Annotated in this window: 231 protein-coding genes, 1 tRNA gene, 1 other RNA gene and 1 pseudogene (2 of these 234 only partly in view); 114 read left to right on the plus strand and 120 right to left on the minus strand. The window is 66.4% G+C overall.

Annotated features, from left to right (window positions below; all coding sequences use genetic code 11):
* Positions 1 to 226, plus strand: the 3' portion of a protein-coding gene (locus Y900_RS05250) for an RNA-dependent RNA polymerase family protein (protein WP_036339779.1). It extends 1109 nt beyond the left edge of the window; the window shows 226 of its 1335 coding nt (coding positions 1110–1335); the start codon falls outside the window, past its left edge; its stop codon occupies positions 224 to 226.
* Positions 227 to 402: 176 nt separating this feature from the next.
* On the opposite strand, the gene Y900_RS05255 is transcribed toward Y900_RS05250, so the two are convergent.
* Complete coding sequence (locus Y900_RS05255; RefSeq protein WP_081844994.1) at positions 403 to 921, minus strand: hypothetical protein; 519 nt, start codon at positions 919 to 921, stop codon at positions 403 to 405.
* A gap of 48 nt (positions 922 to 969) precedes the next feature.
* On the opposite strand from Y900_RS05255, the gene Y900_RS05260 reads away from it, so the two are divergent.
* Complete coding sequence (locus tag Y900_RS05260; RefSeq protein ID WP_420329739.1) at positions 970 to 2493, plus strand: glycoside hydrolase family 183 protein; 1524 nt, start codon at positions 970 to 972, stop codon at positions 2491 to 2493.
* A 47-nt stretch (positions 2494 to 2540) separates the two neighbouring features.
* A complete protein-coding gene (locus Y900_RS05265; RefSeq protein ID WP_036339786.1) occupies positions 2541 to 3377 on the plus strand; it encodes a GAF and ANTAR domain-containing protein in 837 nt (278 codons plus the stop codon).
* 12 nt (positions 3378 to 3389) lie between these two features.
* On the opposite strand, the gene Y900_RS05270 is transcribed toward Y900_RS05265, so the two are convergent.
* Positions 3390 to 5000 carry a B12-binding domain-containing radical SAM protein gene (locus Y900_RS05270; RefSeq protein ID WP_237752508.1) on the minus strand — a complete coding sequence of 537 codons (1611 nt, stop codon included), beginning with the start codon at positions 4998 to 5000 and terminating at the stop codon, positions 3390 to 3392.
* Between the two features lie 158 nt (positions 5001 to 5158).
* On the opposite strand from Y900_RS05270, the gene Y900_RS05275 reads away from it, so the two are divergent.
* On the plus strand, positions 5159 to 5428 hold the full coding sequence (locus Y900_RS05275; RefSeq protein WP_036339787.1) for a hypothetical protein: 270 nt from the start codon (positions 5159 to 5161) through the stop codon (positions 5426 to 5428).
* A gap of 10 nt (positions 5429 to 5438) precedes the next feature.
* Here the strand turns inward: Y900_RS05275 and Y900_RS05280 are convergent, their stop codons facing one another.
* The 3 genes from Y900_RS05280 to Y900_RS30165 all read right to left on the minus strand — a co-directional run bounded on the left by Y900_RS05280 (position 5439) and on the right by Y900_RS30165 (position 8570).
* Entirely contained in the window at positions 5439 to 6857 is a 1419-nt protein-coding gene (locus Y900_RS05280; protein ID WP_036339788.1) for an SDR family NAD(P)-dependent oxidoreductase, read from the minus strand.
* A gap of 45 nt (positions 6858 to 6902) precedes the next feature.
* Positions 6903 to 7808: a cutinase family protein gene (locus Y900_RS05285; RefSeq protein ID WP_420329740.1), complete on the minus strand. Its 906-nt coding sequence runs from the start codon at positions 7806 to 7808 to the stop codon at positions 6903 to 6905.
* Positions 7809 to 7958: 150 nt separating this feature from the next.
* Entirely contained in the window at positions 7959 to 8570 is a 612-nt protein-coding gene (locus Y900_RS30165; protein WP_051659901.1) for a TetR/AcrR family transcriptional regulator, read from the minus strand.
* A gap of 80 nt (positions 8571 to 8650) precedes the next feature.
* Here Y900_RS30165 and Y900_RS05295 point away from each other — a divergent pair, with 80 nt between their 5' ends.
* From Y900_RS05295 to Y900_RS30170, 5 genes are all read left to right on the plus strand, one after another.
* On the plus strand, positions 8651 to 9343 hold the full coding sequence (locus tag Y900_RS05295; protein WP_051659902.1) for a hypothetical protein: 693 nt from the start codon (positions 8651 to 8653) through the stop codon (positions 9341 to 9343).
* Positions 9344 to 9346: 3 nt separating this feature from the next.
* The gene (locus Y900_RS05300; RefSeq protein WP_036339791.1) at positions 9347 to 11293 is read left to right on the plus strand and encodes a YhgE/Pip domain-containing protein; all 1947 of its coding nucleotides are present in this window, start codon (positions 9347 to 9349) and stop codon (positions 11291 to 11293) included.
* 182 nt (positions 11294 to 11475) lie between these two features.
* A complete protein-coding gene (locus tag Y900_RS05305; protein WP_036339794.1) occupies positions 11476 to 12378 on the plus strand; it encodes a DUF2510 domain-containing protein in 903 nt (300 codons plus the stop codon).
* 356 nt (positions 12379 to 12734) lie between these two features.
* The gene (locus tag Y900_RS32320) at positions 12735 to 12977 is read left to right on the plus strand and encodes a PASTA domain-containing protein (protein ID WP_036339797.1); all 243 of its coding nucleotides are present in this window, start codon (positions 12735 to 12737) and stop codon (positions 12975 to 12977) included.
* 51 nt (positions 12978 to 13028) lie between these two features.
* Positions 13029 to 13913, plus strand: a complete 885-nt coding sequence (locus Y900_RS30170; RefSeq protein ID WP_051659904.1) for a DUF2510 domain-containing protein — start codon at positions 13029 to 13031, stop codon at positions 13911 to 13913.
* A gap of 143 nt (positions 13914 to 14056) precedes the next feature.
* Here Y900_RS30170 and ssrA read toward each other — a convergent pair.
* Positions 14057 to 14424: a transfer-messenger RNA gene (gene ssrA, locus Y900_RS30795) on the minus strand.
* A 172-nt stretch (positions 14425 to 14596) separates the two neighbouring features.
* On the opposite strand from ssrA, the gene Y900_RS05320 reads away from it, so the two are divergent.
* Genes Y900_RS05320 through Y900_RS05330 form a run of 3 tightly spaced genes read left to right on the plus strand, consistent with a single transcriptional unit; the run spans position 14597 to position 17455 of the window.
* Positions 14597 to 15187, plus strand: coding sequence for a TetR family transcriptional regulator (locus tag Y900_RS05320; protein WP_036339800.1), 591 nt, complete (start codon positions 14597 to 14599; stop codon positions 15185 to 15187).
* Positions 15188 to 15194: 7 nt separating this feature from the next.
* On the plus strand, positions 15195 to 16277 hold the full coding sequence (locus tag Y900_RS05325) for a DUF1214 domain-containing protein (RefSeq protein ID WP_036339802.1): 1083 nt from the start codon (positions 15195 to 15197) through the stop codon (positions 16275 to 16277).
* A complete protein-coding gene (locus Y900_RS05330; RefSeq protein WP_036339805.1) occupies positions 16274 to 17455 on the plus strand; it encodes a sulfotransferase family protein in 1182 nt (393 codons plus the stop codon). The genes Y900_RS05325 and Y900_RS05330 overlap by 4 nt, the downstream gene beginning before the upstream one ends.
* 137 nt (positions 17456 to 17592) lie before the next feature.
* Here Y900_RS05330 and Y900_RS05335 read toward each other — a convergent pair whose 3' ends face one another.
* The 7 genes from Y900_RS05335 to prfB are packed head-to-tail and all read right to left on the minus strand — an operon-like array spanning position 17593 to position 23105.
* Complete coding sequence (locus Y900_RS05335) at positions 17593 to 18438, minus strand: EamA family transporter (RefSeq protein ID WP_081844996.1); 846 nt, start codon at positions 18436 to 18438, stop codon at positions 17593 to 17595.
* The gene (gene smpB / locus Y900_RS05340; RefSeq protein WP_036339808.1) at positions 18435 to 18923 is read right to left on the minus strand and encodes an SsrA-binding protein SmpB; all 489 of its coding nucleotides are present in this window, start codon (positions 18921 to 18923) and stop codon (positions 18435 to 18437) included. Before smpB ends, Y900_RS05335 begins: the two co-directional genes overlap by 4 nt.
* A 2-nt stretch (positions 18924 to 18925) precedes the next feature.
* On the minus strand, positions 18926 to 19819 hold the full coding sequence (gene ftsX, locus Y900_RS05345) for a permease-like cell division protein FtsX (RefSeq protein ID WP_036339812.1): 894 nt from the start codon (positions 19817 to 19819) through the stop codon (positions 18926 to 18928).
* Complete coding sequence (gene ftsE / locus Y900_RS05350) at positions 19820 to 20509, minus strand: cell division ATP-binding protein FtsE (RefSeq protein ID WP_036339815.1); 690 nt, start codon at positions 20507 to 20509, stop codon at positions 19820 to 19822.
* A gap of 40 nt (positions 20510 to 20549) precedes the next feature.
* The gene (locus Y900_RS32965; RefSeq protein ID WP_081844997.1) at positions 20550 to 21035 is read right to left on the minus strand and encodes an Rv3103c family proline-rich protein; all 486 of its coding nucleotides are present in this window, start codon (positions 21033 to 21035) and stop codon (positions 20550 to 20552) included.
* On the minus strand, positions 21032 to 22000 hold the full coding sequence (locus tag Y900_RS05360; RefSeq protein ID WP_036339818.1) for a mechanosensitive ion channel family protein: 969 nt from the start codon (positions 21998 to 22000) through the stop codon (positions 21032 to 21034). Before Y900_RS05360 ends, Y900_RS32965 begins: the two co-directional genes overlap by 4 nt.
* Positions 21987 to 23105, minus strand: coding sequence for a peptide chain release factor 2 (prfB, locus tag Y900_RS05365; protein ID WP_036339821.1), 1119 nt, complete (start codon positions 23103 to 23105; stop codon positions 21987 to 21989). The genes Y900_RS05360 and prfB overlap by 14 nt, the downstream gene beginning before the upstream one ends.
* A gap of 197 nt (positions 23106 to 23302) precedes the next feature.
* On the opposite strand from prfB, the gene Y900_RS05370 reads away from it, so the two are divergent.
* Positions 23303 to 24676 carry an FAD-dependent oxidoreductase gene (locus Y900_RS05370; protein WP_036339824.1) on the plus strand — a complete coding sequence of 458 codons (1374 nt, stop codon included), beginning with the start codon at positions 23303 to 23305 and terminating at the stop codon, positions 24674 to 24676.
* Positions 24677 to 24679: 3 nt separating this feature from the next.
* Here the strand turns inward: Y900_RS05370 and Y900_RS05375 are convergent, their stop codons facing one another.
* Entirely contained in the window at positions 24680 to 25870 is a 1191-nt protein-coding gene (locus Y900_RS05375) for an MFS transporter (protein WP_036339827.1), read from the minus strand.
* A 92-nt stretch (positions 25871 to 25962) separates the two neighbouring features.
* Here Y900_RS05375 and Y900_RS05380 point away from each other — a divergent pair, with 92 nt between their 5' ends.
* Positions 25963 to 26511: a TetR/AcrR family transcriptional regulator gene (locus Y900_RS05380; protein ID WP_036339830.1), complete on the plus strand. Its 549-nt coding sequence runs from the start codon at positions 25963 to 25965 to the stop codon at positions 26509 to 26511.
* A 42-nt stretch (positions 26512 to 26553) separates the two neighbouring features.
* Positions 26554 to 27792, plus strand: a complete 1239-nt coding sequence (locus Y900_RS05385; RefSeq protein ID WP_036339833.1) for an MFS transporter — start codon at positions 26554 to 26556, stop codon at positions 27790 to 27792.
* Here the strand turns inward: Y900_RS05385 and Y900_RS05390 are convergent, their stop codons facing one another.
* A complete protein-coding gene (locus Y900_RS05390) occupies positions 27793 to 28200 on the minus strand; it encodes a PPOX class F420-dependent oxidoreductase (protein WP_036339837.1) in 408 nt (135 codons plus the stop codon).
* A gap of 7 nt (positions 28201 to 28207) precedes the next feature.
* Entirely contained in the window at positions 28208 to 28552 is a 345-nt protein-coding gene (locus tag Y900_RS05395; protein ID WP_036339839.1) for a hypothetical protein, read from the minus strand.
* Between the two features lie 56 nt (positions 28553 to 28608).
* On the opposite strand from Y900_RS05395, the gene hisN reads away from it, so the two are divergent.
* The 3 genes from hisN to Y900_RS05410 all read left to right on the plus strand — a co-directional run bounded on the left by hisN (position 28609) and on the right by Y900_RS05410 (position 32169).
* The gene (gene hisN / locus Y900_RS05400; protein WP_036339842.1) at positions 28609 to 29403 is read left to right on the plus strand and encodes a histidinol-phosphatase; all 795 of its coding nucleotides are present in this window, start codon (positions 28609 to 28611) and stop codon (positions 29401 to 29403) included.
* Between the two features lie 135 nt (positions 29404 to 29538).
* The gene (locus Y900_RS05405; RefSeq protein WP_036339844.1) at positions 29539 to 30921 is read left to right on the plus strand and encodes an acyl-CoA dehydrogenase family protein; all 1383 of its coding nucleotides are present in this window, start codon (positions 29539 to 29541) and stop codon (positions 30919 to 30921) included.
* A gap of 33 nt (positions 30922 to 30954) precedes the next feature.
* On the plus strand, positions 30955 to 32169 hold the full coding sequence (locus Y900_RS05410) for an acyl-CoA dehydrogenase family protein (protein WP_036339847.1): 1215 nt from the start codon (positions 30955 to 30957) through the stop codon (positions 32167 to 32169).
* Here the strand turns inward: Y900_RS05410 and Y900_RS05415 are convergent, their stop codons facing one another.
* The gene (locus Y900_RS05415) at positions 32170 to 33021 is read right to left on the minus strand and encodes an oxidoreductase (RefSeq protein ID WP_036339850.1); all 852 of its coding nucleotides are present in this window, start codon (positions 33019 to 33021) and stop codon (positions 32170 to 32172) included.
* Positions 33022 to 33245: 224 nt separating this feature from the next.
* Between Y900_RS05415 and Y900_RS05420 the strand changes: the two genes are divergently transcribed.
* Positions 33246 to 33578 (plus strand): MarR family winged helix-turn-helix transcriptional regulator, encoded by a 333-nt coding sequence (locus Y900_RS05420; RefSeq protein ID WP_237752510.1) that lies wholly within the window; start codon positions 33246 to 33248, stop codon positions 33576 to 33578.
* Between the two features lie 3 nt (positions 33579 to 33581).
* Here Y900_RS05420 and Y900_RS05425 read toward each other — a convergent pair whose 3' ends face one another.
* Genes Y900_RS05425 through Y900_RS05440 form a run of 4 tightly spaced genes read right to left on the minus strand, consistent with a single transcriptional unit; the run spans position 33582 to position 38119 of the window.
* Complete coding sequence (locus Y900_RS05425; protein WP_272945538.1) at positions 33582 to 35864, minus strand: molybdopterin-dependent oxidoreductase; 2283 nt, start codon at positions 35862 to 35864, stop codon at positions 33582 to 33584.
* Positions 35865 to 35903: 39 nt separating this feature from the next.
* Positions 35904 to 36569, minus strand: a complete 666-nt coding sequence (locus Y900_RS05430) for an FMN-binding negative transcriptional regulator (protein WP_036345932.1) — start codon at positions 36567 to 36569, stop codon at positions 35904 to 35906.
* Positions 36570 to 36626: 57 nt separating this feature from the next.
* Positions 36627 to 37907 carry a cytochrome P450 gene (locus Y900_RS05435; RefSeq protein WP_036339867.1) on the minus strand — a complete coding sequence of 427 codons (1281 nt, stop codon included), beginning with the start codon at positions 37905 to 37907 and terminating at the stop codon, positions 36627 to 36629.
* Positions 37904 to 38119, minus strand: coding sequence for a ferredoxin (locus tag Y900_RS05440; protein WP_036339869.1), 216 nt, complete (start codon positions 38117 to 38119; stop codon positions 37904 to 37906). Before Y900_RS05440 ends, Y900_RS05435 begins: the two co-directional genes overlap by 4 nt.
* 140 nt (positions 38120 to 38259) lie before the next feature.
* On the opposite strand from Y900_RS05440, the gene Y900_RS05445 reads away from it, so the two are divergent.
* Entirely contained in the window at positions 38260 to 38859 is a 600-nt protein-coding gene (locus Y900_RS05445) for a TetR/AcrR family transcriptional regulator (RefSeq protein ID WP_036339871.1), read from the plus strand.
* Here Y900_RS05445 and Y900_RS05450 read toward each other — a convergent pair.
* From Y900_RS05450 to Y900_RS05470, 5 genes are all read right to left on the minus strand, one after another.
* Entirely contained in the window at positions 38852 to 39691 is an 840-nt protein-coding gene (locus Y900_RS05450) for a mycofactocin-coupled SDR family oxidoreductase (RefSeq protein ID WP_036339873.1), read from the minus strand. The two genes, Y900_RS05445 and Y900_RS05450, sit on opposite strands and share 8 nt — an antisense overlap.
* Before the next feature lie 115 nt (positions 39692 to 39806).
* On the minus strand, positions 39807 to 41249 hold the full coding sequence (locus tag Y900_RS05455; RefSeq protein WP_051660320.1) for an aldehyde dehydrogenase family protein: 1443 nt from the start codon (positions 41247 to 41249) through the stop codon (positions 39807 to 39809).
* A 5-nt stretch (positions 41250 to 41254) separates the two neighbouring features.
* Entirely contained in the window at positions 41255 to 42058 is an 804-nt protein-coding gene (locus Y900_RS05460) for a carboxymuconolactone decarboxylase family protein (RefSeq protein ID WP_036339876.1), read from the minus strand.
* Positions 42055 to 42864, minus strand: coding sequence for a mycofactocin-coupled SDR family oxidoreductase (locus tag Y900_RS05465; RefSeq protein ID WP_036339879.1), 810 nt, complete (start codon positions 42862 to 42864; stop codon positions 42055 to 42057). Before Y900_RS05465 ends, Y900_RS05460 begins: the two co-directional genes overlap by 4 nt.
* A gap of 8 nt (positions 42865 to 42872) precedes the next feature.
* Positions 42873 to 43703, minus strand: coding sequence for a mycofactocin-coupled SDR family oxidoreductase (locus tag Y900_RS05470; protein ID WP_036339881.1), 831 nt, complete (start codon positions 43701 to 43703; stop codon positions 42873 to 42875).
* Positions 43704 to 43777: 74 nt separating this feature from the next.
* Between Y900_RS05470 and Y900_RS05475 the strand changes: the two genes are divergently transcribed.
* A complete protein-coding gene (locus Y900_RS05475) occupies positions 43778 to 44371 on the plus strand; it encodes a TetR/AcrR family transcriptional regulator (protein ID WP_237752511.1) in 594 nt (197 codons plus the stop codon).
* A gap of 38 nt (positions 44372 to 44409) precedes the next feature.
* Positions 44410 to 45408 carry an oxidoreductase gene (locus tag Y900_RS05480; protein ID WP_036339884.1) on the plus strand — a complete coding sequence of 333 codons (999 nt, stop codon included), beginning with the start codon at positions 44410 to 44412 and terminating at the stop codon, positions 45406 to 45408.
* Between the two features lie 60 nt (positions 45409 to 45468).
* Here Y900_RS05480 and Y900_RS05485 read toward each other — a convergent pair whose 3' ends face one another.
* A complete protein-coding gene (locus tag Y900_RS05485; protein WP_081844998.1) occupies positions 45469 to 46461 on the minus strand; it encodes an esterase family protein in 993 nt (330 codons plus the stop codon).
* A gap of 190 nt (positions 46462 to 46651) precedes the next feature.
* On the opposite strand from Y900_RS05485, the gene Y900_RS05490 reads away from it, so the two are divergent.
* From Y900_RS05490 to Y900_RS05510, 5 genes are all read left to right on the plus strand, one after another.
* On the plus strand, positions 46652 to 47767 hold the full coding sequence (locus Y900_RS05490) for a homogentisate 1,2-dioxygenase (RefSeq protein ID WP_036339887.1): 1116 nt from the start codon (positions 46652 to 46654) through the stop codon (positions 47765 to 47767).
* Positions 47767 to 48951 carry an alpha/beta hydrolase family protein gene (locus Y900_RS05495; protein WP_036339889.1) on the plus strand — a complete coding sequence of 395 codons (1185 nt, stop codon included), beginning with the start codon at positions 47767 to 47769 and terminating at the stop codon, positions 48949 to 48951. Before Y900_RS05490 ends, Y900_RS05495 begins: the two co-directional genes overlap by 1 nt.
* A gap of 110 nt (positions 48952 to 49061) precedes the next feature.
* Positions 49062 to 50264 carry a CaiB/BaiF CoA transferase family protein gene (locus Y900_RS05500; protein WP_036345936.1) on the plus strand — a complete coding sequence of 401 codons (1203 nt, stop codon included), beginning with the start codon at positions 49062 to 49064 and terminating at the stop codon, positions 50262 to 50264.
* Positions 50261 to 51166 (plus strand): hydroxymethylglutaryl-CoA lyase, encoded by a 906-nt coding sequence (locus Y900_RS05505; RefSeq protein WP_036339892.1) that lies wholly within the window; start codon positions 50261 to 50263, stop codon positions 51164 to 51166. Before Y900_RS05500 ends, Y900_RS05505 begins: the two co-directional genes overlap by 4 nt.
* A gap of 16 nt (positions 51167 to 51182) precedes the next feature.
* Positions 51183 to 51548 carry an Hsp15 family ribosome-associated heat shock protein gene (locus tag Y900_RS05510; protein WP_036339895.1) on the plus strand — a complete coding sequence of 122 codons (366 nt, stop codon included), beginning with the start codon at positions 51183 to 51185 and terminating at the stop codon, positions 51546 to 51548.
* A gap of 14 nt (positions 51549 to 51562) precedes the next feature.
* On the opposite strand, the gene Y900_RS05515 is transcribed toward Y900_RS05510, so the two are convergent.
* Positions 51563 to 52414, minus strand: a complete 852-nt coding sequence (locus Y900_RS05515; RefSeq protein ID WP_109751023.1) for a cyclopropane mycolic acid synthase family methyltransferase — start codon at positions 52412 to 52414, stop codon at positions 51563 to 51565.
* 252 nt (positions 52415 to 52666) lie between these two features.
* Here Y900_RS05515 and Y900_RS05520 point away from each other — a divergent pair, with 252 nt between their 5' ends.
* From Y900_RS05520 to Y900_RS05630, 23 genes are all read left to right on the plus strand, one after another.
* Positions 52667 to 53326 (plus strand): TetR/AcrR family transcriptional regulator, encoded by a 660-nt coding sequence (locus tag Y900_RS05520; protein WP_051659907.1) that lies wholly within the window; start codon positions 52667 to 52669, stop codon positions 53324 to 53326.
* A 17-nt stretch (positions 53327 to 53343) separates the two neighbouring features.
* Positions 53344 to 54588: an acyl-CoA dehydrogenase family protein gene (locus Y900_RS05525; RefSeq protein ID WP_036339900.1), complete on the plus strand. Its 1245-nt coding sequence runs from the start codon at positions 53344 to 53346 to the stop codon at positions 54586 to 54588.
* Position 54589: 1 nt separating this feature from the next.
* Positions 54590 to 55561 carry a phosphotransferase family protein gene (locus tag Y900_RS05530; protein ID WP_109751024.1) on the plus strand — a complete coding sequence of 324 codons (972 nt, stop codon included), beginning with the start codon at positions 54590 to 54592 and terminating at the stop codon, positions 55559 to 55561.
* Entirely contained in the window at positions 55558 to 55914 is a 357-nt protein-coding gene (locus Y900_RS32970) for a DUF6285 domain-containing protein (RefSeq protein WP_036339902.1), read from the plus strand. The genes Y900_RS05530 and Y900_RS32970 overlap by 4 nt, the downstream gene beginning before the upstream one ends.
* Positions 55911 to 56294 (plus strand): nuclear transport factor 2 family protein, encoded by a 384-nt coding sequence (locus Y900_RS05540; protein WP_036339905.1) that lies wholly within the window; start codon positions 55911 to 55913, stop codon positions 56292 to 56294. The genes Y900_RS32970 and Y900_RS05540 overlap by 4 nt, the downstream gene beginning before the upstream one ends.
* Positions 56295 to 56307: 13 nt before the next feature.
* Complete coding sequence (locus Y900_RS05545) at positions 56308 to 56838, plus strand: YceI family protein (RefSeq protein WP_036339908.1); 531 nt, start codon at positions 56308 to 56310, stop codon at positions 56836 to 56838.
* Positions 56839 to 56911: 73 nt separating this feature from the next.
* Positions 56912 to 57316: an Rv3143 family two-component system response regulator gene (locus Y900_RS05550; protein ID WP_036339911.1), complete on the plus strand. Its 405-nt coding sequence runs from the start codon at positions 56912 to 56914 to the stop codon at positions 57314 to 57316.
* 159 nt (positions 57317 to 57475) lie between these two features.
* Positions 57476 to 57835: an NADH-quinone oxidoreductase subunit A gene (locus Y900_RS05555; protein WP_036339914.1), complete on the plus strand. Its 360-nt coding sequence runs from the start codon at positions 57476 to 57478 to the stop codon at positions 57833 to 57835.
* Positions 57826 to 58380 (plus strand): NuoB/complex I 20 kDa subunit family protein, encoded by a 555-nt coding sequence (locus tag Y900_RS05560; protein ID WP_036339917.1) that lies wholly within the window; start codon positions 57826 to 57828, stop codon positions 58378 to 58380. Before Y900_RS05555 ends, Y900_RS05560 begins: the two co-directional genes overlap by 10 nt.
* Before the next feature lie 44 nt (positions 58381 to 58424).
* A complete protein-coding gene (locus tag Y900_RS05565) occupies positions 58425 to 59051 on the plus strand; it encodes an NADH-quinone oxidoreductase subunit C (protein WP_051660321.1) in 627 nt (208 codons plus the stop codon).
* Entirely contained in the window at positions 59051 to 60349 is a 1299-nt protein-coding gene (gene nuoD, locus Y900_RS05570; protein ID WP_036339921.1) for an NADH dehydrogenase (quinone) subunit D, read from the plus strand. The genes Y900_RS05565 and nuoD overlap by 1 nt, the downstream gene beginning before the upstream one ends.
* A 7-nt stretch (positions 60350 to 60356) precedes the next feature.
* On the plus strand, positions 60357 to 61091 hold the full coding sequence (gene nuoE / locus Y900_RS05575; RefSeq protein ID WP_036339925.1) for an NADH-quinone oxidoreductase subunit NuoE: 735 nt from the start codon (positions 60357 to 60359) through the stop codon (positions 61089 to 61091).
* Positions 61088 to 62413: an NADH-quinone oxidoreductase subunit NuoF gene (nuoF, locus tag Y900_RS05580; protein WP_036339927.1), complete on the plus strand. Its 1326-nt coding sequence runs from the start codon at positions 61088 to 61090 to the stop codon at positions 62411 to 62413. Before nuoE ends, nuoF begins: the two co-directional genes overlap by 4 nt.
* The gene (locus tag Y900_RS05585) at positions 62413 to 64794 is read left to right on the plus strand and encodes an NADH-quinone oxidoreductase subunit G (RefSeq protein ID WP_036339931.1); all 2382 of its coding nucleotides are present in this window, start codon (positions 62413 to 62415) and stop codon (positions 64792 to 64794) included. Before nuoF ends, Y900_RS05585 begins: the two co-directional genes overlap by 1 nt.
* Positions 64791 to 66017, plus strand: a complete 1227-nt coding sequence (nuoH, locus tag Y900_RS05590; protein WP_036339933.1) for an NADH-quinone oxidoreductase subunit NuoH — start codon at positions 64791 to 64793, stop codon at positions 66015 to 66017. The genes Y900_RS05585 and nuoH overlap by 4 nt, the downstream gene beginning before the upstream one ends.
* Positions 66010 to 66534, plus strand: coding sequence for an NADH-quinone oxidoreductase subunit NuoI (nuoI, locus tag Y900_RS05595; protein ID WP_036339935.1), 525 nt, complete (start codon positions 66010 to 66012; stop codon positions 66532 to 66534). The genes nuoH and nuoI overlap by 8 nt, the downstream gene beginning before the upstream one ends.
* A complete protein-coding gene (locus tag Y900_RS05600) occupies positions 66531 to 67277 on the plus strand; it encodes an NADH-quinone oxidoreductase subunit J (RefSeq protein WP_036339937.1) in 747 nt (248 codons plus the stop codon). The genes nuoI and Y900_RS05600 overlap by 4 nt, the downstream gene beginning before the upstream one ends.
* Entirely contained in the window at positions 67274 to 67573 is a 300-nt protein-coding gene (gene nuoK / locus Y900_RS05605) for an NADH-quinone oxidoreductase subunit NuoK (RefSeq protein WP_036339939.1), read from the plus strand. Before Y900_RS05600 ends, nuoK begins: the two co-directional genes overlap by 4 nt.
* Before the next feature lie 11 nt (positions 67574 to 67584).
* The gene (gene nuoL, locus Y900_RS05610; RefSeq protein WP_036345943.1) at positions 67585 to 69468 is read left to right on the plus strand and encodes an NADH-quinone oxidoreductase subunit L; all 1884 of its coding nucleotides are present in this window, start codon (positions 67585 to 67587) and stop codon (positions 69466 to 69468) included.
* A gap of 5 nt (positions 69469 to 69473) precedes the next feature.
* A complete protein-coding gene (locus Y900_RS05615) occupies positions 69474 to 71033 on the plus strand; it encodes an NADH-quinone oxidoreductase subunit M (RefSeq protein ID WP_036345945.1) in 1560 nt (519 codons plus the stop codon).
* Entirely contained in the window at positions 71030 to 72592 is a 1563-nt protein-coding gene (nuoN, locus tag Y900_RS05620; RefSeq protein WP_036339942.1) for an NADH-quinone oxidoreductase subunit NuoN, read from the plus strand. The genes Y900_RS05615 and nuoN overlap by 4 nt, the downstream gene beginning before the upstream one ends.
* Complete coding sequence (locus Y900_RS05625; RefSeq protein ID WP_036339943.1) at positions 72592 to 73350, plus strand: enoyl-CoA hydratase; 759 nt, start codon at positions 72592 to 72594, stop codon at positions 73348 to 73350. The genes nuoN and Y900_RS05625 overlap by 1 nt, the downstream gene beginning before the upstream one ends.
* A 91-nt stretch (positions 73351 to 73441) precedes the next feature.
* Positions 73442 to 74326, plus strand: a complete 885-nt coding sequence (locus Y900_RS05630) for a DUF4344 domain-containing metallopeptidase (RefSeq protein WP_192827475.1) — start codon at positions 73442 to 73444, stop codon at positions 74324 to 74326.
* A gap of 24 nt (positions 74327 to 74350) precedes the next feature.
* Here Y900_RS05630 and Y900_RS05635 read toward each other — a convergent pair whose 3' ends face one another.
* Complete coding sequence (locus Y900_RS05635) at positions 74351 to 75238, minus strand: SDR family NAD(P)-dependent oxidoreductase (RefSeq protein ID WP_036339944.1); 888 nt, start codon at positions 75236 to 75238, stop codon at positions 74351 to 74353.
* A 14-nt stretch (positions 75239 to 75252) separates the two neighbouring features.
* Positions 75253 to 75855 (minus strand): TetR/AcrR family transcriptional regulator C-terminal ligand-binding domain-containing protein, encoded by a 603-nt coding sequence (locus Y900_RS05640; protein WP_036339945.1) that lies wholly within the window; start codon positions 75853 to 75855, stop codon positions 75253 to 75255.
* 42 nt (positions 75856 to 75897) lie between these two features.
* Between Y900_RS05640 and Y900_RS05645 the strand changes: the two genes are divergently transcribed.
* From Y900_RS05645 to Y900_RS05660, 4 genes are all read left to right on the plus strand, one after another.
* On the plus strand, positions 75898 to 77037 hold the full coding sequence (locus tag Y900_RS05645; RefSeq protein ID WP_036339946.1) for a phosphotransferase family protein: 1140 nt from the start codon (positions 75898 to 75900) through the stop codon (positions 77035 to 77037).
* Positions 77038 to 77042: 5 nt separating this feature from the next.
* Positions 77043 to 78155, plus strand: coding sequence for an Rv3169 family protein (locus Y900_RS05650; protein ID WP_036339948.1), 1113 nt, complete (start codon positions 77043 to 77045; stop codon positions 78153 to 78155).
* 7 nt (positions 78156 to 78162) lie between these two features.
* A complete protein-coding gene (locus Y900_RS05655; protein ID WP_036339952.1) occupies positions 78163 to 79143 on the plus strand; it encodes a TIGR03617 family F420-dependent LLM class oxidoreductase in 981 nt (326 codons plus the stop codon).
* Positions 79144 to 79231: 88 nt separating this feature from the next.
* Positions 79232 to 80572 (plus strand): flavin monoamine oxidase family protein, encoded by a 1341-nt coding sequence (locus tag Y900_RS05660; RefSeq protein ID WP_036339953.1) that lies wholly within the window; start codon positions 79232 to 79234, stop codon positions 80570 to 80572.
* Here Y900_RS05660 and Y900_RS05665 read toward each other — a convergent pair.
* On the minus strand, positions 80562 to 81506 hold the full coding sequence (locus tag Y900_RS05665; RefSeq protein ID WP_036339955.1) for an alpha/beta fold hydrolase: 945 nt from the start codon (positions 81504 to 81506) through the stop codon (positions 80562 to 80564). The genes Y900_RS05660 and Y900_RS05665 overlap by 11 nt on opposite strands.
* Positions 81507 to 81630: 124 nt before the next feature.
* Between Y900_RS05665 and bluB the strand changes: the two genes are divergently transcribed.
* Positions 81631 to 82275 (plus strand): 5,6-dimethylbenzimidazole synthase, encoded by a 645-nt coding sequence (bluB, locus tag Y900_RS05670; protein ID WP_036339957.1) that lies wholly within the window; start codon positions 81631 to 81633, stop codon positions 82273 to 82275.
* Between the two features lie 10 nt (positions 82276 to 82285).
* Here the strand turns inward: bluB and Y900_RS05675 are convergent, their stop codons facing one another.
* Entirely contained in the window at positions 82286 to 82639 is a 354-nt protein-coding gene (locus Y900_RS05675) for a hypothetical protein (protein WP_036339959.1), read from the minus strand.
* Between the two features lie 103 nt (positions 82640 to 82742).
* Here Y900_RS05675 and Y900_RS05680 point away from each other — a divergent pair, with 103 nt between their 5' ends.
* The 3 genes from Y900_RS05680 (at position 82743) to Y900_RS30805 (ending at position 85080) form a co-directional block, all read left to right on the plus strand.
* A complete protein-coding gene (locus Y900_RS05680; RefSeq protein ID WP_131536095.1) occupies positions 82743 to 83132 on the plus strand; it encodes a hypothetical protein in 390 nt (129 codons plus the stop codon).
* Between the two features lie 1079 nt (positions 83133 to 84211).
* Positions 84212 to 84496: a hypothetical protein gene (locus Y900_RS05685; protein ID WP_036339965.1), complete on the plus strand. Its 285-nt coding sequence runs from the start codon at positions 84212 to 84214 to the stop codon at positions 84494 to 84496.
* A gap of 248 nt (positions 84497 to 84744) precedes the next feature.
* Positions 84745 to 85080 (plus strand): STAS domain-containing protein, encoded by a 336-nt coding sequence (locus Y900_RS30805; protein WP_157838232.1) that lies wholly within the window; start codon positions 84745 to 84747, stop codon positions 85078 to 85080.
* Between the two features lie 23 nt (positions 85081 to 85103).
* Here Y900_RS30805 and Y900_RS05695 read toward each other — a convergent pair whose 3' ends face one another.
* On the minus strand, positions 85104 to 86270 hold the full coding sequence (locus tag Y900_RS05695) for a serine/threonine-protein kinase (protein ID WP_036339968.1): 1167 nt from the start codon (positions 86268 to 86270) through the stop codon (positions 85104 to 85106).
* A gap of 366 nt (positions 86271 to 86636) precedes the next feature.
* On the opposite strand from Y900_RS05695, the gene Y900_RS05700 reads away from it, so the two are divergent.
* Positions 86637 to 86945 carry a hypothetical protein gene (locus Y900_RS05700; protein WP_036339986.1) on the plus strand — a complete coding sequence of 103 codons (309 nt, stop codon included), beginning with the start codon at positions 86637 to 86639 and terminating at the stop codon, positions 86943 to 86945.
* Between the two features lie 187 nt (positions 86946 to 87132).
* Positions 87133 to 88344 carry a pyridoxal phosphate-dependent aminotransferase gene (locus tag Y900_RS05705; RefSeq protein WP_036339988.1) on the plus strand — a complete coding sequence of 404 codons (1212 nt, stop codon included), beginning with the start codon at positions 87133 to 87135 and terminating at the stop codon, positions 88342 to 88344.
* A gap of 76 nt (positions 88345 to 88420) precedes the next feature.
* Here the strand turns inward: Y900_RS05705 and Y900_RS05710 are convergent, their stop codons facing one another.
* Genes Y900_RS05710 through Y900_RS05750 form a run of 9 tightly spaced genes read right to left on the minus strand, consistent with a single transcriptional unit; the run spans position 88421 to position 99049 of the window.
* The gene (locus tag Y900_RS05710; protein ID WP_036339991.1) at positions 88421 to 89725 is read right to left on the minus strand and encodes a cytochrome P450; all 1305 of its coding nucleotides are present in this window, start codon (positions 89723 to 89725) and stop codon (positions 88421 to 88423) included.
* Positions 89722 to 90447 carry a class I SAM-dependent methyltransferase gene (locus Y900_RS05715; RefSeq protein WP_051660322.1) on the minus strand — a complete coding sequence of 242 codons (726 nt, stop codon included), beginning with the start codon at positions 90445 to 90447 and terminating at the stop codon, positions 89722 to 89724. Before Y900_RS05715 ends, Y900_RS05710 begins: the two co-directional genes overlap by 4 nt.
* Positions 90448 to 90476: 29 nt before the next feature.
* The gene (locus Y900_RS05720) at positions 90477 to 91583 is read right to left on the minus strand and encodes a methyltransferase (RefSeq protein ID WP_036339998.1); all 1107 of its coding nucleotides are present in this window, start codon (positions 91581 to 91583) and stop codon (positions 90477 to 90479) included.
* On the minus strand, positions 91576 to 93786 hold the full coding sequence (locus tag Y900_RS05725; RefSeq protein WP_036340000.1) for an MMPL family transporter: 2211 nt from the start codon (positions 93784 to 93786) through the stop codon (positions 91576 to 91578). The genes Y900_RS05720 and Y900_RS05725 overlap by 8 nt, the downstream gene beginning before the upstream one ends.
* Positions 93780 to 95390, minus strand: coding sequence for an AMP-binding protein (locus tag Y900_RS05730; RefSeq protein WP_237752512.1), 1611 nt, complete (start codon positions 95388 to 95390; stop codon positions 93780 to 93782). Before Y900_RS05730 ends, Y900_RS05725 begins: the two co-directional genes overlap by 7 nt.
* Entirely contained in the window at positions 95387 to 95656 is a 270-nt protein-coding gene (locus Y900_RS05735) for an acyl carrier protein (protein ID WP_036340004.1), read from the minus strand. The genes Y900_RS05730 and Y900_RS05735 overlap by 4 nt, the downstream gene beginning before the upstream one ends.
* The gene (locus Y900_RS05740; RefSeq protein WP_420329741.1) at positions 95653 to 96678 is read right to left on the minus strand and encodes a 3-oxoacyl-ACP synthase III family protein; all 1026 of its coding nucleotides are present in this window, start codon (positions 96676 to 96678) and stop codon (positions 95653 to 95655) included. Before Y900_RS05740 ends, Y900_RS05735 begins: the two co-directional genes overlap by 4 nt.
* Positions 96675 to 97358 (minus strand): DUF8713 domain-containing protein, encoded by a 684-nt coding sequence (locus tag Y900_RS05745; protein ID WP_036340009.1) that lies wholly within the window; start codon positions 97356 to 97358, stop codon positions 96675 to 96677. Before Y900_RS05745 ends, Y900_RS05740 begins: the two co-directional genes overlap by 4 nt.
* Complete coding sequence (locus Y900_RS05750) at positions 97355 to 99049, minus strand: thiamine pyrophosphate-binding protein (RefSeq protein WP_051659909.1); 1695 nt, start codon at positions 99047 to 99049, stop codon at positions 97355 to 97357. Before Y900_RS05750 ends, Y900_RS05745 begins: the two co-directional genes overlap by 4 nt.
* Positions 99050 to 99705: 656 nt before the next feature.
* On the opposite strand from Y900_RS05750, the gene Y900_RS05755 reads away from it, so the two are divergent.
* From Y900_RS05755 to Y900_RS05800, 10 genes are read left to right on the plus strand one after another with little or no spacing between them, the layout of a single operon-like run.
* Positions 99706 to 100683 (plus strand): MlaE family ABC transporter permease, encoded by a 978-nt coding sequence (locus Y900_RS05755; RefSeq protein ID WP_051659910.1) that lies wholly within the window; start codon positions 99706 to 99708, stop codon positions 100681 to 100683.
* Positions 100684 to 100691: 8 nt separating this feature from the next.
* Positions 100692 to 101552 carry an MlaE family ABC transporter permease gene (locus Y900_RS05760; RefSeq protein WP_036345956.1) on the plus strand — a complete coding sequence of 287 codons (861 nt, stop codon included), beginning with the start codon at positions 100692 to 100694 and terminating at the stop codon, positions 101550 to 101552.
* Positions 101553 to 101555: 3 nt separating this feature from the next.
* On the plus strand, positions 101556 to 102608 hold the full coding sequence (locus Y900_RS05765; protein WP_051659911.1) for an MlaD family protein: 1053 nt from the start codon (positions 101556 to 101558) through the stop codon (positions 102606 to 102608).
* On the plus strand, positions 102605 to 103615 hold the full coding sequence (locus Y900_RS05770) for an MlaD family protein (RefSeq protein ID WP_036340012.1): 1011 nt from the start codon (positions 102605 to 102607) through the stop codon (positions 103613 to 103615). The genes Y900_RS05765 and Y900_RS05770 overlap by 4 nt, the downstream gene beginning before the upstream one ends.
* Positions 103615 to 104655 (plus strand): MlaD family protein, encoded by a 1041-nt coding sequence (locus tag Y900_RS05775; protein WP_036340016.1) that lies wholly within the window; start codon positions 103615 to 103617, stop codon positions 104653 to 104655. The genes Y900_RS05770 and Y900_RS05775 overlap by 1 nt, the downstream gene beginning before the upstream one ends.
* Position 104656: 1 nt before the next feature.
* The gene (locus Y900_RS05780; RefSeq protein ID WP_036340019.1) at positions 104657 to 105835 is read left to right on the plus strand and encodes an MlaD family protein; all 1179 of its coding nucleotides are present in this window, start codon (positions 104657 to 104659) and stop codon (positions 105833 to 105835) included.
* A complete protein-coding gene (locus tag Y900_RS05785) occupies positions 105832 to 106878 on the plus strand; it encodes an MlaD family protein (protein ID WP_036340022.1) in 1047 nt (348 codons plus the stop codon). The genes Y900_RS05780 and Y900_RS05785 overlap by 4 nt, the downstream gene beginning before the upstream one ends.
* Positions 106875 to 107840 (plus strand): MlaD family protein, encoded by a 966-nt coding sequence (locus Y900_RS05790; protein ID WP_036340027.1) that lies wholly within the window; start codon positions 106875 to 106877, stop codon positions 107838 to 107840. The genes Y900_RS05785 and Y900_RS05790 overlap by 4 nt, the downstream gene beginning before the upstream one ends.
* A 23-nt stretch (positions 107841 to 107863) precedes the next feature.
* A complete protein-coding gene (locus Y900_RS30175; protein ID WP_051660324.1) occupies positions 107864 to 108595 on the plus strand; it encodes a hypothetical protein in 732 nt (243 codons plus the stop codon).
* 11 nt (positions 108596 to 108606) lie between these two features.
* A complete protein-coding gene (locus Y900_RS05800; protein ID WP_109751027.1) occupies positions 108607 to 109434 on the plus strand; it encodes a hypothetical protein in 828 nt (275 codons plus the stop codon).
* A gap of 3 nt (positions 109435 to 109437) precedes the next feature.
* Here the strand turns inward: Y900_RS05800 and Y900_RS05805 are convergent, their stop codons facing one another.
* From Y900_RS05805 to Y900_RS05825, 5 genes are all read right to left on the minus strand, one after another.
* Complete coding sequence (locus Y900_RS05805) at positions 109438 to 110280, minus strand: nitroreductase family protein (RefSeq protein WP_036345968.1); 843 nt, start codon at positions 110278 to 110280, stop codon at positions 109438 to 109440.
* Positions 110281 to 110334: 54 nt separating this feature from the next.
* Entirely contained in the window at positions 110335 to 110712 is a 378-nt protein-coding gene (locus Y900_RS05810) for a hypothetical protein (RefSeq protein WP_036340031.1), read from the minus strand.
* Between the two features lie 115 nt (positions 110713 to 110827).
* Positions 110828 to 112048 carry an MFS transporter gene (locus tag Y900_RS05815; RefSeq protein WP_036340034.1) on the minus strand — a complete coding sequence of 407 codons (1221 nt, stop codon included), beginning with the start codon at positions 112046 to 112048 and terminating at the stop codon, positions 110828 to 110830.
* Positions 112049 to 112148: 100 nt separating this feature from the next.
* Positions 112149 to 113018, minus strand: a complete 870-nt coding sequence (locus Y900_RS05820; protein WP_036340036.1) for a LysR family transcriptional regulator — start codon at positions 113016 to 113018, stop codon at positions 112149 to 112151.
* A gap of 10 nt (positions 113019 to 113028) precedes the next feature.
* Positions 113029 to 113622 (minus strand): TetR/AcrR family transcriptional regulator, encoded by a 594-nt coding sequence (locus Y900_RS05825; RefSeq protein WP_036340038.1) that lies wholly within the window; start codon positions 113620 to 113622, stop codon positions 113029 to 113031.
* Positions 113623 to 113747: 125 nt separating this feature from the next.
* Here Y900_RS05825 and Y900_RS05830 point away from each other — a divergent pair, with 125 nt between their 5' ends.
* Together Y900_RS05830 and Y900_RS05835 are read left to right on the plus strand one after the other, a co-directional pair.
* On the plus strand, positions 113748 to 114824 hold the full coding sequence (locus Y900_RS05830; protein WP_036340041.1) for a phosphotransferase: 1077 nt from the start codon (positions 113748 to 113750) through the stop codon (positions 114822 to 114824).
* 46 nt (positions 114825 to 114870) lie between these two features.
* The gene (locus Y900_RS05835; RefSeq protein ID WP_036340043.1) at positions 114871 to 116280 is read left to right on the plus strand and encodes a TIGR00366 family protein; all 1410 of its coding nucleotides are present in this window, start codon (positions 114871 to 114873) and stop codon (positions 116278 to 116280) included.
* Positions 116281 to 116284: 4 nt separating this feature from the next.
* On the opposite strand, the gene Y900_RS05840 is transcribed toward Y900_RS05835, so the two are convergent.
* The 3 genes from Y900_RS05840 to Y900_RS05850 all read right to left on the minus strand — a co-directional run bounded on the left by Y900_RS05840 (position 116285) and on the right by Y900_RS05850 (position 118840).
* Positions 116285 to 116725 (minus strand): lipoprotein LppJ family protein, encoded by a 441-nt coding sequence (locus tag Y900_RS05840; protein ID WP_036345971.1) that lies wholly within the window; start codon positions 116723 to 116725, stop codon positions 116285 to 116287.
* Between the two features lie 86 nt (positions 116726 to 116811).
* Positions 116812 to 118524: an Rv0964c family protein gene (locus tag Y900_RS05845; protein WP_051659912.1), complete on the minus strand. Its 1713-nt coding sequence runs from the start codon at positions 118522 to 118524 to the stop codon at positions 116812 to 116814.
* Positions 118514 to 118840: a WXG100 family type VII secretion target gene (locus Y900_RS05850; RefSeq protein ID WP_036340046.1), complete on the minus strand. Its 327-nt coding sequence runs from the start codon at positions 118838 to 118840 to the stop codon at positions 118514 to 118516. The genes Y900_RS05845 and Y900_RS05850 overlap by 11 nt, the downstream gene beginning before the upstream one ends.
* A gap of 325 nt (positions 118841 to 119165) precedes the next feature.
* On the opposite strand from Y900_RS05850, the gene Y900_RS05855 reads away from it, so the two are divergent.
* Positions 119166 to 119855, plus strand: coding sequence for a PAS and ANTAR domain-containing protein (locus tag Y900_RS05855; protein WP_036340049.1), 690 nt, complete (start codon positions 119166 to 119168; stop codon positions 119853 to 119855).
* Here the strand turns inward: Y900_RS05855 and Y900_RS05860 are convergent.
* Positions 119852 to 120145: a DUF4873 domain-containing protein gene (locus Y900_RS05860; RefSeq protein WP_036340051.1), complete on the minus strand. Its 294-nt coding sequence runs from the start codon at positions 120143 to 120145 to the stop codon at positions 119852 to 119854. The two genes, Y900_RS05855 and Y900_RS05860, sit on opposite strands and share 4 nt — an antisense overlap.
* Positions 120142 to 121047, minus strand: a complete 906-nt coding sequence (locus tag Y900_RS05865; RefSeq protein WP_036340054.1) for an AurF N-oxygenase family protein — start codon at positions 121045 to 121047, stop codon at positions 120142 to 120144. The genes Y900_RS05860 and Y900_RS05865 overlap by 4 nt, the downstream gene beginning before the upstream one ends.
* Before the next feature lie 97 nt (positions 121048 to 121144).
* Between Y900_RS05865 and Y900_RS05870 the strand changes: the two genes are divergently transcribed.
* On the plus strand, positions 121145 to 121777 hold the full coding sequence (locus Y900_RS05870; protein ID WP_036340057.1) for a TetR/AcrR family transcriptional regulator: 633 nt from the start codon (positions 121145 to 121147) through the stop codon (positions 121775 to 121777).
* Between the two features lie 54 nt (positions 121778 to 121831).
* A complete protein-coding gene (locus Y900_RS30810) occupies positions 121832 to 122065 on the plus strand; it encodes a hypothetical protein (protein ID WP_081845001.1) in 234 nt (77 codons plus the stop codon).
* Between the two features lie 99 nt (positions 122066 to 122164).
* Here the strand turns inward: Y900_RS30810 and Y900_RS05875 are convergent, their stop codons facing one another.
* Positions 122165 to 122749 (minus strand): polyamine aminopropyltransferase, encoded by a 585-nt coding sequence (locus tag Y900_RS05875; protein WP_237752514.1) that lies wholly within the window; start codon positions 122747 to 122749, stop codon positions 122165 to 122167.
* Between the two features lie 310 nt (positions 122750 to 123059).
* Complete coding sequence (locus Y900_RS05880; protein WP_036340060.1) at positions 123060 to 123725, minus strand: DsbA family protein; 666 nt, start codon at positions 123723 to 123725, stop codon at positions 123060 to 123062.
* A 133-nt stretch (positions 123726 to 123858) separates the two neighbouring features.
* Between Y900_RS05880 and htpG the strand changes: the two genes are divergently transcribed.
* On the plus strand, positions 123859 to 125784 hold the full coding sequence (gene htpG, locus Y900_RS05885; protein WP_036345976.1) for a molecular chaperone HtpG: 1926 nt from the start codon (positions 123859 to 123861) through the stop codon (positions 125782 to 125784).
* 1 nt (position 125785) lies between these two features.
* Here the strand turns inward: htpG and Y900_RS05890 are convergent, their stop codons facing one another.
* The 3 genes and pseudogenes from Y900_RS05890 to Y900_RS05900 all read right to left on the minus strand — a co-directional run bounded on the left by Y900_RS05890 (position 125786) and on the right by Y900_RS05900 (position 128226).
* Positions 125786 to 127000, minus strand: a complete 1215-nt coding sequence (locus tag Y900_RS05890) for a hypothetical protein (RefSeq protein WP_036340063.1) — start codon at positions 126998 to 127000, stop codon at positions 125786 to 125788.
* 387 nt (positions 127001 to 127387) lie between these two features.
* Positions 127388 to 128001, minus strand: a pseudogene (locus Y900_RS33680) (serine/threonine protein kinase); the annotation flags it as partial.
* A 148-nt stretch (positions 128002 to 128149) separates the two neighbouring features.
* Positions 128150 to 128226, minus strand: a tRNA-Met gene (locus Y900_RS05900).
* A gap of 173 nt (positions 128227 to 128399) precedes the next feature.
* On the opposite strand from Y900_RS05900, the gene Y900_RS05905 reads away from it, so the two are divergent.
* Positions 128400 to 129029, plus strand: coding sequence for a hypothetical protein (locus tag Y900_RS05905; RefSeq protein WP_051659913.1), 630 nt, complete (start codon positions 128400 to 128402; stop codon positions 129027 to 129029).
* Here the strand turns inward: Y900_RS05905 and Y900_RS05910 are convergent.
* The 3 genes from Y900_RS05910 to Y900_RS05920 form a co-directional block, all read right to left on the minus strand.
* Positions 129026 to 129937: a ribonuclease Z gene (locus Y900_RS05910; RefSeq protein WP_036340066.1), complete on the minus strand. Its 912-nt coding sequence runs from the start codon at positions 129935 to 129937 to the stop codon at positions 129026 to 129028. The genes Y900_RS05905 and Y900_RS05910 overlap by 4 nt on opposite strands.
* Before the next feature lie 12 nt (positions 129938 to 129949).
* Positions 129950 to 132949, minus strand: a complete 3000-nt coding sequence (locus tag Y900_RS05915) for a UPF0182 family protein (protein WP_036340069.1) — start codon at positions 132947 to 132949, stop codon at positions 129950 to 129952.
* Positions 132950 to 133052: 103 nt separating this feature from the next.
* Positions 133053 to 134075, minus strand: coding sequence for a YlbL family protein (locus Y900_RS05920; protein WP_036340072.1), 1023 nt, complete (start codon positions 134073 to 134075; stop codon positions 133053 to 133055).
* Between the two features lie 96 nt (positions 134076 to 134171).
* Between Y900_RS05920 and Y900_RS05925 the strand changes: the two genes are divergently transcribed.
* From Y900_RS05925 to Y900_RS05935, 3 genes are read left to right on the plus strand one after another with little or no spacing between them, the layout of a single operon-like run.
* The gene (locus Y900_RS05925) at positions 134172 to 135542 is read left to right on the plus strand and encodes a zinc-dependent metalloprotease (protein WP_036340074.1); all 1371 of its coding nucleotides are present in this window, start codon (positions 134172 to 134174) and stop codon (positions 135540 to 135542) included.
* 59 nt (positions 135543 to 135601) lie between these two features.
* Positions 135602 to 136408, plus strand: coding sequence for a TOMM precursor leader peptide-binding protein (locus Y900_RS05930; RefSeq protein ID WP_051660327.1), 807 nt, complete (start codon positions 135602 to 135604; stop codon positions 136406 to 136408).
* 1 nt (position 136409) lies between these two features.
* A complete protein-coding gene (locus Y900_RS05935; RefSeq protein WP_109751029.1) occupies positions 136410 to 137777 on the plus strand; it encodes a macrolide-binding ATPase MABP-1 in 1368 nt (455 codons plus the stop codon).
* Between the two features lie 20 nt (positions 137778 to 137797).
* On the opposite strand, the gene Y900_RS05940 is transcribed toward Y900_RS05935, so the two are convergent.
* Positions 137798 to 138067: a WhiB family transcriptional regulator gene (locus Y900_RS05940; RefSeq protein ID WP_036340081.1), complete on the minus strand. Its 270-nt coding sequence runs from the start codon at positions 138065 to 138067 to the stop codon at positions 137798 to 137800.
* A 133-nt stretch (positions 138068 to 138200) separates the two neighbouring features.
* Positions 138201 to 138329: a hypothetical protein gene (locus tag Y900_RS33430; protein ID WP_272945540.1), complete on the minus strand. Its 129-nt coding sequence runs from the start codon at positions 138327 to 138329 to the stop codon at positions 138201 to 138203.
* 276 nt (positions 138330 to 138605) lie between these two features.
* On the opposite strand from Y900_RS33430, the gene tpx reads away from it, so the two are divergent.
* The 3 genes from tpx to Y900_RS05960 all read left to right on the plus strand — a co-directional run bounded on the left by tpx (position 138606) and on the right by Y900_RS05960 (position 140296).
* The gene (gene tpx / locus Y900_RS05950) at positions 138606 to 139100 is read left to right on the plus strand and encodes a thiol peroxidase (RefSeq protein ID WP_036340087.1); all 495 of its coding nucleotides are present in this window, start codon (positions 138606 to 138608) and stop codon (positions 139098 to 139100) included.
* 229 nt (positions 139101 to 139329) lie between these two features.
* The gene (locus Y900_RS05955; protein ID WP_131536097.1) at positions 139330 to 139770 is read left to right on the plus strand and encodes a hypothetical protein; all 441 of its coding nucleotides are present in this window, start codon (positions 139330 to 139332) and stop codon (positions 139768 to 139770) included.
* Positions 139771 to 139855: 85 nt separating this feature from the next.
* Positions 139856 to 140296 (plus strand): hypothetical protein, encoded by a 441-nt coding sequence (locus tag Y900_RS05960; RefSeq protein ID WP_131536099.1) that lies wholly within the window; start codon positions 139856 to 139858, stop codon positions 140294 to 140296.
* A gap of 1 nt (position 140297) precedes the next feature.
* On the opposite strand, the gene Y900_RS05965 is transcribed toward Y900_RS05960, so the two are convergent.
* A complete protein-coding gene (locus tag Y900_RS05965) occupies positions 140298 to 142403 on the minus strand; it encodes an ATP-dependent DNA helicase UvrD2 (protein WP_036340093.1) in 2106 nt (701 codons plus the stop codon).
* 54 nt (positions 142404 to 142457) lie between these two features.
* Between Y900_RS05965 and Y900_RS05970 the strand changes: the two genes are divergently transcribed.
* A complete protein-coding gene (locus Y900_RS05970; RefSeq protein WP_036340096.1) occupies positions 142458 to 142709 on the plus strand; it encodes a mycoredoxin in 252 nt (83 codons plus the stop codon).
* Between the two features lie 5 nt (positions 142710 to 142714).
* Here the strand turns inward: Y900_RS05970 and nudC are convergent, their stop codons facing one another.
* Positions 142715 to 143629 carry an NAD(+) diphosphatase gene (gene nudC / locus Y900_RS05975; RefSeq protein WP_036340099.1) on the minus strand — a complete coding sequence of 305 codons (915 nt, stop codon included), beginning with the start codon at positions 143627 to 143629 and terminating at the stop codon, positions 142715 to 142717.
* A gap of 4 nt (positions 143630 to 143633) precedes the next feature.
* On the minus strand, positions 143634 to 144710 hold the full coding sequence (locus Y900_RS05980; protein ID WP_036340102.1) for a potassium channel family protein: 1077 nt from the start codon (positions 144708 to 144710) through the stop codon (positions 143634 to 143636).
* 63 nt (positions 144711 to 144773) lie between these two features.
* On the opposite strand from Y900_RS05980, the gene Y900_RS05985 reads away from it, so the two are divergent.
* Positions 144774 to 145184, plus strand: a complete 411-nt coding sequence (locus tag Y900_RS05985; protein WP_051659915.1) for a DoxX family protein — start codon at positions 144774 to 144776, stop codon at positions 145182 to 145184.
* On the opposite strand, the gene Y900_RS05990 is transcribed toward Y900_RS05985, so the two are convergent.
* Both Y900_RS05990 and Y900_RS05995 read right to left on the minus strand, forming a co-directional pair.
* On the minus strand, positions 145159 to 148392 hold the full coding sequence (locus Y900_RS05990; protein ID WP_036340104.1) for an ATP-dependent helicase: 3234 nt from the start codon (positions 148390 to 148392) through the stop codon (positions 145159 to 145161). The genes Y900_RS05985 and Y900_RS05990 overlap by 26 nt on opposite strands.
* On the minus strand, positions 148389 to 151517 hold the full coding sequence (locus Y900_RS05995; RefSeq protein ID WP_036340107.1) for an ATP-dependent helicase: 3129 nt from the start codon (positions 151515 to 151517) through the stop codon (positions 148389 to 148391). Before Y900_RS05995 ends, Y900_RS05990 begins: the two co-directional genes overlap by 4 nt.
* 57 nt (positions 151518 to 151574) lie before the next feature.
* On the opposite strand from Y900_RS05995, the gene Y900_RS06000 reads away from it, so the two are divergent.
* Together Y900_RS06000 and Y900_RS06005 are read left to right on the plus strand one after the other, a co-directional pair.
* Positions 151575 to 152360: an alpha/beta fold hydrolase gene (locus Y900_RS06000; protein WP_036345984.1), complete on the plus strand. Its 786-nt coding sequence runs from the start codon at positions 151575 to 151577 to the stop codon at positions 152358 to 152360.
* A gap of 2 nt (positions 152361 to 152362) precedes the next feature.
* Positions 152363 to 152659, plus strand: coding sequence for an MGMT family protein (locus tag Y900_RS06005; RefSeq protein ID WP_036340109.1), 297 nt, complete (start codon positions 152363 to 152365; stop codon positions 152657 to 152659).
* Here the strand turns inward: Y900_RS06005 and Y900_RS06010 are convergent.
* From Y900_RS06010 to Y900_RS06020, 3 genes are read right to left on the minus strand one after another with little or no spacing between them, the layout of a single operon-like run.
* Positions 152656 to 153510, minus strand: coding sequence for a TIGR02569 family protein (locus tag Y900_RS06010; protein ID WP_036340113.1), 855 nt, complete (start codon positions 153508 to 153510; stop codon positions 152656 to 152658). The two genes, Y900_RS06005 and Y900_RS06010, sit on opposite strands and share 4 nt — an antisense overlap.
* A gap of 48 nt (positions 153511 to 153558) precedes the next feature.
* Positions 153559 to 154725 (minus strand): adenylyltransferase/sulfurtransferase MoeZ, encoded by a 1167-nt coding sequence (gene moeZ, locus Y900_RS06015; protein WP_192827563.1) that lies wholly within the window; start codon positions 154723 to 154725, stop codon positions 153559 to 153561.
* Positions 154726 to 154751: 26 nt separating this feature from the next.
* A complete protein-coding gene (locus Y900_RS06020; RefSeq protein WP_036340116.1) occupies positions 154752 to 155789 on the minus strand; it encodes a DUF3152 domain-containing protein in 1038 nt (345 codons plus the stop codon).
* Positions 155790 to 155950: 161 nt separating this feature from the next.
* Here Y900_RS06020 and Y900_RS06025 point away from each other — a divergent pair, with 161 nt between their 5' ends.
* Entirely contained in the window at positions 155951 to 156628 is a 678-nt protein-coding gene (locus Y900_RS06025; RefSeq protein ID WP_036340119.1) for an HTH-type transcriptional activator FasR, read from the plus strand.
* Between the two features lie 21 nt (positions 156629 to 156649).
* Here the strand turns inward: Y900_RS06025 and Y900_RS06030 are convergent, their stop codons facing one another.
* A complete protein-coding gene (locus tag Y900_RS06030) occupies positions 156650 to 156901 on the minus strand; it encodes a DUF3107 domain-containing protein (protein WP_036340122.1) in 252 nt (83 codons plus the stop codon).
* Positions 156902 to 157097: 196 nt separating this feature from the next.
* Here Y900_RS06030 and Y900_RS30180 point away from each other — a divergent pair, with 196 nt between their 5' ends.
* Positions 157098 to 157664 carry an MmpS family transport accessory protein gene (locus tag Y900_RS30180; protein WP_051659916.1) on the plus strand — a complete coding sequence of 189 codons (567 nt, stop codon included), beginning with the start codon at positions 157098 to 157100 and terminating at the stop codon, positions 157662 to 157664.
* Here the strand turns inward: Y900_RS30180 and Y900_RS06040 are convergent.
* A complete protein-coding gene (locus tag Y900_RS06040) occupies positions 157661 to 158344 on the minus strand; it encodes a ferritin-like fold-containing protein (protein WP_036340125.1) in 684 nt (227 codons plus the stop codon). The genes Y900_RS30180 and Y900_RS06040 overlap by 4 nt on opposite strands.
* Positions 158345 to 158594: 250 nt before the next feature.
* Here Y900_RS06040 and Y900_RS06045 point away from each other — a divergent pair, with 250 nt between their 5' ends.
* Together Y900_RS06045 and Y900_RS06050 are read left to right on the plus strand one after the other, a co-directional pair.
* On the plus strand, positions 158595 to 160109 hold the full coding sequence (locus Y900_RS06045) for a DEAD/DEAH box helicase (protein WP_036340128.1): 1515 nt from the start codon (positions 158595 to 158597) through the stop codon (positions 160107 to 160109).
* 20 nt (positions 160110 to 160129) lie between these two features.
* Complete coding sequence (locus tag Y900_RS06050; protein WP_036340133.1) at positions 160130 to 161359, plus strand: Rv3212 family protein; 1230 nt, start codon at positions 160130 to 160132, stop codon at positions 161357 to 161359.
* Here Y900_RS06050 and Y900_RS06055 read toward each other — a convergent pair.
* On the minus strand, positions 161356 to 162156 hold the full coding sequence (locus tag Y900_RS06055) for a ParA family protein (RefSeq protein ID WP_036340136.1): 801 nt from the start codon (positions 162154 to 162156) through the stop codon (positions 161356 to 161358). The genes Y900_RS06050 and Y900_RS06055 overlap by 4 nt on opposite strands.
* Positions 162157 to 162226: 70 nt before the next feature.
* Between Y900_RS06055 and Y900_RS06060 the strand changes: the two genes are divergently transcribed.
* From Y900_RS06060 to Y900_RS06070, 3 genes are read left to right on the plus strand one after another with little or no spacing between them, the layout of a single operon-like run.
* The gene (locus Y900_RS06060) at positions 162227 to 162838 is read left to right on the plus strand and encodes an acid phosphatase (RefSeq protein WP_036345988.1); all 612 of its coding nucleotides are present in this window, start codon (positions 162227 to 162229) and stop codon (positions 162836 to 162838) included.
* Positions 162838 to 163932, plus strand: a complete 1095-nt coding sequence (locus Y900_RS06065) for an isochorismate synthase (protein WP_036340140.1) — start codon at positions 162838 to 162840, stop codon at positions 163930 to 163932. Before Y900_RS06060 ends, Y900_RS06065 begins: the two co-directional genes overlap by 1 nt.
* Positions 163929 to 164408, plus strand: a complete 480-nt coding sequence (locus Y900_RS06070; RefSeq protein ID WP_036340143.1) for a GNAT family N-acetyltransferase — start codon at positions 163929 to 163931, stop codon at positions 164406 to 164408. The genes Y900_RS06065 and Y900_RS06070 overlap by 4 nt, the downstream gene beginning before the upstream one ends.
* Here Y900_RS06070 and Y900_RS06075 read toward each other — a convergent pair.
* On the minus strand, positions 164405 to 164794 hold the full coding sequence (locus Y900_RS06075; RefSeq protein ID WP_036340146.1) for a hypothetical protein: 390 nt from the start codon (positions 164792 to 164794) through the stop codon (positions 164405 to 164407). The two genes, Y900_RS06070 and Y900_RS06075, sit on opposite strands and share 4 nt — an antisense overlap.
* Positions 164795 to 164816: 22 nt before the next feature.
* Positions 164817 to 165686: a lysophospholipid acyltransferase family protein gene (locus Y900_RS06080; RefSeq protein WP_036345991.1), complete on the minus strand. Its 870-nt coding sequence runs from the start codon at positions 165684 to 165686 to the stop codon at positions 164817 to 164819.
* A 53-nt stretch (positions 165687 to 165739) separates the two neighbouring features.
* Between Y900_RS06080 and Y900_RS06085 the strand changes: the two genes are divergently transcribed.
* Positions 165740 to 166339 (plus strand): TetR family transcriptional regulator, encoded by a 600-nt coding sequence (locus Y900_RS06085; RefSeq protein WP_036340149.1) that lies wholly within the window; start codon positions 165740 to 165742, stop codon positions 166337 to 166339.
* Here the strand turns inward: Y900_RS06085 and Y900_RS06090 are convergent.
* Positions 166299 to 166772: a GtrA family protein gene (locus Y900_RS06090; protein WP_036340153.1), complete on the minus strand. Its 474-nt coding sequence runs from the start codon at positions 166770 to 166772 to the stop codon at positions 166299 to 166301. The two genes, Y900_RS06085 and Y900_RS06090, sit on opposite strands and share 41 nt — an antisense overlap.
* A 91-nt stretch (positions 166773 to 166863) precedes the next feature.
* Between Y900_RS06090 and Y900_RS06095 the strand changes: the two genes are divergently transcribed.
* Both Y900_RS06095 and Y900_RS06100 read left to right on the plus strand, forming a co-directional pair.
* Positions 166864 to 167871 (plus strand): diacylglycerol/lipid kinase family protein, encoded by a 1008-nt coding sequence (locus Y900_RS06095; protein WP_036340156.1) that lies wholly within the window; start codon positions 166864 to 166866, stop codon positions 167869 to 167871.
* Positions 167872 to 168120: 249 nt separating this feature from the next.
* Positions 168121 to 168375, plus strand: coding sequence for a WhiB family transcriptional regulator (locus tag Y900_RS06100; protein WP_005140559.1), 255 nt, complete (start codon positions 168121 to 168123; stop codon positions 168373 to 168375).
* Positions 168376 to 168463: 88 nt separating this feature from the next.
* Here the strand turns inward: Y900_RS06100 and Y900_RS06105 are convergent, their stop codons facing one another.
* Together Y900_RS06105 and Y900_RS06110 are read right to left on the minus strand one after the other, a co-directional pair.
* Positions 168464 to 169960, minus strand: a complete 1497-nt coding sequence (locus tag Y900_RS06105) for a two-component system sensor histidine kinase PdtaS (protein WP_036340161.1) — start codon at positions 169958 to 169960, stop codon at positions 168464 to 168466.
* A gap of 5 nt (positions 169961 to 169965) precedes the next feature.
* Positions 169966 to 170181, minus strand: a complete 216-nt coding sequence (locus Y900_RS06110) for a biotin/lipoyl-binding carrier protein (protein WP_036345994.1) — start codon at positions 170179 to 170181, stop codon at positions 169966 to 169968.
* 140 nt (positions 170182 to 170321) lie between these two features.
* Between Y900_RS06110 and Y900_RS33685 the strand changes: the two genes are divergently transcribed.
* Complete coding sequence (locus tag Y900_RS33685) at positions 170322 to 170396, plus strand: 50S ribosomal protein bL37 (RefSeq protein WP_085976028.1); 75 nt, start codon at positions 170322 to 170324, stop codon at positions 170394 to 170396.
* Between the two features lie 49 nt (positions 170397 to 170445).
* On the opposite strand, the gene rsrA is transcribed toward Y900_RS33685, so the two are convergent.
* Both rsrA and Y900_RS06120 read right to left on the minus strand, forming a co-directional pair.
* Positions 170446 to 170760, minus strand: a complete 315-nt coding sequence (gene rsrA / locus Y900_RS06115; protein ID WP_036340164.1) for a mycothiol system anti-sigma-R factor — start codon at positions 170758 to 170760, stop codon at positions 170446 to 170448.
* Positions 170757 to 171413, minus strand: a complete 657-nt coding sequence (locus tag Y900_RS06120) for a sigma-70 family RNA polymerase sigma factor (protein ID WP_192827564.1) — start codon at positions 171411 to 171413, stop codon at positions 170757 to 170759. The genes rsrA and Y900_RS06120 overlap by 4 nt, the downstream gene beginning before the upstream one ends.
* Positions 171414 to 171657: 244 nt before the next feature.
* On the opposite strand from Y900_RS06120, the gene Y900_RS06125 reads away from it, so the two are divergent.
* Positions 171658 to 172146, plus strand: a complete 489-nt coding sequence (locus Y900_RS06125) for a YbaK/EbsC family protein (protein WP_036340167.1) — start codon at positions 171658 to 171660, stop codon at positions 172144 to 172146.
* A 9-nt stretch (positions 172147 to 172155) separates the two neighbouring features.
* Positions 172156 to 173001, plus strand: a complete 846-nt coding sequence (locus Y900_RS06130) for an SDR family oxidoreductase (protein ID WP_036340169.1) — start codon at positions 172156 to 172158, stop codon at positions 172999 to 173001.
* 4 nt (positions 173002 to 173005) lie between these two features.
* Here Y900_RS06130 and Y900_RS06135 read toward each other — a convergent pair whose 3' ends face one another.
* The 3 genes from Y900_RS06135 to Y900_RS06145 form a co-directional block, all read right to left on the minus strand.
* On the minus strand, positions 173006 to 174757 hold the full coding sequence (locus Y900_RS06135) for a sensor domain-containing diguanylate cyclase (RefSeq protein ID WP_036340173.1): 1752 nt from the start codon (positions 174755 to 174757) through the stop codon (positions 173006 to 173008).
* Between the two features lie 192 nt (positions 174758 to 174949).
* Entirely contained in the window at positions 174950 to 176488 is a 1539-nt protein-coding gene (locus Y900_RS06140; protein ID WP_036340175.1) for an aldehyde dehydrogenase family protein, read from the minus strand.
* 55 nt (positions 176489 to 176543) lie between these two features.
* Positions 176544 to 177314, minus strand: a complete 771-nt coding sequence (locus Y900_RS06145; RefSeq protein ID WP_036340178.1) for an SOS response-associated peptidase — start codon at positions 177312 to 177314, stop codon at positions 176544 to 176546.
* 35 nt (positions 177315 to 177349) lie between these two features.
* Here Y900_RS06145 and aroA point away from each other — a divergent pair, with 35 nt between their 5' ends.
* From aroA to Y900_RS06160, 3 genes are read left to right on the plus strand one after another with little or no spacing between them, the layout of a single operon-like run.
* The gene (gene aroA, locus Y900_RS06150; RefSeq protein ID WP_036340181.1) at positions 177350 to 178645 is read left to right on the plus strand and encodes a 3-phosphoshikimate 1-carboxyvinyltransferase; all 1296 of its coding nucleotides are present in this window, start codon (positions 177350 to 177352) and stop codon (positions 178643 to 178645) included.
* Positions 178642 to 179631, plus strand: a complete 990-nt coding sequence (gene rsgA, locus Y900_RS06155; protein WP_036340184.1) for a ribosome small subunit-dependent GTPase A — start codon at positions 178642 to 178644, stop codon at positions 179629 to 179631. Before aroA ends, rsgA begins: the two co-directional genes overlap by 4 nt.
* A 40-nt stretch (positions 179632 to 179671) precedes the next feature.
* The gene (locus Y900_RS06160) at positions 179672 to 180520 is read left to right on the plus strand and encodes an aldo/keto reductase (RefSeq protein WP_036340187.1); all 849 of its coding nucleotides are present in this window, start codon (positions 179672 to 179674) and stop codon (positions 180518 to 180520) included.
* Positions 180521 to 180610: 90 nt separating this feature from the next.
* Here the strand turns inward: Y900_RS06160 and Y900_RS06165 are convergent, their stop codons facing one another.
* The 5 genes from Y900_RS06165 to Y900_RS06185 all read right to left on the minus strand — a co-directional run bounded on the left by Y900_RS06165 (position 180611) and on the right by Y900_RS06185 (position 185962).
* On the minus strand, positions 180611 to 181873 hold the full coding sequence (locus Y900_RS06165) for a fatty acid desaturase family protein (protein ID WP_036340190.1): 1263 nt from the start codon (positions 181871 to 181873) through the stop codon (positions 180611 to 180613).
* A 70-nt stretch (positions 181874 to 181943) separates the two neighbouring features.
* Positions 181944 to 183101, minus strand: a complete 1158-nt coding sequence (locus Y900_RS06170) for a ferredoxin reductase (RefSeq protein ID WP_036340193.1) — start codon at positions 183099 to 183101, stop codon at positions 181944 to 181946.
* A gap of 61 nt (positions 183102 to 183162) precedes the next feature.
* Positions 183163 to 183666 (minus strand): DUF6912 family protein, encoded by a 504-nt coding sequence (locus Y900_RS06175; RefSeq protein WP_036340196.1) that lies wholly within the window; start codon positions 183664 to 183666, stop codon positions 183163 to 183165.
* 22 nt (positions 183667 to 183688) lie between these two features.
* Entirely contained in the window at positions 183689 to 184537 is an 849-nt protein-coding gene (gene ppk2 / locus Y900_RS06180; RefSeq protein WP_036340199.1) for a polyphosphate kinase 2, read from the minus strand.
* A gap of 9 nt (positions 184538 to 184546) precedes the next feature.
* Positions 184547 to 185962 carry a WS/DGAT/MGAT family O-acyltransferase gene (locus Y900_RS06185; RefSeq protein ID WP_036340202.1) on the minus strand — a complete coding sequence of 472 codons (1416 nt, stop codon included), beginning with the start codon at positions 185960 to 185962 and terminating at the stop codon, positions 184547 to 184549.
* Positions 185963 to 186138: 176 nt separating this feature from the next.
* Between Y900_RS06185 and Y900_RS06190 the strand changes: the two genes are divergently transcribed.
* Positions 186139 to 186600, plus strand: a complete 462-nt coding sequence (locus tag Y900_RS06190; protein WP_051659918.1) for an Rv3235 family protein — start codon at positions 186139 to 186141, stop codon at positions 186598 to 186600.
* Between the two features lie 19 nt (positions 186601 to 186619).
* Here the strand turns inward: Y900_RS06190 and secA are convergent, their stop codons facing one another.
* The 3 genes from secA to Y900_RS06205 all read right to left on the minus strand — a co-directional run bounded on the left by secA (position 186620) and on the right by Y900_RS06205 (position 191096).
* The gene (gene secA / locus Y900_RS06195; RefSeq protein WP_036340209.1) at positions 186620 to 189397 is read right to left on the minus strand and encodes a preprotein translocase subunit SecA; all 2778 of its coding nucleotides are present in this window, start codon (positions 189395 to 189397) and stop codon (positions 186620 to 186622) included.
* 99 nt (positions 189398 to 189496) lie between these two features.
* Positions 189497 to 190171, minus strand: coding sequence for a ribosome hibernation-promoting factor, HPF/YfiA family (hpf, locus tag Y900_RS06200; protein ID WP_036340212.1), 675 nt, complete (start codon positions 190169 to 190171; stop codon positions 189497 to 189499).
* Between the two features lie 295 nt (positions 190172 to 190466).
* The gene (locus Y900_RS06205) at positions 190467 to 191096 is read right to left on the minus strand and encodes a ComF family protein (RefSeq protein ID WP_036340215.1); all 630 of its coding nucleotides are present in this window, start codon (positions 191094 to 191096) and stop codon (positions 190467 to 190469) included.
* Positions 191097 to 191147: 51 nt separating this feature from the next.
* Here Y900_RS06205 and Y900_RS06210 point away from each other — a divergent pair, with 51 nt between their 5' ends.
* Positions 191148 to 191969, plus strand: a complete 822-nt coding sequence (locus Y900_RS06210) for an alpha/beta fold hydrolase (RefSeq protein WP_036340218.1) — start codon at positions 191148 to 191150, stop codon at positions 191967 to 191969.
* 40 nt (positions 191970 to 192009) lie between these two features.
* The gene (locus Y900_RS06215; protein WP_036340221.1) at positions 192010 to 193236 is read left to right on the plus strand and encodes an HNH endonuclease signature motif containing protein; all 1227 of its coding nucleotides are present in this window, start codon (positions 192010 to 192012) and stop codon (positions 193234 to 193236) included.
* Between the two features lie 306 nt (positions 193237 to 193542).
* Here Y900_RS06215 and Y900_RS06220 read toward each other — a convergent pair whose 3' ends face one another.
* From Y900_RS06220 to Y900_RS06310, 19 genes are all read right to left on the minus strand, one after another.
* The gene (locus tag Y900_RS06220; RefSeq protein ID WP_036340224.1) at positions 193543 to 193833 is read right to left on the minus strand and encodes a hypothetical protein; all 291 of its coding nucleotides are present in this window, start codon (positions 193831 to 193833) and stop codon (positions 193543 to 193545) included.
* A 23-nt stretch (positions 193834 to 193856) separates the two neighbouring features.
* A complete protein-coding gene (locus Y900_RS06225; protein ID WP_036345998.1) occupies positions 193857 to 194612 on the minus strand; it encodes an SseB family protein in 756 nt (251 codons plus the stop codon).
* Positions 194613 to 194828: 216 nt separating this feature from the next.
* Positions 194829 to 195392 (minus strand): hypothetical protein, encoded by a 564-nt coding sequence (locus Y900_RS32100; protein ID WP_131536102.1) that lies wholly within the window; start codon positions 195390 to 195392, stop codon positions 194829 to 194831.
* A gap of 184 nt (positions 195393 to 195576) precedes the next feature.
* A complete protein-coding gene (locus Y900_RS06235) occupies positions 195577 to 196035 on the minus strand; it encodes a hypothetical protein (RefSeq protein ID WP_131536104.1) in 459 nt (152 codons plus the stop codon).
* A gap of 3 nt (positions 196036 to 196038) precedes the next feature.
* Positions 196039 to 196605, minus strand: a complete 567-nt coding sequence (locus tag Y900_RS32105) for a hypothetical protein (protein WP_131536106.1) — start codon at positions 196603 to 196605, stop codon at positions 196039 to 196041.
* Positions 196602 to 199325, minus strand: coding sequence for an ADP-ribosyltransferase (locus tag Y900_RS06245; protein ID WP_036340233.1), 2724 nt, complete (start codon positions 199323 to 199325; stop codon positions 196602 to 196604). Before Y900_RS06245 ends, Y900_RS32105 begins: the two co-directional genes overlap by 4 nt.
* A gap of 22 nt (positions 199326 to 199347) precedes the next feature.
* The gene (locus Y900_RS06250; RefSeq protein ID WP_036340235.1) at positions 199348 to 199638 is read right to left on the minus strand and encodes a WXG100 family type VII secretion target; all 291 of its coding nucleotides are present in this window, start codon (positions 199636 to 199638) and stop codon (positions 199348 to 199350) included.
* Positions 199631 to 199951 carry a WXG100 family type VII secretion target gene (locus tag Y900_RS06255; RefSeq protein WP_157838234.1) on the minus strand — a complete coding sequence of 107 codons (321 nt, stop codon included), beginning with the start codon at positions 199949 to 199951 and terminating at the stop codon, positions 199631 to 199633. Before Y900_RS06255 ends, Y900_RS06250 begins: the two co-directional genes overlap by 8 nt.
* A gap of 81 nt (positions 199952 to 200032) precedes the next feature.
* Positions 200033 to 200563 carry a VOC family protein gene (locus tag Y900_RS06260; RefSeq protein ID WP_081845004.1) on the minus strand — a complete coding sequence of 177 codons (531 nt, stop codon included), beginning with the start codon at positions 200561 to 200563 and terminating at the stop codon, positions 200033 to 200035.
* A gap of 11 nt (positions 200564 to 200574) precedes the next feature.
* On the minus strand, positions 200575 to 202341 hold the full coding sequence (gene lpqB / locus Y900_RS06265; RefSeq protein WP_036340239.1) for an MtrAB system accessory lipoprotein LpqB: 1767 nt from the start codon (positions 202339 to 202341) through the stop codon (positions 200575 to 200577).
* A complete protein-coding gene (mtrB, locus tag Y900_RS06270) occupies positions 202338 to 204011 on the minus strand; it encodes an MtrAB system histidine kinase MtrB (RefSeq protein ID WP_036340242.1) in 1674 nt (557 codons plus the stop codon). The genes lpqB and mtrB overlap by 4 nt, the downstream gene beginning before the upstream one ends.
* A 22-nt stretch (positions 204012 to 204033) precedes the next feature.
* Positions 204034 to 204720, minus strand: coding sequence for a two-component system response regulator MtrA (gene mtrA, locus Y900_RS06275; RefSeq protein ID WP_036340245.1), 687 nt, complete (start codon positions 204718 to 204720; stop codon positions 204034 to 204036).
* Positions 204721 to 204792: 72 nt separating this feature from the next.
* Positions 204793 to 205422: a dTMP kinase gene (locus tag Y900_RS06280; protein ID WP_036340248.1), complete on the minus strand. Its 630-nt coding sequence runs from the start codon at positions 205420 to 205422 to the stop codon at positions 204793 to 204795.
* 16 nt (positions 205423 to 205438) lie between these two features.
* Complete coding sequence (ahcY, locus tag Y900_RS06285) at positions 205439 to 206899, minus strand: adenosylhomocysteinase (RefSeq protein WP_036346002.1); 1461 nt, start codon at positions 206897 to 206899, stop codon at positions 205439 to 205441.
* Positions 206900 to 207005: 106 nt separating this feature from the next.
* Entirely contained in the window at positions 207006 to 207548 is a 543-nt protein-coding gene (locus tag Y900_RS06290) for a TetR family transcriptional regulator (protein WP_337588788.1), read from the minus strand.
* Between the two features lie 86 nt (positions 207549 to 207634).
* Complete coding sequence (locus tag Y900_RS06295; protein ID WP_036340255.1) at positions 207635 to 207823, minus strand: rubredoxin; 189 nt, start codon at positions 207821 to 207823, stop codon at positions 207635 to 207637.
* The gene (locus Y900_RS06300) at positions 207820 to 207993 is read right to left on the minus strand and encodes a rubredoxin (RefSeq protein WP_036340258.1); all 174 of its coding nucleotides are present in this window, start codon (positions 207991 to 207993) and stop codon (positions 207820 to 207822) included. The genes Y900_RS06295 and Y900_RS06300 overlap by 4 nt, the downstream gene beginning before the upstream one ends.
* The gene (locus Y900_RS06305) at positions 207990 to 209150 is read right to left on the minus strand and encodes an alkane 1-monooxygenase (protein ID WP_237752671.1); all 1161 of its coding nucleotides are present in this window, start codon (positions 209148 to 209150) and stop codon (positions 207990 to 207992) included. The genes Y900_RS06300 and Y900_RS06305 overlap by 4 nt, the downstream gene beginning before the upstream one ends.
* 162 nt (positions 209151 to 209312) lie before the next feature.
* A complete protein-coding gene (locus Y900_RS06310; protein WP_036346005.1) occupies positions 209313 to 210794 on the minus strand; it encodes an amino acid permease in 1482 nt (493 codons plus the stop codon).
* A 58-nt stretch (positions 210795 to 210852) separates the two neighbouring features.
* Here Y900_RS06310 and Y900_RS06315 point away from each other — a divergent pair, with 58 nt between their 5' ends.
* A complete protein-coding gene (locus tag Y900_RS06315; protein WP_036340264.1) occupies positions 210853 to 212244 on the plus strand; it encodes an FAD-dependent oxidoreductase in 1392 nt (463 codons plus the stop codon).
* Here Y900_RS06315 and Y900_RS06320 read toward each other — a convergent pair.
* The 5 genes from Y900_RS06320 to Y900_RS06340 form a co-directional block, all read right to left on the minus strand.
* Positions 212201 to 213121, minus strand: a complete 921-nt coding sequence (locus Y900_RS06320) for a cation diffusion facilitator family transporter (protein ID WP_036340267.1) — start codon at positions 213119 to 213121, stop codon at positions 212201 to 212203. The genes Y900_RS06315 and Y900_RS06320 overlap by 44 nt on opposite strands.
* A 27-nt stretch (positions 213122 to 213148) precedes the next feature.
* Complete coding sequence (manA, locus tag Y900_RS06325) at positions 213149 to 214375, minus strand: mannose-6-phosphate isomerase, class I (RefSeq protein ID WP_036340270.1); 1227 nt, start codon at positions 214373 to 214375, stop codon at positions 213149 to 213151.
* 7 nt (positions 214376 to 214382) lie between these two features.
* The gene (locus tag Y900_RS06330; protein WP_036340273.1) at positions 214383 to 215459 is read right to left on the minus strand and encodes a hypothetical protein; all 1077 of its coding nucleotides are present in this window, start codon (positions 215457 to 215459) and stop codon (positions 214383 to 214385) included.
* Positions 215456 to 216847: a phosphomannomutase/phosphoglucomutase gene (locus Y900_RS06335; protein WP_036340276.1), complete on the minus strand. Its 1392-nt coding sequence runs from the start codon at positions 216845 to 216847 to the stop codon at positions 215456 to 215458. Before Y900_RS06335 ends, Y900_RS06330 begins: the two co-directional genes overlap by 4 nt.
* A 77-nt stretch (positions 216848 to 216924) precedes the next feature.
* On the minus strand, positions 216925 to 217350 hold the full coding sequence (locus Y900_RS06340) for a DUF3499 domain-containing protein (protein ID WP_192827478.1): 426 nt from the start codon (positions 217348 to 217350) through the stop codon (positions 216925 to 216927).
* A 162-nt stretch (positions 217351 to 217512) separates the two neighbouring features.
* Between Y900_RS06340 and Y900_RS06345 the strand changes: the two genes are divergently transcribed.
* Complete coding sequence (locus tag Y900_RS06345) at positions 217513 to 217935, plus strand: metallopeptidase family protein (RefSeq protein ID WP_036340282.1); 423 nt, start codon at positions 217513 to 217515, stop codon at positions 217933 to 217935.
* 27 nt (positions 217936 to 217962) lie between these two features.
* On the opposite strand, the gene Y900_RS06350 is transcribed toward Y900_RS06345, so the two are convergent.
* Positions 217963 to 218229 (minus strand): WhiB family transcriptional regulator, encoded by a 267-nt coding sequence (locus Y900_RS06350; RefSeq protein ID WP_172507244.1) that lies wholly within the window; start codon positions 218227 to 218229, stop codon positions 217963 to 217965.
* Between the two features lie 392 nt (positions 218230 to 218621).
* Between Y900_RS06350 and cofD the strand changes: the two genes are divergently transcribed.
* The 3 genes from cofD to Y900_RS06365 are packed head-to-tail and all read left to right on the plus strand — an operon-like array spanning position 218622 to position 221499.
* A complete protein-coding gene (cofD, locus tag Y900_RS06355; protein ID WP_036346007.1) occupies positions 218622 to 219623 on the plus strand; it encodes a 2-phospho-L-lactate transferase in 1002 nt (333 codons plus the stop codon).
* Positions 219620 to 220963 carry a coenzyme F420-0:L-glutamate ligase gene (locus Y900_RS06360; RefSeq protein ID WP_036340286.1) on the plus strand — a complete coding sequence of 448 codons (1344 nt, stop codon included), beginning with the start codon at positions 219620 to 219622 and terminating at the stop codon, positions 220961 to 220963. The genes cofD and Y900_RS06360 overlap by 4 nt, the downstream gene beginning before the upstream one ends.
* A complete protein-coding gene (locus Y900_RS06365; RefSeq protein WP_036340290.1) occupies positions 220960 to 221499 on the plus strand; it encodes an NUDIX hydrolase in 540 nt (179 codons plus the stop codon). The genes Y900_RS06360 and Y900_RS06365 overlap by 4 nt, the downstream gene beginning before the upstream one ends.
* Here the strand turns inward: Y900_RS06365 and manB are convergent.
* From manB to rfbD, 3 genes are read right to left on the minus strand one after another with little or no spacing between them, the layout of a single operon-like run.
* The gene (gene manB / locus Y900_RS06370) at positions 221496 to 222572 is read right to left on the minus strand and encodes a mannose-1-phosphate guanylyltransferase ManB (RefSeq protein WP_036346010.1); all 1077 of its coding nucleotides are present in this window, start codon (positions 222570 to 222572) and stop codon (positions 221496 to 221498) included. The genes Y900_RS06365 and manB overlap by 4 nt on opposite strands.
* Before the next feature lie 5 nt (positions 222573 to 222577).
* Positions 222578 to 223465, minus strand: coding sequence for a glycosyltransferase family 2 protein (locus Y900_RS06375; protein WP_237752516.1), 888 nt, complete (start codon positions 223463 to 223465; stop codon positions 222578 to 222580).
* Positions 223462 to 224355, minus strand: coding sequence for a dTDP-4-dehydrorhamnose reductase (gene rfbD, locus Y900_RS06380; protein ID WP_036340293.1), 894 nt, complete (start codon positions 224353 to 224355; stop codon positions 223462 to 223464). Before rfbD ends, Y900_RS06375 begins: the two co-directional genes overlap by 4 nt.
* Before the next feature lie 145 nt (positions 224356 to 224500).
* On the opposite strand from rfbD, the gene Y900_RS06385 reads away from it, so the two are divergent.
* From Y900_RS06385 to Y900_RS06395, 3 genes are read left to right on the plus strand one after another with little or no spacing between them, the layout of a single operon-like run.
* Positions 224501 to 225919 carry an LCP family protein gene (locus tag Y900_RS06385; protein ID WP_051660329.1) on the plus strand — a complete coding sequence of 473 codons (1419 nt, stop codon included), beginning with the start codon at positions 224501 to 224503 and terminating at the stop codon, positions 225917 to 225919.
* The gene (locus tag Y900_RS06390) at positions 225919 to 226632 is read left to right on the plus strand and encodes a TIGR03089 family protein (protein ID WP_036340298.1); all 714 of its coding nucleotides are present in this window, start codon (positions 225919 to 225921) and stop codon (positions 226630 to 226632) included. Before Y900_RS06385 ends, Y900_RS06390 begins: the two co-directional genes overlap by 1 nt.
* Positions 226633 to 226642: 10 nt before the next feature.
* Positions 226643 to 227428, plus strand: coding sequence for a biotin--[acetyl-CoA-carboxylase] ligase (locus Y900_RS06395; RefSeq protein ID WP_036340301.1), 786 nt, complete (start codon positions 226643 to 226645; stop codon positions 227426 to 227428).
* Position 227429: 1 nt separating this feature from the next.
* Here Y900_RS06395 and Y900_RS06400 read toward each other — a convergent pair whose 3' ends face one another.
* On the minus strand, positions 227430 to 227522 hold the end of the coding sequence (locus Y900_RS06400) for an acyl-CoA dehydrogenase (RefSeq protein WP_036340304.1). Its footprint extends 1068 nt past the window's final position; 93 of the gene's 1161 nt are visible here — the last part of the coding sequence; the start codon falls outside the window, past its right edge; it ends in the stop codon at positions 227430 to 227432.

Here is a 227522-nt window from a genome sequence, read left to right on the forward strand (position 1 = left end):
GATGCTCGACGTGACGAATCCGTTTGCAGTACCGGGCTTGTCGTCGCTGTTGGATACCACCACAGATCGCAACACATTGAAGGACCTCGACTTCCGCATCGCGCGCAAAATCGCTCAGTCCGCCACCGGTCGGCCCGGGGTCCGCGGCTTTCGCCTCGTGCCCCCCGCGATGTTGCGCGGAGAGCTCGGTTTGGTGTCACTCGTGAAGCTGCGCAACCTGCGGTGATCGCGGATGGCGGGCAGCTACGGGGCTCTTGCGGCTATCGCGGGATTGCGATTCAATTCTCGGTGAGGACGCGGATCCCGCCAGGTGCGGATTTTTCGAAGGACCACAGAGGCTGCGGCTTTCAGCCCTTCATTTTTTCGTTTTTCCCCGCGCCCTCGCCTGCCCGCCGTACGACGCTAGCGGGCGCCGCGGCTGCAATTGGGGCTGGCGGGCTTGGTCGGCCATGCGCAGACGTCGAGGTAGGTGTTGGTGCTGTAGCCGCCGCCGTCGAACACGCCGTAGGCGCCGCCGTTGGTTCCGGTATAGGTGGCGCCGCCCCCACCTTGGCCACCTGAGGTGACCATGGTGGTCACGGTCCAGCCCTTCTCTTCCAGCGCTGCCTTGTAGGCCGTCATGACATCGGTAGGCGACCCGTTGACCTGAAAGTACAGGTGGATTCCGCCGTCAGCGATGTTGTCCGGCCCTTTGGTCGTCTGGCTGTTCGCCGGAATCGGCACCAGTGCGGGCAGCTTGTCGGCGGCCACCGGGGCCGCAGTCGTCGTCGGGCTCGCAGTCGCCGCTGCCGAACTTGCAGTCGTCGCCGCCGAACTCGCGGATGCCGGTGTCTTGCTGCCGGAGTCGGAGCTGCTACAGGCGGTACCGGTCAGTGCGACCGCCACGGCAACGGCTGCCGCCGCAGAGAATCCACGTCTCATCTGTGCCTCCTGTGTCGGGCGAATCATGCGCACAGTAACCCACCGAGCATGCCCTTGGTTGCGACACGGTCACGGATGCATACCTATCGCTGCAGCGCCGGTCGCAAACGACACACGGGTCCCTATCGTCACAAAGGCCAACAGACGTCACAGCGACGTCCCGCCTCCGAAAGGTGTGTCGTGTCGCCGCGCCCCCGCATCCCCTCGCTGTCGCTGGCCTCGACACTGGTCGTCGGCCTCTGCGCGGCCACCGGTGTCGCGCCGCCTGCGGCCGCGGATCCGTGTGAGGGCGCATCCGCGGCGGCGCAGCCCGCCGCCAACCAGGCGTTTCAGATTCCACAGCCGTCGGCGATAGCGCCGTTCGATCGCCCGATCGGTCACAAGCCGGTGGGCGCCAACGACCAGGCGCCGCTCCCGACATTGGGCAAGATGCTCATCAACGCGTTGATGCCCAACGCGGGACAGGTGCAGAAGCAGGCCGCGGTCGCACCGACACCGAAACCCGCTCCCGCCCAACCCCAACCGGCTCCCGCGGCAGCGCAACCGGCACCGTCGACCGCACCCCCGGGCACCTCCGTGGTCGGCTGGGTGACCGGACCGGACAGCCCGAATCAGACCGTTCAGAAGTTCGCCATCACCGGCACCGATCTCGGAATCATGTGGGACAACGGTGATCCCAGCCATCGTCAGGTCCTGTTGGCGTTCGGCGACACCAACGGTTTCTGTATGATTCCCGGCAAGCAGTGGCGCTACAACACGCTGATGCGCAGCAGCGACGGATCGCTGTCCAACACCGTCGCGGTTCCCGACGGCGCCGTCGGGAACAAGTACTCGGGGTCGCCGGTGTGGCGACCCGGCATCGCCAAGCAGGTCATCAACAGCATCAACGGTGCGCCGCAGGAGACGGGAATCATCCCGACCTCCGGCATCGCCGTCGGGCCCAACCAGTTCTTGAACTTCATGTCCATCCGGAGCTGGGACAACTACGGCGCATGGACCACGAACTACTCGGCGATCGCGACCTCGACCGACAACGGCGAGACCTGGGGTGTGTATCCCGGCACTGTCCGTCAGCCGTCCAACGGCAACGAGAAGTTCCAGATGGGTGCGTTCCTCAAGCCCGGCCCCGGCGACCCGTACATCTATTCGTTCGGCACACCCAACGGTCGGAGCGGATCGGCGTACGTGGCGCGGGTGTCACCCGGGTTGATCCCGGACCTGACGAAGTACGAGTACTGGAATGCCGACAGCAACTCCTGGGTCGCGGGCAGCCCGGCGGCGGCCACCCCCGTGATCCCCGGGCCGGTCGGCGAGATGTCGGCCCAATTCAACAACTACTTGAAGCAGTACCTGGTGCTGTATTGCAACGGGAACAACGACGTGGTCATGCGGACCGCGCCGGCACCGCAGGGGCCGTGGGGACCCGAACAGATGCTGGTGTCGTCGATGCAGATCCCCGGCGGGATCTATGCGCCGTTCCTGCATCCCTGGTCGACAGGCCGCGAGCTGTACTACAACCTCTCGCTGTGGTCGGCCTACAACGTGATGCTGATGCACACGGTGCTGCCCTAGATAGCCCTTACAGCAACCAGAAGTCCCGAAGGTGGGACACTCACCCCATGGAGCACAGCGACCCGCGCGTCGAGGACTCCATCCCGGCCGAGCCGCTGGATGGAACCGACGCTGAGCAGGCGGCCGAGATTGTCATCGAGGCCGCCACCCGCAACGCCATGTCGGCCGCCCAGCTGGGGCGCATGCTGGTAGAGGCCGGTCGCAGCGTCAGTGACGAGGACGAACTGCTGTCGCTGCTGCAGCGCGTCGCCCCGATCGCGCAGGAAGCCATCCAGGGTGCCGATTACACGGGGATCACGATCGACCTGGGCGGGCTGACCTATACCGCGGTGCACACCGACGAGCGCACCCTGCGTATCGACACCGAGCAGTACGACGCCGGCGAAGGCCCCTGCCTGCATGCCTCACGCACCCGCACCACCGTGCAGCTGGATTCCGAAGATGCGATGGCCGCGTGGCCGCGCTTCGCGAACGCCGCCCGCGAGGAGGGCATCCACAGCTTCCTGGCGGCACCGCTGTTCACCGACGATCTGACGCTCGGGTCGTTCAACTTGTACGGCAGGGCCTTTCACGCCTTCGACGGGCTCGACGCCGAGATCCTCGACCTGCTGACCAAAGCGGTGTCCCGGGCGATCGGGGACTTCGCCCGCTACAAGTCCGCCCGCGACACCGCGGAGTCGATCCAGCGGGTGCTGCAGAGCCGGGCGCCGATCGAGCAGGCCAAGGGCGTGCTGATGGCCATGCACGGCATCGACGCCGACGCGGCGTTCGACGTGTTGCGCAAGCAGAGCCAGCAGACCAACGTGCCCGTCCGGGTGCTGGCCGTGCAGTTCCTTGAGCAGGTCGCGGGCAGCAACGGCAACGGCCAGCAGGCCCACAACTAGAAGGTCCCACAACTAGAAGGTATTGACCAACGTCCGGCGCTCGGACATTTCCCGCGACATCGTGTAGTGGTGGTAGTGCGTCGCGCATTTGACCACGCTGACGAACATGACACCGGGGTTCGGGCGGCTGCGGAGCATCTTCCACATCCGGCGCCGGTAGACCTGGCGTAGCTGCGCGTCGGGAACGTTCTTCATCAGCAGCAGGAACAGTCCGAATGCCCGCGCGGCGTCGAACAGCTGGGCTCGCCTGCGCCGCCAGGGATGGTGGCGCAGGTACGCATTGCGGGCCCTCCCGAAGTCGAATTCTCTTGTCAGATAGAGATTTTCAAGTCGGTCGAAGTAGAAGTCGGGATTGTAGAGGTCGCGCATCAGACCGATATAGCCGTCGCGCAACTCGTCTCGGCTCATGTTGAGCGGAATGACGTTGGTGCCGAAGGTTTGCTCGTCGTCGAGGTCGAGGCGGCCTACACCCTTCAGCCGCGCGTGCAGTGGCGTCTTGGGGATCGCGGCGAGCATCCCCACCATGGCGTGCATGATGTCGGTCTGGCCGATGAAATCGGCTTGTTCCTTGAAGATTCGGGTGTCGTCGTTGTCGAAGCCGACGATCATGCCGCACCACACTTCCAGCCCGGCGTCTTGCACCTTGCGGACACGTTCGACGATCGTGCCGCCCTTTTTCACGTTCTGATACTTCTTCGCCTCTTTCAGCGAATCCTCGTTGGGGCTCTCGATCCCGATGAACACCACCGTCACATTTGCCGCGACCATCAACTCCATCAGCTCGTCGTCTTCGGCCAGGTTCAGTGACGCCTCGGTGAAGAACTGCAGCGGATATCCTTCGCGCTCCTGCCACGCGTGGACATCGGCCAGCAGCACCTTCACGGCGGCCTTGTTGCCGATCAGGTTGTCGTCGACGATGAAGCCGATCGACAGACCCGCCGTGCGCATCGCTTCCAGCTCGGCGATCACCTGGGCGCTGGTCTTGAGCCGCGGCTTGCGGCCGAAAGTGACGATGATGTCGCAGAACTCGCATTGGAACGGACACCCGCGGCTGAACTGCACACTGCCGAACACATAGTTCTTGGTCTTCAGTAGGTCGTAGCGCGGCACCGGAACGGTCGTCATGTCGGTGCGCTCAGCCTGCTCGTAGCGGTACTGGTGGCGGCCGTGCTTCCAGTCATCGAGGAATTGCGGCCACGTGGTCTCGGCCTCGCCGACGAAGATCGCGTCGGCCAGACCGTCGAAGTAGTCCTCCTGCACGCTGACCCACGGGCCGCCGACGACGACGAACACACCGCGGGCCTTCAGCTCGTTGATGATCTCCAGCATCCGCCGGCGTTGCACGATCATGCCGGTGAGCCCGACGATGTCGGCCTGCGCCAGCGTGTCGAAGTCGATCTCCTCGACGTTCTCGTCGACAAGCGTGACGTGATGCTCCGGCGGCGTCAGGGCGGCCAACAGCGGCAGGCAGGCGGTCGGGACATTGCACTTTTTGCCGAGCAGCGGGAGCGCATGTTCCAAGCCCCAGTACGACACCTCGAAACGCGGGTTGACGAGGACAATGTTGGCCATGGTCGTCTGCTCCGAATCGGACTCGTAGACGGTGTCGGCGCTGCTTGCCAAGCCGGAGCCTAGCCAAGACGGCCTGACCGAACGAGCCATTCACACATAGTCTCCGACGGAACTCGGATCCGAGTTCCTAACCAATTGACGGTAACGCTAAGTATTCGGTTCGGTCACGACCTTCTCCTCACCCATGCGGATGTGGCACAAACGATGGTGTGATCGTTCCCGTGGACGCGGTTGGGCTGATGATCGTGGTGGTCTTGACGACCGCCTCGCTCGCCGCGGTCTGCGGTTACGTCGCCGGGCTGCGGCGCGAGGCCAACCGGCGCAGCCGGGGGTATTTCGTCCTGGGCGTCCTCGCCGGGTTCATGGGTCACTCGGCGGTGCGCCGGCGACTGCGGCAGCTTCCGCTGTTCGAGAACCCGGTCACGATCGCGGCGTTGCACCTTCGGCGCACGCTGAGCCGTACCGGTATCGCCCGTTAGCGAGTAGGTCTCACCAGTCGCTGGGCGCGTAATTCTTCACGAAACAGCCGTGCAGATCTTCGCCCGCCTCGCCGCGGACGATCGGGTCGTACACCCGGGCGGCGCCGTCGACGAGGTCGAGCGGCGCATGGAATCCCTCGTCGGCAAGCCGCAGCTTGGTCGGGTGCGGTCGCTCGTCGGTGATCCAGCCCGTATCGACGGCGGTCATGAGAATGCCGTCCTGCTCCAGCATTTCACCGGCGCTGGTGCGGGTGAGCATGTTCAGAGCGGCCTTCGCCATGTTGGTGTGCGGATGCCCGGGACCCTTGTACGCGCGGCTGAACTGCCCCTCCATGGCTGAGACGTTCACGACGTATTTCCGGCGGGCCGGTGACGACGCCAGCGCCGGGCGCAGTCGGCTCACCAGAATGAACGGCGCAGTCTGGTTGCACAACTGAACCTCGAGCAGTTCCATCGCGTCGACTTCGTGCACACGCTGCGTCCAGCTGTTCATCGCCGCGGTGTCGGGCAGCAGGCCACCCGCGTCGATGGCGATGCCTGCCGCGATCCGCTCGGGTGAGGCGCTGCGCGCGGTGAGGGCTAACTCTGTCAACGCGTGCGGGCTCTGATGGTCGGCGAGACTGCCGGCGAGCGCCGCAGGATGGGCGTCGCTCACCCGGTCGAAGGTGACCACGTCGACGAGTTCGGGCGCCGGGGACCGCTCCGCCTCGACGAGTGCCGCGTACGAGCCGGGGGCTCGGCGCACCGTCTGGGCGGCGTTGTTGATCAGGATGTCCAGCGGACCCTGCGCGGCCACGGTGTCCGCGAGCGCGACGACCTGAGCCGGGTCACGCAGGTCGATGCCGACGATGCGCAGCCGGTCGAGCCAGTCGGCGCTGTCGGGCATCGCGGCGAATCGGCGCACGGCGTCGTTGGGAAACCGGGTGGTGATGGTGGTGTGGGCCCCGTCGCGCAGCAGCCGCAACGCGATGTACATGCCGATCTTGGCCCGCCCGCCGGTGAGCAGTGCCCGTCGGCCGGTGAGGTCGGTGCGGGCGTCACGCTTGGCGCGGTTGAGCGCCGCGCACTCCGGGCAGAGCTGGTGATAGAAGGCGTCGACGACGGTGTGGTGCGTCTTGCAGATGTAGCAGGCCCGAGACCGGAGCAGGGTGCCCGCTGAGGCCCCCGCCGCCGTCGACACCAACGGCAGGCCGGCCGTCTCGTCGTCGATCCGGCCAGGCGCACCGGTCGCGGTAGCGGCGATGACGGCCCGGTCGGCGGCCGCGACCTCGTCGCGCTTGGCTTTGCGGCGGGCCTTCCTTACCGATTTGAAGATGCCCGCGGTGGCCCGACGGACGGCAACGGCATCGGGGTGCTCAGGCGGTAGCGACTCGACGTCGGCCAACACCTGCAGGCAGGTATTCAGCTTGTCCGGGTCGATCGCGTTCACCAGGGAAGAATACGGGGCAATTCGTGCAGGTCCTGCAACGACCGTTTACACCAGACCGGTTCCCGTCGACGGCGAGCTGGGTGCCACTGTCGTCGGGCTGGTCGTGGGGAGCTGCGAGGGATAGCTCGGCACCTCCGCGGGATAGCTGGGCTGCGGCCCCGGTAGCGAGGCGGCAGGCCCGGAGCCGGGCAGCGGCGCGTACATGGAGTCCGGCCCGTAGGACGTGGTCGGGCCATATCCGGGCGCGCTGCCGTACCCCGGCATGTGCTGACTGATACCGGCGAGCAGTTTGGCCGCGACGAACGATGCCGCCTGGTTGGTGTAGCCGGGGACGTAGCCTTCGGTGTGCCCGCTCCACTCGTTGCCCGGGCCCGCATGGCAGATCGGGTCAGCCGGATTACACAGGTCGATGGCTTTGGCGCCGAGCAGAGCGCTCGTGCTTGGCAGCGCTTGGTTCGTGCGGGTCGCGACATTGCCGAAGGTCGCCACGGCGACCACGTTCTTGGCGTACTCCGGCGGCAGCGAGCTACCCCAGGGGATGCCGCCCACCGGAACGCCGGCGACGATGTCGATCACGCTGGCGCCTTGTGAGTATCCGCCGAGGACGATCTTGGTGTCCGGGCAGGACGACACCGTCGATTTGATGTGCGAGATCACGTCGTTGGCGCCGTCGCCGCCGTGCAGCTGCAGCTTGGTGGCCTTGTAGTTGACCGCGTAGGTGTCGATGTTCAGGCTGGGCGCTTGCTTGCGCAGTGCGTCGACGAGCGCGTCGCCGACCCGGCCCATCCCGGCAGGCTCGTCGGTGCCGCGGGCGAAGACGACCTCGGCGTCAGCACAGTCGGCAGCCGACGCCAACGGTGTCGCGACAGGACCGACGAGCAGTGCGCTCGTGACGAACAACGGCGAAGCAACCAGCCCGACCCAGCGACCGGCTGACCGGTCGCTCCCCACCGGGTGCCTACGCGTGCAGCGAATAGGCATGCTTCAATCTAACCCCTTCGGGAGCTCGATGAGCTGCGAGGGTGTCGCTGTCCTGCCCCGATGAGATATTGACAGCAAAGACAATTCGATAGAAATTGCGGCCTGACCTGGGCGTCGCCATCAGGCGGACAACCCTTCGACAACGGCCAGCGCGGTCAGGTAGCGGACTTCCTCGGTGGCTGCGCGATCGCTGAGGAACTGACCGGAGGCGCCGGCCTGGGCGGCCATCAGCGCGCGGGTGAATGCCTCGGGCGTGACGGTCATCGTCCGTCCGGTCTTGGCGATCAACGCGACGAAGATCCCCTGCAGGCCTTCACGAAAGCGTTCGACCTGTGCATCCAGGACATGGGCGATCTCGGGCTGATGGGCCGCACGAGCCACCAGGGCGGCATGCAGGGCGATGCGCGGTTGATCGGCGACGCCCGCCTTCAGCAATTGGCGCACCACGCGGTCGGTTTCGAGAACGCCCTTGGTTCGCAGCAGAGGCGCGGCCGTATTGCGCAACCGCTCCACGAGCGCGTCATTCTGGTGTTCGTACACCTCGAAGAGCAGGTCCTCCATGGTGTCGTAGCTGGAGTAGAAGGCCCCACGGGTGTAGCCGGCGGCCCGGCACACCTCCTCGACGGTGAACCAGGTCCGGCCGCTCTCCCGGATGAGTTCGTCGGTGGCCTCGATCAAACGGGCCCGGGTGTTCGTGCGGCGTCGGGTTGTCCGCGCCTCTGTGACCTTCACCGCAAATCGCCCTTCAGACTCGATACATTCCGTATTGGATGCATATCGTATTGAATCATGCAGATATCCAGGAGGCAACCATGAGCCGACCCACTGCGGTCCCACCTCAACTGGCGCTTCCCGAGGGCGAGGCGATCATCGTGTCGCGCGGACTGACGGTCGACGGTGAGCACAGCCCACTGTTCAGCGATGTCGACATGGACCTGGGCCCCGGCCTGCACGCGGTGCACATGCCCGGCGGCCACAGCCAGAAGGCACTGCTGCTCACCTTGGCCGGCCGGCTCAAGCCGAGCGCAGGCACTGTCGCCGTGTTCGGCGAGACCGCCCCGCGGGCGATCCGCAAGCACTGTGCGATCGCGGCCTTCGGCGACATCGACGATCTGGACGAGGCGGTCACCGTGGGAACGGTCGTGGCCGAGCAGCGCCGCTGGCTCGCTCCCCTGTTCCGGCGGGCGAGTGCCGATGCCGACCGAGACGTACTGGCTTTAGCGTTCGGCGACATCGAACGCCCGAAGCCGACCGACTACATCGGGGGCCTGGGTGACTTGGAGACGTTCCTGCTGCAGATCGCCCTTGCTTTGCACTCGGACCGGCCGGTGCTGGTGGTCGGTGACCTCGAACAGGTCCGCGACAACGGACGACGGGCGCAAGCGGTGCAACGCCTCGGCGCCATCGCCGCCGACCGTCTGGTCGTTGTGGGCGTGACGAATTCGCTCGGCGAGGAAGCACCCGAGCATGACGTACACATCCCGAACATCGCGGGAAAGGACTAGGAGATGGTGGGCGGACTTGCCCTGGGGTCGGAGATCAAACGCTTCGCCCGCAATCGCATGACACGGATCGCCGTCGTCGTCCTGATGCTGATGCCGCTGACTTACGGCGCACTCTATCTGTGGGCGTACTCCGATCCGTTCGGCCATGTGAACAAAATGCCTGTGGCACTGGTCAATTCGGACCGAGGAACGACGGTGTCCGGTGAGCGGATAAACGTCGGTTCGCAGATCGCCGACAGCCTCACCGATGACGCAAGCCTGGACTGGCACCTGGTCGACGATGCCGAGGCGCGTGACGGGGTGGCGCACGGCAAGTACTACTTCATGCTGGAACTGCCGCCGGACTTCAGCGAGGCCATCGCCTCGCCCACCACCGGCAATCCCCGCAAGGCGCAGCTGATCGCCGAATACAACGACGCCAACAACTACATCTCGTCGAGCATCGGCCACACCGCTTTGGAGCAGGTGCTCAACGCCGTATCGAGCAGGATCTCCGGGCAGGCGGTCAACCAGGTGCTGTCGGTGATCACCACCTCGGGCGCCGGCATCAAACAGGCCGCCGACGGAGCACGTCAGCTCTCTGATGGAGCGCATCAACTCGACACTGGCGCAAGCCAATTGGCGAGCGGCCTCGATACCGCCCGCAGCGGATCCGCAGACCTGGCCGCCGGCTCGCGCAAGCTGTCCGACGGCATCAACACCGCCACCGATCCGCTGCTGAAGATCACCAACCTGTTGGCGCAGATCGGCACTCAGAGCGATCGGGTCAACGGACAGGTCCAGGACAGCTCGTCCGCGCTGACGGATGCGTCCAACGAGCTCGACACTATCTCCGGGGCGCAAGACGCTGCCGCCCAGTCGCTTACCTCGATCATCGACAACCTGTCCGCCAACCAGGATCCGGTGTCGGTGATCGCCACCGCGAAACTGCGGGACACCCGCGATCAATTACTGGCCCACCAGCGGACCGCGGACATCCAGGCGAAGCTCGACAAGGCTCGTGCGGCCGCCAACGGCGGCGGTCCGGTCGGTTCCGCGTTGACCGATATCTCGGCCAAGGGCAAGGAACTCACCGGCAAGCTCACCCAGTTACGTGATGGTGCCCAGCAGTTGGCGTCGGGTAACGCACAGCTCAACGCCGGCATCGTCAAACTCGACGACGGCGCGCAGCAGCTGAAATCCGGCGCGGCGCAGTTGAGTTCCGGCGCAGATGAGCTGGCGACCAAGCTTTCCGAGGGCGCGCAGAAGGTTCCGGACTGGAGTCCCCAGCAGAAGGACGCCATCGCCGACACGATCGGCGGTCCGGTTCAGCTGACGAGTTCGCACGAGAATTCGGCGCCGAACTTCGCTACCGGTATGGCACCGTTCTTCCTCACGCTCGCGTTGTTCTTCGGCGCGATGCTGTTGTGGATGGCGTTCCGCCCGTTGCAGAACCGTGCAATCGCCGCGGAGATCAGTCCGTTCCGCGTGACGCTGGCCAGCTACCTGCCCGCCGTCTTGATCGGAATCCCCCAGGCGGTGATCCTGTACTGCGTGGTGCATTTCGCGCTGCGAGTACACGCCGAACATCCGGTGGCAATGCTGGGCTTCATGATGCTGGTGTCGTGCGCCTTCATCGCGGTGGCGCAGGCGATCAGCGCCCTACTCGGCCCGGTGCTGGGCAAGGTGCTGCTGATGACGCTGCTGATGCTGCAACTGGTCAGCGCCGGCGGGCTCTATCCCGTCGAAACCACCACCAAGCCGTTCCAGGCGTTCCACCGGCTCGACCCGATGACCTACGGCGTCAACGGACTACGGCAGTTGATCCTCGGCGGCATCGATGGCCGGCTGTGGCAGGCGCTGATCTTCATGGCCGGCCTGTGGTTGGGGTCGATACTGTTGACCTCGCTGGCGGCCCGGCGCAACCAGCTGTGGAACCTCACCCGGCTGGTGCCGAGCTTCAAGATGTAGCGAGAACAAAGCAGGCAGGGAACTGAAGCCGCACCGCATCACGCTTCGGAGCGGTCGCACCTGGCGAGAGCCAATGACGGTTGGACGCGCTCTCGGTGGAAGAGTCACGACCTACCGGGATCACGCTGTCCACAGCCGCACAGGCGCGTAATCTCCGGTACTAGAACGTGTCAGGGGGTCGGATGTCTCAGCCAGCGGGGTGGTATCCCGATCCCTTAGGTGGGCCGGCGGCCCGTTACAGGAATGGCACCGGCTGGGACGGAACAGCCGAGGAATTCCCCGAGCCGGCGTCGCCGACGACCGAGCCTCATGTGGTCGTGCCAAGTCGTCGGTGGTTATGGACGCTGGGCGTTGCGGTCACAGCGGTCGGCGCAGCCGTTGGAGCGACACTTCTAACTCTGCAATTCAGCGAGAAGCCGACGGCCGCTCCCCCGGTGCCGGCCACCGTCACGTCGATCGCGCCAGCCCCCTCGCCGCAGCAGTCGTCGGCTGAAAAGGCCGCAGCAGACGTAAAAACATCGATGCAGCACAAGCTCGACACCGACCCAGACTTCGCAAGAGCAAGCTTGACTGTTATCGACGTGACCCTCGTTCAGAAGTCCGGCAACGAGTACAAAGGCATTGCCACAGTGCGGAGCCGCGACGGCGCCGATCATCAAGTGCCGGTCGACGTGACGTCCGACAGTGCCAACACCCTGTGGGAAACCCCGCCGGGGGCATTCCTCTTCGCCGCCCCGTTCAATCAACCGCCGCCAGCGCCGACGTTTCCGGTTCCCGGCGCAGACGACGCTGGTTTCCTCGCCGGTCCACGCTGCATGGACACAGCACCATTGATCGTCCTCACAGCACAGTCGAGAGTTGTCATCTGTCCCGACGACAGCCCAGCAGAAGTCTACGAATACCGAGGCCTCCGAATATCAGACGGCGGCCAGATCGAGCTCCCCGCAAAACGAACTGAGACAGGTGGATTCATCGCCGTGAACCCGGCCGACGGAACGCGATATGTCGTGACACGGGACGGCCTCAAGATCATCACGCCCGGAGGTGAGACGTACTCCGAAGCCGCGGTCGCCGTTGGCCCATGAATTACGGGTGGCTTTGCAGAAGTTAGCGCAGCTGCTTGATAGCACCGCCAGTGTTCGCGGCGTACTGCTCAGCCCCGGCACTTTCAGTGCCGTCCGAGTCGGCGCCTGGACTAGGCCGCGGTTGCGGTGAACCCGCTCTGCAGGATTCGCTCAGCCAGCTCCCAGCAAGACGTTACGATCCGCTGATGGAAATTCGGGGGAATCTCGCCATCGCCATCGTCGCTGTCTCAGTCTCATTGTCATGTTTGGCTCTGACAGCTTGCGGTTCGACCAGCACACCAGCCCAAACCGTCACGGTGACATCGACTCGTCCTGCGCCGGCAACCGCACAGGCCCCATTGACTTCGCTCCCTGCCGTGACAGCAACCACCGCCGCGTCCGCGGACATTACCATTCCCGACGTCACGGGTCAGAAGGCCGAGATCGCACGGGCACAGCTTGAAGGTTTGGGCCTGACGAACGTTGAACTGGCGTCGGCGAACCCGAAGTACTCCATGGTGCTGTTGGCCAAGAATTGGACGGTCGTCAGTATCGAACCCGCACCCGGCGCCACAGTGGCGAGCGGGTCCCCCGTCATCGTCAAGGTTTACAAGGACTAGGCCGATGCGCGCACCTCGTTGGTTGATCACGACGGTCAGCGAGCACTGGAAATGACTGAGCCAGGCTGGTATCCCGACCCGCTCGGTGGTCAGGGCGCCCGTTACTGGGACGGCAGCCGGTGGGACGGCGCAATTCAACCGGGACCACCCACGGGAGCCCAGGAGTTCCAAGAATCGTCGCCGACTGCGCCGCACACGACAGAGAAGTCGCGACGCTTCTGGCCGCTATGGGTTCTCGGCCTGGCTGTCGTAATCGCCGTCGGCTCAGCGGTATTCGTATTGTCGACGCCCTCCGGGGAAGGCATAAAGGCCGCGCCGACGATTACGCCGACCACGACGGCTGCGCCGAAGGCGGCCCAGGCCGACCAGGTCGCCGCGGAAGTGCAATCCTCGATGCAGTCCAAGCTAGACACAGATCCAGACCTCTCGCCGTTGCACCTCAAGGTGGTTCACGTCGACCTTGTCAATAAGGCGGGCAACGAATACAAGGGCATCGCGACTGTGAAGACCTCGCGCGGGACGTCACACGACGTACCAATCGACGTCACTTCAGACGGAGACAAGACCCTGTGGGAGGCCGCACCCGGCGCGTTCCTGTTCGCGGTTCAGGACATGCCGACACCCACCCCTGTCGCACCGCCGCCACCTGCGCCACGCCCAGCCCCAGTCCCTGCTCCGAGCACTGTCGAGAACTTCCGAATCTGCCCCTCAGGCTTGACTGGTGTCGCCACCGACGAGACCAGTTGCGCTTTCGCAGACAGCGTCCGGGCGGCGTGGTACTCGCAACCAGGCACCACCGTATTGGCCTACAGCCCGGTGACCCACCAGTCCTATCTGATGACCTGCATAGAGTCGGCGACCAACGTGTGGCGGGGATCGAAGCGCTGCTCCGGCGTGAATGCCCAGGGCACAGTCTTGATCGTGTACATCGACTAGCCACAGCCACATTCACTCGCCAATCCGGACCACCAATAGGTGCTGGCCCGTTGGACTCGCAGTCACGTTGGCGAATACGTGGAGTGCAATGCGGACGTGACATGGAAAAGGCCCCCGATCTGGGGGCCTTGACCAGCATCTTTCGGTGGAGCTGCCGGGAATTGAACCCGGGTCCTACGGCATTCCCTCAAGGCTTCTCCGTGCGCAGTCCGCTATGTCTCTACTCGGATCTCCTGATCTCGCGAACAAGTCAGGATGACGATCCCAGTCGCTGTTTGATGTCCCCACAGGTTCCGCGACCGAACCCGTGGGTGGGTCCCTCTAGATGACGCCAGGGTCCGGGTCGAGGGCAGTCCCGGTCTGACGGATTAGCTTCGCTTAGGCAGCGAGAGCGTAATCGCGCTGATTGGAATCGGCGCTTAATTGGTTGCAACGACGCTTACGGTGGTCTCTTGCCTGCACCGGCACGCTTCCCTTGATTCGATGCGCGAAGTCGAAACCGATCAGCCCCTCGCACCCCGGCCGAGGTACGGCCGGACAATCCATGTTACGCGAGGTGTAACCCCGAACTGAAGTGCATTAATCCCGCGTCGAGATCGACATTCTGCAGCGATCTACTCACACTTCCCCGGCGGTTTGTCGGTTTGGGCGAGAGAAAATGAGACTTTGTCTACAGTGAGACGATGTCTGAAAGTCTGCGGGTCCGCAAACGGCAGCGCACCCGGGAGCGAATCGCCACCTCGGCCGCCCAGCTGGTCATGCACAACGGGCTGAGCGCGACGACCGTCGAGCAGATCGCTGAAGCCGCCGACGTGGCAAGGGCGACGTTCTTCCGGTACTTCGAGTCCAAGGAGTACGCCGTCGCCGAGGGCTTCACCTCGACCTGGATCGCAGCGATCACCGACGCCTTGCGCCGCCAACCCGTCGACCTGTCCGTCAACGACGCACTCAGCGCCGCGTTCGCCGAACTCACCCCCGGTTTCAGCGTCGTCGAGAGCAGCATCGCCGAAATCGAACGACAGACCCGAGACTCGCTGACCCTGCGGGCCTGGACGCTGCTGTGCTACCTCAACTTCGAAACCGCCATCGCCGAAGCGATCGCGCCCCGGCTGCCCGATCTGACCGTCGACGACCCCCGCCCGCGTCTCATCGGCGCCCTGGCGATGGCGTCGGTCCGGATCTCGATCGACGACTGGCTGCGCGACGGCGGATCGCTATCAGACCGAATCTCCCGCGCGGTCAACTCCATGACCCCGTGCCCGATCGAGAATTGAGGACCGAATGAGTGGCGAAAAGTCGCTAAAGGCATGGGAATTCGTCCGTAAGGTGCTCGATGATCTGACCGGTCAGATCACCGAGGACGCCCGCGACGAGCGCGAGCTGCTCGAGGGCCTGCGCGTGCTGAACCGGGTGATCGCGCTGTGCACCGAGCTCTCGGTGGACATCGACCCGGACCATCCGCACTTCGTCGACATGTGTACACCCTCGCGATTCGTCGGCGGACCCAACCCGCACGGCGCCTATCCGCTGGCGATGATCAGCGGTGATCGCGCGTACCGCGTCACCGGCACCAGGGGCACGTCGACCTACCTCGGCATCCAGGTCCTGGCCGGCACCGGGATGAATCCGCGCCGGATGAGCAACTATTTGTCCGACCGCGATCTGGTCCTCGACGCCCACGGCCGGTTCAACATCGTCTTCGCCACCACCCGTCCCGCTGACAGCGACCTGACCGGTGCCCAGTGGATCGAGATCCCCGCTGACGCCACGTCGATCGTGGTACGCGACTACATCGCCGACCCGGACACTGAAATACCTGTGCAGCTGAATATCTCATTGCTCGGCGAGGTACCGCCACCGGCACCGCTGTCCGATGAGACGCTGGCCGCGCAGCTCACGGCAATGGGCTGGACCATCGTCAAACTGACGACCCTGCACCGCACGGTGCGCCCCGACCTCCTGGACACCCCCAACATCCTGATCACCTCCGGCGCGGAGAACCTCGGCGGCGAGAACACCACGCCGGACAACCTCTACATGCTCGGCATGTTCGAGCTGGAACCACACCAGAACCTGCAGCTGACCTTCCTCCCACCCGAAACCCGTTACTGGTCAGTGACTTTGGAAAGTATCTGGCATGAATGCCTGGAGCCGCTGCTACGCTCCAGCTCGGTGACCAACAAGGGCGTCTCCCCCGATCCCGACGGATACGTCCGGCTCACGATCGGAGCGCACGACTTCGGCGAGGGTCATTGGCTGGACACCGGTGGACGTCGACGCGGTTTCATCGTCGTTCGCTGGCTGGACAACCCGAACGCACCGGATGTGGCAGTTCGTCTGCTGGACAAGGAGGTTCAGAAATGACGAGTGCGGTGCAAGCCCGCCTTGATCCCGCCAAGCTGATCGAGCAGGCCTGCGAACTGGCCGGCAGCGACGACTTCGGCGCCGATGACGGCTGGCGGGAGAACTTGTCGCGGATGGTCGACGACCTGGTCACCGAAGCAGACCTCTCCCCGCTCGGCGTCGAGATCGCGGCCGCCGATGTGATTGTGCCGCTGCGCAACCGCCTGCAGATCACCGCGTGGCGCACCGAACATCCCGAGATCGCCGAGGAACGGATCACCCAGCCGATCTTCATCCTCGGGCAGCCCCGCACCGGCACGACGATCCTCTACGACCTGCTCAGCCAGGACCCCGACCTGCGCGCGCCCCTGACCTGGGAGGTCGATCACCCGTTTCCGGTCCCCCAGGCGGAGACCTACCTGACCGACCCGCGCATCGACGAGACCCAAGCGCAGCTGGAAATGACCGAGCAGCTGATGCCCGGCTTCATGAAGTTTCATCCGATGAGCGCGCGCGGCGGCCAGGAGTGCGTCCGGATCACCGCAGGCACGTTCTGCAGCATGATTTTCCCCACGCAGTACCGCCTCCCGAACTACCAGCACTGGCTGATGTACGAGGCCGACCATGCGGCCGCCTATCGCTATCACCGCCAGTATCTGCAGCACCTGCAGTCCGGTGTGCCGGGCCAGTGGCTACTGAAGAGCCCCGCCCACCTGTGGACCCTGGACACGCTGCTGGCCGAGTATCCGGACGCGATCCTGGTGCAGACCCATCGCGACCCACTGGGGGTGATCTCCTCGATCAGCGCGTTGATCGCTCACCTGCAGAAACTGGCCAGCGACAACGCGACTGTCCAGCGCGCGGCCGCACAGTGCGCGGCGGAGAACATTCTGGGACTCGACCGCCTGATGACGTGGGTGGACGACGGCGTAATCAGCCGGGATCGCGTCGTCAATGTGCGGTTCGCCGATTTCATGCAGGACCCGCTCGCCACCATCGGCGCGGTGTACGAGCGCTTGGGCCGGGAGCTGACCCCGGTCGCCGAACAGCGCATGCGCGCCCATCTTGCGGCGAACCCCGGCGACGGCGGCGGTAACCGCTACACCTGGGCCGATACCGGACTCGATGCCGCCGAATTGCGGGAGCGGGTCCGGGCCTACCAGGACCGCTACGACGTGCCGAGCGAGACGCTGCGGTAGCTGTCGCGTGTAACGCGGCCGGCGCCGGGCACGATTTCCCCTATCGGAAGCGCACTTCCTGCAAGTGGGCGATCAGGGGCGGCCCGAAAGGGACCACACGTCTGGAAGGTGCGGGCAGCGGTCGGGACGGACGAGAACTATCGGACCGAGATCATCCCAACGGCGACCAAGGCCATCACCATGCCCAGCACCTGCCAGCGGGTGACCCGCTCACGTAAGACGACGATCGCCAGCAGCACTGTGGCCGCCGGATAGAGCGCCATCAGCACGCTGGCCAAGGACAGCATCGTCGCCTGCAGCGCCAGCAGCGTCGCGACGTTGGAGACGGTGTCCAGCAGCGCGGCAACCACCGCCATCTTGAGCGGAAATCCCCGTGGTGCATGAAAATTGCCAGTGAACGCGGCCACCAGCAAGACGATCGCAGTCGCCGAGACCCGGGCGAAGAACAGTGGCCACAAGTGCGCATCGGCCGGAGCCTGGTGCAGCAGAACGAAGTTCAAGCCGAACGCCAGACCTGAGCCGACCGTCAACCACGCCACCGTCGCGGTGAACTTGTGCGGCCGGACGTCCTCGTCGGTGGCCTCCCTGCTGACCAGCACCACGGCGACCAACGCCAGCGCGGTGCCCACCCCGGCGATCAGGCCGGGCTGCTCCCCCATCGCGAGTCCCACACTGACCGGCACTGCAGCCACCAGAACGGCTGTCAACGGCGAGACCACCGAGATCGGTCCCGAGCCCAGCGCGGCATAAAACCACCACACCCCGAACGCCTGGCTCACGCCGCACAGCAGACCCCAGACCACCGCCGGAGTCGATATTGTGCCGCCGAACACCACTGCCAGGATCCCCAGCAGCACCATCGCCAGGGGGTACGACACCAAAACGACCCGCAGAGCGGCGACCCGTCGCGCCGCGATACCGCCGACGAAATCGCTGACGCCGTATCCGATTGCCGATGCCAGCGCGAGCAGGATCCCGATCAGAGCTTGCCCTTGGCCCGGCGGCCCAGCTCCCGGATCACCTCTCGCTCCGCGTCTCGCTTGGCCAGATCTTGGCGCTTGTCGTGCGCCTGCTTGCCGCGGGCCAGCGCGAGTTCGACCTTGACCTTGCCGTCGGAGAAGTACAACGACAGCGGCACCAGGGTCAGGTTACCGTCGCGGATCTTGCCGACCAGGTTGTCGATCTGGCTGCGGTGCAACAGCAGCTTGCGGTTGCGCCGCGGCGTGTGGTTGGTCCAGGTGCCGTGGTGATACTCCGGGATGTGCAGGTTGCGCAACCAAATCTCGCCGTCGTCGACGGTGGCGAACGCATCGGCCAGCGACGCATGGCCTTCCCGCAGGCTCTTGACCTCGGTGCCCTGCAGGACGACGCCGCACTCGTAGGTGTCGAGGATCGAATAGTTGTGCCGTGCCTTGCGATTGGTGGCGACAACCTTGTGGTCGGGCTTCTTGTCCGGATTCTTGGCCACCGCTACCGCCGGACGTACAGGCGCAGCGTGACGTAGCCGGTGAGACCGGCCATCAACACGCCGACGCCGAACATGATCGGCGATATGTAGAGAATGTCGGCGTAGTCGATCCGGGCAATCAGATTGGCTTGGTAGAACTGGTTGAGCGCGTTCTCCAAGAACGCTGCCCGCACCACGATCAGCCCGACGATCGCTATCACCACACCGATCGTCGCCGCGAGCACCGCCTCCAACAGGAACGGGAGCTGGGTGTACCACCGAGTGGCACCCACCATTCGCATGATGCCGATCTCGGTGCGTCTGGTGTATGCGGCGACTTGAACCATGTTGGCGATCAACAGGATCGCACCGATCGCCTGCACCATCGCGATCGCGAACGCCGCCGCGGAAAGCCCGTCGAGCACCGCGAAGAGCCGGTCGATCAGCTCCTTCTGGTTCAGCACATTGAGCACACCGGGCTGACCCGTCATGGCCGCGTCGAAGTCCTTGTGCTGCTCGGGATTGTCCAGCTTGACGACGAACGACGCCGGGAACGAATCCTTGCTGGCGACGTCTTTGTACTGCGGGAACTTACGGATCGCGTCGTTGTAGGCGTCGTTGCGATTCAGAAACCGGACCGACCGGACATCGTCACGGGCTTCGATCTTGGCGCGCAACGCCTTACACGGGTCGGCGTCACAGGTCGGGTCGTTCGCCGAGACGTCGTTGGTCAAGAACACCTGCGTCTCGACGCGATCGAGATAGATGTTGCGCGAGTGGTCCGCCAACCGGACCACCAGCAGGCCGCCACCGAACAGGCCGATCGAGATGGCCGTCGTCAAGATCATGGCCACCGTCATGGTGACGTTGCGGCGAAGTCCGGTGAAGACCTCGTTGATGAGAAAGCCGAAGCGCACTTAACGATCCATTCCGTAGACACCACGCTGCTCATCGCGAACGAGCCTGCCCAAAGACAGCTCCACCACACGCTGGCGCATGGAGTCGACGATGTGGTGGTCGTGGGTGGCCATCAACACGGTGGTTCCCGTGCGGTTGATCCGCTCGAGCAGATCCATGATGTCCTTACTGGTCTCAGGGTCCAGGTTGCCGGTGGGCTCGTCGGCCAGCAGCACCAGCGGCCGGTTGACGAACGCGCGCGCGATCGCCACGCGCTGCTGCTCGCCGCCGGACAGCTCGGCAGGCAGCCGGTTGGCCTTGCCGGACAGGCCCACCATCTCCAGGACCTCGGGCACCACGCGATTGATGGTGTCTGGCTTCTTGCCGATCACCTCCAAGGCGAAGGCGACGTTCTCGAACACCGTCTTCTGCTGCAGCAACCGGAAGTCCTGGAACACGCAGCCGATCACCTGGCGCAGCTTGGGGACCTGCCGGCCCGAGAGCTTGTTGACGTGGAACTTCGACACTTGCAGATCGCCGGACGTGGGTGTGTCCTCGGCCAGCAGCAGCCGCATGAACGTGGACTTGCCAGAGCCGGACGGGCCGATGAGAAAGACGAACTCACCCTTGTCGATCTTGACGCTGACATTGTCGAGGGCTGGCCGTGCCGACGACTTGTACTGCTTACTGACATGGTCGAGGGTGATCATCACGGCACGCCAGTGTAGCCGTCCGGCGGGCGGGACCCGGTTACTGCGTCGGAGCCGCGGGTGTGACCATCGGGCCCTGACCCGGTGCCGGCGTGGGAACCGGCGCAGGTGACGGGGTCGGAGCGGGCAGCCCGGGGATCTGGAACGGCAGCGGGCCAGGCGGGGTAGTCGACGTCGTCGGGCTGGTCGGGCTGGTCGGGCTCGTCGTCTCCGTCGGCGTCGTGGTTTCCGTCGGCGTCGTGGTCTCCGTCGTGGTGGTCGTGGTGGTCGGCGGTGTCGTCGTCATCGTGCGCCGCACATCGGTGCGCGGGACCCAGGTGTACGACGGGTCGGGCACGAAGCCCGGCGGCACCACTTGGTTCGCGGGAACCGGCTGCTGGGTCGGCGGCTGGTAGTTCTGATACACCCAGAACAGGGCGATGAATGCCACCACCAGCACCGCGGTGGACGTGCGAAGGCGCCCGCCCGGAAGGTATCTCGGCCAGCCGCGATCGTCACGCTTGGACTTGCTCGATTGATTCGTCATTGCGCTTTGTCCTGACTGCGCGCCACATCGTCGCTGGTTCCCGACGGAGTCATCGCGCCCAGTGTCGGGGTTTTCTCCGCCGGGGTGGTGATGCCCGCCTGGGCCAGGGCGGCGATCACCATGACCCGCAGTCGGCGGCCGACGTCGAACTGTTTGCCGGGCAGGGTTCGGGCCACCATCCGCAGATTGACCGAGTCGACCTCGAGGCTCTCGACGCCCATCAAGGCCGGCTTGTCCAACAGCAGCTTTCGCAGATCCTCGTCGAGCATCGCGTCGTTGCACACGGTGTGCAGCACGTCGTTGACGCGGTTGAGGTCAGCGGAGGTGGGCACCGGGACATCGACGACCGCTCGCGCCCAGTCCTTCGACAGGTTGAGGGATCTGACGATGTTTCCGTTCGGCACGGTGTACATCTCGCCTTCCGGCGTTCGGAGCTTGGTCACCCGCAGGGTGACCTCCTCCACGGTGCCGAGGGAGTCTTTCGGGGCGCCGACCATACTCAGCTGCACCAGGTCACCGAAGCCGTACTGGCGCTCGGTGATGATGAAGAAGCCGGCCAACAGGTCCTTCACCAGGTTCTGCGCGCCGAAGCCCAAGGCCGCGCCCAAGACGGCGGCCGGAGCGGCGAGCGAGCTGACCGGTATCGACAAGACGTCACCGATCTCGACGACGACCATCACGAACAGCAGGGCGATCGATACCCAGGACACCACCGAGGCCACGGCTTGCTGATGCTTGGCGCTCTCGGTGCGGACGATCTGGTCGGTCTGCTGGTATTGGGCGTCGATGCGCCGGGTGATCCGGCGAGCGAGCCAGTTGATGAAACGTGCGGCCAACAGCCCGCCGATCAGCAACAGTGCGATGCGGACGCCTCTGGTCACGATCCACACGCCGTACTGGCCGTGCCAGAAGTTGCTCCAGTGCTCGGCCGCGCCCAGTGCCAGGTAGGTGTTAGTCGTCGTCATCTCGCCGGTTACGCCACCGGATCCCCGCTTCCAGGAATCCGTCGATGTCCCCATCCAGTACCGCCGCGGGATTGCCGACCTCGTACTCGGTGCGCAGATCCTTGACCATTTGGTAGGGGTGCAGAACGTAGGAGCGCATCTGGTTGCCCCACGAACTACCGCCGTCGCCCTTGAGGGCGTCCATCTCGGCGCGTTCTTCCTGACGCTTGCGTTCCAGCAGTTTGGCCTGCAGCACGCGCATCGCCGACACCTTGTTCTGCAGCTGCGACTTCTCGTTCTGGCAGGTGACGACGATGCCGGTCGGGATGTGCGTCAGCCGGACCGCCGAGTCGGTGGTGTTGACCGACTGGCCGCCCGGCCCGCTGGAGCGGTAAACATCGACTCGCACTTCCTGCTCGGGGATGTCGATGTGGTCGGTGGTCTCGGTCACCGGCAGCACCTCGACGTCGGCGAACGACGTCTGGCGCCGGTTCTGGTTGTCGAACGGGCTGATCCGCACCAGCCGGTGGGTGCCCTGCTCGACCGACAGCGTGCCGTAGGCGTACGGGGCGTGCACCGCGAACGTCGCGCTCTTGATGCCGGCCTCTTCGGCGTAGGAGGTGTCGAACACCTCCACGCCGTAGTCGTGCTGTTCAGCCCAGCGGATGTACATCCGCATCAGCATCTCGGCCCAGTCGGCGGCGTCCACACCACCGGCGCCGGACCGGATGGTCACCAGTGCCTCGCGTTCGTCGTACTCGCCGGACAGCAGGGTCCGGACCTCAAGCTGTTCGATGTCGGCCTGCAGGGACGCGAGCTCGGCATCGGCTTCGGCCAGCGCGTCGGCGGCGCCGGCGCCCTCTTCTTCGGCGGCCATCTCGTAGAGCACCGGCAGATCCGCCAGACGGCTGCGCAAGCCTTCGACGCGGCGCAGCTCGCCCTGGGCGTGGGAGAGCTCGCTGGTGACGCGCTGAGCGTGGCTCTGGTCGTTCCACAGATTCGGGTCGGCCGCTTCGTGTTCGAGCTTATCGATCTTGGCGCGCAGACCGTCGACGTCGAGCACTCGCTCCACCGTGGTGAGGGTGGTGTCGAGTGCGGCGATATCTGACTGACGATCGAGGTCCACGGGTCCTCAGGGTACCGGCGTCGCGACACGGTGTGATCCGCGGCGACTCCTGAGACTTCTGGGGCTGCCCCGCCGGTTGCGCGTCTAACATCACTTTCGTAACCAGGATGTGGCGTCGCACAGCCCAAAGCGACGCTGCTCGACTGCGACGCGACAGCCCCTTTGCGCGCAGCCGGGTCCGGACAGAAAGCGCGAGGATGCGTCCTTACTATGTCGCGATCGTTGGTGCAGGTCCCTCCGGATACTTCGCAGCGGCGTCGCTGCTGAAGTTCGCCGACAGTTCCGTCGCCGCCGGCGGTCCGGATGTCCACGTCGACATGCTCGAAATGTTGCCCACCCCCTGGGGTTTGGTGCGCTCCGGGGTGGCACCCGATCATCCGAAGATCAAAACCATCAGCGCCCAGTTCGAGAAGACCTCGCTCGACGAGCGGTTCCGCTTCTTCGGCAACATCCGAGTCGGTGAGCACGTCCAAGCCGAGGAGCTCGCACAGCGCTACGACGCCGTCGTCTACGCCACCGGCGCGCAGTCGGACCGTCCGCTCGGCATCCCCGGCGAGGAACTCGAGGGCAGCGTCGCAGCTGTCGACTTCGTCGGTTGGTACAACGCGCACCCGCACTTCGAGGAGATGGCGCCGGACCTTTCGACCGGGCGCGCCATCGTGGTCGGCAACGGCAACGTGGCGCTCGACGTCGCACGGATCCTCGTCAGCGATCCCGAGGAGCTCGCCAAGTCTGACATCGCCGACCACGCGCTGGAACTGCTACACACACAGGGTGTCGACGAGGTCGTGGTCATCGGCCGCCGCGGGCCTCTGCAGGCCACCTTCACGACGATGGAGCTGCGCGAGCTGGGCGATCTGGAAGCCATGGCCGACGTAGACGTCATCGTCGACCCCGCGGACTTCGACTCCATCACCGACGAACAGCTCGAGGCGGCGGGCAAGACCGTGAAGCTCAACGTCAAGGTGCTGCGCGGCTATGCGGAGGCGGGACCGCGAGGGGCCAAGCGCCGCATCGTGTTTCGGTTCCGTACCTCGCCGATCGAGATCAAGGGTGACGGCCGTGTCGAGTCAGTGGTGCTGGGCCGCAACGAGCTCGTCGACGAGGGCGGCCGCATCGTCGCCAAGGACACCGGCGTGCGCGAGGAGCTGCCCGCCCAGCTGGTGGTCCGCGCGGTCGGCTATCGCGGCATCGCGACGCCGGGCCTGCCGTTCGACGAGCGCTCAGGCACCATCCCGCACACCGAAGGCCGCGTCGAAGGCAGCGACAACGAGTACGTCGTGGGCTGGATCAAGCGTGGCCCGTCGGGCGTCATCGGGAGCAACAAAAAAGACTCGGCGGACACGGTTGCGACGTTGGTAGCCGACCTCGACGGCCGCGAGCTCGGCGCGTTCGCCGACGACCACGGCGACACGCTCGTCGCGTGGCTGCTGTCGCGTCAGCCGATATTGGTCACCGACGACCACTGGAAGCTGATCGACGCGCACGAGCGCGGCGCGGGCGAACCGCACGGCCGGCCACGCGTGAAGCTCACCAGTGTTGCCGAACTGCTGCGCATCGGGCACGGGTAGCGATCACACCTCGCAGGTGTCCCGCTCACGCTCCCGGGACAGCCCGCCGACCGGACCCGCGGCGCGCGCGATCAGCGGTGTGACGGCCGCGGTCATCGCCAGGGCGGCCGACACCATGATCACCGCGAACGGGCTGTAGCCGTCCACCACGACGCCGCCGATCGCGGTGCCGATGGCGCCGCCGACGAGGGCGCCGCTGTTGAGCCATCCGAATGCTTCCGCGGTCGAGTGTGCGGCGATCTGGTTCGACACCATGACATACAGCGCGGCCAACGACGGCGCGAAGCCGAGCCCGGAGGCGAACAACGCGGCGAGCTGCACGCCGTAGCCGTCGACAAGACCGAACAGCACGGTGCCGGCGGCGACGACCGCCATGGACAGCGACAGGCCGCGGACGCCGAGGTGGCGGTGGCCGAACAGCACACCGCCGAGCAGCGATCCGACGCCGGTTGCCGCGAGCGCGATACCCGCCGAGAGGTTGTGGTTGCCGTATAGGGCGAGGACGCCCACTTCCAGTGCTGTGAACGACGCGACCAGCGCGAGGCTGGCGACCATCGCCAGGATGACCGCGCGGTTGGCGAGCACCTTGCCGAACGCGACCGTGCTGCTGGCGATCGTCGGCCGAAACTGGCGGGCGCTGAGCAGGAACCACACGGTCCCGACGATCGTGACCGCGGCAGAGAACAACAGCGGAATCGCCGTCGAGATCGCCGACGCCAGGAACGTCGCAGCGACCGGACCGATCACCCAGATCAGCTCCTGGGCCGTGGTGTCGAGCGCGAACAGCGCCCGCAGGCCCTGGCCGGGGACCATCTGCGGGTACAGGGCGCGCACCGCAGGCAGCAGCGGGGGCACCGAGGCGCCGATGAGGAACCCCAACACCATCAGGAACGTCGTGGGAACGTGGATGAAGGCCAGCGCCAGCATGCTGATGCCGTTGATCAGGGCGGCCGACACCAAGGTCGGCATCATCCCGATCCGACCGAGAAGGCGCGCCGTCATGGGCATGGCCACCGCTTCACCGATGCTCGTGCACGCCACGACGACGCCGGCCACCGCGTACGACCCGGTCCGGGCCTGCACGTGCAGCAGGATCGCCAGCGACAGCATGCCCAGCGGCAGCCGCGCGAAAAGCTGTGAGGCGGTCACATTGACCACGCCTGGAACTCGAATGAGCTCTGCGTAGGCGCGCACGGTTATCTCTCCATCGAATTTGGTCTACTACTTCAAAGCTCCTCAACTGTACCGTCCGGACGGTACAGTTCGAAAGTCGATAAACTCTGCCGATGACGACCTCGCGCGAGCGCATCCTCGATGCCTACGCCGACGCGCTGGCCGTCGACGGCGAGCGCCTGGCCACTCTCGACGCGGTGGCCGCCCGGGCCGGGGTGTCCAAGGGCGGACTGCTGTACCACTTCCCGTCCAAGGACCAACTCGCCGAAGCACTGTGTGAGCGGCTGATCGCGCTGGCTGCAGACGACGTCGACAAGATGCGCAACGCCGCCGACGGGCCGGCTCGGCACTACATCCGCACGTCGCATTACGCCAACACCCCGCTCGACCGCACCCTGGTCGCGGTGGCTCGGCTCCAGCAAGCCGGTGACCCGCGGGCGCGGGCGGCCATCGAGATGATCTCCGATCAGTGGCTGAGCGTGCTGACCGAGGCGCTCGGCGACCGTGACGTCGCGCGCACCGTCAAGCTCATCGGCGACGGCCTGTACCACCACGCGCTGTTCAGCGTTCTCGGCGGACCGCCGCGCACGGAACTCGACGAGGGACTGCTGGCGGTCATCGATCGGCTCATCGACCAGAGTTCGAACGCGCCGCGAGCCTGAGTACCGGGAGCCACACAGGCACCGTCGGCACAATGTGACTCAATGGCGAGCAACGATCGGCGACCATCGACACGATCGCTGCGCGCGCTCGATGGACTGAACTTCTTCCTCGCCGATGTGCGCGACGGCCTCGGCCCGTATCTGGCCATATATCTGCTCGCCACCCGTGGTCCCGCACACGGCTGGGACGAGGCCACGGTCGGCAGCGTGATCACCATCTCCGGTCTGGTCGGCCTCGTCGTCCAGACGCCCGCAGGCGCGCTGATCGACCGAATCCCGCACCGCCGAATGGTTCTCATCGTCGCGGCCGTCGTGGTGACGGCCAGTTGCCTGTGCCTGCCCGCCGTGCACGGCTACGTTGCGGTGACCGCGACCCAATCGGCCGCGGCCGCCGCCGCCACCGTTTTCGGCCCCGGCATCACGGCAATCAGCCTCGGACTCGTGGGCGCCAAGCTGCTGACACCGAGGATTGCGCGCAACGAGGCGTTCAACCATGCGGGCAATGCCGCATCCGCGGGCATCGCCGCCCTGCTGGCCATCCAGTTCGGTCCGGTCGTGGTGTTCTGGCTGATGGCGGTGCTCGCTCTGCTCAGCGTGGCCTCTGCCGCGCGCATCAAGGATTCGGAGATTGACGAAAGCCTGGCGCGAGGCCTGTCCGCCGACCACACGGTCGACAGCCACGCCAGTAGCTGGTCGGTGTTGTTCACGAGCCGAAGCCTGTTGGGCTTCGCCGCTGTCGTATTCGTGTTCCACCTGTCGAACGCCGCGATGCTGACCTCGGTCAGCCAGCTCCTTGTGCGGGTCGCGGGGAAGAACAGCGCGACGTCGCTGACCGCGCTGTGCGTCCTCGCGGCGCAGCTCGTCATGGTTCCGGTCGCGCTCGTCGTCGGGCGCACCGCCGACTCGTGGGGGCGCAAGCCGATCTTCGTGGCGGGTTTTGCCGTGTTGGCCGTGCGCGGCGTGCTCTACACCGTCTCGGACAACCCGGTGTGGCTGGTCGCGGTGCAGACTCTGGACGGCGTCGGCGCCGGCATTTTCGGGGCCTTGTTCCCGGTCGTGATCGCCGACCTGACCGCGGGCACGGGTCACTTCAACGTGACCCAGGGCGCTCTCGCCACCGTTCAGGGCGCGGGGGCCGCGATCAGCGCCGGGCTGGCCGGGGCATTGATCGTCGCCGCCGGCTACCACACGACGTTCATCACGCTGTCGGCCATCGCGGTCGCCGGGCTGGTTGTCTACCTTGCCGCGGTCCCGGAGACCCGGGCGCGGGCGCACAGCTAGTCAGTCGCGGGCCGGTGGGGTGATCGATTCGGCGGCGATAGTGACGATCACGCGAGTCTCGTCGGGATTACCGGAGAAGTTCGGATAAGGGATGCCGAGGTACTTCTGTGAGATCTCATCAATGCTGGCGCGACCACCCACTGTCGTCGTCGACAACACGCGACCTCGAACTGCGTAGTACCGAGTGACGTTGTCGGGGTCGACGACGTTGACGGCGATGCGAGGGTCGCGGGACAGATTTCGCGCCTTCTGCATGCCATCGACGATGTTGATGACGATGTGCTCGCCATCGGTGGTCACCCACGTCTCGGTCAGCTGGGGTGAGCCGTCAGGCATGAGCGTTGCCACGAAGCAGGGACTGGGGCGCTGTAACAGCGCGAGCAACCCGTCAGGAAGCGGTTGGGACATCGAATTCCTAACTCGGGGGCTGCAGAGGCGGCGGCTGGTCGGGCGGTGCGAAGAACCAGTTGTCCGGATTCTTCTGCGAGTACACCACCGGGATGAGTTGGCCCATCGTCGGCCAGTCGTTCACGTCGACCGCCATCCGCTGATACACCACGTGCTCATTGACCGTGGGGCCGTTGATGACCCCGCTGATCGTGACGAACTGTTCGCCGGTGGCGTCGGGGCGCGGACTGACCCCGGTCACCAGAAGCGTGCCGTCCACCACCTCGCCGCGCGGGCCGCGGCGCATCAAGCGCGGGGCCAAGACCAGGGCCAGCGCACCGACGATGAGCAATATCACCGCGAATTCCCACATGCGGCCATGGTAGGACTAGCCGCATGAGCGAAGCCCGCGGAGCGAATCAACGGCGGATGAGCGACCAGGATGTACGGGCAGACCTGTCTGTGGCGTTGCAGCTAGCTGACCGCGCCGATGCGATCACTCTCGACCGATTCGGGGCGCTGGATCTGCGCATCGACACCAAACCGGACCTGACGCCCGTCACCGATGCCGATGAGGCCGTCGAGGCCGATGTGCGCGCGGAGCTGTCCCGCGAGCGCCCGGACGACGCCGTGCTCGGTGAGGAATACGGCGGCACCGCCGAATTCCAGGGCAGGCAGTGGGTGATCGACCCGATCGACGGGACCAAGAACTTCGTTCGCGGCGTGCCGATCTGGGCGACCTTGATCGCCCTTCTGGCCGACGGCGTGCCGGTCGTCGGTGTGGTCAGCGCCCCGGCCCTGAATCGGCGGTGGTGGGCCGGCCACGGACTGGGCGCTTTCGCGCACTCCGGGGACGGGCCGGCCCGGCCGTTGTCGGTCTCCGGCGTTGCCGAGCTGGGATCGGCCAGCCTGTCGTTCTCCAGCCTGTCCGGTTGGGCCGACCTAGGCCTGCGGGACCAGTTCATCGGGTTGACCGACGACGTGTGGCGAGTGCGCGGCTACGGCGACTTCTTCTCCTACTGCCTGGTCGCCGAGGGCGCCGTCGATATTGCCGCCGAACCCGAGGTCAAGCTGTGGGACCTGGCGCCGCTGGACATCCTGGTCCGCGAGGCCGGTGGCCGCTTCACCAACCTCGACGGGCAGCCCGGCCCGCACGGCGGGCATGCCGTGGCCACCAACGGCTTGCTGCACGCCGCGACCCTGGCGAGCCTGGGCCGGCGGTAGCCGCATGGCCGCGCTGGTGTGACCGACCCAACAGCATTGGCGCCGCGGAGCGCTTCCGGCATCTACCTTACTTTGGAGTAAGATAGGCTGCAGCGAGATCTGACCAGCACGCCCACCATCGACGAGGCTGCCACCATGACCAACACCCTTCCCCCCACATCCGCCAGCGCACGGGCCCGCGATAGCGCGGTCGGGCAGTACAAGCACAAGCGCTCCCTGACCGACATCGGGCTGGCGCTTGTCACCCCGCTGATGGGGCAGGACTTCCTGGACCGCTATCACCTGCGCGACCCGCTGAATCGCGGCCTGAAGTACGGGGTCAAGCAGGCGTTCTCCACCGCAGGCGCGGCCACCCGGCAGTTCAAGAAGGTTCAGGGCATCGGCAAGGCGCCGGCCCGGCTGCGGCCCAGCGGCGCAGACTATTTCGACCTCACCCCCGACGACGACCAGAAGATGATCGTCGCGACGGTCGACGAGTTCGCCGAGGAGATTCTGCGTCCGGCCGCTCACGACGCCGACGACGCCGCGACCTATCCCGCCGATCTGATCGCCAAAGCCGCCGAGCTCGGCATCACGGCCATCAACATCCCCGAAGACTTCGACGGCATCGCCGAGCAGCGCACCACCGTCACCAACGCGTTGGTGGCCGAGGCACTCGCCTACGGCGACATGGGTCTTGCGCTGCCGATCCTGGCCCCCGGTGGCGTCGCCTCGGCGCTGACGCACTGGGGCAGCGCCGACCAGCAGGCCACGTACCTCCGCGAATTCGCCGGCGAGAACGTGCCACAGGCCTGCGTGGCGATCGCCGAACCGCATGCCCTCTTTGACCCGACCGCGCTGAAGACCACCGCGGTGCGCACCCCGAGCGGCTACCGCCTCGACGGCGTGAAATCGCTGGTTCCCGCCGCCGCCGATGCCGAACTGTTCATCGTGGCAGCACAACTCGACGGCAAGCCGGCGTTGTTCATCGTCGAGGCCTCGGCCGCCGGCTTGACGGTCACCGCCGACCCCAGCATGGGGATCCGGGCCGCGGCGTTGGGCCGAGTGACATTGGACAAGGTGTCGGTACCGCTGTCGGCCCGCCTCGGCGAGGACGGGGCGACCGACGCGGACTATTCCGAAGCAATTGCGTTGTCCCGCTTGGGCTGGGCTGCGCTGGCGGTCGGCACCTCACACGCGGTGCTCGACTACGTAATCCCCTACGTCAAAGAGCGCGAGGCATTCGGCGAGCCGATCGCCCGCCGTCAGGCCGTCGCGTTCATGTGCGCCAACATCGCCATCGAGCTCGATGGCCTGCGGTTGATCACCTGGCGCGGCGCCGCGCGCGCAGAGCGTGGCCTGCCGTTCGTCCGCGAGGCCGCGCTGGCCAAGAAGCTGGGCACCGACAAAGGCATGCAGATCGGCCTGGACGGGGTGCAGCTACTCGGCGGCCACGGCTTCACTAAGGAGCACCCGGTGGAGCGCTGGTACCGCGATCTGCGGGCCATCGGCGTCGCCGAGGGTGTAGTCGTCCTCTAACCGCCTAACGGCTAACGAACGGAAAAGACTGACATGGCAATCAATCTCGAACTGCCGCGCAAGCTGGAAGCCGTGATCGAGAAGGCACACCAGGGCGCCGCGGAGATGCTGCGGCCGATCTCCCGCAAGTACGACGTCGCCGAGCACGCCTACCCCGTCGAATTGGACACCCTGGCAACGTTATTCGAGGGAATCTCGGAAGCCAACACGATCTCGTTCGCGGGCACGGAGGCATTCCGCGACAGCGACGACGGCCCGAAGGGAAACATCAACGGCGGCAACATGTCCGCCTTGCTCAACGCCCTGGAAATTTCCTGGGGTGACATCGCGCTGCTGCTGTCGGTGCCTCGCCAGGGCCTCGGAAACGCCGCGATCTCCGGAGTGGCCACCGACGAGCAGTTGGAGCGGCTGGGCAAGAACGTCTGGGCCGCCATGGCGATCACCGAACCGTCGTTCGGTTCGGACTCGGCGGCGGTGTCGACGACGGCGGTGCTCGACGGCGACGAATACGTGATCAACGGCGAGAAGATCTATGTCACCGCCGGCTCCCGCGCCACTCACATCGTGGTGTGGGCGACGCTGGACAAGTCCAAGGGCCGGGCGGCGATCAAATCGTTCATCGTGCCGCGTGAGCACCCCGGGGTCACCGTCGAGCGTCTCGAGCACAAGCTCGGCATCAAGGCCTCCGACACTGCGGCCATCCGATTCGAGAACGCCCGCATCCCCAAGGAGAACCTGTTGGGGAGCCCGGAGATCGAGGTGGAGAAGGGCTTTGCCGGGGTCATGGAGACCTTCGACAACACCCGGCCGATCGTGGCCGCAATGGCGGTCGGGGTGGCACGCGCCGCCCTGGAGGAACTGCGCACGATCCTGACCGAGGCCGGCGTGGAGATCTCCTACGACAAGCCGGCGCACGTCCAGAGTGCCGCTGCTGCGGAATTCCTTCGCATGGAAGCCGACTGGGAGGCCGGTTATCTGTTGACCGTGCGCTCAGCGTGGCAAGCCGACAATGCGATCCCGAACTCCAAGGAAGCGTCCATGGGCAAGGCCAAGGCCGCCCGCGTCGCCAGCGACATCACTCTCAAGGCCGTCGAATTAGCCGGAACGGCAGGCTATTCCGAGCAGACGCTGCTGGAGAAGTGGGCCCGCGACTCGAAGATCCTGGACATCTTCGAGGGCACGCAGCAGATCCAGCAGCTGGTGGTGGCCCGCCGCCTGCTCGGGCTGTCCTCCACCGAACTCAAGTAGTCACGCCACTGCTGTCAGCTCGCGCTGGGTCCGCTCGTCGAGTTCGATACCGGCGACGGCGAGGTTCTCCTCCAGGTGGTCCAGCGAGGACGTGCCGGGAATGAGCAACACGTTGTCGGCGACGCCCAGTGTCCACGCCAGTGCGATCTGGGCGGGCGTCTGACCGAGCCGTTCGGCCGCGGCGGTGATGAGGGGATGCGACAGCACCGGATTCACCTCGTGGAACGCCGAGCCGAGTGGGAAGAACGGGACGAACGCGATGCCGCGGGCCACGCATTCGTCGAGCACCGGCTGCGAGGACCGGTCCACCAGATTGAACGGATTCTGGACGCACACGATGTCGGTGAGTTCCAGCGCATGCAGCAGCTGCTCGTGAGTGACGTTGCTCAGTCCGACTCCGGCGATCAGGCCCTCGTCGCGGGCGGTGATCATCGCACCGAGCTGATCGGTGAACAGCGCATCGGGTTCTGACTCCATCACTCGCAGGTTGACCGCGGCCAGCCGCTCGACACCGAGGGTGCGCAGATTCTCCTCGATGGCGGCGCGCAACCGGTACGGCTCGGCGTCGGGAAGCCACGCGCCCTGATCATCGCGCCGCGCGCCGACCTTGCTGACCAGTGCGAGGCTGTCGGGATACGGATGCAGCGCCTCGTGGATCAGCTCGTTCGCCACATCCGGGCCGTAGAACTGCGAGGTATCGATGTGGTCGACGCCTGCATCCACGGCGCGGCGCAGTACCGCCAGTGCCTGCTCGCGATCCCGTGGCGGCCCGAATACACCGGGACCGGGCAGCTGCATCGCGCCGAATCCGAGGCGGTGGACCTGATAGCCGGCCAACGCACAACGTGTCATGGGGATCCTCCACTGGCAGAGAATAGATTGAAGTCGAATTGTTTGATATCAAACTATATTGCTGGCGCGCTACGCTTCCTGTCAACCCAGGGAGGTGAAGCCACATTCCACGCTCAGCACACGACGCCGAATCCCGTCAGCGCGCGGCCACCCTCGCCGACGCCTTCGGCCGCGCCGGCAAGACATTGGTCCGCGCCCTCGACGAGCGGCTCGGTGACCACGGCGTGTCCACCCCCCGATCCAAGGTCCTGTTCGAGGTGGATCGCTGCGGACCGGTCCGGCTCACCGACCTGGCGCGCACCGTCGGCATCACACAGGGCACTGCCTCCACCTTGACCGACGCACTCGTCCGGGAAGGTTTGATCGAACGCTGCGCCGACGACTCCGATCGCCGGGTGACCCTGCTGAAGGCCACACCCACGGGCCGGCGGCAGGCGCAAACCTGGGCCGGCGCGTACACCGCCGCCGCCGAGGAGCTGTTCGGAATTCTGTCCGGCGAGGAACAGCTGGCACTCACCGAACTGCTGCAGCGCCTGGCCGACTCGATCGACGGCTGAGCCTCAGCCCGATGCCCGGACCTGACACGGCACCCCGTTGACCACCTGAGTGTTACTGGGTACGTCGAGCAGATCGGGCGGGTTGAGCAGGTTGGAGTTCACGCCGGGATGATCGTTGGCGACGCCGAGCCGGCTGCCCGGCACACCATGTCCCCAGCCGTGCGGCAGTGACACCACCCCGGGCATCATGTCGTCGCTGACCTCAACGGGCACAGCCACTTTCCCTTCCGACGTACTGACTTCGGCCAGCTCGCCGTCGCCGACTCCGACGCGGCGGGCATCGTCGGGATGCATCAGCAGCGTGCATCGGTCGCGCCCCCGCATCAGCGCGGGCACATTGTGCAGCCACGAGTTGTTCGACCGCAGATGGCGCCGACTGGTCAGCAGCAGCGACTCCTCGACTCGGTCCATGCGCGCCCGCAGTCGGGGCACATCGGCGACGAACAGGTCGTGCAACAGCTCGATGCCGCCCGACGGTGTGGTGACGGCCGAGTCGAGCCGGCCGCCCTCCAATTCGCCGAGTCGCAGGCCGTCGGGGTGCGTGCGCACCTCATCGAGGGTCAGGCCGCCGGGGTTGGCGCCCAGGCCGTCGCCCCACGGGCCGAGCCGGATGTAGAGGTCGTATATGCGCTCGGGCCCTTGGCCTTTCAGCATGCCCATCACCTCGGCCGGGTCGCGTCCGCTCAGTGGAGTGCCCGGCTGGGTGCACATGGTGGCGACCAGTCCCCCGGTGTACAGGTCGTCCATCGCCCGGAGGTCGACGTCCGGAGTGGGGGTTCCCAGCAGGGCGCCCGAAAGACGCAGCAGCACTTCCCATTCGGTCGGCCGAGAAGGATCCGGCGCAAACAGCGGCTCCGACCACTTCAGGCAGGACGCGACGGCGTAGATCCAGTACAGATCGTCGGCATGCGGACGTTCCAGCGGCGAGAGTCCGGGGAAGATGACGTGCGCGTGCCTGGTGGTCTCGTTGAGCCAATTATCCACGCAGACAAAGGCATCCAGAGAGGCCAGCGCCTCGTCGAGCCGGCCCGCAGCGGGCGCGGAGATCGCCGGGTTGCCCGCGACCGAGATCATGGCGCGGATACGTCCGTCACCCGGGGTGAGGATCTCCTCGGCCAGGCAGCTCACCGGGAATTGGCCGAGCACCTCCCCGACCCCGCGCACGCGCGAGGCGAAGCGACCGAACTCCCAGCGCGGGCCGGGTTGATCGGGCGGCTTCATGAACATCGGCGAGTACACCGCCGGGGTGGGGAACACCGCTCCCCCGCGCCGGTCGACCGCACCGAGCGCGGCGTTCAGCACGAACACCAGCCAGGTGGCCAGCGTGCCGAATTCTTGGGTGCAGGCCCCGATCCGGCTGTACAGCACAGGATTCGACGCCGATGCCAGGTCGTGCGCGAGCGCGCGGATCGCCTCGGCCGGGATCCCGCTCGGCCCTGCAACGGCTTCCGGGGTGAAGGGTTCGGCCAGGGCGATCACCTCGTCGAGGCCCTGGACGCGGCCGTCGAGATGCGGATGGGCCCGCAGCAATCCGTCGGCGGCCAGCGTCCGCAGCACCGCGAAGAGCACCAGGGCGTCGGTGCCCGGTCGGATGGGCACCCAGTCGGTGGCACGCTGTGCCGTCTCGGTGCGGCGCGGGTCGATGACCACCACCCGACCGCCGCGCTTGCGGATACCGGTCAGGTGGCCGACGACGTCCGGCGCCGAGAGCATCGATCCCTGCGAGGCGGCGGGGTTGGCGCCGATGACGACGAGGTGATCGGTGCGAGCGAGGTCCGGGATCGGCGCGTTCCACATTCCGCCGAACAGCAGGGTGCCGACGACGTTCAACGGCCACTGGTCGACCGTGCCCGGTGAGTAGTACGCGCCCATCCCGGCCGCGCCGCCCATCCCGACGAGGGCGCCGATGTAGGAACTCAGGCCCAGGTTGTGCGCTACCGGGTTGCCCACGTACACCGTGACCGCCTGCGCACCGTCGCTGTCCAGCACCGGCCGTAGCACCCGCTCCGCTTCGGCGAACGCCTCGTCCCAGGAGACGGCGACGTGGGTTCCGTCCGGCCGCCTGACCATCGGCGATCGCAACCGGTCCGGGTCGTCGTGCAGCTGGCCGAGAACCGCACCCTTGGGGCAGATGTGCCCTGCCGACCACACGTCGTCGGGGTTGCCGCGGATGTCGGTGACCCGATCGCCGTCGATCGTGACCCGTAGCCCGCACATGGCTTCGCAGAGCGGACACGTCACGCGGCGGACGGCGCCGTCAGTCTGATCCGACTTCTGTCTGGACACCTGTCCATGTTAGGGCCGGGCGTTCGTCCGGCACAACGGTCAGGAGTCGGCCCGGCGAGCCCGCCAGTCGCCGATCGCCGACAGCCGGCGTCGTTGCTGATTGGCGGCACCGGCGTCCAGGCCGCGGTCGCGCTCCTCGAGGCGACCTATCACTCGTTCCCGGTGCTCGGCTGGGTTGGCGTCGTCGTACTTGAACTTGGCTTCGACACGCTCGACGGCGAGCCGCACACCGCGGATGCCAGGCAGCATCCGGCCGTACGGGTCCTGCCCCTCAGTCACCTCGGCATGGCGGCCTTCGGGCTGGAAGTCGGCCAGCTGAGACCGGAGTATCGCCACCTTGCCGTGTGAATCATCGATGATCGTTGGACGACAGATGAATTGGACGGAGGCGTAGTAACTGGTCGGCACTCCGTCCTCATCGGGGACACCCGCTTTGGGTCGCCAATGCCCCGGAATGTAGGTGTAGTCACCGATTACCGCGATCCGCACCTCGGCGGCCGCTTCAAGGTGCGGCCAGACCGGATTGGGCCGCGCCAGGTGGATCAGGAGCTCATCGTCGGCCACCGTGAAATGGGTGGGCACCAGCACCGGGGCCTGCCCGGGGTCGACGTTGTTGACCGCGAGGACGCCGAACCGGTCGGTCGAGGCCAACCAGTCCCGCCATTCAGCGTTGTCCAGCGCGGCATCCCAAGGATGGATCAGCATGTCGACCATTTCATCAGGCAGCGCAAGAGATTTACAGCTGCACGGATTCCCCGGCTTTCAGTCGACGGGTGCGAAGGCTAGGTGAAGCTCGCTCAGGCCGCGCAACAGGAACGTCGGCTCGTAGCGGTAGCGACGGGCACCGGCGGCCCCGTGCTGTGTCTCGTCGATGGCGATGTCGGTCATACGGTCCAGCAGCCGGTTCAGCGTGACCTTCGCTTCGACGCGGGCCAGTGGCGCGCCGGCGCACGTGTGGATGCCACGGCCGAAGGTGATGTGTTCGCGGACATTCCTGCGGTCGAGGTGGAACTCGTCGGGCTGGGAGAACTTGCGCGGGTCACGGTTGGCCGCACCCAGGCAGAGCATCAGAACGGTGCCCGCCTTGATGTCCACGCCACCGAGGGTGGTGGTCTTGCGGGCCAGCCGGAAATCGACCTTGGTCGGACTTTCGATCCGCAACGACTCCTCGATGAAGTTGCCGATCAGGCTGCGGTCGGCGCGCAGCTTGTCCTGGAGGTCGGGGCGCTCGGCCAGCACCCGGGTCGAGGCGCTGAGCAGTTTGACGACAGTCTCCTGGCCGGCCGCGAACAGAAATGTCGCCGCCCGGACCACGTCGACGACGTCGGGTGTCGTACCGTCCGGGTAGGTCGCTGCGGCAAGGGAATTCAGCACGTCCTCGCGGGGATGCCGACGCCTTTCGTTGATGTAACCGGTGAACTTGCCGTCCAGCCACTCCAGCGGGTTGACCGCGACAGGCGTGTGATCCAATGCGCCGACCGCACTTCCCGGTTCCTTGCCCGCACCGAGACTCGCCCGGAACTCCGCCCGGTCATCATCCGGCACACCCAGCAGGTCGGCGATCACCAGCGTCGCGAACGGCTTACCGTACTCGGCCAGAAGCTCACATTTGCCGTTGCGGATGAACTCGTCGAGCTGGCGATCGGCCAACTCCCACATGAAGTCTTCGTTCTCCTTCAATCGCGCGGGGGTCAGCAGGCGGCTCAGCAACGAGCGGGCGCGAGTGTGCGCCGGCGGATCCATCACCACCATCATCTCGTTGATGGGGAACAGGTGCCGGTGCGCGTCGATCTGTTCGGAGATGTCGTCTCCCTCAGGCTCGAACGGCAACGGCGGGAACGGACCGCCGATGGCGTTGACGGCCGAGAACGTCTCATAGTCTTTGAAGGCCGCGACTGCCTCGTCGTAGCCGGTCACGGCCACCACTCCGTAATTCGGCTCGCGGAACACCGGGTTCTGCGCACGGAGGTAATCCAGGTACTCGTATGGATCCTGGGCGATGTCCTGGTCGGAGAAATAGTCCGCTGTTGCGAAATCGGTCATTCTTGGCGGCCTTTCATGATGCTGATGGCTTGGCGGGGGCAGGCCGCCACCGCGGCCTCGACCCGCGCGCGGGCACCCTCCGGCGGAGTTTCGACGCACGAGGCAAGGTCATCGGATTCAACGTCGAAGACGTCCGCGGCCAACTCGACACACAGCGCATGGCCTTCGCACAGGTCCCGGTCCACCCGTACGCGCCATTGAGCCGCAGCCATCGAGCGCTTCCTTTCCGTATTTGATCGATCGATCAAATTCTGCGTCGGGTCATGCTTATCACGCCGGGAAATCGGGGGTCAAGAGCCGCGCCGAATGGCCTCCTAGCCAAGCGCGCAACTCTCCTGAGAAGATGGCCGCTATGGCGCCGACACCGAAGAACAAAGAGAAGGACGCCGGCGCGCGGGAACGCCTGATGGAGGCGACCGCTCACATCATGCGCGAGGAGGGGTACGCGGCCGCGACATCGCGGCGGGTGTCCGCGCGCGCCGGGGTCCGATCCGCGTTGGTGTACTACTACTTCCCGACGATGGACGACCTGTTCGTCGCCGTGCTGCGGGCGGGTTCGGATGCGTCGCTTGCGAAGATGCGCCAGGCGATCACCGCCGATGAGCCGCTGCGCGCCTTGTGGTCCATCAACACCGACCCGCGCTGGACCGGCCTGTACGCCGAGTTCGTCGCACTGGCCAACCACCGCAAGGTGATCAGCACCGAACTCAAGGCCTACGCCGAACGCGTCCGCGACATCGAAACCGCCGCCGCGACAGTCGCTCTGCGTGCACATGGCGTCGACCTCACCGAGTTTCCGCCGGTCGCGGTCTCGATGCTCATTGCCCAGACCGCGCGCAGCCTGTGCAACGAGAGCGCGATCGGGATGACCGAGGGCCATGAGGAGTTACGAGAGCTGGTGAACCGCTACCTGAATCGGGTCGCCTCCGCCGATGGGGCGCAAGCTACTTGAGCATGCTTCCGCCGTCGACCGTCATCGGCAGACCGGTGACGTAGCGAGACTCATCAGAAGCCAAGAACAACACCGCATTACTGATGTCGACCGGCTCTACCCACCCGATCGGCAGCACGTGCATCATCTGAGCCACAACGGCCATGTCGTCGGGACCCGGGTTCTCCAGGTCCGGGCGGAACAGCTTCATCGTGCCCTCGTTCATGAACAGCGGGGTGTTCACATTGGTCGGATGCACCGAGTTCACCCGGATCGAGTGGTGCCCCAGCTCGACCGCGAACGTCCGCATCAGGCCGACCACGCCGTGCTTGGCGGCGATGTAGTGGCCGGTGTGCGGATAGGCCTTCAGACCCCCGACCGAGCTGGTCAGGATGATCGAACCACCGCGGCCGTCCGAGATCAGATGCGGAACAGCCGCTTTCACGCTCTTCCACACACCGGACAGGTTGATGTCGATCATGTCGTTCCAGTCGGCCTCGCTGGTGTGGTCGAGCGTCTGGCCGCCGTTGCCGATGCCGGCGTTGGCCACGATGACGTCGAGCCGGCCCAGCTGCTCGACTCCGCTGTCCACGGCGGCCTTCACAGCTGCGTAGTCGCGAACATCAACCTCTGCGGTGACCACCCTGCGGTTGAGGTTCTTGACCAGATCGGCCGTCTCGGCCAGGTCGTCCGGCGTCGGCGCCGGGATGTCCTCATTGCTGCTGATGCGCTTGCACACATCGATCGCGATGATGTCAGCGCCCTCCTCCGCCAACCGGACAGCATGACTGCGGCCCTGTCCGCGCGCGGCGCCGGTGATGAACGCGACCTTGCCCTCGACTCTTCCAGCCATGAAAACCCTCGTCTCCGAAGAACCTGACGCGTACCCCGCGCCGGACGACTAATCGACGATCATAAATTTGATCGATCGATCAATACTGTGGCAGCGGCACGTGCCCGTGTCAAGGTCAGCGCATTCCGATCCGGATGTTTTTCACCTGAAGGAATTCGTGCAAGCCCTCCAGGCCGCCGGTCCGGCCGAACCCGCTCTGCTTGTAGCCGCCGTAGGGTCCCTGCGGGGACATGTCACTGAACTGGTTGACCCACACCGACCCCGACTCCATTCGACGAGCCACACTGTGCGCGCGCACCAGATCCCGGGTGTGCACAAAGGCATTGAGGCCATATGCACTGTCGTTGGCGATCGCGACGGCGTCATCGTCGTCACGGAATCTGATCACGGAGACCACCGGCCCGAATGTCTCGATCTGTGCCAGCTCCGACGCATTGTCGACATCGCCGAACACCGTCGGCTCGATGAAGTAACCCGCCGCCAGGTCTCCGCCGATGCGGTTGCCGCCGGTTAGTAACTCACCGCTCCCCCGGCCGACCGCATCATCGATCGTCGCGAGGATGCGCCGCAGGGCGCCCTCCCCGATCACCGGGCCGACGGTGACGGCACGGTCCAGGGGGTCGCCGACCTCGGCTTCCGCAATGCGGGTGAGGAAGGCGTCGACGAAGTCGTCGTAGATGCTGTCCTGCACCAGAATCCTGCTGGCACAGGCACAGCTCTGCCCCGACTGCATCAGCGGGCCCTGGTGGGCGGCCAGCGCGGCGGCGGCCGGCAGGTCGGCGTCGGAGAACACGAGGTTGGCGGACTTGCCGCCCAACTCGGCGACCACCGGTGTCAGATTCGTGGCGGCCGCGGCGATCACCTTGCGAGCGGTCTCGCCGCCGCCGGTGAAATGCACCTTGCGGACATCGGGATGGCGCACCAGGGCATCACCCCCGTCGGCGCCGGCGGGGACCACATTGACCAGGCCCGGCGGCAGGCCGGCCAGCAGACACAGTTCGCCGAAGCGCAGTGCCGCCAGGGGCGCCAGTTCAGATGGCTTGAACACGACCGCATTTCCGGCGGCAAGTGCGGGAGCGACGCAGGACGCCGCGACAGCAAGCGCCCCGTTCCACGGCGCGATGACGGCCACGACACCATAGGGCTCACGCTCGATCAGATTGATGTCGAACGAGCCGTTGACCGGAGTGCTCGCACCGAGCGGCTTGTCGACGTAGCCGGCATAGTGGCGCAAGAACCGTTCGAGCAGCATCGACGTTCCGGCGTACGAGATCGGCACCGCGTAGTCGCGAACATTGAGTTCGGCCAGTTCGTCCAGATGTTCGTGCACCAGGTCGGCCAGGTCGATCAGCAGATCGCGGCGCCGGTCCACCGTCAGCGATACCCAAGCCCGCTGTGCGCGCTTGGCCGCCGCCACGGCTCGGTCGATCTCTGGCGGGCCAGCCAGTGAGACAACGACATTAGGCCGCCCGGTGGCCGGATATATATGTTGATGGGTACCCGCCGAGGTGTCGGCGACGCGTTCGCCGCCGATCAACAACCCGGCCGATGCGATCACACCGCTCACGATGGACTGGCTTCGCTGCGCCACTCGTCGAGCACACGTTGCTGTTGTTCACCGATGGCCTGGTTGAGGTGGGAAGCCTTGGGCCAGCCGTAGTACGCCGCGAAGTGCAGAGCCAGTTCGTCCATCTCGGCGAAGGACAGATCACGGCTCTTCAGCGCGGCGTACACATGGCTGAGGATCGGAACCACAGCGTCCTGGAACGCCACGCACGCCACCGTGATCAGTCGGCGTTCCTTCATCCCGAGTCCGGGGCGCAGCCACATCTCACCGAAAACGAAGTTCAGGATTCCCGCACCGGAGTACGGGTTGTCGCGGATGGGCGCGAACGGAATGCAGTTGATCTCCTTGAAGGACTGCTCTCCGACCACGAGCCGGATCTCGGGATCGCTCGGCGTGATCAACGGCAGCAGTGGGTCCGGCGGCGACGGCGCCTGGCCCCGGTTCCGATGGATCCGCTCCCACTGCTCGTCGACCACCATGTTGAACCACGAGGCTTTCGGCCAGCCGGCGTACACCGCGAAATGCAATACCGCTTCACGCATTTCGGTGATCAATACATCGCCGCTGTTGAGCGCCGCGTACACGTGGTCACGCAACGGAGCTTCAGCGTCCGCGGCCGCCACACACGCCAGCGTGACGAACCGCCGGTCGCGCCGGCTCAATGCCGGCCGCGACCACACCTCCCCGTAGACGAAGTCGATCAGCCCAGTTGCGGCAGGCGAGTCGTCCTGCGGCGCAGCGAAGGTCATGACGTCGGCGAATACCCGTCGGCCACGCTCACGCCGGCCGGCGTCGATCATCGGATCGTCACCCCGGCGTCAACCTTGAGTTCCTGGCCTGTCACGTAACGGGCTTCGTCGGATACCAGGTACAGGACAGCGTTGCTGATGTCGACCGGCTCGGCCATCACAATCGGCAGGGCATTGAGGAAGATCGGCACCAGGTCGGGTCGGCGTTCACCCAACAGCTCGTGCAGAGATTCGGGCCGCATACCGGTCTCTACCCCGGTCGGGTGCACGGTGTTGACCCGAACATTCACCGCCGCAAGCTCATTGGCGAGCGCTCGACTCAGGCCCACGACACCATGCTTGGACGCCGTATAGGGCAGATGCAGCGGGGTCCCTTTCAATCCGGCGGCCGAACTGATGTTGACCAGGCTCCCACCCTCATCCACCAGGTGGGGCAGGGCGGCGGCGCACGTGTTCCACGTGCCGATCAGGTTGACATCCAGCACTGTTCGCCACTGCTCAGGCGTGGTGGTGTCCCAGGTGCCCACCGTGAGCACGCCAGCGTTGGACACCGCCGCGTCCAGACCTCCGAGTTGCGCCACCCCGTCGTCGACCGCCGCGGCCAGCGCTGCGGCGTCGCGCACGTCGACCACATGGATGACGGCGCGCCGGTTGTGCTGTTCGACGAGCCGTGCCGTCTCCTGCAGGTCGTCGCGCGAGGACAGCGGATACTCCAACTCCGGCAACGACTCACAGATGTCCACCAGAATCAGGTCGGCACCCTCTTCGGCCAGCCGCACGGCATGGCTGCGGCCCATCCCGCGGGCAGCCCCGGTGACCAGGACCCGTTTACCGGTGACCCGTCCAGTATATGTCACGTGAGTTCCTAGAGTTTGTTGGTGAACCCGGCGTCGACGGGCAACGTCACCCCGGTGACGTACTTGGCCTCATCGCTGACCAGGTAGGCGATCGCCGCGCTGATGTCCTCTGGTTCGAGGAGGTCGACCGGCATGGGGTTCTGCAGGTGCGGTCCGCCGTCGGGGTAGTTCTCCAGAAAGGCGGTCATCGCGGGATTGACGGCCATCATGGTGCGTACCGCGGTGGGATGCACGGTGTTGACCCGAATACTTTGCGGCGCAAGCGCATTGGACAACGTCCGCATCAGTCCGACGAGCCCGTGTTTGGAGGCCGCGTATCCCAGCCCGCCGCCTTGCAGTCCGCCGAATCCCCGCAGTCCGGCAGTCGAGCTGGTGAACACGATCGACCCGCCCCGTTGCCCGGCGACCAGGTGCGGGATCGCGGCCTTGGCGGTGTGGAACGCACCGACCAGATTCACGTTCAGCACATCGGTCCACTGTTCGAGCTCTTCGTCGATCGTCAACTCGCGGAAGGCCATGGTGGCGATGCCGGCGTTGGCGCACACGATGTCGAGGCGGCCGAACTGATCGACGCCGGCATCCAGCGCAGCTTTCACCGCGTGGAAGTCGCGGACGTCGGCGACCGAGGCAATCATCCTGCCCCCCTTGGCTTCCACCAACTCGACCGTCTCGTCGAGTTCGGCGCGGCTGGCCATCGGATAACCGTTGGAAGGGATGTCGGCACAGATGTCCACACCGATGATGCCAGCGCCCTGCTCGGCGAGGCGAATCGCATGGCTGCGGCCCTGGCCACGAGCAACGCCGGTGATGAACGCGACCTTGCCGTCGAGAGATCTCACTTGTTCCGCCTCCGCCCAGTAACCGTGTTACTGCGGTACGGTAACCGTGTTACTCGGCTAGGGCAAGGGGATTCGTGGACAAGACCGAGAAAGCGATCGATACCGTGGTCGACGGACGTGACCGCATCATCGACATCGTCGTCGAGATCCTCGAGACGCAGGGATACGACGCCGTTCAGCTGCGCGAGGTCGCCCGGCGCTCGCGCACCTCGCTCACCACGATTTACAAGCGCTACCCCACCCGCGACCACCTGATCCTCACCGCCCTCGAGTCATGGATGGACGAGCACCGGTACGCGGGCCTCGGTGTCCAGCACCACGATCCCGACGAGTCGGTCTACGACGGCATGATGCGCGTCCTGCGAACCATCTTCGAGCCGTGGGAACGACATCCCGAGATGCTCAAGGCCTACTACCGCTCCCGATCGGCCACCGGGCGCGAACTGCTGCTGCATCGCGGGCTCGACAACGTCGTCCCCGCAGCGATGGAAGTGCTCGACGGCGTCGACGAGGACTTCGTCGCCGATCTCGACACCGTCTTGGCCACCGTCATTTTCGGCCTGTCCGGACGCTTTGCCGCCGGCGAGATCGCCATCACCGACATCCTGCCCACCATCGAACGGACGGTCCGGTGGTTCACCGCCGGCTACGAGGCGAGCCGTCGGTAGCCGGTCTGTGGCACGTCGGTGGGCGCTACCGTCGTGGCATGGATTCTTATCAGGCACTGTTGGCCCGCCAGGACGGCGATCAGATCACCGCGTCGATCGAGACACTCGACGCCTCCGAACTTCCGCCCGGCGACGTGACGATCCGGGTCGCCTATTCCAGCGTCAACTACAAGGACGCGCTCGCGCTGACCCCGCGCGGCGGAGTCGTCCGGGACTATCCGATCGTGCCGGGCATCGACCTCACCGGTGAGGTCGTGGAGTCCGGCTCCCCCGACTTCGCCGTCGGCGATCAGGTCCTGGCGCACGGCTACGCGATCGGCACCGGCCACCACGGCGGCTACGCCGAGTACGTTCGACTGCCCGCCGATCAGGTTGTCGCCTTGGGCTCGCTGACACCGCGGGAAGGCGCGGCGATCGGAACCGCAGGCTTCACGGCCGCGCTGAGCGTCGAGGCCCTGATCGCCCATGGCATCACTCCCCAGGACGGCCCGATCGTCGTCACCGGCGCAACCGGCGGTGTCGGGTCGGTCAGTGTGGACCTGCTGGCGGCCGCCGGATTTCAGGTGGTGGCCTCCACCGGCAAGGTCGAGGCGGCCGACCATCTCAAGGCCCTCGGCGCCGCGGACGTCATCCCACGCCTGCCCGCAGACCCCGACGCGAAGCCGCGCCCGCTGGGCAGGGCGCGCTGGGCGGGTGCCGTCGACTGCGTCGGCGGGGCCACCCTGGCCGATGTGATCAGCACGCTGGAATACGGGGGCGCGGTGGCGGCCAGCGGGCTGACTGGTGGCCCGGGACTCAATACGACGGTGTTGCCGTTCATATTGCGCGGGGTGTCACTGCTGGGCATCGACTCGGTGCTGCTGCCCATCGGTCCGCGCCGCGGGCTGTGGAAGCGTCTGGGCGGTGAGCGCAAGCCGCGCCACCTCGACGATGTCACCCACGAGGTCGACGTCAAGGACGTCATCGACGTGATCGACCAGGTGCGGGCCGGCAAGTACTCGGGCCGTGCGGTGGTGCGGGTCGCCGGCGGCTTCTGAACACGAACAACAAAGCGGGCCACCGGTTTTCGCCGGTGGCCCGCTTTCTCGACTGCTAAGTCAGGACTGCGGAGTAGCTCCCAGGTGGCTGATCAGGTCGGGCTTCATCGCCTGAAGCTCGCGACCCCAGTACGCCCAGTCATGGGTTCCGTTGTCGGGGAAGTTGAACACACCGTTCTTACCGCCTGCCGCGAGGTAGTTGTCGCGGAAGGTGATGTTCGTCCGAATGGTCAAGCTCTCCAGGAAGGTGGCCGGCAGGTCACCATGCCCCAACTCGTTTGGCGTGCCGTTGCCGCAGTAGATCCAGATGCGGGTCCCGTTGGCCACGATCTTGGGGATCTGCACCATCGGGTCGTTGCGCTTCCAGGCACTGTTGGGATCTTCGGTCGCCCCCCACATGTCGTTGGCCTTGTAACCGCCCGCGTCACCCATCGAGATGTTGATCAGGAACGGCCACGAACCCTCGGAGGGGTTCAGGAAGCCCGACATCGAGCCGGCGTAGATGAACTGATCCGGGTGGTACACCGACAGGATCAGCGACGCCGAGCCGGCCATCGACAGGCCGATCACGGCACTGCCAGTGGACTTGACGTTCCGGTTCGCCGAGAGCCACTGTGGCAGCTCTTGGGTCAGGAAGGTCTCCCACTTGTAGGTCTGGCAGCCGGTCTTGCCGCACGCCGGCTTGTACCAATCAGCGTAGAAGCTGGACTGTCCGCCGACCGGCATGACAATCGACAGACCGGACTGGTAGTACCACTCGAACGCCTGGGTGTTGATGTCCCAGCCGTTGAAGTCGTCCTGAGCACGCAGGCCGTCGAGGAGGTAGACGGCGGGCGAGTTCGGGCCACCACTCTGGAACTGGATCTTGATGTCGCGACCCATGGAGGGCGACGGAACCATCAAGTATTCCACCGGGAGCCCAGGACGGGAGAACGCACTCGCCGTTGCCGATTCTCCGACCAGGCCGATGAGGCCCGGAAGGGCCGCCGCCGCGACTGCAGCGACTGCCAATCGGCGCGGCCAGCCGCGCACCTTGTCAAACAAGGACTTCACCAATCCACCCCAGCTTTCTATGACCCCGGTTATCGGATTCAGAGTTGAGTAAAACACGTCGTCTGGAACCTGTGAAAGTCCGCCACGTTACCCAACTCATTGGTTGGGGGTTGTCATGGGGTGGAACGAAAACTAATGTCACTTTTAGTTTTTCGCCGACTCCAGCTCGACGCCGATCTCGGGAGATTCCATGGAATCGTTCACTCACCTGCGCAAAGGCACCACACCGCGGCGAATCCACGCCGATCTCGACGGCCTCAAAGACGACGAACTGGGCCGGGGTGGATTCACCGGCCGCACCGCCAACATCTACCGCCGTAACGATCCCACGACATTTCGTGCCAACGGCCCCCTGTGTCCGCTCGATCTGTTGTCCAGTGAGCTCAAACCGGGCGATGCGACCGACCCCGCCGGCGCTCCCCTGCTGCTTTTCTCCAATGACGACTGCCGCATCTCACTGAGCCGGCGCGAGGCAGCCATGCCGTTCTATGCCCGCTACGTCGACGGTGACCTGCTGTCCTTCGTCCATGAGGGCAGCGGTCGCCTGGAAACCGAGTTCGGCCCGTTGGACTATCGCACCGGCGACTGGATCTACGTCCCGAAGGCCTGCACGTGGCGGCAGATACCGTCCTCGCCGAGCACCTGGCTGATGATCGAGGCCACCGACGAGTTCCGGGTGCCGCCGGCCGGCCCCCTGGGGCGGCACTGGCCCTTCGACCCGTCCCAGGCCGTTGTGCCGCACCCGGCCCCCATCGACGACGGCGACGGTCCGCACACCGACGGAGAGTACGAGGTGCGGCTGTATCACCGCCCGATCGACGGCGTGGAGACCACGACCCTGCGCTATCCGCACAACCCGATCGACGTCGAAGGCTGGCGCGGTGACAACTACGCCTTCACCTTCAACATCGATGACTACAACGTCATCACCTCCGACAGCGTGCACCTGCCCCCGATGGTCCACCTGTTCATGGAGGCGACGGGTGTCTACGTGTGCAACTTCTTGCCGAAGCCGGCCGAATCGGTGCCCGGCACCGAACGCACGCCCTGGTATCACCGCAACGTCGACTTCGACGAGATCGCTTTCTTCCACGGCGGCTCGCTCTACGGCATCCCGATGCCACCCGGACTGATCAGCCACGCTCCGCAGGGCGTGCACCACGGGGCGCCGGAGAAGGCCCGCGAACGAGCCCGGCGAAAGTTCGACGATTTCACCCGCGTGGACTGGAAGGTCATCGCGATCGACACCCGGAGACGATTGGTGCCGTCACCCGAAGTTCTGGCCAACGATTTGGGGCAACACTGATGGTCACGCCGGTCAAGCGCGCCTACGAGCGCATCCCGTATCTGATTGCCTACCAGAACACTTCAGCCGTCCGAGACGTCTACGGCGGGGTCGCTGAGCTGGTCGTGCTGGAGAGCTACCTGCTCAAGCCCACCACCCCGTCGGACACCGTGCTGGTCTTCATGCACCCGATCGGCGGTGGCGCCTACCTGCCGATGATCAACGCGCTGGCGCGGGCCGGGCATCACGTCATCTACTGCAACAGCCGCTTCCGGGGCACCGACTCAGGACTACTGATGGAGAAGGTGGTCGAGGATCTCGGCGAATGCATCAAGGACGCCAAGAATCGGCTGGGCTACTCCAAGGTGGTTCTGGCGGGGTGGAGTGGCGGCGGCTCATTGTCGGTGTTCTATCAGCAGCAGGCACAACACCCGACGATCACCGCCAGCCCGTCCGGTGACGGTCCGGATCTGACCAAGCTCGGACTGTTGCCCGCCGACGGCATCATGCTGCTGGCCGCGCACATCAGCAGGCACGGCACGATGACCGAGTGGATGGACGCCTCCATCCTCGACGAGAGCGACCCGACCAAGCGGGATCCCGATCTCGACCTGTACAACCCGGACAACCCCAATCAGCCGCCCTACACCCCGGAATTCCTGGAGCGCTACCACCAGGCGCAGATCGCCCGAAACCGGCGAATCACCAAGTGGGTCAAAGAAAAACTAGCGGCACTGTCCGAACAAGGACGGCCGGACGACGAGTTCTGTTTCGTCGTGCACGGCACGATGGCCGACCCGCGCTGGCTCGACCCGACCGTCGACCCCAACGAGCGCGCACCCGGCACCTGCTATCTGGGCGATCCGCAGGTGGTCAATATGAGCCCCGTGGGGCTGGCACGGTTCTGCACCCTGCGCAGCTGGCTGTCACAGTGGAGCTATGACGACGCCAACGGTGACGCCGTGAAGGCCGGCCCGGACATCGCGGTGCCGGCACTGGTCATCGGCAACCTCGCCGACGACGCCTGCACGCCCAGCCACACCCGCCGGCTCTTCGAGGCCATCGGGCATCCCGACAAGGAGATGCACGAAATCCCCGGCGCCAACCACTACTACTCCGGGCCCGACCAGAAGGAGACGCTGCGCCAGGCCGTCGGGATCGTCACCGATTGGCTGGTTCGGCATGACTTCGCCAAGGCCGACTGACCGTGACCTCCGGCGGGCAGGAGCGCAGCGACCCGGGAATTGTTTCCGGCGGGCAGGAGCGCAGCGACCCGGGAATTGTTTCCGGAGGGCAGGAGCGCAGCGACCCGGGAATTGTTTCCGGTCCGCTTGACGGCATCCGGGTCGTCGAGGTCGGCACGCTTATCTCCGGACCGTTCGCCGGGCGGCTGCTCGGCGACATGGGCGCCGAGGTGATCAAGGTCGAACCGCCGGGAGCTCCCGACCCGCTGCGCACCTGGGGTCAGGCCGAGTTGGACGGCCACCACTTCTTTTGGACGGTGCACGCCCGCAACAAGAAGGCCGTCACCCTCAACCTGCGGGACGCCCGGGGCCGCGACCTGTTCCTCGATCTGGTCGAGCGCTCCGACATCATCGTCGAGAACTTCCGGCCCGGCACGCTGGAGAAGTGGGGCCTCGGTTACGACGTTCTGCGCGAACGCAATCGGGGCATCATCCTGGTCCGGGTGTCGGGTTACGGGCAGACCGGTCCGGAGTCGACGAAGGCCGGCTACGCCTCGGTCGCCGAGGCGGCCAGCGGGTTGCGGCACATGAACGGATTCCCCGGCGGACCGCCGCCGCGCCTGGCGCTGTCGCTCGGCGACAGCTTGGCCGGGATGTTCGCCGCACAGGGCGCGCTGGCGGCGCTGTACCGGCGGACCGTGACCGGTGAGGGACAGATCGTCGACGCGGCGCTGACCGAATCGTGTCTGGCGGTGCAGGAGTCGACGATTCCCGACTACGACATCGGCGGCGTGGTCCGCGGACCGTCGGGTACCCGACTGGAGGGCATCGCCCCGTCGAACATCTACCGCAGCGCCGACGGCAGCTGGGTGGTGATCGCCGCCAACCAGGACACCGTCTTCCGGCGATTGTGCGCGGCTATGGGCCGGCCCGAGCTGGCCCAGGACGACCGGTTCGTCAATCATGTTGCGCGCGGCCGTAATCAGGACGAGCTTGACGCCATCATCGGCGACTGGGCGGCGGCCCGTGAGCCCGCCGACATCATCGAGACGCTGAGTGAAGCGGGCGTCATCAGCGGACCGATCAACACCGTCGCCGAGGTCGTCACCGACCCGCAGCTGCTGTCACGCGGCATGATCGCCGATCACTGGGACGAGCGCATCGGGCGCAATGTGAAGGGCCCCGGCGTGGTTCCGGTGTTGTCGGAGTCCCCCGGCACCATCCGATCCGCGGGCTCGTCGCGGCCGGGACAGCACAACAGTGAGGTGTACGGTGAACTTCTGGGCCTGCGGTCCGATGAGATCGCTGAGTTGGAGTCCCAGGGAGTGCTATGAGCGAGCTGCCCGGCCACGTCACGATCCGCGAGGTCGCCCTGCGCGACGGCCTGCAGATCGAAGACCCGATTCCGTTGTCCGCCAAGCTCGAACTGCTCGCAGCGATCGCCGCCACCGGCGTTCGGGAAGTCGAGGCGACGGCGTTTGTCTCCCCGTCGAAGGTGCCCGCCCTGGCTGACGCGCCGGAGTTGGCCGCCCACCTCGGCAGCTATCCCGACATCGAATTCTCCGCACTGGTGGCCAGTCCGAACGGCGCCAAGCGCGCCATCGCGGCCGGGCTGCGTTCCGTTGAATACGTGGTGTCGGCGGCCGACGCCCACAGTCGTGCCAACGTCGGGCGCAGCAGCGCGGACGCCACGGGCCAGATCGCCGACATCATCGCCATCGCTCATGACTCCGGAGTCAGCGTCGAGGTCATCATCGCCACCGCCTGGGACTGCCCCTTCGACGGCCCGACCCCGCCGCAGCGTGTCCTCGGCATCGTCGACGCGGCTTGCGAATTCGGCGCAGACCGGCTGGCCATCGCCGACACCATCGGCACCACCACGCCGGGGCGGGTCACCGCGCTGATGAATCAGGTGAAGCCCCGCATCGGCGATCTGCCGCTGGGTGCCCACTTCCACAACACCCGCGGCGCCGGGTTGGCCAGCGCGTACGCGGCCGTCGCCGCCGGTGTGACGCGGCTCGACTCGTCGGTGGGCGGCCTGGGCGGCTGCCCGTTCGCGCCCGGGGCGAGCGGCAACATCGCCACCGAGGATCTCGTTTACCTGTTGCGCGACAGCGGAATCGGTGTCGACATCGACCTTCCCGCGGCGATCAGCGCGGCAGCCGTCGCGAGATCGGTGGTCGGCCACGATCTGCCCAGCGCACTGCTGCGCGCCGGCGACCGGATACTGAGCTGAGCTGACACCGGGCCTCATGGAATCGACTCGGGTGGATCGGTGGCTGTGGGCGGTCAGGCTGACGAAGACCCGCCCGGATGCCGCCGCGGCGTGCCGAGGCGGGCACGTCCGCGTGAACGACCGGCTGGCGAAGCCGTCGACCACCATCTCCCCCGGTGACGAGGTCCGCGCACGCGTCGGCGACACGACGAGGATCGTCGAGGTCGTCAGGGTGATCGCCAAGCGGGTCGGAGCTGCCGACGCCGTCACCTGTTACTTGGACCGCACGCCCAAGCCGCCAAGTGTTCCCGCCGTGCCGGTGGCGGCGCGTGATCGCGGAGCCGGCCGACCGACGAAGCGGGACCGCCGAGCGCTCGACAAGTGGCGTGCGAGCCAGTGGTGAGCTGAGCCGTCGCACTACTTGCTCAGGGTGAACTGGCAGACGTCGGTGTAGCGGTTGCGGAACAGGTCCGCGCACCCGGTCAGGTACTTCATGTAGCGGTCGTAGACCTCTTCGGACTGGATCGCGATCGCCTCGTCCCGGCGTGCCTCGAGTGCGGACGCCCACAAATCGAGGGTCTTCGCGTAGTGCTGTTCCAGCGATTGGACGAGATCAGTTGTGAAGCCGGCCTTTCCGGCCAGGTCCTGGACGATCTCGCGGGTCGGCAGGTGGCCGCCGGGGAAGATCTCCACCGAGATGAACTTGAAGAATCGCAGCAGGCTCATCGTGATGGGCAGCCCGCGTGCCTCCATCTCGGCGCGCGGGATCTGCATGATGGAGTGCAGCATCATCACACCGTCGTCGGGCAGGACCTCGTAGGCGAAGTCGAAGAATGCGTTGTAGCGGTCCGCCCCGAAGTGCTCGAAGGCCCCGATCGACACGATCCGATCCACCGGTTCCTCGAACTGCTCCCAGCCGCAGAGCAGGACGCGGCGGCTGCGCGTCGTGTCCATCTCGGCGAACGCGCGTTCGGCGTGAGCCTGCTGATTGCGGCTCAAGGTCAGCCCGACGACATTGACGTCATACTTCTCGATCGCACGGCGCATCGTGGCGCCCCAGCCGCAACCGACGTCCAGCAGGGTCATTCCGGGCTCCAGACCCAACTTGCCGAGCGACAGATCGATCTTGGCCAGCTGCGCCTCCTGCAGCGTCAGATCGTCGCGCTCGAAGTAGGCGCAGCTGTAGGTCTGCGTCGGATCGAGGAAGAGCCGGAAAAAGTCGTCGGACAGGTCGTAGTGCGACTGAACGTCCTCGAAGTGCGGCTTCAAGTGTGATGTGGTGCTTGCTGGATGTGACAAGGAAGGGCCTTTGACTTTTCGGCTGACATTCGTGCAGCTCCATTTGCTCAAGAGCCTCCCCGACCACTCGTAAGCGTACGCAACGATGTCAAGCTGTCGTTGCCAGGAATGGCGTTGAAGCAGGTCAGCTCCGGAATTCGCCGTCGCGAGAGCTCTTGCCAACCGTTAAAACGAAAAGTAACGTCAGCTTTAGTTTCCCTTCCGAAGCCCGGGGGCCAGCCCATGGAACCGTCCAGCCGTTCGCGCAAAGCGGACGGGGCCGCCGACGGCCCTCGCGAACTGAGCTCCAAGGGGCGCCAAACCCGTCAAGCCATCGAGGACGCCGCCCGAAAACTCTTCGCCGAACGGGGTTTCCACGGCACGACCTTGGTCGACATCACGTCGGCCGCGGGCAGATCCCCCGCGGTGTTCTACCGCTACTACGACGACAAAGAGGACCTGCTCGCCGCATTGGCCGGTTCGTTCCTGCACGACGTCGTGCTTCCGTCCGGTCTGCGACTGCACCTCCCGGAATCCCCGGACGACACCCGCTTTTTCCTCACCGTCGTCAGCGCCTACTGGGACATGTTCAAGCAAAGCATCGGCATCATGGTGGCCGTCGACCAGCTCGCCGCCACTGAACCCCGGTTCGCCGCCCTGCAGAACCAGTTCCGTCAGTTCGGCATCGACATCGTCGCCGCGTCGGTACTGCGCGCCCAGGAACACGGGTACGCGGCCGGCCTGCAACCCGAACACACCGCCCTGGCGATCGCGCTGCTGTTCGAACAGTTCACCACCGTGTGCCTGCGTCCCGACAGCGCGGGCCTGGGTCTGCGCCTGTCGGACGATGACGCCGTGACGACCCTGTCTACTATTTGGAAGAAAACGCTCTACGGCTTTTGATTGATTAGGAGATCAGCGTGGATTTCTCTCTGCCCGAACACCTTACGACTCTATTGGCCGAGATGGATGCGTTTATCGAGGCCGAGATCAAGCCCCTCGAGTGCGAACACATCCAGTACTTCGATCAGCGTCGCGAGTTCGCTCGAACCGACATCGAGAACGGCGGTATCCCCCGCCGGGAGTGGGAGGATCTGCTCGACGAGATGCGCCGGCGAGCCGACAAGGCGGGGTGGTTGCGGTACGGCCTGCCGTCGAAATTCGGCGGCCGGGACGGCACCAATCTCGATATGGCGGTGATCCGGGAACATCTGGCGCACAAGGGACTTGGTCTCCACAACGATCTGCAGGACGAATCCTCGATCGTCGGGAACTTCCCACAGGTCATCATGATGGACCGGTTCGGCACCGAAGACCAGAAGAGCGAGTGGATCGAGGCGATGCTGACCGGCACGCGGTCCATGGCGTTCGGGCTCACCGAACCGGACCACGGCTCCGACGCCACCTGGCTGGAGACCCGCGCCGTTCGCGACGGTGACGACTGGGTGATCAACGGCACCAAGCGGTGGAACACCGGTGTGCACCGGGCCACCCACGACCTGGTCTTCGCGCGCACCTCGGGCGAGGCCGGCCAGGCGCGCGGCATCAGCGCGTTCCTCGTCCCGTGCGACGCCAAAGGGTTCGAGGTGCCGTACTACTGGTGGACGTTCAACATGCCCACCGACCACGCCGAGGTCGTCCTGCGCGACGTGCGGATCCCCGCCGATGCCGTCCTCGGCGAGGTGGACCACGGTCTGGAAGTCGCCCAGACATTTCTGCACGAGAACAGGATTCGCCAGGCGGCAAGCAGCCTCGGCGCCGCCCAGTACTGCATCGACCGCGCCGTCGACTATGCGGGCAAGCGGGTGACGTTCGGCAAGCCTCTGGCGGTCAACCAGGCCGTCCAGTGGCCGCTGGTCGAGCTGCAGACCGAGGCTCAGATGGTGCGGCTGCTGGTGCGCTACGCGGCCACCGAGCTCGACCGCAACCATCACCTCGAAGTGTCCGACAAGGTGTCGATGGCCAACTACCGCGCCAACCGGCTGGTGTGCGAGGCGGCCGACCGGGCCATGCAGGTGCACGGCGGAGTCGGCTACAGCCGCCACGAACCGTTCGAGCACATCTACCGGCACCACCGCCGATACCGCATCACCGAGGGCGCCGAGGAGATCCAGATGCGTCGCGTGGCCCAACGGATGTTCAAGTTCGGCAAGCCGGCTCGCTGACGTGGCCGCCGAGACGCTGGCCGCGGATCTGGCCGATGTGTTGCGCCCGCTGCTCGGTCCCGAAACCGACGTGGACAACCTGCGCGCGCTGACCGGCGGGGCCAGCCGCACCACCTGGGCATTCGATGCGGTGACCGGATCGGCGCGCCGCGCACTGATTCTGCGCACCGGGCCGCCGGATGACGTACACGCCGGAATGGAACTGGAGGCGGCCGTCCAGGAAGCGGCCGCCGCGGCCGGTGCGCCGGTGCCCGACATCCTGGTTGCGTCCGATTCAGTTGAGGCGCTAGGCAATCCGTTTCTGATCTGCGGTGAGATCGCCGGAGAGACCATCGTGCGCCGTATCCAACGGCAGCTCGACGATGCCGGCCGGGCGAAGTTGCTGCGGCAGTGCGCCCAGGCGCTGGCGGCGATTCACTGTGGCGCCACCGACGCCCCCGGGCTGGCCGAGCAGGACCAGATGGCGCAGTGGCACCAGCGGCTCGACGACATGGGCGACACCACAGCGACATTCGAGTGGGCATTTCGATGGCTGGAGGCCCACCGGCCGCCGCCGTCGCCGCTGCGGCTTGTGCACGGCGATTTCCGGATGGGCAATCTCATCGTGCACGGCTCGGACCTCGCGGCCGTACTGGACTGGGAACTGGTCCACATCGGCGAGATCTACGAAGACCTGGCCTGGTTCTGCATCCGGGCCTGGCGCTTCGGCGCCTCGTCCAGCATGGCGGCCGGGGGCCTGGGCAGCATCGACGATTTCGTCGCGCCATATGAGGAGGCCGGCGGTGCGACCGTCGACCGCGCGACGTTGCGCTGGTGGCTTGTGCTGGCCACCCTGCGCTGGGGAGTGATCTGCCGGTTCCAGGCCGAACGGCACCTGAGCGGCCAGACCCGGTCGGTAGAGCTGGCCGCGATCGGCCGGCGGGTCTGCGAGACCGAATGGGATGTGCTCGACCTACTGAAGGGTGCGTCATGACGGGACTCAACGGACGGCCCACAGCCGCCGAACTCGTCGCCGCTGTCGCCGAATTCCTCGCCAATGACGTCCGGTCCAACACCACCGGGTCGGTCAACTTCCACGCCCTCGTCGCCGTCAATGTCTTGCGCACCGTGGAACGCGAATTGCTTGACCAGACCGCCGCCGAACCGCAGGCCGCACTCGAAGGGCTCGGCTACCACGACGAAGCCGCACTGGCCGCAGCCATCCGCGCCGGGGACCTCGACGGCCGCGGCGACGAGGTGATGAAGTGTCTTCGCGCCGTGGTCAAGCACCGGGTGGCGATTGCCCACCCCGGATACGACTCACCTGAAGGAGGTTCGCCGTCATGACCACCGAGAGCCAGATCCTGCAGGCTGCCGACCGGTTATTCGCCGCCATCACGCAGGGCGATGTCGCTGCGGTGGCGGCGCTATGGTCCGACGATGTCACCGTCTGGCACACCGGCGATGAGCGCGACAGCGACAAGACGCGCGCTCTCAAGGTGATCCGGTGGTACGTCGGCGCCACCACCTACCGGCACTACGACGTGCTCGACCGGCAGGTGTTCGACGGCGGCTTCGTCCAGCAACACATTCTGCGGTGCACCAATACCCGCGGTGAAGACGTGGCCTTGCGGGTATGCCTGATCGTGAAAGTCGGAGACGACGGGCTCATCCGGCGAATCGACGAGTACCTCGATCCCGCCGACCTGGCACCGCTGCTGTCCTGAGAGAAGGCATCACATGTCCGCACTGCAGGCGTTACTCAACGACCCCGGCGCCGCCGGGGTGTGGCAATTGGTTCCCACGCGGTCCTCGGTGCGCTTCAAGAACAAGACGTTCTGGGGGTTGGCCACCGTGACCGGCACATTCGGCGACGTGAGCGGCACCGGGCAGGTCGGCTCGAACGGCGCGGTGTCGGGGCGGCTGGAGATCGGTGCGTCGTCGCTGAAGACGGGCATCGGAAAACGTGACGAACATCTGCGCTCGGCCGACTTCTTCGACGTCGAGAACCATCCCCAGATCCGCGTCGAGGTCACCGGGCTGGAACCCACCGGCGCGGACACGGCCGATCTCACCGCCACGCTCACCGTCCGGGGAGTCAGCACGCCGCTGCCGCTGTCGGTCACGATGACCCCGCTCGGTGACGGCTCTGTGCAGCTGACCACCACGGCGACGATCGACCGCACCGAACTCGGCGTCAGCGGCAACATGATCGGGATGATGCCCGCGACCACCACGCTGCTGGCCGACGTCGTCTTCGCCAAAGAGTGATTTGGGCGCGCGTTCGTTCGCTCAGCGAACGTTTCCGCGCCGAAATCACAGATGCGGCAGTAGCATCGGCTGCGTGTCTCGCCCGGGCGCGCAGCCCCTCCACGTGCTGGTCTACAGCAGCAATGCCCGCACCCGTGATGAGGTGCGCCTGGCTTTGGGAAAGCGGGTGCACCCCGAACTCCCGGATCTCACCTACACCGACGTGGCGACCGGACCGATGGTGATCCAGCTGATGGACGCCGGCGGATTCGATCTGGTGATCCTTGACGGCGAGGCGGCTCCCGTCGGCGGAATGGGCATTGCCAAACAACTCAAAGACGAGATCGACGACTGCCCGCCGGTGCTGGTGCTGACGGGCCGATCCGACGATGCATGGCTGGCCAACTGGTCGCGCGCCGAGGCTGCGGTGCCTCACCCGATCGACCCGGTGCGACTCGGCGAGGCGGTCGTAGGTTTGCTGCGCACAACCGTGCAATGACTGAAACGCCAAATATGCTGTCGCCCTTGCCCTCTCGACGAGAGATGGACCGCGCTCAGCTATTCAAGCCATCCTAACGAAATCGCGACAGCGAGTCTCAAGATCGCTAGGCTGTGTCGTAGCTCACATCTCCAGCCCAGTGAGGAGTGACACAGCTCTATGAATTTGTATCTGCCCATCCTGGTGTTGGGTGTCATCGCGGCCGCGTTCGCGATCGTCTCGGTGGTGATCGCGCTGGTGATCGGTCCGCGGCGGTTCAACCGGGCCAAGCTCGAAGCCTACGAATGCGGGATCGAACCGGTCGCCGGGGAGTCGGCCGGTCAGCGCTTCCCGATCAAGTACTACCTGACGGCGATGTTGTTCATCGTCTTCGACATCGAGATCGTGTTCTTGTATCCGTGGGCGGTCTCCTTCGATTCGTTGGGCACGTTCGCGCTGGTGGAGATGCTGATCTTTATGGTGACGGTGTTCGTTGCGTACGGGTACGTGTGGCGCCGGGGCGGCCTGGAATGGGATTAGAAGAGCAGCTGCCGGGCGGCATTCTGCTGTCGACGGTGGAGAAGGTCGCCGGGTTCGTGCGCAAAGGGTCGCTATGGCCGGCGACGTTCGGGTTGGCGTGTTGTGCCATCGAGATGATGGCGACGGCAGGCCCCCGGTTCGATATCGCGCGGTTTGGCATGGAGCGGTTTTCGGCCACGCCCCGGCAGGCCGATCTGATGATCGTGGCGGGCCGGGTGTCGCAGAAGATGGCGCCGGTGCTACGGCAGGTGTATGACCAGATGGCCGAACCCAAGTGGGTGCTGGCCATGGGGGTGTGCGCCTCCAGCGGCGGTATGTTCAACAACTACGCGGTGGTCCAAGGGGTGGATCATGTAGTGCCGGTGGACATCTATCTCCCCGGGTGCCCGCCGCGTCCGGAGATGTTGTTGAACGCAATCCTGGCGTTGCACGCCAAGATCGCCGAGATGCCGTTGGGGGTGCACCGCGCCGAGGCTGTGGCCGCAGCTGAAAAGGCCGCGCTGGCCGCGCCGACCACCCTGGAGCTCAAGGGTCTGCTGCGGTGAGGAAGGAAGACGGCGCGGGTGAGGTCATCGGCGTGCGCCGGGGCATGTTCGGCATCAACGGCAGTGGCGACACTTCCGGCTACGGCCGACTGGTCCGCGAAGTCGCCCTGCCCGGCAGCACTCCGCGGCCCTACGGTGGCTATTTCGACGACGTCGTCGACCGATTGGCCGAGGCGTTGGGCGACCACGCTTTCGGTGCAGCTATAGAGCGGGTCGTCGTCTTCCGCAACCAGCTCACCATCGAAGTCGGGCGCGAACACCTGCTGGGCGTCGCCCGGGCGTTACGCGACGACGAGCGGTTGCGCTTCGAATTGTGTTGCGGGGTTTCAGGTGTGCACTACCCGCAGGATGCGGACCGGGAGCTGCACGCGTTCTATCCGCTGCTGTCGATCACGCACAACCGCCGGGTGCAAGTGGAGGTGGCCTGCCCCGACGCCGATCCGCATGTGCCGTCGTTGTTTTCGGTGTACCCGACGGTCGACTGGCATGAGCGAGAGACGTATGACTTCTTCGGCATCGTCTTCGACGGTCATCCCGGCCTGACCCGGATCGAGATGCCTGATGACTGGGTGGGCCACCCGCAGCGCAAGGACTACCCGTTGGGTGGTGTGCCGGTCGAGTACCACGGCGCCCAGATTCCGCCGCCCGACGAACGCAGGTCGTATCACTGATGACGACCGACGAGAACGTAATCGTCCTGGGCGGCCAGGACTGGGAGGAAATCGTCGCCGCCGCGCGCCAGGGTGAGGCCGGCGAACGCATCGTGGTGAACATGGGTCCGCAGCACCCCTCGACCCACGGGGTGTTGCGGCTGATCCTGGAAATCGAGGGCGAGACAGTCACCCAGGCGCGCTGCGGTATCGGCTATCTGCACACCGGGATCGAGAAGAACCTGGAATACCGCACTTGGACCCAGGGCGTCACCTTTGTGACCCGAATGGACTACCTGTCACCGTTTTTCAACGAAACGGCCTACTGCTTGGGTGTGGAACAGCTGCTTGACATCACCGATCAGATCCCGGAACGCGCGAGCGTAATCCGGGTGATGATGATGGAACTCAACCGCATCTCGAGCCATTTGGTGGCGTTGGCCACCGGCGGCATGGAGCTCGGCGCGATGACGCCGATGTTCTTCGGCTTCCGCGAGCGCGAGCTGATCCTGTCGGTGTTCGAGGCGATCACCGGATTGCGGATGAACAACGCCTACATCCGACCTGGCGGGCTCGCCACCGATCTGCCAGACGACGGGCCCCAACGGGTGCGCGATCTGCTCAAGATCCTGCCGGGCCGGCTGCGCGAGCTCGAAGACCTGCTGACCCAGAATTACATCTGGAAGGCCCGCACCCAGGGCATCGGCTATCTGGATCTGACCGGCTGTATGGCGCTGGGTATGACCGGACCGGTGTTGCGCTCCACCGGACTGCCGCACGATCTACGCAAGACCCAACCCTATTGCGGTTATGAGGATTACGACTTCGACGTGATCACCGATACCGGGGCGGACTGTTACGGCCGCTATCTGATCCGGGTCGGCGAGATGCACGAATCGTTGAAGATCGTCACCCAATGTCTGGAGCGTCTGGAGCCCGGTCCGGTGATGATCAGTGACAAGAAGCTGGCCTGGCCGGCCGACCTGCAACTCGGCCCCGACGGTCTCGGGAACTCTCCCGCCCACATCGCCAAGATCATGGGCACTTCCATGGAAGGGTTGATCCACCACTTCAAGCTGGTCACCGAAGGGATCCGGGTGCCGGCCGGCCAGGTGTACATCGCGGTGGAATCCCCTCGCGGCGAGCTGGGGGTGCACATGGTGTCCGACGGTGGCACCCGCCCGTACCGGGTGCACTACCGCGACCCGTCGTTCACCAATCTGCAAGCGGTGGCAGCGATGTGCGAAGGAGGCATGGTCGCCGACGTCATCGCCGCCGTCGCATCCATCGACCCGGTCATGGGAGGTGTGGACAGGTGAGAGCTCGATGAAGATTGACTTGGTTTTGGGTCCCCGCCCAGATGAGCCCGGCCCGCCCATCAGCGGCCGCAGCGCCTACCCCGCCGCGGTGGCCGAGCGGCTGGGCGCCGATGCGGCGGAGATCATCGCCCGCTACCCGCAAGCCCGCTCGGCGCTGTTACCGCTTCTGCACCTGGTCCAGTCCGAGGACGGCTACCTCACCGGAGCCGGAATCACCTTCTGCGCTGAACAACTCGGCTTGACCGAAGCCGAAGTGACCGCCGTGGCCACCTTCTACTCGATGTACCGCCGCACCCCCACCGGCGACTATCTGGTCGGCGTGTGCACCAACACCCTGTGCGCCATTATGGGCGGCGACGCCATCCTGGACACCCTGGAGACCGAGCTCGGCATCCACGCCGGGGGCACCACCGCCGACGGGCGTATCACCCTCGAGCACATCGAATGCAATGCCGCCTGCGATTACGCCCCCGTGATCATGGTGAACTGGGAGTTCTTCGACAACCAAACTCCCGCCAGCGCACGACAACTCGTCGACGACATCCGAACCGGCGAGCAGCCCCAGGCAACCCGCGGATCGCGGGTGTGTTCGTTCCGGGACACCGCACGAACGCTGGCCGGGTTGTCCGGCGGGGCCGGCTCGGGTGGAGGCACGCCCGGTGACGCGACATTGGCAGGCCTTCGGGTGGCCCGTGAACTGGACATGACGGCGCCTCCGTCCAGAGAAAGCGAGGGGCAATGACCCCCGCCACACCGCTGACACCGGTCCTCAGCCGATTCTGGGATGAGCCTGAACCGTGGACGCTGCAGACATATCTGCGCCACGACGGTTACCAGGCGCTGCGGACGGCGCTGGGCATGACGCCCGACGCTGTGATCGCGACGGTCAAGGAATCCGGGTTGCGCGGCCGCGGCGGGGCGGGGTTCCCGACCGGCACCAAATGGTCGTTCATTCCACAGGATGACACCGGAGCCGGGGCCAAGCCGAAGTACCTGGTGGTCAACGCCGACGAGTCGGAACCCGGTACGTGTAAAGACATTCCGCTGATGCTGACCACGCCGCATTTCCTGGTCGAGGGTGTGATCATCGCCGCCTACGCCATCCGGGCCCGGCACGCTTTCATCTATGTGCGCGGAGAGGTCGTGCCGGTGCTGCGCCGGCTGCAAGCCGCGGTGGCCGAGGCTTATCAGGCCGGGTACCTCGGCACCGACATCGCGGGTTCGGGATTCGATCTGGACCTGATCGTGCATGCCGGTGCGGGGGCCTACATCTGCGGTGAGGAAACCGCCCTGCTGGACTCGCTGGAGGGCCGTCGGGGTCAACCCCGGCTGCGCCCGCCGTTCCCCGCAGTCGCGGGTCTGTACGCCTGCCCGACAGTGGTCAACAACGTCGAATCCATCGCCAGCGTGCCGCCGATCCTGCTGAACGGGGTCGACTGGTTCAAGGAGATGGGCTCGGAGAAATCGCCCGGCTTCACGCTGTATTCGTTGTCGGGACACGTCACCACTCCCGGTCAGTACGAGGCCCCACTGGGGATCACCCTGCGCGAGTTGCTCGAGTACGCCGGCGGTGTCCGCGCAGGCCACGAGTTGAAGTTCTGGACGCCGGGCGGCTCGTCGACGCCGCTACTGACCGCCGAACATCTCGATGTGCCGCTGGATTACGAGGGCATGGGGTCGGTCGGATCGATGCTGGGCACCAAGGCGCTGCAGATCTTCGACGAGACCACCTGCGTGGTGCGGGCAGTTCGGCGCTGGACGCAGTTCTACGCCCACGAATCCTGCGGCAAATGCACGCCATGCCGGGAGGGCACCTACTGGCTCAGCCAGATCTACGAGCGGCTCGAGACCGGTCGCGGCACGGAAGACGATATCGGCAAGCTGCTCGACATCTCGGACACCATCTTCGGAAAGTCGTTCTGCGCGTTGGGTGATGGCGCCGCATCGCCGATCATCTCCTCGATCAAGCACTTCCGCGACGAGTACGAGGCTCATCTGGGCAGCAGCTGCCCGTTCGATCCGTACGCCTCGATGCTCGCCGCGCCGGAAGGGGTGGGTGCCTGATGACGCAGATCTCGGAGACCGGGACCCATGAGGCGCCGCCCGTGGAGATGGTCACCCTTGTCATCGACGACGTCGAGGTGGCAGTACCCAAGGGCACGTTGGTGATTCGCGCCGCCGAGTTGATGGGCGTGCAGATCCCCCGGTTCTGCGACCATCCGTTGCTGGATCCGGTCGGGGCGTGCCGCCAGTGCCTGGTGGAGGTGGAGGGTCAACGCAAGCCGATGGCCAGCTGCACCACCACCGTGTCCGACGGCATGGTGGTGCGCACGCAGTTCACCTCGGAGGCCGCGGACAAGGCACAGCACGGGGTGATGGAGTTGCTGCTGATCAACCACCCGCTGGACTGCCCGGTCTGCGACAAGGGCGGGGAATGCCCGCTGCAGAACCAGGCGATGTCCAATGGCCGGGTCGAAACTCGATTCGACGACATCAAACGCACCTTCCCCAAGCCCATCAACCTGTCCAGCCAGGTGCTGCTGGACCGAGAACGGTGTGTGCTGTGCGCGCGCTGCACCCGGTTTTCCGAGCAGATCGCCGGAGATCCGTTCATCTCCCTGCTGGAACGTGGTGCGCTGCAACAAGTCGGGATCGGTCCGGGCGAACCGTTCGATTCCTATTTCAGCGGCAACACCGTGCAGATCTGCCCCGTCGGTGCGCTGACCGGAACCGCCTACCGATTCCGGGCCCGCCCGTTCGATCTGGTGTCCAGCCCCAGTGTTTGTGAACACTGTGCCTCCGGGTGTGCCCAGCGCACCGATCACCGCCGCGGAGTGGTGCTGCGCCGGCTGGCCGGCGACGACCCGGAAGTCAACGAGGAGTGGAACTGCGACAAGGGCCGATGGGCCTTCACCTACACCGGGGTCGGTGATCGCATCACCACCCCGCTGGTGCGCGACGAGAACGGTGCACTGCGGTCGGCTTCCTGGTCGGAGGCCATCGCGGTGGCCGCCGCCGGCCTGCGGTCGGGACGCGCCGGGGTTCTGGTGGGTGGCAGGGCGACAGTCGAAGACGCCTACGCGTACGCCAAGTTCGCACGGATTGCACTGGACACCAACGACATCGACTTCCGCTCCCGCCCGCACTCGGTGGAAGAGCAGAATTTCCTCGCCGCGCACGTGGCCGGTCGCCGTGACGTCAGCTACGCGGATCTGGAAGCCGCTCCCATGGTGGTGCTCGCCGGATTCGAGCCCGAGGACGAGTCCCCCATCGTGTTCCTGCGGTTGCGCAAGACGGTCCGCAAGCACGGCCTGCGGGTCGTGAGCGTCGCGCCGGTGGTATCCCGCGGGTCGGAGAAGCTCGCGGCACAGGTGGTACTCACCGCCCCCGGCCACGAGGGGCCCACCCTCGATGCGCTGACCGACGAGCTGCCGTCGGGGGCGATCATCCTGGTCGGGGAACGGCTTGCCGCCAGCGCCGGTGCGCTGTCGGCGGCGACCCGTCTGGCCGAACGCACCGGAGCCCGGCTGGCCTGGATCCCCCGACGCGCCGGTGACCGCGGAGCCGTCGAGACCGGCTGCCTGCCCAACCTGTTGGCCGGCGCCCGGCCGGCGTCGAATGACGTTGCACGACAACAGCTGGCCAGCTTCTGGCACGTCGACCGCCTCCCGTCAGAAGAGGGTCGCGACGCTACCGACATCCTCACCGCCGCGGCCGGCGGTGAACTCGACGCACTGCTCATCGGCGGCGTCGACGCCGTTGACCTGCCGGACCCGCCGGCCGCACTGGCAGCGATCGAATCGGCCGGCTTCGTCGTCAGCCTCGAGTTGCGGGAGTCGGCCATCACCGCGCTGGCCGACGTGGTCTTCCCGATATCACCGGTCGCCGAGAAGGCCGGTTCATTCCTGAACTGGGAGGGCCGAATCCGTCCGTTCGAGCCGGCGCTGGCCTCCAACGCCTTCCCGGACCTACGGGTGTTGCAGATCCTGGCCGACGAGCTCGGCGTGGACCTCGGGTTCCGGACCGTCGAGGAGGCCCGCGCCGAGCTGCTGACACTGGGTCGGTGGGACGGTGACCGGCCGGCTGCGCCGTCGGTGCAGCCGAAAGAGTCGCCGCCATTGGATTCTGACGAGGCCGTGCTGGCCGGTTGGCGGGTGTTGCTCGACGACGGCCGATTGCAGGACGGCGAGCCATTCTTGGCCGGTACCGCGCGCCCGTCCGTGGTGCGGTTGTCGGCGGCCACGGCCGCCGGGATCGGCGCGGTAGACGGCGAGGTGGTCAGTGTCTCGACGGGTCGTGGCGATATCGCCCTGCCACTGGCAATCACCGAGATGGCCGACGGGGTGGTGTGGCTGCCGCTGAACTCGCCCGGCAGCGCGGTGTATCAGCAGCTCGGTGTCATCCCGGGCACCGTCGTTCGCATCGAGCGGGAGGCCGGCTCATGATCCCGCCCGATCTGAGTGTGTTCGGCCGCGATCCGTGGTGGCTGATCCTGATCAAAGCGGTTGCGGTCTTCGCTTTCCTGCTGCTGACCGTTCTGGTGGCCATCCTGCTGGAGCGCAAGATCCTGGGTCGAATGCAGATGCGCTACGGCCCCAACCGGGTCGGGCCGTTCGGCATCCTGCAGTCCCTGGCCGACGGCATCAAGCTGGCGCTCAAAGAGGGGCTCACCCCGGCCGGGGTGGACAAACCCATTTACCTGATGGCGCCAGTTATTTCGGTGATCCCGGCGATCATGGCGTTCGCGGTGATCCCGCTGGGTCCGCTGGTCTCGGTGTTCGGCCACCGCACGCCGCTGCAGCTCACGGATCTGCCGGTGGCGGTGCTCTACATCCTGGCGGTCACCTCGATCGGGGTGTACGGGATCGTGCTGGCGGGCTGGGCCTCGGGCTCCACCTACCCGCTCCTGGGTGGGCTGCGGTCCAGCGCACAGGTCATCTCGTATGAGATCGCGATGGCGCTGTCGTTCGCGGCGGTGTTCCTCTACGCCGGGACCATGTCCACGTCGGGGATCGTCGCCGCCCAGGAACACACCTGGTACGTGTTCCTGTTGCTGCCGAGTTTCGCGGTGTACGTGACGTCGATGGTCGGCGAGACCAACCGGGCGCCGTTCGATTTGCCCGAAGCCGAAGGCGAGCTGGTGGGCGGGTTCCACACCGAGTACTCCTCGCTGAAGTTCGCGATGTTCATGCTCGCCGAATACGTCAACATGACCACCGTGTCGGCGCTGGCCACCACCTTGTTCCTGGGCGGTTGGCATGCGCCGTGGCCGATCAGCCTGATCGACGGTGTCAACACCGGCTGGTGGCCACTGATCTGGTTCGTGGCCAAGGTCTGGACGTTCCTGTTCGTCTTCATGTGGCTGCGAGCCACCCTGCCCCGCCTGCGCTACGACCAGTTCATGGCACTGGGCTGGAAGCTTCTCATCCCGGTCTCCCTGGTGTGGATCATGATCGTGGCCGTCCTGCACAGCGTCGGCCACACCGGCATCATTCCCAATCTGATCGCGGCAGCAGTGCTGCTGCTGGCCGTGCTGGGTGCGAACTCGCTGCGGAACAAGCTGGTCCGGCGCAACACGGCGCCGCCGCCCGCTGCGGCCAAGGGATCGTTCCCGATACCTCCGCTACCCGGCACGCCGGCACCCAGCAAGGAGAAAGCAGATGCCTAAGTTCCTCGACGCGGTCAAGGGTTTCGGCGTGACGTTCGGGACCATGTTCAAACGCCCCATCACCGAGGAGTATCCGGAGAAGCCGGGGCCGGTGGCGCCGCGCTATCACGGCAGGCACCAACTCAACCGCTATCCCGACGGGCTGGAGAAGTGCATCGGCTGCGAGCTGTGCGCCTGGGCGTGCCCGGCCGACGCCATCTACGTGGAAGGTGCCGACAACACCGAGGAACAACGCTTTTCGCCCGGTGAACGCTATGGCAGGGTCTACCAGATCAACTATCTGCGCTGCATCGGCTGCGGACTGTGCATCGAGGCCTGCCCCACCCGCGCGCTGACGATGACCAATGTCTATGAGATGGCCGACGACAACCGCTCCGACTTGATCTACGGCAAGGACAAACTGCTGGCCCCGTTGCAGCCGGGCATGGCGGCGCCGCCGCACGCGATGGCGCCGGGGGCCACCGACGACGACTACTACCTGGGCCGGATCAAAACTGGAAATCAGGAGGTTCGGTGACGATCACGCTGCTGGCCACCGAAACCCTCACCCGCACCTCCACTCCCGAAGCCATTGCATTCTGGATTCTTGCCGTCATCGCAGTGGCAGGCGCGATCGGAGTCGTCGCCGCACCCAAGGCCGTCTATTCGGCGATCTTCCTTGCCACCACGATGATCGCGCTGGCCATGATCTATGTCGCGCAGGACGCATTGTTCCTCGGGGTCGTGCAGGTGGTGGTCTACACCGGCGCGGTGATGATGTTGTTTTTGTTCGTGCTCATGCTGGTCGGCGTCGACTCCTCGGAGTCGTTGGTGGAAACCATTCGGGGACAGCGGATTGCCGCGATCGTCGCGGGTCTCGGATTCGGCGTCCTGCTGATCGCTGGGATCGGCAACATCGCCACCACCGGATTCGTCGGGCTGACGCAGGCAAATGCGGGCGGAAACGTACAGGGTTTGGCGACACTGATCTTCACCCGCGATCTGTGGGCGTTCGAGTTGACCAGCGCGCTGCTGATCACCGCGGCTCTCGGGGCGATGGTCTTGGCCCACCGGGAACGCTTCGAACGGCGAAAGACTCAGCGCGAGATGGTCGTCGAACGATTCCAGACCGGGGCGCGGGCGACGCCGCTACCCAACCCTGGCGTCTTCGCGCGCCACAACGCCGTCAACACACTTGCTCGCCTCCCCGACGGCACCGATGAGGAATCGTCGGTCAGCACCATCCTTCGTACCGACGGGAACGGAGACGGTCCGCGATGAACCCGGCCAACTACCTGTATTTGTCGGCGTTGCTGTTCACGATCGGCGCCGCAGGAGTGTTGTTGCGCCGCAATGCGATCGTCATGTTCATGTGCGTCGAGTTGATGCTCAACGCCGCGAACCTCGCGTTCGTGACCTTCTCGCGGATGCACGGCCATCTGGACGGGCAGGTGGTGGCGTTCTTCACGATGGTGGTCGCCGCCTGCGAGGTGGTGGTCGGCCTGGCCATCATCATGACGATCTTCCGGACCCGACGCAGCGCCAACGTCGACGACGCCCACCTTCTGCGGCATTGAACGGCACCGCCATGCAGACCTTTCTCCTGTTGACCGTCGCCCTGCCCTTGGCCGGCGCGGTGATCCTGCTGCTGGGCGGTAAGGCCACCGACGCGTGGGGGCATCTTCTGGGCTGCGCCGCGGTGATCGGCGCGTTCGCCTGCGGCGCGGTGTTGTTCACCCATCTAATCGGTCTGCCCAGTGAAGACCGGACCGTGCACGAGGTGCTGTTCTCCTGGGTGCCGGTCGGAGTCCTGCGGGTGGACTTCGGCCTGCAACTCGATGCGCTGTCCATGTGCTTCGTGCTCTTGATTACCGGCGTCGGGGCGCTGATCCACATCTACTCGATCGGCTACATGAAAACCGATCCCGGCCGCCGGCGGTTTTTCGCCTACCTCAACCTGTTCGTCGCCGCGATGTTGTTGCTGGTGCTCGCCGACAACTACCTCGGCCTCTACATGGGTTGGGAAGGTGTGGGTCTGGCGTCGTACCTTCTGATCGGGTTCTGGTCGTACAAACCGAGCGCGGCCACCGCGGCGAAGAAGGCGTTCGTGGTCAACCGGGTCGGCGACATGGGTCTGGCGATCGCGTTGATGGTCTTGTTCGCCACGCTGGGCTCGGTCACCTTCAGCACGGTGTTCAGTGCAGTGCCGCAGATGACGTCGGGTGTGTTGACCGCCGTCGGTCTGCTGCTCCTGCTCGGGGCGTGCGGCAAGAGCGCGCAGGTGCCGCTGCAGTCCTGGCTCGGCGACGCCATGGAGGGCCCCACTCCGGTGTCCGCCCTTATCCACGCCGCCACCATGGTCACTGCCGGTGTGTATCTGATCGTCCGCTCCGGCCCGATCTTCACCGCTGCGCCCGCCGCGCAGACCGCCGTCGTCACCGTGGGGGCGGTGACCCTGTTGTTCGGGGCGATCATCGGCTGCGCGAAAGACGACATCAAAAAGGCTCTCGCCGCCTCCACCATGAGCCAGATCGGCTACATGGTGCTCGCCGCCGGCCTCGGCCCCGCCGGCTATGCGGTGGCCATCATGCATCTGCTCACCCACGGCTTCTTCAAAGCCGGCCTGTTCCTCGGCGCCGGCTCGGTCATGCACGCGATGAACGACGAAACCGACATGCGTCGCTTCGGCGGCCTGCGTACGCTGCTGCCCGTCACCTTCGTCACCTTCGGGCTGGGCTATCTCGCCATTATCGGCGTCCCACCGTTCGCCGGGTACTTCTCCAAAGACGCGATCATCGAAACCGCCCTCAACACCGGCGGACTCAAAGGATTGCTCCTCGGCGGTGCCGCCCTGCTCGGCGCCGGGATCACCGCGTTCTACATGACCCGGGTGATGCTGCTGACGTTCTTCGGGCAGCGGCGCTGGAAGCCCAACACCCACCCGCACGAATCCCCCGCCTCGATGACGGCACCGATGATCGTCCTCGCGGTCGGCTCGGTCGGCGCCGGAGCGCTGCTCGCCATCGGCAAAACCCTGGAGCACTGGCTGGAACCCGTCGTCGGACATCACGAGGCCGCACACGTCTTTCCGGCCTGGATCATCACCGTCACCGCACTGGGCGTCGTCGCGATCGGTATCGCGGTGGCGTACCGGCAGTACGCGAACCACAAGGTTCCCGAGTCCGCACCGCTGGACGTTTCCGCGTTGACCGTCGCGGCGCGCAACGATCTCTACGGTGACGCGTTCAACGAGGCGGCGTTCATGCGCACGGGCCAGGAACTCACCAAAGGCCTTGTCGCCGTAGATGAGAAGGGCGTCGACGGGGTGACGAAGGGGCTGGCATTCGTGGTCGGGCGGTTGTCGGACCGCCTGCGCCAGGTGCAGACCGGGTACGCCCGCTCCTATGCGTTGTCCATGTTGGCCGGTACTGCGCTGGTGGTCGCCGCAGTCCTCTTCACGGCGTGGAGGTGAGTGGCATGATTCCCTGGCTGACCATTCTGTGGGCCATCCCGGTCATCGGCGCGGCCCTGATCATCCTGCTGCCTGCCTCGCTGCGGCAGGCCGCGAAGTACGCCGGTGTGGTGGTGTCCCTCGCGGTTCTGGCGCTATCGCTGGTGCTCGCGGTGCGGTTCGATCCGACCGGCCAACAATTCCAGTTCGTCGAAAACCACCCGTGGATACCGTCGTTCGGCACCGGTTACATTCTCGGCCTCGACGGGATCGCCCTGGCTCTGGTGGTGCTCACCGCCGTGCTGGTGCCGATCCTGCTGATCGCCGGCTGGAACGACGCCGACGACCGGCCGGGGTTGTCCGGGCGGGCATCGCACGGCTACATCGCGCTGATGCTCGCGGTCGAGGGCATGGTGATGATGTCGCTGGTCGCCCTGGACATCCTGCTGTTCTATGTGTTCTTCGAAGCCATGCTGATCCCGATGTACTTCCTGATCGGCGGGTTCGGCGGCGAGAATCGGTCCAAGGCCGCGGTGAAGTTCTTGCTGTACAACCTGTTCGGCGGGTTGATCATGCTGGCCGCGGTGATCGGTCTCTATGTGGTGACGTCGGCCAGCAAGGCGTTCGAGGCAGGAACGTTCGACTTCCGTGTGATCGCCGACGCGGTGGCCACTGGGAAGTTCACCATGAGCCCCGGCATCGCCAACGCGGTGTTCGGAGGGTTCATGTTCGCTTTCGCGGTGAAAGCTCCGCTATGGCCGTTCCACCGGTGGCTGCCCGACGCAGCCGTCCAGGCCACGCCCGCGTCGGCGGTGTTGATGATGGCCGTGATGGACAAGGTCGGCACATTCGGGATGCTGCGTTACTGCCTGCCGCTGTTCCCTGATTCCGCAACGTATTTCCGCCCGGTCATCATCGCCCTGGCCGTTATCGGCATCGTCTACGGGGCCGTCCTGGCGATCGGCCAGACCGACGTCATGCGGCTGATCGCTTACACCTCGATCAGCCACTTCGGCTTCATCATCCTCGGCATCTTCGTGATGACCAGCCAGGGTCAGGCCGGCTCCACCCTGTACATGGTCAACCACGGAATCTCCACCGCCGCGCTGTTCTTGATCGCCGGGTTCCTGGTCAGCCGCCGCGGCAGCCGCCTCATCGCCGACTACGGCGGAGTCCAGAAAGTCGCACCCGTGCTGGCGGGCACCTTCCTGGTGGCGGGCCTGGCGACGCTGTCGCTACCGGGCCTGGCGCCGTTCATCAGTGAATTCCTGGTCCTCATCGGCACATTCACCCGCTACCCGGCCTTCGCCGTCATCGCGTCGGTGGCGCTGGTGCTCTCGGCGATCTACATCCTGTGGCTCTATCAGCGGATGATGACCGGTCCCGTCACTGACGGAACCGACCGCGTGCGGGATCTGCGGCCACGGGAACTGCTCGTGGTGGCACCGTTGATCGCGCTGTTGATCGGCCTCGGGGTATACCCGAAGATCGCCCTGGATGTCATCAACCCGGCGGTGACCGCAACACTGACATCGATTCACGAACCCGACCCGGCGCCGACGGTCGCGGAAGGGGCCCGCCCGTGACCGCGCCCAGCATCGAATACAGCCAAGTCGCCCCGGTATTGATCGTCGTCGGCGTGGCCGTCGCCGGAGTGCTGGTCGAGGCGTTCGCGCCCCGCAAGAGCCGCTACGCAACTCAAGTCACCCTGAGCCTGGCGGGCCTGGTGGCCGCCTTCGCCGCCGTGGTGCTGTTGGCTCGCGATCTGCACGGGGTGGGTCAGTCCGCGGTGGTCGGCGCGGTCGCGGTCGACGCTCCCGCACTGTTCCTGCAGGGCACCATCCTGCTGATCGGGGTGCTCGGCGTGTTGTTGATCGCCGAACGTCGCACACCGGCCGAATTCGAGGACAGCTCAGCAACATTGGACGCCTTCACCCCGGACGCGTCAACGGTGCCGGGCAGCGTCGCGGAGAAGATCGCCATCAAGGCGGCGCTGGTCCAGACCGAGGTGTTCCCGCTGACCATGTTCGCGGTGGCCGGGATGATGCTGTTCCCGGCGGCCAACGACCTGCTGACGATGTTCGTGGCGCTGGAGGTGTTCTCGCTGCCGCTGTACCTGATGTGTGGGCTGGCTCGCCGCCGCCGGCTGCTGTCTCAGGAATCAGCGCTGAAATACTTTCTGCTGGGCGCGTTCTCGTCGGCGTTCTTCCTCTACGGCATCGCCCTGCTGTACGGCTACGCGGGCACCTTGAGCCTGCCCGGAATCGCGCGCGCGATCGATGTCAATACCGACAACTCCGCGTTGGCGCTGGTCGGCGCGGCTCTGGTCGCCGTCGGTGTGCTGTTCAAGGTCGGTGCGGTGCCGTTCCACTCCTGGATCCCTGACGTTTACCAGGGCGCGCCCACCCCGATCACCGCATTCATGGCGGCCGCCACAAAGGTTGCCGCTTTCGGCGCGATGCTGCGCATCTTCTACGTCGCGCTGCCCGGCCTCAACCACGAATGGCGGCCAGTCCTGTGGGCGGTGGCGATCCTCACCATGGTCGTCGGCACGATCACCGCGGTGACCCAGACCGACGTCAAGCGCATGCTCGCGTATTCGGCTGTGGCGCATGCCGGTTTCATCCTCACCGGGGTGATCGCCGCGAACCCGCCAGGGCTGTCGGCCACCCTGTTCTATCTCTTCGCCTACGGGTTCTCCACCCTGGGTGCCTTCGCCGTGGTGAGCGTGGTCCGCGACGCGACCGGAGCCGAGGAGACCGACATGTCTCGCTGGGCGGGATTGGGCCGGCGCTATCCCCTTGTCGGCGTGGTGTTTTCACTCTTCTTGCTCGCGTTCGCCGGCATACCGCTGACCAGCGGGTTCGTCAGCAAGTTCGCGGTGTTCAAGGCGGCCGGGCAGGGCGGCGCGATCCCACTCGTGGTGGTGGGTGTGATCGCCTCGGCGATCGCGGCGTACTTCTACGTGCGGGTGATCGTGCTGATGTTCTTCACCGACCCGCCGCAGGACGCCCCGGAGGTCGTCACGCCCAGCTCGTTGAGTGTCGCAACCATCACTGTGACCGCGGCCATCACGTTCGCGCTCGGTGCGCTGCCCCAGCCGCTGCTCGACCTCGTCGACCATGCGGCTAGATTCCTGGATTGATGATTCTCCTCAGCGATGACCACGGCGCAGTCCGGGTTTTGACGATGAACCGCCCCGAGGTGCGCAATGCCTTGAGCACCGAGTTGTTCGAGGCGCTCTATACCGCGCTCGGTGCGGCCGAGGCCGACGAGTCGGTGCGTGCCGTGGTGCTCACCGGCACCGATCCGGCGTTCTGCGCCGGTGTCGACCTCAAGCAGGCGCAGAGCCTGGGCATGGACTATTTCGGGCGGTTCGACAAAATGAACTGCATGAACGCCATCGTCGAGCTGAGCAAGCCGGTCGTCGGGGCGATCAACGGTGCGACCTTCACCGGCGGTTTGGAGATCGCGCTGGCTTGCGACTTCCTGATCGCCTCGGAGCGTGCCGTTTTCGCCGACACCCACGCCCGGGTCGGGATCCTGCCCGGCGGCGGGATGACGGCGCGACTGCCCCGGCTGGTCGGGTCCGCCATGGCGCGACGCCTGTCGATGACCGGCGAGGTGGTCGACGCCCGGCGCGCCGAGAAGATCGGGCTGGTCACCGAAGTGGTTGCCCACGAACACCTTCTGCCGCGTGCGCTCGACCTCGCCGGCCAGATCGCAGAAGTGCCGTCCCCCACCATGTCGGGTCTCAAGGAGATATACCGCACCGGGACCGCGGCGGTCACCGGGCCTGCGTTGAAGGCCGAACGAGCGGTGGCCGCCGACTCCCATGTCAGCACCGATGAGCTGGCCGCGCGTCAGCGCGAGGTGGCCGAGCGCAACAAGCGGCAGATGTAGTCCCTCGCCCAAACCGACAATTCGCCGGGAAAGTGCGAGTAAATCGCAGCAAAACGTCGATTTCAGCATGTGAGTGATTCAATATCGTCTTGTGACAGACTGCGTTCGCACCGGTGCGGCTTTTCTCGGCCTGGTGGTACTGCTCAGCGGGTGCGGATCGCATCCCGATCAGCCTCGCGAGTCCACCGCCAGTCCCTCGACGGCGCAGGCGAGCCCGGCACAGTCGGACCACCCGGCCGACCCATCCGAGGCAGGCAAAGGCGATTCGCCGGGCTCGATGATTCCGAGGTACGACGATGCCACCTCGCCGGAGGCCAAGACCGGCCGCGATATCCAAGAGCAGGCCGACCTCCTGAACCATCTTTCGACCAGTGTCAACAACACCCTCAAACTGCCGCACGACATCCAGTTGGTCGGTAAGCAATGTGACACGGCCAACGCGTATTGGGATCCGGGCGACAACTCGGTGGTGCTCTGCTACGAAGAAGCGACGGAGGGTCTGGAGATCTACACCAAAGCCGGTGACGCCGATCCGAGGGCATCCACCGTCAACGGCGAGATCGCCACCTTCTACCACGAGCTCGGTCACATGGTGATCAGCCTGTACGACCTGCCCATCACCGGTCGCGAAGAGGATGTCGCCGACCAGCTTTCGGCCTACATCCTGCTGACGCCGGGACCGGACGGCAAAGTGGACCCGGCCAATGTGCAGGCCGTCAAAGACTCGGCACGTGAATTCCAGGGCTACGCCGAGGCCGCCGGTGAACTCGATGACAACGACCTCGCCGGTGGGCATTCGCCGAACAAGGTGAGGGCCTTCAACATGGAATGCTGGGTCTACGGTTCGAACCCGGCCGCCAACGGCGACCTGGTCGGCGACGGCCATCTTCCCCAGAGTCGCGCCGAGCTGTGCGAGGACGAATGGGACAAGCTGAGCCACGCGTGGAGTCAGCTGCTGGGCCCGCACTTGAAGTAGCTGCGGCACCAGCGTCGGTCACCGCTAACCCAGCGCGGACTCGGTGTTGGTGAACGCCGCGAAGCTGCCGTCAAGCGCTTCGAGATGGCCGATGGTTCGGCCCGTGACGACGTTCGGGTCGACCAGAGCCAATTCTACTGCGGCACGGGCGAACTCGTCATCCGGCGACACGCTCGCGAATTCGGTGCGGTAGTAGGACAAGCCCGGTGTCGGGATCGGCCGCGACGGTGCCAGCGCGTTGACCGCGATGTTGTGCCGCTGCAGATCGTAGGCCGCGCACCAGGTCAGGTGCTCCAGCGCGGCCTTCGATCCGCCGTAACCGGGCAGCACACCACCCGTGAAGTTCGTGTACGGCCCGTCACCGGGCACCCGGGATGCCACGGACGTGACATTGATGATCGAGCCGACACCGGCGGCGAACATGTCGGGGCACACCAGCTGCATCAGCTCGTAGGAGGCGAACACGCCGATCTCGAAGTGCCGTCGATAGGCAGTGAACGGAATCGTCACGAAGCCCGGCCATTCGGCGTTGGCAGCCGCCGGCACACTCGTGGGCTTCGGCGCCTTCGGTGCGGCATCCGGCTTGGGCGGGCGTCCCGGCGCGGTGAACGCGGCGTTGTTCACCAGAATCGTGATGGGCCCCAACGCTGCCCGGGCTTCGTCGACCAGGCGGGGAAGGTCGTCGCGATCGAGGAGGTCGGCGGCAATCGCCACAGCCTGCCCACCGCCGGCTTCGATGGCCGCGACGGTGTCGCCGATGGTGCCCGGCAGCCGGTCGTCCCACTGCTGCTGGGTTCGCGCCACCACCGCCACCGCCGCGCCCTCGGCGGCCAGCGCCAGGGCGGTCGCGCGGCCGAGCCCACGGCTCGCGCCGGTGACGATGGCGGTTCGGCCGGCAAGTCGTCCAGTCATCGCACTCCTGACAGTCATAGCGCCACCCCGTGGACGAGGATCGCCGCGGTCTGGTCCACCCAGCTCTCGTCGAGAACGTCGTCGGGGCGCAACAGTAACCGCATCATCGTCGCACCACCGATCAGTTCGATGAGGCGTTCCGGGTCGACGTCGGCGTGCACTTCGCGGCAGTGCACCGCTTCGGTCAGGCGATCCCGCACCGCGGCGAACAATTCGGTGAACCGGGACATCACCCGGGCGTTCAGCGCCGCGTCGGCGCTCATGTCCGCGATCAGCCCGGGCAGCGCGGCGCGCACCACAGGACTGGTGAACACGTCGCGAGTGGCCGAGAGCATCGCGCGGACATCGGCTGAAATATCGCCGGCCGGCGTCGTCAACGCCGTCGGCGCGGTCGGGAAAGCCGCCTCATGGACCAACTCGGCCTTACTCGACCAGCGACGGTACAGGGCCGTCTTCGTCGTCCCCGCCCGTTCGGCGACGGCCGCCAAAGTCAGATTCGGATAACCGATTTCGACAAGGAGCTCCGCAGTGGCACGCAGTATGGCAGCGTCGATACGCGGATCGCGGGGCCTCCCCGGGACCACGGTCTTGTCAAGCGAAGACGCGTCTGCTTTCATAACGCTACCCACCGTATCGTAATAGGGTTGGAGAGGACAAAGGTGACCAACCAACCGTCTGTAGAAACCGACCTCGATCGGCTGCAACGTTCCGGTCGTGACGTCAGCACCGTTCCCGCGCTGCTGTCGGAATGGCTGTCGACCGTCATGCCTGGCGGTGTCACGCCCGACGTGACTGTCGAAAGCGGCATCGACTCCAACGGCATGTCGTCGGAGACGATCATCCTGACCGGCCGCTGGGTGCAGGACGGCAAACAGGTCGAGCAGAAGTGGGTGGCCCGGGTGGCACCCACCACCGAGGACGTCCCGGTCTTCATCACCTACCGGATGGACCATCAGTTCGAGGTCATCCGGCTGGTCGACGAACTGACCGACGTGCCGGTGCCGAAGGTGCGCTGGATCGACCCGACGGGCACGGTGCTCGGCGCCCCGTTCTTCCTGATGAACCATGTCGACGGCATCGTCCCACCCGACGTGATGCCGTATACGTTCGGGGACAACTGGTTTGCCGACGCGCCGGCCGAGCAGCAGCGTGCGCTGCAGGATGCGACAGTCGAGGTGCTGGCCAAGCTGCACTCGATTCCCAACGCCGCCGACTCATTCGGGTTCCTCGCCGAAGCAGTGCCCGAGGGTGACACCCCGCTGCGTCGCCAATTGAACTGGCTCAAGGGCTGGTACGAGTTCGCCGTACCCGACATCGGCCGCTCGCCGCTGGTCGAGACCGCACTGACTTGGCTGGAAGACAACTTCCCCACCGAAGTCGCGGCCGGCGAAACCGTGCTGGCGTGGGGCGACTCGCGTATCGGCAACGTGCTCTACGAGGACTTCCGGCCGGTCGCGGTGCTGGACTGGGAGATGGCGACGCTGGGTCCGCGTGAGCTTGACGTGGCGTGGATCATCTTCGCGCACATGGTGTTCCAGGAACTCGCGGGACTCGCCGGGATGCCCGGCCTGCCGGACGTGATGCGTGAAGAGGACGTTCGCGCCACCTACCAGAAGCTGACCGGCGTCGAACTCGGCGACCTGCGCTGGTTCTACGTCTACTCCGGGGTGATCTGGTGCTGCGTTTTCATGCGCACCGGCGCGCGCCGCGTGCACTTCGGCGAGATCGAAAAGCCAGCGGACGTCGAGTCGACGTTCTACCACGCCGGGCTGCTGCGCCGGCTCATCGAGGAGGCATAGCCACCATGCTCGGACCGCTCGACGAATATCCCGTCCACCAGGCGCCGCTGCCGATCGCCTGGCCGAACTCCTCGGACCGGAACTTCTACGACCGCAGCTATTTCAACGCCCACGACCGCACCGGCGACATCTTCTTGATCACCGGCATCGGCTACTACCCCAATCTCGGGGTCAAGGACGCCTACGTACTCGTGAGGCGGGGTGACACGCAGACCGCGGTCCACGTGTCCGACTCGATCGACCAGGACCGGCTCAACCAGCACTGCAACGGCTACCGCGTCGAGGTGATCGATCCGCTGCAGAAGGTACGGATCGTCATGGACGAGACCGAGGGTATGGCCGTCGACCTCACCTGGGAAGGCCTGTTCCCGGTCGTTCAGGAGCAGCCGCACATCATGCGTCAGGGAAACCGGGTGACACTGGACGCGCAGCGGTTCGCCCAATTAGGTTCCTGGGCAGGACATATCGTCATCGATGGCGAGGAGATCGCCGTCGACCCGTCGGTGTGGATCGGCAGCCGCGACCGGTCGTGGGGTATCCGTCCGATCGGCGAGGCCGAGCCCGCCGGTCGCCCGGCCGACCCGCCTTTCGAAGGCATGTGGTGGCTGTATGTCCCGATGGCCTTCGAGGACTACGCGATCGTCATCATCATCCAGGAGGCGCCCGATGGCTTCCGCTCGCTCAACGACTGCACGCGGATCTGGCGCGACGGACGGGTCGAGCAGCTGGGCTGGCCGCGGGTCAAGATCCACTACCGCTCAGGCACTCGCATTCCGACCGGCGCGACAATCGAGGCCACTGACGCCAAGGGCGCGACGCTTCGTTTCGATGTGGAGTCGAAGCTGCCCGTTCCGATCCACGTCGGCGGCGGCTACGGCGGCGACTCAGATTGGATCCACGGCGTGTGGAAGGGCGAGAAGTTCGCCGAGCGACTCACCTATGACATGAACGATCCGGCCATCATCGGACGCTCCGCGTTCGGCGTGATCGACCACGTCGGGCGCGCAGTGTGCCACGACGGCGCATCGTCGGTCGAGGGCTGGGGCCTGTTCGAACACGGCGCCCTGGGCCGCCACGACCCGTCGGGCTTCGCCGACTGGCTGACGGTCGCGCCGTAACCACATCGTGAAAGTTCTGACTGCCCTGTTCGGGCCCACCGATGCGGTCGATCGTGCCCGGGCCCTGCGCGAAGCCGGCGCCAGCGGTGTGTTCACCTTCGAAGGCCCGCACGACGTGTTCGCACCGCTGACGCTGGCCGCCGGCGTCGGCGGCCTGGACCTGATGACCAACGTGGCAATCGCGTTCCCGCGCAACCCGATCCAGTTGGCCCACCAGGCCTACGATCACCAGCTGCTTGCCCAGGGCCGGTTCACCCTCGGACTGGGCACCCAGGTGCGCGCCCAGATCGAGAAGCACTATGGCGCGGTGTTCGACAAACCGGTCGCGCGGATGCACGAGCTGGTCCGCGCGCTGCGGGCAATCTTTGCCACCTGGGAGACCGGCGAGCGACTGGATTTCCGCGGCGAGTACTACCGCCACACCTTGATGACACCGATGTTCAATCCTGGCCCGAATCCCTTTGGGCCGCCGCCGATTTACGTCGGTGCGCTGGGACCTCGGCTCACCAGGGCGACCGCGGAGGTGGCGGACGGACTGCTGGTGATGCCGTTCGGCTCGGCGAAGTTCCTGCGCGAGTCGACGATGCCCGCGGTGCGCGACGGGCTCGCCGCGGCCGGACGGTCCGAGTCGTCGTTCGCGATCGTGCCCGAGATCATCCTGTCCGCGGGCGAGGATCACGACGCGACGCGGCGGCTGCTGGCGTTCTACGGATCCACCCCGGCGTACCGCCCGGTGCTCGACATCCACGGCTGGGGTGATCTGCAGCCCGAGCTGAATTCGATGTCCAAGCAAGGCAAATGGCAGGAGATGGCCGACCTCATCAGTGACGAGGTGTTGCACACCATCGCGGCGTGCGGCACACCCAAGCAGATCGCCGCACACATCCGGGGTCGGGTGGACGGCGTCGGCGACACTGTCTGCCTGTATCAGCCGGGACCGATCGCCACCGAGACGCTGGCCGAGATCGTCGACGAGCTGGCCCGCTAGCCGCCGAAGTCGACGTTCTGCAGGTCGCCACGCGCCCTTTCGCTGCCAAACGTTGGTTTGGGCGAAAGGGACAGGCGACACTGGTGGGGTGGTGGGTTATGACGTAGTGGTGATCGGCGCGGGCTTCGCAGGCCTGGCAGCCGCACGGGAACTGGTCAAACACGGGCACGAGGTGCTGGTGCTGGAGGGCCGCGACCGCGTCGGCGGACGCTCGAGCACCGTATCGCTGGCCGGTGTTCCCGTCGACCTCGGCGGCACCTTCGTCGGCCCCACCCAGGATGCGGTGCTCGCGCTGGCCGATGAGCTCGGCTGCCGAACCTCCCCCACGTACCACGACGGCGCCAATCTCATCCGCTGGCGAGGCAGGGTGCGCTCCTACCGCGGCACGATTCCCAAGGTGTCGCTGTTCGGACTGCTCGACATCGGCCGGATCCAATGGCAGGTCGAGCGACTGGGCCGCGGCATCGACATCGCCCAACCCTGGACATCGGCCAAGGCCAAGCGGCTCGACGCGACGTCGCTCGGTGGCTGGTTGCGCTCGGTGGGCGCGAGCGCGTCGTCGCACGACCTGATGGCCATCATGTCTCGGGTCACCTGGGGGGCGGAGCCCGACGCGGTGTCGATGCTGCATGCGGTGCGCTACGTCAAGGCAGCCGGGGGGTTGGACCGCATGCTCGACGTGGTCGGCGGCGCCCAGCAGGACCACTTCCCCGGCGGCACCCAGCAGATCGCCGACGCGATGGCCGCCGAACTGGGTGACCGCGTGCGGCTGAGTGCGATAGCCACGCGAATCGAATGGTCCGATGACGCGGTCGCGGTCACGTCGTCAGCCGGCGTCGTCGAGGCTCGACGTGTAATCGTGGCGATCCCGCCGGCGCACCGGCTGAACATCGACGTCGCCCCTGCACCGCCGATCGGCTACCAGCAGCTGGCCCAAAGCTGGCCGCAGGGCGCCCTGAGCAAGGCGTACGTCGCGTATCGGCGCCCGTTCTGGCGCGACAAAAGCCTGTCCGGGCAGGCGCTGTCCGACGAGGGCCCGGTGTTCATCACGTTCGACGTCAGCCCCGGCGACGACGGCCCGGGAATCCTGCTCGGGTTCGCCGACTCCCGCGGATTCGACGCCCTCGGCGCCGAGGAGCGCCGCAAGCAAGCACTCGGCTGCTTCTCGGCGTTGTTCGGCCCGGACGCCGAGAACCCCATCGATTACCTCGACCACTGTTGGGGGGCCGAGACTTTCGCACCTGGCGGCCCGACCGCGGCGGTTCCACCCGGCTCCTGGACGGAGTTCGGCAGTCTGCTACGCGAACCGGTCGGACCGCTGCACTGGGCAGGCACCGAGACCGCGGACGAGTGGACCGGCTTCCTGGACGGCGCGGTGCGGTCCGGGCGGCGTGCGGCAGCGGAAGTGGTTGCGGCGCTTAGGAGCTGATGCGCTGCGCGGTCACCGCTGAGATCAGTGTGCGCAGGTGCCCGTTTACGACGTCGGGATGCTCCAGGATCGCGCAGTGTCCGCCCGGCGTCTCGACCAGGTCGACCAGGTTGGGCACAGCGTCGGCGATCTTACGGGACTGGCACATCGGCAACAGCCGGTCGTCGGTGCTGCCGATCACCAGTGTGGGCACCGTCAGGCCGGTGAGGTCGATGTGGCGGGAATTCATCTCGTCGACGAGCACTCGCGCCCAGGCCCCGCGTCCGCCGGCCGGAGTCTCGGCGAACAGGTCGTGAACCAGCTTGCCGATCGCCGGATCGGCGCCCGCACCCACGGCCATCATCGTTACGAACCAGCGGCTGCCGGGCTGGGCGCCCCACACCAGTGGCGCGCCGCCGAATGTCCTGATCATGTGACGTGCGGCGAGCGATCGGCCGGCCGCCAACATGGCGGGCACCCGCAGCAGGTTGATCTCTTTCAGAAGGTCGCCGGTGGTGGTGTTGATCAGCGCGACGGCGTCGGCACGCCGGGCAACGCGGTGCCGATAGCGGTCGGCCCAGGAACTGATCGCGATGCCGCCCATCGAATGCCCCGCGATCACCGCTCGTTCGCCCGGACGCAAGGTCGCGGTCAGCACGGAGTCCAGGTCCCCGGCCAGGTGGCCGAGGCTGTAGCCGGACCGCCGGGGGACGTCGCTGCGGCCGTGTCCGCGATGGTCGTAGGCGATTACCCGGAAGTCGCTGGACAGATCTTTGATCTGCTGATGCCAGACCCGCAGCGCGCAGGTGATGCCGTGGGCCAGCACGATCGGATAGCCATCGTCGGGGCCGAACACCTCGGTGTGGAGCCGGGTGCCGTCGGCGGCCCGCACCTCAACTGTCCGGCTGGGCGGCAGGTCGATACCGTTCTTGACGGCCGTACGGGACGCTGACATGGCCCCCTCCTCGCTCGGGACGGCGCCACTGCCGCTCCGGGATCCCTAGAGTAACCACCGCGAACGCAATCGAACCGTCGCACCGCGCGGGTCGTTACCGCACCGTGCCTCTTAGGATGACCCGGTGACCGAGCACGCGTTCACCGACGCCGAACGCCGCGCCGTCTACCGCGTCATCCACGAGCGCCGGGACATGCGCAGGTTCAGCCCAGGGGCGTCGGTACCCGATGCGGTGCTGGCGCGGTTGCTGGCGGCCGCCCACGCCGCCCCCAGCGTCGGCCTGATGCAGCCCTGGCGGTTCCTGCGCATCACCGACACGGGGTTGCGGCACAAGATCCATGCTCTGGTCGATGAAGAGCGCAGGCACACTGCCGACGCTTTGGGTGCCAGGGCGGAAGAATTCCTCGCGCTCAAGGTGGAGGGCATCCTGGATTGCGCTGAATTGCTGGTGGTGGCGCTCGGCGACGGCCGCGAGAACCACGTCTTCGGCCGCCGCACGATGCCGCAGATGGACCTGGCTTCAGTGTCGTGCGCGATCCAGAACTTGTGGTTGGCAGCGCGAGCCGAGGGCCTCGGGATGGGCTGGGTGTCCATCTTCGATCCGCAGCGACTTGGCGAGCTACTGGGGATTCCCGCCGGCGGTGAGCCGGTGGCCGTCTTGTGCCTCGGCCCGGTGCCAGACTTCCCTGACCGCCCTGCGCTCGAACTCGACGAGTGGACGTTCGGGCGTCCACTCGCCGAATTCGTCAGCGAAAACCGTTGGAGTTAGCCAGATTCGATTAACCGACGGAGGCGCAACCCACGTACGGGATGCATCCGGTTGCCCCGCCGGGCCCGGCCGAGCCGCTGGGACCGTTCGGGATCCCGCCGCTGGCACCGCCGCGGTCCGCGGTACCGCCGGGACCATTCGGAATCGACCCGGACGCGCCAGACGGGCCGGCCACGCCGCCCGGACCACCGGGAATGACACCGGACGCGCCGTTCGGGCCGGCGGTGGCGACCGGGCAGGGGCTGCCGTCAGGGTTGACGCAGCCCGGCGCGGGATCGGCGGCAGCGAGTGGAGCGACCGCGATCGCGGCAGCTGCCGCACCGGAGAACAGAACTGATGTCAAAGAGAGTGTTTTCAGTGCCATGCAGATTTCGTACCCGAATTGACGACAACAGAATCGGCGATGTGTCCATCACCTCATGAGCACAGAGCGGCGACGAGATCGCGCCGCGCACAGTAAAAGGGGGGTGGACCAGTCCAATCCGGACACTGACATGTCAGCGCGCGACGAAGTGCTCGTGCGTGGGTTGATCGATTGGATTCCCTTGCAGCGGCTGCACTACCACACGGTAAGGGCGCACCCGGGTGAGCCAATCCAGACGATACAGCAGCGGGTCATGACGTTAATCCGCGATCTCGTCCAGGACGATCTCGCGGAAATCGGAGACCTCAACGGTCCCGATGACCGGTTCGCGAAGTGGTCAACGTCCTTGAACGAATCACTGGATCGCGTCCGCCAGATCTACATCGACCGATTCGACGAGGACACCATCTGGCCGTGGTACGCATGGTTGAACCTGACCCCGAAGGGCGCTGCTATCGCAGAAGAGATCGAGCCAAACTTCGCGAGTGAGTAGGGCAACAACCGTGATCACAAACTGGTTGTAGCGGCGACGAATACGTCCATCGACTGGCGGTCGAACTCGTCGATCGTCGCCTCGAACCGCGGGAGCGCCTTCGCCTCGACGAACCTGGTCGACGGCGGAAAGTTCCATCGCCTTGGTCCGGATGCTCGCGGCTAATGTCTGTGCCTGCGTCTGCAACGAGGCGGCGTTGGTTGCCGTAACACGCCCGCGATATGATACCGAAAGGTCTTCTGCGACATCAAAACCCGCGCTCCGCGCCTGAGAGATTGCAGCGACCGCTCGTTGCTTGGTGGCGCTCAATTCCTCAGCACCCGCGCGAGCAGCCGCAGCGGCACTATGCAATTCGTCAGCCGATCCGATGACCTTCAAGCGATCGCGATAGGTGCGTAACTGCGCGGCGGCGGCCGCGACCCCATCCCACTGGGCACCTGCGGGAGAACCAGTCTCGTTTGCCACCTCGGTGAAGGCGTCCTCCCATGTGGCGGCGGTACTCGTCCAGTGCCCTGCTGCGGCACTGAGGTATTCGGTGCTCCAACCCTCGACCGCTGACAATGTCGGTATCGGCGTTGCGGGCGGCGTCGGCACTGCCGGCATGAGGTTAACTGTCCACCGACGGCTTCAGCATCGCGAGCCGACGAGCAGCTTGCGCCTCATGCTCGGCGAAATCTGACGCGGTTCGACCCAGCGCTGTGCTTGTCACTTCCAAGCGAAGTGCCAAGGCTCCGGCGGCGACATTCACCGCATCGTGCAGCGCCTCCACAGCCACAGCGGCCGCGGGACCAGAGGGCCCGCGCGCGGGCGCCGCCGCTGGAATCACGGCTGTCGCCAGGGCCTTACACCGCGCAGCGAGTGCCCCCAAAGCGTCGGATCGACGTCCAGTCTCCCCATGAACCGAATATATCTACTCGCCCACATACCGCCAGTCACCTGCGCCACCCCGAAACCGGGTGCAGCAGGTCCGCTGAGATACAAGGTCGCTGGAAGACTGCGCTGCGGAGTGGCCGACACGAGCCGGCCCAATGCGGCCGAAACTCGCCTCAGCGCGGCCCCAGGCGAGTAATAACATTCCGATGAAGACACTTTTTGCCGTCGTGTTGGTGGCTGCGGCACTGGTGGTGGCACCCTCGCCGGCTCGGGCCGACGATTGCGGCGCAGCGGCTGCGGCGCAGGACGCCACGGGATGCGTCGCCGTCAGCCCGGATGTGATGGTCGGGCCCGGGATCGAGCTGAGCCCCGGCGTCGTACCGCCCGTCGCCTCGCCCGATGATGCGGCGAATCAAGCCGCAGCCGGGCGCCCGCCGTGTCTGACCGGCAACGGAGTGCCGTACTACACCCCGGCCGACATGCCCTGCTGACCGTTTTCCCACGACGCCGGCACTGCTGCCGGCAGCGTTGGGGATCTGCTCGCCCCCGACCGGCCCCAACAGTAGGTGTTCGCCGAGCTGGGCCGCGGCATCCCTATGGGTGTAGGGTCGAATTAGGTTGAATTTCCAGCCTCGGTATACGTCGCAGGCGAGCGGTGCACGTTGCACCCGCAATGCGAGCCTTTCGGGCGCGTCCCACACACTTGTCACTTCCTTCTAGTGCTCATTGGAGCCATTCGATGCATTTGATCGCGTCTAATTCGACCGTTGACCCGCCTACAGACCGACTGCAACTCTTTGCAGAGTGGTCCAACACCACTGACGTTCGCGTCACCGCGGTTGGCGACGTCGACATGTCCACCGCCCGCGAATTCACCGACTACGTTTTCCGCCGTGCTGGTAACTGCCGACACCTCACTCTGGACATGACACAGGTGACATTCTTTGACTGCGCTGGAATTTCAGCGCTCGAGTGCATCGAAGAACGCTGCGATGAAGCGAACGTTGCACTCGAAGTCGAACCAGCACAATGTGTTTCGCGTGTCATGTCGCTCTGCGAGCAACTGTGCGCCTAAGCGGAACCAGCTAGGTTGCGCAGCTAGCCCCGCTTATTGTCGCCCTTTCCGTGCCCGCGGCCGGCAGGTCCTCCCGGCGGGGGTTGCACGGGGGCAGGCTGCTCGACGACCGGGCTCGGCGGCGGTGCGACGCTCGGCGTTGGGACGACGGGGGTGCTGGTGCTGACTGGTTGCGGTGCCGGCGTCGACGACGCCGGTTCCATCGCCAAGGCGAACGCCGAGACGGCGAGAACACCAAGGACGCCCGCCGCGATTCCGTACGTGCGCACCCGCTGCCGAGGTGGCTGCGGCCGGTAGGGGGCGGATGGAATCGGATGTCCTTCAAGGACTTTGGTTCCCGGTCGAGACCCCGCCGAGACGGCATCGCCGCGCAGCGCCCGCTGATCGCCGGCCAAGGCGGCGCGCATGTGTTCGGCACTAGCAAAGCGCTGCAACGCATTTCGGGCGATGGCACGGTCGATAACTGCGGCGAGCACTGGATCCACATCGCTACGCACCGCCGCGACGGGCGCAGGTGTGCTGTCCATGATCGCGTGCGCCAACGCGGCGGGGTTGTCTTGCGGGAACGCCCTTCTGCCCACGAGCGCTTCATAGCCCATCAGGCCGACGGCGTAGAGGTCGTCGCCGACCGACGCAGGAGCCCCGGCGACGCGCTCAGGACTCATGTAACTCATCGTCCCGACGATCTGGCCGGTCATCGTGTGCGCGGCACCAGCGGTCTTGGCGATACCGAAGTCGGCCACCTTCATCGAGTCACCCGGGGCCGAGACCAGGATGTTGCCGGGCTTGATATCCCGGTGTAGCACCCCTGCCGCATGGGCCACACCGAGACCGGCAAGGACGTCGTCCAGCATGGAGCGCACGTGCGACACGGGCATCGGCCCGCCGGCGATGATGTCGGCCAGTGTCTGCCCCGGCAAGCGTTCCAGCACGATGAACGGCGCGCCCTGGTGCTCGCCGAAGTCGTAGACCGTGACGATGTTCTGGTGGCAGAGTCGAGCAGCTGACCGGGCTTCGTCCTCGAACCGGTGCCGAATGCCCGGATCGGCGCTCAGCGTCGGATGGAGCAGTTTGATGGCCACCGGCCGATTCAGCCTGGTGTCCCATCCCTCGCGGACCTCAGCCATGCCTCCGCGGCCGAGAACACCGTGAATTGCATAGCGGTCCACGAGCATCTCGTGGCCGGTCATAACTTCTCCATAGCCACGATGATGGCGGCGCAAACCAGCCTCGATCGACCGGAGCGCTCGTCGAGGCGGTTTCTCGAGTGACTCATGGTGCGGATGAGCCTAGCCGCATCAGAGACTCTGCTGGTAAAACGATGGGCCACCCTTTCCAGATGCTGGGCACAACGAAAGGTGATGCAGCACAACGCAATGGTACGGATCGGGGCGGTAACGTCGCCGCGCGTCGTGGCGATAGTGATGACAACAACAGGCTCGACAGTCCTGCAGATCGCCGGTCCAGGGGTATCACCGTGCCGGCGTCTCGCCAAGCAGCGACACGCACGTCCTACGACGGTAGCGGCCGGTGTTGCCAGACCTTAGGCCGAATTCATGCCACGCATCACTCGCGGCGGCCTCGTATCGGGGGCCGTGGTGTTCTCGTCCGCCGCCCTACTGTTCTTCGGTGGACACCGGTTCTGGACCGAGAACCATTCGCAGACGCCACCTTCGGTCGCCGCAGCGGACGCATCACTCGCGGCGCCCACGTCCGCCCGCGCTGCTCCACTGCCCACCTCAGCGAAACCCCGGGCCATGCCGTTGACGGCTCAACGGGCGCGGGAGCAGGCCATTCCGGCGGCTGTGGTCTTGATCATCGCCGTCGTCTCCGTTGCCGTGCTCTTGAAGCGCGGACGGACGTAGCGAGCCACGCGTGCCGCCGGGCGACGACGGCCACCAGCGACAACACCATTTTCGCTGGTAAGGCTAACCAATGTCGCAGCTCACGCGTTCACCTGATCGCTCGGTCAGTCGCCTATTGGACGCTAGGCTTTTGACGCTTCGGTTAATACAGCGCCCGCGACCCGGGATGACCCTGCGAAGGAACCGTATGAAGTTCGCGCAGTCGAGCAGGTTGTCCAACCTCTCGCACGAAGCGCCGGGGCCCATCGCCGAGCAGGTATCGCGACTCGAGGCAGCCGGACACCGCGTCATGCGGCTCGATACGGGCGACCCGTTCCCATTCGGGTTCGAGGCGCCTGCTGAGCTGGTTCGCCACATCGCCGAGGCCCTGCCGAACTCGGCCGGCTACAGCCCCACCAAGGGGCTGCTGCCGGCCCGCAACGCCGTCGTGCAGTACTACTCCCTCCGCGATGTCCCTGGCATCGACGTCGAGCATGTGTTCCTGGGCAACGGCGCCTCCGAACTGATCGTGATGGCCATGACGGCCTTGCTCGACGAGCGCGACGAGGTCCTGGTGCCTGCTCCAGACTTCCCGGTATGGACCGCCGCGGTGAACGTCAACGGCGGACGCGCGGTCCACTATCGGTGCGACGAGTCGTCGGACTGGTATCCGGACGTCGCCGACATCGCAGCGAAGGTCACCGCACGAACCAGGGCGATCGTCATCATCAACCCGAACAATCCGACCGGCGCGGTGTACCCATCCGAGGTGCTGACCGGCATTCTCGACGTCGCTCGCGAGCACAACCTGATCGTCTGTTCCGACGAGATCTACGACAAGATCCTCTACGACGACGCCGTTCACACCACGACGGCCTCGTTGGCACCGGATCTGCTGTGCCTGACTTTCAACGGCCTGTCAAAGGCTTACCGCTGCGCTGGATTTCGCGCAGGTTGGCTCGCGGTATCGGGGCCGACGGATCATGCGGTGAGCTACCTCGACGGACTGACCACCGTCGCCGGTCTACGCCGATGCGCGAATGTGCCCGGCCAGCAAGCGATTCAGATCGCACTGGAGGCCGATGGGTCCGACCACGACCTCACGCTGCCGGTCGGCGCGCTGCGCCAGCAACGCGACCGCGCCTGGGCGACACTCAACTCCATTCCCGGCGTGTCGTGCGTCAAACCCCGAGGTGCGCTCTATGCGTTCCCGAAAATCGACCTCAACGTGTATCCGATCCGCGACGACGAGCAGTTCGCGTTGGACCTGCTACTGCAGGAGAAGATCCACATCATTCCCGGCACCGGCCTCAGTTGGCCTGACCCCGACCACGTCCGGATCGTGATGCTGCCGCGGGCCGATGAGTTGGAAGCCACCATCGGGACGATCGGTCAGTTCCTGGCGACCTATCGCCAGTGACCACCGCCGAGAGTGCGGGATCTCGGTGAGGATCGACGCGACGACCGCCGAGTGCCCCCACGCTCGACGCCGGTGACTAGCGCCGGGCGATCACTTTCAGCGTGATTTCGCGGCTCGGCTTGGTCGCAATCCCGCGCGCCACCGCGTGCGGCGGTCGCCCACGGCGTACAGGCGCGAGGTCGAGCCGTTTCATCAGGGTGCCGATCGCGACCGCCAACTCGTCGAGCGCGAACGCCGCGCCGATGCACCTGCGGTAGCCCCCGCCGAAGGGCGCGTACTGGAATGGCGATGGCCTTTCCTTCAGAAAGCGTTCGGGGGCGAAGGTGTTCGGGCTGGTCCACAGGCCGGGGTTGACATGAAGTGCGGGCAGCGCTATCCCCACCACGTCACCGGCTGCGCAGGCAACACCGGCGACTGTGCGTGGCCCGGTGAGCCTGCGCAGGACGATCGGCACTGTCGGGTGGATGCGCAGGGTTTCCTGGATCACCGCGGCGAGGTAGGGCAGGGTGGCCAACTCAGCCGGTGTGTCGACGGTGGCGAGCTCGTCGAGCACGCGAGTGCGGACACGGTCGTCGCGGTGGATGTGGTGCAGCGCCCACGCCAGCGACGTGGAGCTGGTTTCGTGGCCGGCGGCCAACATCGTCCGCAGCTGGTCGCGCAGCATCTCGTCGGTCAAGCTGTTGCCCTCGTCATCGGTGGCGTCGAGAATCGACGCCAGTACATCGCCCCCGCGCTCACCGCTGCGTCGTCGTTCGTCGATCTGCTCGGACAACAAATCATCGAGTTGGGTTCGGAAGGCGACCAGCCGGGCCCACGGGCCGTGCCCCGCGATATTGCGGCGCAGCCAAGGCACCAGCATCAGCGCCGCGCCACCGGATCGGAGCAACTGCGTTGTCACTGAGGAGAACTGGCGACGGCGGGCATCATCGGTGACCCCGAACACCACCCGGATCACCACGTCCAGGGTGATCGATTGCGCGGCGCGGCCCACCAACAGCTGATCGCCCGGCCGCAACGCCGCGATCTCCCCCTCCGTGGCCTCGGCGATCAGATCGAGATAGTCACGCATGAGCTCGCCGCGAAACGGTGGCGCCAGGACACTTCGAGCCCGGCGATGCGCCTCCCCGGAGAGCAAGATCAGCGAATTGTTGCCGACGACCGGCTCGATCGGGTTGGGCAACGGCGCCCTGCACAGTGCCCCCGGCAGGGTGAGAACGTCGCGCGCCCCGTCCATGGTGGTGAAGAACAACACCTCACCCAGTCCGGGAAACAGCACCGTGAACGGTGCGCGGTCGGCGGCGTGGCGCCGGAAGAAACCCTCCGGGTCGATGCCGGCCCACGCCGCGCGCCCGAGTGCGGCCGCTGTCTGCAGCAGACTCACGGCAGCCTCGTGCGCCGTGCCAGCACAATGTGATTGCGACCAAGGCGGCTGAACTCGACGGTGATGGCAGGATCGGCGTGGGCGGCCAACGCACGGAATGCCGAAGGGCTGTACGCACGCAACGAACTGATCAGACCGTCGTGGGCGAACGGCAGCAGCACGAAGGGCAGCATCGACGCCAGCCGCAGGAGGTGCACGGGAGCCGACGGCCGATACAGATCGCAGATCAGCAGCGTGTCCGCGACGCGGGTTCCCTCCGCCAGCACGCGCGCGGCCTGAACCGGCGGCAGATGATGAAATGACAGGGCGAACAACGCGAGATCGTAGGACCGGTCGGGGGCGTCGATATCGGTGGCGTCGACGCGGCGGACAACCGCTCTCGGATCACTGCCGAGATCGCCTGCGGCGATGGTGGCCACCGATACCGGATCGACGTCGGTCACCGTGACGCGCGCGTCGGGGCGCAAAGCCAGCACTGCTCGCGACAGCGCCCCGTGACCTGCCCCCAACTCCAGGATTCTCGGCTCGATGATGTTCGCGACGAGCGGCAGCGCCCTGGCAGCAAGGTGCTCGTGATCCCGCAGGATCCGGCCCATCCAGTCCAGAGACCACATCACCTGCCGCTTGACGCGATCGTTGACATCGTCGCGGTCCAGGTATTCCAGCCGGCCGGTCTGCAGACGCCGGTCCAACCAGGAGGCGTCGAATCCGGCGCGGGGCATGGTCGCGATATCCACCTGAGTCTCCTCGACTAGCCGGAAAGCGCGTCGTCGACGACGGCCTCCACCACGCACAGCGGTGAGGCAGTCGGAACCACCCGCGTCATCCGGAACCCTGCGTGCGCCAACAACGTTCGGTACTCCTCGGCGGTACGTTCGCGGGATCCCAGGTTCAGCAGCATCTCCAGATCCACCCAGTTTTCCGGCCCGTCACGCCCGTTGTCGCGGACGACCATCTCGACCAGCAGCACAGTGGTCCCCGGGACGGCCGCTGAACGGACATTGCGCAGGATGTGCAACGCCTTGTCGTCGGCCCAGTCGTGAATGATGTTCTTCAGCAGATACGCATCGCCGCCGCCAGGCACATGGTCGAAGAACGAGCCCTCGACGATCTGTACCCGGTCGGCGACACCGTTGGCGCGCAACAACTCCGGCGCACCCGCGACGACCCGGGGCACATCGTAGAGAACGCCTCGCGACCGCTGCGCCCTCACCAGGATGGCGGCCAGCATCGCACCCTGTCCCCCGCCGACGTCGACGATCGTGCGGTGTGCGGCGAAATCGTAGCTGGCCACCACGACAGCCAGCGTCATCTGGGCGAGGCTGGTCATGGTCTGATCGAAAAGCTTGGCATGCTCGGGTATTTCGATGAGGTAGTCGAAACCTTCCATACCTCTCAGGGCGGGGACGATCGACTCGCCGGTTCGCACCGAGTCGGTCAGCAGTGTCCAGCGTTCACGCTGCTCTTGCGAGCCTTGGAACATCGCCGCACCTCTCAGCGAGATCGCCGCGTCCGAGCGAAGGGTGTCGGCAAGGGAATTCAGTGCGTACCGGCCATCGCGGCGGCGCCGGAAGATGCCCCGCCCGATCAGTGCCCGCATCAGCCGCCGCAGCGCATCGGGGTCCGCGCGCACCCGCGCGGCAAGCTCGTCGATCGGCAGCGGTCCGTCCGCCAGCGCGTCGGCGACGCCCAGTTGCGCAGCCGTGGTGATCGCCTGCGCAGGCCAGCCCGACACCACCAACTCCATCATCGCCATCGGTGCGGGCAGCATCCGCTGATGGAGCAACAGCAGGTGATGGCGCAGCCACTCGACGGCGCGCGCCAGTCCGGCCGGCGGCACCATGACGTTCCTAGGCATGCGAGGCCTCCCTGATCCCGAACCGATCGTGTAAGCGCGCCAGAGGCTTTGGCGCCCACCAGTTGAACCGGCCCATCACGTGCATGAAGGCGGGTACGAGCAGGACACGCACCAGCGTGGCGTCGGCGAGGATCGCCAGCGTCAGGCCGACGCCAAGCATGCGCAGGAAGGACACCTGAGCCCCCGAGAGCGCCGCGAACGTAATGGCCATGATCAGAGCCGCGGCCGTGATCACCCGCGCGGTGTGGGCGAGTCCCAGCGCGACGCTCCTGTCGTTGTCGGCGGCGGTCTTGGCGCTCGCCAGCCAGAACTCGCGGATGCGCGACACCAGGAACACCTCGTAGTCCATCGAGAGGCCGAAGGCGATGCAGAACAACAATACCGGGATGCTGATCGCCAGGGTGCCCGTCGACGTCGTACCCAAAGCATCGAGGTTGCCGTCCTGGAATATCCACACCAGCGCACCGAACGCGGCGGTCAACGACAAGACGTTGAGAATCAACGCCTTCAGCGGTACCACGACACTGCCGGTCATCAAAAACAGGAGCACGAACGTGATTACGGCGATGATCGCCAGAACCACGCCCAACCGCGAGGCGATGGCGCTGGCGGTATCACGGTTGACCTGGGGGGTCCCGCCGATCAACACCCGGTGACCGGCCGGGGTGGGAACCGCGTGCAGCTGATCGAGCAGCGTCTCGGATGCCTGGGAGTACAGGGGTGTAGTGCTGGTGACGGTGAGGAACGCGCTGTTGTTCCTGATCGCGGTCGCCGCCGTCGGCGGACCCACGGATGCGCCGCCGACGAACGTCACGCCGGGCGAGGAGACAGAGGACACGCCTGATACCCGGGACAGCTCAGCGGCATAACCGTCGAGCTGTGCGGGGGTGACGCCTCCGAGATCCGGTATGACGACGGTCAGATTCTTGGCCAGGTCCGCGGCGAACTGTGTGCGCAACTGGTCGCCGACCAGCTGCGCCGAACTCGACGTCGGAAGGACACGGTCGTCGGGCACTCCCCATCGGACGCCGAGGAACGGCGCGCCGAGCAAGGTCAGCAGCGCCACGATGGCCAGACCGATTGGCACCGCCTTGCGCATGGAGAACATCGCCAGCCGATACCAGGGGCCGTCCTCCACCGGCCGGACAGCCGCGACGGGGCGTCGCAGCCACTTGCGCAGGTCCAGCGAGTCGAGGCGATCACCGAGCAATACGATGGCCGAAGGAGCCACGAAAATCGCTGCGAGAGAAGCGAATACAACGACGGCCACACCCGCGTAGCCGAAGGACTTCAGGGTGTAGATCGGGAACAGCACCATCGCCGACATCGACAGCGCGACGGTCATCGCGGAGAACAACACCGTCCGACCGGCGGACGTCATGGTGCGGATCAGGGCGCGGTCACGGCTGGCACCGCCTGCCAGTTCGTCGCGGAACCGGCTCAGCAGCAGCAGCGTGTAGTCGATCGCCAGCGCCAGCCCAAGGGCGGCAGCGAGATTGAGGGCGAAGATCGATACGTCCGTGACGAAGGTGATCGCATGCAGCACGGCCATCGCGCCGAAGATCGCTACGGCGCCCACCGCCAGGGGCAGCGACGCCGCGACCAGACCGCCGAACACCCACACCAGCACCAGGAAACTCAGCGGAATCGCAACGCCTTCCATGACTTTCAGGTCTTTTTCGCTCTGCTGGTTGATCTCCAGCATCATGGTCGATTCGCCGCCGGCCCGCACGGTCACGTCGTCACGGTTGTGCACCACCGTGCTGATCAGTGCCCCGGCATTCTTCGGCGCGCTGTTGTCACCGCCGGTGATGCCGGCCACGATGACGCCGATCGTGCCGTCCTTGCTGATCAGCGAGGTCGCTGCCGACGGCGGCGCGGTCCAGGGCGAGGTGACCGTCGCAACCGTCGGCGACTGAGTCAGTGTCCGCACGATGTCGGTGCCCACTGTGCGCGCAGCCGCTGAATCGACCCCATCGGGTGAACTGACCGTGATCAGCAGCGGCATGTCACCCTGGCCGAAAGTGCTGGCCAACAGAGCTTTCACCTGTGACGATTGGGCACCGGGATCGGTGAGACCGCCCGCGGAGAGCCGGCCCGCCACCGGAATGCCGAATGCCGCCGCACCGGCGACGACGAGCAGCGCGAGCGCGATCATCCGTCGGGGAGCACGCATCGCAAGCCGCGCGATCCCGGCTAACACGGCGACAGGGTCCCCGCCAGCCATTGGGTGCGCGCTTCGATGCGTCGCATCTTCCCGCTCGACGTCCGTGGCAGGGTGCCCGGCGCCAGCAGCTCGACGTGTCCGACGGCGATGCCGGTGTGCTCCAGCACCCGGGCCGCCACATCGCTCGCCAGATCCTCGGGTGCGTCCGCGGTGGTCTCGACGAGCATCGCCAGGGCCTCGTCCTGCGTGTCGGGCGGTACGTACCCCACCGCGACCGCACATCCGGCGCGGACGCCGGCCAGCCCATCAAGGGCGGCCTCGAAATCCTGCGGTGCATGGTTGGCGCCGCGGATGATCACGGTCTCCTTGGTGCGGCCGCACACGAAAAGCTCACCGTCGTGGACTAATCCGACGTCGCCGCAGTCCAGCCAGCCGTCCGACAGCACCTGCGCGGTGAGGTCGGCACGGCCGAAGTATCCGGTCATCACGCTGGGTCCACGAACGAAGATGTGCCCAACCTCGCCGTCGGGCAGTCGCCGGGAGTCGTCGTCGCGGATCTCCACCTCGACGCCGGCCAGGGGACGTCCGGTGCTCACCAGTTCCCGGTCGCCGAGCCGGTGCACGCCGAACATGGTGCCCGCCGGCGTGAACGTGACCGCCAGCGACGCCTCGGCCAGTCCGTAGACCGGTGTGAACGCCCGCGCGTCGAACCCCCACCGCTCGAACCGCTCACTGAATCGGCGCTGCACGTCGGCGCTGGTCAACTCGGCGCCGTTCAGACACAGTCGCCACGAGCTCAGGTCGACACCGTCGAGTTCGTCGTCGCGGATCCGCTTGAGGCACAGCCCGAACGCGAAGTTCGGTGCAGCGGTGACCGTTCCGCGGTGCCGTGAGATCGCGCGCAACCATGCCGCGGGGACGGCCAGGAACAGCTCGGGCGGCAGCAGTACCAAGGGCCGCGGAAGATAGAACGCGCTCAGCAGGTTCCCGATCAGTCCCATGTCGTGATAGAGCGGCAGCCAGGTGACACCGACCTGTTCGGGCATGCCCGCCGCCGCGAAGTAGTCCGCGATCGCGGCGAGGTTGGCCAACAGGTTGCGGTGGCTCAGTGCGACGGGTTTCGGGTCATGGGTGGTGCCGGAGGAGAACTGGATCAGTGCAATGTCGTCGGCGGACGCATCGATGTCACGGCGGCTCACCCCGTCGAGTTCGGCTGCCGTTCGGCACTTCGCCCCCACCGCTTCGAGCAGCGGACGAATGCGATCCTCGGTGAGCACCAGGACCGCGTCGACCGCCTGCAGCATCGCGGCGGTGCGATCGCGGTACTCGTCGAGCTTGCCCAGCCGCACCGGCGGGTACAGCGGTACCGGGATGGCGCCCGCGTAGAGGGCACCAAAGAAGCAGGCGACGAATTCCGGGCCGGTCGGCAGTACCAGTGCAACCCGCTGACCGGGCTCAACGCCGTTGTCGTGCAGGCCCGCCGCCACCGAACGCGCCCGCCGGGCGATATCGGCCATCGGCACGTCGGTGTCGACCTCGTTACGGTCGACAAAGATCAAATTCTTGTCGCGCAGTGCTGCCGCGTCGAGCATCTCGGTGAGAGTCTCGAACTTGGGCCGGACCGCCGGGGTGCTGTTCACGACCGTTCCTGGATGCGACGCTGCACCAGCCGGGCCAAGTCGCCGACGGTGCGCAAGTCGTCACTGTCCTCAGCGTCCAGCTCGATGTCGTAGCGGGCTTCGATTCGGAACACCAGCGACAACACCCGGGCCGAGTCCATGCCCGCGTCCTGGAGTCCCGAGTCAGCGGTAAGGGCTGTGGCGCACTCGGTTTCGGCCTGGATCATGCCGATGATGTCGTCGACTACGGTGTTCATCGACGTCGGTTGGCCGTCGGCTGCAGTCATGTGCGGCTTCCGCCCCATTGGATGGCGGCGGCGCCTGCGAAGTCCCCGGCGTGCGCGAACCCGGCCATCATCACGATGTCGCCGGCACCGATCTGGCCGTCGAGGACTGCCGCCTCCAGGTTCACCGGGATGGCGACGGCGAACAGGTTGCCGCACTCCTGGAATGTGTCGCGATGCCGATCAGGCGAAATCCCCAGTGCCTCATTCCAGTTCCGCAACAGCAGCCGGTTCGGTTGATTGGTGACCAGCAGGTCGAGATCGACCGGCTTGACCCCGATCCGGTCGCACACCGCGCGCACCACCTGGGGTACCTGCCGGTTGCCGCGGGCAAGAACCTTGATGATCTTGCCTTCGTTGAACCCGACGTAGCCCTGACCGGGCCCGGCCTCCCACCAGCGCCGCGCGGGATCGGCGGCCAACGTCATGTCGGTCGCGTTCTCGCCGTAGTAGCGGCATTCGATGTCGAGGACCGGTGAACTGTCCGACACGGTGACCAACCCGACCGCCGCGCCGTCGCCGGGCACCGACGCCTGGGCGAGCTTACGCACCTGCTCCTGCTCGAAGATCTTGCCTGCGGCGTTCTGCGCGACCGCGATCAGCGCGGTCCGCCCGGCACCGCTCGCCAGCAGCTGGCGCGCGAGCTTGAGCATCAACACAAACGCCGCGCAGCCACCGTTGTGGACGTCGATGATCCACTCGGGATTGATGCCCAGCCGCTTGGCGACTTCGCCGCCGGCGCCGAGGATCGGCAGATCCGGCAGCTGCGAATGGGTCAGCAGCACATCGACGTCGTCGAGCACCGCTGGCCCGTGCCGGTCGATCAGTGCACCGACGGCACGCTGGATCATGTCGACGTTGGACTCGTCGTCGGCGGCATGGTGACGGAAGTTCGGCGGCCGGAACATGGGGTTGTCCCGCATGTCGTCGTCACCGCTTAATTGGGTGTACCACTCTGCGGAAACCCGGTTTTCGGGCAGATAGGTGGCGACATCGATCAGGCTGACGGTGGGCTGGCTCATCATTCGCGCATCCAATCCGGGGTGATAGGCAAGCCGTTACGGTGGCGGTATTCGGCGATCGCCTTGAGATTCTTCAACTCCAGAAGGTGCCCGGCGCCGAACATGTCCCAGAAGTCCCCCACCCAGACCGGCCGCTGCGGCGGGGCGGCGTCCGGGTACGGGTTCTCGTCGTAGAACGGGTGGTGACAGTTCGTCCACAACACCACCGAACCCGGCTTGTTGAACACCACCTGCGCATCGACCACCCGCATCAGGTAGATCATCCACAGGTGCTTGCCCTGATCCCAGGCGCAGTGGTAGTCCACGGTGCGGGCATCCCGGTTGGCCACCGTGCGGGTGTAGATCTCGGTTTCGGTACCCAGCCGGTCGTAGGCCAGCCAGAGGCCGTCCTCCTCGGTGCGGGTGAATCCCCGCAGACTGTAGGTCCATTCCTCCAGGGACCGGGTGTCCGCCAGATAGTCGAAGAGTGCGTCGGGCGGGCAGTCGATGTAGTCGTTGACGGTGCAGAACTCGCCGAAGACCTCGTCATGCGGATACACCGCGTGGATCATCTCCATCAGCACCGGGGTGGCTTTCTCCCGGGGCGAGGTCTCGATGCGCATCAGCCCCGGGATCGGGTCGGTGCCGCCCCCGATCTGATGATTGTGGTGTGCGGCGATATCCTCGAGCGCGGGCAGTGTCATCGGCGTTCCCTCGAATCTGGCTGGGGCGACCGACCCAGCTGTGTTGTTTCACCCAAAAAGGCTGTGAAGGGCGGGATTTCGTCCGCCGAGCATTCCACCGACACCACGGACGGGCCGTCGGTGTCGAGCGCTGCTGCGACGGCCACCGCGAGCTCGCCGATATCGGTGACATCCATCGATGGCAGGGCGGGGAACATGGCCGACAGGCCCGCGCCCAGCCGGCTGGGGCCGAACCGGTTGTAGCTGTATCGGTTGCCGTAGAACAGCTGTTCGCGGGTGACACACATGGCGTGCGCGTGGTTGTCGAACAACAGGAACGTCACCGGGAGCCGGTAGTTCAGCGCGGTGTGAATCTCCATGCCGTGCATGAAGAACGAGCCATCGCCGGCGATGACGACGGTGCGGCGATTCCGGGCGAAAGCCATGCCGATGCCGGCGCCGAAGCTGTAGCCCATGCCGCCCATGCCGAGGGCGACCAGGAAGCGGCCGTCGCGTCGGGCCGGAAGCCAGTGAATAGCCGCCGCACCGATATTGCCCGCGTCCACGACGATATCGGCATCCTGTGGCAGCAGCCCATCCACCGCGCGCATCGCGTCGCGGTAGCGAACTCCCGCGCCGGCACGCTCTGGTGGCGTCAGCTCACCGCGGACCCGGCGCGGCGGCGGCACCCGACTCTCGGTGCCGGCCAGCGCCGTCGCCAGCTGGGTCAGTGAGCCACGGAGGTCGTGGCTTTCGACGTGCGTACATGGCAGGTAGGGAACCTCGGCACCGATCGACGCGACCTGGAGGGAACCCAATACCGTCTCCAGACCGCCGCGGGCCATTAGCGGAAGCCGGGTGCCGATGAGCAGGCACAGTGCGCTGTCGCCCAGTGCCGCAACCACTGTCGGATGACCCATCACCCCGGCGACGCCCAACGACTCGGCCGCGGCGTCCTTCGCGTCGGGCACAGTGGCCACGTTCGCCCGCAAGACCGCACGAAGCGTCTCCAGTTCGGCCCGGGCGTCGTCGCGGGCGACCTGGTCACCGGCGATGATCGTCACCGGCCCCTCGGTGCTGCGCAGCAGTTGCATCAGTTCCGTGAGCTCCCCGACCGCCGCTGGCGCGTCAGGATCATCCTGTGCGGGCTCTACCACGGCCTGCTGAATGTCCTTGGGCAACAGCAGGACCGCCGGCCCGCCGAGGCTGGTCGCTGCCGACACCGCCCGGGGCAGCGCGGTCACGATGTCGTCGGCCGTCACAACCCGTTCGCAGAACACCGATACTGCCGCGAACAACGCCTCGCCGTGCAGGGCCCCGTTGACGCCGCTGGTGTCCTGGAATGAGCCGAGCCCGTCCGAGGAGGTCGGCGGCTGGCCGATCAAAGCCAGGACCGGCACCCGGCTGGCGAACGACTCCCCCAGTCCCGGGATCGTGTTGAGGGCACCGCCGCCGGAGGTGGCACACACGACGCCGATACCTGCGCCGGCCCGGCTGTAGGCATCGGCCATCGCCGCCGCGGAGAACTCGTGTTTGGCCACCACCGCGGTGAGGTCCGAACAGGAGTGGGCGGCATCGTAGAAATCCTCGATGTTGGCACCGTCCACGCCGAACACATGGCGAACGCCGCGGCGAACGAGGCGCTCGGCGATGTAGTCGACTACTCGCGTGCGCCCATCCCCCGCGCCGTTGCGTTCAGGGCCGACCGGCATGTCGTTCGAGCGCGATCGCCCCCGGCACGTGTCCAGAAACTGCGCTCGCCATGACCCCCACCTAATGTGTCCAACTCGGACGAACCATAGTGCAGGTGCGCTCGTCTGCGCCGAGGTTTGGGGATCTCACAGACACCCATAGGAGCATTTGCCCGCGCTGCCCGTCGGCGACGCTCGCGCGAAATGTGAACACGGCGGTGCGCGGTACCGCTACACATCGACCGGTCCGGGGTGGGCGGTCAGCGGCGCGGTCGCCACGGCTCCGCGCAGGTAGCCGCACAGCAATTTGACCCGCTGGCAAATTCCTGTGCATTTCCCGGGTGTTCGGGTCGCCCGTGGGGCGAGGCGCGCCAGGCACCAATCGGGTCAAACCCTGGTCCGTGCTGCGGACTTGTCGAAGACGACGGGCCAACGGCGCATCCGCGCACGTTATTGACCCTTCCGCAGGAAAGTGACCCCTGCAGTCGTTGTGCGGCGATAGGCACAGGGCTTGACGCTCAAATGTGGCGTACGTCACACTGATCTTCTTTCTGCGAACACGCGCCCGCCGTCGCTGGTACAACGCACGTACTCGTACCGCTGGTAAACGCGCAACAACCAAGCTCGGACTTTGCTGGGGGAACTGGTCGTACCAGCGATTAAGGAGGTGCCTGCCGTTGACCGCAGGTGTCGATGACGCGACTGCGGCCCAAGCAGCGACCGAGACAGAAGCCAGCGAACTTCCGTGCGTCGATATCGACGCGTTCGTGGCAGCCGCCACCTCCGAGCCGCCCGTCGATCCCCCGGCCCCAGCGGAAGCACCGTTGGGCCGCCAGGTCGCCGACATATTGAGCCGGCCCTTCCGGCGCTTCCTGTCCCGAACCGATTCGTCACTGCAGACATTGGGCCGGTTCTTCGGCCTCGGCGGGCAAGCCCTCGGCTTCCTCGTCACCGACCTGGTCCGGTTACGCCACCCCTGGCGAGACACCCTCAACCAAGCCTGGTTCATCATCAGCGTCACGGCGATCCCGGCGCTGTTGGTGTCCATACCGTTCGGCGTGATCGTGGCCGTTCAGGTCGGCAACTTCATCCAGCAGGTCGGGGCCTCCTCGGTGTCGGGGGCCGCCGGCGGTCTTGGCGTGATCCGGCAGGGCGCACCGATGGTGGCGGCCCTGCTGCTCGGCGGGGCGGCCGGTTCGGCAGTGGCCACCGATCTCGGCGCCCGCACCATCCGTGAAGAGGTCGACGCGTTGCGGGTGATGGGCGTCGACCCGGTCCAGCGACTGGTCACGCCTCGCCTCGCCGCGATCGTGTTCGTCGCGCCGGTGCTGTGCGCCTTCATCATCTTCATGGGGCTGGCGGCCGGCTACGCGATCAACGTCGGTTTCCAGTCCGGCACACCCGGCAGCTACATCGCGTCCTTCGCCTCGTTCGCCAGTGTCAACGACGTCATCGTGGCGATGTTGAAGACCTGGTTGTTCGGTGTGGTCGTGATCCTGGTGGCCTGCCAGCGCGGTCTGGAAGCCACCGGCGGTGCGCGCGGCGTGGCCGACGCCGTCAACGCGTCAGTGGTCATCGGTGTGGTGGCGGTGTTCGTCCTCAACCTGATCATCACCCAGGGTGTCTCGATGTCGATGCCCCTGAGGATGGGCTGATGGCTCGGGTGTCAGCGCCGTCGCGGCACATTCCCAATGCCCTACGGGCGCCGTTGTGGATCGCCGACCAAGGCGACTCGCTGATCCAGCGACTCGGGCACCAGGTCAGCTTCCTAGCCCAAGTGCTCGGCGCGATCCCGCACACGCTCCGGCACTACCGGCATCAGACCGGGGTGCTGCTGGTCGACGTGATGTGGGGCAACGGATCACTGATCGTCGGCGGCGGCACCATCGGTGTGCTGATCTTCATGGGTACCGCGGTCGGCGGGTCGGTGGGGATCGAGGGCTACAGCGCCCTCGACATGGTCGGGATGGGCCCGCTGACCGGATTCGTGTCCGCGTACGCCAACACCCGGGAGATGGCACCGATGATCGCCGGGATCGGCTTCGCCGCGCAGGCCGGCTGCCGGATGACCGCCGAGATCGGCGCAATGCGGATCTCCGAGGAGATCGACGCCCTGGAAGCGCTTGGTATACGGTCGATCCCGTTCGTCGTCACCACCCGGGTGATCGCCGGCATGCTGACCATCATCCCGCTGTACGTGGTGACGCTGGCGCTGAGCTATGTGTCCTGCGCGCTGGTGGTCAACGTGATGCACGGCCAGTCGTCAGGCACCTACTACCACTATTTCGACTCCTTCATCCAACCCTCCGACGTGGTGTTCTCGGTGCTCAAAGCCGTGATCTTCGTGACGCTGATCATCGCCATCCACGGCTACCAGGGCTACTACGCCGTCGGCGGTCCCGAAGGTGTCGGCCGCGCGTCCGGACGGGCCATCCGTGCCAGCATCGTCACGGTGGTCGCCGCGGATATGGTTCTGACGCTGCTGTTCTGGGGCAACAGTCCCGGGATTCGGATCTCGGGATAGGGCATGTTCGCATCTGCCGACCAGGGCGGGCGCAGGCCCACCTCGCGCGCGCTGCGCATCCGCGGCCTCATCGCCGCGATCGTCTTGCTCGTCGCAGGCACTGTCCTCCATCACCTCGGAACCGGCGGCTACGCCGACACATTCAAACTGACGGTGATGGCCGACAAACTCGGCGAAGGCCTGACCCCGGGTGCGGAAGTGAAATTCCGCGGCCTGACCATCGGGTCGGTGAAGACGCTGCAGTCGGCCGGCTTCAACAAGCAGAAGATCACCCTCGAACTCGAGCCGCGCCAAGCAGCAGCCTTGGCGGCCGACACCACCGCGAACTTCACCTCGTCCAACACCTTTGGTCTGGCCGCCGTCGAGTTGGTCAGCAGTGGCACCGGCCCGCGGCTGGGTTCTGGCCAGACGCTGACGGTCGATACCAGTGTGCGCTCGGCGTCCATCACCGGGCTGCTGCGCCAGGGTCAGAAGTTCGGCAGGATCATGGACTCGCCCGACATCGACCACATCATCGCGATCGTGCGCAAGCACGCCGACCTCACCGAGCCGGTCACCCGGTCCTACTTCGACCTGATCAAGATGGTCACCGACTCGCAGAAAGTGCCTTTCTCACAATCCCTTTCGGTGCTCGCCTCGGTGGTCAACGGGGTCAGTGACGCCGTCCCGCTGGTCAGCCTGGCCTATGACCTGCTCAACGGGATGGAATTCCTGGCGCACCCTGACGGCGTGGATCGGATGAACCTGATCATGGACCAGCTGGCGAAGCTGCTCTTCACCACGGACGGGATCTTTGCCAAGCACATCTCGTGGCTCGTCCCGCTCTTCGGCGGCATCATGAGCGTCTTTGTGCCCTACGCGTACATGTACGGAAGCATGTCGCCGGCCTACGACCGCATCTCCGGTCTGCTGGACCGCACCAGCACGGCGTTTCCGATCATCAACGGCAAGGTCCGGCTGAATCTCGAACTGACCCTGGACACCATGCCCGGGCTGGCCGCCGCCTTGCCGGCCGAGGCTCCCGCCCCAGCGCCCCCGTCAGGCGGTGGCCGGTGAGAAGCGTTACCAAGTCGGTGTTCTGGCTGACGGTGTTCACGGCGGTCGCGGTGGTGTGCACCCTGATTGTGCTGACGGCCCTTCGCAGTCCGGTCACCGGAGCGCTGTCCGGGTACACCGCCACGTTCTCCGATGTGTCGGGCCTCTATGTCGGTGACGACGTCCGCATATCCGGGGTTCAGGTCGGCAAGGTGCAAACCATCCGGCTCGACGGGCGAGTGGCCAAGGTCGATTTCACCGCCCAGGCCGATCATCCGGTCTACACCAACACCGTGGCCGCGGTGCGGTATCAAACCCTGATCGGGCAGCGCTATGTGGAACTCGTCCAGCCGGCCAAGCCCGGCAACCGGCTGCCGGACGGGGGCACCCTTCCCATCGGGCAGACCATCCCGTCGTTCGACGTGGCCAAGCTGTTCAACGGATTTCAGCCGATCTTCCAGACCCTCGACCCAGCCCAGTTCAACCTGCTGGGCGAGAACCTGCTGCGGCTCATTCAGGGCGACGAGTCGGGCATCGGCCCATTCCTCCACGACCTCGACGAAATCTCCTCCCTGGCGGTGGACCGCCAGCTCGTCATCACCACGATGATCCGCAATCTCAGCGCGATCTCCCAGGATCTGGGTGGCAAGTCCGGACAGCTGTTCCAGCTGATCTCCCAGCTCAATGTGGTGCTCGCTCAATTCGGCTCCAAGGCAGAGGAATTCCGTCAGTCGCTGGAAAGCGGGCTGCCGGTCCTGCGGAACACCACCCACGTCATGCAATACTTCGAGCACACCTTCGACGGCACGACCGGCCCGCTCTACGACCTGAGCAGCCGGATGTGGCCGCAGACCCCGACCATCATCGCCGGCCTCTCACTGGCGCCGTCGTTGATCCAGGGCATGCGGGACTGGCTGGTCGACGAACAGCCGGCGACCCCGACGTTCTCCTGCTCGCGCGGCGAGGTCACGCTCCCAGGGATCGGCGAGGTCTCGTTCGCACAGCAGAACCTGGTGGTGTGCAAGTAATGCAGCTCGACAAGCACCTCACCACCTTGCGCGCCACGATCGGTGGGCGCCAAGGCGCGCGCGACGAGCGCGCCACCGCCAACCGCAATCGCCGAAACGGGATCATCGGCGTCGTCGTCATCATCGCCGCGCTCGCCGGCACCGCCATGGCCTACCTGAACCCCGCCGATGAGGCGGGCTTCACCGCGCACATGCCGAACTCCGCGGGGCTGCGCGCCGGCGACCAGGTGCGGGTGGCCGGCATCGCGGTCGGCAAGGTCACCAGCGTCCGACTCGACGGCGCCTTGGTCGAGATGAAGTTCGACGTCGAGAACTCGGTCAAGGTCGGCTCGGACTCCACCCTCGACATCAAGCTTCTGACCCCGCTCGGCGGCCACTACGTCGCGCTGGATCCCAAGGGGACAGCTCCACTGGGCCGCAATGGAATTCCGCCGCAACGCGTCACCCTGCCGTTCGAGGTCAACGACATCATCCAGGCCGCCACCCCGGTGGTGAAAGAAGTCGACGGCCAGGTCATCCACGACACCTTCGCCGAAGTCGCCAACGCGGCCAACCGGTACCCCGACGCGGTGCGTAATCTGCTGCAGTCCGCCGACCGGTTGACCGAATCGATGAGCAGATCCACCACCGACTTTCATCGCGGCCTCGACTTTGTCAACGACGGGCTGCGGGCCATGACGGCCGGACGCGCCCAGCTCATCACCCTGTTCGAGCAGTTCGACATCCTCGGCAAGATGTACACCTCCAAGGCGGTCGACATCGTCGAATTCTTCTCTCTGATCAAGGAATTGACCCGCGTTCTCGATCGACTCACGATGTGGTACGGCAAAGACGTCATGCCCATCGCCGAAGGAATCGAAGACATCAGTGACACGCTGGCGGCCCACCCGGAACGCTGGGGCATGGCCCTGGACGGCCTCGGCCAGACACTCAACATCATCGGACCGATGCTCAGCGGCAACGGTGTCACCTTCGACCAGCACAACCGGCTGGTCCCCGGTCAGGACCTCTGCCTACCCAACATCATGAAGACCTGTTGACATGGCTCCTGCTGACCTGACGAAGGCATCACGCATCGGCGCGCGGCTGCGGTCACGCCGTGGAATCGCCATAGCGGTGGTGATCCTCACCGTGCTGGCGGTCGCGGTGGCCGTCAGCATCAAAGTACTGGCCCCGAAGCTCAACCCCACCCGGGCGATGTGCGCCGAATTCACCGACGCGGTGGGCCTGTACCCCGGCAACAAGGTCGCGCTGCTGGGTATCGAGATCGGCTCGACGACCGCGATCGTCAACAAACCCGACCATGTCGAGGTGGACTTCACCGTGCCCGCGGATCTCGTCCTGCCTGCCGATGTCGGCGCGGTCACCTACTCGCAATCCATCGTCACGGATCGGCACGTCGAGCTGACCAAGCCCTACACCGGGGGACCCAAGTTCACCGGTCCGGGCTGCATCAAGCTCAAGTCCACCAAGACGCCCATCAGCGTCAGCGAAACGTTCTCCGCCATCGGCAGTCTCACCGATGCGATCCTGGGATCCCAACCTGGCCAGGATCCGTCCACGGCGCCCGGCGTCCAGGCGATCAACGACAGTCTGAGCGCGGCAAGCAATTCCCTGCAGGGCACCGGGCCGGGGATCAACAAGACGATGCGCAACCTGCGCACCATGCTCGCCGACCCGTACAAGGCCGACGCCGACTACCGCCAGCTGTTCGAGAACAGCGAGATCCTCACCTCCGACTTCCTCAAGAACTGGGACAGCTTCGCCTCGGTGATCCAAACCCTGCCGGTCACCACCCAATTGATGGAAGGCCTGTCGGACAACTTCGGTGCCGCGATGGCCAATGTGTCCCACCTGCTGCCGACGCTGATCGAGGCGCTCAACCGGTTCGGCCCACGGTTCTACGACAAGTTCGACAAACGGTTCGGCGGACTGCGTGATCTGTTGAACCGGCACATCCCGGCGATCACCGCGATGATCAACTCCTGGCCGCAGTTCAGCAACTGGCTCGCCGACATCTACGAGCCGGCGTGGGGCACCCACAACGTGACCTACATCCCGCCGCAGGTGTCGATCGCCCCGACGCAGGCCGGCGCAATCTGCCAAGGACTCACGGAGCGCAACATCCCCGGCGCCGCGGCTGCGTGCGCGTCGGGCACCCCGACCGACCCGGTGACGCTCGGCCTGACCAATCTCGTTCTTGGGGCGGCGCTGCCATGACCCGATGCTCGCTGCGCGCGTTCAGCGCATTGTTGTTCACCGTCATCATCGGTCTCACCGCGGCTTGTTCACTGGATCCGACCCGGCTGCCGGTCCCGGGTGCCTACAGCCCGCGGCACTCCTACGACATCAACATCGAGTTCGCCAGTGTGCTCAATCTGCCGGCACGGGCCAAGGTGGACTCCGGCGGCGTTCAGGTCGGCGTGCTCGACAGCGTCCGACTCCAGGGCACCACGGCGGTCACGACTGTCGAAATCGCCGGTGACACCAAGCTTCCCGTGGCGACGCGTGCCGAGCTTCGTCAGGCCACCCCCCTCGGCGACATCTACATCGCGCTGCTTCCGCCGGAAGACAGGTCCGGGCCGGTACTGCGCAACGGCGACACCATTCCGGTGAGCAACACCTCACCGGCCGACAACGTCGAGGATCTCCTGCGCTCGATGTCGAACCTCGTCGCCGGTGGCGCGATCGGCACCCTGCAGACCACCGTGGTCAACGTCAACAGAGCGTTCCCGCAGGATCCGCACGAGCTGACCCGCATGCAGCACACGGTCGCCGGGGTGCTCAACGACCTGGCCACCAATCAGGACACCATCGACCAGATGCTCGACGGCATGGAGAACATCACCTCCGGATTCGCGGCCAACACCCAGGTGTTCAACCGGCTGGTGACTGAAGGCCCGGCGAAACTCCAAGGGCTGTCGGCGGTCACGATGGCCATCCTGAACGTCGTCGGCGCCAGCAAGGACGTCGGCAAGCTCGGCGGCGATCTGATCAACCCCATCGCGGGCGACCTGATGCAGATCCTGTCCTACATCACGCCGATGATCCACACGATGGCCACCGCGGACACCACCATCCCGGTGATCGCCGACAAGTTCGTGGCGCTGCTGCGCTACAAGCTGCTCGGGTGGTTCCGCGACGGCGGTCCCAAGTACACCATCACCGAACTGCACGCACCCACCGGGCACGAAGGGGTTGATCCCGCCGACAAGGCGAACCAGGCTGTCGAGGCCATGCAGACGATGGGGTTGGTGCCATGAAGTTCAGTGCGCGCACCACGCTGGTGATCCTGGTGGTGATGACCCTCGCCGGCGCGGCCTACATGTCGTTCGGCGTGCTGGACATGGGGCCGACCAAACAGGTCACGCGACTGACGTTGCTGCTCAACTCTTCCGGTGGTTTGATGCCCACCTCGGAAGTGACGATGCGCGGCATCAAGGTCGGCCGGGTGACCGGCATCCAGACCACCGCCACCGGACTTGCCGTCTCGATGGACGTGGACCGTAAATACCAGGTCCCGGCCGACAGCGCGATCAGCGTGGAGAACCTGTCGGCCGCCGGTGAACAGTACATCGACTTCCGGCCGACGCTGATCGCGCCGCCCTACTTCACCGACGGCGCCGTGATCCCGCCAGACCGAGTGGCACCGATCGTGACCGCCAGCGACCTGCTCGCGAGAGCCAATGTTCTGTTCACGGCACTGAACCTCGACCAGATCCACGGCATCATCAACGACATGTCCGCGGCGTTCAAGGGCAACGACGAGACGATCGACTCGCTGGCCGTCACTGCCGGGTTGACCGCGAACGTGATCCGTGACGACAAGGAACTGTTGACCACGTTGTTCAGCAACGTGTCGACGTTCACCACCAACCTGGGCGACATCCATGCCGGCGAAATCATCAGCGAGACAGGCAAAATGCTGCCGAAGTCGGTGCCCGCGTTCTTGCAGCTGGTCCACCAGATCGAGATCTTGTCGCACACCGGCATAGGTGTCATCGGCCCGCAGGACCCGGCGGGGATCCTGGTCGCCAAGTTCGGCGAATGGCTCGACATGCTGGCCGGCCCGCTGGGCACGTTCGCCACCATCCTGCAGCCCGCGATGGCACCATTACACGACATCAAGATCGACGCCGGGCACTGGCTGGACTTCTGGGAATCGACGTTCAACGACACCGGCGGCGTTCGGGTGCAGCTCAACGTACCTCAGTGGCATCAATGACCGACAGCGAGGACAGCTCTGACATGACCGATTCACCTGTCGGCGAGGACGACAAGGTCGACGACGCCGTGAGCGAGACCGCCGCGGCGGACGAGGTTTCGGCCGGGCCGCGGCGGGGCCGCAGCTTCTGGGTAGCGATCGTCTTGGCGGTGCTGCTCGTCGGAGGCGGCGCGTTCGGCGTCGTCAAATACCGCGAGGTGAACGGCCAACTCGCCCAGGCACGTCAAGCGCAGGCCGATCGTGAGGCCGCCGCACAGCTGGCCCGCGACTACGCGATGAAGTCGCTCACTTATAGCTTCGAAGACCCGGACGCGTTCTTCCGATCCGTCGAAGACGGTGTGTCACAACAACTCAAGGACAAGTACGTCAACGCCACCGACTTGCTCAAAGCGGTGATGCTGCAGGCACAGGTCAGCTCAACCGGCGAAGTGCTGGCGACCGACCCGGTCCTCAGCCCGGACGGGTCCTACGAAGTGGTGGTGTCGGCCCATCAGACGACCCGCAATCTGCAGAACCCGACGCCGAAGGTGTCGATCATCCTGTTGCGGGTCACCGTGAACAAGGTCGGAAACGGCTGGCAGGTCACCGATATCGGCCCGAAGACCGGCACCAAGGCACCCGAGGAGCAGCAGCTTCCGGGTGCTGCGCCCGCTCCCCCGGGCCCACCCGTTCCCGGTGGCGCGCCTGCTGCTCCCCCCGCTGCCCCGGCCCCGGCTCCCGCCCCCGCGCCGGCCCCACCGGCACCGCGTCCGTGAGTGTGGGTGTTATGCACGGAATTTGGCTGAAATCGGTGCATAACACCCACAGTCGGCACACATTCAGGCGCTGGTCGGCGCTGCTGGCGTCGCTGACGATCGCGACAGCCGGTGTGGTGTGTCCTCACGCAGCCGCTGACACCTCGCTGCCGCCCTGCCCGCAGTCGAACCCCGTGATCACACCGTCGGGCACGTCACCGCAGGTCGATTGCGCCTTGCACTCCGGTGATCTCGACTTCGCCGTGAACTACTGGCGGGTGCCCGAATTGCCGAAGCCCGGGGCGGTCAAGGTCACCGTGACGGACCGATCGGGCGCGGTGGTGCAGACGATCGACGAACTCCTGGAGCCGTCCACCCCGGGCGGTGTCGGGCTGCAGGACCTCGACGGCGACGGGAGTCAGGAACTGATCATCCCGATCTCGCGGAATCTGCTCAACGGCGCTAATCCGAATACGCGGTTCGCGGTGTGGCGCGCCCACGAAGACAGTCGGCATTACGAGCGCACCCAGATGGTCGGGCAGGCCGTGTATCCCAGCGGGGACGGCTATCTGGTCACCAATGGCGGCGGCCCGGCCAGTCGGGACCTGACCTTCTATCTGCCGACCGGCGCCGGGTACACGCTCGTCGTGGTGTTGACCATCGAAGTGCTGGAGGCAGATCCGGCCACCAACAAAGCGTTGACCGTCAACTGCCGCGCCCACCAGGAAGACGGCCTGCATGCGGTCGACATGAGCATTCGCCAGGCCGAGGACTACTTCTGCAATTCGCCTGCTGCCAAGGCTATTTGGCCCGACGCTCAACGAGTCCAGATCAAGCAATGGGGCGTCTTCAGGAACTGAGCGCTACCGATTGGTCCACTCCGTGACATCGCGTGCCGCTCGACGATCGGTCGCGGGCAGCGGCTCGGCATCGTCCAACGGGTGTCCGACACGAATCAGGGCTTGCGGATAAGTCGTACCGTCGAACACCTCGCATGCCAGCGCAAGCCGGCTTCGGGTGTCGTTCAACGGCTCGGTCAGCGGGCAGCTTGCGAAACCCATCGCGGTGGCCGTCAGCGTCACGTGGCTGAGCGCTTCACCGGTTCGCAACCGCATGTCGTCACCATCGCGGCGAGTTCCCAGAACCAATAACACTGCGCCATCGGGTGTTTCGTCGGACCTCTCGCCGGTGGCTGTTGGGTAGTGAAGCTCGACGGCGCCGTTGTCCAGTCGAGTCCACCGAGTCGTCGGGACAACCTGCACATCCACATCCAACCGCCTGGCCCGGATGTACAGCAGTTCGAGCGTGCCGGGCGCTATCGGCCGGGAGCCGTATGGACGGCGGTCTGCGCGTCGCTGCGGTATCGCCGAGGCCAGCTCGCTCCACCCATCCTGAGGCGGCTGCTCGACCACTTCCAGGATCGCCAGATGACTGTTGTCTGCATGGTCGGGGAACCGCCGGACAGTCGGGTGCCACCCCGCGGCCGCCATCGCGACGACGCAGTGATCGAGAACCGCCCCGCAGCCGAGGAGGACGTCGCGCCGGTCCGCCGGGGCGTCACCGGCCCGGCGACTCCAGTCCGCATAAAGGTGCACGGCCTCACCGTCGACCTGCCAGCGCCACGGCTGCAGGTTGCGCAGGGACGGGGCGCGGGCAGCGATGTCGAGCACTGTCTCCAGCGTCGCCGCGTCGGGCAAGGAACTCACCTGCCGTGTCACCTCCGTCCGTCGCGTCGTTCCCGATTATCCTCGGGGCCAACGCTAGGGTGCGCACCACTCGCGAACCGCGACGAGCAGATCCCTGGCCTTCGCCAGATCGCTCGCGAGTCGCTCCGGTGTCGCCGGGCGGTACGGGTCGCCGTTGTCGATCTGCGACGCCACCATGTTGGACCGGATCCGGAGGTCGATTCCGGGTGGACTGCTCAGATTGTGCAACGGACTCAGCGGCGCCCGAACCTGAGCGGCGACCCACGGCGGTGTCCCCCTCGGTGCGATCTCGTTGAACACCGCTTCCAGCTGGTCTGCCGCGGGAAGCAGCAGAGCGCAATCATTGTCGCCGGCCGCCGCCATGGGCGCATTGATCAGGCTCATCAGCACCGTTGTGGCCAGAAGCGGCACACCGAACATTCCTCGACGCATCGGCTCTACTTTGGCATTGCGGCGCCGTTCCCGGGATGACTTTTCGAATCACTGCGCGCGACCGCCGGTGATGTATTGCGGTGTGTGCCGGCGGTCTGGGACTACTGAGGCGCCGCTAGCCGTCTCGTAGCACCAGGGCCGCAAGCGATCCGGCGATGCCCGCCAGTACCAGGATGGTGACGGCGACCGCCGTCCACCCGTGCTCGTCGAACGCGACACCACCCAGCCAGCCGATGGCGCTGGAGCCGCCGTAGTAGAAGAGGTTGTAGAGCGATGACGCCTGGGCTTTGCCCCCGGGCGCGGCCAGCCCGGTCCATCCCGCGGCGGTGGAATGCGCACCGAAGAACCCCGCCGTGGCCACCACCAACCCGATGAGGATCGCGATCACGTTGGCGCTCAACGTGATCGCGACTCCTATCATCATGATCACGACCGAGACGAGCAGCACCCGTTTCCGGCCGAAGCGGGCCGCCTCGGCCCCGGCGCGCGACGACGCCCACGTTCCGGCCAGGTACGCCAGGAACACCAGGCTCACCACCGACGCGGGCAGTCCGAACGGCGCGGCGGTCAACCGGTAGCCGAGGAAGTTGTAGAGCGCCACGAAACCGCCCATCAACAGAAAGCCCTGGGCGAACAGGACGAGCTGGCGCGGCGTGCGCAGGTTGACGACGAGCCGGTGCGCGAGACTGCCGTCAGGATTGCCTCCGCGGTGCGACGCCGGAGCGAAGCCGCGCGGTTCGGGAGCCAGTTTGACGAAGCCCATCGCCGCGATCCCGCAGATCACCGCGACGGTGAAGACGCCGATGCGCCACCCGGCGAACTCAGCCACCGGGCTCGACACCAGTCGTCCGAGCAGGCCGCCGATCGTCGTTCCGGCCACGAAGGTGCCGGCCGCGCGGGCGGCGTGCGCGCGGTCGACTTCCTCGGTCAGGTACGCCACCGCGATGGCCGGCACCCCACCGACCAGCAGTCCCTCGACGAACCGGCCTGCCATCAGCAGCCCGAACGTCGGCGCGAACGGCACCAGCATCCCGACCAGCGTGGCGCCGGAGACCGAAACCGTGATGGCCTTGACCCTGCCGATGCGGTCGGCCAGCGCCGACCAGGGGATCACGCCGATCGCCAAACCGACGGTCGACGCCGAAATGATCAGTGCGGCACGGGCAGCACCGACGGCCAGGTCCGCGGAGATCAAGGGCAGGACCGCCTGCGGCGAGTACAGCTGCGCGAAGGTGGCCACGCCCGCGCAGAACAGCGCCGCCAGGAGTCGGGCGTAGGCGGATGAGCCGCGGGTGTGCCCGGTCCAAGTACGGTCCGGGGATTGGTCAATCGTCACTGAGTGCACGGTAGGAAAGCACTACTGATGTGTCCAATACATAGACCAACTTCTATCCATGCAGATTGCGCATGACGCCAGGTGAGCGCTCAGCGCGGACTCAACTACCGGCGAGGAAATCCACAAAGCGCCGGCTGGGTGGCGCCAGCGGGCGGCTGCGCGCCCAGGCCAAGCCGACCTCGCGTTTGGCCCGGCTGTTCGACAGCGGCACATGGATCACCCTCGCATCAGTGCCGTCCCGGGGCACCGGCACCACCGCCACGCCGAACCCCGCCGCGACCAAACCTTCCATCGTCGGGATCTCGGAGGCCTCGAACACGATCTGCGGGTCGATCCCGGCCTCGACCCACAGCTCGTCGGTCAACTGCCGCAACCCGAATGGCTTCTCGAGCGCGACGAACGGCTCACTGGCCGCCGCCGACAGGCTGACCCGGCTGCGCCCCGCGAGCCGGTGGCCCACGGAGACCGCCAAACACAGTCGCTCGACGTAGAGGCGGTGCCAAGAGAAGGCCCCTGGGTCGGGCCGCGGTGAGGTGACGGCGACATCGGATCCACCGTCGAGGATACTGCGGGCGATCTCGTGCGCGGCGCCCTGAAACAGGTCGAACTGGATCTTCGGCGCGGTTTCCCGAAATCGCCGAAGTTGTTCGGGCACATACCAGTTGGCCAGTGAATGCAGGAAAGCCAGGCGGACGCGGCCGGTGTCGGGATCCCGCAGCGTCGCAATGCGATCCAGAGCCGCCTGGACTTCGGCGAGGCTGCGGCGGCAGTGTTCGAGCATGATGCGGCCGTACTCGTTGAGGTGGAGTCGACGCCCGACACGATCGAACAGTGGGACACCCACGTTCTGCTCGAGCCTGCTCAGGGCGCGCGAGAGGGTGGGTTGACTGACCCCGAGTTCGGCCGCCGCCTCGGTGACATGTTCGGTCTCGGCCAGCACCACGAACCACTGCAATTCCTCGAGATGCACGTCAACGACCCTAGGCCGAGCGGACGCCGCTCAACAGCGCATCCACCAGAGCCCCGTACCGGCCCGCGGCGTCGTCGCTGCCCACCGGGCTACTCATGACCTGCAGGAGCAGGGTGCCCATCAGTGCGTTGGCGATGGCGTCGGGGTCGACATCGGGGCGCACGGCACCGCTGTCCACCGCCCGGCGGACTCTGTCCACAAGTCCACTGCGCTGCGGAACGCTGAGTTGTTCGTACAGCGCTTCGGTATCACCGGAATTCGCGGCCGCGGCGGCGACGAGCGCACGGATGAGCTTGGCGTTGGCGGGTTCGGCGATGAACTCACCGTGCTCGATCAGCCAGCGCTGGAGGTCCGCGCCGAGATCGCCGGTATCGGGCACGTCGAACGAACCGCCTCGGCCATAAGCGTCCAGCACCGCCTCGGCGACCAGCGGCGCCTTCGACGTCCACCGCCGGTAGAGCGTCTTCTTGCCGACCTGCGCCCGCGCCGCGACGCCATCCATCGACAGCTCGGCATAGCTGGATTCCATCAGCACCTCGCGCGCGGCATCGAGGATCGCCGCGTGCAGCGATGCGTCTCGGGGCCGGCCGGGCGGTTGCGACATGTCGCGAGCTTAACTTCGCCCATTCCCGACGGCCGTCCGCGACGGTGCGGTAAGTTTCCGACTATTACGACACACTTCGTGTCGTAATAGTTCAGACGAGTCGCACCCGAGGAGTGCCCGCCGACATGAGCTCACCCGCATTGTCAGTGCCCGCCGATTTCGCCGAGGTGTCGCCGGGTTGGATGACGGACGCCCTGGCCGCCCACTACCCGGGCGCCACGGTCAGCGACGTCGCGATCGACCTCCGTGACGACGGCACCAATCGTCGTGCGCGCCTGCGGTTGTCCTACTCCGCGGGTACGGGACCGACGACCGTGTTCGTCAAGGCTGCCGACCCCGACCACAAAGAGCTGATCCGGATGACCAGCGGCATGTTCCACGAGCCGCGACTGTTCAGCTCGGGCGTCGAGCTGCCACTGGAGCATCCCGTCGTCTACGCGGCGCTCATCGACGAAGACGCTTACGACTTCTGCCTGGTCATGGAAGACCTCACCGCCCGGGGTGCGGATCCGCGGGATTCCCTGCGGCCGCTGACGATCGATCAGGCGCGCTCCGGGATGCGCGGGCTCGGACGGCTTCACGGACGGTACTGGGGTGATCGCGTGCTGCGGGAGCCGGCATTGGGCTGGCTGGAACCGTTCGAGCCGTTCGACGGTCTGCAGTACGCGCCACTGCCGAGCGCGCTGGAGCAGCTCGATGACAGCACCCCGGCCGAGGTGCTGTCGCTGTCGATCGACCAGCTGGTCGAGGGGGTGTGGAAGCCGTACATCAGGACGTTGACCACCTCACCGCAGACGCTTCTGCATGGCGATCCGCACATCGGCAACACCTATGTCACGCCCGATGATGAGGTCGGGTTCCTGGACTGGCAGGTCGCCCGTCGCGGCAACTGGTCACTGGATGTCGGGTATTTCCTGCAGGGGGCGCTGACCGTCGACGACCGTCGCGAGCACGAGCGGGCGCTGCTGGAGGAGTATCGGGACGCGCTCGGCCTGCCCGCCGAGGAGCTGCCGTCCTCGGACGAGGTGTGGCTGCGCTACCGGGCGTCGGTCGCACATGGACTGGCGCTGTGGTTGGCGACCGCCAGCAGCGGAGGTGGGCTCTGGCAGCGCCTCGAAGTCGCCGTCGCCCTGGCCCAGCGCTACGCCAATGCCTATGGCGATCTGGACACTCCGGCGGCAACCGCGGAGATCGCCTCGTAACGTAGTGCGCCAGGCAGTCGAGGATGCCGACAGCGAGGGGGCAACAATGACGACGCAGGCAGACGAGAAGCGCGAACGTCGCGGCATCATGCAATCGCTGACCGGGCTGTCGGTCCGGTACGTCGAACGCTTGATGCCCGACCCGTACCTGTTCGCGGTCATCCTCACGATCGTCGTCGCGGCCCTGGTCGGCTTCCTGGTCAAGGACGCCACCGCCACCGGAATGCTCAAAGCCTGGTACGGCGGCGTGTGGGGATCGCAGAACATCTTCACCTTCGCCTTCCAGATGGTGCTGATCCTCGTGACCGGCTACACCCTCGCCGAGGCACCAATCCTCAAGCGCGCCATCGTCTACGCCGCGAGCAAGCCGAACAATCAGGTTCAGGCCGCGCTGCTGTGCTTCGGCGTGAGCGCGGCGCTGCACCTGCTGAACTGGGGCCTCGGTCTGGTCGCCGGCGCACTGGTCGCACGCCAGGTCGCAAAACGACTGCCCGACACCCATTTCGGCTATCTGATCGCCGCATCGTTCATGGGCTTCATCGTCTGGACCCAGGGGCTGTCGTCGTCGATCGCGCTGGCCAACACCGACAGCAGCAGCCCCATCAACGTGATCCACAAGATCACCGGGATGACGGTGCCGTTGAGCGACACCATCTTCCAGCCCTACAGCTGGCTGTCGGTGATCGTCGTATTGGCCGTGCTCGCGCTCGCGGTGTGGCGGATGGCGCCGGCGCAGACCCTGGCTCCCGACCCGGCGATCTTCGAGGACGAAGAGCAACCGCAGACCGAGACCGGGGGCACGAAGACCTTCGCGGAGTGGCTGGAAAACCTCTGGATCCTCAACGTGCTGGTCTTCGCGGCCGGCATGGCCTACTTCTGGATCAGCGGTTTCGCCCTGAACATCTCATCGATGATCATGCTGCTCACGATCACCAGCGCGCTGCTGCACAAGACCCCGATCCGGTTCATTCGGGCATTCACCGGCGCCGCCAAGGTATCGGGTCCGCTGTTACTGCAGTACCCGCTGTACGGCGGGTTGGTCGGCTTGCTGGGTTACCAAGCGGCCAAAGACATCAAGCCGTTGCAGACTCTGCTGGCCGAGGGCCTCGTCCATGGCGCGAGCGAATACACGCTGCCGTTCCTGACCTTCGTCGGGTCGCTGATCATCAGCCTGTTCGTCCCGTCCGGCGGTGGGCACTGGGCAGTGCAGGGACCGATCGCCGTCGACTCGGCGGTGGCGGTCGGTCAGCACTCGTCGGCCTACCTGGGCCTGATGTCGATGGCAGTCGCCGTCGGCGAGGGCGTGGCAAACATGATCCAGCCGTTCTGGCTACTGCCCCTGCTGGCGATCGCGAAGCTGAATGTCCGCCAGGTGATGGGCTTTACAATCGTGGCGTTCCTGATCGGCTTCGTGGTGCTCGGGACCACCATGCTGATTGCACCCCATGTGATCTGAGCACTCAGGGCAGCGTGACGCGCTCCACCCGGCCCTTGGTGTCCTTTGTCGTGGTGGTATCACGGCATTCGCCGAACAGTTCGATGTCGCGGTTCGGATTGCTGACGTTCTGCGGCCCGAAGACAGCCACCACATTGGCCTTGCTCAACGCGGTGCCATGGGTGTGAAATCCCGGATCGGACGTCCAGCCGGAGTTGCGGAGTTGCTGGACCATCTGGGCGATCTCGGTGTCAGACACCGCGAACGATGCCGCGGGTGGATACGCGATGCGCATCTGCCCGCGGAAAGGTGGGTCACCCTGGTCGTTGCACGACGCGTGCCAAAACGCCGCTTCGACGACATTGATGTTCAGCGTGGTGACGATGTCGTGCGCAGCGTCCATGACCTGAGCCTTGGACTGCTCGGGGGTCAGCGGGTTGGAGACTCGGTCAGCGTCGGATTGCATGATTCCACATCCTGATAGTGCGGCGGCAACCATCACGGTCACCGCGAGCGGGATCCTCTTGCGCGGCACGATCACTGGGCTCCGTCCTAGTGGTAGTGGCCTGATGTCGGGGCACGATACAGCTCGGGATCGGACGGCAGCACGCCGATGTCGGTGAGGATGTTGTCGCTGCGATGCGGCGCGGTCATACCGTCGAGGGCCAGGGCATCACCGTGGCCGGAGACGATGTCGGCCATGCTGAACAGCGACTCGGTGCCACGTTCGAAGTAATGGCTGTGGTCGTTGATGGTCCAGCCGGGGACTTCCGCTTTGAAACGGGTCGAGCCGAACCCGTCCATGGCCGGGTCGGCGCCCAGCGCGAGATTCACGCCGGTACCCGGGATGTGCACCTGCGGAATACCCCCGAGCTGGGTGACCGGGTCCGTCGAGGCCGAACCGACGAAGACATGCCCACCCGGTCCGAGGTGAAAGTCTCCGGCGCTCTTGGCCATATCGGTTCCGGGGCAGCCGATGAGGATCACATCGTTGGTGTGCATCCCGTAACCCGCTGCCGCGTCGGCCACCGTCGTCGAGCCGTAAGAGTGCCCCATGACGGTCATGTGCGACGGGCCCGGACCGTGAGTGACGTTCAGGCCGTTGACATCTGCGGCGAGCAGCGCACCGCCCTGGTGCGCCAGCGAGGTCTGCGCGACCCGCGGGTCGGTCAGGCTGTTCGGCGCGTCATAGCCCATCCAGGCGACGACGGACGCCGATCGGCTCGGGTCCGCTTTCACGGCCTCGTTGTACAGGTTGCTGGCATCGCTGGCGCTGAGCCAGCCCTCGGTCACGCTGTGACTGGTGCCCGGCACCACCACCGTGGTGTTGGCAGCTTTGTCGGGGTTGCCGATCGCGATTGCCGCGCGGCCCTGACCGTCGAACTTCGTCGGCTGATACACCTGAAGAAATGTCTTGGCGCCGGTAGCCAGCTGATCGTCTTCGAGTGCCTGTTCCACCTTGACCGCGTTGGTGTAGCGCGTGACGTCGTCCGGGGTGCAGCCGTAGCGGAACGGGTCGTTGACGACATCCTGCGCGGAGACACCGTGCCGGCTGGCGGCTTCCTGGATGTTCTCGATGTCGGTGCGCATCGCGGTCTGATTCGCCACGTCACGGGCCTCGACGGGAATCCCGTTGAGATTGCCCATATATGGGGGATTGTCCCGCAATTCGGCCTGCTGCTGCTCGGGTGTCAGCGAATCCCACCACTTCTTGACGTCCTCGGGCGGGGTCGATTCCGGCGGTGGCGGCGGCGTGGGTTGGGCATCGGGTACCGGAAGCCTGCCGTCCGCCATGTTGATCGCCGCAGCCAGTTCGGCGTCAACACCGTTGGCTTCGACCAGGATTGCGTTCAACTGCGCTTGCAGGTCGGCGATCTTCGCCGCCAGATCCGCGGCCGTCCCCGTGAATCCCGGACCCTTGACCACCGAGTTCGTCGCTGGATCGATGTCCAACCCCTGGCTTCTCGCGTCGTCTTTGAGCTCGCGGAGTTCGATCTTCACTTTCTCGATGTCTTGTGCGGCCTTCTGCGCGGCCTGGGCTACCGCGAGGGCTTCACGGGCATGAGCGTCGAGGTCGACCCGCGTCTTGTGTATCGCGTCGCGGGCGGCGTCCGCCGCAACGCCACCCCAGGACTCAAATGCGGGGAGCTGTTCGGACGCCCGCGCCGCATCGGTCGAGGCTCCGCTGCGCGCGGACGCTGCGTGAAAAACTTCCCGGACGGCCTCTGGGTCCCACCGCTCGATGTCTGCGACGCTAAGCGTCACGCGCCTGACCGTTCGGCCGATACACGTCGGCGAATTCCTCAGCGTCGCGCTGATCCATCGCTGCGAATGTCATGCCACTCACCCGCAGACCTTCGGCATGCTCGTAGAGGCGCGTGGTGAGGGTCGTCGTCACCGTGGACCAGGCGGCAGCTTTCGCCGCCAGCGCGGACTGAGATTGTCCCACCCAGCTGAACAATGACGACTCGATGGTCTGGTCGGCCTGGGTATGGGTGGCGAACACGTTCTGCGAGTGCTGGTCCAACACTCCGCCCGAAGTGACGAGCGACTCCGGATTGACCTTCAGCGGCTCGGCCACGGCCCGCCTCCTCGCCCCGCGCAGCAAACTGTTCGAACCGCAAACTTACCACCAAAGAGGCATCCAGCGTGTCCACCCGGCAATATCGCGCACGCCCTCGCTGAGCGCATTCGGATGCCAAGGCGCACAGCGTGACTCCGACTCCGACGGCCGGCCTGGCCAACGGCCGGGCGTCACCGAGTCCCCACCAGTTGTTAAGGAACGATGACGCTGTCCCGATGATGCGAAAGCTGCACGTCAGCGGCGGTTGCAGCGACTAAAATGGACAGTGCCAATTACTGACAGAACGTCATAATTGACGCAGACTTGCCGAAGGGTATTGCACATGTCGGGCCGGCCAGATGAGCGGCGGGGCGAAAGCAGCCGCGGTAGTGGCCCGCGGCCGCCCGAACCCGGCTCGCTGTCTCGGATCGGGTGGGTCAGGTACTTTTTCGCCGACGACCGTTGGGAGTGGTCGGACGAGGTGGCCCGCATGCATGGCTACGAGCCCGGCTCCGTCACTCCGACAACCGAATTGGTGCTCTCCCACAAGCATCCGGAGGATCGCGACGAGCTCCTCGAGTTGCTGCAGCGAATACGCCACAACCGTGAGCCGTTCAGCACGCGGCATCGGATCCGCGACACAGAGGGACGAACCCACCATGTGGTCGTCGTGGGCAACCAGATGCGCGACGATGCCGGTGAGGTGATCGGCAGTGACGGCTTCTACATCGACATGACGGGCGACCTCCGTAGCGCACAGGAGCAGGTGAGCAATGAGGTCGAGGACATCGCCGCCCGCCGGTCTCCCATCGATCAGGCCAAAGGGATGCTGATGATGGTGTACAGCATCAGCGCCGACGCGGCCTTCGACCTGCTGCGCTGGCGTTCACAAGAGACCAACGTCAAGTTACGAGACCTCGCCCAACAGGTCGCCACAGATTTTCAAGGTGTAGCGCACGACGGCGCGATGCCGGACCGGTCGGTGTATGACGGACTGCTCATGACCGCGCATCTACGGGTCGGCCAGGGCTAAACCGACACCAGGTCGTAGGGCGGCGCGCCGACGCCACTGATCATGAGTTGTCCGGACGGGACTCGTTCGACGAGTTTCACTGCAACGCTGCGATTTCCGATGGTCAGCTGCGCTGGTTTGCCAGCCGTGACGGCATCGGGTGCGCCGTATGCGAGGCCCTGCCAGTGGTACTGTCCGTCGATCGGGTTGAGGTGCCCGGCGAGGCGGACCCGGACGGGACAGCGCACGCCGGCGACGTCCAGCTCGGCATCGCCGTCGAAGACACCGCTGTCGTCGGCCGCGGCCGTCACAGGAAGTTGCTCCGCTTCCACATCCGCCGGCTGATCCGGTTCATCAGTCCGATCTCCTCGAGGAATGCGGCCAGCGGCGCGAATCCCGTTCGCATGGTCTCATGGAAATACGGATTTGCCCGGGCCTGCCGTCGGCCTTCATGCCCGTCGAGCCCGGCGCGGCGGTAGACGGCACGGTTGGTGAACAGGTAGCGGTAGAACGGGCCGCCGGCGCCGTGGATCGTCGCGAGCAGGAAGCGATTTCGACCCTTCATGTTGGGGACGTCTCGGCGGGCGCCGTCGCGGGCGAACTGAATGTGGCGCGCTTCCTCGGTGACGTGAATTCGCATGACGCGGCGCACGATCGGCTGGATGTCCGGATCGTCGAGGATCTCCCGCTGCAGTGCGTCGAAGATCTCCTCCCCCACCAGTGCGGCGATCCACAGCACGGTCTTCTGGAACACCAGCGGCAGCAGGTTGATGGTCATCCGCTGAATCCGGCTGGGCTGGAACGGTTTACCGTCGACGGCCGCGATGGCGCGGCCGAACATGACCATGTGGCGGGTCTCGTCACCGAGTTCGGTGAGCGAGTAGTGAGTGGAGGCCGCGGTGACGTCGGCGTGCATGAGGCCGCGCAGCAGTGCCTGATTGAGGATGTTCTCGAACCACACGCCGGCCGAGAGCAGGTTGATGAACTCTTGCCGGGACAGCTCGATCTGCTGTTCGCGGCTCATCTGCTCCCACATCTGTGTGCCGTAGAGGGAGATCACCCGGGGCGGCAGGAAGTACTTGTCGGGCACGACGGGGGTGTCCCAGTCGATGTCGACGACGGGGGCGTAGGACTTGCGGGCCGAGCCCTTGAGCAGGCGGTCGGAGAACTCCTCTCGACTCGGTGGTGGTGCCGTCCTGGTCGAAGCAGTCATGTCGAGCCTCCTGGATCGCGGTTGGGCCGGTGAAACCGAAGATACATTCTGGGTTCGTTTGTATCAATAGCGTCCGAGCAGGCCTTACACTGCAGCAATGAAGTACAGCGGCCTGCTCGCCAAAGCGGTGCAGCGATTCGGGTCGCCGACAGTGGAGGGCAACGCCGAGAAGATCCTGGACGCGGCTCTGAAGCAATTCGAGCTGTTCGGGATTCGCCGGTCCACGGTGGAGGACATCACCAAGCGTTCTGGGCTGGCGCGGGTGACGCTGTACCGGACGTTTGCGAACAAGGACGCGATCGTCGAGGCCGTGCTGCTGCGGGAACTCGAGCGGTTCCTCTCCGAGTTGGCCGCTGAGGCCAGCAGTTACGACGGAGCAGAAGACAAGCTGGTTGAGGGGTTCGTGTTCACGCTGAACACGTTGCGCGGACATGCCCTTCTGCAGCGGCTGCTCGCGACCGAACCGGAAACGGTCCTGCCGTTCCTGACGACTGAGGGCGACAGCGTCATTCGGACCGCATCATCGTTTCTGGCGCACCAGCTGGCGGTGGCGCTGCCCGATGATCGCCGAACTCAACTCGAGTTGCTCGAGGTCGCCGAGGTGACGGTGCGGATCATCGTGTCGTTCGTGCTGACGCCGTCGCAGAACGTCGCGCTGGGTGACGATGATGCGCTGCGGTCGTTCGCGCGGCGGTATCTGGTGCCCCCGTTGCTGGGGCTGGCGGGTTAGTTCTGTGCGGTGGGCCATGGTTTGGGCGCTTGCGCGGTCGGGAAAAATAAGTGCATGAAATCACTTCGTCGTCGCGCGACGGTCGCCGCCGTCGCAACCGTGTGCATCGCGGCAGCAGCGCCGTTCGGTGTGGGTGTCAGTGCAGCTGACCCGTTGAACTGTGTGAACGGGCAGTTTTGGGACCCGATCACGAATACGTGCCAGACGCCGCGCCAAGCCGAGAACTGCCCGCCGGGTCAGTACTGGAACGCACTGTCCAACGTCTGCCGGCCGCTGGGACAGCTTTAGCCTCAGCCGGGTCAACCGGGAAGCGCGCAACGCGGCCGCAGGTCGAATAACCTGTCGCACAACGGTTTCAACCCTGAGATCCGGTCTGATCGGCGACATCTACCTTGCGACGTAGACCGTGTTGGTCGAGTGCCCGCCGGTCAGCGGGTTGGGAAACCGGATGATAGATGCCTCGAACTGGCCGAAGACTTCGGCGAGGACGCCCTCGAACTCCGCGTCGGGTGGATCATCGGACCACAGCGCGAAGACCCCGCCGGGATGCAGGTGCCCGACGAGCTTTCGCAATCCCGCCGGCGTGTAGAAACCCGCGTGGCTCGGGTGCAGGACATGTCGCGGCGTGTGGTCAATATCGAGGAGCACGGCGTGAAAGCGCCGGCGCGGTGTCTCCGGATCGAAACCGGCCTCGCTGTCGGACATGGCGAAGAAGTCGCCCCGTTGCAGGCGAACCCGCGGATCCGACGCCAGTTCGGCGGAGTCGGGGAGCAACCCACGCTGATGCCAGCCGATGACCTCCCCGAGTGCTTCCACCACGACCAGTGAACGAACGCGGGGATCTTCGATCGCCGTCTGCGCGGTATAGCCGAGCCCCAATCCCCCGACGACGATATCGAGGTCCGCATTGACCGCCTGGGCCAGGCCGAGGCGCGCGAGCGCCACCTCAGCCGCAGTGAACAAGCTCGACATCAGGAACTCGTCGCCGAGCTTGACCTCGTACACATCGACGTTCAGGGACGGCTCGGTCCGTCTGCGCAGGCTGTTACCCCCATGGGGGTCTCGGACCAGTCGAGTTCCTCGAAACGTGCAGTCATGACGCTCCACCGACCCGCCCGTAATGTCGTTCGCCGAGTGCATCTCGGCGAACGAAGCCTACAGATCTTTAAGACGGCGACGTTTTCTTTGGTCAGCGTTAGCCCGACCGGCCAGCAAGGCCCGACCCCCAGTTCGAGCTGCTCGGCGTCACCGAAGTGTTGTTGGGTTGACGGGGTAGGTCGGCTCAGACGGGGAGCTGCGCCAGCCAGTCCGAATCCTCGTCGACGGGTTGGTCATTGATCACGACGCGCGGGACTCCCGGGTCAGGGAATCGGTGCAGGGCATCGAGATTGTTGGCCGCGATCACGTGCGCGTCGAAGCCGATCGGCAGGCCGACTCGAATGAGATCCTGGGCCAACTGAGGCGCGCCGACCCGGTTGGCGATGTCGGCAAGCTGGTCGTTGCTCAGATCGGTGGGGCCACCCTCTTTGGGCTGGGTGTCCTTCGCATAGATCGCCTCGATGAAGTGCCACGTAACGTCACTCGATCGCGATTGGTCGGCCACCACGTATGCGGCGTAGATCGCGCGGCTGTCGTATGCGCCACTGGCGGAGTACTTGTCGAGGAAGTCGACGAACCGGACGTTGACGCGCAGCGTGCCGTCCTCCACCCGCTTGCCGATCTTGTCGCCCTGGGCCCGCATGAATTTGCCGCTGAACGGGCACAGCGGGTCGACGTAGAGATCGATCTGCCCCAGCGCATCGGGGTCGCCAATCGACAGCGCATCGCCGGCCGGCGCCGCTACCGCCGCATGCGCGAGGCCGGTTGGTCCGCACATGATGAGTGCGACCAGCACGCCGAGGACCGCCGCGACGGCCTTGCAGGACTGGCTAGTAGATCTTGCGCGCATTTGGCCATCATGCCGTGCCGCTCTGTCACCAATCCTCGAAGGTCGTGACCCGAGGACTGGCCGACAGCTACCCGTTGCAGGCTAGCTATTATGCCTGCCGACATCAGTTGTCGTCGTGTCGAACGGATTCACCATGACTGAACATGTAGAGCAACTGGAGTTCCAGGCCGAGGCCCGCCAGCTGCTGAATTTGATGGTCCACTCGGTCTACTCCAATAAGGACTCATTCCTGCGAGAGCTGATCTCGAACGCGTCGGACGCTCTGGACAAGCTTCGCCTCGAAGCATTCCGGAACAAGGACCTCGACGTCGACACCTCCGACTTGCACATCGAGATCGACATCGACAAGGCCGCGCGGACGCTGACGATCCGCGACAACGGCATCGGGATGACCCGCAACGAGGTGGTGGGCCTGATCGGCACCCTGGCGAAGTCCGGGACCGCCGAAGTGCGCCAGCAACTCAAGGATGCCCAGAATGCTGCCGCCTCGGAGGAACTGATCGGTCAGTTCGGCATCGGCTTCTACTCGTCGTTCATGGTGGCTGACAAAGTCACGCTGCTGACCCGCAAGGCGGGCGAGAGCTCGGCGACCCGTTGGGAGTCCCGCGGCGAGGGAACCTACACCGTGGCCGGCGTCGACGACGCGCCGCAGGGCACCGCGGTCACCTTGCACCTCAAGCCGGAGGACACCGAGGACGAGCTGCACGACTACACCTCGGAATGGAAGATCCGGTCGCTTGTCAAGCAGTACTCCGACTTCATCTCCTGGCCCATCCGGATGCAGGTCGAGCGCCGCAGCCCGGCCACCGAGGACGGCCGCGAGGAACAGGTCACCATCGAGGCCGAGACAGTCAACTCGATGAAGGCCCTGTGGACGCGCCCCAAAGACGAAGTCTCCCAAGAGGAATACACCGAGTTCTACAAGCACATCGCGCACGCCTGGGACGACCCGCTGGAAGTCATCCCGATGAAGGCGGAAGGCACCTTCGAGTACCAGGCGCTGTTGTTCATCCCGTCGCATGCGCCGTTCGATCTGTTCCAGCAGGACGCGCGGGTGGGTGTACAGCTGTACGTCCGGCGGGTGTTCATCATGGCCGATTGCGAGGAGTTGCTGCCGCCGTACCTGCGGTTCGTCAAGGGTGTCGTCGACGCGGCGGACATGTCGCTCAACGTTTCTCGCGAGATCCTGCAGCAGGATCGTCAGATCAAGGCGATCCGCCGACGGCTTACCAAGCGGGTGCTGTCGACGATTGCTGACATGCAGAAAGAGCGACCTGCGGACTACCGCACGTTCTGGGTGCAGTTCGGCCGGGTCCTCAAAGAGGGCCTGCTGTCCGACGCCGACAACAAGGACATGCTGTTGGCGGTGTCGTCGTTCGCCTCGACGCACAGCGACGAGGAACCCACCACGCTGGCGCAGTATGTCGAGCGCATGAAGGACGGTCAGGACCAGATCTTCTACGCCGCTGGCGAATCGCGCCAGCAACTGCTGAGTTCACCGCATCTCGAGGCGTTCAAGGCCAACGGTTATGAGGTGCTGCTGCTCACCGATCCGGTCGATGAGGTCTGGGTGGACATGGTCCCCGAGTTCGACGGCAAGCGGCTGCAGTCGGTGGCCAAGGGCGAGGTGGACCTGTCCGCCGAGGAAGAAACCAGCGAGGCCGAGCGTTCCCAGTTGGAGCAGGAGTTCGCCGGTCTGCTCGAGTGGCTGAAGGAGACGTTGTCCGATCACGTCAAAGAGGTGCGGCTGTCGACCCGTCTGACAGAGTCGCCGGCGTGTCTGATCACCGACAGCTTCGGCATCACGCCGGCGCTCGCGCGCATGCTGGCGGCCTCTGGGCAGACGGTTCCTTCCGAAAAGCGCATCCTTGAACTCAATCCGGGCCATCCGTTGATCGCGGGCTTGCGTGACGCGTTTGCTAGCCGTGGGGGCGATCCCGGCCTGACCGAAACAGCAGAGTTGCTCTACGGGACAGCGCTTCTCGCCGAAGGCGGCACGCTGGATGATCCCGCGAAGTTTGCGGGGCTGCTGGCGGAGCGGCTGGCGCGGACGATCTAGACTACGCCGCCGTGGCAGCTGCGCCGGGCTTCGGAATCTTATCCAGTAACGTCGAGAGCCAGCCCAGCGCGCACCCGGCCAGGAGGAGCACCGCCAACATCACGGTTCCTGGAATCACATCGGGGACAAGCAGATTGAATCCGAAGATGATCAGCAGACCGTACGTGATGGCGCTGACGATGACGATCCGCCACAGAAATCGTCTGCTCGACCCAGGCGGGAGTGCGCGTGCCCGGCGGGCTGCCCCGACGAGGTGCACCGAGCCGAATCCCGCGGTGAGCAGGTTGCTGACCCCGATGGCGGCGCCCAGCGCGCCGTCAATCAGGCCGGGAAGGATGCTGGCGACCATCGCGGCTGACGCCATCACCATCCCGAGAATCGCCAGCGGCCATGATGGCACGAAATCCCGAATGGGTGTGCTGCCCACCAGCATCACCTGCATGGCAGTGATGAAGACGAACTCCACACTGGCCCGTGATCCCTCGTACGGCGCGATCCGCATGACGGCCAGGACCACCATGACGGCCATGAACACCATGGTGACCGCAAGCAACAGCATCAGTTGACTGCGCATGGACATCTTCATGCGGCCCAGTAGAAGATGGGAAGCTGAGTACGGTACGGCTCCCGGCACCGCCGGTCCGAGTCGCACCGCCAGACCGCCGAGCACGAGTTGACATATCCCGAGCAGGACAAGCTCCGGTACCAGCAGCCAATCAGGCCAGTGGAACACGATCTGTAGGCCGATCAGCAGACAGAGCACATGCATCAGTACGTAGGGGACGCGAAAGCTAATTGGTACCGCCGAGGCACTTCGACGCAGACGCACCAGGAACATTGGCAGCCGGATTAGGCCGAGGGCCAACAGCATTGCGGCGAGCACATAGCGCATGGCGCGGTGCAGGGTCCCGGGTGAAACGAAGGCTACCGACCCGAATAGGACCAGAGCCAAACCGATGACGAACAGCAGCCGGGACTCACCGAAGCTGCCCACCGGCGTCATACCGAGGAATCCGATCATGATGGCGAAGGCGATGACGAACATCGCGTTGGTCGCGCCGTTGTCGGATCGCAGTGAGCCGTTGAGGATCGGGATCAGCAGCACGCCGTAGATGAGGTTGAAGCAACCGAAGAGGATGAGGAACAAGGCGTTGACGGGCAGACCGCCGTCGGATTCAAAAGGGGCGTCGGTCCGACTCTGATCAGTGGCGGCCAATGTGGTCTCCCGGCTTCTGCGGTTCCTCGTTTGGTGCGAGTGGTAACGCTACCTAGCCTCCATTTAGTCGCCACCGGGCGCGAGAGAATGTGATGGCTGGAATCGCGTGGGGCATACCGCACCGATACGGTCGATCGAGGTGTCTGACGATGCGCCCAGGCAACGAGCGATGCCGAGTACGAGTCGTGAATCGCCCTGGTTTCCTGGCTCGCGGGCCGGCCGGGAGGTCGGCCTATCGCAGGGTTGGACCTTGCGTTTACGCAGGCAGCATTTCAGCCAGCCCCCAGAGCATGAGTCTGATCCTGGTCGTGCCCGACGGCCACCGCACACCGTTCGAGCTGCTCGAGGTGGCCAAAGTGTTATTGGGGTTGACGGGCCAGGCGAGTCTCAGGCGGATAGCTGGGTCTGCCAGTTCGAGTCCTCGTCGACCGGGCCGGTCGTTGATGATGACCAGCGGAACTCCGGGCTTGGGAAATTGGTGCAGGACAACAAGACTGTTGGCCGCGATGAGATGCCAGTCGAATCCGATCGGTAGGCCGATCCGGCTGAGATCTTAGGCCAGTTAGGGCCCACCGACCATATTCGCTACGTCGGCAAGCTGGTCATTGCTCAGGGCCGTTGCCCCGCCTTCCTTGGGCTGAAGCTCTTTCGAATAGATCGCCTCGATGGAGCGCCGCGTGACGTCACTCGATCGCGATTGATCGGCGACCACGTAGGTCGCGTAGATCGTCGGCTGTCGTCCGTGCCACTGGCGGAGTGCTTGTCGCGAAAGTTCACGAACCGCACTTTGATGCGCCGTGTTCCAGCATCTATGCGTTTGCCGATCTCGTCGCCGTAAGACCGCACCATCTTTCCGCTGTACGGGCACAGCGCATCCACGCAGAGATCGATCTGCCCCAGAGCGTCGGGATCGCCTATCGGAAGCGCATCGCCAGCTGGTGCCGCCACGGCCGCGTGTGCGACCCGCCGGTCGGTCCGAAGATGAATAACACTGCCAGCAGGGCCGGACCGCACCGACAGCTCGTAGCGCGCGGTTTGTTGATCATATGCGCTCATGGCCCCATCATTCGTTCGGCCGGGGCCGCCGTGGGTCGGGCTCAGATCCACATGAAAATGGCCCTCAGAGAGGTCTCTGAGGGCCATTTTCGCTGGTAGCGGGGACAGGATTCGAACCTGCGACCTCTGGGTTATGAGCCCAGCGAGCTACCGAGCTGCTCCACCCCGCGTCGGTGAACGCAACGTTACCCAACGTCGACAGTGCTTCCAAATCGGGTGCTCAGAGGCACATTCGTTGCCCTCGGAACGATGTCGGGGAACGCTGAGCCCGTCGTCACGAGTTCGTCACACGCCCCCCGTATTCACTTGCGTCTCAGACCAGAACTCGACACCCTCGTTGGAGATGAAACGAAAACACGCCCGCTGCGTCGCCGCGGCCGCGATGGTCGCCGCGGTCGCCCTCGGTACGACAGCCTGTGACCACGAATCCGGCCTGGACACAAGCAAACCCGCCGCGTCGGTGCCCGCTTTGCCGGGTGTCACCACGACCACGAGCACCAAGCCCAAGGCCGCCGCGGTCGACTACACCCGCCTGCTGCTGCAGGCCGGCGACATCTCCGCCACCGGCGACGCCTACGTCGACCAGCCGCCGACCCCCAACCCCGACAGCCGCCCCGGCGCCGAGGTGCTGTTCGTCAACGAGGAGCAGACCAAGGCCGTCAGCATCCTGCTCGTCGCGCTCGACAACCCCGCCTCGGGACCGTCGGCCCTCGCCGAGGCCCAGGCCAGCCTGCAGAAGGCCGTCACCCCCGGCCCGCCGCAGCCCTCGATCGTCGGCACCGGTGGCACCGTGGTCGCCGGGAACTCCCCCGACGGCAAGAAGTCGGTGAGCGTCCTGCTCTTCACTGAGGGCTCCACCCTGGCCCGCATCGAGTTCGACGGCCTGCCCGGCCAGCCCGCCGCGGCCGACTTCGTCACCAACGTCGGCCAGAAGCAGGCCATCGCCCTGCGCGTCGGTCTGCCCACGCCCTAACGGCGCGCAGGCACCGGCACGCGCATCAGATCCTCCGCCACCACCAGTTCGCCGGAGAACACCGCGCCGGCCTCCTCGGCGTACCGCGCAGCGGCGTCGACGTAGCGCTGTGAGAAGTGCGTCAGCACCAGTGTGCGCGCCCCACACTCCGATGCCACCGAGGCCGCCTGCCGCGCCGTCAGGTGCCCGTACCGGTGCGCCAGATCCTCGTCCTCAGTCAGGAACGTCGCCTCGATCACCAACATGTCGGCGCCGTCGGCCAACGCGTACACCCCGTCGCAGAGGCGGGTGTCCATCACGAACGCGAACCGCTGCCCTGGTCGCGACTCACTGACGTCGGCGACATCGACCACCCGGTCCCCCACCCGCAGCGTTCCGGCGCGTTCCAACTCACCCACCGACGGCCCGCTGATCCCGAAGCGGGACAACAACTCCGGGATGAACCGCCGACCGTCCGGCTCGACCAGCCGGTAGCCGAACACGTCGGTCGAATGCTCCAGCGCAGCAGCTTCGAGCACGCCGAACGGGCCCATCGCAACAACTCCGTCGGCCGACACCGGCTGCTCGCGCACCTCCACACGGTCGTAGAACACCGAGGCATGCCGCAACCGGTCGAAGTATTCGCGGCCCGATGCCGGAAAGTGCGCAACCAGAGGGTGATCCACCTGATCGAGTGACGCCCTCTGGATGATGCCGGGCACACCAAGACAGTGGTCGCCGTGGAAATGCGTGAGGCACAACCGGTTCACCGCACTGACGGGCACACCGGCCAGCATCATCTGGCGCTGGGTGCCCTCGCCGGGATCGAAGAGGATGCCCTCGTCGTCCCAGCGCAGCAGGTAACCGTTGTGGTTGCGGTAGCGCGTCGGCACCTGACTGGCGGTGCCGAGCGCTACCAACTCACGCATACCGCACCGTCGCTACTTGGCCGCCTCGTACTTCTTCATCGCATCGTCGAGGCGTTGCAACGCATCACCGTAATCGGCGAAGTTGCCGTTCTTTTGGGCTTCCTGCACCGCGCCCAGCGCCGTCTCGACGTCGTTCAGCGCCGCGGACTTGGACGGTGACAAGGTCGTCGGGACACCCGGCGTTGCCGGTACCCCCGCCACCGGCGTCGGCACCTCAGGCGCGCTGCCCGGCGCCGGTGCTGGAGCAGCAGGCGGGCGGGAGCCCGGTGGCTGACCGCCCGGTGGACTGGCCGGGGCCGGACCTGTCGCTGTCGCGCCCGCGCCGGCACCGAAGATCCCGTCCAGCGCGGTACTGACCGTCGGGCCGTAGCCGACCTTGTCGTTGTACATCATCGCCACCCGGATCAAGCGCGGATACGACGACGCGGCATCACTGGTGCCCGGCGAGGCATACACCGGCGACACGTAGATCAGGCCGCCCTGCCCGACCGGCAGGGTCAGCAGATTGCCCCACCGTATTCGGTTCTGATTGTCGCGGCCGATCACGCCGAGGTCCTGGCTGACCGCCGTATCGGTACTGATCGCGTTGAACGCCAGCTTTGGACCGTTGACCTGACCCGGAATGGTCAGCACCGTGATGCGGCCGTACGTGTCGGGGTCGGAACTGGCGCTGATGTAGGCGGCCAGGAAGTCCCGCCGGAACCGGTTCATCGCGCTGGTCAACTGGAACGATGCCGTATCGGTATTGCGAGCAAGGTCTTTGGCGACGATGTAGTACGGCGGCTGGTAGCTGCTGGCGGTCGGGTTGGGGTCCAGCGGCACGTCCCAGAAATCCGAGGTGGAGAAGAACGTCACCGGGTCGTCGACGTGGTACTTGGCCAGCAGCATGCGCTGAACCTTGAACAGGTCCTCCGGATAGCGAAGGTGCGCAGCCAGATCCGGTGATATGTCGCTCTTCGGTTTCACCGTGCCCGGGAAAACCGCCATCCACGCCTTCAGCACCGGGTCGCTCTCGTCCTGGGCGTAAAGCGTCACGGTGCCGTCGTAGGCGTCGACGGTGGCCTTGACCGAGTTGCGGATGTAGGACACCTGCTTGTCCGGGGCCAACCGGTTGACGGCCACCTCGTTGGAGTCGGCGGTGGCCGACGACAGGGAGGTCAACTCCGAGTACGGGTAGTTGTCCAAGGTGGTGTAGCCGTCGATGACCCACACCATCCTCTTGTTGACGATAGCCGGGTAGACCGTGCTGTCGGTGGTCAGCCACGGCGCCACCGCTTCCACCCGCTGCGCGGGGTCGCGGTTGAACAGGATCTTGCTGTTGTTGCCAATCACGTTGGAGAACAGGAAGTTCCGCTCGGCGAACTTGGCGGCGAACACGCTGCGCGCCAGCCAGTTGCCGATCGGCACACCGCCGGCGCCGGTGTAGGTGTAGTTCTTGGTCTCGGTGTTCGTCTCGTAGTCGTACTCGCGGTCGGCGCCGTTCTTGCCGACGATCGCGTAGTCGGCGGAGGTATTGGAGATGACCGGACCGAAGTACACCCGCGGCTGATCCAGCGGGGCCGGGCCGGGCGAGACGACGTTGCCGTTGGCCCCGACCACGCTGGCGAGGAACTCCGGATAACCGCCATTCTGGTTGGGGTCGTTGGCGATTCCGCGCACGGTGTTGGCCGGCGAGGCGATGAACCCATTGCCGTGGGTGTAGACGGTGTGCCGGTTGATCCAGTCCCGCTGGTTGTCCTGCAACCGGTCCGGATTGAGTTCCCGGGCGGCCACGACATAGTCGCGCAGCTGTCCATCAGGACCCTGATAGCGGTCGATCGAGAGCTGGTCGGGGAAGTAGTAGAAGTTCTTGCCCTGCTGGAACTGGGTGAACGCCGGGCTGATGATCGTGGGATCCAGCACCCGGATGTTGGAGGTGGTCGCCCGGTCGGAGGCCACCTGCTGCGCGGTGGTCGGCGCGGTGCCGCTGTAATCCCGGTACGTCACATGGTCGCTGGTCAGCCCATACGCCTGCCGGGTCGCGGCGATGCTGCGACTGATGTATTCGCTTTCCTTCTGCGCGGCATTGGGTTTGACGCTGATCTGCTCGACGACCAGCGGCCAGCCCGCCCCGACGATCAGCGAGCTCAGCAGCAACAGCACCAAGCCGATCGCGGGGATTCGCAGATCGCGCAGCACAAGGGCGGAGAACACCGCGGCCGCGCAAATCAGCGCGATGGCCAGCAGGATCAGCTTGGCGGGCAGCACGGCGTTGATGTCGGTGTAACCGGCGCCGGTGAACGGCTTACCGCCGCGGGTGTGGCTGAGCAGTTCGTAGCGGTCCAACCAGTAGGCGAAAGCCTTGAGCAACACCAGCGTCCCGATCAGGGCCACCAGCTGGATGCGGGCGGGGCGGCTCAGGACGCCGCTGCGGCCGGCCAACCGGATCCCGCCGAAGATGTAGTGACCGATCAGGTTGGCCAGGAACGCCAGGAACAGCGCGACGAACAGGTAAGACAGCACCAGCCGGTAGAACGGCAGATCGAACGCATAGAACCCGAGGTCCTTGCCGAACTGCGGGTCGGTGATTCCGAAGTCACCGCCGTGCAGGAACAACTGCACCCGGGCCCAATAGCTCTGCGCCACCGCCCCGGACAGCACACCGATGACAACGGGAATCCCGAAGCCGAACAGCCGAAGCCGGGCCATCACCGCGGTCCGGTAGCGCGCCACCGGATCGTTCGGCCCGACCGTCGGCACGAACACCGGCCGGGTGCGGTAGGCCAACGCCAATCCGGCGAATACGATCGCGCCCACCGCCAGGGCGACCACCAGGAACACCACGACGCGGGTGACCAGCACAGTGGTGAACACCGAGCGGTAGCCCAGCTCGCCGAACCACAACCAGTCCACATAGGTGTCGACCAATCGTGGACCCACCAGCAACAGCACGACGACCGTGAGCGCAATACCGATCAGAATCCGGCTGCGCCGAGTCAGCTTCGGCATCCTGGCGCCGGGCCGCATACTCACCTGTCAGGCTCCTGAGTCTTGTCGGGCGGCCGCGCCGCGCCGAGGCAGCAGTACGGCCACAACTCTACGCATCGCAAGAACGATGCGGTCCTGGAGCAATGAGCTAGCAGCTGGGCGGACGCCCACCGGAGGTCAACGTGTGCAGCGAATCGACCGCGCTGCTCAACGTGTCGACCTTCACCAATTCCATCCCGTCGTCATGCATGGACTTGGCCTCATCGCAGTTCTCGGCGGGCACCAGGAACACGCTCGCGCCGGCTTCCTGAGCAGCCAGCATCTTGTGGGTGATGCCGCCGATCGGGCCCACCTTGCCGTCTGCGCTGATCGTTCCGGTGCCGGCGATGAACTTCGATCCGTTCAGGTCGCCGGTGGTCAGCTTGTCGATGACGGCGAGGCTGAACATCAATCCGGCGGACGGGCCGCCGATGTTGGCCAGGTTGAAATCGATCTTGAACGGCGCCCACGGCGCGTCGAGCACCGCCACCCCGAGATAGCCGTAGTCGCGATCTTGGTTGTGGCCCAAGGTGATTCGCGCGACGCCCGGCGGCCCGTTCTTGCGGCGGTAGTCGATCGCGATTTCCTGGCCGGGCTTGGTGGCCTTCAGCAGCGCGGTGAACTCGGCGATGTTCGCTACCGGCTTACCGTCGACGCTGTCGATCGCGTCGCCGTCCTGCAGCTTGCCTGCCGACGGCCCTGGATCGTTGACCTTCTCCACCCGCACCGCCGAGGGGTATTTCAGGTATCCCAGCGCCGCGTACTCCGCGCTGTCCTCGGACCGCTTGAAGTCGGCGTCCTGGTCCTTCTCGACGTCTTCGCGCGACTTGTCCGGCGGGAACACCAGGTCCCGCGGAACCAGCTGCTCGCGACCCGACACCCACAAGGTCAGCGCCTGCCCCAGTGTCAGGCCGTCGCGCTGGGCGACGGTGGTCATGTTCAGGTGCCCCGAGGTGGGATGGGTTTCGGTGCCGTCGATGGCCACCACCTGCTTGCCGTCGACTTCACCGAGCGTGTTGAACGTCGGGCCCGGGCCCAGCGACACATAGGGCACCGTCACGACCGCCAGCAGCACGCCGAAGACGACGATCGGCACGAGCGCCGTCAGCAGCGTCAGAATCCGCCTGTTCACGCCGCCAAGAGTAGACGGAGCCCCTGGCCGCCCCGGTTCACTGACAGCGTGATCGCCGGTTACGCGCCCGCGACCCAGCATGAGTACGGTTGAGACATGCCTGACCTGCCCTTCGGCTTCTCCGCGGGAGACGACCCCGACGGCGACAAGCCGAAAAAGGATCCGAACCCCGGCCCCGGTGACCCGTTCGGCTTCGCCGGCGGCGACTTCAACATGGCCGACCTCGGTCAGATCTTCACCAAGCTCGGCCAGATGTTCAGCGGCGCCGGCAACCCAATGGCGGGCGGTTCGGGACCGGTCAACTACGACGTGGCCCGCCAGCTCGCGTCGAGTTCGATCGGCTTCGTCGCGCCCATCCCGTCAGCCACCAGCACCGCCGTCGCCGACGCCGTGCACCTGGCCGACACCTGGCTGGACGGGGCGACCGCGCTGCCCGCCGGCGCGACCAAAGCCGTCGCGTGGACCCCCAACGACTGGGTCGACGGCACACTGGACCGCTGGAAGCGACTGTGCGACCCGATGGCCGAGCAGATCTCGTCGGTATGGGCGCAGTCCTTGCCTGAGGAAGCCAAGGCGATGGCCGGTCCCCTGATGGCGATGATGACCCAGATGGGCGGAATGGCTTTCGGTTCGCAGCTGGGTCAGGCGCTCGGGAAGCTGTCGCGCGAGGTGTTGACGTCCACCGACATCGGACTGCCGCTGGGACCGACCGGCGTCGCCGCCCTGCTGCCGGAGGCCATCGAGACGCTGTCCGAGGGCCTCGAGCAGCCGCGCAGCGAGATCATGACGTTCCTGGCCGCCCGCGAGGCGGCTCATCATCGGCTGTTCAGCCATGTCCCGTGGCTCTCCAGTCAGCTGCTCAACGCCGTCGAGGCCTACGCCAAGGGCATGAAGATCGACATGAGCGGCCTCGAGGAGTTGGCGCAGGGCATCAACCCGGCCGCACTGACCGACCCGGCCGCCATGGAACAGCTGCTCAGCCAGGGCATGTTCGAACCGAAGGCCACCCCGGAGCAGACCGCGGCGCTCGAGCGGCTGGAGACCATGCTGGCTCTGATCGAGGGCTGGGTGCAGACCGTGGTCACCGCTGCGCTCGGTGAGCGCATTCCCGGCACCGCCGCGCTCTCGGAGATGCTGCGACGCCGCCGGGCCACCGCCGGACCTGCAGAACAGACCTTCGCGACGCTGGTCGGACTGGAACTGCGGCCTCGCAAGATGCGGGAGGCCGCGGCGCTGTGGGAGCGGCTCACCGACGCCGTCGGCATCGACGCGCGCGACGCCGTCTGGCAGCACCCGGATCTGCTGCCCAGCTCCGCCGACCTCGACGAGCCGGCCGGCTTCATCGACCGGATCATCGGCGGCGACACCAGCGGCGTGGACATCGACGCCGCGATCGAGGAATTCCAGAAGGCAACGGAGTCCGAAGAGGACGACAAGAAGCCCGGCGACGGGCCTGTGGATAGCTGAGCCGCGCGGCACCCTCGTGGTGTCAGAGTCGGCAGGTGCTCTATGCGCTCGACCCCGCGATGCCGGTGCTGTTGCGACCCGACGACGCGGTGCAGGTCGGTTGGGATCCCCGACGCGCCGTGCTGGTTCGCCCGCCTGATGGTGTGACGCCGGCCGCGCTGGCCAGCCTGCTGCGCGGCATGCAGGTTCCGCTCGGCAAATCCGAACTGCGGCGACTGGCCGCCACGCACGGACTCGCCGACACCCTCGACCAACTGTTGGACGCGCTGGAAACCAGCGGCGTCGTCCGCGGCCGGGCCCGCCCCACCGCTGCGCGCGCACTGTCGATCCGGGTGCACGGCAGCGGCCCCCTCGCCGATCTGCTGGTCGAGGCACTGCGCTGTTCCGGGGCGCGGATCGCGCAGACCAGCCACACTGGCGCCGCGCTGTCGACGGCCCGCGCCGACATGGTCGTGCTGACCGATTACCTGGTGGCCGATCCCCGGCTGGTGCGTGACCTGCACACCGTCGGGGTCCCACACCTGCCGGTACGGGTACGCGACGGCGCCGGGCTGGTCGGCCCGCTGGTGATCCCCGGGGTGACGAGCTGTCTGGCGTGCGCCGACCTGCATCGCACCGACCGGGACGGCGCCTGGCCCGCGGTAGCCGCTCAGCTACGGGACGTGATCGGCACCGCCGACCGTCCGACCGTTCTAGCAACCGCCGCAGTCGCGCTCGGCCAGTTGCAGCGCATCATCACAGCGGTGCGCGGACAAGAAGCCGCCGGCGCTCCCCCGACGACACTGAACACCACCCTGCAGGTCGATGTGAGTAATAACACGATCACGGCTCGCCGCTGGTCACGGCATCCACGCTGCGAATGCTGACATCCATGGTTGCCAGGAGACCGCCGTCAGGGATGATGGTCTGGTGGCAGACATCAAGCGAGGCCGCGCGGCCCGCAACGTCAAGCTGGCGACCATCCCGGTCGGCTTTGCCGGCAGGGCGGCGCTGGGCTTGGGCAAACGACTGACCGGTAAGTCGAAAGACGAGGTCCAGGCCGAGCTATTGGAAAAGGCTGCCAACCAGTTGTTCACCGTGCTCGGTGAACTCAAGGGCGGAGCCATGAAGGTCGGCCAGGCGCTGTCGGTGATGGAAGCCGCCATCCCGCCGGAGTTCGGCGAGCCCTACCGCGAGGCCCTGACCAAGCTCCAGAAGGACGCTCCGCCACTGCCGGCGGCGAAGGTGCATCGCGTGCTCGACGGCCAGCTCGGCACCAAGTGGCGTGAGCGCTTCCAGTCTTTCGATGACACCCCGGTCGCGTCGGCCAGCATCGGCCAGGTGCACAAGGGGGTGTGGTCGGACGGTCGCGAGGTGGCGGTCAAGATCCAGTACCCGGGCGCCGACGAGGCACTGCGCGCCGACCTGAAGACCATGCAACGCCTGGTCAGTGTGTTCAAACAGCTCGCGCCGGGCGCCGATGTGGAGGGCGTGGTCGACGAGCTCATCGAACGCACCGAGATGGAGCTGGACTACCGGCTCGAGGCCGATAACCAGCGCGCATTCGCGAAGGCCTACCAAGGCCATCCGCATTTCGTTGTGCCGCACGTGGTCGCCAGCTCGCCGAAGGTGATGATCTCCGAGTGGATCGACGGCACCCCGATGGCGCAGATCATCCGGGATGGCACGCCCGACGAGCGCGACCTCTGTGGCACAAGGCTTATCGAGCTGACCTTCGACGCACCGGCACGGCTCGGCATGATCCACGGCGACGCGCATCCCGGAAACTTCATGATGCTGCCTGACGGCCGGATGGGCGTCATCGACTTCGGTGCGGTCGGCCCGCTGCCGGATGGACTGCCCGTCGAGATCGGTCAGATCATCTGTCTGGCCCGCGACAAGAAGTACGACGAACTGCTGCCCGCGATGGAACGCGTCGGCTTCATCCAAAAGGGTGAGCAGGTGTCGGTGCGCGAAATCGACGACATGCTGCGCCAGTACGTCGAGCCCATCGAGGTCGACGTCTTCCACTACACCCGCCGGTGGCTGCAGAGGATGGCAGCGGCGAATATGAATGTCTCAGCGGAGCAGATCAGGACCGCCCGGGCGATGGACCTGCCTGCCAAACTGGCGATCCCACTGCGGGTGATCGCGTCGACCGTGGCGATCTCGTGTCAGCTCGACGCCCATGTTCCGACTCGTGAGCTGGCGGCAAAGTTCGTGCCAGGATTCGTCGAGCCCGAGCCGGCGCACTAGCCGGCTCGGACCCGACCCCGTTAGGCCGCGATCACGTCCTTGCGCGGACGCCCCCGTGGCCGCTTGCGCTCCACGATGCTGCCGCGTTCGATGATCTCGCCGCCCCAAACTCCCCACGGCTCACCGCGGTCCAACGCGGCGGCGAGGCATTGCCGCCGGATCGGACAGTCCCCGCAGAGCACCTTCGCTCTCTCCAGCTCCATGGGACTCTCGGCGAACCACAAGTCGGGATTCCCGTCGTGGCACGGCAACACCGGCAGCTTCTCCTCGCGGACTGTCGATGTCGACATGTCTCTCTCACCTGCTTCCTGGTCGAAAGGCTTTATCTCTTAGGGGATCCGGGCCAGGAATCGGGCGGAAACACAAAGGCCACGGATCCTTTGACTTCGGGTCCGTGGCCAGTGGCTGTGTCTGGGAGCTTTCCTAGATGAAGCTCCTGTCCACGGACGCGATCGTCGGGGCGGCGTTGACGCGACGCTTACGCTGCGCCGAAATAGCGGCGGCCGCGTCGGCGGCATGGGCAGCGAAAGCCTGATGCGTGGGAGTCGCCATGACGGCACGGAAGGACCACGCACGACGCGCAACTGCAGCTACGCCAACATTCGCAGTGCTGCTGATCATCGTCGGTCCCTCCTTTCCTCACGCCGCCCTGTAGCTATCGATCGGCACAGGATTCGTTTCAGAGGCTAACCCCTAACACCGTTTCGCTACAAGCGATTTTCTGACCTGCGGTTTGACCCTCGTCGACCTCCCGGGAAGGCAACCGGCGAAGCCACCGGGGCCGACCCGCTCAGCAGCCGCAACGCCGGTCCTGAGAAACTAATTCCCATGGCACAGATAACCCTGCGTGGAAACCCGATCAACACCGTTGGAGACCTGCCCGCCGTCGGCGCCCAGGCCCCCGCATTCACTTTGACCGGCACTGACCTCGGCGACCTGGCCAGCAGCCAGTTCGATGGAAAAGCCTTGGTGCTCAACATCTTTCCCTCGATCGACACCCCGGTGTGCGCCACCAGCGTGCGGACGTTCAACGAGCGCGCGGCAGCCACCGGCGCACCGGTGGTCAACATCTCCAAGGATCTGCCGTTCGCACTGAAGCGATTCTGCGGGGCCGAAGGCATCGAGAACGCCGTGGCCGCGTCAGCGTTCCGCAGCAGCTTCGGTGAAGACTTCGGCATCACCATCACCGACGGACCGATGGCGGGCCTGCTGGGCCGCGCGGTCGTGGTGGTCGGCGCCGACGGCAAGGTGGCCTACACCGAGCTGGTCCCCGAGATCGGTCAAGAACCCGACTACGACGCCGCAGTCGCCGCGCTTAGTTGATGCGCGGTCCCCGCGACGGCGCCGCCGTCGCGGTCTGAACGCCTCTTTCCTTCACACGTCACTCCGCGATACCGCAGCTCAACGCCGCGGTATCGCGGAGTAATGCTGTCTGCACAGTCTCCGGGCCCAAGCTCACGCCCTAATTACAACGACGGAAAGGCGTAGCGGCGTACCCTCAGGCACATAGCACATGAATACTGCTAAAACCCGAACAGAAGGGTGCCTGAAGATGAACAAAAAGCAAATCATTGCTACGAGCTGTGCGGTGTCGTGGGCCGCAGTGATCCCGATGAGCAGTGCCTTCACAGCATCCGCGACCCCCGACTGGATGCCGTCCGACGGCGAATCAGGCGCAGTGACCGGCGCCGGCGGTGCACCGTCCCTCGGCGTCGGCGGTACGTCCAGCTACACCGGGGGATCCACATCCTCCGGCTTCTGCGGTGACCCATCGACGTACACCGGCACCTCCACGTCCGCGATCTGCTCGGGCGCATCGGTCGGAGTCGGCGGACCGTCCAGCTACACCGGCGGCTCCACGGCCAACAACCCACAAAGCACAGCCAGCCTGGGGGTCGGCGGAGTCAACAGCTACACCGGCCAGGGCACATCCGGCGACACCCTCAATGGCACCAACACCACCACGCGGACTGTCAATTACGGCCCGGGATAACGGAATCCGGCCTGGCCGGCAGTCACACATTTGATTTCACTATGAGTCTCGTGACCCGGGCGGGTTCCACCGCCATTCTTGAGGCATGGAACTCGTAGCTCGAAATGACCTCAAGCACAGTCTGATTCGCCGCCATCGACGCCACCGGATGTTCGGTTGCGCAACCCTCTTCGCGGCTGTCGCGCTGAGCGGCTCCCCTGTCGCCGCGGCGGAGGACGCGACCGGTGGTGAATCGGGCGCGATCGCCGGCGCCGGGTTCGGACCCAGCGCCGGTGTCGGCGGCCCGTCGAGCTACACCGGCGGTTCGACGTCGAACAACCTGTGCCACCAGCACTGCACCGGTGCCAGCGTCGGAGTGGGCGGCCCGTCGAGCTATACCGGCGGTGCCACCGTCAATCACCCGGGAGGTATGGCGAGCCAAGGGGTCGGAGACGTCAGCAGCTACACCGGCCACGGCACCGCTGGAGCCCCGAACAACGGCACGAACGCCACCACCAGGACCGGCAACTACGGGCCGGGCCACTGACCTACTGGCGGGCGCGCACCAGCTCGAGCACGTCGGGCCCGAACTGCTCGAGCTTGCGCGCCCCGATGCCGGGAATCGCCACCAGCGCCGCATCGTCGGCGGGCAGGCACTCGGCGATCGCGATCAGCGTGTTGTCGGTGAAGACAACGTAGGCAGGCACTTTCAGCTCTTTCGCGGTCCGAAGCCGCCAATCTTTGAGCTGGCTCAAGAGTTCGTCGTCGACGTCGACCGAACAGGTTTCGCAGCGGCGCAACATGATTGACGGTGCCGTGCTCAGTACGGCGTTGCAGACCCGGCAGCGCGGTGTCGCGCTCTTCGGCCTGCGTGGCCGGTTCGGTGTCGGCTCGGCCTGAGTCTGTGGTGCGATGCCGTTGAGGAATCGGGACGGACGCCGGCCCTGCCTGCCACCCGGGGTTCGGGCGAGTGCCCAACTGAGCTCCAAATACATTCGGGCGCGGGTGATTCCGACATACAGCAGGCGGCGCTCCTCTTCGACCGCCTCACTGTCGGGTCCGTGCGCCAGCGCGTGCGAGATCGGCAGCGTGCCGTCGGCGAGTCCGACCAGGAACACCGCGTCCCATTCCAGGCCCTTGGCGGCGTGCAGCGAGGCCAGCGTCACGCCCTGCACCACCGGTGGGTGCCGGGCGTCGGCCCGCACCCTCAGTTCGGCCACCAACGCGGGCAGGTCCAACTGCGGACGGGCGGCCACCTCGTCGTCGACCAGGTCGGCCAGCGCGGTGAGCGCCTCCCAGCGCTCTCTGGCCTTGGTACCCGCCGGTGGTTCGTCGGTCAGGCCCAGCGGCTCGAGGATCTGGCGCACGATCTCCGATAGCGGGCCTTCGGTTTGGCGCTCCGCCGCGCGCTGCAGCGCCAGCAGCGACTGCCGGATCTCCTGGCGGCTGAAGAACCCTTCACCGCCGCGCACCTGGAACGGGATACCGGCCTCGGTGAGCGCCTCCTCGTAGGCCTCGGATTGCGCGTTGATGCGATACAGCACCGCGATTTCGGCTGCGGGCGTTCCGGATTCGACCAGACGCTTGATCGACCGCGCGACCGACGCCGCCTCGGCGACCTCGTCGGGATGTTCGTGGAACGTCGGTGACGGGCCGGGTTCGCGCTGACCGATCAGGTGCAGCTTGCTGCCCGCCACTCGGCCGCGCGCCGCAGCGATCACCCGATTGGCCAGCGACACCACCTGCGGGGTGGAGCGATAGTCCCGCTCGAGGCGGACCACCGTCGCGTCGGGGAACTGGCGGGAGAAATCGAGCAGGTAGCGCGGCGAGGCGCCGGTGAACGAGTAGATGGTCTGGTTGGCGTCGCCGACGACGGTCAAGTCGTCGCGGTTGCCCAGCCACGCGTCGAGCACCCGCTGCTGCAGCGGGGTGACGTCCTGATACTCGTCGACGACGAAGCAGCGGTAGCGGTCCCGGAACTCGGCGGCCACCGCGGCGTCGTTCTCGATCGCGCCGGCGGTGTGCAGCAGCAGGTCGTCGAAATCCAGCAGCGCGATGCCGTCGCGGTTGGCTTTGAGCTTCTCGTAGCCGGCGTAGACCCCTGCGACCTTCGCAGCGTCCAGCGGGATGTCGCGCTGAATTTTGGCCACCGCGGCGGCGTAGCCCTCCGGGCTGATCAATGAGGCCTTGGCCCATTCGATTTCGCCGGCCAGGTCCCGCACGTCGTCGGTACTGACCTGCAAGCGGGCTCGGCTCGCGGCTTGGGCGACGACGGAGAACTTGGTGTCCAGCAGCTGCCAGCCCGTGTCACCGACCACCCGCGGCCAGAAGTACCGCAGCTGACGCAGCGCGGCCGCGTGGAAGGTCAGTGCCTGCACCGATCCGACCGGAGCGCCCATGTTCTGCGCGTCCATGGCGCGCAGCCGGGAGCGCATCTCCCCCGCGGCGCGCGAGGTGAACGTCACCGCCAGTACCTGGCCGGCGGCGACGTGACCGTTGGCGACCAGGTGCGCGATGCGGTGGGTGATCGTGCGGGTCTTACCGGTGCCGGCACCGGCCAGCACACACAACGGCCCCCGGGCGGCCAGCACGGCCTCGCGCTGTTCGTCGTCGAGGCCCCTCAGATGGTCGACGGTCACCGGCATGCGCTCCATCTTGGCAGGGGGTGGGGACATTGCACGTTTGGCGCTGAGGATAGGTTCGAGCCCATGAGTGGCAACGATCCCCAGCTCACCATGTACTCCACCGTGTGGTGCGGCTACTGCAAGCGCCTGAAGACCGCGCTGAAATCGGCGGGCATCGCGTTCACCGAAGTCGACATCGAGCACGACCCGGACGCCGCCAAGTTCGTGATGTCGGTCAACAACGGCAACCAGACCGTCCCGACCGTGAAGTTCTCCGACGGTTCGGCGCTGACCAACCCCAGCCTCAAAGACGTGCAGGCCAAGCTGGCGTCGTAATCGCCTTAGCCGGCCGCCCAGGATTCGATGATCTCGCGGGCGATCGAGATCGAGCCGGGCAGCAGCAGTTTCGAGGACGAGTCACTGCTCCAGTCGCCGTGCTCCAGCGCTTCCCGCACCTCGGCTCGGGTGAACCAGGCCGCCTCGGCGATCTCGCCGTCGTGAAAGACGAACTCCTGCTCGGGATCGCCGATGGCGTGGAACCCCACCATCAGTGACCGCGGGAACGGCCACGGCTGACTGCCCAGGTACTCGACGTCGCGCACGGACAGGCCGATCTCCTCGTTGACCTCGCGCACCACGCAACTCTCGAACGACTCCCCCGCCTCGACGAACCCGGCGAGCAACGAGAACAGCCGCTGCGGCCAGACGGTCTGGCGGGCCAGCACCGCCCGGTCATGACCGTCGTGGATCAACACGATGATCGCCGGGTCGATGCGGGGGAATTCCTCGTGGCCGGTGAGCGGATTCAGCCGCGACCATCCCGCTTTGACCGCTTTGGTCGGTGACCCGTCGACCGCGCTGTACCGGGCGTGCTCGTGCCAGTTCAGCAGGGCCAGCGCGGACGCCAGCAGCTGCGCGCTGACGTCGTCGATCTGCTGACCGCCACGGCGCAGATCCGACACCTCGCCCTCGGCGTGCTCGGGGGCCTCCAGGGCGGCGCGCACCGCCCACACGTGCCGGCCGTCCTCCAGGCGGCCCAGAAACACTGCATCCTGCGGCGGCGCATCGGCGTGCTTCACGGCCGGCGTCAGCGACACCCGGCCGTCGGCGACCATCACCTGGTTGCGGTGGTCGACGCGCAGCAGCGCGGCGTCGGCCCAGCCGGCGATGGCGGCATCGACGTCGGTACGCAGATGGTCGGCGCGGTCGGCGCCAACCCGGGAGAGCAGCGGAATATTACGCAGTCGGAAAGCCACGTGGTCAGTCTTCTCCAGTGGCGCGGACGTAGAGCAGCCGGTCGGTGGTTTCCAGGGCGTCGACGTCCGGGTCGTCCACGCGTAGCAGCTTCCCGTCGCGCACCACGCCGAGCACGATGTCGGGCAGGTGGCGCGGTGAGCCGCCGACCTCCTTGTGCTCGACCTCGCGCTCGGCGATCGCGAACCCGGCGTCCGGGGTCAGCAGGTCCTCGATCATCTCCACGACGCTGGGCGTGGTGGTCGCGATGCCGAGCAACCGGCCGGCCGTCTCCGAGGACACCACCACCGAGTCGGCGCCGGACTGGCGCAGCAGATGCTGATTCTCGGCTTCCCGCACCGCGGCGATGATCTTGGCTTTCGGGGCCAGCTCGCGTGCGGTCAGGGTGACCAGCACCGCGGTCGGATCGCTGTTGGTGGCCACGATGATCGAATTGGCGTGCTGGGCGCCGGCCAGCCGCAGCACATCGGACTTGTTGGCGTCGCCGCGCACGGTGACCAGTCCGGCGGCGTTGGCCCGGTCCAGCGACGTCTGGTCGGTGTCGACGACGACGATGTCGGCGGGTGCCACACCGTCTCCGATCATCGCGGCCACCGCCGTCCTGCCCTTCGTCCCGTAGCCGATGACGACGGTGTGGTTGCGCACGCTGTTCCTCCAACGCTGGATCTTGAGAGCCTGCCGCGACGCCGTGGTCAGGGTTTCGACGGTGGTACCGACCAACACGATCAGGAATGCCACCCGAAGCGGGGTGATGACCAAGACATTCACCAGACGCGCGGTCTCGGTGAACGGGGTGATGTCGCCATAGCCGGTTGTCGACAGCGACACCGTGGCGTAATACAGACAGTCCAGGAAGGTCAACGGCCCGTCGCGGACATCGCGGTAGCCGTCCCGGTCGAGGTAGACGATGAAGACGGCCAGGAACAACGCGGTCAGAGCGTAGACCAACCGACGGGCGATGCGGCGGCCCGGACTGACGAACTTCTCCGGGATGTGCAGGTAGTCGACGAGTGCACTGTCGGGCTTGGCTGCCAGGTTCTCGTCGATCGCCTCGAGCCTGCGCCGCAACCTACCCTTGGCCACGCGACTCCGTCGTCAAGCCCAACCCTCTCGTCGTGAGCGCCACCACTCCAGCATTATGTACCCATGCCGACGACGACTACCGAACTCGAACCCCAACGCAGCACGTCCCAGCTGCCTGCCTACCGCGCCGCGCTGATGCTCATCGGCATCGGCGTCGGGCATTTCGTGGCGCCCAAGCCCTTCGATGAGATCGTGCCCGCCGAACTCCCGGGCGACGCCCGGTTCTACACCTACGCCTCCGGGGTGGCCGAAGTCGGCATCGGGACCATGCTCCTGGTGCCGCGCACTCGTCGCGTTGCCGCGCTGTTCGCGATCGCGTTGTATCTCGCGGTGTTCCCGGCCAACGTCAACATGGTTCGGTTGTGGCGGGACAAGCCGTTGCCGATGAAGCTGGTGGCACTTGCCCGGTTGCCGTTGCAGGTGCCGATGATCACCCAGGCTTTAGCCATCAGGCGCAACGCTCCGCGCTACTAGCTTCGGCGAGCAAGGCCACCAATTCTTCTGGGCCGGCTAGGTTTTCCGGCATCACGGTGACCCCTGCACGCACGTAGTGGAACGCCGCCCGGACCTCCGAGTCCGGGCAGTTCTTGATCGCCGCCCACGCCAGGCGGTAGACCGCGAGCTGAACGGCCGCGTGCTTCTTGGCGTCATCGTCGGCCGGGGGCTCGCCGGTCTTCCAGTCGACGACGGTCATTCCGCCATCGGCATCGGCGAACACCGCGTCGATGCGTCCGCGCACCACCGTGTTGCCGATCGCCATCTCGAACGGCACCTCGACGTCGACCGGAGTGCGGGCCGCCCACTGCGATTTCGTGAATGCGTCCTGCAGAACAGCCAGCTCCGCAGTCTCGATGGCCACGCCGTCGACCGCTCCGGGCAGGTCGTCGAGGTCGAAGAGCCGCTCAGCACCGTAGAAGCGCTGCACCCATTCGTGGAACGCGGTGCCCAGGATCGCGTGCGGATCCGGGCGCGACGGCAGCCTGCGCGTCAGCCGGCGCAGCGCCGCGGGATCACGGTCGAGTTCGACAAGTGCGCTGACCGACAGTTGACCGGGCAACTGCACCGGCGGCGGCGCGGCGATCCGGGCCCGCTCAGCCAGCAGGGCGTCGACATCGGCAGCCCAGTTCTCCGGGTCCTCGCCGCTGTCCGGGATCGCGCCGGCCAGCGCCGACCGGACCAGCTCGGCGCCCTGTTCGATGTCGGCGCGGGTGCGGCCGAGTGGGTCGGCGGGCCAGACCGCTTCACGGACGCTGTCGCGCAACGGGTTTCGTTCGCCGTCAGCAGGCTCTGGAGCCCACTGTTCGACCACGCCGCACGGTTGTCCCACCGCGCCGGCGGCGTCGACGATGTCCTTGATCTCGCGCAGGAAATCCGACGGCCCGCGCGGTGTGCTCTCTGTGGAACCCCAGTGGTGCCCGGACAGCAGCAGGGTGTCCTCGGCTCGGGTGATCGCGACGTAGAGCAGTCGGCGTTCCTCATCGAGGCGGCGCTGCTCGAGCTGCTTCTTGTGCGCCATGATGCTGTCGGACAATGCTTTTCGGTCGTTGACGTGCTCAGTGTCCAGCACCGGCACACCATGCATGCCGGCGGCGGCTCGATCACCGCGCAGCAGCGGCGGCAGGTCGGCCGGATCGGAAAGCCAGGTCCGCTTGGATGCGGTGGACGGAAACACCCGCGCGGACAGGTGCGGGACCGCCACCACCTGCCATTCGAGTCCCTTCGCGGCGTGCACGGTCAGCACCTGCACGCGCCCGGTGGCCACGTTGACCTCGGCGGGCGCCAGACCGTTCTCGACGACCGCGGCCGCATCGAGGTAGGCCAGCAGCCCGCTGACGCATGCCCCGGGCCGGGTCGCATAGTCGGCGACCACGTCGGCGAACCGGTCGAGGTGCTCGGCGCCGGCCCAGCCCGCGGCGACGGGGCGGGCTGCTCTCACCTCAACGTCGACCCCGAGGACGCGCCGCACCTCGCCGACGAGTTCGGTGACCGGGTGGCCCAATAGTGTTCGCAGTCGGGCCAATTCACCGGCGAGATCGGTGATACGACGGTGCCCTTCAGGCGAGTACGCCCTAGCCGGGCCCGGGTCGGCCAGCGCGTCGGCCAGGCTCGCGGTCTCGGCATCGGGCGCGGCGGAGGCGATGATCTCCTCAGCGGTGACGGCCGCCTGCCGAGCTCCGTCGATCGCCATGGCGCGCCGCCACAGCGCGGCGAGATCGGCGGCGCCGAGCTGCCAGCGTGGCCCCGTCAGCACCCGCATCGCCGCCGCGCCGGCGGCCGGATCGGCGACCAGCCGCACCATCGCCGCCACATCGGCGACCTCCGGGATCGACAGCAGGCCGGCCAGACCGACGACTTCGACGGGCACGCCGCGAGCGCTGAGCGCCTCGGCGATCGGGCCGGCATCCGCGTTGCGCCGCACCAGCACCGCGGCGGTCGGCGGCTCACTGCCGTCTGCCGCCGCCTCGGCATAGCGCGCCGCGATGTGGTCGGCGACCCACTCGCGCTCGGTGGCCACATCGGTGAGCAGCGCGCAGCGCACCGTACCGGCCTCGGCGCCGGGGCGGGCCCGCAACGCGCGCACTGCGACCGAGCGGCGGCGGGCTTCGGCGGAAATCTCGTTGGCGATGTGCAGAGTGGTCGGCGGGTTGCGCCAACTGGTCCGCAGTTCGAGCGTGGGCGCCGGGGAGCCGTCGGCTTGCGGAAAGTCGGTGGTGAATCGCGGCAGGTTGGTCGCCGATGCGCCGCGCCAGCCGTAGATCGACTGGATGGGATCGCCGACCGCGGTCAAAGCCAGGCCTTCGTCGGCACCGGCCCCGAACAGTGACGACAGCGCGATTCGCTGGGCATGGCCGGTGTCCTGGTATTCGTCGAGCAGCACAACGCGGTAGCGGCCGCGAAGCTGCTCCCCGACCTGTGGGCAGCTGGCGGCCAACCGCGCCGCGGCCGACATCTGTGCGCCGAAGTCCATCACCTTGTCGGCACGCATCCGTGCGTGCAGCGCGTCGATCAGCGGCACCAGGGCGGTGCGTTCGGTCTGGGTGGCCAGCATGCTCAGCAGGAACTGGCTCGGGCCGCGATCGCGTTGATAACGCCCGGCGGGCAGGTGATGCACCAGCCGGTCGAGTTCGAGGTGGGTGTCCAGCAGCTGGTCGGTGTCGACCAGGTGCTCGGCCAGTTCGCCGGACAGCTTGAGCACCATCGCGGTGACACCGGCCGGGTCCTTCGTGGTGTCCAACGGCCCGGGGTAGCTGCTGACCACCTCGAAAGCCAGTTGCCACAACTCGGTTTCGCTGAGCAGCCGGGCGTCGGGTTCCACCGGAAGCAGCGGTCCGTACTCGCGCAGCAATGCACCGGCGAAGGCGTGGTAAGTGCTCACCGTCGGCGCTCCCTGCGGCGCGGCGCCACCGAGGTGACCCGCCAGGCGGGCCAGCCGGGACCGCACCCGGCGCAGCAGCTGCCCGGCGGCCTTGCGGGTGAAGGTCAGGCCGAGCACCTGACCGGGATCGGCGAATCCGTTGGCCACCAGCCACACCACCCGTGCGGCCATGGTCTCGGTCTTACCCGCACCCGCGCCGGCGATGACGACGAGCGGCCCTGGCGGGGCAGCGATGACCGCGGCCTGCTCGTCGGTCGGGGTCGGAAGACCAAGGGCCTCAGCAAGTTCGAACGGGCTGAAGGTCATGGCGACTCCGTTCGCGGTGCGGCGTGCGCAGGGCAGGACGGGCGCATGGGGCAGTGTGCGCAGCCGTCGTTCACCCGGGCGACGAACTGCGGGCCAGCGGTCGCGGCCGCCGCCTGTTGCACGGCCTGGTGCCACTGCGCTGTGCTGTCCGCGCTGAGTGCGGACTGTTCGCGTTCGGTGGCGCCTGATGCGTTCGGTTTGGCGACGTAGACCAGCCGGCCGCCGCCGGGACGGTCTCCGTCGGCCAGGGCCCCTTCAGCGATGGCGAGCTGGTACAGCCCGAGTTGGGCGTGGCGCTGCGCGTCGTCCTTGGTGACGGGGCTCTTTCCGGTCTTGACGTCGACGATCACCAGCCGGCCCTCCGCGTCGCGCTCGAGCCGGTCGACCCGGCCGCGCACCCGCACCCCCGGCTGACCTTCGCCCGGCTCGGCGATCACACCGTCGACCTCGACCTCGGTACCGATCTCGGTCAGCTCGTGGCGGGTCGATGAACGCCACGCCGCGAACGCCTCGAGCATGGCGCGGTGCCGATCCAGTTCGTTGTCGGCGTACCACGTCGAGTCGAATGGTATTGTGCTCCAGAGCTTTTCCAGCTCAGCCGCCAACTGTTCCGCGCTGGTCGCCGAGTCCGCGATCAGAGCGTGCACCACCGACCCCAAGGTCGACCGCAGGTCGCGGCGTTCGGTCCCGCCGTGCCGTTCGGCCAGCCAGCGCAGCGGGCAGTCGGTGAGCGTCTGCAAGGTCGAGGGGCTCAGGGTGACGGTGTGCTGATCGCCGCTCCACAGCGGTTCCACGGTGCTGACCGAGGTCATACCGTACCACTGTGCCGGGTCCGCACCGGCCACACCGTCTGCGGCCAGCCGTGCCAATTGCTGTGCAGCGGTGGAACGTTCACCGTCGGTGACGGTACCCGCCGGCGCGCACACCACCGCCCGCAGCCGGCCGACGACGGCCGACGGCGCCAGCACCGGCGGGGCGACGACCGGCTGGGCGGACCGCACGTCATCCGCGCGTGCGTACGCCTCGAGCTCGGCGACGAACGGCGACGGGAGCGCCGCATCGTCACCGGCATCACTGTCGACGGCGGTGATCAGCAGCCCGCGCCGGGCGCGTCCCATCGCGGCGATGAGCAGCCTGCGTTCCTCGGCCAGCAGCGGCGCCCGCGCCGACACATCATCTCCCAAGCCGTCGAGCACGTCGAGCAGCCGCTGCGTGCCCAGCACGCCACCGCGGGGAGTGGTGTTGGGCCACAGGCCGTCCTGCACTCCGGCGATCACGACCAGGTCCCAGTCGCGGTCGAGCGCCGCGTGCGGGCTCAGCACCGCAACGGTCTCCGACACCGTCCGCCCGTCGACGCTGACCGGTGGGAGTTGCAGGCCCGCAACATGATCCACGAACCCGCGCAGCGACGCCCCGGTGGTACGGCTGACGTAGTCGTCGGCGATGTCGAACAACGCGGTGACCGCGTGCAGGTTCCGGTCGGCCAGCGCGCCTTCGGTTCCGCCACGCTCGGCCGCGGCCAACCAGCGGCGCTGCAGCCCGCTGCGCTCCCACGCCTGCCACAGGGTATAGCGCGGGTCGCGGTGCCCGCGATGTCCGCGGGCCGCCGCCGTCAGCACCGCACGCACCCGGTCCAGCGGGCGCGCCAGTGTTGCCGGCAGATCTACCGGACCGGTGGTGAGCGCCGCGACCAGCCGCTCGCCGAATTCGCCGGAACCGCCGCGGCGCAGCGCCCGGCGCAGCTGGCGCTGAGTCACCGGGTCCACCCGGCCGATCGGGCCGGTCAGTAACGACACCGCCTGCTCGCCGGTCAGACCGTCGGCGGTCGCCGCCAGCACACCCAGCAGGGCTTGTGCCGCAGGCTGTTCGGCGACGGGACCGGCCAGCTGAGCCGCGTCGACCGGAACACCGGCACCGGCCAGCGCGCGCGGCAACGCCGCGGCCGCCGACGGCGACCGGACGATGACGGCGAGCTGCGACCACGGGACACGGTCGACGAGATGCGCGCGGCGCAGCGTGTCGGCGATCAGTGCCGCCTCGGCGTGCGCGGAACCGGCGATGCGCACGCTCACCGATCCGTCGTCACCGGCATTGGCGTCCAGCACGCGCCACGCGCTGTTGCCCGGCAGCCCGGCGGCGATCCCGCTGATCGCGCGCGCCACCGCGGGCGAGCACCGGTGCGAACGGCCCAGTTCGACCACCGGTGTATCGGCCTCCGTCAGCACAGCCGGGTCGGCGCCGCGGAAGCCGAAGACCGCCTGATTCGGGTCCCCGGCAAGCAGAGCCAGATCTGTGCCGGCCGCCAACACCCGAACCAGCCGTGCGGCCTGCGGGTCGAGGTGCTGGGCATCGTCGATGAGCAGCAACCGGATTCGGGAGCGTTCGGCCGCCAGCAGTTCAGGGTCGAATGCCAGCGCCTCCAGCGCCGCACCGACCAGTTCAGCCGCGCCGAGCGCAGGCACAGTGGCCTGCGGTGCGGCGGTGCCGACCGCCGCGCGCAGCAGCATCACCTGTTCGTACTGCTGGGCGAAGCGCCCCGCGGCCGCCCACTCGGGCCGCCCCGACAGCCGGCCGATGCGCTGCAGGTGCTGCGGATCCACTCCCCGCTCGGCACAGCGCGCCAACAGATCCCGGAGCTCGTTGGCGAACCCGCCGGTGGTCAGCGCGGGGCGAAGGACCTGCGGCCACCGCGACGCCGACGCGTCGCCGTCCTCCAGATCACCGGCCAGCAACTCGCGGATGATGCCGTCCTGCTCGGCCCCGGTGACCAGCCGCGGCGGCGGGTCGCCGGCGCGGGCGGCGGCCTGCCGCAGAACTCCGAACGCGTAACTGTGCACCGACCGGACCATCGGCTCCCGCACCACCGCGCGGCACGGCTCAGCCGAGCGTGCCGCGAGCAGTCGGGCCGTCAGCGCGCTGCGGGTGGCGCCCGCCAACCGGCCCGAACCCGTCAGCAGCAGAACGGATTCCGGGTCGGTCCCCGCGGCGATGTGTGCCGCGGCCGCCGCCACCAGCAGGCTGGTCTTGCCGGTGCCCGGGCCGCCGACGATACGCACCGTGCCACGCAACCCCGGGCGCAGCACATCGGCAGGTTCGCTCGCCCGGGCCAGCAGTGCGGTGGTCATGTCAGCGATACCACCACGGCCCACCGACAAGAATGAGTAAGTGGCAGCATGACACCCGTGACCCACGATCTTCACGTCCACCGCTTCGGGCCGCCCGGACCGATCCGGATCCTGGCCATCCACGGTCTGACCGGCCACGGCCGCCGCTGGCGAGCGCTTTCGGAGAACCACCTGCCGGAGTTCGCCATGGCTGCACCCGATCTGATCGGGCACGGCCGGTCGTCGTGGTCGGCCCCGTGGACCATCGACGCCAATGTCGCGGCGCTGGCGACCCTGCTGGAGAACGACGCCGACGGGCCGGTGCTCGTGGTGGGCCACTCCTTCGGCGGCGCGATCGCCCTGAACCTCGCGGCGAGGTACCCGGACCTGGTGTCCGGACTGGTGCTACTGGATCCCGCGATCGGACTGGACGGACAGTGGATGCGCGAGATCGCCGACTCGATGCTGTCCTCCCCCGACTACCCCGACCGCGACGAGGCCCGCACCGAGAAGTTCAGCGGATCATGGGCCGACGTGGACCCGGCCGACCTCGACGAGGATCTCGACGAGCACCTGATCGAACTGCCGAATGGCCGCTTCGGCTGGCGGATCTGTGTGCCCGCGATGATGTCGTATTGGAGTGAGCTCGCCCGCGATATCGTGCTGCCGCGCACCGGGACCCCGACGACGCTGGTACGCGCGCAGTGGACGGATCCGCCATACGTCAGTCCGGAATTGCTCGACGGCCTCGCAGGTCGGCTCGGCGACGATTTCACCGTGGTCGACTTCGCGTGCCAGCACATGGTGCCGCACGCCAAACCGGAGGAGACCGCGAAGGTCATCCGGGATCTGCTGGAGCCGTAGCGATGGCCCCGATCACCGACGCCCAAGTCGAGCGGGTGCGCGAGCTGGTCGCGTCCATCCCGGCAGGCCGGGTCGCGACCTACGGTGACATCGCCTCGGCGGCACAGCTTTCCAGCCCGCGCATCGTCGGCTGGATCATGCGCACCGATTCCTCTGACCTGGCGTGGCATCGGGTGATCACCGCGTCCGGGCGTCCGGCCGCTCATCTGTCGACCCGTCAACTCGAATTGCTGCGCGCCGAAGGTGTAGTGGCCCACGACGGCCGAGTGGATCTGGTGACCACGCGCCACCGGTTCTAGAGAACCAGCCGGATCAACGCGGCGGTACGGGCCAAGCCGGGGAACGCGGCCGCCGTCGAGCGTGGATGCAGTGCATGCACGGCGAGCCGGAACATCAACGCGCGCAACAGCATCTGTGGCCACTCCGGCAACGCGTCCCACCGCTCGATCAGACCGTCGTCGGCCTCACCCCACGCCAGTGCGTCGACGACGACCACCCCGGCCGCCCACGATGCCGGCCGCCAATAGGGGGTGATGTCGGTGATGCCCGGTGCCGCCGTTCCCGCGAACAACACGGTGCCGTACAGATCGCCGTGCACCAGCTGGTTGGGACTCTTGGTGGGCTTACGCAAGCCGGCCAGCTGATTGATCAGTTCCACCGACCGCTCGCCGTCGGCCGACCCCGGTGCCACCAGCGCGCCGGGCGGCAGTGAATGCAGCGGACGTTCCTCCCAGGCGGCCCGGTCGGCGGCGATGAACACGTCGACATCGCTCCACGGAGCGACCGGCGCCTGGGTCAGGAACCTCGGCCGTTCGAGTTTGGCGGTCGCCTCGTGCAACCGCACGCCCGCCGACACCACCTCGTCGTGGCGGGGCTCCGGGGTACCGGCGACGAATGTGTCTGCCCGCCAACCCGAGACCACGTAGCGTCCGTCGGTCGACCGCACCGGCCGCGCCAGCCGGACCCCGTCGACGAACAACGTCTCGCGTGCTTTCGCCGACCAGGCGGCCCTGGCGTGGTCGGCGATCACCGACAGCACCACCTCGCCGCACTTGAAGCCACCTTCCCAACCCGCCCCCAGCGGTTCGGGATCGTGGCTCTTGAGACCGAACGCGGCCAGTACATGCTCAGGCGGGCGCTCATCACTCACCCCGTCAGCCACCCCGACAGCCTAAATTGTCGCGACGCAAAGTAGCCGTCAGTAGAGCACCATGTCGGGGTCGATTTGCTTCGCCCAGGCCACGATGCCGCCCTGCAGGTGCATCGCATCGGCGAAACCCGCCTTCTTCACCACCGCCAGCATCTCCGCTGAGCGAACCCCGGTCTTGCAGTACAGCACCGGAGTGCGGTCGTGTGGCAACCTCGACAAGCCTTCACCGGACTCGATCGCCGACTTCGGAATGAGCTCGGCGCCGGCGATGTGATTGATCTCCCACTCGACCGGCTCGCGGACGTCGATCAATGCCACGTTCTTCCCGGAATCGAGCAGCTCACGCAGTTCGCGCGGGGTGAGGGCGGAATCCTGCGCGACGGCGGCCGCGGCGTCGGACACCACGCCGCAGAACGATTCGTAATCGATCAGCTCGGTGATCTTCGGAGTATCCGGATCCTTGCGGATGGTGATCGTGCGGTACGTCATGGCCAGCGCGTCGTACATGATCAACCGGCCCAGCAGGGTCTCGCCGATGCCGGTGATCAGCTTGATGGCCTCGGTGCCCATGATCGAGGCGATCGACGCGCACAGGATGCCCAGCACGCCGCCCTCGGCGCAGGAGGGCACCATGCCCGGTGGCGGCGGCTCGGGATAGAGATCGCGGTAATTCAAGCCCAGCCCGTCCGGAGCGTCCTCCCAGAACACCGAGACCTGGCCTTCGAATCGGTAGATCGAACCCCACACGTACGGCTTGTGCGCGAGCACCGCGGCGTCGTTCACCAGATAGCGGGTGGCGAAGTTGTCGGTCCCGTCGAGGATCACGTCGTACTGCTCGAACAGCTGCACCGCAGTGTCGGGTTCCAGCCGCTGCTCATGCAGGCGGACCGTGACCAGCGGGTTGACCTCCAGGATGGAGTCCCGCGCGCTGTGGGCCTTGGAGCGGCCGATATCGGACTGGCCGTGGATGATCTGGCGCTGCAGGTTGGACTCGTCGACCACGTCGAACTCGACGATGCCGATCGTGCCGACGCCGGCGGCCGCCAGATAGAGCAGCGTCGGCGAGCCGAGCCCGCCGGCGCCGATCACGAGCACCTTGGCGTTCTTCAGGCGCTTCTGACCGTCGACACCGAGATCCGGGATGATCAGGTGTCGGCTGTACCGCGCGACCTCGTCGCGAGTGAGCTCGGCGGCTGGCTCGACCAGCGGCGGCAACGAAGGCACCGGCACTCCTAGGATCGTCAGGCGATCGGGTACGGCCAGGGGTTGAACCGGCAGGTCTTGCCGTCCGCCTTGACGTACTGCGGGTCGAAGCGCGACGCGTCGTCATCGGCGGTCGAGAAGGTCTGCTGCATCATCACCGGGGCCAGGCCACCGTTGTCGCCACAGGGCTCGTGATGTTGGTAGCCGATTGCGTGGCCGACCTCATGGTTGATCAGGTACTGCCGGTAGGAGCCGATGTCACCCTGGAACGGCACCGCACCGCGTACCCACCGCGCCTCGTTGATGAAGACCCGGGGTTGCGCATCGGGTCCGTAGGCCGGGTTGTAGCAGGACGACTCCAGCGGGATCTCGTAGCCGCAGCCTTCGCGCACCGTCATCGGCGACGTCAGCGACACCCGGAAGTCGGGCTTGACGTCCGGGGCATCGACGCGCTGAAAGGCGAACTGCGGATTGTGAATCCAGCTCTTCGGGTTGCCCAGCGTCTCGGAGACCATCCGGGCGAATCCTTCGTCACCGCCGAACGACGCGGTGTCGACACCGTCTTCGACCTCGACGGTGTAGGTGAACGTCTTGGCGGTTCCGTCACCGACCTTCGGCGTCGTACCCGGCACGATGTGCCATGTCTTGGCGCCGGCCTCGGTGAACGCCCCGCCCTCCGGCAGGATCCCGGTCGGCAGGTTGGCGTCGAATTCGGTGAGCCCACGCGGTGGCGCGCCGATGATCGCCGTTCCGCTCGACCCGATCGTCGGCGGCCCCTGCACCGGGCCATGGGCGGAGTTTTGAGCCGCGGGAGCGGCGGTGCCGGTGATCGTTTGGTAGAGCACCACTCCGGTGACCACGACCAGGACGGGCAAGGCATACGCGCGCCAGCCATAGGTCGATATGAACCGGCCCAGCCAGCTCTGCTTACGCCATTGACGATGCTGTTCCCGGTTGGATCTGGCCCGGCCCGACTCCCCCGCCAACGGGTCGCGCAACGCACGCAGCGGCTCCCGCCACTCGTCGCGCAGCACCGGCACACGACCGCCGCCGCGGTGCCCCGGGTCGTAGGTCACCGCCCCAGGATGGCACAACAGCCGAACACGGGAGTTCCGGCGCGCCCGCGCCCGCCGGACGCAGCTACGGGCGAGTAACCCCAGCCGGGTAGTAGTGTCGACCCGACGGGCTGGTAGCGCGGGGGCATGGCGACCGGCCACAGAACCAGATTGAGGACTCGATGAGCGAACTCGCCGACACGGCCGAGCGGAAGTCCGCTCGAACAGCCAGTGGCGACCGTCCCGCCGCCGGCGCCCCGCGGCGTGGAAGTCGCTTGCCGCGCGACGAGCGCCGTGGCCAGCTACTGATCGCGGCCAGCGAGGTCTTCGTCGACCGGGGCTATCACGCCGCCGGAATGGACGAGATCGCCGACCGCGCCGGCGTCAGCAAACCCGTTCTGTACCAACACTTTTCGAGCAAACTTGAGCTCTATCTGGCTGTCCTGAACCGGCACGTCGAGAACCTGGTGTCCGGGGTACGGCAGGCCCTGCGGACCACCACCGACAACCGGCAGCGACTGCGCGCCGCGGTGCAGGCGTTCTTCGATTTCATCGAGCACGACGGCCAGGGCTACCGGCTGATCTTCGAGAACGACTACGTCACCGAGCCGCAGGTTGCCTCGCAGGTCAAGGTGGCCACCGAATCCTGCACGGACGCGGTGTTCGACTTGATCAGCCGCGACTCCGGGCTGGATCCGCATCGCGCCCGGATGATCGCGGTGGGCCTGGTGGCGATCAGCGTCGACTGCGCCCGGTACTGGCTGGACGCCGACCGCCCGGTATCCAAGGAGACCGCGGTCGACGGGACGGTGCAGTTCGCCTGGGGCGGACTGTCACACGTCCCGCTGACGCGCTCCTAGCGGCCCCAGCGGCCCCAGCGGCTAAGCGCCGGCAGCACCGCCTGCGCCGATCCCGAATCCGACCCGCCGCACGTCGGCAACGCCGATCTCGACATAGCTGATCTTGGCGGTCTGCACCAGGAAGCGGCGACCCTTGTCATCGCTCAGGCTCAGCACATCCGGGCCGTCCTTGGCGAACGCCGAGGTCACCAGCTCTTCGACCTCAGCGGGCGTCTGGGAGCTGGCGAACACGAGCTCACGCGGACTGTCCGTGACACCGATCTTGACCTCCACGCTGGCCCCTTCTCTCTCGTCTGCGTCGTGTGCGCATCTACCCAAGGAAGGCTAGTGGACGCCCCGAAACAAAGATGTCCCCGGTCGCGGCCAGCCGTTCGCGGTTAGCGAATAGGGCGTCAAGCTGCGATAACAGCATGGCAACGGACAGGCGCGCCGCGCGGTGGCGAGGCGCGCGCGTCCATAACCTTTTCTCGTGAGCGACACCTTGCGCCGGAAGCGGCTGGTCCAGTGGCCCCGCGTGGCGCTGACCGTCGGCGGCGTCCTGGTCGCCGCCACCGCGACGACGTTCGTGGTACGGACCGGGGACGCCGCCAGCACCATCGCCGATTCGAGCACCACGCCCACCCGCACCGTGGTGGCGATTCCCGGTCCCCTGACGTCGACGCCACCGCCGGCCCCGGTCACCGTCACCGTCCCCGGCCTGCCCGCAGAGACACCGGTCATGATCTCGCCGCCGAGCGCGGCGGCCGCTCCGATGGCGCAGGCGACGGTCGATCCTGCCGAGATCGTCTACACCGTGGCGGGCAATCAGCGGCCCGACGACCCGGTCACGATCACCTACGCCGACGAAGTGGGCGCGCTGCGCACCGTCGAGAACGTCTCCCTGCCCTGGCGGCTGACCGTCGTGCCGACCGTGCCCGTCAACTACGTGACCGCCAGCAGCAACGGAAGTCAGCTGAACTGCTGGATCACCGACGCGCGCGGGGCGACCGTGGCCGCCGCGACCGACAACACCATCTCGGCGACCTGCAACCGTTAGGTCAGGCCGAGTTCGCCCATCCGCTCGGCGTGGGTGCGCTGCAGCCTGTCGAAGAAATCGGCGACCTGCCCGAGACCGCCCGGGCCGGCCAGCACCAGGTCGACCAGTTCGTCACGCTCGGCCAGCACGTACTGAGCCTGGGTGATCGCCTCCCCGAGCAGCCGGCGCGACCACAGCGCCAGCCTGCTGCGCTGGCGTCCGCTGGTGGTCACGGCCTTGCGAACCTCGGCGACCACGAACTGCGAGTGCCCGGTCTCGGACAGCACCCCGCGCACCACCGAGGCAACCTCGTCGGGCAGCACGTCGGCGATCTCGAGGTAGAAGTCCGCCGCGAGCGCATCGCCGACATACGTCTTGACCAACGCCTCGAGCCAGGTGCTCGGCGTCGTCAGCCGGTGGTAGTTCTCCAGCGCTGACGCATACCGCGTCATCGCCGGCACGACGTCGACACCGCGCGTCTCCAACGCCTCGCGCAGCAGCTCGTAATGCGCCATCTCGGCGGCGGCCATGCTGGCCATGTTGATCCGGCCGCGCAGGTCCGGAGCCATCCGGGCTTCCTCGGTGAGGCGGTAGAACGCGGCGACCTCGCCGTAGGCCAGCAGCGCGAACAACTCGTTGACGCCGGGGTGGTCTGCGGTGATCCGCGCCGGTGACTCCGAGGCGGGCTGAGGGGCCGTCATGGCCGTCACTGTAGTCCCGGCCAGAGCGCCGATCAGTCCCGGAGAGCGCGACCAGCTATGATGAGGTCTGACGAACGCCGTGAGGCGTGGTCAAGGAAATGTGCGTGCACGCAGTGGGCCCGCTCCCTCAGTGCAGGGCCCGGCGAATCGGGGCATCGAATCGATGGCACCGACTCCATTCCGAAGTCAGAACTCGTGCGCGCGTGACAACGCATTCGAGGACCGACTACGGAAGGCACAACGCCACCACATGACCCCACTGACAATTCATCCCCAAATCTCATTCGCCCAGCTCGGAGTACGTGACGAGATCGTCCGGGCGCTGTCCGAAGAGGGCAAGGAATTCGCCTTCGCCATCCAGGAGCAGACCCTGCCGATGGCGCTGGCGGGCGACGACCTGATCGGCCAGGCCCGCACCGGTATGGGCAAGACCCTCGCCTTCGGTGTGCCGCTGCTGCACCGCATCACCACCGACACCACCCGGCCGCTGACCGGCACTCCGCGCGCGCTCGTCGTGGTCCCGACCCGTGAGCTGTGCCTGCAGGTCCACGGCGACCTCGTGGCCGCATCGAAGTACCTGAAGGCCGATGAGTCGCGCAAGCTGACCGTCACCGCCATCTACGGCGGCCGCCCGTACGAGCCGCAGATCGAGGCGCTCCAGAAGGGCGTCGACGTCGTCGTCGGCACCCCGGGCCGGTTGCTCGACCTCGCCCAGCAGGGCCATCTGCAGCTCGGCGGTCTGTCGGTGCTGGTGCTCGACGAGGCCGACGAGATGCTGGACCTGGGCTTCCTGCCCGACATCGAGCGGATCCTCAAGCAGATCCCGACCGAACGGCAGGCCATGCTGTTCTCGGCGACCATGCCGGACCCGATCATCACGCTGGCCCGCACGTTCATGAACCAGCCCACCCACATCCGCGCCGAGGGTGTGCAGGGAGCCGCGACCCACGACACCACCGAGCAGTTCGTCTACCGCGCCCACGCGCTGGACAAGGTCGAGATGGTCAGCCGCATCCTGCAGGCTCAGGGCCGCGGCGCGACCATGATCTTCACCCGCACCAAGCGGACCGCACAGAAGGTGTCCGACGAGCTGGCCGAGCGCGGGTTCAAGGTCGGCGCCGTGCACGGCGACCTGGGCCAGATCGCCCGCGAGAAGGCGCTCAAGTCGTTCCGCAGCGGCGACATCGACGTGCTGGTGGCTACCGACGTCGCGGCCCGTGGCATCGACATCGACGACATCACTCACGTGATCAACTACCAGATCCCCGAGGACGAGCAGGCCTATGTGCACCGCATCGGGCGCACCGGGCGGGCCGGCAAGACCGGTATCGCGATCACCCTGGTGGACTGGGATGAGCTGGACCGCTGGTCGATGATCGACACGGCCCTCAAGCTCGACTGCCCGGCCCCCTCGGAGACGTACTCCAACTCCCCTCATCTTTACGAAGAACTCAACATCCCCACCGACGCCGGCGGCACGATCGGCGCTGCGCGCAAATCGCAGGGCGCCAAGTCCCAAGGCGCCAAGTCGCAGGACGGCACCCGGATCAGCTCCGCCGACTCCAACCGGGAGCGGCCCAGCCGCAACCGTTCTCGCCGGCGCACCCGCGGCGGCGAGGGAGCCGGCGGACACACGGCCACCCAGTCCGACGGCCCCGCAGACGGCGAGCAGCCGGCCGAGGGTGGCGACGACAGCCCGGCCCGCAAGCGCCGTCGGCGGCGTCGTCCGCGCAACGCCGCCGAGGCCCCCGCAACCGCAGGCTGACGACCGCTATCGTCGCCTAGATGGTCAGACCCGAGCGCCGCACCAAGGGCGATCTCGTCGCCGCGGCGACGATCGCACTTGTCGTGGCCGTCATAGCCGCGCTGTTCTGGTGGAACAGCTCCGCGCGGGCCACGATCAGCCGGCCCGCCACATCGCCTGCGCCCAATCCGATCCCGGCGCGGGTGGTTCCCGACACGCTGCAGCAGTTGTGGACCGCGAGCAGCCCACGCACGCTGAGCCCGATCGTCGTCGGCGGCACTGTGGTGACCGGCGACGGGCGGACCGTCGACGGGCATGACCCGCAAAACGGTCAGATCCGGTGGACGTTCGCCCGCGACACGAACCTGTGCGGGGTGTCCTACGTCTACGACCTCGCAGTCGCGGTGTATCCGGATGTACGTGGCTGCGGACAGGTCAGCAGCATCAACGGCGGTACCGGCCGCCGCGGGCCGACCCGCACCGCCTACGCCGACAAGCAGGTGGTACTCAGCTCCAACGGCAGCGCTGTGCTGTCGGCCGGGCCCACCCGGCTGGAATTGTGGCGCTCAGACCTGGTGCGCATGCTGTCCTACGGCGAGATCGATGCCCGGGTCAAACCGGTCAACCAGGGCATCGGCGCCGGCTGCACTCTGATGTCGGCGGCGGCCAGTGACGAGGCCGTGTCGGTGACGGAAGCCTGCCGCGACCAGAAAGACCTGCGCCTGACGCTGCTCAAGCCGGCGAAGGAAGAAGACGAGCCCGACACCAAGAACGTGCCGCTGCCCGGCGTCAGTGCCGATTCCGAGGCCCGCGTGCTGGCGGTGTCGGGCACCACCACCGCGGTGTACCTCCCGTCCCCGCAACCGCAGATCGTCGTGTACGACGACACGGGCACCAAAATCGCCAGCACACTTCTGAAAAAGGCTCCGGTGCTTGCCAGTTCGGCCCAGGCCGTCACCCACGCCGGCGACTTGTACACCTGGTGGACGGGCGACAGCGTGGAAGTGTTCGACGCGCGGCTGTCCTACCGCTACACCATCGAAGCCTCAGCGGCGGTGGCTCCGCTGGGCCCGGGCGCGATGATGGCGGGCCGGCTTCTCATCCCGCTGACCAACGGCATCGGGGTGTACGACCCGACCAGCGGCACCAGCGAACGGATCATCGCGGTCGCCCACCCGGCAGGCACGGGACCGGTCGTGCCGGCCGTCACGGGCTCGACGGTGATCGAGCAGCACGGTGAGGCGCTGGCCGTGTTCGGGCCGAAGGCCTAGACCTCAGGAGTGAAGGTCGGCAGTGCTTTGCCGGACTTCCAATGCTTCAGCAGCGCGGCCGCCAGATCGCGATACGCGGTGCTGCCCTTGCTCTTTCGGCCTGCCAGCACCGACGAACCGGACGCGCTGGCCTCGGCGAAGCGGACCGTGCGCGGGATCGGCGGGGCGAGCACCGGCAGGTCATAGCGGTCGGCGACGTCGAGCAGCACGTCGCGGCTGTGCGTGGTGCGCGAGTCGTACAGCGTGGGCAGCGCACCCAACAGCTTCAGGTTCGGGTTGGTGATCTGCTGGACGTCGTCGACCGTGCGCAGGAACTGCCCGACCCCGCGGTGCGCCAGCGTCTCGCACTGCAGCGGCACGATCACTTCGTCGGCGGCGGTGAGCCCATTGAGAGTGAGCACACCCAGCGACGGTGGACAGTCGATGATCACCACGTCGAACTGGTCGAGCTTGTCCAGCGCGCGTTTGAGGGCGTACTCGCGGCCGGCGCGCATCAGCAGCATGGCTTCCGCACCGGCGAGGTCGATGTTGGCCGGCAGCAGCGTCATGCCTTCGGCCGTCTCGACCAGCGCCGCATTGGGCTCGACGTCGCCGAGCAGCACCTCGTGCACCGACACCGGCAACTTGTCCGGATCGGTCCCCAGCGAAAACGTCAGGCACCCCTGCGGGTCCAGGTCGACGAGCAAGACGCGCTTGCCCGCATCGGTCAAAGCCGCCCCAAGAGACGCGACCGTGGTTGTCTTGGCCACCCCACCCTTCTGGTTGGCCACCGCCAATACTCGCGTCACACCGACCATCCTTGCAGGTTCGCCGCCGTTACGTCCCGGCTGCCACGGCGCGCCTGGTCATCGGGCAGAATCAATGACCGTGAGCGTCGGTACGCATCGGTTGGTCCTACTTCGGCACGGCGAGACCGAGTGGTCCAAGAGCGGCCAGCACACCAGCACCACCGACCTCGATCTCACCGAACACGGGCGCGAGCAGGCCATCTTGGCCGCGCACACGATCGAGCACCTCGGCCTGGACAATCCCCTGGTGGTCAGCAGCCCCCGCAAGCGCGCCCTGGCCACCGCCGAGCTGGCCGGGCTGATGGTGGACGACGTGTCGCCGCTGCTGTCGGAGTGGAATTACGGCGACTACGAGGGCCTGACCACCCACCAGATCCGCACCGAGACCCCGGGCTGGCTGCTGTGGACCTACGGCTGCCCCGGCGGTGAGAGCGTCGACCAGGTCAGCATGCGCGCCGACCAGGCGGTGTCCTACGCGCTGGAGCGCATGGTCGACCGCGACGTGGTGTTCGTCGGACACGGGCACTTCTCCCGCTCGGTGGTCACGCGCTGGGTGGAGCAGCCGCTGCGCGAGGGTGCGCGCTACGGGTTCGGCGCGGCCTCGGTTGCGGTGTGCGGCTTCGAGTACGGCCTGCGACAGCTCTCGGCGCTGGGCTTGACCAGCCACCGCGAGCCGGTCACCGGGACGTGATGGCGCTTCCGACCTTTGTGCTGAGCGGCCCCGCCGGAACAGTCGTCGCCGAGGGGATGCGGACGGGGTACGACGACGTCGCGGCAGCGGCAGCGGCGCTGGCCGACGGCTCGGCGGACGTGGTGGTTGGCGCGCTGCCGTTCGACATCCGGAGCAGGGCGGCGCTGCTGACGCCGGCGACGGTGACGTTCGGCGACGCCCTCCCGTCCTGGGCGGCGGCGCCGCTGCCCGCGGTGCGGATCGAGGCGATGGTGCCGACGCCGGCTGAGCATCGCGCCCGAATCCGCGCCGCCCTGGATCGCCTGACCGAGCCCGAAAGCGCTTTGCAGAAGGTTGTTTTGGCGCGAGCACTGCGCCTGGTCGCCGACGGTCCACTCGACCCACGCGCGATCTTGGACCGGCTGGTCGCCGCCGACGCCGAAGCCTGTGCCTACCTGGCCGACCTGTCCGTCGCGGGCGGTGACCACACCGGTACCACGCTCGTGGGGGCCAGCCCTGAACTGCTGGTCGCCCGCTCTGGTGACGTGGTGACCTGCCAGCCGTTCGCCGGGTCCGCGCCGCGGTCGGTCGATCTGCAGGCCGACGCCGCCAACGCAGCCGCGCTGGCCGAGTCGGGCAAGAACCGCCACGAGCATCAGCTGGTCGTCGACACCATGCGCGCCGCGCTCGAACCGCTGTGCGCCGAACTGGAGATCGCGCCGCAACCGCAGCTGAGCCGCACCGCCGCGCTGTGGCATCTGTCTACCCCGATCCGTGGCCGGCTGCGTGACACCTCGACCACCGCAATCGATTTGGCACTGGCACTGCATCCCACCCCGGCTGTCGGCGGGGTGCCCACGCAGGCGGCGGTCGATCTGATCTCGCAGCTCGAAGGTGACCGCGGCTTCTACGCAGGCGCGGTGGGCTGGTGCGATGCTCGCGGCGACGGCCGATGGGTGGTGGCGATCCGCGGCGCGCGGCTGTCCGCAGACCGGGTCGAGGCGCTCGCCCAGGCCGGCGGCGGTATCGTCGCCGAATCCGACGCCGATGACGAAGTAGCAGAGACCACAACGAAATTCAAAACCATCCTGTCAGCCCTGGGGGTGCAGCAATGACCGTGATCCGGATGGCCCGTCCCGGCGACGAGCCCGAGATCGTCGCGATGATCCGCGAACTCGCCGAATTCGAGCACGCCCTCGATCAGTGCACGGTGACCGAGAGTCAGATCACCGCAGCACTTTTCGGAGACAACCCAGTGGGATCCTGCCACCTGGTCGCGATCGACGGCGACGTCGCCGCGGTGGCCCTGTGGTTCCGAACGTTCTCCACCTGGGACGGCGTGGCCGGCATCTACCTGGAAGACCTCTTCGTGCGCGACAGGTTCCGTCGGCGCGGCCTGGCCCGCACGCTGCTCGCGACGCTGGCCAAGGTATGCATCGACAACGGCTACACCCGGTTGGCGTGGGAAGTGCTGGACTGGAACGTCAACGCGATCGCGCTCTACGACGCCGTGGGCGGCAAGCAGATGTCGGAATGGATCAACTACCGGGTCAGCGGACCTGAGCTCGACGCGCTGGCGGCTGAAGTCTAGTCCTCCGCCCGGGAGGCCCAGCGCAACGCAGGCGGACTGAACAGCAACGCCAGCACGGCGATGGCCACCCCACCCATCGCGATCGCATAGACCGGCTGGTGGGCGGCCACGATGTACCAGGCCACCGGCAGCAGCAGCAGGTTGGCGAACACCGCGATGCCCCGGCCCCAGCGGCGCCCGGTGATCAGACCCCAGCCAGCAGCCGCCACCGCGGCGCCCATCACCGCGAACCAGCCCGCCGTGCCATAGCCGTTGACGATGTGCTGGTCAGCGCCGGATACACCGCGCACCACCAACACCGCGGCCACGACGATCGCCACGACACCTTCAGCGGCCGCCGCGAAGCCGGCGTAGCGGACCACGGTCGGGACAACGGATTCGGTCACCTCCGTAAGGTAACCGGTCGCGTCACGGGCGCGCGGCGCGAGACCAGCCCAGCGGGCTGAGGCTCCGGTACGGGTCCGCCTCCCGCAGGCTGAGAAGGTCGTCGAGAATCTGCTCGAGCGAGGTCTGCGTACGGCGCTTCACCTCGTCAGCCCAGCCCGAGGCGTCGATACCCACCGGCGTGGTGGTGTCGATCGGGGTGCCGAACCGCAGATACATCCGCTCCGGCCGGGGAATGAGGGTCGGTCCGATACCGCGCATCAGCGGCATCGCCATATCCTGCCGGCCGCTGAAGCGACCGCTCACGGCCTCGCTGAACCGACCCCACGCGCTGTCCCGCGTCGTCATACTCCGGTAGACGTCGTCACCCCCGACGAGCCCCACCGGCACGATCGGATAACCGTTCTCCACCGCGATTCGCGCGAATCCGGACCGGCCCTGCCAGCGCAGGGTGTACTCCTCACCCTTGAATTTCGGGATCTCCCGACCGCCACCGGGAAAGACCAGGATGGTCTGGTCGTGACGCATGAGTTCACGCGCCGTCTCCGGCGCGCCGACCACGCCGCCGAACGCCGCCAGCAGGTCGCCGAACAGGCCACGCATCTGCCCGAACTGACGGTCGGCCAGCGGCCGCACCCGAACCCCGAGCTCCCGGCGCACGGCGTACGGGGTCAGAAAGGCCTCGGCGCCGCCCTGAGTATGGTTGCCCACCAACAGAAATCGGCCGTCAGCGGGTAGGTTGTGCACCCCGTCGATGTAGGGGCGCCAGAGGTCGACCACCGGGTGGATACCGTCAGCGACGGCTCCCAGCATGTGTTTGATGGCGCGGACCCGCCGCGGGTGATTCATGACGGCCGCCACGTCGACCGCTGCTTCGCTGCTTCGAACAGCCATGTCGGCCACTCCCATCCTCAGACGAACTAGTTCGTTCTTTATACTCGATCTTCATGAGAAGTACCTCAGAGCTGCGGGAGGAGATACTGGCCGCCGCCCGCAGCGAGTTCGCCCGGCACGGATTCGCCGGCGCCCGCATCGACCGCATCGCGGCGGCGGCCAGCGCCAGCAAAGAACGCCTCTACGCCCACTTCGGCGACAAGGAGACGCTCTTCCGGGAGGTGCTCGCCACCAACGTCGTGGAGTTCTTCCAGGCGGTGCGGATGCTGCCCGACAATGTGCCCGAATTCGTCGGCGGAATGTTCGACTTGAGCGTGCGCCGGCCCGAGCACCATCGGATGGTCTCCTGGGCCCATCTCGAGGGGCTGACACTGGAGCCGCCCAGCGCTGACGGGCTACCCCTACCCCAGCTGGCCCTCGCCGCGATCGAGGAGGCTCAGGCCACGGGCCACGTCGACGCGTCCTGGGATCCAACCGATCTCATCGTCGTCCTACTTGGGATCGCGTTGGCCTGGGCACACTGGCCCGACCCTGCTGCCGCGACCACCTCGTCGGCCGTGCTGGCTCGTCGACGCGCCGCGGCGATCGAAGCGGCAGCCCGCGTCATCGCCCCTAGCGCCGGAACACCACCCACCGCATCGCGCAGTACATGAAAATGCCCTCGCAGGCTCCCGCCGCCATCCGGGCCACGTGGTACTCGGCACCCAGGGCCCGCAACCCGGTGGAGACACCGAGAATGAACGCCACGTAGTTGATCGCCACCACGACGACGTAGACACCGACCTGCGGTCCCACCGCACCGTGCGACTGGAAATTCACCACCCGGTTGAGCACGTAGCTGGCCGCGAACGCGCAGACGTAGGCCATCGTCACCGCCGCCCCGAACGTCACGTGCAGCACCCCATGCAGCAGCGTGAGCACCAGCAGGTCGAGCGCGAAAGTGCCGGAGTTGATCACTGCGAAGCCCAGAAAGGTCGGCGGCACAACCGAATTCAGCCCGAATGGCAAACGCTTGACCACCGACTCGCAAGCCCGGTGGAACCAGCCGACAGCACTGACCGAATCCGGCTCCGACCCCACGACCATGTCGCGAGCATGCCACCGGCAACTGTCCGCTTCGTGATGAGCAGACAAACACTTCGAACAGCCGTCCCGCACCCGTCTAGGCTCATGGCTCGTGCGTGCCGTCCTGATCGTCAACCCGAACGCCACTTCCACCACTGCGGCCGGCCGCGACCTCCTCGCCCACGCGCTGGAAAGCCGAGTGGACCTGTCCGTCATCCATACCGACCACCGCGGGCACGCCATCGAGATCGCCGAGGCAGCGAGGAACGACGGCACCGACGTGATCATCGTCCACGGTGGCGACGGAACGGTGAACGAAGTGGTCAACGGGCTGCTGGGCCGGCCAGGCCGGTGGGCAGGAGCGCAGCGACCCGGGCATGGACAAGGGCCAATGCCGGAGACCATGCCCGCGGTGGCGGTGGTACCCGGTGGCTCGGCCAACGTGTTCGCCCGCGCGCTGGGCATCAGCCCCGACCCGATTGTCGCGACAAACCAGCTGGTCGACCTGCTCAGTGCGCGCCGCAACGGCGCAGCCTGGCGCGAGATCGGATTGATGGACTGCGGTGAACGCTGGGCGGTGTTCACCGCAGGCATGGGGGTCGACGGCGACGTGGTGGCAGCCGTCGAGGCGCAGCGCGCCAAAGGCCGCAAGGTCACCCCCGGCCGCTACATCCGCGTGGCGGTCCGCGAGATGCTGGCCAGCGCACGCAACGAGCCGCTGATGACCCTCGAACTGCCCGGCCAGCCACCGCGAACCGGTGTCTACTTCGCGTTCATCTCCAACTCCAGCCCGTGGACATACGCCAACGCCAGACCGGTGTGGACCAACCCGGACACCACATTCGAGACGGGCCTGGGCGTCTTCGCCATCACCAGCATGAACGTCTGGCGCAACCTCATGCTGGTGCGCCGGATGCTGTCGAAGAAGCCGGTGATCAAAGCCAAGCACCTGATCCGCCACGACGATGTGGCGTGGGTGCGGGTCACCGCCGACGAACCGGTCGCCAGCCAGATCGATGGAGATTTTCTGGGGTTGCGCTCCGAAATGACGTTCCGCGTGGTTCCGGGCGCCCTCTGCGTCGTCGCTCCGCCCACAGGGAAGGGCGCTGACCAGCAGTAATGGGACTGCGCCAGAGGATTCAGGGCGCAGATGGATTGAGTGTAGTACAAACGGATAGAGGGTTCGGTAACCCACCCCCAGCCAGACCTTGTAGTGACATTGCCCACGTGTTAACTGAGTTCTATTGACATCCGTCGAGGACGTGAAACGATCGGATGCAACAACACAGAAACATTTGTGTGCACCGCATTAACAGCCGAAGAAAAATCGAGTGCGCTTCGTTGCGCACATAGTAAGGAGTAGCGACAAATGGATTGGCGCCATAAGGCGGTCTGCCGTGACGAGGATCCGGAACTGTTCTTCCCCGTGGGGAACAGCGGACCGGCGCTCGCCCAGATCGCTGACGCGAAGCTCGTCTGTAACCGCTGTCCGGTCACGACGGAGTGCTTGAGCTGGGCTTTGGATTCCGGCCAGGATGCCGGAGTGTGGGGCGGCATGAGCGAGGACGAGCGCCGTGCGCTCAAGCGTCGCAACGCTCGCACCCGCGCACGCAGCAGCGTCTAGCCTGCCCTTTCGACAATTTTGACATCGCGGCCCCGGCAAATGCCAGGGCCGCGATTTCTATTTACAAATGTCGCCTCGATCACATTTGCTATTGGGGAAGTCGCGCACTCGAACGTCGGCCGAGCGGTACCCGCAACACAACATCGGTTCCGCCGCCGGGGACGTCGTGCATTCCCAGCGATCCGTCGAGCTCAGCGGTGACCAGCGTCCGCACGATCTGCAGACCCAACCGGTCGGACTTCTCCAGCGAGAACCCTTCCGGAAGGCCACGCCCGTCGTCGTGCACGACGACGTCGAGCCACCGCGCCGAACGCTCCGCCCGAATCGTCACGCAGCCCTGCTTGGCCGAGGACTCGAAGGCGTGCTCGATGGCGTTCTGCACCAACTCGGTGACCACCATCACCAGTGCTGTGGCCCGGTCGGCGTCGAGCACCCCCAACGCCCCGTCCCGGTTGATCCGGATGGGGCTGTCGACCCGGGCCACGTCGTTCATGATCGGCAGGATCCGGTCGATCACCTCGTCGAGGTTGACCTCCTCGTCCACCGACATCGACAGCGCCTCGTGGACCTGAGCAATCGACGCGACCCGTCGCACCGACTCCATCAGAGCCTCGCGGGCCTCCTCATTGCTGGTCCGGCGGGACTGCAGGCGCAGCAGCGCTGCGACGGTCTGCAGGTTGTTCTTCACCCGGTGGTGGATCTCGCGGATGGTCGCGTCCTTGGACAGCAGCGCGCGGTCGCGGCGCTTGACCTCGGTGACGTCCCGGATCAGCACCGCCGCCCCCGCAGCGGCGCCGTGAACCACCAGCGGCAGCGTGCGCAGCAATACCGCCGCTCCACCCGCATCGACCTCCAGGCGCATGCTCGACCCGCCGGACAGTGAGTCGCGGACGTGTTCGGCCAATTCCTGGGCCTCGAACGGGTCGGAGATCAACGGCCGGGTGATGACCACCAGGTTGTGACCCTCCAACTCGGCGGCCAACCCCATCCGGTGATAGGCCGACAGCGCATTGGGGCTGGCATACGCGACGACGCCGTCGACGTCGAGGCGGATGAACCCGTCGCCGACGCGTGGGCTCGACCGGGACAGCGCCAGATCCCCCACGTTGGGGAAGGTGCCCTCCGACAGCATGTGCAGCAGGTTGCCCGCACAGTCCAGGTAGGCCCGCTCCAGCGGCGACGACGTGCGCCGCTCGGCCAGCGCGGTCTGGTGGGTCAGCACGGCCACCACCTGGTTGCTGTAACGCACCGGGACCGCTTCGACGTTGATCGCGGGTTCGCGCGGCTCGAGATCGCTGTCGCCGCGCCCGATCGCCCCCGACGTGAAGGCCGATGTCACCAGTGGCAGATCGCCGTCCGCGACGACGGAGCCGACGGCATCCCGGATCAGGACCGTCGGGGCGGTGTTGGGTCGGCATTGGGCCACACAGACCAGCCCGCCGTCATCGCGACGCACCCACATCAGATAGTCGGCGAACGAGAGGTCCGCCAAGAGCTGCCACTCGGCCACCACCGCATGCAAATGATCCACCGCACTGCCCGGCAGCATCGTGTGCTCGGCGAGCAGGTCACCGAGGGTGGACACCGGGGCTAGTCGATCACGGCAATGAGGTCGCCGGCCTGGATGACGTCGCCCACGGACACGCTGACCTCGGTGATGGTGCCGCCCACTTCGGCCAGCACCGGGATCTCCATCTTCATGGACTCCAGAAGCACCAGGGTGTCTCCCGCGCCGATCTGGTCGCCCTTGCTGACCACTACCTCGAGCACACTGGCCACGATTTCGGCGCGCACATCCTCGGCCATCTTCACCTCACTCTTGGTACCGCTCGTCTCTCAATGCCGCTCTATCGAACCACAACACCGGGTGGTCAGAGGTTCGACTGCGCCGTGAGACACTTTATTCAGGGCTGAACCATGCAGCGCAAAATTATTGGAGGTACATCATGGCCAAGCGTGGTCGTAAGAAGCGTGACCGCAAGCACAGCAAAGCCAATCACGGCAGGCGTCCCAACGCCTGATACCAAAAGGGCCCGGCAAATCTGCCGGGCACTTTTGTTTGTGCTGCTGCTATCCGCGCCGAATGATCGTGGTCTGGCTGATCTGTAGCCGTACCTTCTCCAGCAGGTGCTGGGGCGCCTTCTCCCCGCTGCACCGCGACGCGACCAGCTTCTTGATCCGCTCCTCGACCCCATAATGACGCAAGCACGTCGGGCACTCTTCGAGATGATGGCGCAGGCGGTCACGCGTCTCGGTGGTGCATTCACCGTCGAGCAGCGTCCAGACCTCGGCGATCACCGCAGCGCACTCGGGGTGGTCGGGGTCCACCGGTCCGATCGGCGGGCGCCACTCGGCTTCGCCGCCCGATACCTGATCGTCGCTCATGACGACACCTCCTCCGGCGCATCTTCCGCGTGCCCGCGGCTGAATCCACGCTCCTTGGCGACGTCGGCCAGCAGGCCGCGCAGCTGGCGCCTACCTCGGTGCAGTCGGGACATCACCGTCCCGATCGGGGTATCCATGATCTCGGCGATCTCCTTGTACGGGAAGCCCTCGACGTCGGCGTAATACACCGCCATTCGAAACTCCTCCGGCAACGCCTGCAGAGCTTCCTTGATCTCGGTGTCGGGCAGCAGTTCGAGGGCCTCGACCTCTGCCGACCGCAGACCAGTGGAGGTGTGCTCGGCGTTGGCCGCCAACTGCCAGTCGGTGATCTCCTCGGTCGGATACTCCGCCGGCTGGCGCTGCTTCTTGCGGTAACTGTTGATGTAGGTGTTGGTCAGAATCCGGTACAACCAGGCTTTGAGGTTGGTGCCTTCGCGGAACGACCGAAAGCCGGCGTAGGCCTTGACCATGGTTTCCTGCAACAAATCTTCGGCGTCGGCCGGGTTGCGCGTCATGCGGAGTGCACCGCCGTAGAGCTGGTCCAGCAGCGGAATGGCGTCACGCTCGAAGCGTGCCGTCAACTCCGCATCGGACTCTTCGCGTTCGGCGACCTGGGCTGGGCCCGAACCGTCGGCGCTGTCGATGTCGGTCATTGTGGGTGACACAGTCCCTTCTGCCGCTGCGCCCGGGACGAGCTCCAGCAGCGGTATCGGACGGATGAAAAGTGCGGGTGCCTGCTCATCGGCCATCATGCAGACTGCAGCTGACACCGGACTTCTCTCCTTCCAATCCTAAGGCTGTGACCAACATCTTTTCGGTCGCGGGCCTCGAGAGCTGCGACCAATGTCCACAACAGGATTTCTCACCGCGCTATTTCCCGTGGTTATTCTGTGCCCCGTGAGTCGTGCGGCCACCCCTGCGATCGCCGCGCTGATCGCGGCCGATGCACCCCATGAGGTGCTGCGTTACCACCATGACCCCCGCTCGGACTCCTACGGCGAAGAGGCGGTCGCCGCTCTGGCGGGTGATTCGGTGGCGCCCGAACAGATCTTCAAGACGCTGGTGATCGCTTCTGGTGCGGTGCTGGCTGTGGCGGTGTTGCCGGTGCCGTGGAAGCTGTCGCTGAAGGCCGCCGCCGCCGCGTTGGGGCTCGCCAAGGCGGCGATGGCCGACCGCGCCGCCGCCGAACGGGCCACCGGTTACGTGCTCGGCGGGATCTCGCCGCTGGGCCAGCGCAAGCGGCTGCCGACAGTGGTCGACGCGTCGGCGCTGGGCTACGACCGGGTGCTGTGCAGTGCGGGCAAGCGGGGCTGGGATGTCGCTCTGGCCCCGCAGGATCTGATTCGGCTGACCGAGGCGGTGACTGCCGACATCCGCGCCGTCTAGGGTGACGGAATGTCCTTCTCCGGCAAGACCATGTTCATCTCGGGAGCCAGCCGCGGCATCGGCCTGGCCATCGCCAAACGCGTCGCCGCCGACGGCGCCAACATCGCGCTGGTGGCCAAGACCACCGAGCCGCATCCGAAGTTGCCCGGCACCATCTACACCGCCGCCAAGGAGATCGAAGAGGCCGGCGGCCAGGCGCTGCCGATCGTCGGTGACGTCCGCGACGGCGACTCGGTGGCCGCCGCCGTGGCCAAGGCCGTCGAGCAGTTCGGTGCCATCGACATCTGTGTCAACAACGCCTCGGCCATCAACCTCGGCTCCATCGAGGAGGTGCCGCTCAAGCGGTTCGACTTGATGAACGGCATCCAGGTGCGCGGCACCTACGCCGTTTCGCGGGCCTGCATCCCGCACATGAAGGGCCGGGAGAATCCGCACATCCTCACGCTCTCGCCGCCGATCCGGCTGGAATCACAGTGGCTCAAGCCGACCCCCTACATGATGGCGAAGTTCGGAATGACGTTGTGCGCCTTGGGAATCGCCGAAGAGATGCGCGACGCCGGCATCGCCTCCAATACGCTCTGGCCACGCACCATGGTTGCCACGGCGGCAGTGCAGAACCTGCTGGGCGGTGACGAGGCGATGGCCCGCTCCCGCAAGCCTGAAGTCTATGCCGACGCCGCCTACGCCGTGCTGAGCAAGCCGGCCCGCGAATACACCGGACAAACGCTGCTGTGCGAGGACGTGCTGGTGGACTCCGGCGTCAGCGACCTGTCGGTCTACGACTGCATTCCGGGGTCGGAGTTGGGGGTGGACCTGTGGGTCGACACCCCCAACCCGCCCGGGTATCGCACGTAGGCGCCTACACCTGCACGACAGTGTTGCGGCCGGTCTCCTTGGCCCGGTACATCGCCTCGTCGGCGCGGGCCGTCGCAGTGGTGGCGCTTTCACCGGGGACGGCGAGGGTGGCACCAATACTCAAGCTGGCGTGGATCATTCCGCCCGGATGGAAGATCGGTTCAGCCGCGCGGTGGCGGATCGATTCCGCGATCTCGATGACGGCGTCGAGGTCGCGGACGGCGGGCAGGAGGACGAGGATCTCGTCCCCGCCGGTGCGGCCCACCGTGTCGCCCGGACGCACGCACTCACGGATGCGGGTCGCCAGGCTCGCGAGCACGATGTCCCCGACAGCGTGCCCCCACTCGTCGTTGATGCGTTTGAAGCCGTCGACGTCGCAGAACAGCACACCCAGGCATCTGCCGTCACCGCCGAGTGTGGTCAACGCCGATTCGAGACGGGCGATCGCCTCGGCCCGGTTCACCAGCCCGGTGAGCTCGTCGAACCGGGCCAGCCGCTCGAGCCGGCGCTCGAACTCGACCTGATCGTCGACGACGCGCAGAGCCGCGATCACTCCGTCGGAGTTCCCGTCGATGCCCACGTACGGCTTCGAGCGGCAGTCGACCCAGCGGAATCCGCCGTCCGCGCAGATGATCCGGAACCGTTCGACGGCGGGTTCCGCTGTGCCGGTGCGGTGTCGGCCCATCCCGACCGAACCCACGTCGTCGGCATGAATGTGGCGACGAAATTCCGAGCCGATCCACGAGCTGTCGCCGAAAGTTGTTCGCACAGAGGGCGAAGCCCACACAACCCGTGCGCCTCGCACATGAATGACGGCGTCCACGGCGTTCTCGGCGAGGATCCGGTAACGCGCTTCGGCGTCTTGCCGTTCGCGGATCAGGAGTGCCCTGTCGATCAGAAGGCGCTGTTCACGCTGGCTCAGGTAGAAAACCGCGACGCCGATCACGACGGCGCCCGCCGAGATCGACAGCGCCCACACCGCGCCTTCCTCGACCCCGACGGCCAGGAACGCCAACCGGGACAGCCCGACGACGAGTGGCAGGGCGACGAACAATGCGGCCATCCGGACCAGGCCCAGACCGTCGGGGCGGGCCAGTAGCCAGGCCACCGGATTCGCGTCGGCGCGCCCGGCGAAGGTCGCCGCGATGAGCAGCAGCAAGCTGACTGCGGTGGCAATGCCCATACCGGTTACCGACGTCATCTCGGTGAGGGAGAGCGCCTGGAACGTATAGACCACCGTCACCAGGAAGGGGATCAGCGCCGCGGACACCAGGCACACCGTTCGTATCGACCTGGCCGCTCGATGGTCCAGGCGCATCAGCGCAACCGCGATGCCCAGCAAGAGGACTGTCACCGCCGTCTGGATGCTCGGCCGACCCGGCCACGGCCTCTGCATGGCCGCGACGCCGCCGGGAAACCACAGCCCGTCCAACCCGAATGCCAGGCCCGTCGCGTACTCCGCGATGAACAGCGTCGCCACCGCAACGCATGCGGCGGCCAACCCACGGGCGACCCATACCTGGGCCCGGGTGCCACGCCGGGACTGGACCAGGATGGCCATACCCAGCGTGGCCATCAACAGGGCAGCCCAGGGCGTCACCTGCGGCCAGGACGGGAAGACTCTGGTGAGCCGCACGGTACCGGTCGCCCAGCCGATCCAGTCCGCAGCGCTGACCAGAAAGACCACCGCCAACGCCGTGCGGCCAGCTCGACGCACCAGCGTTTCGAGCTGCGCGTCGAGCTCGGCCTCGGCCATCAGTTCTCCCCGTGCAACGGTGTACCGGCATTGTGCCGTACCGGGGTGTCAGCCGGACGCACGTTCACCGGGCATTACGTCGGCAAACGCAGAGGACTTAAGTCCACGTCATCCGGGCTTCGGGCGTAGCCCACGCCGCTAGTTCTTCGGGCGTAGCCCACGCTGCTAGTTCTTCGGGCGTAGCCCACGCTGCTAGTTCTTCGGGCGTAGCCCGAAGCGGCGAACGCCCGTGCCCGCGAAGGCCCGCATCGCCGCCAACGCGATCCGGCCCTGCCGCCGCGACGACGAGTACCAGACCAGCTCTGACTTCTGGGTGGGAATTCGCGGGGCGGTGATCGCCTGCTGGCGGCAGAACTTGATCAGGCCGCTCGGGCCACCGGCCCGGTAGCCGATACCGGAGTCCTTCCAGCCGCCCATCGGAAGCGACGGGCAGAAAACGTTGGTCAGGGCGTCGTTGATGTTGACCGCGCCGCACTCCAGTCGACGGGCCACCCGCTCACCGCGTTCGATGTCGCCGGTCCACACCGTGGCCGACAACCCGTACTTGGAGTCGTTGGCCAACCGGATGGCCTCCTCCTCGTCGGCGACCTTCACCACCGGCAGCGTCGGGCCGAACGTCTCCTCGGCAATGCAGGACATCGTCGGGGTGACGTCGGCAAGCACGGTCGGCTGATAGAACGTTCCGACGCCGGTGGGCTTACCCCCGGTCAACACGCGCGCGCCGGCGGCGACCGCGTCCTTGACGTGGCCGTCGACGATATCGCGCTGCGCCGCGGTGGCCATCGCACCCGTGTCGTACTTGAAGCCCGAATCTTCTTGTCCCTGAGCGAGATTGCGGACATTCGCGGTGAGCTTGCCGATGAACTCGTCGTACACCGGAGCCTCGACGTACACCCGCTCCACCGAGATGCAGACCTGCCCGGAATTGAACATCCCGCCCCAGGCGATGCCGTTGGCGGCACGGTCGATGTCGGCGTCGGCCAGCACGATCGCCGGATCCTTGCCGCCGAGCTCCAGGCTGAACGGGATCAGCCGCTCGGCGCAGGCCACCGCGACCTTGCGGCCGGTGGCGGTCGATCCGGTGAAGTGGATGTAGTCGGCATTGTTGATCACCGCGGCGCCGGTCTCGCCGTATCCGGTCGCGAGGCTCAGCACGGGCGGCGCGCCGACCTCGGTCCAGCCCCTGGCGAACTCGACAGCCGAAAGTGGGGTCACCTCAGACGGTTTCAGCAACACTGCCGCCCCCGCGGCGAGCGCGGGCACCACGTCGAGGGCCAGCATCGCCAGCGGGAAGTTCCACGGCTCGATGATCCCGACCAGCTGGTACGGGCGGTAGCGGGTGGTGAGCTTCTTGATCTTGTACAGCGGGCTGTGCGGCTTGGGGTGCGCGTCGGCCAGGAAGGCTTCGGCGTTGCCAGCCCAGTACTTGATCGAGTCGGCGATCGCCACCGGTTCGAGGCTGGCGTCGTTGCGCGACTTGCCCGACTCCGACATCAACACCTCGGTGAGGTGATCGGCGTTGTCGAGGATCCAGTCCTGCCACTTGTACATCCAGACCTTGCGTCCGCGCGGGCCGATCTCTTCCCACTCGGTTTGGAACAACCGGAGCTCGCGGGCTTTCGCGGCGACGGCGTCCGGACCGTCGACGGGCACGAAACCGGCGACGCGGCCGTCGGCCGGGTTGCGCACGGTGATCGTGGCCTTGTCGGCCTTGGGCTCGACGGCGGTCATGGCCGCTCCTCTCGCTGGTCAGGTCTTGGCTGTGAGCCTAACCGGCACCGCGTCGCTAGAACAGGCCAACCGGTTGGTTGTGTGGATCGGCGGGCTCGATGAGCTCCGGACCGTTGTTGCGGACACTGTTGACCAGCGTGGAGACCTCGCGGAGATCGATACCGGCGATGTCGGGCGGTGCCGACAACAGCTCGGCGTCGGCAGGCTGATCGGGATCCAGCCAGCGGTCCCAGTCCGCCTCGTCGAGCACCAGCGGCATCCGGTCGTGGATCTCGGCGAGCTCGCCCACCGCGTCGGTGGTGATGATCGTGCACGTCAACAGCGGCGGAACCTCGGTGGCTTGCCCCGGTCTCCATACCGACCACAACCCGGCCATGAACAGCGGCTCGCCGTCCGCACGGAACATGAAGTACGGCGTCTTACGGGCCTTCTTGCCGGCCGGGGCGTCCGGGTTGGGCTTCCACTCGTAGTAGCCGTCCATCGGAACCAGGCAGCGCTTGCTCTTCGCCGAGGCACGGAATGCCGGTGAACTGGTGACCTTTTCAGCTCGAGCGTTGATCAGTAGGGGGCCCTTGTTGTCGGGGGCCCCGTCGGCGGTCGCCTTCACCCAGGGCGGCACCAGACCCCAGCGCATCATCCGGACCCGCCGGGTCGGGGTGTCGTCCGGATCGTCGTGCCTGCGGACCACCGTGGCGACGGTGGCGGTGGGGGCGACGTTGTAGTTGGGCCCGCGCGCCTCCTTCGCCGCCTCGGTGGCTTCGTCAATGGCGTGGATTTTCTCGGCCAGCAGGGCCGGGTCGGTGGTCACCGCGAATCGTCCGCACATGACTCCATGGTGGCGCACGATCCCGACAGGGCAGGATGTATGCCGTGAGCACCGAGTTGTGGGCCGCGCCGTCAACGTCGTCGCCGGTGCATGCGCGCGTCACCGTGCCCGGCTCGAAATCGCAGACCAACCGCACCCTGGTGCTCGCGGCGCTGGCCGCCGCCCAGGGTCAGGGCACCTCCACGATCAGCGGCGCACTGCGAAGCCGGGACACCGACCTGATGATCGGGGCCATCGCGGCCCTCGGCATCGACGTGTCCGGCGCGGGCGCCGAACTGACGGTCGGCGGGGCGCTCGACCCGGGCCCACACGCGCGGATCGACTGCGGCTTGGCCGGAACCGTGTTGCGGTTCGTTCCGCCGCTGGCAGCTCTGAGCAACGCCGTCGTCGTATTCGACGGTGACGAACAAGCCCGAACGCGGCCGATCGCTCCCCTGCTGGACGCGTTGCGGGGACTCGGTGTCGACATCCACGGCAGCGGTCTGCCGTTCGAGGTCCACGGCCGCGGCGCGGTCGACGGCGGCACGGTGCGCATCGACGCGTCGAGCTCCTCGCAGTTCGTCTCGGGCCTGCTGTTGTCGGGCGCGGCCTTCACCGAGGGCCTGACCGTCGCGCACACCGGCACGTCGGTGCCGTCGGCTCCGCACATCGCGATGACCGTGGCGATGCTGCGGGAGGCCGGTGTCGACGTCGACGACGCCACCACCAACCAGTGGCGGGTGGCGCCGGGGCCGATCGCGGCCCGGCACTGGGACATCGAGCCGGACCTGTCCAACTCGGTCCCGTTCCTTGCTGCGGGAGTGGTGACCGGTGGGGCGGTGGGGATCGCCGGCTGGCCGTCAGCCAGCGTCCAACCCGCCGACACCATCCTGGGTATCCTCAAGCTTCTCGGATCGACTGTGCACCAATCAGATTCGCACCTCGAGGTACAAGGTCCGCAGTCCTACGACGGCTTCGAGGTGGACCTGCACGACGTCGGTGAACTGGCCCCCGCGGTGGCCGCCCTGGCCGCCCTGGCCGCACCTGGCTCGGTGTCGCGGCTGACCGGTATCGCCCATCTGCGCGGCCACGAGACCGACCGGTTGGCGGCGCTGAGCGCCGAGATCGGCGGGCTCGGCGGCCAGTGCACCGAGACCGACGACGGCCTGGTGATCACCGCGACAGCGCTACACGGGGGCACCTGGCGTTCCTACGCCGACCACCGAATGGCGATGGCCGGGGCCATCATCGGGCTCCGCGTGCCCGGTGTCGAAGTCGAGGACATCGGGACGACCGCCAAAACCTTGCCGGAGTTCGCGGCGCTGTGGACCGAGATGGTGGGGGTCGGTTGAGCCCACGCGAGTACGACGAGTCCGACGTCAAGATCCGGTCGGGCCGTGGCTCGCGCCCGCGCACCAAGACCCGGCCCGAGCACGCCGACGCCGAGGCGGGCATGGTGGTCACCGTCGACCGCGGCCGCTGGGGCTGCGTCCTGGGCGATGATCCGCATCGGCTCGTCACGGCGATGCGGGCCCGGGAACTGGGCCGCACCCCGATCGTCGTCGGCGACCAGGTCGATGTCGTCGGCGACCTGACCGGACGGCCGGACACGCTGGCCCGGATCGTGCGGCGCGGTGAACGGCGAACGGTGTTGCGCCGCACCGCCGATGACACCGATCCGACCGAGCGGGTGGTGGTCGCCAACGCCGACCAGTTGCTGATGGTGGTGGCACTGGCCGATCCCCCGCCGCGCACCGGCCTGGTGGACCGTGCGCTCATCGCGGCGTACGCCGGCGGACTGCGGCCGATCCTGTGCCTGACCAAGACGGATCTGATGCCGGCCGAGTCGTTCGCCGAGCAGTTCGCCGATCTGGACCTCACGGTGCTGACCGCGGGGCGGGGCGACCCGATCGACCAAGTCGAGGAGATGCTGGCGGGACAGGTCACCGTGCTGCTCGGCCACTCCGGGGTCGGCAAGTCCACTCTGGTGAATCGCCTTGTTCCGCAGGCATTTCGAGCCACCGGCGAAGTGTCCGGGGTAGGCAAGGGCAAACACACCTCCACGCAGTCGGTGGCGCTGCCGCTACCGGGCGGCGGCTGGGTGGTCGACACCCCGGGCATCAGATCGTTCGGGCTGGCCCATATCCAGCCCGACGATGTGTTGCGGGCGTTTTCGGATCTGGCGGAGGCCATCGCAGACTGCCCGCGCGGATGCGGCCACCTCGGCCCGCCCGCCGACCCGGAGTGCGCCCTGGACTCGCTCACCGGCGCGCCCGCGCGGCGAGTCGCAGCGGCCCGACGGCTACTCGCCGCGTTGTCAGACGGCGCGGCGTACTGATAATTGTTTGCAACACCAACCGAGAGGGCACGCCGCACACATGAGCACTGTTCCGAGCTTGACACTCAATGACGGCACCACGATCCCGCAGCTGGGGTTCGGCGTCTTCCAGATCGACCCGGACGAGACCGCGTCCGCGGTGCGCACCGCCCTCGAAATCGGCTATCGCCACATCGACACCGCCGAGATGTATCAGAACGAGAAGGGCGTCGGGCAGGGCGTCCGGGACTTCGGCATCGACCGCAGCGAGGTGTACATCACCAGCAAGCTCAACAACGGATTCCACAAGCCCGACGATGCACGGCGCGCATTCGACGCGACGATCGAGGCGCTCGGCTTCGACTACGTCGACCTGTTCCTGATCCACTGGCCGCTGCCGACGCTGTATGACGGCGACTTCGTCTCCACCTGGAAGACGTTGGAGGAGTTCAAGAATGACGGCCGGGCCCGCAGCATCGGGGTGTCAAACTTCCAGATCCACCATCTGGAGACCCTGGCCCGCGACACCGAGACGGTGCCCGCCGTCAACCAGATCGAGGTGCACCCCTACTTCGCCAACGACGAGCTGCGCGCTTACGGCACCGACCACACCATCCTCACCGAGGCGTGGTCGCCGATCGCTCAGGGCGCGGTGCTCGGCGATCCGGTGATCGGCAAGATCGCCGAGCGGCTGGGTAAGAGCCCGGCCCAGGTGGTGCTGCGCTGGCACATCGAGCGCGGCGACATCGTGTTCCCGAAATCCGTTACCCCGGAGCGGATCAAGGAGAACCTGGAGATCTTCGACTTCGAACTCGGCGACGACGACATCGACGCCATCACCGCGCTCGACAAGGGCGAAGCCGGTCGGCGCGGTCCGAACCCGGACACCTTTGACTACATCCCGAAGTAACCGGTAGCCGAGACGCTGGTAATGACGAGATCGACGCCAGCGAGGGAGTTATTCGACCTTTTCCTCGCCGGCGTCGATCTCGATAAATCGCTAGGCGGCTTTGGCCGTGCGCTTGGCGCGTCGCTTCTGACGAGCCGTCGCGATCGCGGTCTTGAGCCCGCGCTTGCGGCCGGTCGCCGGGTCCACACCCGCGTAGCCCGATTCGAGCTCGGCGAACATCCGCTCGCTGCGGGTCTCAGGTGCATCGTCGGCGGTGTCGCGCAGGTACTTGTCCGGCAACGACAGCTTGGCGATCGTGCGCCAGGTCTTGGCGTACTGCACCAGGAACGGGCCCGTGGTGTAGGGCAGGTCGTACTTGTCGCAAATCTGCCGCACCCGCACCGAGATCTCGTGGTACCGGTTGCTGGGCAGGTCAGGGAACAAGTGGTGCTCGATCTGGTACGACAGGTTGCCGGTCATGAAGTCCATGGCGCGGCTGCCTGAGATGTTGGCGCTACCCAGCATCTGGCGTAGATACCACTGACCCTTGCTCTCACCGACCATGTCGGTCTTGGTGAATTTCTCTGCGCCATCCGGGAAGTGGCCGCAGAAGATCACCGCGTTGGCCCACACGTTGCGGATCACGTTGGCCACAGCGTTGGCGGTGGCCGTCGAGCGGTAGGTGGCGCCGGGCGACAACGACGTGATCGCCGGGTAGGCCACGTAGTCCTTGAGCAGCTGCCGTCCCGCTTTGGCGCCGAACTCACGCACCCGGATCAGGGTGGCCTTGCGGTCGTCGCGGCCCTTGGAGATCTTGCCGAGCTCCAGGTGCTGCAGGCCGACACCCCACTCGAAGCCGATCGCCAGCAGGGTGTTGAACAGCAGGTTGCCGTACAGGTTGAACGGCTTCCACTTGGCATCGCGGGTGACCCGGATGACGCCGTAGCCGACGTCATCGTCCATACCGAGGATGTTGGTGTACTTGTGGTGCATGAAGTTGTGGGTGAACCGCCAGTGCTTGGACGCCCCGCTCATGTCCCACTCCCACGACGAGGAGTGAATCTCGGGATCGTTCATCCAGTCCCACTGGCCGTGCATGACGTTGTGGCCGATCTCCATGTTCTCGATGATCTTGGCCACGCCCAGGGTCACGGTGCCCGCCCACCAGGCGGATCGTTTGGAGCTGGCAGCCAGCATCAGTCGCCCGGCGACCTCGAGACCGCGCTGGGCGGCGATGGTGCGGCGGATGTAGCGCGCATCCCGCGCGCCGAGGGAATCTTCGATGTCCTGGCGGATGGCGTCGAGCTCAACCGCCAAGCTTTCGATGTCTGCATCAGTCAGATGCGTAAACGCTTCCACATCGGTAATAGCCATTAGTCACGCCTCCCTTCTTGTGCCTACGCTACCGTAACCTACGTACCCGTAGGTTACTAGCCAGTAAACCTCAGACGTCAACCACACAGTCGCCCGAAGCGGCCGAAATACACGTCTGAATTCGGGTGCCCGGCTCGTGCTCCGCACCCGTACGCAGGTCGCGGACGTGGCCTTCCACCAGGGGCACCACACACGACTGGCAGATGCCCATCCGGCAGCCGAACGGCATCCGCAATCCGGCCTGCTCGCCGGCCTCCATCAGCGACGTCGCCGCATCCACCTGTACGGACTTGCCACTGCGGCCGAACGTCACCGTCCCGCCCTCCCCGTGGGTGGCCGTCCGGGACGCCGCGAACCGCTCCAGATGCAGGCGGTCGCCGATGCCGGCGGCCTGCCACACCTTCTCGGCCTCGGTGAGCATCCCCTCCGGACCACAGGCCCAGGTCTGGCGCTCCCGCCAGTCCGGGACCAGATCGTCGAGCCGGCTCAGGTCCAGGCGCCCCTCGGTGCGGGTGGTACGGACGGTCAGCCGATACCCGTCGTGCTCACGAGCCAGCTGCGCGAGCTCCCCGGCGAACATCACGTCGGATTCGGTTGGGGCCGAATGAATATGGACGATATGACCTGGGCCGCCGATCTGATCGCGGCGCTCCAGCGTCCGCAGCATCGACATCACCGGGGTGATTCCGGAGCCGCCGGTCAAGAACAACACCGACGCCGGCGACGGGTCCGGCATCACGAAATTGCCCTGCGGTGCGGCCAGCCGCACGATCGTGCCGGGAGTGACGCCGCCGACCAGGTGGGTGGACAGGAAGCCCTCCGGCATCGCCTTGACGGTGATCGTGATGGTGCGCGAGCGGCCGGCGCCGTCGGCGTGCGGGCTCGAGGTCAGTGAATACGACCGCCACCGCCAGCGGCCGTCGACCAGAAGGCCGATACCGATGTACTGGCCGGCTTGGTAATCAAAGGTGAAACCCCAGCCCGGCTTGATCACCAGCGTGGCCGAATCCTCGGTCTCCCGCCGGACCTCGACCACCCGGCCGCGCAGTTCGCGCGCCGACCACAACGGGTTGGCCAGTTTCAGATAGTCATCGGGCAGTAGCGGCGTGGTGATCCGCCCGAACAGTGCCCGGACCGCGTCGATCGCGGGATTGCGTCCTTCGCCGGCCACCTTCGGTCGCACGGTGTCGACCACGTTCGCACTGATCTTGACCTGGTTCTTCGCCATTGCGCACCTCCTCTCGACGTCAAACCTACGGTACCGTAACTTACGGTTCCGTATCCAGGCGTCAGAGCAATTCGAGCAGGAACGGCAACTCCTGGGTGCCGTACCAGGCCAAGGGGTGATCCGCGGCGTCGCCGACGGTCAATTCGGCGTCCTCATCGCCCAGATCAGCGTCGTCGATCACCGCCATCGCGGCCTTGACCGCCGGCTCGGCCGCCGAGTTGTCGACATAGGCGGCAACCACCTGGTCCAGGTTCACCCGTCCGCTGACCCGCACCACCGCGTCGTCGAGATCAGGGCGCGCGGTCGCATCCGCATCGGCGATCACAACCGCGCGCCGCAGTGGCAATTGCGGGTCGGCGTTGTCGGATTCGGCGGCCAGCAGCCGCAGCGACGCCAGCGCGGCTTCTCCGATCGCGACCTCGGCCAGCTCCTCGTCGTCGCCCTCGGCGTAGGACTCCCGCAGAGTCGGCGTGACCGCGAACGCCGTCCCGCTCAACGGCTGCATCGACCCATCGGCGACCAGCTGTTGCAGCATGGCCAACGTGGCTGGGATATAGACCCGCATCCCGGCAGATTATCCGCTGCGCCTAGGCGCCGTTCCCGAGCAGGGTGGAGACGTGATCGTCGACATAGGTCGACAGCTCTCGCGCCGGCCGCTGATAGTCGCCCATCGGCGGCCGTTTGGGCAGATCGACCTTCGGGTGCTCGACATGTTCGTAGTCGATGCCTTTCAGCAGATGGGCCATCATGTTCAGACGCGCGTGCTTCTTGTCGTCGGACTCCACCACGAACCACGGGCTGGCCGGGGTGTCGGTGCGCACCATCATCTGATCCTTGGCACGCGAGTAGTCCTCCCAGCGATAGATGGACTCGAGGTCCATCGGGCTGAGCTTCCAGCGCCGCAACGGATCCTTGCGCCGTTTCTTGAACCGGCGGAGCTGCTCATCGTCGGAGACCGAGAACCAGTACTTGCGCAGGATGATTCCTTCGTCGATCAGCATCTGCTCGAAGATCGGGCACTGCCGCAGAAACAGCTCGTGCTCGACCGGCGTGCAGAAGCCCATCACCACTTCGACACCGGCGCGGTTGTACCAGGATCGGTCGAACAACACGATCTCGCCGCGCGCCGGCAGATGCTCGACATAGCGCTGGAAATACCACTGGCCGCGCTCACGTTCGGTCGGTGCGGGCAACGCGGCGATGCGCGCAATCCGGGGGCTCAGGTACTCGGTGATGCGCTTGATCGTGCCGCCCTTGCCGGCCGCATCGCGGCCTTCGAACACGACGACGACCCGCGCGCCGGTGGCCTTTACCCACTCCTGCAAGGACACCAATTCGGTTTGTAGCCGATATAATTCGGCTTCGTAGATGTCGTTGGGAATCTTGCGATTAACCTTGGCGACCGGCTCGTCACCCTTCGATTTGGCCTTACCCATCGCCGAATCCTACGTCTGCCGCGCGGCTTCGAGCAGTTCCTCGAGAGATTCGGCCAGCAGCGTCGGCAGCACGTCCACATCGCTCATGGCATCGCGATCGGCGTGGATGCCGAAATAGAGCATGCCGCAATACGATGTGACGCCGATGGCCAGCACCTGGTTGTGCAACAGCGGCGGCACCGCGTACGTCTCGAGCAGCTTCGCCCCGGCCACATACATCTGCGACTGCGGCCCAGGGACATTGGTGATCAACAGATTGAACTGGCGGGCCGAGAACTGGGTGGCGACCCGGGTGCCCATGGCATGCAACGTCGGCGGCGCGAAGCCCGACAGGGTGAGGATGGTGCGGGCGTCCACCAGACTGGCTGCCGCCGAATGCGACTCGGTGGTGTGGGCAATCTGAGACAGACGTACCACCGCGTTGCCCTCGCCGATCGGGAGGTCGACCAGGAACGGGGCGACCTCGCTGATGGCCTGGCCCGGACCGGACGACTCCAGGACCGCCTCGGGGTACACCGACGTCGGCGCCATGGCCCGCGCAGTGGAGCTGGTGGTGACCGGCTCGCCGCGCGACAGCAGCCAGTTGCGCAGGGCACCGGCGATGACGGCCAGCACCACGTCGTTCACGTCGCAGTCGTAGCGCGAACGCACCAGCCGGTAGTCCGCGAGGGAACCGACGGCAACCGTAAACCGCCGATTGCGCGACACCTTGGTGTTCAGCGGACTATTCGGTGCGGTACCGCGGGCCACGGTGCGCGCCACGTCGGTCAGCCGCCGCGCCAGATCGACCACTTCCCCGCTGTTGCGGGCCAGCTCGCCGACGGCGGAGGTGACCGCCTGCATCTGCATGCGGGGCCGGGCCAGCCACTCCCCGACAGCGCCGAGCAGCAGCTGGCCGTTGGTGGGTTCGCGGCCCGGGATCCAGATGTCCTCACCGAACGTCGGCGGCTTCTGCGTGCGGTCGGCGATGACGTGGCCGATCTCCAGCGCCGTCATCCCGTTGACCAGCGCCTGGTGCGACTTCGTGTAAATGGCCAGCCGGTTCTTGGACAGCCCCTCGATCAGGTACATCTCCCACAGCGGCCGCGACCGGTCCAGCGGGCGCGACCCCAGCCTGGCGATCAGTTCGTGGAGCTGCGAATCGCTTCCCGGTGACGGCAGCGCAGAACGCCGGACGTGATAGGTGATGTCGAAGTCCGGATCGTCGACCCATACCGGCCGCGCCAAACCGAAGGTGACCTCGCGGACCTTCTGGCGATAACGCCGGATCTGCGGCAGCCGATGTTCGACGGTTTCCAGCAGGGTCTCGTAACTCAACCCGGCGCGGGGCTTGCGCACGATCGCCAGGGAGCCGACGTACATGGGGGTGGAGGTGTTCTCCAGGTGATAGAACGAGGCGTCCGACGCTGACAGCCTAGTCACCATCGTTGCGACATTCCCCTCATCGACAATCCCCGCCCCGTCCCGACACGGTAGCCGTCAACCCCGGGTCAGCGCATCGCGGGTGCACACACCATCGTCGAAACTGTGCCATCATGACGCCATCGGTTCGCCCCTCTCCGGCAGCCGGTCGCCCCGTTGACCGCTTTCGGAGAGTGCCCATGTCCTGTGTCGTTCCCGTCGTCGACTACGAACCGCCGGTGTTGCGCAGCGCCCCCGAGCGGGTGCACCTGCCGGGTCCCCGCACCCTCGGACCGTCGCACCGCCCCGCGCAACAGCCGATTCCTTCCGCCCCGATGCGTGCGGCGGGCGGCTTCGCCGACGCCGCGCTGAGACGGGTCCTCGAGGTGATCGACCGGCGGCGCTCGCTGGCCCAGCTGCGACCACTGCTGGCCGCCGGATTGGTGGAGTCACTGCTGCCTGCCGTCGCGCGACACGACGGCGACGGCGCCGCACGATTGCGCCGGCTACGGGTGCAACCCGTCGGGACCGACGGCGCGGCAGCCGAAGTGGCGGCCACCTACAGCCGGGACGGCCGCACCCATGCCATCGCCTGCCGCGTCGAACAGGTGCTGACGCCGACCGGATTGCGCTGGCAGGTGGTAGCCCTGCACATCGGCTGACCGAGTGGCTTGACCGCGCCTAACCCCGCCGCAACCTGCTGCTGCTCTTGGACTGCTTGCGCGCGGCTTCGCGTCGCTCCTTGCGGGTGGTGCCCGCGGTCGCGGCCTGCTTGCCGCCGCCGTTGCGCTTGACTTCCGCCGAGCCGTCTTCAGCGGGACCGCTGTAGGTCAGCTGCCGGGAGTCCTCGTCGTCGATTCCCTTGGCACGCAAGGCCGGTGCAGGCTCGCGCTGCTGCCCGCCCAGATCCGCCAGACCCTGTGGGGTGTCCACCGGCGCGACCGCCGGCGACGGCGTTGCCTCCACCTGGACGTTGAACAGGAAGCCGACCGACTCCTCTTTCAGGCCGTCCAGCATGCCGACGAACATGTCGTAGCCCTCGCGCTGGTACTCGACCAGCGGATCGCGCTGGGCCATCGCCCGCAGGCCGATGCCTTCCTTGAGGTAGTCCATCTCGTAGAGGTGCTCGCGCCACTTGCGGTCGATCACGTTGAGCAGCACGTTGCGCTCCAGCTGGCGCATGGCGCCCTCGCCGGCAAGGCCCTCGATCTCGGCTTCCCGTCGCGCGTAGGCCTTTTCGGCGTCCTCGATCAGCGCGTCGAGCAGCTCTTCACGCGTGAGTTCACCGGGCTCTCCGACGGCGTCGTTGTCGAGCAGGTCGTGGTGGTCGATGCCGACCGGGTAGAGCTGCTTGAGCGCGGTCCACAGCTGCTCGAGGTCCCAGTCCTCGGCGTAGCCCTCGGCGGTGGCGCCGTTGACGTAGGCGGTGATGACGTCGACCAGCATGTCGTGGGCCTGCTCCTGCAGGTTCTCCCCCTCGAGGATCCGGCGGCGCTCGGCGTAGATGACCTTGCGCTGCTGGTTCATCACCTCGTCGTACTTGAGGACGTTCTTGCGGATCTCGAAGTTCTGCTGCTCGACCTGGGTCTGCGCGCTCTTGATCGCGCGGGTGACCATCTTGGCCTCGATCGGCACGTCGTCGGGCAGGTTGAGTCGCGTCAGCAGGCTTTCCAGCGTTGCGCCGTTGAATCGCCGCATGAGCTCGTCACCCAGCGACAGGTAGAAGCGGGACTCACCAGGGTCGCCCTGCCGACCGGAACGGCCACGAAGCTGGTTGTCGATACGCCGTGACTCGTGGCGTTCGGTGCCCAGCACGTAGAGGCCACCGACCTCGATGACGTGCTCGGCCTCTTCAGCGGCCTGCGCCTTGACCTTGGGCAGTTCCTCCTGCCAGGCGGCCTCGTACTCGTCAGGGGTCTCGACGGGATCCAGGCCCCGCTCACGCAGCCGGGTGTCGACGAGGAAGTCGACGTTGCCGCCGAGCACGACGTCGGTACCGCGGCCGGCCATATTGGTGGCCACCGTGATCGCACCACGCCGGCCGGCCTCGGCGATGATGCCGGCCTCCTGCTCGTGGAACTTGGCGTTGAGCACGTTGTGCGGGACGCGCCGCTTCTGGAACTGGCGCGACAGGTACTCGGAGCGCTCGACGCTGGTGGTGCCGATCAGGACCGGCTGGCCCTTCTCGTAGCGCTCGACGACGTCATCGACGACGGCGATGTACTTGGCTTCCTCGGTCTTGTAGATCAGGTCTGTCTGGTCCTTGCGGACCATCGGCCGGTTCGTCGGGATCGGAACCACGCCCAGCTTGTAGATCTCGTACAGCTCGGCGGCCTCGGTCTCGGCGGTACCGGTCATGCCCGCGAGCTTGTCGTAGAGCCGGAAGTAGTTCTGCAGCGTGATCGTGGCCAGCGTCTGATTCTCGGCCTTGATCTCGACGTTCTCCTTGGCCTCGATGGCCTGGTGCATGCCCTCGTTGTAGCGCCGGCCGATCAGCACGCGGCCGGTGAACTCGTCGACAATCAGCACTTCGCCGTTGCGGACGATGTACTCCTTGTCGCGTTCGAAGAGCTCCTTGGCCTTCAACGCGTTGTTGAGGTAGCTGACCAGCGGCGAGTTGGCCGCCTCGTACAGGTTGTCGATGCCGAGCTGATCCTCGACGAACTCGACACCCAGCTCGTGCACACCGATGGTGCGCTTCTTGATGTCGACCTCGTAGTGCGTGTCTTTCTTCATCATCGGGGCCAGGCGGGCGAACTCGCTGTACCAGTGCGAGGCGCCGTCGGCGGGGCCGGAGATGATCAGCGGGGTACGGGCCTCGTCGATGAGGATCGAGTCGACCTCGTCGACGATCGCGTAGTTGTGGCCGCGCTGCACCATCTCCTCGACCGAATGCGCCATGTTGTCGCGCAGGTAGTCGAAGCCGAACTCGTTGTTGGTGCCATACGTGATATCGGCGGCGTAGGCCGCGCGGCGCTCGTCAGGGGTCAGGCCGGACAGGATGACGCCGACCTCGAGGCCCAGGAAGCGGTGCACCCGTCCCATCCACTCGCTGTCGCGCTTGGCCAGGTAGTCGTTCACGGTGACGACGTGCACGCCCTCATCGCCCAGGGCGTTGAGATAGGCGGGAAGCACACAGGTCAGGGTCTTGCCCTCACCGGTCTTCATCTCCGCAACGTTGCCGAAGTGCAGCGCGGCGCCGCCCATCACCTGGACATCGAAGTGGCGCTGCTGCAGCACCCGCCAGGCCGCCTCGCGAGCGACGGCGAAAGCCTCGGGCAGCAGGTCATCGAGGCTTTCGCCGTCAGCAACGCGCTTCTTGAATTCGTCGGTCTTGGCCCGCAGCTCGCCGTCCGACAGCTTCTCTACGTCGTCGGACAAGGTGTTGACGTAGTCAGCCACCCCCTTGAGGCGCTTGACCATGCGACCTTCACCAAGGCGCAGCAACTTCGACAGCACGTTTTCCCCTGAACATATATAGGAGGGGCCCCCTGTGAATCGGAGGCTTAAGCGACCTCCATCCTAGGTGACGCGCTGGTCGGACCCGGGCAGCGGCGATCACCCCAGCCGGATCAACCCATAGTCGTAGGCGTGCCGGCGATAGACGACCGACGGCCGATCGGTCTCCTTGTCCTGGAACAGGAAGAAATCGTGGCCCACGAGTTCCATCTCGTAGAGCGCGTCGTCGACCGTCATCGGCTTGGCCGGATGCTCCTTGGTCCGCACGATGCGGCCCGGTTCATGGTCGTCGAGCACCTGCTCCTGGGCGGTGGCCCTTTCGGGGGTGAACGCTGCGGCCGCGTCGAGGAGCGGGGTCACCGCGGTGGCCTCGTGCAGCGATACCGGGGTCTTGTCGCCGTAGTGAACCTTGCGGCGGTCCTTGGTGCGCCGCAGCCGGTTCTCAAGTTTGTGGACGGCGGCCTCGAAGGCGCCGTAGAAACTCTCCGCGCATGCCTCCCCACGGACCACCGGGCCGCGACCGCGCGCGGTGATCTCTACGTGCTGACAGTTCTTTCGCTGGCGGCGGTTGCGTTCGTGCTCGAGCTCGACGTCGAAGCGGTAGATCGAGCGGTCGAACCGTTCGAGGCGAGCGAGCTTCTGCGCCACGTAGACGCGGTAGTGATCGGGGATCTCGACGTTGCGTCCGCACACCTGAACTTCGGCGTTGGCGGATTCGGCAAGGTCTTCATCGTCGGCGAGTAATTGACCGGTGTTCGCGGAATCGATTGACATGCTTGACAACTCGTTTCTGTTACGGGTTGCACGCACTCTGGCGTGCCGGCCTGTCTTGGGATGCTGCGCCGACAGGATTGGCACGAAACTCACCCGCCGGCGCTAGGGGTCGAGGAACCTCACCTCCTACCGTCACTCGGCGAAGCGGCGGGCCTGTGGACTAGACCGCCCCCGTGATGTGTTCACGGTGTGTTGGCCCCGACGGTAGTCGTTGTTCACGCCGGCGTGCCACCTTTTTGGCCCACCTGTTTCGAAGTCTTTCGACCCCTGTTACACCGATCGTCGCCCGCCCAGGTCAGGCGTGCGCCAATGCGAGCACGGCCGTTACATTCACGCCGGATTCGTGGAGAGTCCGCACCGCCTCGCGGGCGGTGGCGCCGGTGGTGACGATGTCGTCGACGAGCAGGACCTCGCCTGTCACACGTGTGGTCAGCGTGATCCGGCCGGCCAGGTTGCGTTCACGGTCGGCGACCGTGAGGCCGACGGAGTCGCGGACCATCGCCCGGGTCTTCAAGGCCCGGACGACGCCGATGTCACGGTTTTCCCGGACGGCTTGTGTCGCGATGCGCAGGACGGGATCTCCGCCGCGGCGACGAGCGGCCAAGGCGCGGGTGGGCGCCGGGACGATCGTGAACGGAATATCGAGGATGCCCCAGGTTTCGAGTTGGTGTATTCCCAGGGCAAGGGCACGGGCGAAGGGAGCGACGAGATCGCGACGGCCGTGTTCCTTGAGCGCGACGATGGCCTGCCGCCGTGGGCCCACGTAGCGGCCAAGAGCAAAGACGGGCACGCCGGGGTCGATGCGCGGTGTGACGAGATGCGGTTCGTCGGTGTGGACGTTCAGTGTCGAGGCGCAGACGTCGCACCATTTGGTTGACGGCGCGCCGCAGCCTCCGCATTCGAGCGGGAGGATGAGGTCGAGCATGGCTTGAGTGTGACGCGTCCTGGCGATGTGGCGGGAGTACTGTCCACAGGGGTGGCTGAGACGACGGGATTCGTCGAGGCGAACGGGCTGACGTTCGCCTACATCGAGGAGGGCTCAGGGCCTCTGGTGCTCATGCTTCACGGTTTTCCGGACACTGCGCACACGTGGGATCACCTTCGTCCGCTGATTGCTAATCGCGGCTGCCGGGCGGTGAGCCCGTTCATGCGGGGCTTCCACCCGACTGCGGTGCCTGCCGTAGATCCGGGCCAGGAGACGTTGGCGCATGACGTACTGGCGTTGATCTCTGCGCTGGGAGCTTCCGAGGCCGTTCTCATCGGTCACGACTGGGGCGCGTCGGCGGTCTATGGCGCGGCAGCGCTGCGGCCAGACTTGGTTTCCAAACTGATGACTGTTGCGATTCCGCATCCGGCGACATTGAAGCCTTCATTTCGGAAAGTCTGGGGTGCAAGGCATTTCGCTACCTATAAGCTTCCCGGAGCCGCGAAAAGATTCGCCCGCAACGATTTCGCGGCGTTACCTGCGATCTATCGGCGATGGTCGCCGACATGGAATCCTCCCGACTCGGAGTTCGACGCCGCGCGGGAGTGCTTCTCGAGTCCGGGCAGCCTCGACGCGGCGTTCGGCTATTACCGCAAGTTGTCGCCGCTTCCGTCCGCGTCATTGCGAGCGAAGATCGCTGTGCCGACCGTCGCCTTCGCCGGGTTGGATGATCCGGTGGCCGAGCCCGCGGACTATCGCCGCGCCAGACGGATGTTTTTGGACGACTATAGGATTGAGGAAGTTCCGGGTGGGCACTTCATGCATCGGGAACATCCGGACCTGTTCGCCGAGCGAGTGTTGAGTCACCTGTGAGCCGTCGGTTTTTGTCGGACCCTGCTGTCATCATGGAGTTATGTCCTCGACCACCGTGCTCAGCCCGAAGGAGCGTCTGGAGGTGGTGTTTGAGGAGTTGGCGGAGCTGGCCGGCCAGCGCAACGCGATCGACGGCCGCATCGTGGAGCTTGTCGCCGAATTGGATCGCGACGACCTCTGCGGTATGACCGGGGCGCGGTCCGTCGCGGCCGTGGTGGCCTGGAAGCTGGGCACCTCACCCTCCAACGCCAACACCATTTCGGCTGTCGCACATCGACTTTCTGAATTTCCGCGATGCACACAAGGCATGCTGGAAGGCCGGTTGTCCCTGGATCAGGTCGGCGTCATCGCCCAACGAGCCGCCGACGGCTCCGACGAGCACTACGCACAGCTGGCCGCGGTTGCGACAGTCAGCCAGCTGCGCACAGCGATCAAGCTGGAACCCAGGCCCGACGGCGCGTCCCGTCCAGAACCGCGACGCGCGATCACCAATACCTCCGGTGAGGACACGACGACCTGGAAGATCACCCTTCCGCATAGCGAAGCAGCCACGTTCGACGCCGCGCTGCAGTCCCATCATGATGCGTTGGTCGCAGACTGGAAACGCGATCACGACGCCGACTCTGCAGACAACGCGCCACCGTTGCCGAACGCCACTGATGCGTTCATGAGCCTGGTCGAGGCCGGCTGGGACACCGACGTCGCCCGCCGCCCCCACGGACAGCGCACCACCGTGGTCGTTCACGTCGACGTCGAAAAGCACACCGGGCAACTACATCTGGGTCCGCTGCTCTCCGATGGCGATCGCCAATACCTGACGTGCGACGCCACCTGCGAAGCATGGTTCGAACGCGACGGCCAACCCATCGGCGCCGGCCGCACCACCCGGACCATCAACCGGCGGCTCCGTCGCGCCCTCGAACACCGCGACACCACCTGCGCAGTCCCCGGCTGCAACGTCACCCGCGGACTGCACGCTCATCACATCCAACACTGGGAAAACGGCGGCCCCACCGAACTGCACAACCTGGTGCTGCTGTGCCCCTTTCACCACCGCGCACACCACCACGGCGACATCACCATCACCGGGCCTGCACACCAGCTGACCGTCACCGACAGCGACGGCGAACCCCTCAGTTCGCGCTCACTCGCCCGCCCACCACACCATCCACCACCGACGGTTCCACCCTGCCCCGGACCCACCGGCGAACGCGCAGACTGGAAGTGGTACCAACCCTTTCAGCCGAAAGCACCACCGGAGAACTAGGTTGATTTACTGCTGGGCCGGCTATCGGACCAGATAGGTGTAGTAGTTGCCGAGCGCGGTGAGCGCTTCCAGCGAAAGATCAGGATGGCGCTCGGCCGTGATGACGTTCACCGCGTTGCCGCCGTCGCTCAGCTAGGCCTGTCCAATCGAGGTCAATTTTTATTGTCTCAGCGAGGATTTCGCGCAGGCGCTCACGCAGTTCCTCGGCTCGGTCGCCGAACCCTTCGCCGAACTGCTGATCATTTCGGCCCGGGTAGTTCTTGAGGTAGACGCAGATGGCGGTGCCGAGATCGGGCTGTTCGGTTGTCATATCGCGGTGCCGCGGTTCCAACCAGGCTTCTGAATGAGCAACTCGTCGTGCTCGTGCCGGCGACATGACTCTACAAATTCAAGTGCCGCCTCATGGTCGGCCATGAAGTGTTCGTACTGAGCGGGTGTCAGTCGGTAGTACTCCTCGTAGTCAATGATTCCGACCGTCACCGGAAAAGAAACGTAATTGCCACCGGTTTCGAGATCGACCCCCAGGGAGTAGCAGTCCTCCCGGGAGAAGTACGTGTCCTCAAAGCGTTCGACTATCAATTTCGTCACCTTCGACATGGTTGCAAAGGATCGTAGTGAATTCAGGCGTTGAGTTCCGCCAGCGTGACCGCGAGGTACGGACCGCGGGGATTGATGACCAGGCCGCTGTAGCCCTGATCGCGGGCTATCTCGATCACCTTCTCTGTCGTGCTGGCCATGACGGCGTCCGCGACGTTGTGGGCTACGACCTCCGGGGCACTTGTGAACGCGAAGAGTCCAGGCGACCCGTCCGGCATTCCTGTTGCGCGGAAACCCACCTTCCCCGGCTGCGATGTCTCGTCGACGCCGAGGAGCAGAGGGCCGTCCTGCCTGAGCAAGTCGAGCACCGCCTGCCGGTCGATGCGTCCAGCATTGAAATCCACCGTGGCGGTCTTGAGTGCCTCGTTGTTGGGGTTGCGCAATGCGAAGTCGATCTCGGCCGCAGACACCGCACAGGTCGGTCCGGCGGGATCGATGTAGAGCCAGGCGTCCTGCTGCGACTTGGCGAGTTCGAGTACGTCGGTCGCCGGATTGACCAACGACATGGTCGCTGTTCCCGGCGGATGAAGCCGCGCGATCTCTTCATTGCGCGTGAAAGCCAACAGTGCGCCTTTGCCGTCTGGGCCTGTGCCACGACCGATCTGCAGCCGTGCGCCGGGCGCGAAGCCGGTCGACGTAGGCGCGTCGGAGCCTGTGGTGTCTAGGAGAAGATCACCGAACATGCAGGATCGCAGGACTTCCAGTGCGGTCGCCTGGTTGGGTTGTGCCGCAAAGGATGCGACGGCCGCGCGGACGATGGTGTTGTCGACCAGTTTCATTTGAACCTTCTCAACCGACGGCATCCACAAGCAAAATAACCCGTCATCTGTACGTCGACAGATCAAGGCGACCCCGCAGGAGCCCGCGTTGCACCATGATGGGGATAGGGGCCTTCACGCCATGCGAAGATTCGGTCGGCCAAAGGGCCCTGCACCTCGCCCCATAAATGGCGTCGCGGGCAGTCTGAGTTCGTTTACGCATCCGAGGACCCCGCGTCATAGTTGCGATAGCACCGACTCGGGCATCCCTTCGACGAGCAACGCATCTAGCTCGTCGTACGAAAGAGTTAACAGCTTGTTCTCCGGTTGGATGCCACCAGCTTGAAGGACGAAGTATCTGGTGGTGTCATCCTTCAGTTCGAACCTCGATACGTATTCGTCAACCGAGAGCTGACGTACACGCTGATCCAGTCCAGCGTCCTCCCAGGCCCATTCGATCGGGTCGAGCCGAAGGCCGATTCTCAGGAATTCGCCCACATTGAGCACGATGTACTTGCCGGCATCCTCAACCGAGGAAAAGACACCGCATAGGGATTCAACTGGTTCATTTCGGTGCTCGCTCGCAACCCTCAGTACGGCGCATCTCTCACCGTCGGGCTTGACAATGTAGGCGGTCCACCCCGGATATGGAAAGCCGGATCGCAAGTGAAGCTGTCCTGCCTCCCAGATCGGTTCATCTCTCGGCGCCTTCCCCGCAAGTGCGTAAATTCGGCGCCACTTCTTATATCGGACCAGAAGATCCTGCCAATCAGAAGATGTTCCAGTCTCATTGGAATCCATCTGTCTCCTAGCATTTTTCGTGTGGACGACGAGCTAGCTGCATTGCTCCTCGAAGGGATGCCCGAATCAGTGCTATCGGGGTTATGACATGAAGGTGCTTCGAGAAGCTGCGGGGATCGCCCGCGGCCTGAGGGATCTATCGGTCAGTGCTACGGCCCGTACTCGGGTACCCGCACGGGGCCATTCACGATGGTGGGCGGAATGCGAACCGACCTGGCGTATTAACCGTGACGTCTGGTCGCGCCAGAGCGGCCGTGACCTGTTGAATGACAGCTTCTTTCAGCGCCGCCGAATCAGCAGGCAGGCCGGGCGCATCGCCCGGTTCCGCAAGAAGTACCACGCTGCCGGTTAGACCTGGCACATCCACCAAACCGGCGAGCAGGAGCAAAGTGCCCGGAAGCATGGCGATCTCCTGCTCCTCCCGATAGCGCGCGAATGGCGCTACAAGACGCCCCGTGATGCTGACGATTGCGGCCAACCATTCGGCGGTGAAGTTCTCACTGGCGACGCGTGGATCCATTGACGTGGGCAGGATCCCACTGAGAGTAAAGGACCCGTTCGGCCTGGGGCCTGCCATACCTCGGTATGTAATTGCCGGCAGTGCAGGCAGTTTAGACAACGATGTCAGAATATCCTCGGCCATCGGCTAATCCTTTCCTGCTGCCTCGATGGCAGCAAGTGTGGCCGCCGCAGCGCGGTTGATGAACTCCGTGCCACGCGCCTCGCCATGCACATCCCATTGCCAACTGCCGACATAGGTCAATTCACCGGGCGGCTGGCCTGGAAAGCCGACTTGCACTAAAGGGTCCTGGACCAGCGCTGGAACCGGCACCAAAAGGCTGCGTATCAGTTCGATGAGCACTTCGGGCGAGTTGCCGATGTAGTCCGGGCGGCCACACTGAGTCGACTCGAGCATGTAGGCCTCGGGGGGTCCGTCGCCGGGGATACTGCGATCAACCGACACCACGACCCCTCGTTTCGGCATTTTGATTTCGACGCCGTCCTGTAATGGGATAACGGGGTATCCAGCCGCGAGTAAACCGACTGCCAATGTCTCGAGGCGATCTGTTGGCCAGCTGAACAGCGAGTGCTTTGGGAGGTAGTTGGCGGTGTGCAGACTACGCGCGTAAGGGTGGCCCAAACCCCACCCGACCCTCATGTGCTGCCGAAGCCAGTCGGCAATTTCGCGATTTGACGAGAGCGTGGTTGTCACGGAGGAACCTGCCTAACTGTAATTTTGAGTATGCCGTCGTCCCCCATCACGCGCGACAAGACTTCAAAACAGGAATTGCGTGGAAACAAGACTTCATTCTCATACGCGAACCTGGAAAGAGGGGCCACGTGAATGCCATCGTTTCCTATAACGGTCACGAGCGTCGGCGTGGTCCCTGGTTCCGCGCCGCGTGCGAACATCTCAGCAACGGATCGGTCGAGCGTCGAGCTGTAATAGCCGGGATCGTGGAATACGTCACCTACATTCATTCGGCTGAGCAGTTCATCCGTACCCCGCATCCCTCGCCACGTGGTGGAGGTCAAGTCGCTCGGATCGAGTCGATACGGAGGTAGCGCGGCCAACCCCTCGTCAGCTTGGTTGATCTTCGACTCCCACAACATGCGTTGTTCATCAGTCATATCGGCGATCGAATGGGCTTGGAGGATTGACTCCTGGCTTGCACTCAGCTGGTCTACATTTCGGAGATAGGGATTGATCGCTTCGAAGGATTCTGTCGTGTAGTTGTAGATCCCTAGGACGCCATCCTTCGTGATCATCGGGTATTCGTGGGCCACCCTGGTCGCCCATTCGACTATCCGCCGTGGATCTATTGCGCCGTTCGGCAGACGAAACTCTTTGTCGATCTCGGAGAGGTCCGGGAAGTGGTCACCCGGCACGGCGTGATTCACGGGCGGATCGTGCAATCCAGTGTGTGGCGGGTTGTTCGGCTGGTGATCCCCCGCGCCGCCGTAGTGTCCGTCCCCGTTCGGCGGCATACCGCCGTCGTGGGGAGAACCACCGCCGTCATGGATTCCACCGCCTTCGTTGTGGGGAGGGCCGCCTTGGGGCACAACACTTTCGCGGCCATGGGGAGAACTACCATTCCCAACACCACCGTCATGCGGCACAGCACCAGGCTGGGATCCGCCTGGGACATCCATCGGACGAGCCGATGGATGTCCGCCGGCGGGCCCACCCGAGGCAGGTCCGGCTTCACCTGCAGCCGCAGGACCTGGCGCTGCAGACTCGGAAGTCGCAGGCGCAGAGGGCACTTCAGCCTTCGGCGCCGGGGCGCCGTCGGGTGTGTGCGTCACCGGCGGGGTGACCGGTTCGCCCGACGTCGGAGCCGACGTCGGCTTTCCACCCGTCGGGGAAGGCGCAGGGTCACGAGGAGCCGACGGCGGTCCGGGCTCCGGTGCTTTCGGCAACGGAGCGGGGCTTCCCGATGAGGGCTTACCGCCGTCCAGGCCAGTCTTGTTCAGCTCATCGAGTTTCGCACCGGCACCCTCAACATCTCGCGCGACACCACGTAAACCACCTGTCGCCCCGGTCATCTCGGCCACCTCCCCGGCAGCCCGTTCGGTCGTGTTGATTTCCGCCCGCGCGGCCGCCCCCTCCGCGGCGCGCGCCGCACCCCCAGCGGCCTTAAGACCCGCACCACCGGGTATCACCGCCGACCCGATATCAAAGCCCAACTCCCCGAGGCCGAGGAAAGGACGACCGCTATTGAAGATGTCGTCGAAATGCGTGACGTCCTTGACCATGTTGATGGAGCCCTCAGGGTCCATCGCAAACGCAGTCGGAGCAGTCATCGGGTTGAACGTCAAGGCCATCTTGCTCAGACCCTCGATCGTGGCGAGCGTGCCCTTCGGGTCACCGATCGGATCGAATGCCGTCACGAGCCCGCCAACGGTGTTGATCGCGCCGAGTGAAACACCGGTGGTTGTATCGGTGAATTGGTCGACGATGTTGGCCGCGATGCGGCCGGCATCCTCGCCGAGATAGTTCACCAGCTCCACCCGCATGACGATTTCCATTGCCCGCGTGTAGTTCTTGATGCTCGTAACGAGCTGCGCCAGCAATTCTTTCCGAGCCGCCGACTGCCGCTTGTGGTTGGCGATCACCGCCTTGATGTCGTCGGCGACCTCTTGGATCTTCTCTTCGGCGTCGCCGGTGATCAGCTCGAAGACGGTGCCCATGATGCCGTGGTCGACGACCGAGCCCACCACATCCTTCAGCTTGTTCAACAGGTCACGAATCGCGTTCTGCGTTGTTTCGACATCGTTTGCGAAGCTGGTCAATTGGCCGGCGATCTTCTGCGCCTCGCCGGCCAGCGACGCCATCGCGGTGCCGATATCGCGCACGGCCGTCTTCATCGGCTCCTTGTCGGGCATCTGCTGCGCGTCGATGGTCGCGTAGGCGCCGGAATTGGCCGACGCCACACCATAGAGCGGGGTGGCGAAAACGGACCACCCCGCTGCAGCCGCCCTGAGCTCGCTGGGCTCACCGTTGGGCCACCAGTCCCCGACCAGAAACTCGACGAGATACCACAACACCGGCGGAGTCTGGCCGGGGCCGTTGACATCTGGATCGCCGCCCGGCGGCGAATACTGTGGCGGCGCCACCGGTGCCGGCAGCGGAACGGCCCCGCCGCCGATGTCTGCGGCGGCCTCCGCACGCGAATAGTTGGTCGCCGAGCCCTGAATCAGATAGCCCACATGCTGCAGGGCATTTATCCCCTTGGCGACACCGTCGATCAACGCTCGCGCCGAGTCCTGATACGCGAAGCCGAAAGCGGTTCCCGCCGCATCCTGCCCGGTGTCGGCGTTGTACGAACCGATCAAAGAGCCCACCGCGGCCACGATCGCGCCACTCAGCTCACCGACAGCAGCACCGGCACCCGAGAGCGCGGACGGATCTACCCGCAACGGTTCACCCATGGCGACTCGTAGCGGACATGATCTAGCCCCAGATTTTCTGGTTCGCCTCGACCGCGCCACTGTAGGACGTGTGCGCATGCTGCCCGGCGGACCGCAACTGGCCCAGCGCATTTCGCATCATGTCGGCGCCCTCCTTCCACTGTTTGTGGATGGCGGCATGGGATTCACTGGCGACGCCCTCCCACTGCGCATGCAAGTTGGCCACCACAGCGTCACACTCTTCGAGCATCGAGTCGACGACCGCCTGGTAGGCCGCCATGCGTTCGACGATGTCGGCCAGCTTGTCGAGATCGACGGCAAATGCGTCAGCCACGGTGAACTCCTCGCAACTGTGTTGCCGACGCCTGCTCGTGAGCTTCGAAAGCCTGCCCGGCTTGACCCAACCGCTCGGCGATGGTCGCCAGCGCCTGCTGCACCTTCAGCGATCCGTCATGCCACTGTTTCCACGCCGTGCCATACGAACCGCCCGCCGACCCCTCCCAGGTCCCCAGCACCTGCTGCGCCTCGGTGTCGAGATCGCGCAGCCCCGCCTGCAGATGCTGCGCCCCCGAGGTCAGTGCCTCACACGCCGCCCGCAGAATCGCAGGGTCGACTTTCAGCACGCCGCCGTCGCCAGTTCCACTCACAGAGCAAACGCTACTGGCTTGACACCGCGTCCACAATTCACTCCTGAGCAGCAGGACAAGCGGGGAATGCTGCGGGTACGGCTACCCGAAGAGGGTCCGGATCGGATCGCTGCCGTCCCAGTCCACCGCCGCCTGTCGCACCAGCTCACCCATCCCGATCGTCGCCGGGGTCAGCTCCATCAACTCGATGATCGTCGCCGCCGTTCCGGGCGGGGGTTCGAAGTACGCGTAGCGGGCCGTGCCCGGCTCGCCGCCGGACCACACCACCGGCCATCCTGCAGCCTGCCCGGCTGCGAGTGCGGCGTCGTAGTCCTGCGCCCAATAGGCCAGCTGGTGGAAGCCGTCCCCGCCTGCGGAGGTGAACTCCGAGTAGATCGACGGCGCATCGTTGTCCTGGTGAATGACCTCGATCTGCATGTCGCCACTGTTGGCCAACCCCAGCGTCAGCTTCACGGTGCACTCCCGGCCGCGGTAGATCCCGGTCTGCTCGATACCGCGCAGCACATAAAACGGTCCGACACCGAGGTCCAACCAGTTCGCCAGTGCGGCGTCGAAATCCTGCACGATGTAACCGATTTGGCGGATCACTCCGGGCAGCACAGGTCCAGGCACCAGATCTCCTCTCAGCCGGGCAACACCGGCACCGCGCCGGGCGTCAGGAAAGGCCGTACATCCGACCAGGATTGGCTGTTCTCGGCACTATTACCCGACAGCTGCAGCACTCCGCGACTGTCGGACACGTAGACCGCCGCCGGGTTGGCCGCGACCGCGGTCACCGGCATCACGATGTTGCCGCTCGGCCCGTCGGAGTTCACCCCGTCGATGTTCACGTACGACACCGGGTGCGCGGCATCGGTTCGGGTGACGACGATGTCGTCGCCGGTGCGCCACGACAGCGAGACCACGGACGATCCCAGCCCGAAACCGAGCCGACGCGGGTAGGTCAGCGCGAACTCCCCGGCCGGGGTCTGCTCCACGTTCGCCAGAATCACCTGCCCGTTGACCACCATCGCGGCCCGGGTGCCGTCCCGGGAGAGCTGTAAATCGGCTATTGCACCGGGGAATTGGGACACCACCGCCGCGGAGTCCACCGGGATCCGGGCGGGCTGACCGGACGCCTGCTCCTGGATCACCCGTACGACGCTGTTGCCGTCCACCACCACCCACACGGCGTCGTCCAGCGCCCAGGACGGTCGCGTCAGCGACCGTGCATCGGTGGCTTTCGCCGCCACTCCACCATTGGGGCCGATCCACACCGACGAGACCATGTCCGGCGCGCCGGGCCGCTGCACTGTCACCGACGCGATCGCCTGACCGGTCCGCGACAGCGCCGCCGACACCTGATCGTTCATCTGGCCGAACGATCCGGGCACCGGTGTGGCCCGCTGCCCGTCCAGCGACACCAGCGATCCGCGGATCAGCGCATGCACACCTGCCGCGGCACCGTCGACCGCACCCGGATCGGTGGCCGCCACATCGGTGGTGTCCCAGCCGTCGGCGAACCGGTCGTCGAGAGCCGCGCCGTCGGCGTTGATCACGTACGGGCCCTTGATGTCCGCCCGCGCCAGTGTCCAAATGATCTGGGCTGCAAGCAGTTGCCTGCTGTGCGGATCGGTGGTGGTCAAATTCTCCAGGTCGACCTTCGCTCCGCCGTAGCCGCGACCGATACCCGTCTTGCCGCCGTCGGCCCGGGTCACCGGACCCATCATCTTCACCGGTCCCAGCAGGTTGCGCACCGTGCGGGCCATCTCCGGGCGGGGCCCGGCGATCAGCTTGGTCAGCAGTTCGGTCGCCAGCTGGTCGGCGTCGGACACCGCGACATACCGCGGATCGGGAACGACGGTCTTGCCGGTCGGGTCGACGAAATAGAGAGTGTTGCGCTTGTAGGTGGCCTGGAATTGCTGCCAGTCCAGGAACACTCCGTTGGGCAGCTTGTCGATCCGCCAGCCGTCGGGCGTCTGGACCAGCTCGAGCGGTCCCGGGTCAGGAAGCTGCCCCTCGGCGGTCTCGAAGACGCCGACATCGGACAGCGACCCCAGCATGTCCGCCTTCATCGTGACCGCAACCCGGTCCGGGGAACGGGTTTCGACGAACACGACATTATCGATCAGCAGCGCACTGCCCTGGTCGTCCCAACTGCTCGAGGCCGAAGCGGTGAGGAACTGTCGCGCCGCCAGATGCCGGTTCGCCGGGTCAGCGGTGGCCTTGAGGAATTCCCGCAACAGCTGGTCGGGATCCATCCCGGGCGTCGGCTTGGGCAGGCTCTTGGGCTGGGGCCGCTCGACGGTCCCGATCGCTTGCGGCGCCGAAGAATTCGGCACCCCGGCGCATCCACCGCCCAAGATCACGACCAGACCGGCCAACAACAGGGCCAGCAGCCGGCGTGTCACACGCTCTCCCCCGCCGGTTCCCGCTGCCGAACCTGGCGCGAGTCCTTGCGGCCATCCTGACGGTCTGTGGCAACGGGTTTGAGCGGCAACGGACTGGTGGTGACCTTGTGGCCGCGCACCAGCGGAAGGGTCAGCCGGAAGCAGGCGCCCTTACCGGGTTCACCCCACGCCTCGAGCCGACCCTGGTGCAACCGGGCGTCCTCGATGCTGATCGCGAGGCCCAAACCTGTTCCGCCGGAACGACGCACGCGGGAGGGGTCCGAACGCCAGAACCGGCTGAACACCAGCTTCTCCTCGCCGGGACGCAAGCCGACACCGAAGTCACGGACCGTGACCGCGACGGTGTCCTCGTCGGCAGCCATCCGGATGTGGACCGGCTTGTGCTCGGCATGGTCGATCGCGTTCGCGATCAGGTTGCGCAGGATGCGCTCGACGCGGCGCGCATCGACCTCGGCGATGACCTCGCTGTCCGGCAGGTTGACCATCAGTTCGATCCCGGCCTCGTCGGCAAGGTGGCCGACGTTGCCGAGTGCGCTGTTCACCGTGGATCGCAAATCGACTGCCTCGACCGAGAGTTCGGCGACGCCGGCGTCATGGCGGGAGATCTCGAGTAGATCGTTGAGCAGGGTCTCGAATCGGTCGAGCTCGTTGACCATCAATTCAGTGGACCGGCGCAGCGCGGGGTCCAGTTCCTCGGAATGGTCGTGAATCAGATCAGCCGCCATCCGCACAGTGGTCAACGGCGTGCGCAACTCGTGGCTGACGTCCGAGGTGAACCGGCGCTGCAGATTGCCGAACTCCTCGAGGTTGGTGATCTGACGTTGCAAACTCTCAGCCATGTCGTTGAACGACACCGCAAGCCGCGCCATGTCATCCTCGCCGCGCACCGGCATCCGCTCGGAGAGATGGCCCTCGGCGAAGCGCTCGGCGATCCGCGATGCAGAGCGCACCGGCAGCACCACCTGCCGGGAGACCAGCAGGGCGATCCCCGCCAGCAGGACCAGCAGAACCAACCCGCCGGTGGCCATGGTGCTGCGCACCAGAGTCATCGTGTTTTCCTCGTTGTTGAGCGGGAAGATCAGGTAGAGCTCGAGATTCGGGACGCGAGACGGCGCCGGAGTACCGATCAACAGCGCCGGACCGCTGAATGCGTTGGTTCGCACCGTCTCGTACTGGTAGCTGACCTGGCCGGCTTTGACGAAGTCCCGCAACGACTTCGGGATCTGGTCCACCGGTCCGGCGGCGGTAGCCGCCCGCGGTCCGTCGCCGGGGACCATCAGGACCGCGTCGAACGTGCCGGCCAGCGCCGCGCCGGACGACTGGCCGGTTTTGGAGATCAGGGTGTTGCGGGCCAGCTGCAGGCTGCTGTCAAGCGACCGCGCCTCTTCACCACTGACCGTCCCGCTGACCGTGTTGCGCGCCCGATCCAGTTCCTCGGTCGCCGCGTGAACCTTCACGTCGAGCACCCGGTTCGTGATTTGGCTGGTGAGTACGAAGCCCAGCGCCACGATCACGGCGGCCGACAGACCCAACGTCAGCACAACCACCCGCAACTGCAGCGAGCGGCGCCAAATCAACCCCAGTGCTCGACTCAGCGCACTCGTACCCCGAACCAGGGGTCCCGATCGTCCCCACGGACCGCGGATGCGCCGCCTCGAGCCGAACATCACCTGCGGCGCTCCTCCGCGCGCATCACGGCGGTCCGGCCTTGTAACCCACTCCTCGAACAGTCAGCACCACCTGCGGGTTCTCCGGGTCCTTCTCGACCTTCGCCCGCAACCGCTGGACATGCACGTTCACCAAACGGGTGTCCGCGGGGTGGCGATATCCCCACACCTGTTCGAGCAGCACATCTCGAGTAAACACCTGGCGTGGTTTGCGTGCCAGCGCCACCAGCAGGTCGAACTCCAGCGGTGTCAGCGAAATCTGCTCACCCTCGCGGGTGACCTTGTGCGCAGGCACGTCGATGTCGATGTCGGCGATCGAGAGCATCTCGGCCGGCTCGTCCTCGTTGCGCCGCAACCGGGCACGGACGCGCGCCACCAACTCCTTGGGTTTGAACGGCTTCATCACGTAGTCGTCGGCGCCCGACTCCAGGCCGAGCACCACGTCCACCGTGTCGGTCTTGGCGGTGAGCATGACAATCGGCACGCCGGAGTCCGCGCGCAGCACCCGGCACACATCGATGCCGTTCATGCCGGGCAGCATGAGGTCCAACAACACCAGATCGGGGCGGAGCTCACGCACAGCCGTCAGCGCCTGCGAGCCGTCGCCGATGACCGCGGTGTCGAAACCCTCGCCACGCAACACGATGGTGAGCATCTCGGCCAGCGATGGGTCGTCGTCGACTACGAGAATCCTTTGCCTCATGGAGTCCATGGTGTCACCGAATTGCGACAAACCCCGGCTACCACACGGGCGAGTTGCGACATTTCCGCTGCGTGGGGTCCTCTAATCGAGCAGCGCGGCCGCCAACGCCGCCGGATCGACGTCCGGGACGACGATCGACCAGGGCCCACCCCAGTTAGCGGCACCCAATTCGGCGTACACCGCGCCCGTCCGGCGCTGCAGTCCGTCGTCGCGTTCATAGGCGTCGCGGGCCCGGTCGGCCTCCTGCCGAGCCCGGTGCCTGGCCCGCTCGGCGGCCAACTCGACCGAGGCGTCGAGCAGGATCTGCCGATCGGGCGTGGGCAGGGCGAACCGGCCGTACTCGAGGTCGCCCACCCACGACACCGCCTCACCCGAGGCGTCCTGATGCAGACGGGCCGCGCTGTACGCCGCGTTGGAGGCGACATAGCGATCCAGGATCACCACGTCATTTTCGCGGCGAAGCGCAGCGATCTTATCGATTGCCCCGGCCCGGTCGAGGGCGAACAGCGTCGCCATCGCGTAGACCGAGTCGGCCAGGTCGCCGTGCTGTCCGTGCAGTGCCTCGCTCGCGAGGTCGGCATGGATCGACTGGCCGTAGCGGGGGAAGGCCAGTGTGGTGACCGACCTTCCGCCCGCTTCGAACGCGCGCTGCAGACCCTGGGTCAGGGTGCGCTTGCCTGCGCCGTCGAGTCCCTCGATGACGATGAGCACGCCGGGAGCCTAACGCTCAGTAGCGGTAGTGCTCCGGCTTGTACGGACCCTCGACGTCGACGCCGATGTACTCGGCCTGGTCCTTGGTGAGCTTGGTCAGCGTGCCACCGAGAGCCTCGACGTGGATGCGGGCCACCTTCTCGTCGAGGTGCTTGGCCAGCCGGTAGACCTCGTTGTCGTACTCGTCGTTCTTGGTCCACAGCTCGATCTGCGCGATGACCTGGTTCGAGAAGCTGTTGCTCATCACGAACGACGGATGGCCCGTCGCGTTGCCCAGGTTCAGCAGCCGGCCCTCGGACAGAACGATGATCGACTTGCCGTCGGCGCCGAAAATCCACTCGTCGACCTGAGGCTTGATGTTGATCCGGGTGGCACCCGAGCGCTCGAGGGCGGCCATGTCGATCTCGTTGTCGAAGTGGCCGATGTTGCCGAGGATGGCCTTGTCCTTCATCGCCTTCATGTGATCGAGGGTGATGATGTCCTTGTTGCCGGTCGAGGTGACGACGATGTCGGCATCACCGATGGCGTCCTCCACGGTCACCACGTCGAAGCCGTCCATCAAGGCCTGCAGCGCGTTGATCGGGTCGATCTCGGTGACCTGCACGCGCGCGCCCTGGCCGGCCAGGGACTCCGCACAGCCCTTGCCCACGTCGCCGTAGCCGCAGATCAGCACCTTCTTGCCGCCGATCAGCACGTCGGTGCCGCGGTTGATGCCGTCGATCAGCGAGTGCCGGGTGCCGTACTTGTTGTCGAACTTGCTCTTGGTGACCGAGTCGTTGACGTTGATGGCCGGGAACGACAGCTCACCGGCGGCGGCGAACTGGTACAGCCGCAGCACACCGGTGGTGGTCTCCTCGGTGACACCCTTGACCGACTCGGCGATCTTCGTCCACTTGGTGTTGTCCTTCTCGAAGCTCTTGCGGCACAGCTCCAGGAAGACCTTCCACTCGGCCGAGTCGCCGTCCTCGGCGGGCGGAACCACACCGGCCTTCTCGTACTGCGCACCGCGCAGCACCAGCATGGTGGCGTCGCCGCCGTCGTCGAGGATCATATTCGCGGGCTCGCCTTCCCAGGTGAGCATCTGCTCGGCGGCCCACCAGTACTCCTCCAGCGTCTCGCCTTTCCAAGCGAACACCGGGGTTCCGGTCGGCTCCTCGGGGGTGCCGTGCGGGCCGACGACGACGGCGGCCGCGGCATGGTCCTGGGTGGAGAAGATGTTGCAGCTCGCCCAGCGGACTTCCGCACCGAGCGCAACCAGCGTCTCGATCAGCACCGCGGTCTGCACGGTCATGTGCAGCGAACCCGAGATCCGCGCACCCTTGAGCGGCTGGACGTCGTGGTATTCGCGGCGCAGGGCCATCAGGCCGGGCATCTCGTGCTCGGCCAGCCGGATTTCCTTGCGGCCGAATTCGGCCAGCGACAGGTCGGCGACCTTGAAGTCGATGCCGTTGCGCACCTCGACGGTCATTTCAGACATGTAGAGCCCCTTTTCGTTCGTCATTGCCGGTGAGCGCGCGATACGCGCGCTGGCGACACCCTCAGCCTGCGGGCTCGCGGGACAGGCGCTTGGAGCGCTCTGACAGCTAAGGAATATCGACTACACCGTAGCGTTCGGCGAACGGCGTCATCAATCGGGCCAGGTCTAAGGCCACATCGTGGTCGGCCTCGGGCGGCATCGACACGTAGCTCATCGCCAGCCGCACGATCGCGCGGGCCAGCACGCCCGAGTCGGCCTCACTGGCACTGACCCAGCTGTTCATGAATGCCTCGGTGAGCTTGGCCGAGGCGCGGGTGATGATCGGCGCGCTGTCGGTGGTGATCATCTGCAGCAAGTCAGGTTTGGCGACGCCGGTCAGCAATGAGATCACCAGCGGGTCGGCAGCCGATTCGGTGAAGAACACCCGGAAGCCTTCGGTGAAGGCGGCCAGCACGTCGCCGATGTTGGAGCTGATCGCGGTTCCGATCGCGTCCACCAGGCGGTCGGCCAGCCGGATCGCATAGCCCTGGGCAAGACCCTGCCGGGAGCCGAATTCGTTGTAGATGGTCTGGCGGCTGACCCCGGCGGTGCGCGCCACGTCGGACAGGGTGATCGCGGACCAGTCCTTGGTCAGGAGTTCCTCACGCATCGCATCGAGGACCGAGTCTCGCAGCAGGGCGCGAGAGGCCTCGGGATAGGGCACCCGGGGACTCTTCACATGCGCGAGAGTAGTGGTCACGGCCTCGCGACTTCCACCATCTCGAAGTCCGACTTCGCCGCGCCGCAGTCCGGGCAGCTCCAGTCATCCGGGATGTCGTCCCAGCGGGTGCCCGGGGCGATGCCGTCCTCGGGCCAGCCTTTGGCCTCGTCGTACTCGAATCCGCACTGGACGCAGATGAACAGCCTGTAGTCCTGCTCGCTCATTGCTTGACACCTATCTCTTCGAAGTCGATTTTTTCTCGCACACCACAGTCGGGGCAGCACCAGTCGTCGGGTACCTCGGCCCAGGCGGTGCCGGGTGGGAAGCCTTCCCGCGCAGCACCTTTCGCTTCGTCGTACACGTAGTCGCAGATCGGACACTGGTAGGCGCTCATGCTGCGGCCCCGTACCGGGCCAGGATCTTCGCCCGGCGGCGCGGATCGATATTGACCTTTGTGATGTCACCGTTGTAGTGCTCGATCACCCGGTGGTCCATCATCCGGCGCCACACCCACGGGAAGTAGGTCACGCCGATCAAAGTCGCGTAGCCGCTTGGCAATTCAGGCGCCTCAGACATGCTGCGCAGAATCTGATAACGGCGGGTCGGATTGGCGTGGTGGTCACTGTGCCGTTGCAGGTGATACAGGAACAGATTGGTCACCAGGTGATCGGAGTTCCAGCTGTGCTGCGGGGAGCACCGCTCGTAGCGGCCGTTCTCGTTCTTCTGGCGCAGCAGCCCGTAGTGCTCCAGGTAGTTCACCGACTCCAGCATCGAGAATCCGAACACCGCCTGGATGATCAGGAAGGGAATCAACGCGGGACCGAACACCGCCATCAGCGCACCGAACAGCACCACCGACATCAGCCAGGCGTTGAGGACGTCGTTGCCCAGCCAGGTACGCGGATCCCACGGGCTCTTGCCGAGCCGGCGAATTCGGGCCGCCTCGAGGGTGAGCGCTGAACGGGCGCTACCAAACACGCTGCGCGGCAAAAACTCCCAGAACGTCTCACCGAAGCGTGCCGATGCCGGATCCTCCGGGGTGGCGACCCGGACGTGATGGCCGCGGTTGTGCTCGATGTAGAAGTGGCCGTAGCAGGTCTGGGCCAGCGTGACCTTGGACAGCCAGCGCTCCAGCGAATCCTTCTTGTGTCCGAGTTCGTGCGCGGTGTTGATGCCCGTTCCGCCGAGCACGCCCACCGACAGTGCCAGACCGATCTTGGCGAACCAGCTCAGCGAGCCCTCGTAGCCCAGCCAGCTGAGGTTCGACGCGGTGAACATGTAGGCGCCGAAGATGAGACTGAGGAACTGGAAGGGGATGAACGCATACGTGCAGTACCGGTAGTACTTGTCGTTCTCCAGGTACTCCATCAGTTCGTCGGGCGGGTTCTGGCCGTCGCGGCCGAACCTCAGGTCCAGCGCCGGCAGCAGTGCGTAGATCAGGAACGGGCCGACCCAGAAAAACACCTGGGATGCGGCGGTCCAGCCGAGCTGGTTCAGACCCCAGACGACCGGCAGCACCACGAACAGTGCGGTCGGTGCGATCAGGCCCATCAGCCACAGATAGCGCTTCTTGTCCCGCCACGGCGCGGCCGCCGGAACGGCGGCGGAGTCCAGTTGAGACGTCACGACAGTTACCTCCCACATCAAGTTGCGATGGCTTGACTATAGAGGCTGATTTGTCGGGTGTCTAGACAAATGATGCTGATTTGTAAATCAGGTGGCGCGGGCTGCCTCCCGCTTGGCCAACACCGAGTGGGATCGCCCGTAGAGCAGGTAGAACCCCACCCCGATGACCATCCACACCAAGAATCGGATCCAGGTCAGGCCCGTGAGGTTGAGCATCAGCCAGCCACACGCCGCGATCGACAGGATCGGCAACACCGGAACCAGCGGCGCGCGGAACCCGCGCTCCAGGTCCGGGCGGGTCCGCCGGAGGATGATCACGCCGGCCGAGACCAGGATGAACGCGAACAGCGTGCCGACGTTCACCATCTCTTCGAGCTTGTCGATCGGGAAGACGGTGGCCGCGACGGCGGTGAGCACACCGACCAGCACGGTGATCCGCACCGGGGTGCCACGGTTCCCCGTCTGCGCCAATTGGCGCGGCAGCAGGCCGTCACGAGCCATCGCGAACAACACCCGCGACAGCCCCAGGATCAACACCATGACCACCGTGGTCAGACCAGCCAGCGCTCCGATCGAGATCACCTTGGCCGCCCAATCCACCCCGTTGAGCGAGAACGCGGTGGCGAGGTTGGCGTGACCGTGCCCGGCCTCGTCTCGCAGGTCGCTGAACCGGACCATGCCCGACAGGACGATCGAGACGGACACGTAGAGCACGGTGACGATCGCCAGCGAGGCGAGGATGCCCCGCGCGACATCGCGCTGCGGGTTCTTGGTCTCCTCGGCCGTCGTGGCCACCACATCGAAACCGATGAACGCGAAGAACACGATCGAGGCGCCGGCCAGCACCCCGTACAGGCCGTAATGACTGCTCTCGGCCCCGGTCAGCAGGGAGAAGACGGACTGGTCGACGCCGGTCCCGGACGAATTCGCGCCGCTCTCCGACGCGGGGATGAACGGGGAGAAGTTGGCCGCCTTGACGTAGAACGCCCCGACGATGACGACGAGTGCGACGACCGCGACCTTGATGGCCGTGATCACCGCGGAGACATTGGCCGACAGCTTGGTGCCCAACGCGAGCAGGGTGGTGACGATCGCAACGATGAGCAGGGCACCCCAGTCAAAGTTGAGCGGTCCGATGGCCACGACCCCACCGGAGAAGCCGAAGACGGTGCCCAGATAACTGGACCAGCCCTTGGCCACCACGGCGGCGCCGACCGCGAATTCCAGGATCAGGTCCCAGCCGATGATCCAGGCGACGAACTCCCCGAACGTCGCGTACGAGAACGTGTACGCGCTGCCCGCCACCGGCAGCATCGAGGCGAACTCCGCGTAACACAGTGCGGCCAAACCGCAGGTCACGGCCGCGATGACGAAGGACACCGAGATGGCGGGACCGGTGATGTTGCCGAAGGTCGACGCGGTGACGGTGAAAATGCCCGCGCCCACCACGACGGAGACGCCGAAGACGGTGAGGTCCCACCACGTCAGGTTTTTGCGGAGCCGGGTGCCCGGCTCGTCGGTGTCGAGGATGGACTGCTCGACCGACTTGGTCCGCCACTTGGAGGTCATCTGCATGTTCCTTCTCATACCCCGGTTAGGCACAGTTTGAGCGGGTATCTAAGAGGTCGTGGGCCAACCCCCGGAGCGTCACCATGCCATCGTCATCGGGGCCAGCATCGCGGGGCTGTGCGCTGCCCGGGTGTTGTCCGACCACTACGAGCGGGTGACCGTCTACGAACGCGACACCCTGCCCCCGGAACCCGCCCACCGCGGTGCGGTACCCCAAGATCGGCATGTACACATCCTCATGGCGCGGGGAGCTCACGAGTTCGAAACGCTGTTTCCCGGTCTGCTCGACGACATGGTCGCCGCCGGGGTGGCGAAACTGGAGAACCGTCCCGACTGCATCCACTTCGGCGCCGCCGGCCACGTGCTGGGCACCGGGCACACGCTGCAGCGCGAGTTCACCGCGTACGTGCCCAGCCGCAAGCAGCTCGAGTGGCAGATCCGCCGCCGCACCGCCGCTCTGCCGAACGTGCAGATCGTCCAGCGTGACGTGAACGCACCGCGATTCGACGGCGAGCGTCAAACGGTCACCGGCGTCGAGTTGTCCGCGCCCGGCGGTAACGAGTTCGTGACCGCCGACCTCGTGGTGGATGCCTCCGGTCGCGGCACCCGATTACCGTCGTGGCTGGACGAGTGGGGGTTCGCCCGTCCCCGTGAGCAGACCATCGATGTCGGAATCTGTTACGCCACACAGCAGTTGAGAATCCCCAACGGCCTGATCACCGAGAAGGTTGTGGTGGCGGGCGCGTCACGCAGCCAGCAGGCCGGGCTGGGCATGCTGTTCTACGAGGACGGCACCTGGGGCTTGACCACGTTCACCGTCAATCATGTCCCGCCCCCGCAGACGCTGTCCGAGATACACCAGGTCGCCGACGACGTGCTGCCGGCACCGTTGGCATCCGCGATTCGCCAGGGAGAACCCTTGGGCGACATCGCCTTCCACCGCTATCCGGTAAGCCGGTGGCGGCGCTACGACAAGCTCCAGCGCTTTCCCGCCGGGATCGTGCCGGTCGGTGACGCCGTGGTGAGTTTCAACCCGACCTACGGCCAAGGGATGACGATGACCGCGCTGCAGGCCGGGCACCTGCGCCGACTGCTGGACTCCGGCACCCGTCACCTGGCCTATGAATTGGCCCGCGCCACCGCCAAAACCACGTATCCCGTCTGGACCATGAACGCGATCGGCGACCTGACCCTGCATGGCACCGAGGGCTCGGCGCCGTGGTGGTACCAACCCGTCGGGTCGTTGTTCGATCAGTTCCTCGGCGCCGCCGAGACCGACCGTGTTCTGGCGGAATGGTTTCTGCGCCGCTTCAGCTTGCTGGACAGTTTGTACATGGTGCCGCCCGCATCGATCATCGGCCGCGCGGTCCGCCACAACATGTCGTCGTGGTGGGCGCAGAAACGAGCTACTGCGCCAGTGCTCGATCCAGATCCGGTTCCAGGTAGATAATTCGCGCGGCGGGCACCGCCGAGCGCACCGCCGCCTCCGCGGCGTCGATGGTGACGGCCACCGTCGCCAGGTCGGTATCGGGGGCCAGCGCGATCTTGGCCCCGACGAGCATCTCCTCGGGACCCAGGTACTGGGTTCGGAGATGGATGACCCGGTCGACGTTGGCGGTCTGCTCGAGTGCCGACTGAATCGCCCGGCATTCGTCAGGGGTGGCGCCCTCGCCGATCAGCAGGCTGTGCATCTCGACCATCAGGATCACGGCGATGACACCGAGCAGCGCACCGATCAGGATTGTGCCGACGCCGTCCCAGACCGGATTGCCGGTCAGGATCGTCAAGCCCACGCCGGCGAGCGCGAAGACCAGACCGATCAGGGCGCCGGTGTCCTCCAGCAGGACCACGGGCAGCTCGGGACTGCGGGAGCGACGAATGAACTGCCACCACGAGCTGGCGCCCTTCAACGGACGTGACTCCACCATCGCGGTACGAAAGCTGTAGGACTCCAAGGCAATTGCCACCGCCAGGATCACCACCGCCACGATCGGCGAGGTCAGCGGTTCGGGATGGCCGATCTTGTGATAGCCCTCGTACAGTGCGAAGATCGAGCCCAGGCTGAACAACACCAGCGCAACGACGAACGAATAGAAGTAGCGACTACGGCCGTACCCGAACTGATGCAGGCTGTCTGCCTGCCTGCGGGCCTGGCGCTGACCGAACAGCAGGAGCCCCTGATTCGACGTGTCGGCCACCGAGTGCACCGACTCGGCGAGCATCGAGGAACTTCCGGTGATCAGGAATCCGACGAATTTCGCGACCGCGATGCCCGCGTTGGCGGCCAGCGCCGCGAGGATCGCCTTGGTGCTGCCCTCGGTCGACATGCGGTGTCCTCCCCCAGGCTCAGTTGCTCAAAGGCCAACCGTAGCCCGGAACAACCGGGACGGCGACGTCGCCTCCAGGCGGATCGGACCGTCGTCGGCGGCCACCCAGGCCGCGGACCCGCGGTTGAGCTCCACCACATCCGACTTCGCGCGGACGAGCACCGAACCTTCGGTGCAGACCAGGATCTGGGGACCATCGTGGCGGGACGGGGCGTCGATCTCGTGGCCGAGGTTCTCACCGTCGAGCATGAGGATGCAGGCGGCGAACTCCTGCGCGGGCGTCTCGTAGACCAGCTCGATCCCCTCGCGGTGAGTGGGCGCCCGCAGCATCGTCTCATCGGCGGGCCTGAAGTCCAGCACCCGCAAGAGCTCGGGCACGTCGACGTGCTTGGGCGTCAGGCCACCGCGAAGTACGTTGTCGGAGTTGGCCATCACCTCCATCCCCATGCCGTGGATGTAACTGTGCAGGTTGCCTGCCGGCATGAAGATGGCCTCACCGGGGGCCAGCGTGATCCGGTTGAGCAGCATGGCCGCCAGCACACCCGCATCTCCGGGATAGCGCTCCCCCAGCTCCAGCAGCGTCTTGGCCTCATCGTCGAATTCTGTTGCACCGGAACGCATATAATCCACCGCGCCGTCCAGGACGGCGGGGATCAGCACGTCCAGATCGGGCTGCGGCGCAGTGATCCAGGTGGTGAAAAGGGCACGCAGACCGTCGGCGTCGGGCTGGCCGCTCAGCAATCCGATGAACGGATCGAGTTCGGGCGCCGCCAGGGCACGCATCAGATCGACCGAACGCGCGGCCGGCCGGAAGCCGCCGAGGGCGTGGAAGTCGCTCAGCGCGACCAACAGTTCGGGCTTGTGGTTGCGGTCGCGATAGTTGCGGATCGGTGAGGTGAGCGGCACGCCCAGACGGTCCTCGCGCACGTAACCTTCGACCGCCTGCTCGGCGCTGGGATGAGCTTGCAGCGACAGCGGCTCCTCGGCGGCCAGCACCTTCACCAGCAAGGGCAGCACGTCGCCGTAGCGGCCGCGTACCGCAGGCCCCAACTGGCCGTCCGGATCGGCTCGAACGGCGTCGAGCAACGATTTCTCGCCGTGGGCGGTCTCCAACCACGCCGGATCCCCCGGATGAGCGCCCAGCCACAGCTCTGCTTCGGGATGCGCTGTTGGCGAAGGTCTTCCGGTGAACTCCGCGATGGCTGTCCGAGATCCCCATGCGTAGGTGCGTATCGCACCACGTAGCAATTCCACTGGGACGTTATCCCCCCACCAATCTCAGATAAACCGCGGCCATCTGCAATCGGACGGCCAGCGTGGCGAGCTGTTGTTCGGCTCGCCCTGTCGGGGCCTGAACCGAGCCCCCCTCCCCGAAGTCCTGCGCCCCGACCAGATCGACGTCGTCGAAGCCACTCACCCGCGCGGCGAGCATCGCGCGTTCGGCGTCCAGGGTCAAAGCCAGCACCTTCGGGCCCCTCGACAGCGGACCGTCGAGCTCCTCGTCGTGGAACAACGCGTCCACCGGATCCCCGAATTGATGTGCGATGCCGGTACGTAACGCGACCAGCGCGTCAGCCAGTCCGGCCGCGGCGACGGCCTGGCCGGCCAGCCGCAGTAATACCGTGGCGGCGTACCGGGCCAGGCCCAGGGTGGCCGCACAATCGCCGGCGAGCACCACCTGTCTGCCGGACATCCGCTCGGCCAGTGCCTTCGCGGGATTGGTGAACACGTCACGACTTGCACTGTTGCGCAATGCCTCGGCATCGAGTTCGTCGGCGAGGGTGGCCAGATCGGTCTGCAGTGCCGGGTCGACAGCCTGCATTGTCGCGAGACCAGCTGCGAGGTAACGGCTCAGCCCGAATTCGTCGGGCGTCCGCAACCGGGGCTCGAGCACCGCGGTCCGCCCCGCCGTGGCGTCGCGCAGCGGACCCTCATACGGCGCGGCGACGACCACCCGGGCGCCACGGCGCACCGCCGTCGCCGCAGCCGACACCAGCGCCGGATCCCCGGCGTCGTCGCCGGCCACCACGAGAACGTCGAGCGGGCCGATCCAGGGCGGAGATTCGGCGGCCACCACGATCGGCTCCCCGGCGACTCCGCCGAGGGTGGCGGCCAGCATCGAGCCTGCACTCTCGGCTGCGCCGCGGGCGGCGACCCAGATGACGGTCCGCGGCCGATAGTCGGCGGCCAGCAGTGCCAATTCGCCCTCGTCGACCGCGGCTGCGGTGGCGCGCACCTGAGCGCCCGCCATCGCGGCGGCCCGCAGGAGCCCGTCACGGTCGGCTTCCAGTAGCCCCTCGGTGTCGTCGAGGTCGACGGTGGCATGCGCTGCGCTCATGGCGCCGCCCCGGCCGGCTGGGCGGCGATGTCATCGGAGACGCGGCGGACGATTTCCTCGATCTCCTGGGCGCTGCGCGCTTCGACGTTGAGGCGCAGCAGCGGTTCGGTGTTGGAGGTGCGCAGGTTGAACCAGGCCCCCTCACCGAGGTCGACCGTCACGCCGTCGAGATGGTCCAGCGAAACAGTCTGGTGCCCAAAGGCTTTCAGAACGGACTCCACGCACGCCGGCGCGTCGGCCACCCGGAAGTTGATCTCCCCGGAGGCTGCGTAGCGCTGATAATTCGCCATCAGTTCCGACAGCGGCCGGTCCTGCTCGCCCAACGCGGCGAGCACATGCAAGGCGGCCAGCATGCCGGAGTCCGCGCCCCAAAAGTCGCGGAAGTAATAGTGCGCCGAATGCTCACCGCCGAAGATCGCTCCGGTGTCGGCCATCAGCGCCTTGATGTAGGAGTGCCCGACGCGCGAGCGCACCGGCGTTCCACCCCGTTCGACGACCAACTCGGGCACCGCGCGCGAGGTGATCAGGTTGTGGATGACGGTGGCGCCGATCTCCCGGGTGAGTTCGCGGCCTGCGACCAACGCGGTGACCGCCGACGGCGAAACGGGACCGCCACGTTCGTCGACGACGAAACACCGGTCCGCGTCGCCGTCGAACGCCAGCCCGATATCGGCGCCGGTCTCCACCACGAACTTCTGCAGGTCGACCAGATTGGCCGGCTCCAGCGGATTGGCTTCGTGATTGGGGAACGAACCGTCGAGCTCAAAATACAGCGGCAGCACCGTCAGCGCCTCGATGGGGCCCAGTACGGCAGGCGTGGTGTGGCCGGCCATGCCGTTGCCTGCATCGACCGCGACCCGCAGTGGTCGCACGCCGGCGACATCGACCAGCGACCGAAGGAACTGTCCGTAGTCGGCGAGCACATCGTGATAGCGCACCTGCCCACGCGGCCCGTCATAGCCGGGAACCCCGGCGATCACTTCGTCGCGGATGATCGCCAGCCCGGTGTCCTCACCCACGGCCTTCGCCCCGGCGCGGCACAGCTTGATTCCGTTGTAGGCGGCCGGGTTATGGCTCGCGGTGAACATGGCACCCGCGCAGCCCAGGAAACCGGACGCAAAGTACAGCTGATCGGTGGAGGCCAGCCCGATCCGCACCACATCGAGACCCTGCGCGGTGACCCCGGCGGCGAACGCCTCGGCGAGCGCCGGCGAGCTTTCACGCATGTCGTACCCGATCGCGATCCGGTCGCCACCCTCATCGCGAATCAGCCGGGCGAACGCGGCGGCCACGTCGGATACGAACGCGTCGTCGATCTCCTGCCCGACCAGACCGCGCACGTCATAAGCCTTGATCACACGGCGAACCGCGTCGGCGGGCCTCGACATGACAGATCTCCTGACCGAGAGGGACTCTTGGCCGCCAGCCTATCTGTTCCGGTCCCCCGGCAAGGGCGGCTATCGGGTCAGTCGGTGGGGTCCGGCAGTACCCGCAGGTGCCCACGGCGGCGGCCGGCAGTCGTCGGTCGATGCGCAGCGGCCGGCATCATCGGAGTTCCGGTCGCGGGCGCATGCGCGGCTCCGCTGGGATCGGAGAATCCGGCGATCGGGGGCCGGGCGGGCAACTCACGGCCTTCCCGTACTGCATCGGCAAGAGCGACGAGATCGTCCTCGTCGGGGAACTCCGGCAGCGGCCCGGCGTGGCGGACCAGCTCCCAACCGCGGGGGGCAGTGATCCGGTTGGCATGAGTGATGCACAGGTCCCACGAATGCGGTTCGCGGGAGATTGCCAGTGGCCCGACGACCGCAGTCGAATCGGAGTAGACGAACGTCAGCGTCGCCACCGCATAATGGGGGCATCCAGGCCGGCAGCAGCGACGAGGAACATTCACGTCCGTGAGGCTATCGCGGTTCATTCACAGGTTGCCCGGGGACACGCGCAGCCGCCGGGCGGCCGATTCACAACCGTTACGATCACATCCGTGGCCGATTCCCGCAGCTCCCGGCGAGGTGGTCGATCCGGTGGCAGCCCGGGGTCGCGCCGGGGACGTGAGATGCGGGGCCCATTGCTGCCGCCGACGGTGCCGGGGTGGCGCAGCCGCGCAGAGCGGTTCGACATGGCGGTCCTGGAAGCCTATGAGCCGATCGAGCGGCGGTGGCAACAACGGCTCACCGGTCTCGACGTTGCCGTCGACGAGATCCCGCGCATAGCGCCGAAGGATCCGGACAGTGTGCAGTGGCCCGCTGAAGTGGTGGCCGACGGGCCGATCGCGTTGGCCCGGCTGATTCCAGCCGGCGTGGACGTTCGCGGAAATTCGACGCGCGCCCGAATTGTGCTGTTCCGCAAGCCGATCGAGCGTCGAGCCAAAGACTCGATCGATCTGACCGATCTTCTGCACGAGATTCTGGTGGCGCAGGTGGCCACCTATCTCGGGGTCGAGCCGTCGGTCATCGACCCGACCATCGACGACGACTGAGTCGGACTCGCCGACCAGCGGTCGCCGTCAGATGATGCCGCGCTTGAGGCGACGACGCTCCCGCTCGGAGAGTCCGCCCCAGATACCGAAACGCTCGTCGTTGGCCAAGGCGTACTCGAGGCACGACTCGCGGACCTCGCAGCCCAAGCAGATCCGCTTGGCCTCGCGGGTGGAACCGCCCTTCTCGGGGAAGAACGCTTCGGGATCGGTCTGCGCGCACAGCGCGCGTTCCTGCCACTGGTCTTCTTCATCGGCCGAATCCGGCGTCGCATCGATGATCGGGTCTGGCACCAAACTCAAGTGAGCGCGTGCCATTACCCCCATCGTCTGCGAACCGGTAATGGACTGCGGCAACCCCATCGTGCCGAACACGTGCTCATAGGACATTTCCGCCTCCTCACCTGGTTTCGTAGATCTTTTGCATGTCGCCCACTATTGAAGTGTGCCCAACTCGTTCGAACACTTGGTCGAATCGCGGTCTGGGACACCGAAACCGGCTGGTCCGACCGGGAAATGACACTGATGTGATTAGACACTTATGCAGTGGCCCGGTCAAGCGATTGAACCGAAATTAATACCATTTCCCTTGGATAATTCGGCGAGTCGATGCCCCGGCGTGTCATCGGCGTGACGCGATCGTGACCGCGTTGGTCGCCGAAAGGGCCGACCGCCTAGTGTCGATCGGTGTGAAGATCACCGTTCTGGTCGGCGGCGTCGGGGGTGCCCGGTTCCTGCTGGGCGTACAGCGATTGCTCGGCCTGGGCCAGTTCGCCGGCCAGATATCCGGAGCCACAGGCGATCTTGATCACACGCTGACGGCCGTGGTCAACATCGGCGACGATGCCTGGATGCACGGTGTGCGCATCTGTCCCGACCTCGACACCTGCATGTACACCTTAGGTGGAGGTATCGACCCCGAGCGAGGCTGGGGACATCGCAACGAGACGTGGCACGCGAAAGAGGAATTGGCGGCCTACGGCGTACAACCCGATTGGTTCGGCCTGGGCGACCGCGACCTCGCCACTCATCTGGTGCGCAGTCAGATGCTGCGTGCGGGATATCCCCTGTCGCAGGTGACCGAGGCGCTGTGCCACCGCTGGCAGCCGGGCGTTACGCTCCTGCCTGCCAGCGACGACCGGTGCGAAACCCACGTTGTGATCGACGATCCCGACACCGGTGACCGCAAAGCCATCCACTTTCAGGAATGGTGGGTGCGCTACCGGGCGCAGGTGCCCACACACAGTTTCGCGTTCGTGGGGTCCGAAAACGCCACTGCCGGGCCCGGTGTCGTCGACGCGATCACCGAAGCCGATGTCGTCATGCTCGCCCCCTCCAATCCGGTGGTGAGCATCGGCGCAATCCTCGCCATCCCCGGTGTTCGCGCCGCGCTGCGCTCCACACCTGCCCCGGTCGTCGGCTACTCCCCCATCATCGGCGGAAAGCCGTTGCGCGGCATGGCCGACGAATGCCTGTCGGTGATCGGCGTCGAGACCTCCTCGCACGCCGTCGCCCACCACTTCGGCGCACGCTCGGCGACCGGAATCCTCGACTACTGGCTGGTGTCCGAAGGCGATCATGCCGACGTACCGGGACTGACGGTGCACTCGATACCGCTGCTGATGTCTGATCCGGCAGCCACCGCCGACATGGTGCGCGCCGGCCTCGAATTGGCGGGGGTGGCGTCGTGAATCTTGAGCATGGCAGTGCCGCTCCCGTCGAAATCCTGCCCGTCCCCGGCCTTCCGGAGTTCCGTCCGGGCGATGATCTGGCGGCCGCCCTCGTCTCGGCAGCACCCTGGCTGCGCGACGGCGACATCGTCGTCGTCACCAGCAAGGTGATGTCCAAGTGCGAGGGCCGCATCGTCGCGGCGCCCGCGGACCCCGACGAACGAGACGCACTGCGCCGCAAGATCATCGACGATGAGGCCGTGCGGGTGCTGGCCCGCAAGGGCCGCACTTTGATCACCGAGAACCGCAACGGCATCGTGCAGGCGGCCGCGGGCGTCGACGGCTCCAACGTCGGATCCACCGAATTGGCGTTGCTGCCGGTCGATCCCGACGGCAGCGCGGCCGCGCTGCGCACGGCACTGCGCGAGCGGCTCGGCGTGAATGTCGCGGTTCTGGTCACCGACACCATGGGTCGTGCCTGGCGCAACGGCCAGACCGACGCCGCGATCGGCGCCGCCGGGCTGCCTGTGCTCTACGGATACGCCGGCGCCGTCGACCGGCACGGCAACGAGCTGGTGGTCACCGAAGTCGCCGTCGCCGACGAAATCGCCGCCGCCGCCGACCTGGTCAAGGGCAAGCTGACCGCGGTGCCCGTCGCCGTGGTCCGCGGCCTCGAGCTCGAGGACGACGGGTCCACCGCGGCGCGCCTGCTGCGCGGCGGTGAGGACGACTTGTTCTGGCTGGGCACCGCCGAGTCGCTGGAACTCGGGCGCCGCCAGGCCCAGTTGTTGCGCCGCTCGGTGCGAGTGTTCGCGCCGGAGCCGGTCGACCACACGCTCATCGAGGAGGCCGTCGCCGAGGCGCTCACCGCGCCTGCACCGCACCACACCCGGCCGGTGCGGTTCGTCTGGTTGCAGGATCGGGGGCGTCGCGTCACGCTGCTGGATCGGATGAAAGACGCGTGGCGTGACGATCTTTCCGGCGACGGCAAGCCCGCCGACGCCGTCGAGCGACGGGTCGCCCGAGGTCAAATCCTCTACGACGCACCCGAGATCGTCATCCCGTTCCTGGTCCCCGAAGGCGCCCACAGCTATCCCGACCCGGACCGCATCCAGGCCGAGCACACGATGTTCACGGTCGCGGTCGGCGCGGCGGTACAAGCACTCCTGGTGGCGCTGGCAGTGCGCGGCGTGGGCAGCTGCTGGATCGGCTCGACGATCTTCGCAGCCGGGCTGGTGCGGGAAACCCTTGATCTACCGCCTGATTGGGAACCGCTGGGTGCCGTCGCGATCGGTTATCCGGTCGAACCGCCCGAACCCCGCGACCCGGCGCCGGTCGGCGATCTGCTGGTGCGCAAGTGAGCGTGCGGGAGTCGGCCATCGAGCTGCTGACCGAGTGGGACGCGCCGGACGACTGCCAGGACTCGCTGCGGCAGTCCGTCCTGGCCTTCCTACTCGCGCGCACCGATGCCTGCGAGCGGGCCTGCGTCCCAGGACATATCACGGCTTCGGCGTTGGTGGTCAACCACACCGGCGATCAGGTGCTGCTCACCCTGCATCCGCGGCTCGGTCGCTGGGTTCAGCTCGGCGGGCATTGCGAGGACTCCGACGCCGACATCGTCGCGGCCGCGATGCGGGAGGCGGCCGAAGAGTCCGGAATCGACGGCCTGCGCGTCGACGCGTCGTTGGGCGCCATCCACGTTCACGCACTGACCTGCTCGCTGGGAGTGCCCACCCGGCACCTGGATCTCCAGTTCATCGCCCGCGCACCCGCCGACGCGACCATCGAGATCAGCGACGAATCGCTCGATCTGCGGTGGTGGCCGGTCGACGCGCTGCCAGACGGTATCGACGCGGCGGTCACACACCTGGTGTCGGTCGGCCGCTCGCGGGTCTAGATGTCGGACGAGTAGCGAACGCCGCAGTCCGGGATGACAACTCCCGGCCACACCCGCGCACCACGCAGGAGTTCGCAGCGCGCGCCGATGTTCGCGCCATCGCCGATGATGGCATCGCGCAGTAATGCACGCGGCCCGATCCGGGCGCCGGCGCCGATGATCGACCGCTCCACCACCGAGCCCGCCTCGATGTGCGCCCCGTCGAAGATGACCGCGCCGTCCAGGCGGACGCCGGGCCCGATCTCGGCGCCGCGGCCCACCACCGTCCCGCCGACCAGGACCGCACCCGGGGACACCGAGGCCCCGTCGTGCACAAGGCTTTCCCCGCGTCGCCCGCCGAGGGCGGGTGACGGCGCCAGACCCCGGACCAGGTCAGCCGAACCGCGGACGAAGTCCTCCGGTGTGCCCATGTCGCGCCAATAACTGGAATCGACGTAGCCGCAGACCTTTACCCCGTCGGCCAACAGTGCCGGGAACACCTCACGCTCCACCGACACCTCACGCCCACGTGGGATCTGATCGAGGACGTCGCGATTGAAGATATAGGTGCCTGCGTTGATCTGGTCGGACGGCGGGTCTTCGGTCTTCTCGAGGAACGCTTCCACCCGACCGTCGGCGTCGGTGGGCACACAGCCGAATGCCCGTGGGTCGCTGACGCGCACCAGGTGCAGGGTCAGATCGGCCTGCGACTCGTGGTGGCTGGCCAGCATCTGGCGGAGGTCCATGCCGGACAGGACGTCGCCGTTGAACACCATCACGATGTCGTTGCGCAGCTTGGGTATCACATTCGCGATCCCGCCGCCGGTGCCCATCGGGTGATCCTCGACGACATACTCGATCTGCAGGCCGAGCTTGGACCCGTCGCCGAATTCGTTCTCAAACGTCGCCGCTTTGAACGACGTGCCGAGGATGACGTGTTCGATGCCGGCTTCGGCGATGCGGGACAGCAGATGCGTCAGGAACGGCAGCCCCGCGGTCGGCAGCATCGGCTTGGCCGCCGACACCGTCAGCGGCCGTAGCCGGGTGCCCTTGCCCCCGACCAGCACCACCGCGTCGACCTTCGACGGATCAATTCCACTCACCGGGTCCCCCTGCTTCTCGCCAGCTCGCGACGGGATTTGCGTACCGCCGCGCGTGACCTAACCTTCAGCGCGCCCTTCATAGTCCATCGCAACGGCGCACGCCACCAGCCAAAATGCCGATCGGACAAATAAATGTAGGTGCTTTCGTGATGTGCCCGCAGATTGCTGGCGGGGTCCCGGCCGGTCGAGTGGCCCTTGGCGTGCAGGATCTCCGACGACGGGACGTAGACGTTGAGCCAGCCGGCCCGGCCCAGCCGGTCACCGAGGTCGACGTCTTCCATGTACATGAAGTAGCGCTCGTCGAACCCGCCGACCTGGTCGAATGCCGCACGCCGGATCAGAAGGCACGATCCCGACAGCCAGCCCACCGGCCGCTCGGTGGGCTCCAGGTATTCCTGGCGATAGGCCCTGGTCCATGGGTTGGTTTTCCAGACGAAGCCGACCACCGCATGCATGCCGCCGCGCACCAGGCTCGGCAGGTGGCGCGCCGACGGGTAAACCGAACCGTCAGGGTCGCGGATCAACGGCCCCAGCGTCGCGGCTCGGGGCCATCGGTCGGCGGCGGCGAGCAGCTCGTCGATGCTGTTGGGTCCCCACACCACGTCGGGGTTGGCGACGATCACGAACTCGTCGTCGGCGGGAACCGTCGCCACACCGCGGTTGGCGGCGCTGCCGTAGCCGAGGTTTCCGCCCGTGCGCACCAGGCGGGTGCCGGGATAGCGCTCCACCGCCTCCTCCGGTGTCCCGTCGGTGGAACCGTTGTCGGCGAGCACCACCGTCACCGGACGGTCGGTGGCCACCGTCAAGGAGGACAGGAAGCGATCCAGATGTGAGCCCGGGGAGTAGGTCACCGTCACCACGGTCAGGGGGCGGCTCGACGTCACGGCGTAGAGGGTAACTGTCCGCCGGAGACGGGTTCGGCAAGCGCCTCGGCCAGCGCCTCGCGCCACGGCCTCGGCGGGGTGAGCCCAGCCCGCACCGAGAGCTCCATCGACAGTGCTGAATACGCCGGTCGCGGCGCAGGGCGGCCCGCTTGCGCCGTGCTGACCGGCCGGATCCGCTGCGGGTCGGCACCGAGTTCGGTGAACACCGCCCGTGCCAGCTCCAGGCGCGTGCACGCGCCCTCGTTGGCGACGTGCAGGATCGGCTCCCGAATGCGCCCCTCACCGATCTCGAATATCGCATCGGCGAGGTCTTTGACGTAGGTCGGTGACCCGATCTGGTCGTCGACCGCGTCGGCGGTCTCGCCGGTGCCTGCCCGCCGACGCATCACCGCCACGAAGTCGGTGCCCGCTGCGCCGGTGTACACCCACGAGGTGCGCACGATGTGGGCGTCGGGCATCGCGGCCAGTACGGCCACTTCACCGGCGAGCTTGGTGCGTCCGTAGACACCCAGCGGCGCGGCCTCGTCGCCGACGTCATAGGGGTGGCGCTGCCGACCGTCGACAGGCTCGCCGGAAAAGACGTAGTCGGTAGAGATGTGCACCAGTGGCGCGCCGACGCGGGCGCAGGCGTGCGCGACGTTCTGCGCCCCGGTGGCGTTGACGGCGTAGGCGGTGTCCCGGTCGGCTTCGGCGGCGTCCACATTGGCAATGGCCGCGCAGTTCACCACCAGGTCCGATGCGGCGATGAACCGCTCGACTGCGGCGGGGTCGGTGATATCACACTCTTGATGCGTCAATGCGCTGGCCTCGATGCCCCGACGGGCCGCCTCACCTGCGAGAAACGTCCCCACTTGGCCGCCGGCACCTGTAATCACGATCCTCGCCACCACAATTACGAGTCTGGCACGCCGGTTTGCGCTACCCGGTATGCGCCCGTCTCGCCAGTAGCCTGGGCTGATGCCTGCTGACACCGAAGCACGGACGGGCGCCCAGCGGGTGACCCGGACTGTGCTCGCGTTGATCGCCGTGACCGTGATGGTCAGCACCGGTGTCGCGTGGGGCAAGATCCGTTCGTTCGAGAACGGCATCTTCCACATCAGCACCTCGGCCCTGGGCGGAGGCGGGCAGGACGGCGCGATCGACATCTTGCTGGTCGGGATGGACAGCCGCACCGATGCTCACGGCAACCCGCTGTCCGCAGACGAGCTCGCGACGTTGCACGCCGGCGACGACGTGTCGACGAACACCGACACGATCATCCTGGTCCGCATCCCCAACAACGGGAAGTCGGCGACGGCGATCTCGATCCCCCGCGACTCCTATGTCAAGGCGCCAGGACTGGACAAGACGAAAATCAACGGCGTCTACGGCCAGGTGAAGCTCGAGAAGATGAAGCAGTTGGTCGAGCAGCAGGGCTTGGATCCGGCCGAGGCCGAACCCAAGGCCGTCGAAGCCGGCCGCGAAGCGCTCATCAAGACCGTCGCCGACCTGACCGGGGTCACCGTCGACCACTATGCCGAGATCGGCCTACTTGGTTTCTCACTGATCACCGATGCGCTCGGCGGTGTCAATGTGTGCCTGAAAGATGCCGTCTACGAACCACTCTCCGGTGCCGACTTCCCGGCCGGCTGGCAGAAACTCAACGGACCGCAGGCACTGAGTTTCGTCCGGCAGCGTCACGACCTCCCCCGCGGTGACCTCGACCGCGTGGTGCGCCAACAGGTTGTGATGGCATCCCTTGCGCACCAGGTGATTTCCGGAAAGACGCTGACCAGCCCATCGACTCTGAACAAGCTGCAGGACGCCATCCAGCGTTCGGTGGTGCTCTCATCGGGCTGGGACATCATGGATTTCGTCAAGCAGTTGGAGAACCTCGCGGGCGGCAACGTGGCGTTCGCGACCATCCCCGTGCTCGACGAAGCCGGCTGGAGCGACGACGGCATGCAGTCCGTGGTCCGAGTCGATCCGTCCCAGGTGCAGGAATGGGTGGCCGGCCTGCTGCACGATCAGGCCGAGGGCAAGACCGAGAAGATCGCCTACTCCCCCGAGCAGACCAAGGCCGACGTGGTCAACGACACCGACATCAACGGACTTGCCGGTGCCGTGTCAGAAGTGCTCACCGGCAAGGGCTTTGGGGCGGGCGACATCGGCAACAACGACAAGGACCATGTGACGCGAAGCCAGGTGCAGGCGGCCAAGGAGGATGACCTGGGCGCGCAGGCGGTCGCCAAGGAGCTGGGCGGTCTGCCGGTGGTGGCCGACAGTGCAATTCCGGCGGGAACGGTGCGGGTGGTGCTGTCCAGCGATTACACCGGACCGGGCTCGGGCCTGGAGGGTTCGCTGCCGAAGTCGGCAGCCGTCAGCCAGGCGGCCGGTCAGGCCGGTGACGGTGTGGCTCCCCCGCCGTCGCCCATCATCACCGCGGGGTCCGATGACCCCAAGTGCGTCAACTGATGGCCAATCTGACTGCTGCCGTTCTGGATCCGCTGCTGCGGGCCGACCCGATGGGTCCGCGGATCACCTACTACGACGACGCGACCGGTGAGCGCATCGAGTGCTCGACCGTGACGCTGGCCAACTGGGCGGCCAAGACCGCCAACCTGTTGCGCGACGAACTCGGCGCAGGCCCGGGCACCCGGATTGCCGTGCTGTTGCCCGCGCACTGGCAGACCGCGGCGGTGCTGCTGGGCGTGTGGTGGATCGGTGCCGAGGTCGTGCTGTCCGGAGCGGCAGATCTCGCGCTGTGCACCTCTGACCGGCTGGACGAGGCCGACGACGCGGTCGCCGGTGGCGAGGTCGCGGTGCTGTCGCTGGATCCGTTCGGCAAGCCGGCGCCCGATCTTCCGATCGGCGTCACCGATTACGCGACGGCGGTGCGAGTGCACGGCGACCAATTTTCCGCGGAGCCGCGGCCAGGTCCAGCCCTGGACGGCAGATCAGTCGACGAAGTGCTCTCTGCCGCTTCCGATTCCGCCGCCGAGGCCGCTCTGACGGCAGGTGACAGGGTGATGTCGTCATTGCCGTGGTCCTCCGCGGACGACGTCATCGCCAACCTGCTCGCGGTGTTCGTTGCGGGCGCGTCACTGGTCCAGGTGGCCAACCCCGATGCGGCAGCGCTGCAGCGGCGCCGGACGACCGAGAAGGTCACCAAGGATCTGGCCCACTAGGCTCACGGGGGTGAGCCGCGTCCCGTTGAATCTCGCGTCCCTGTCCGCACTTCCGGTACGCCGCGTCGACATCGTGGAAACCACCGGCTCCACCAACGCCGACCTGCTGGCCCGGCACGCCTCGGGCGAGGACATCCGAGGCGCCGTGCTGCTCGCCGAGCACCAGAGCGCCGGCCGTGGCCGTAATGGCCGCAGCTGGTCGGCGCCGCCTCGCTCCCAGATCGCCCTGTCGATCGGCGTCGGCGCCGATGGTGTCCCGCCGGAGAGCTGGGGCTGGCTGCCGTTGCTCACCGGGGTCGCACTCGTCGACGCGGTCAGGGCGACCACCGGTATCGAGGCTGCCGTGAAGTGGCCCAATGACGTCCTGGTGGGGTCCGGCAAGCTCGCCGGCATCCTGGCCGAGGTGGCCGCACCCGATCCGGTCATCGTGGTGGGTCTGGGGCTCAACGTCACGCTGACCCCCGACGAGGCACCCGACCCCCGGGCCACCTCACTGCAGATATTGGGCGCCGCCCAGCTCGACCGCGACGCGCTGACGGCGGCAATCCTGCGAGAGCTGACCGCCCGCATCGAAAAGTGGCAAACCACACCAGGACCCGACCCGACCCTCGTCGAGGATTACCGGCGGCATAGCAGCACCCTGGGTAGCCAAGTGCGGGCCATCATGCCCGGTGACCGTGAAATCACCGGCACCGCAGTTGATGTCGACTCACTCGGCCGGCTTCGCATCGACACCGGCGCCGAGGTGATGACGGTGTCGGCGGGCGACATCACCCATCTGCGACCCGCCGGCTAGATCAGCGCAGCAGCGCCCGCGACATCACAACCCGCTGAATCTGGTTGGTGCCCTCATAGATCTGAGTGATCTTGGCGTCACGCATCATTCGCTC

It is taken from the genome of Mycolicibacterium aromaticivorans JS19b1 = JCM 16368, assembly GCF_000559085.1.
GTDB classification, from domain to species: domain Bacteria; phylum Actinomycetota; class Actinomycetes; order Mycobacteriales; family Mycobacteriaceae; genus Mycobacterium; species Mycobacterium aromaticivorans.

Bases quoted from the DNA above. Each gene is read 5' to 3' on its own strand.
- Y900_RS05325 (WP_036339802.1), top strand. From the start codon at position 15,195: ATGAGTGGCGAAAAGTCGCTAAAGGCATGGGAATTCGTCCGTAAGGTG.
- Y900_RS06305 (WP_237752671.1), bottom strand. From the start codon at position 209,150: ATGGGCCTGATCGCACCGACCGCACTGTTCGTGGTGCTGCCGGTCGTC.
- Y900_RS05940 (WP_036340081.1), bottom strand. From the start codon at position 138,067: ATGTCGACATCGACAGTCCGCGAGGAGAAGCTGCCGGTGTTGCCGTGC.
- hisN (WP_036339842.1), top strand. From the start codon at position 28,609: ATGAGCGACCAGGATGTACGGGCAGACCTGTCTGTGGCGTTGCAGCTA.
- Y900_RS06070 (WP_036340143.1), top strand. From the start codon at position 163,929: ATGACCGTGATCCGGATGGCCCGTCCCGGCGACGAGCCCGAGATCGTC.
- Y900_RS32970 (WP_036339902.1), top strand. From the start codon at position 55,558: ATGACGGGACTCAACGGACGGCCCACAGCCGCCGAACTCGTCGCCGCT.
- Y900_RS05460 (WP_036339876.1), bottom strand. From the start codon at position 42,058: ATGATCGACGCCGGCCGGCGTGAGCGTGGCCGACGGGTATTCGCCGAC.
- Y900_RS05970 (WP_036340096.1), top strand. From the start codon at position 142,458: ATGAGTGGCAACGATCCCCAGCTCACCATGTACTCCACCGTGTGGTGC.
- ftsE (WP_036339815.1), bottom strand. From the start codon at position 20,509: ATGATCACCCTCGACCATGTCAGTAAGCAGTACAAGTCGTCGGCACGG.
- Y900_RS05685 (WP_036339965.1), top strand. From the start codon at position 84,212: ATGAAGACACTTTTTGCCGTCGTGTTGGTGGCTGCGGCACTGGTGGTG.
- Y900_RS05825 (WP_036340038.1), bottom strand. From the start codon at position 113,622: ATGTCGCAACCGCCCGGCCGGCCCCGAGACGCATCGCTGCACGCGGCG.
- Y900_RS05415 (WP_036339850.1), bottom strand. From the start codon at position 33,021: ATGACACGTTGTGCGTTGGCCGGCTATCAGGTCCACCGCCTCGGATTC.
- Y900_RS06220 (WP_036340224.1), bottom strand. From the start codon at position 193,833: ATGTCGAAGGTGACGAAATTGATAGTCGAACGCTTTGAGGACACGTAC.
- Y900_RS05835 (WP_036340043.1), top strand. From the start codon at position 114,871: ATGACGACGCAGGCAGACGAGAAGCGCGAACGTCGCGGCATCATGCAA.
- Y900_RS05370 (WP_036339824.1), top strand. From the start codon at position 23,303: ATGCGTCCTTACTATGTCGCGATCGTTGGTGCAGGTCCCTCCGGATAC.
- Y900_RS05505 (WP_036339892.1), top strand. From the start codon at position 50,261: ATGAGCGAGCTGCCCGGCCACGTCACGATCCGCGAGGTCGCCCTGCGC.
- Y900_RS05650 (WP_036339948.1), top strand. From the start codon at position 77,043: ATGCTCGGACCGCTCGACGAATATCCCGTCCACCAGGCGCCGCTGCCG.
- Y900_RS05545 (WP_036339908.1), top strand. From the start codon at position 56,308: ATGTCCGCACTGCAGGCGTTACTCAACGACCCCGGCGCCGCCGGGGTG.
- Y900_RS05555 (WP_036339914.1), top strand. From the start codon at position 57,476: ATGAATTTGTATCTGCCCATCCTGGTGTTGGGTGTCATCGCGGCCGCG.
- Y900_RS05830 (WP_036340041.1), top strand. From the start codon at position 113,748: ATGAGCTCACCCGCATTGTCAGTGCCCGCCGATTTCGCCGAGGTGTCG.
- Y900_RS05320 (WP_036339800.1), top strand. From the start codon at position 14,597: ATGTCTGAAAGTCTGCGGGTCCGCAAACGGCAGCGCACCCGGGAGCGA.
- Y900_RS05695 (WP_036339968.1), bottom strand. From the start codon at position 86,270: ATGACCGGCCACGAGATGCTCGTGGACCGCTATGCAATTCACGGTGTT.
- Y900_RS06215 (WP_036340221.1), top strand. From the start codon at position 192,010: ATGTCCTCGACCACCGTGCTCAGCCCGAAGGAGCGTCTGGAGGTGGTG.
- Y900_RS05265 (WP_036339786.1), top strand. From the start codon at position 2,541: ATGGAGCACAGCGACCCGCGCGTCGAGGACTCCATCCCGGCCGAGCCG.
- Y900_RS05705 (WP_036339988.1), top strand. From the start codon at position 87,133: ATGAAGTTCGCGCAGTCGAGCAGGTTGTCCAACCTCTCGCACGAAGCG.
- Y900_RS05300 (WP_036339791.1), top strand. From the start codon at position 9,347: ATGGTGGGCGGACTTGCCCTGGGGTCGGAGATCAAACGCTTCGCCCGC.
- Y900_RS05560 (WP_036339917.1), top strand. From the start codon at position 57,826: ATGGGATTAGAAGAGCAGCTGCCGGGCGGCATTCTGCTGTCGACGGTG.
- Y900_RS06065 (WP_036340140.1), top strand. From the start codon at position 162,838: ATGGCGCTTCCGACCTTTGTGCTGAGCGGCCCCGCCGGAACAGTCGTC.
- Y900_RS05870 (WP_036340057.1), top strand. From the start codon at position 121,145: ATGAAGTACAGCGGCCTGCTCGCCAAAGCGGTGCAGCGATTCGGGTCG.
- Y900_RS05495 (WP_036339889.1), top strand. From the start codon at position 47,767: ATGGTCACGCCGGTCAAGCGCGCCTACGAGCGCATCCCGTATCTGATT.
- aroA (WP_036340181.1), top strand. From the start codon at position 177,350: ATGTATGCCGTGAGCACCGAGTTGTGGGCCGCGCCGTCAACGTCGTCG.
- Y900_RS05565 (WP_051660321.1), top strand. From the start codon at position 58,425: ATGTTCGGCATCAACGGCAGTGGCGACACTTCCGGCTACGGCCGACTG.
- Y900_RS06235 (WP_131536104.1), bottom strand. From the start codon at position 196,035: ATGGCCGAGGATATTCTGACATCGTTGTCTAAACTGCCTGCACTGCCG.
- Y900_RS06295 (WP_036340255.1), bottom strand. From the start codon at position 207,823: ATGAGCGAGCAGGACTACAGGCTGTTCATCTGCGTCCAGTGCGGATTC.
- Y900_RS05960 (WP_131536099.1), top strand. From the start codon at position 139,856: ATGGAACTCGTAGCTCGAAATGACCTCAAGCACAGTCTGATTCGCCGC.
- Y900_RS06190 (WP_051659918.1), top strand. From the start codon at position 186,139: ATGTCCTGTGTCGTTCCCGTCGTCGACTACGAACCGCCGGTGTTGCGC.
- Y900_RS05715 (WP_051660322.1), bottom strand. From the start codon at position 90,447: ATGCCCCGCGCCGGATTCGACGCCTCCTGGTTGGACCGGCGTCTGCAG.
- nuoE (WP_036339925.1), top strand. From the start codon at position 60,357: ATGAAGATTGACTTGGTTTTGGGTCCCCGCCCAGATGAGCCCGGCCCG.
- Y900_RS06110 (WP_036345994.1), bottom strand. From the start codon at position 170,181: ATGGCCGAGGATGTGCGCGCCGAAATCGTGGCCAGTGTGCTCGAGGTA.
- Y900_RS06145 (WP_036340178.1), bottom strand. From the start codon at position 177,314: ATGTGCGGACGATTCGCGGTGACCACCGACCCGGCCCTGCTGGCCGAG.
- Y900_RS05735 (WP_036340004.1), bottom strand. From the start codon at position 95,656: ATGACTGCAGCCGACGGCCAACCGACGTCGATGAACACCGTAGTCGAC.
- Y900_RS06310 (WP_036346005.1), bottom strand. From the start codon at position 210,794: ATGACCTCCAAGTGGCGGACCAAGTCGGTCGAGCAGTCCATCCTCGAC.
- Y900_RS05780 (WP_036340019.1), top strand. From the start codon at position 104,657: ATGGCTCCTGCTGACCTGACGAAGGCATCACGCATCGGCGCGCGGCTG.
- Y900_RS05865 (WP_036340054.1), bottom strand. From the start codon at position 121,047: ATGACTGCTTCGACCAGGACGGCACCACCACCGAGTCGAGAGGAGTTC.
- Y900_RS05985 (WP_051659915.1), top strand. From the start codon at position 144,774: ATGCCGACGACGACTACCGAACTCGAACCCCAACGCAGCACGTCCCAG.
- Y900_RS05740 (WP_420329741.1), bottom strand. From the start codon at position 96,678: ATGATGAGCCAGCCCACCGTCAGCCTGATCGATGTCGCCACCTATCTG.
- Y900_RS06130 (WP_036340169.1), top strand. From the start codon at position 172,156: ATGTCCTTCTCCGGCAAGACCATGTTCATCTCGGGAGCCAGCCGCGGC.
- Y900_RS06385 (WP_051660329.1), top strand. From the start codon at position 224,501: ATGGTCAGCACCGGTGTCGCGTGGGGCAAGATCCGTTCGTTCGAGAAC.
- Y900_RS06090 (WP_036340153.1), bottom strand. From the start codon at position 166,772: ATGGTCGTGGGGTCGGAGCCGGATTCGGTCAGTGCTGTCGGCTGGTTC.
- Y900_RS06135 (WP_036340173.1), bottom strand. From the start codon at position 174,757: ATGGCCGAGGCCGAGCTCGACGCGCAGCTCGAAACGCTGGTGCGTCGA.
- Y900_RS05430 (WP_036345932.1), bottom strand. From the start codon at position 36,569: ATGCTGATCCATCCTTGGGATGCCGCGCTGGACAACGCTGAATGGCGG.
- Y900_RS05490 (WP_036339887.1), top strand. From the start codon at position 46,652: ATGGAATCGTTCACTCACCTGCGCAAAGGCACCACACCGCGGCGAATC.
- Y900_RS05720 (WP_036339998.1), bottom strand. From the start codon at position 91,583: ATGCCTAGGAACGTCATGGTGCCGCCGGCCGGACTGGCGCGCGCCGTC.
- Y900_RS05410 (WP_036339847.1), top strand. From the start codon at position 30,955: ATGGCAATCAATCTCGAACTGCCGCGCAAGCTGGAAGCCGTGATCGAG.
- Y900_RS32965 (WP_081844997.1), bottom strand. From the start codon at position 21,035: ATGACGAATCAATCGAGCAAGTCCAAGCGTGACGATCGCGGCTGGCCG.
- Y900_RS05305 (WP_036339794.1), top strand. From the start codon at position 11,476: ATGTCTCAGCCAGCGGGGTGGTATCCCGATCCCTTAGGTGGGCCGGCG.
- Y900_RS06320 (WP_036340267.1), bottom strand. From the start codon at position 213,121: ATGTCGACCGAGGGCAGCACCAAGGCGATCCTCGCGGCGCTGGCCGCC.
- Y900_RS06390 (WP_036340298.1), top strand. From the start codon at position 225,919: ATGGCCAATCTGACTGCTGCCGTTCTGGATCCGCTGCTGCGGGCCGAC.
- Y900_RS05700 (WP_036339986.1), top strand. From the start codon at position 86,637: ATGCCACGCATCACTCGCGGCGGCCTCGTATCGGGGGCCGTGGTGTTC.
- Y900_RS05625 (WP_036339943.1), top strand. From the start codon at position 72,592: ATGATTCTCCTCAGCGATGACCACGGCGCAGTCCGGGTTTTGACGATG.
- Y900_RS05405 (WP_036339844.1), top strand. From the start codon at position 29,539: ATGACCAACACCCTTCCCCCCACATCCGCCAGCGCACGGGCCCGCGAT.
- Y900_RS06160 (WP_036340187.1), top strand. From the start codon at position 179,672: ATGAGCACTGTTCCGAGCTTGACACTCAATGACGGCACCACGATCCCG.
- Y900_RS06005 (WP_036340109.1), top strand. From the start codon at position 152,363: ATGGCCCCGATCACCGACGCCCAAGTCGAGCGGGTGCGCGAGCTGGTC.
- Y900_RS05440 (WP_036339869.1), bottom strand. From the start codon at position 38,119: ATGGCTGCGGCTCAATGGCGCGTACGGGTGGACCGGGACCTGTGCGAA.
- Y900_RS05910 (WP_036340066.1), bottom strand. From the start codon at position 129,937: ATGCGTGAGTTGGTAGCGCTCGGCACCGCCAGTCAGGTGCCGACGCGC.
- Y900_RS06205 (WP_036340215.1), bottom strand. From the start codon at position 191,096: ATGCTCGACCTCATCCTCCCGCTCGAATGCGGAGGCTGCGGCGCGCCG.
- Y900_RS05385 (WP_036339833.1), top strand. From the start codon at position 26,554: ATGGCGAGCAACGATCGGCGACCATCGACACGATCGCTGCGCGCGCTC.
- Y900_RS05750 (WP_051659909.1), bottom strand. From the start codon at position 99,049: ATGCCGGTCGGCCCTGAACGCAACGGCGCGGGGGATGGGCGCACGCGA.
- Y900_RS05995 (WP_036340107.1), bottom strand. From the start codon at position 151,517: ATGACCACCGCACTGCTGGCCCGGGCGAGCGAACCTGCCGATGTGCTG.
- Y900_RS06055 (WP_036340136.1), bottom strand. From the start codon at position 162,156: ATGGTCGGTGTGACGCGAGTATTGGCGGTGGCCAACCAGAAGGGTGGG.
- mtrA (WP_036340245.1), bottom strand. From the start codon at position 204,720: ATGGACTCCATGAGGCAAAGGATTCTCGTAGTCGACGACGACCCATCG.
- Y900_RS05765 (WP_051659911.1), top strand. From the start codon at position 101,556: ATGTTCGCATCTGCCGACCAGGGCGGGCGCAGGCCCACCTCGCGCGCG.
- Y900_RS05615 (WP_036345945.1), top strand. From the start codon at position 69,474: ATGATTCCCTGGCTGACCATTCTGTGGGCCATCCCGGTCATCGGCGCG.
- nuoD (WP_036339921.1), top strand. From the start codon at position 59,051: ATGACGACCGACGAGAACGTAATCGTCCTGGGCGGCCAGGACTGGGAG.
- Y900_RS05445 (WP_036339871.1), top strand. From the start codon at position 38,260: ATGGCGCCGACACCGAAGAACAAAGAGAAGGACGCCGGCGCGCGGGAA.
- Y900_RS05990 (WP_036340104.1), bottom strand. From the start codon at position 148,392: ATGACCTTCAGCCCGTTCGAACTTGCTGAGGCCCTTGGTCTTCCGACC.
- Y900_RS05955 (WP_131536097.1), top strand. From the start codon at position 139,330: ATGAACAAAAAGCAAATCATTGCTACGAGCTGTGCGGTGTCGTGGGCC.
- Y900_RS06330 (WP_036340273.1), bottom strand. From the start codon at position 215,459: ATGAGCGCAGCGCATGCCACCGTCGACCTCGACGACACCGAGGGGCTA.
- Y900_RS30810 (WP_081845001.1), top strand. From the start codon at position 121,832: ATGAAATCACTTCGTCGTCGCGCGACGGTCGCCGCCGTCGCAACCGTG.
- Y900_RS05635 (WP_036339944.1), bottom strand. From the start codon at position 75,238: ATGACTGGACGACTTGCCGGCCGAACCGCCATCGTCACCGGCGCGAGC.
- Y900_RS06290 (WP_337588788.1), bottom strand. From the start codon at position 207,548: ATGCGTGAGGAACTCCTGACCAAGGACTGGTCCGCGATCACCCTGTCC.
- Y900_RS05965 (WP_036340093.1), bottom strand. From the start codon at position 142,403: ATGGAGCGCATGCCGGTGACCGTCGACCATCTGAGGGGCCTCGACGAC.
- hpf (WP_036340212.1), bottom strand. From the start codon at position 190,171: ATGTCAATCGATTCCGCGAACACCGGTCAATTACTCGCCGACGATGAA.
- ahcY (WP_036346002.1), bottom strand. From the start codon at position 206,899: ATGTCTGAAATGACCGTCGAGGTGCGCAACGGCATCGACTTCAAGGTC.
- Y900_RS05395 (WP_036339839.1), bottom strand. From the start codon at position 28,552: ATGTGGGAATTCGCGGTGATATTGCTCATCGTCGGTGCGCTGGCCCTG.
- Y900_RS05360 (WP_036339818.1), bottom strand. From the start codon at position 22,000: ATGACGACGACTAACACCTACCTGGCACTGGGCGCGGCCGAGCACTGG.
- Y900_RS06170 (WP_036340193.1), bottom strand. From the start codon at position 183,101: ATGGCGAAGAACCAGGTCAAGATCAGTGCGAACGTGGTCGACACCGTG.
- nuoI (WP_036339935.1), top strand. From the start codon at position 66,010: ATGCCTAAGTTCCTCGACGCGGTCAAGGGTTTCGGCGTGACGTTCGGG.
- Y900_RS05675 (WP_036339959.1), bottom strand. From the start codon at position 82,639: ATGGCACTGAAAACACTCTCTTTGACATCAGTTCTGTTCTCCGGTGCG.
- Y900_RS06335 (WP_036340276.1), bottom strand. From the start codon at position 216,847: ATGTCGAGGCCCGCCGACGCGGTTCGCCGTGTGATCAAGGCTTATGAC.
- Y900_RS05930 (WP_051660327.1), top strand. From the start codon at position 135,602: ATGCCGGTGCTGTTGCGACCCGACGACGCGGTGCAGGTCGGTTGGGAT.
- htpG (WP_036345976.1), top strand. From the start codon at position 123,859: ATGACTGAACATGTAGAGCAACTGGAGTTCCAGGCCGAGGCCCGCCAG.
- Y900_RS06185 (WP_036340202.1), bottom strand. From the start codon at position 185,962: ATGGTGACTAGGCTGTCAGCGTCGGACGCCTCGTTCTATCACCTGGAG.
- Y900_RS06245 (WP_036340233.1), bottom strand. From the start codon at position 199,325: ATGGGTGAACCGTTGCGGGTAGATCCGTCCGCGCTCTCGGGTGCCGGT.
- Y900_RS06040 (WP_036340125.1), bottom strand. From the start codon at position 158,344: ATGACGGCCCCTCAGCCCGCCTCGGAGTCACCGGCGCGGATCACCGCA.
- nuoK (WP_036339939.1), top strand. From the start codon at position 67,274: ATGAACCCGGCCAACTACCTGTATTTGTCGGCGTTGCTGTTCACGATC.
- Y900_RS05840 (WP_036345971.1), bottom strand. From the start codon at position 116,725: ATGCAATCCGACGCTGACCGAGTCTCCAACCCGCTGACCCCCGAGCAG.
- Y900_RS05450 (WP_036339873.1), bottom strand. From the start codon at position 39,691: ATGGCTGGAAGAGTCGAGGGCAAGGTCGCGTTCATCACCGGCGCCGCG.
- Y900_RS05790 (WP_036340027.1), top strand. From the start codon at position 106,875: ATGAAGTTCAGTGCGCGCACCACGCTGGTGATCCTGGTGGTGATGACC.
- Y900_RS06050 (WP_036340133.1), top strand. From the start codon at position 160,130: ATGGTCAGACCCGAGCGCCGCACCAAGGGCGATCTCGTCGCCGCGGCG.
- ppk2 (WP_036340199.1), bottom strand. From the start codon at position 184,537: ATGGGTAAGGCCAAATCGAAGGGTGACGAGCCGGTCGCCAAGGTTAAT.
- Y900_RS06025 (WP_036340119.1), top strand. From the start codon at position 155,951: ATGAGCGAACTCGCCGACACGGCCGAGCGGAAGTCCGCTCGAACAGCC.
- Y900_RS06045 (WP_036340128.1), top strand. From the start codon at position 158,595: ATGACCCCACTGACAATTCATCCCCAAATCTCATTCGCCCAGCTCGGA.
- rsrA (WP_036340164.1), bottom strand. From the start codon at position 170,760: ATGAGCGACGATCAGGTATCGGGCGGCGAAGCCGAGTGGCGCCCGCCG.
- Y900_RS05435 (WP_036339867.1), bottom strand. From the start codon at position 37,907: ATGACCGATTTCGCAACAGCGGACTATTTCTCCGACCAGGACATCGCC.
- Y900_RS05510 (WP_036339895.1), top strand. From the start codon at position 51,183: ATGGAATCGACTCGGGTGGATCGGTGGCTGTGGGCGGTCAGGCTGACG.
- Y900_RS05295 (WP_051659902.1), top strand. From the start codon at position 8,651: ATGAGCCGACCCACTGCGGTCCCACCTCAACTGGCGCTTCCCGAGGGC.
- Y900_RS06225 (WP_036345998.1), bottom strand. From the start codon at position 194,612: ATGAAACTGGTCGACAACACCATCGTCCGCGCGGCCGTCGCATCCTTT.
- Y900_RS05480 (WP_036339884.1), top strand. From the start codon at position 44,410: ATGGATTCTTATCAGGCACTGTTGGCCCGCCAGGACGGCGATCAGATC.
- tpx (WP_036340087.1), top strand. From the start codon at position 138,606: ATGGCACAGATAACCCTGCGTGGAAACCCGATCAACACCGTTGGAGAC.
- Y900_RS05880 (WP_036340060.1), bottom strand. From the start codon at position 123,725: ATGCGCGCAAGATCTACTAGCCAGTCCTGCAAGGCCGTCGCGGCGGTC.
- Y900_RS05875 (WP_237752514.1), bottom strand. From the start codon at position 122,749: ATGTCGAGCTTGTTCACTGCGGCTGAGGTGGCGCTCGCGCGCCTCGGC.
- Y900_RS33430 (WP_272945540.1), bottom strand. From the start codon at position 138,329: ATGGCGACTCCCACGCATCAGGCTTTCGCTGCCCATGCCGCCGACGCG.
- nuoL (WP_036345943.1), top strand. From the start codon at position 67,585: ATGCAGACCTTTCTCCTGTTGACCGTCGCCCTGCCCTTGGCCGGCGCG.
- Y900_RS06080 (WP_036345991.1), bottom strand. From the start codon at position 165,686: ATGGCTGTTCGAAGCAGCGAAGCAGCGGTCGACGTGGCGGCCGTCATG.
- Y900_RS05810 (WP_036340031.1), bottom strand. From the start codon at position 110,712: ATGCGTCGAGGAATGTTCGGTGTGCCGCTTCTGGCCACAACGGTGCTG.
- Y900_RS05255 (WP_081844994.1), bottom strand. From the start codon at position 921: ATGAGACGTGGATTCTCTGCGGCGGCAGCCGTTGCCGTGGCGGTCGCA.
- Y900_RS05585 (WP_036339931.1), top strand. From the start codon at position 62,413: ATGACGCAGATCTCGGAGACCGGGACCCATGAGGCGCCGCCCGTGGAG.
- Y900_RS30170 (WP_051659904.1), top strand. From the start codon at position 13,029: ATGACTGAGCCAGGCTGGTATCCCGACCCGCTCGGTGGTCAGGGCGCC.
- Y900_RS05540 (WP_036339905.1), top strand. From the start codon at position 55,911: ATGACCACCGAGAGCCAGATCCTGCAGGCTGCCGACCGGTTATTCGCC.
- Y900_RS06175 (WP_036340196.1), bottom strand. From the start codon at position 183,666: ATGCGGGTCTATATCCCAGCCACGTTGGCCATGCTGCAACAGCTGGTC.
- Y900_RS06140 (WP_036340175.1), bottom strand. From the start codon at position 176,488: ATGACCGCCGTCGAGCCCAAGGCCGACAAGGCCACGATCACCGTGCGC.
- Y900_RS05390 (WP_036339837.1), bottom strand. From the start codon at position 28,200: ATGTCCCAACCGCTTCCTGACGGGTTGCTCGCGCTGTTACAGCGCCCC.
- Y900_RS05775 (WP_036340016.1), top strand. From the start codon at position 103,615: ATGCAGCTCGACAAGCACCTCACCACCTTGCGCGCCACGATCGGTGGG.
- Y900_RS05260 (WP_420329739.1), top strand. From the start codon at position 970: ATGCCCTTGGTTGCGACACGGTCACGGATGCATACCTATCGCTGCAGC.
- Y900_RS06120 (WP_192827564.1), bottom strand. From the start codon at position 171,413: ATGACCGACATCGACAGCGCCGACGGTTCGGGCCCAGCCCAGGTCGCC.
- Y900_RS05665 (WP_036339955.1), bottom strand. From the start codon at position 81,506: ATGTCAGCGTCCCGTACGGCCGTCAAGAACGGTATCGACCTGCCGCCC.
- Y900_RS05925 (WP_036340074.1), top strand. From the start codon at position 134,172: ATGCCTGACCTGCCCTTCGGCTTCTCCGCGGGAGACGACCCCGACGGC.
- Y900_RS06100 (WP_005140559.1), top strand. From the start codon at position 168,121: ATGGATTGGCGCCATAAGGCGGTCTGCCGTGACGAGGATCCGGAACTG.
- Y900_RS06165 (WP_036340190.1), bottom strand. From the start codon at position 181,873: ATGGCTATTACCGATGTGGAAGCGTTTACGCATCTGACTGATGCAGAC.
- nuoF (WP_036339927.1), top strand. From the start codon at position 61,088: ATGACCCCCGCCACACCGCTGACACCGGTCCTCAGCCGATTCTGGGAT.
- Y900_RS06300 (WP_036340258.1), bottom strand. From the start codon at position 207,993: ATGAGCGCCTACCAGTGTCCGATCTGCGACTACGTGTACGACGAAGCG.
- Y900_RS05800 (WP_109751027.1), top strand. From the start codon at position 108,607: ATGCACGGAATTTGGCTGAAATCGGTGCATAACACCCACAGTCGGCAC.
- Y900_RS32100 (WP_131536102.1), bottom strand. From the start codon at position 195,392: ATGGATTCCAATGAGACTGGAACATCTTCTGATTGGCAGGATCTTCTG.
- Y900_RS05745 (WP_036340009.1), bottom strand. From the start codon at position 97,358: ATGACACTGCCCGCGCTCGAGGATATCGCCGCACACCACAATCATCAG.
- Y900_RS05640 (WP_036339945.1), bottom strand. From the start codon at position 75,855: ATGAAAGCAGACGCGTCTTCGCTTGACAAGACCGTGGTCCCGGGGAGG.
- Y900_RS30805 (WP_157838232.1), top strand. From the start codon at position 84,745: ATGCATTTGATCGCGTCTAATTCGACCGTTGACCCGCCTACAGACCGA.
- Y900_RS05785 (WP_036340022.1), top strand. From the start codon at position 105,832: ATGACCCGATGCTCGCTGCGCGCGTTCAGCGCATTGTTGTTCACCGTC.
- Y900_RS06345 (WP_036340282.1), top strand. From the start codon at position 217,513: ATGCGGGGCCCATTGCTGCCGCCGACGGTGCCGGGGTGGCGCAGCCGC.
- Y900_RS05520 (WP_051659907.1), top strand. From the start codon at position 52,667: ATGGAACCGTCCAGCCGTTCGCGCAAAGCGGACGGGGCCGCCGACGGC.
- Y900_RS05905 (WP_051659913.1), top strand. From the start codon at position 128,400: ATGAAACGAAAACACGCCCGCTGCGTCGCCGCGGCCGCGATGGTCGCC.
- Y900_RS06085 (WP_036340149.1), top strand. From the start codon at position 165,740: ATGAGAAGTACCTCAGAGCTGCGGGAGGAGATACTGGCCGCCGCCCGC.
- Y900_RS30175 (WP_051660324.1), top strand. From the start codon at position 107,864: ATGACCGATTCACCTGTCGGCGAGGACGACAAGGTCGACGACGCCGTG.
- Y900_RS05855 (WP_036340049.1), top strand. From the start codon at position 119,166: ATGTCGGGCCGGCCAGATGAGCGGCGGGGCGAAAGCAGCCGCGGTAGT.
- Y900_RS05330 (WP_036339805.1), top strand. From the start codon at position 16,274: ATGACGAGTGCGGTGCAAGCCCGCCTTGATCCCGCCAAGCTGATCGAG.
- nuoH (WP_036339933.1), top strand. From the start codon at position 64,791: ATGATCCCGCCCGATCTGAGTGTGTTCGGCCGCGATCCGTGGTGGCTG.
- Y900_RS05380 (WP_036339830.1), top strand. From the start codon at position 25,963: ATGACGACCTCGCGCGAGCGCATCCTCGATGCCTACGCCGACGCGCTG.